General features: G+C 73.2%; 206 protein-coding genes, 3 tRNA genes, 1 pseudogene and 1 riboswitch (2 of these 211 cut by a window edge). Of the genes and pseudogenes, 78 read left to right on the forward strand and 132 right to left on the reverse strand.

What is annotated here, in order from left to right; all coding sequences use genetic code 11:
- Positions 1-2,179 carry the 3' portion of a bifunctional cytidylate kinase/GTPase Der gene (gene der, locus BJY28_RS12585; protein WP_179463308.1) on the forward strand. Its footprint begins 2 nt before the window's first position, so the window shows 2,179 of its 2,181 coding nt (coding positions 3-2,181); its start codon straddles the left edge of the window (only 1 of its three bases is visible, at position 1); it ends in the stop codon at positions 2,177-2,179.
- Between the two features lie 60 nt (positions 2,180-2,239).
- Here the strand turns inward: der and BJY28_RS12590 are convergent, their stop codons facing one another.
- Positions 2,240-2,584 carry a hypothetical protein gene (locus BJY28_RS12590; protein ID WP_179463309.1) on the reverse strand — a complete coding sequence of 115 codons (345 nt, stop codon included), beginning with the start codon at positions 2,582-2,584 and terminating at the stop codon, positions 2,240-2,242.
- Positions 2,585-2,686: 102 nt separating this feature from the next.
- The gene (locus tag BJY28_RS12595) at positions 2,687-3,043 is read right to left on the reverse strand and encodes a hypothetical protein (protein WP_179463310.1); all 357 of its coding nucleotides are present in this window, start codon (positions 3,041-3,043) and stop codon (positions 2,687-2,689) included.
- A gap of 119 nt (positions 3,044-3,162) precedes the next feature.
- On the opposite strand from BJY28_RS12595, the gene BJY28_RS12600 reads away from it, so the two are divergent.
- Together BJY28_RS12600 and BJY28_RS12605 are read left to right on the forward strand one after the other, a co-directional pair.
- Positions 3,163-3,236 (forward strand) — tRNA-Pro (locus tag BJY28_RS12600).
- A gap of 298 nt (positions 3,237-3,534) precedes the next feature.
- Entirely contained in the window at positions 3,535-4,734 is a 1,200-nt protein-coding gene (locus BJY28_RS12605; protein WP_179463311.1) for a DNA glycosylase AlkZ-like family protein, read from the forward strand.
- A 92-nt stretch (positions 4,735-4,826) separates the two neighbouring features.
- On the opposite strand, the gene BJY28_RS12610 is transcribed toward BJY28_RS12605, so the two are convergent.
- From BJY28_RS12610 to asnB, 4 genes are all read right to left on the reverse strand, one after another.
- On the reverse strand, positions 4,827-5,558 hold the full coding sequence (locus tag BJY28_RS12610; RefSeq protein WP_179463312.1) for an SDR family NAD(P)-dependent oxidoreductase: 732 nt from the start codon (positions 5,556-5,558) through the stop codon (positions 4,827-4,829).
- Between the two features lie 184 nt (positions 5,559-5,742).
- Entirely contained in the window at positions 5,743-6,246 is a 504-nt protein-coding gene (locus tag BJY28_RS12615; RefSeq protein WP_179463313.1) for a hypothetical protein, read from the reverse strand.
- 118 nt (positions 6,247-6,364) lie between these two features.
- A complete protein-coding gene (locus BJY28_RS12620) occupies positions 6,365-7,651 on the reverse strand; it encodes an amidase family protein (protein ID WP_179463314.1) in 1,287 nt (428 codons plus the stop codon).
- Positions 7,648-9,150, reverse strand: a complete 1,503-nt coding sequence (gene asnB, locus BJY28_RS12625; protein ID WP_179463315.1) for an asparagine synthase (glutamine-hydrolyzing) — start codon at positions 9,148-9,150, stop codon at positions 7,648-7,650. Before asnB ends, BJY28_RS12620 begins: the two co-directional genes overlap by 4 nt.
- A 153-nt stretch (positions 9,151-9,303) precedes the next feature.
- Between asnB and BJY28_RS12630 the strand changes: the two genes are divergently transcribed.
- Positions 9,304-10,347, forward strand: a complete 1,044-nt coding sequence (locus tag BJY28_RS12630) for an alcohol dehydrogenase catalytic domain-containing protein (RefSeq protein ID WP_179463316.1) — start codon at positions 9,304-9,306, stop codon at positions 10,345-10,347.
- 22 nt (positions 10,348-10,369) lie between these two features.
- Here BJY28_RS12630 and BJY28_RS12635 read toward each other — a convergent pair whose 3' ends face one another.
- From BJY28_RS12635 to BJY28_RS16675, 8 genes and pseudogenes are all read right to left on the reverse strand, one after another.
- Complete coding sequence (locus BJY28_RS12635; protein WP_246313406.1) at positions 10,370-10,885, reverse strand: gluconokinase; 516 nt, start codon at positions 10,883-10,885, stop codon at positions 10,370-10,372.
- Positions 10,886-10,976: 91 nt separating this feature from the next.
- Positions 10,977-11,120, reverse strand: a pseudogene (locus BJY28_RS16670) (GntT/GntP/DsdX family permease); the annotation flags it as partial.
- Positions 11,057-12,460 carry a GntP family permease gene (locus BJY28_RS12640; protein ID WP_281366933.1) on the reverse strand — a complete coding sequence of 468 codons (1,404 nt, stop codon included), beginning with the start codon at positions 12,458-12,460 and terminating at the stop codon, positions 11,057-11,059. The gene BJY28_RS12640 and the pseudogene BJY28_RS16670, both read right to left, overlap by 64 nt.
- A gap of 69 nt (positions 12,461-12,529) precedes the next feature.
- Positions 12,530-13,219 (reverse strand): GNAT family N-acetyltransferase, encoded by a 690-nt coding sequence (locus BJY28_RS12645; protein ID WP_179463317.1) that lies wholly within the window; start codon positions 13,217-13,219, stop codon positions 12,530-12,532.
- Positions 13,220-13,243: 24 nt separating this feature from the next.
- Positions 13,244-14,830, reverse strand: a complete 1,587-nt coding sequence (locus BJY28_RS12650; RefSeq protein ID WP_179463318.1) for an alkaline phosphatase D family protein — start codon at positions 14,828-14,830, stop codon at positions 13,244-13,246.
- Between the two features lie 143 nt (positions 14,831-14,973).
- A complete protein-coding gene (locus BJY28_RS12655) occupies positions 14,974-16,209 on the reverse strand; it encodes an FAD-binding oxidoreductase (RefSeq protein ID WP_179463319.1) in 1,236 nt (411 codons plus the stop codon).
- Positions 16,206-17,486: an aromatic ring-hydroxylating oxygenase subunit alpha gene (locus BJY28_RS12660; protein WP_179463320.1), complete on the reverse strand. Its 1,281-nt coding sequence runs from the start codon at positions 17,484-17,486 to the stop codon at positions 16,206-16,208. Before BJY28_RS12660 ends, BJY28_RS12655 begins: the two co-directional genes overlap by 4 nt.
- A gap of 28 nt (positions 17,487-17,514) precedes the next feature.
- Entirely contained in the window at positions 17,515-19,647 is a 2,133-nt protein-coding gene (locus BJY28_RS16675; protein WP_343037103.1) for an oxidoreductase, read from the reverse strand.
- Here BJY28_RS16675 and BJY28_RS12670 point away from each other — a divergent pair.
- Entirely contained in the window at positions 19,646-20,575 is a 930-nt protein-coding gene (locus tag BJY28_RS12670) for a LysR family transcriptional regulator (RefSeq protein ID WP_179463321.1), read from the forward strand. The two genes, BJY28_RS16675 and BJY28_RS12670, sit on opposite strands and share 2 nt — an antisense overlap.
- On the opposite strand, the gene BJY28_RS12675 is transcribed toward BJY28_RS12670, so the two are convergent.
- Positions 20,572-21,711, reverse strand: a complete 1,140-nt coding sequence (locus BJY28_RS12675; RefSeq protein ID WP_179463322.1) for a MalY/PatB family protein — start codon at positions 21,709-21,711, stop codon at positions 20,572-20,574. The genes BJY28_RS12670 and BJY28_RS12675 overlap by 4 nt on opposite strands.
- Positions 21,712-21,752: 41 nt before the next feature.
- Here BJY28_RS12675 and clsA point away from each other — a divergent pair, with 41 nt between their 5' ends.
- The 10 genes from clsA to gcvP all read left to right on the forward strand — a co-directional run bounded on the left by clsA (position 21,753) and on the right by gcvP (position 30,688).
- Complete coding sequence (gene clsA, locus BJY28_RS12680) at positions 21,753-22,388, forward strand: cardiolipin synthase ClsA (RefSeq protein ID WP_343037104.1); 636 nt, start codon at positions 21,753-21,755, stop codon at positions 22,386-22,388.
- Positions 22,378-23,370: a DUF881 domain-containing protein gene (locus BJY28_RS16430; protein ID WP_179463323.1), complete on the forward strand. Its 993-nt coding sequence runs from the start codon at positions 22,378-22,380 to the stop codon at positions 23,368-23,370. The genes clsA and BJY28_RS16430 overlap by 11 nt, the downstream gene beginning before the upstream one ends.
- Positions 23,367-23,699, forward strand: a complete 333-nt coding sequence (locus tag BJY28_RS12690) for a DUF1290 domain-containing protein (RefSeq protein ID WP_179463324.1) — start codon at positions 23,367-23,369, stop codon at positions 23,697-23,699. The genes BJY28_RS16430 and BJY28_RS12690 overlap by 4 nt, the downstream gene beginning before the upstream one ends.
- Entirely contained in the window at positions 23,696-24,526 is an 831-nt protein-coding gene (locus BJY28_RS12695) for a DUF881 domain-containing protein (protein WP_179463325.1), read from the forward strand. Before BJY28_RS12690 ends, BJY28_RS12695 begins: the two co-directional genes overlap by 4 nt.
- Before the next feature lie 52 nt (positions 24,527-24,578).
- A complete protein-coding gene (gcvH, locus tag BJY28_RS12700) occupies positions 24,579-24,968 on the forward strand; it encodes a glycine cleavage system protein GcvH (protein ID WP_179463326.1) in 390 nt (129 codons plus the stop codon).
- A gap of 107 nt (positions 24,969-25,075) precedes the next feature.
- Positions 25,076-25,534 carry an FHA domain-containing protein gene (locus BJY28_RS12705; RefSeq protein WP_179463327.1) on the forward strand — a complete coding sequence of 153 codons (459 nt, stop codon included), beginning with the start codon at positions 25,076-25,078 and terminating at the stop codon, positions 25,532-25,534.
- Positions 25,535-25,536: 2 nt separating this feature from the next.
- The gene (gene ftsR, locus BJY28_RS12710) at positions 25,537-26,238 is read left to right on the forward strand and encodes a transcriptional regulator FtsR (protein WP_179463328.1); all 702 of its coding nucleotides are present in this window, start codon (positions 25,537-25,539) and stop codon (positions 26,236-26,238) included.
- A gap of 102 nt (positions 26,239-26,340) precedes the next feature.
- Positions 26,341-26,829: a bifunctional nuclease domain-containing protein gene (locus tag BJY28_RS12715; protein ID WP_179463329.1), complete on the forward strand. Its 489-nt coding sequence runs from the start codon at positions 26,341-26,343 to the stop codon at positions 26,827-26,829.
- A gap of 215 nt (positions 26,830-27,044) precedes the next feature.
- Positions 27,045-27,578, forward strand: a complete 534-nt coding sequence (locus BJY28_RS12720) for a MerR family transcriptional regulator (protein ID WP_179464127.1) — start codon at positions 27,045-27,047, stop codon at positions 27,576-27,578.
- Positions 27,579-27,618: 40 nt separating this feature from the next.
- Positions 27,619-27,709: riboswitch (glycine riboswitch) on the forward strand.
- A 69-nt stretch (positions 27,710-27,778) separates the two neighbouring features.
- Positions 27,779-30,688, forward strand: coding sequence for an aminomethyl-transferring glycine dehydrogenase (gene gcvP, locus BJY28_RS12725; protein WP_179463330.1), 2,910 nt, complete (start codon positions 27,779-27,781; stop codon positions 30,686-30,688).
- Between the two features lie 212 nt (positions 30,689-30,900).
- On the opposite strand, the gene BJY28_RS12730 is transcribed toward gcvP, so the two are convergent.
- The 4 genes from BJY28_RS12730 to BJY28_RS12745 all read right to left on the reverse strand — a co-directional run bounded on the left by BJY28_RS12730 (position 30,901) and on the right by BJY28_RS12745 (position 36,093).
- Positions 30,901-31,263 carry a VOC family protein gene (locus BJY28_RS12730; RefSeq protein ID WP_179463331.1) on the reverse strand — a complete coding sequence of 121 codons (363 nt, stop codon included), beginning with the start codon at positions 31,261-31,263 and terminating at the stop codon, positions 30,901-30,903.
- A gap of 121 nt (positions 31,264-31,384) precedes the next feature.
- A complete protein-coding gene (locus BJY28_RS12735) occupies positions 31,385-34,465 on the reverse strand; it encodes an AAA family ATPase (protein WP_179463332.1) in 3,081 nt (1,026 codons plus the stop codon).
- Positions 34,462-35,646, reverse strand: a complete 1,185-nt coding sequence (locus BJY28_RS12740; protein WP_179463333.1) for an exonuclease SbcCD subunit D — start codon at positions 35,644-35,646, stop codon at positions 34,462-34,464. The genes BJY28_RS12735 and BJY28_RS12740 overlap by 4 nt, the downstream gene beginning before the upstream one ends.
- 60 nt (positions 35,647-35,706) lie before the next feature.
- On the reverse strand, positions 35,707-36,093 hold the full coding sequence (locus BJY28_RS12745; protein WP_179463334.1) for a DUF1304 domain-containing protein: 387 nt from the start codon (positions 36,091-36,093) through the stop codon (positions 35,707-35,709).
- Between the two features lie 112 nt (positions 36,094-36,205).
- Between BJY28_RS12745 and BJY28_RS12750 the strand changes: the two genes are divergently transcribed.
- Entirely contained in the window at positions 36,206-37,687 is a 1,482-nt protein-coding gene (locus tag BJY28_RS12750) for a glutamate-cysteine ligase family protein (protein ID WP_179463335.1), read from the forward strand.
- Positions 37,688-37,745: 58 nt separating this feature from the next.
- Here the strand turns inward: BJY28_RS12750 and BJY28_RS12755 are convergent, their stop codons facing one another.
- Positions 37,746-38,375 (reverse strand): histidine phosphatase family protein, encoded by a 630-nt coding sequence (locus BJY28_RS12755; RefSeq protein ID WP_343037105.1) that lies wholly within the window; start codon positions 38,373-38,375, stop codon positions 37,746-37,748.
- A 75-nt stretch (positions 38,376-38,450) separates the two neighbouring features.
- On the opposite strand from BJY28_RS12755, the gene BJY28_RS12760 reads away from it, so the two are divergent.
- Together BJY28_RS12760 and BJY28_RS12765 are read left to right on the forward strand one after the other, a co-directional pair.
- Entirely contained in the window at positions 38,451-38,951 is a 501-nt protein-coding gene (locus BJY28_RS12760; RefSeq protein WP_179463337.1) for an OsmC family protein, read from the forward strand.
- 30 nt (positions 38,952-38,981) lie between these two features.
- Positions 38,982-39,605, forward strand: coding sequence for an L-threonylcarbamoyladenylate synthase (locus BJY28_RS12765; protein ID WP_179463338.1), 624 nt, complete (start codon positions 38,982-38,984; stop codon positions 39,603-39,605).
- 7 nt (positions 39,606-39,612) lie between these two features.
- Here the strand turns inward: BJY28_RS12765 and BJY28_RS12770 are convergent, their stop codons facing one another.
- Entirely contained in the window at positions 39,613-40,530 is a 918-nt protein-coding gene (locus BJY28_RS12770; protein ID WP_179463339.1) for an NYN domain-containing protein, read from the reverse strand.
- A gap of 30 nt (positions 40,531-40,560) precedes the next feature.
- Entirely contained in the window at positions 40,561-41,721 is a 1,161-nt protein-coding gene (locus BJY28_RS12775) for an N-acetylglucosamine-6-phosphate deacetylase (protein WP_179463340.1), read from the reverse strand.
- 131 nt (positions 41,722-41,852) lie between these two features.
- Here BJY28_RS12775 and BJY28_RS12780 point away from each other — a divergent pair, with 131 nt between their 5' ends.
- Positions 41,853-42,305, forward strand: coding sequence for a DUF4190 domain-containing protein (locus BJY28_RS12780; RefSeq protein WP_179463341.1), 453 nt, complete (start codon positions 41,853-41,855; stop codon positions 42,303-42,305).
- A 33-nt stretch (positions 42,306-42,338) separates the two neighbouring features.
- Here BJY28_RS12780 and BJY28_RS12785 read toward each other — a convergent pair whose 3' ends face one another.
- Positions 42,339-43,475, reverse strand: coding sequence for a methyltransferase (locus BJY28_RS12785; RefSeq protein ID WP_218875344.1), 1,137 nt, complete (start codon positions 43,473-43,475; stop codon positions 42,339-42,341).
- A 91-nt stretch (positions 43,476-43,566) separates the two neighbouring features.
- Here BJY28_RS12785 and BJY28_RS12790 point away from each other — a divergent pair, with 91 nt between their 5' ends.
- Positions 43,567-44,412 (forward strand): SIP domain-containing protein, encoded by an 846-nt coding sequence (locus BJY28_RS12790; RefSeq protein WP_179463342.1) that lies wholly within the window; start codon positions 43,567-43,569, stop codon positions 44,410-44,412.
- Positions 44,413-44,424: 12 nt separating this feature from the next.
- Here BJY28_RS12790 and BJY28_RS12795 read toward each other — a convergent pair whose 3' ends face one another.
- Together BJY28_RS12795 and BJY28_RS12800 are read right to left on the reverse strand one after the other, a co-directional pair.
- Positions 44,425-44,742: a GNAT family N-acetyltransferase gene (locus BJY28_RS12795; RefSeq protein ID WP_179463343.1), complete on the reverse strand. Its 318-nt coding sequence runs from the start codon at positions 44,740-44,742 to the stop codon at positions 44,425-44,427.
- A 30-nt stretch (positions 44,743-44,772) separates the two neighbouring features.
- Entirely contained in the window at positions 44,773-46,170 is a 1,398-nt protein-coding gene (locus tag BJY28_RS12800) for an aminotransferase-like domain-containing protein (protein WP_246313407.1), read from the reverse strand.
- Between the two features lie 193 nt (positions 46,171-46,363).
- Between BJY28_RS12800 and BJY28_RS12805 the strand changes: the two genes are divergently transcribed.
- Positions 46,364-47,218, forward strand: a complete 855-nt coding sequence (locus tag BJY28_RS12805; RefSeq protein WP_343037106.1) for a DMT family transporter — start codon at positions 46,364-46,366, stop codon at positions 47,216-47,218.
- 61 nt (positions 47,219-47,279) lie between these two features.
- Complete coding sequence (locus tag BJY28_RS12810; RefSeq protein WP_179463346.1) at positions 47,280-47,477, forward strand: hypothetical protein; 198 nt, start codon at positions 47,280-47,282, stop codon at positions 47,475-47,477.
- Positions 47,478-47,497: 20 nt separating this feature from the next.
- On the opposite strand, the gene BJY28_RS12815 is transcribed toward BJY28_RS12810, so the two are convergent.
- Both BJY28_RS12815 and BJY28_RS12820 read right to left on the reverse strand, forming a co-directional pair.
- Positions 47,498-48,334 (reverse strand): mechanosensitive ion channel family protein, encoded by an 837-nt coding sequence (locus tag BJY28_RS12815; protein WP_179463347.1) that lies wholly within the window; start codon positions 48,332-48,334, stop codon positions 47,498-47,500.
- 37 nt (positions 48,335-48,371) lie between these two features.
- On the reverse strand, positions 48,372-48,725 hold the full coding sequence (locus tag BJY28_RS12820; protein ID WP_179463348.1) for a TraR/DksA family transcriptional regulator: 354 nt from the start codon (positions 48,723-48,725) through the stop codon (positions 48,372-48,374).
- A 139-nt stretch (positions 48,726-48,864) separates the two neighbouring features.
- Between BJY28_RS12820 and BJY28_RS12825 the strand changes: the two genes are divergently transcribed.
- Positions 48,865-49,110 carry an antitoxin gene (locus BJY28_RS12825; protein WP_179463349.1) on the forward strand — a complete coding sequence of 82 codons (246 nt, stop codon included), beginning with the start codon at positions 48,865-48,867 and terminating at the stop codon, positions 49,108-49,110.
- Positions 49,111-49,308: 198 nt separating this feature from the next.
- On the opposite strand, the gene BJY28_RS12830 is transcribed toward BJY28_RS12825, so the two are convergent.
- Together BJY28_RS12830 and BJY28_RS12835 are read right to left on the reverse strand one after the other, a co-directional pair.
- The gene (locus BJY28_RS12830; protein ID WP_179463350.1) at positions 49,309-49,644 is read right to left on the reverse strand and encodes an alpha/beta fold hydrolase; all 336 of its coding nucleotides are present in this window, start codon (positions 49,642-49,644) and stop codon (positions 49,309-49,311) included.
- Complete coding sequence (locus tag BJY28_RS12835; RefSeq protein WP_179463351.1) at positions 49,601-50,143, reverse strand: alpha/beta fold hydrolase; 543 nt, start codon at positions 50,141-50,143, stop codon at positions 49,601-49,603. Before BJY28_RS12835 ends, BJY28_RS12830 begins: the two co-directional genes overlap by 44 nt.
- 277 nt (positions 50,144-50,420) lie before the next feature.
- On the opposite strand from BJY28_RS12835, the gene BJY28_RS12840 reads away from it, so the two are divergent.
- Positions 50,421-51,122 (forward strand): alpha/beta fold hydrolase, encoded by a 702-nt coding sequence (locus tag BJY28_RS12840; protein ID WP_218875346.1) that lies wholly within the window; start codon positions 50,421-50,423, stop codon positions 51,120-51,122.
- Positions 51,123-51,416: 294 nt separating this feature from the next.
- On the opposite strand, the gene BJY28_RS12845 is transcribed toward BJY28_RS12840, so the two are convergent.
- Entirely contained in the window at positions 51,417-51,932 is a 516-nt protein-coding gene (locus BJY28_RS12845; protein WP_179463352.1) for a putative immunity protein, read from the reverse strand.
- 72 nt (positions 51,933-52,004) lie between these two features.
- Positions 52,005-53,474 carry an MFS transporter gene (locus BJY28_RS12850; protein ID WP_218875348.1) on the reverse strand — a complete coding sequence of 490 codons (1,470 nt, stop codon included), beginning with the start codon at positions 53,472-53,474 and terminating at the stop codon, positions 52,005-52,007.
- Positions 53,475-53,571: 97 nt separating this feature from the next.
- Here BJY28_RS12850 and BJY28_RS12855 point away from each other — a divergent pair, with 97 nt between their 5' ends.
- On the forward strand, positions 53,572-54,270 hold the full coding sequence (locus tag BJY28_RS12855; protein ID WP_179463353.1) for a TetR/AcrR family transcriptional regulator: 699 nt from the start codon (positions 53,572-53,574) through the stop codon (positions 54,268-54,270).
- Here the strand turns inward: BJY28_RS12855 and BJY28_RS12860 are convergent.
- Positions 54,255-55,433 (reverse strand): NAD(P)/FAD-dependent oxidoreductase, encoded by a 1,179-nt coding sequence (locus BJY28_RS12860; protein ID WP_179463354.1) that lies wholly within the window; start codon positions 55,431-55,433, stop codon positions 54,255-54,257. The two genes, BJY28_RS12855 and BJY28_RS12860, sit on opposite strands and share 16 nt — an antisense overlap.
- Before the next feature lie 107 nt (positions 55,434-55,540).
- Between BJY28_RS12860 and BJY28_RS12865 the strand changes: the two genes are divergently transcribed.
- Positions 55,541-56,794 carry a DUF2254 family protein gene (locus BJY28_RS12865; RefSeq protein WP_179463355.1) on the forward strand — a complete coding sequence of 418 codons (1,254 nt, stop codon included), beginning with the start codon at positions 55,541-55,543 and terminating at the stop codon, positions 56,792-56,794.
- 49 nt (positions 56,795-56,843) lie between these two features.
- Here BJY28_RS12865 and BJY28_RS12870 read toward each other — a convergent pair whose 3' ends face one another.
- A complete protein-coding gene (locus tag BJY28_RS12870) occupies positions 56,844-58,562 on the reverse strand; it encodes a protein kinase domain-containing protein (protein WP_179463356.1) in 1,719 nt (572 codons plus the stop codon).
- Between the two features lie 141 nt (positions 58,563-58,703).
- On the opposite strand from BJY28_RS12870, the gene BJY28_RS12875 reads away from it, so the two are divergent.
- A complete protein-coding gene (locus BJY28_RS12875; RefSeq protein ID WP_179463357.1) occupies positions 58,704-59,453 on the forward strand; it encodes an SDR family oxidoreductase in 750 nt (249 codons plus the stop codon).
- A 73-nt stretch (positions 59,454-59,526) separates the two neighbouring features.
- Entirely contained in the window at positions 59,527-60,900 is a 1,374-nt protein-coding gene (locus BJY28_RS16435) for a M15 family metallopeptidase (protein ID WP_246313411.1), read from the forward strand.
- A 49-nt stretch (positions 60,901-60,949) separates the two neighbouring features.
- On the opposite strand, the gene BJY28_RS12885 is transcribed toward BJY28_RS16435, so the two are convergent.
- A complete protein-coding gene (locus BJY28_RS12885) occupies positions 60,950-62,320 on the reverse strand; it encodes an MFS transporter (protein WP_343037107.1) in 1,371 nt (456 codons plus the stop codon).
- A 208-nt stretch (positions 62,321-62,528) separates the two neighbouring features.
- On the opposite strand from BJY28_RS12885, the gene BJY28_RS12890 reads away from it, so the two are divergent.
- On the forward strand, positions 62,529-62,885 hold the full coding sequence (locus BJY28_RS12890) for an RNA polymerase-binding protein RbpA (RefSeq protein ID WP_179463358.1): 357 nt from the start codon (positions 62,529-62,531) through the stop codon (positions 62,883-62,885).
- A 104-nt stretch (positions 62,886-62,989) separates the two neighbouring features.
- Here BJY28_RS12890 and BJY28_RS12895 read toward each other — a convergent pair whose 3' ends face one another.
- Genes BJY28_RS12895 through BJY28_RS12910 form a run of 4 tightly spaced genes read right to left on the reverse strand, consistent with a single transcriptional unit; the run spans position 62,990 to position 66,306 of the window.
- Positions 62,990-63,523, reverse strand: a complete 534-nt coding sequence (locus BJY28_RS12895) for an FxsA family protein (RefSeq protein WP_343037108.1) — start codon at positions 63,521-63,523, stop codon at positions 62,990-62,992.
- Positions 63,520-64,311, reverse strand: a complete 792-nt coding sequence (locus BJY28_RS12900) for a polyprenol monophosphomannose synthase (RefSeq protein ID WP_343037109.1) — start codon at positions 64,309-64,311, stop codon at positions 63,520-63,522. The genes BJY28_RS12895 and BJY28_RS12900 overlap by 4 nt, the downstream gene beginning before the upstream one ends.
- On the reverse strand, positions 64,308-65,876 hold the full coding sequence (lnt, locus tag BJY28_RS12905; RefSeq protein WP_343037110.1) for an apolipoprotein N-acyltransferase: 1,569 nt from the start codon (positions 65,874-65,876) through the stop codon (positions 64,308-64,310). The genes BJY28_RS12900 and lnt overlap by 4 nt, the downstream gene beginning before the upstream one ends.
- A 7-nt stretch (positions 65,877-65,883) precedes the next feature.
- Positions 65,884-66,306, reverse strand: a complete 423-nt coding sequence (locus BJY28_RS12910; protein WP_179463359.1) for an Lrp/AsnC family transcriptional regulator — start codon at positions 66,304-66,306, stop codon at positions 65,884-65,886.
- A gap of 141 nt (positions 66,307-66,447) precedes the next feature.
- Between BJY28_RS12910 and BJY28_RS12915 the strand changes: the two genes are divergently transcribed.
- The gene (locus tag BJY28_RS12915) at positions 66,448-67,380 is read left to right on the forward strand and encodes a 5'-3' exonuclease (protein WP_179463360.1); all 933 of its coding nucleotides are present in this window, start codon (positions 66,448-66,450) and stop codon (positions 67,378-67,380) included.
- 55 nt (positions 67,381-67,435) lie between these two features.
- Complete coding sequence (locus BJY28_RS12920; RefSeq protein WP_179463361.1) at positions 67,436-67,741, forward strand: hypothetical protein; 306 nt, start codon at positions 67,436-67,438, stop codon at positions 67,739-67,741.
- Between the two features lie 27 nt (positions 67,742-67,768).
- On the opposite strand, the gene BJY28_RS12925 is transcribed toward BJY28_RS12920, so the two are convergent.
- From BJY28_RS12925 to BJY28_RS12950, 6 genes are all read right to left on the reverse strand, one after another.
- Positions 67,769-70,627: a DEAD/DEAH box helicase gene (locus tag BJY28_RS12925; protein ID WP_179463362.1), complete on the reverse strand. Its 2,859-nt coding sequence runs from the start codon at positions 70,625-70,627 to the stop codon at positions 67,769-67,771.
- Positions 70,628-70,649: 22 nt separating this feature from the next.
- Entirely contained in the window at positions 70,650-71,558 is a 909-nt protein-coding gene (locus tag BJY28_RS12930; protein ID WP_179463363.1) for a diacylglycerol kinase family protein, read from the reverse strand.
- Positions 71,555-72,340, reverse strand: coding sequence for a twin-arginine translocase subunit TatC (tatC, locus tag BJY28_RS12935; RefSeq protein ID WP_179463364.1), 786 nt, complete (start codon positions 72,338-72,340; stop codon positions 71,555-71,557). The genes BJY28_RS12930 and tatC overlap by 4 nt, the downstream gene beginning before the upstream one ends.
- Positions 72,341-72,417: 77 nt before the next feature.
- Positions 72,418-72,720, reverse strand: a complete 303-nt coding sequence (tatA, locus tag BJY28_RS12940; protein ID WP_179463365.1) for a Sec-independent protein translocase subunit TatA — start codon at positions 72,718-72,720, stop codon at positions 72,418-72,420.
- Between the two features lie 146 nt (positions 72,721-72,866).
- A complete protein-coding gene (locus BJY28_RS12945) occupies positions 72,867-73,835 on the reverse strand; it encodes a helix-turn-helix transcriptional regulator (RefSeq protein ID WP_179463366.1) in 969 nt (322 codons plus the stop codon).
- The gene (locus BJY28_RS12950; RefSeq protein ID WP_179463367.1) at positions 73,832-74,809 is read right to left on the reverse strand and encodes a WYL domain-containing protein; all 978 of its coding nucleotides are present in this window, start codon (positions 74,807-74,809) and stop codon (positions 73,832-73,834) included. Before BJY28_RS12950 ends, BJY28_RS12945 begins: the two co-directional genes overlap by 4 nt.
- A 147-nt stretch (positions 74,810-74,956) precedes the next feature.
- Between BJY28_RS12950 and BJY28_RS12955 the strand changes: the two genes are divergently transcribed.
- Positions 74,957-76,111: a DUF3866 family protein gene (locus BJY28_RS12955; RefSeq protein WP_179463368.1), complete on the forward strand. Its 1,155-nt coding sequence runs from the start codon at positions 74,957-74,959 to the stop codon at positions 76,109-76,111.
- A 158-nt stretch (positions 76,112-76,269) separates the two neighbouring features.
- Here BJY28_RS12955 and BJY28_RS12960 read toward each other — a convergent pair whose 3' ends face one another.
- The 7 genes from BJY28_RS12960 to dop form a co-directional block, all read right to left on the reverse strand.
- The gene (locus BJY28_RS12960; RefSeq protein WP_179463369.1) at positions 76,270-76,656 is read right to left on the reverse strand and encodes an FKBP-type peptidyl-prolyl cis-trans isomerase; all 387 of its coding nucleotides are present in this window, start codon (positions 76,654-76,656) and stop codon (positions 76,270-76,272) included.
- Between the two features lie 30 nt (positions 76,657-76,686).
- Positions 76,687-77,589, reverse strand: a complete 903-nt coding sequence (locus BJY28_RS12965; protein ID WP_179463370.1) for an FKBP-type peptidyl-prolyl cis-trans isomerase — start codon at positions 77,587-77,589, stop codon at positions 76,687-76,689.
- Between the two features lie 339 nt (positions 77,590-77,928).
- Positions 77,929-79,314: a Pup--protein ligase gene (pafA, locus tag BJY28_RS12970; RefSeq protein ID WP_179463371.1), complete on the reverse strand. Its 1,386-nt coding sequence runs from the start codon at positions 79,312-79,314 to the stop codon at positions 77,929-77,931.
- A 3-nt stretch (positions 79,315-79,317) separates the two neighbouring features.
- A complete protein-coding gene (prcA, locus tag BJY28_RS12975) occupies positions 79,318-80,073 on the reverse strand; it encodes a proteasome subunit alpha (protein ID WP_218913243.1) in 756 nt (251 codons plus the stop codon).
- 35 nt (positions 80,074-80,108) lie between these two features.
- Entirely contained in the window at positions 80,109-80,936 is an 828-nt protein-coding gene (gene prcB, locus BJY28_RS12980; protein WP_179463373.1) for a proteasome subunit beta, read from the reverse strand.
- A complete protein-coding gene (locus BJY28_RS12985) occupies positions 80,933-81,130 on the reverse strand; it encodes a ubiquitin-like protein Pup (protein ID WP_179463374.1) in 198 nt (65 codons plus the stop codon). The genes prcB and BJY28_RS12985 overlap by 4 nt, the downstream gene beginning before the upstream one ends.
- A gap of 31 nt (positions 81,131-81,161) precedes the next feature.
- The gene (gene dop / locus BJY28_RS12990; protein ID WP_218875354.1) at positions 81,162-82,706 is read right to left on the reverse strand and encodes a depupylase/deamidase Dop; all 1,545 of its coding nucleotides are present in this window, start codon (positions 82,704-82,706) and stop codon (positions 81,162-81,164) included.
- Positions 82,707-82,740: 34 nt separating this feature from the next.
- Here dop and BJY28_RS12995 point away from each other — a divergent pair, with 34 nt between their 5' ends.
- The 4 genes from BJY28_RS12995 (at position 82,741) to BJY28_RS13010 (ending at position 86,551) form a co-directional block, all read left to right on the forward strand.
- Positions 82,741-83,703, forward strand: a complete 963-nt coding sequence (locus BJY28_RS12995) for an alpha/beta hydrolase (protein ID WP_179463375.1) — start codon at positions 82,741-82,743, stop codon at positions 83,701-83,703.
- On the forward strand, positions 83,700-84,710 hold the full coding sequence (locus BJY28_RS13000; RefSeq protein ID WP_179463376.1) for an alpha/beta hydrolase: 1,011 nt from the start codon (positions 83,700-83,702) through the stop codon (positions 84,708-84,710). Before BJY28_RS12995 ends, BJY28_RS13000 begins: the two co-directional genes overlap by 4 nt.
- Positions 84,711-84,947: 237 nt before the next feature.
- Positions 84,948-85,928 (forward strand): ribose-phosphate diphosphokinase, encoded by a 981-nt coding sequence (locus tag BJY28_RS13005; protein WP_179463377.1) that lies wholly within the window; start codon positions 84,948-84,950, stop codon positions 85,926-85,928.
- Positions 85,925-86,551, forward strand: coding sequence for a DUF3054 domain-containing protein (locus BJY28_RS13010; protein WP_179463378.1), 627 nt, complete (start codon positions 85,925-85,927; stop codon positions 86,549-86,551). The genes BJY28_RS13005 and BJY28_RS13010 overlap by 4 nt, the downstream gene beginning before the upstream one ends.
- Positions 86,552-86,812: 261 nt before the next feature.
- On the opposite strand, the gene arc is transcribed toward BJY28_RS13010, so the two are convergent.
- From arc to BJY28_RS13025, 3 genes are all read right to left on the reverse strand, one after another.
- A complete protein-coding gene (gene arc / locus BJY28_RS13015) occupies positions 86,813-88,468 on the reverse strand; it encodes a proteasome ATPase (RefSeq protein WP_179463379.1) in 1,656 nt (551 codons plus the stop codon).
- Positions 88,469-88,543: 75 nt separating this feature from the next.
- Positions 88,544-89,602 (reverse strand): tRNA (adenine-N1)-methyltransferase, encoded by a 1,059-nt coding sequence (locus BJY28_RS13020; protein WP_179463380.1) that lies wholly within the window; start codon positions 89,600-89,602, stop codon positions 88,544-88,546.
- A gap of 21 nt (positions 89,603-89,623) precedes the next feature.
- On the reverse strand, positions 89,624-90,724 hold the full coding sequence (locus BJY28_RS13025; protein WP_179463381.1) for a site-2 protease family protein: 1,101 nt from the start codon (positions 90,722-90,724) through the stop codon (positions 89,624-89,626).
- A 26-nt stretch (positions 90,725-90,750) separates the two neighbouring features.
- Between BJY28_RS13025 and metH the strand changes: the two genes are divergently transcribed.
- Positions 90,751-94,530 (forward strand): methionine synthase, encoded by a 3,780-nt coding sequence (gene metH / locus BJY28_RS13030; RefSeq protein ID WP_179463382.1) that lies wholly within the window; start codon positions 90,751-90,753, stop codon positions 94,528-94,530.
- A 263-nt stretch (positions 94,531-94,793) separates the two neighbouring features.
- Here the strand turns inward: metH and BJY28_RS13035 are convergent, their stop codons facing one another.
- Positions 94,794-96,002: an IS110 family RNA-guided transposase gene (locus BJY28_RS13035; protein WP_179461960.1), complete on the reverse strand. Its 1,209-nt coding sequence runs from the start codon at positions 96,000-96,002 to the stop codon at positions 94,794-94,796.
- A 303-nt stretch (positions 96,003-96,305) separates the two neighbouring features.
- On the opposite strand from BJY28_RS13035, the gene BJY28_RS13040 reads away from it, so the two are divergent.
- A complete protein-coding gene (locus BJY28_RS13040; RefSeq protein ID WP_179463383.1) occupies positions 96,306-97,202 on the forward strand; it encodes a RecB family exonuclease in 897 nt (298 codons plus the stop codon).
- Here BJY28_RS13040 and BJY28_RS13045 read toward each other — a convergent pair.
- Positions 97,191-97,871, reverse strand: coding sequence for an HAD family hydrolase (locus BJY28_RS13045; RefSeq protein WP_343037111.1), 681 nt, complete (start codon positions 97,869-97,871; stop codon positions 97,191-97,193). The two genes, BJY28_RS13040 and BJY28_RS13045, sit on opposite strands and share 12 nt — an antisense overlap.
- 84 nt (positions 97,872-97,955) lie before the next feature.
- Between BJY28_RS13045 and BJY28_RS13050 the strand changes: the two genes are divergently transcribed.
- Complete coding sequence (locus tag BJY28_RS13050; RefSeq protein WP_179463384.1) at positions 97,956-98,807, forward strand: PAC2 family protein; 852 nt, start codon at positions 97,956-97,958, stop codon at positions 98,805-98,807.
- Between the two features lie 48 nt (positions 98,808-98,855).
- Here BJY28_RS13050 and mshC read toward each other — a convergent pair whose 3' ends face one another.
- From mshC to BJY28_RS13070, 4 genes are all read right to left on the reverse strand, one after another.
- The gene (mshC, locus tag BJY28_RS13055; RefSeq protein WP_179463385.1) at positions 98,856-100,121 is read right to left on the reverse strand and encodes a cysteine--1-D-myo-inosityl 2-amino-2-deoxy-alpha-D-glucopyranoside ligase; all 1,266 of its coding nucleotides are present in this window, start codon (positions 100,119-100,121) and stop codon (positions 98,856-98,858) included.
- Between the two features lie 68 nt (positions 100,122-100,189).
- Positions 100,190-100,975, reverse strand: coding sequence for an SCO1664 family protein (locus BJY28_RS13060; RefSeq protein WP_343037112.1), 786 nt, complete (start codon positions 100,973-100,975; stop codon positions 100,190-100,192).
- A 2-nt stretch (positions 100,976-100,977) separates the two neighbouring features.
- A complete protein-coding gene (locus tag BJY28_RS13065; protein WP_179463386.1) occupies positions 100,978-101,511 on the reverse strand; it encodes a DUF3090 domain-containing protein in 534 nt (177 codons plus the stop codon).
- A gap of 9 nt (positions 101,512-101,520) precedes the next feature.
- Positions 101,521-102,213, reverse strand: a complete 693-nt coding sequence (locus BJY28_RS13070) for an MSMEG_4193 family putative phosphomutase (protein WP_179463387.1) — start codon at positions 102,211-102,213, stop codon at positions 101,521-101,523.
- A 49-nt stretch (positions 102,214-102,262) separates the two neighbouring features.
- Between BJY28_RS13070 and BJY28_RS13075 the strand changes: the two genes are divergently transcribed.
- On the forward strand, positions 102,263-103,456 hold the full coding sequence (locus tag BJY28_RS13075) for a CorA family divalent cation transporter (RefSeq protein ID WP_179463388.1): 1,194 nt from the start codon (positions 102,263-102,265) through the stop codon (positions 103,454-103,456).
- On the opposite strand, the gene BJY28_RS13080 is transcribed toward BJY28_RS13075, so the two are convergent.
- Positions 103,432-103,770: a primosomal protein gene (locus tag BJY28_RS13080; protein ID WP_179463389.1), complete on the reverse strand. Its 339-nt coding sequence runs from the start codon at positions 103,768-103,770 to the stop codon at positions 103,432-103,434. The genes BJY28_RS13075 and BJY28_RS13080 overlap by 25 nt on opposite strands.
- 38 nt (positions 103,771-103,808) lie before the next feature.
- Between BJY28_RS13080 and BJY28_RS13085 the strand changes: the two genes are divergently transcribed.
- On the forward strand, positions 103,809-104,012 hold the full coding sequence (locus BJY28_RS13085; protein WP_179463390.1) for a DUF5703 family protein: 204 nt from the start codon (positions 103,809-103,811) through the stop codon (positions 104,010-104,012).
- A 24-nt stretch (positions 104,013-104,036) separates the two neighbouring features.
- Here BJY28_RS13085 and BJY28_RS13090 read toward each other — a convergent pair whose 3' ends face one another.
- Entirely contained in the window at positions 104,037-105,371 is a 1,335-nt protein-coding gene (locus tag BJY28_RS13090; RefSeq protein ID WP_179463391.1) for a M20/M25/M40 family metallo-hydrolase, read from the reverse strand.
- A gap of 50 nt (positions 105,372-105,421) precedes the next feature.
- Positions 105,422-106,081 (reverse strand): LON peptidase substrate-binding domain-containing protein, encoded by a 660-nt coding sequence (locus tag BJY28_RS13095; protein ID WP_179463392.1) that lies wholly within the window; start codon positions 106,079-106,081, stop codon positions 105,422-105,424.
- Between the two features lie 126 nt (positions 106,082-106,207).
- Here BJY28_RS13095 and BJY28_RS13100 point away from each other — a divergent pair.
- Positions 106,208-106,296: transfer RNA gene (locus tag BJY28_RS13100), tRNA-Leu, on the forward strand.
- 75 nt (positions 106,297-106,371) lie between these two features.
- Here BJY28_RS13100 and BJY28_RS13105 read toward each other — a convergent pair.
- Positions 106,372-107,379 (reverse strand): AraC family transcriptional regulator, encoded by a 1,008-nt coding sequence (locus tag BJY28_RS13105; protein ID WP_179463393.1) that lies wholly within the window; start codon positions 107,377-107,379, stop codon positions 106,372-106,374.
- A 96-nt stretch (positions 107,380-107,475) separates the two neighbouring features.
- Here BJY28_RS13105 and BJY28_RS13110 point away from each other — a divergent pair, with 96 nt between their 5' ends.
- Genes BJY28_RS13110 through BJY28_RS13130 form a run of 5 tightly spaced genes read left to right on the forward strand, consistent with a single transcriptional unit; the run spans position 107,476 to position 111,781 of the window.
- Positions 107,476-109,065 carry a flavin-containing monooxygenase gene (locus BJY28_RS13110; protein WP_179463394.1) on the forward strand — a complete coding sequence of 530 codons (1,590 nt, stop codon included), beginning with the start codon at positions 107,476-107,478 and terminating at the stop codon, positions 109,063-109,065.
- A complete protein-coding gene (locus BJY28_RS13115; RefSeq protein ID WP_179463395.1) occupies positions 109,065-110,000 on the forward strand; it encodes an alpha/beta hydrolase in 936 nt (311 codons plus the stop codon). Before BJY28_RS13110 ends, BJY28_RS13115 begins: the two co-directional genes overlap by 1 nt.
- A gap of 21 nt (positions 110,001-110,021) precedes the next feature.
- On the forward strand, positions 110,022-110,795 hold the full coding sequence (locus BJY28_RS13120; RefSeq protein ID WP_179463396.1) for a HipA family kinase: 774 nt from the start codon (positions 110,022-110,024) through the stop codon (positions 110,793-110,795).
- Positions 110,792-111,175 (forward strand): DUF3037 domain-containing protein, encoded by a 384-nt coding sequence (locus BJY28_RS13125; RefSeq protein ID WP_179463397.1) that lies wholly within the window; start codon positions 110,792-110,794, stop codon positions 111,173-111,175. Before BJY28_RS13120 ends, BJY28_RS13125 begins: the two co-directional genes overlap by 4 nt.
- A 60-nt stretch (positions 111,176-111,235) precedes the next feature.
- Positions 111,236-111,781, forward strand: coding sequence for a YbhB/YbcL family Raf kinase inhibitor-like protein (locus tag BJY28_RS13130; protein ID WP_179463398.1), 546 nt, complete (start codon positions 111,236-111,238; stop codon positions 111,779-111,781).
- Here the strand turns inward: BJY28_RS13130 and BJY28_RS13135 are convergent.
- From BJY28_RS13135 to BJY28_RS13165, 7 genes are all read right to left on the reverse strand, one after another.
- Positions 111,753-113,264, reverse strand: a complete 1,512-nt coding sequence (locus BJY28_RS13135) for a hypothetical protein (RefSeq protein WP_179463399.1) — start codon at positions 113,262-113,264, stop codon at positions 111,753-111,755. The two genes, BJY28_RS13130 and BJY28_RS13135, sit on opposite strands and share 29 nt — an antisense overlap.
- Positions 113,265-113,373: 109 nt before the next feature.
- Positions 113,374-114,180: a TrmH family RNA methyltransferase gene (locus tag BJY28_RS13140; protein ID WP_179463400.1), complete on the reverse strand. Its 807-nt coding sequence runs from the start codon at positions 114,178-114,180 to the stop codon at positions 113,374-113,376.
- A 9-nt stretch (positions 114,181-114,189) separates the two neighbouring features.
- Positions 114,190-114,906, reverse strand: a complete 717-nt coding sequence (locus BJY28_RS13145) for a TSUP family transporter (protein ID WP_179463401.1) — start codon at positions 114,904-114,906, stop codon at positions 114,190-114,192.
- Entirely contained in the window at positions 114,903-115,676 is a 774-nt protein-coding gene (locus tag BJY28_RS13150) for a TSUP family transporter (RefSeq protein ID WP_179463402.1), read from the reverse strand. Before BJY28_RS13150 ends, BJY28_RS13145 begins: the two co-directional genes overlap by 4 nt.
- 64 nt (positions 115,677-115,740) lie before the next feature.
- Complete coding sequence (locus tag BJY28_RS13155; RefSeq protein ID WP_179463403.1) at positions 115,741-117,003, reverse strand: SPFH domain-containing protein; 1,263 nt, start codon at positions 117,001-117,003, stop codon at positions 115,741-115,743.
- 75 nt (positions 117,004-117,078) lie between these two features.
- Complete coding sequence (locus tag BJY28_RS13160; RefSeq protein ID WP_179463404.1) at positions 117,079-117,534, reverse strand: NfeD family protein; 456 nt, start codon at positions 117,532-117,534, stop codon at positions 117,079-117,081.
- 323 nt (positions 117,535-117,857) lie between these two features.
- The gene (locus BJY28_RS13165; RefSeq protein WP_179463405.1) at positions 117,858-118,640 is read right to left on the reverse strand and encodes an ABC transporter ATP-binding protein; all 783 of its coding nucleotides are present in this window, start codon (positions 118,638-118,640) and stop codon (positions 117,858-117,860) included.
- Positions 118,641-118,678: 38 nt separating this feature from the next.
- Between BJY28_RS13165 and BJY28_RS13170 the strand changes: the two genes are divergently transcribed.
- Complete coding sequence (locus BJY28_RS13170; protein ID WP_179463406.1) at positions 118,679-119,437, forward strand: hypothetical protein; 759 nt, start codon at positions 118,679-118,681, stop codon at positions 119,435-119,437.
- Between the two features lie 81 nt (positions 119,438-119,518).
- Here BJY28_RS13170 and glgA read toward each other — a convergent pair whose 3' ends face one another.
- Positions 119,519-120,709 carry a glycogen synthase gene (gene glgA, locus BJY28_RS13175; protein WP_179463407.1) on the reverse strand — a complete coding sequence of 397 codons (1,191 nt, stop codon included), beginning with the start codon at positions 120,707-120,709 and terminating at the stop codon, positions 119,519-119,521.
- A 77-nt stretch (positions 120,710-120,786) separates the two neighbouring features.
- Here glgA and glgC point away from each other — a divergent pair, with 77 nt between their 5' ends.
- The 3 genes from glgC to serB are packed head-to-tail and all read left to right on the forward strand — an operon-like array spanning position 120,787 to position 123,568.
- Positions 120,787-122,058: a glucose-1-phosphate adenylyltransferase gene (gene glgC, locus BJY28_RS13180; RefSeq protein ID WP_179463408.1), complete on the forward strand. Its 1,272-nt coding sequence runs from the start codon at positions 120,787-120,789 to the stop codon at positions 122,056-122,058.
- On the forward strand, positions 122,055-122,858 hold the full coding sequence (locus tag BJY28_RS13185) for an LLM class F420-dependent oxidoreductase (RefSeq protein WP_179463409.1): 804 nt from the start codon (positions 122,055-122,057) through the stop codon (positions 122,856-122,858). Before glgC ends, BJY28_RS13185 begins: the two co-directional genes overlap by 4 nt.
- Before the next feature lie 29 nt (positions 122,859-122,887).
- Complete coding sequence (gene serB / locus BJY28_RS13190) at positions 122,888-123,568, forward strand: phosphoserine phosphatase SerB (RefSeq protein ID WP_343037113.1); 681 nt, start codon at positions 122,888-122,890, stop codon at positions 123,566-123,568.
- A gap of 12 nt (positions 123,569-123,580) precedes the next feature.
- On the opposite strand, the gene fabI is transcribed toward serB, so the two are convergent.
- Together fabI and fabG are read right to left on the reverse strand one after the other, a co-directional pair.
- Positions 123,581-124,336: an enoyl-ACP reductase FabI gene (gene fabI / locus BJY28_RS13195; RefSeq protein WP_179463410.1), complete on the reverse strand. Its 756-nt coding sequence runs from the start codon at positions 124,334-124,336 to the stop codon at positions 123,581-123,583.
- 100 nt (positions 124,337-124,436) lie between these two features.
- On the reverse strand, positions 124,437-125,141 hold the full coding sequence (fabG, locus tag BJY28_RS13200; RefSeq protein ID WP_179463411.1) for a 3-oxoacyl-ACP reductase FabG: 705 nt from the start codon (positions 125,139-125,141) through the stop codon (positions 124,437-124,439).
- 252 nt (positions 125,142-125,393) lie between these two features.
- Here fabG and BJY28_RS13205 point away from each other — a divergent pair, with 252 nt between their 5' ends.
- Genes BJY28_RS13205 through BJY28_RS13215 form a run of 3 tightly spaced genes read left to right on the forward strand, consistent with a single transcriptional unit; the run spans position 125,394 to position 126,696 of the window.
- Complete coding sequence (locus BJY28_RS13205) at positions 125,394-125,672, forward strand: DUF3099 domain-containing protein (protein WP_179463412.1); 279 nt, start codon at positions 125,394-125,396, stop codon at positions 125,670-125,672.
- Positions 125,669-125,896: a hypothetical protein gene (locus tag BJY28_RS13210; protein ID WP_179463413.1), complete on the forward strand. Its 228-nt coding sequence runs from the start codon at positions 125,669-125,671 to the stop codon at positions 125,894-125,896. The genes BJY28_RS13205 and BJY28_RS13210 overlap by 4 nt, the downstream gene beginning before the upstream one ends.
- Entirely contained in the window at positions 125,896-126,696 is an 801-nt protein-coding gene (locus tag BJY28_RS13215; RefSeq protein WP_179463414.1) for an SURF1 family cytochrome oxidase biogenesis protein, read from the forward strand. The genes BJY28_RS13210 and BJY28_RS13215 overlap by 1 nt, the downstream gene beginning before the upstream one ends.
- Before the next feature lie 53 nt (positions 126,697-126,749).
- On the opposite strand, the gene BJY28_RS13220 is transcribed toward BJY28_RS13215, so the two are convergent.
- From BJY28_RS13220 to BJY28_RS13245, 6 genes are all read right to left on the reverse strand, one after another.
- Complete coding sequence (locus BJY28_RS13220) at positions 126,750-128,636, reverse strand: ABC transporter ATP-binding protein (protein WP_179463415.1); 1,887 nt, start codon at positions 128,634-128,636, stop codon at positions 126,750-126,752.
- A gap of 105 nt (positions 128,637-128,741) precedes the next feature.
- Positions 128,742-129,392, reverse strand: coding sequence for a CbiX/SirB N-terminal domain-containing protein (locus BJY28_RS13225; RefSeq protein WP_179463416.1), 651 nt, complete (start codon positions 129,390-129,392; stop codon positions 128,742-128,744).
- Positions 129,389-130,120 carry a phosphoadenylyl-sulfate reductase gene (locus BJY28_RS13230; protein WP_179463417.1) on the reverse strand — a complete coding sequence of 244 codons (732 nt, stop codon included), beginning with the start codon at positions 130,118-130,120 and terminating at the stop codon, positions 129,389-129,391. The genes BJY28_RS13225 and BJY28_RS13230 overlap by 4 nt, the downstream gene beginning before the upstream one ends.
- Complete coding sequence (locus BJY28_RS13235) at positions 130,117-130,296, reverse strand: hypothetical protein (RefSeq protein WP_179461187.1); 180 nt, start codon at positions 130,294-130,296, stop codon at positions 130,117-130,119. The genes BJY28_RS13230 and BJY28_RS13235 overlap by 4 nt, the downstream gene beginning before the upstream one ends.
- Complete coding sequence (locus tag BJY28_RS13240) at positions 130,293-131,960, reverse strand: nitrite/sulfite reductase (RefSeq protein ID WP_179463418.1); 1,668 nt, start codon at positions 131,958-131,960, stop codon at positions 130,293-130,295. Before BJY28_RS13240 ends, BJY28_RS13235 begins: the two co-directional genes overlap by 4 nt.
- Before the next feature lie 135 nt (positions 131,961-132,095).
- Positions 132,096-133,694 carry an ABC-F family ATP-binding cassette domain-containing protein gene (locus BJY28_RS13245; RefSeq protein WP_179463419.1) on the reverse strand — a complete coding sequence of 533 codons (1,599 nt, stop codon included), beginning with the start codon at positions 133,692-133,694 and terminating at the stop codon, positions 132,096-132,098.
- A gap of 180 nt (positions 133,695-133,874) precedes the next feature.
- On the opposite strand from BJY28_RS13245, the gene ppk2 reads away from it, so the two are divergent.
- Complete coding sequence (gene ppk2 / locus BJY28_RS13250) at positions 133,875-134,687, forward strand: polyphosphate kinase 2 (protein WP_246313414.1); 813 nt, start codon at positions 133,875-133,877, stop codon at positions 134,685-134,687.
- Positions 134,688-134,769: 82 nt separating this feature from the next.
- A complete protein-coding gene (gene ypfJ, locus BJY28_RS13255) occupies positions 134,770-135,690 on the forward strand; it encodes a KPN_02809 family neutral zinc metallopeptidase (RefSeq protein WP_179463420.1) in 921 nt (306 codons plus the stop codon).
- Between the two features lie 224 nt (positions 135,691-135,914).
- On the opposite strand, the gene BJY28_RS13260 is transcribed toward ypfJ, so the two are convergent.
- The 9 genes from BJY28_RS13260 to BJY28_RS13300 are packed head-to-tail and all read right to left on the reverse strand — an operon-like array spanning position 135,915 to position 143,023.
- Positions 135,915-136,460 carry an acVLRF1 family peptidyl-tRNA hydrolase gene (locus tag BJY28_RS13260; protein ID WP_179463421.1) on the reverse strand — a complete coding sequence of 182 codons (546 nt, stop codon included), beginning with the start codon at positions 136,458-136,460 and terminating at the stop codon, positions 135,915-135,917.
- A 1-nt stretch (position 136,461) separates the two neighbouring features.
- On the reverse strand, positions 136,462-136,785 hold the full coding sequence (locus BJY28_RS13265) for a metal-sulfur cluster assembly factor (protein WP_179463422.1): 324 nt from the start codon (positions 136,783-136,785) through the stop codon (positions 136,462-136,464).
- Positions 136,782-137,240 (reverse strand): Fe-S cluster assembly sulfur transfer protein SufU, encoded by a 459-nt coding sequence (gene sufU / locus BJY28_RS13270; RefSeq protein WP_179463423.1) that lies wholly within the window; start codon positions 137,238-137,240, stop codon positions 136,782-136,784. Before sufU ends, BJY28_RS13265 begins: the two co-directional genes overlap by 4 nt.
- 1 nt (position 137,241) lies before the next feature.
- On the reverse strand, positions 137,242-138,507 hold the full coding sequence (locus BJY28_RS13275; RefSeq protein WP_179464140.1) for an aminotransferase class V-fold PLP-dependent enzyme: 1,266 nt from the start codon (positions 138,505-138,507) through the stop codon (positions 137,242-137,244).
- A 54-nt stretch (positions 138,508-138,561) separates the two neighbouring features.
- Positions 138,562-139,320, reverse strand: a complete 759-nt coding sequence (sufC, locus tag BJY28_RS13280) for a Fe-S cluster assembly ATPase SufC (RefSeq protein WP_179463424.1) — start codon at positions 139,318-139,320, stop codon at positions 138,562-138,564.
- A 57-nt stretch (positions 139,321-139,377) separates the two neighbouring features.
- Entirely contained in the window at positions 139,378-139,701 is a 324-nt protein-coding gene (locus tag BJY28_RS13285; protein ID WP_343037114.1) for a non-heme iron oxygenase ferredoxin subunit, read from the reverse strand.
- A gap of 8 nt (positions 139,702-139,709) precedes the next feature.
- A complete protein-coding gene (gene sufD / locus BJY28_RS13290) occupies positions 139,710-140,894 on the reverse strand; it encodes a Fe-S cluster assembly protein SufD (protein WP_179463426.1) in 1,185 nt (394 codons plus the stop codon).
- Positions 140,895-142,316 (reverse strand): Fe-S cluster assembly protein SufB, encoded by a 1,422-nt coding sequence (gene sufB / locus BJY28_RS13295; protein WP_179463427.1) that lies wholly within the window; start codon positions 142,314-142,316, stop codon positions 140,895-140,897.
- Positions 142,313-143,023, reverse strand: a complete 711-nt coding sequence (locus BJY28_RS13300) for a helix-turn-helix domain-containing protein (RefSeq protein ID WP_179463428.1) — start codon at positions 143,021-143,023, stop codon at positions 142,313-142,315. The genes sufB and BJY28_RS13300 overlap by 4 nt, the downstream gene beginning before the upstream one ends.
- A gap of 230 nt (positions 143,024-143,253) precedes the next feature.
- Here BJY28_RS13300 and BJY28_RS13305 point away from each other — a divergent pair, with 230 nt between their 5' ends.
- Genes BJY28_RS13305 through BJY28_RS13315 form a run of 3 tightly spaced genes read left to right on the forward strand, consistent with a single transcriptional unit; the run spans position 143,254 to position 145,733 of the window.
- Entirely contained in the window at positions 143,254-143,961 is a 708-nt protein-coding gene (locus BJY28_RS13305) for an ATP-binding cassette domain-containing protein (protein WP_179463429.1), read from the forward strand.
- Positions 143,958-144,737 carry an ABC transporter permease gene (locus BJY28_RS13310; RefSeq protein WP_179463430.1) on the forward strand — a complete coding sequence of 260 codons (780 nt, stop codon included), beginning with the start codon at positions 143,958-143,960 and terminating at the stop codon, positions 144,735-144,737. Before BJY28_RS13305 ends, BJY28_RS13310 begins: the two co-directional genes overlap by 4 nt.
- 42 nt (positions 144,738-144,779) lie before the next feature.
- Positions 144,780-145,733, forward strand: coding sequence for a COX15/CtaA family protein (locus BJY28_RS13315; RefSeq protein WP_343037115.1), 954 nt, complete (start codon positions 144,780-144,782; stop codon positions 145,731-145,733).
- A 282-nt stretch (positions 145,734-146,015) separates the two neighbouring features.
- Here BJY28_RS13315 and BJY28_RS13320 read toward each other — a convergent pair whose 3' ends face one another.
- Entirely contained in the window at positions 146,016-146,960 is a 945-nt protein-coding gene (locus tag BJY28_RS13320; protein ID WP_179463431.1) for a heme o synthase, read from the reverse strand.
- 168 nt (positions 146,961-147,128) lie between these two features.
- On the opposite strand from BJY28_RS13320, the gene tkt reads away from it, so the two are divergent.
- The 6 genes from tkt to pgl are packed head-to-tail and all read left to right on the forward strand — an operon-like array spanning position 147,129 to position 155,508.
- Positions 147,129-149,351 carry a transketolase gene (gene tkt / locus BJY28_RS13325; RefSeq protein ID WP_179463432.1) on the forward strand — a complete coding sequence of 741 codons (2,223 nt, stop codon included), beginning with the start codon at positions 147,129-147,131 and terminating at the stop codon, positions 149,349-149,351.
- A 2-nt stretch (positions 149,352-149,353) separates the two neighbouring features.
- Positions 149,354-150,475 carry a transaldolase gene (gene tal / locus BJY28_RS13330; protein ID WP_179463433.1) on the forward strand — a complete coding sequence of 374 codons (1,122 nt, stop codon included), beginning with the start codon at positions 149,354-149,356 and terminating at the stop codon, positions 150,473-150,475.
- Complete coding sequence (locus BJY28_RS13335) at positions 150,472-152,085, forward strand: glucose-6-phosphate isomerase (RefSeq protein ID WP_179463434.1); 1,614 nt, start codon at positions 150,472-150,474, stop codon at positions 152,083-152,085. The genes tal and BJY28_RS13335 overlap by 4 nt, the downstream gene beginning before the upstream one ends.
- Entirely contained in the window at positions 152,082-153,623 is a 1,542-nt protein-coding gene (gene zwf / locus BJY28_RS13340; protein ID WP_179463435.1) for a glucose-6-phosphate dehydrogenase, read from the forward strand. The genes BJY28_RS13335 and zwf overlap by 4 nt, the downstream gene beginning before the upstream one ends.
- Positions 153,620-154,750, forward strand: coding sequence for a glucose-6-phosphate dehydrogenase assembly protein OpcA (opcA, locus tag BJY28_RS13345; protein ID WP_179463436.1), 1,131 nt, complete (start codon positions 153,620-153,622; stop codon positions 154,748-154,750). The genes zwf and opcA overlap by 4 nt, the downstream gene beginning before the upstream one ends.
- A 2-nt stretch (positions 154,751-154,752) precedes the next feature.
- A complete protein-coding gene (pgl, locus tag BJY28_RS13350) occupies positions 154,753-155,508 on the forward strand; it encodes a 6-phosphogluconolactonase (RefSeq protein WP_179463437.1) in 756 nt (251 codons plus the stop codon).
- A 49-nt stretch (positions 155,509-155,557) separates the two neighbouring features.
- On the opposite strand, the gene BJY28_RS13355 is transcribed toward pgl, so the two are convergent.
- The 10 genes from BJY28_RS13355 to BJY28_RS13400 all read right to left on the reverse strand — a co-directional run bounded on the left by BJY28_RS13355 (position 155,558) and on the right by BJY28_RS13400 (position 165,627).
- The gene (locus BJY28_RS13355; RefSeq protein ID WP_179463438.1) at positions 155,558-155,908 is read right to left on the reverse strand and encodes an RNA polymerase-binding protein RbpA; all 351 of its coding nucleotides are present in this window, start codon (positions 155,906-155,908) and stop codon (positions 155,558-155,560) included.
- Positions 155,909-155,935: 27 nt separating this feature from the next.
- Positions 155,936-156,181, reverse strand: a complete 246-nt coding sequence (gene secG, locus BJY28_RS16440; RefSeq protein WP_179463439.1) for a preprotein translocase subunit SecG — start codon at positions 156,179-156,181, stop codon at positions 155,936-155,938.
- 148 nt (positions 156,182-156,329) lie between these two features.
- On the reverse strand, positions 156,330-157,121 hold the full coding sequence (gene tpiA / locus BJY28_RS13365) for a triose-phosphate isomerase (protein WP_179463440.1): 792 nt from the start codon (positions 157,119-157,121) through the stop codon (positions 156,330-156,332).
- Positions 157,118-158,323, reverse strand: a complete 1,206-nt coding sequence (locus BJY28_RS13370; protein ID WP_179463441.1) for a phosphoglycerate kinase — start codon at positions 158,321-158,323, stop codon at positions 157,118-157,120. Before BJY28_RS13370 ends, tpiA begins: the two co-directional genes overlap by 4 nt.
- Before the next feature lie 27 nt (positions 158,324-158,350).
- A complete protein-coding gene (gap, locus tag BJY28_RS13375) occupies positions 158,351-159,355 on the reverse strand; it encodes a type I glyceraldehyde-3-phosphate dehydrogenase (RefSeq protein ID WP_179463442.1) in 1,005 nt (334 codons plus the stop codon).
- A 123-nt stretch (positions 159,356-159,478) separates the two neighbouring features.
- The gene (gene whiA, locus BJY28_RS13380) at positions 159,479-160,459 is read right to left on the reverse strand and encodes a DNA-binding protein WhiA (protein ID WP_179463443.1); all 981 of its coding nucleotides are present in this window, start codon (positions 160,457-160,459) and stop codon (positions 159,479-159,481) included.
- Positions 160,460-160,612: 153 nt separating this feature from the next.
- Entirely contained in the window at positions 160,613-161,563 is a 951-nt protein-coding gene (locus tag BJY28_RS13385) for a gluconeogenesis factor YvcK family protein (protein ID WP_179463444.1), read from the reverse strand.
- A gap of 1 nt (position 161,564) precedes the next feature.
- Positions 161,565-162,500 carry an RNase adapter RapZ gene (rapZ, locus tag BJY28_RS13390; RefSeq protein WP_425485714.1) on the reverse strand — a complete coding sequence of 312 codons (936 nt, stop codon included), beginning with the start codon at positions 162,498-162,500 and terminating at the stop codon, positions 161,565-161,567.
- Positions 162,497-164,503, reverse strand: coding sequence for an excinuclease ABC subunit UvrC (gene uvrC / locus BJY28_RS13395; protein ID WP_179463445.1), 2,007 nt, complete (start codon positions 164,501-164,503; stop codon positions 162,497-162,499). Before uvrC ends, rapZ begins: the two co-directional genes overlap by 4 nt.
- Before the next feature lie 182 nt (positions 164,504-164,685).
- Positions 164,686-165,627: a type IV toxin-antitoxin system AbiEi family antitoxin domain-containing protein gene (locus BJY28_RS13400; protein WP_179463446.1), complete on the reverse strand. Its 942-nt coding sequence runs from the start codon at positions 165,625-165,627 to the stop codon at positions 164,686-164,688.
- A 194-nt stretch (positions 165,628-165,821) separates the two neighbouring features.
- Between BJY28_RS13400 and hchA the strand changes: the two genes are divergently transcribed.
- A complete protein-coding gene (gene hchA / locus BJY28_RS13405) occupies positions 165,822-166,664 on the forward strand; it encodes a glyoxalase III HchA (protein WP_179463447.1) in 843 nt (280 codons plus the stop codon).
- 120 nt (positions 166,665-166,784) lie between these two features.
- Here the strand turns inward: hchA and BJY28_RS13410 are convergent, their stop codons facing one another.
- Both BJY28_RS13410 and uvrA read right to left on the reverse strand, forming a co-directional pair.
- Positions 166,785-167,243 carry a Rieske (2Fe-2S) protein gene (locus tag BJY28_RS13410; RefSeq protein ID WP_179463448.1) on the reverse strand — a complete coding sequence of 153 codons (459 nt, stop codon included), beginning with the start codon at positions 167,241-167,243 and terminating at the stop codon, positions 166,785-166,787.
- 130 nt (positions 167,244-167,373) lie between these two features.
- Positions 167,374-170,634 carry an excinuclease ABC subunit UvrA gene (gene uvrA / locus BJY28_RS13415; protein ID WP_343037116.1) on the reverse strand — a complete coding sequence of 1,087 codons (3,261 nt, stop codon included), beginning with the start codon at positions 170,632-170,634 and terminating at the stop codon, positions 167,374-167,376.
- A gap of 57 nt (positions 170,635-170,691) precedes the next feature.
- Between uvrA and BJY28_RS13420 the strand changes: the two genes are divergently transcribed.
- The 3 genes from BJY28_RS13420 to BJY28_RS13430 are packed head-to-tail and all read left to right on the forward strand — an operon-like array spanning position 170,692 to position 174,133.
- Positions 170,692-172,560 (forward strand): glycoside hydrolase family 15 protein, encoded by a 1,869-nt coding sequence (locus tag BJY28_RS13420; RefSeq protein ID WP_179463449.1) that lies wholly within the window; start codon positions 170,692-170,694, stop codon positions 172,558-172,560.
- Positions 172,557-173,240 (forward strand): MBL fold metallo-hydrolase, encoded by a 684-nt coding sequence (locus tag BJY28_RS13425; protein WP_179463450.1) that lies wholly within the window; start codon positions 172,557-172,559, stop codon positions 173,238-173,240. The genes BJY28_RS13420 and BJY28_RS13425 overlap by 4 nt, the downstream gene beginning before the upstream one ends.
- Positions 173,234-174,133 carry an EamA family transporter gene (locus BJY28_RS13430; RefSeq protein WP_179463451.1) on the forward strand — a complete coding sequence of 300 codons (900 nt, stop codon included), beginning with the start codon at positions 173,234-173,236 and terminating at the stop codon, positions 174,131-174,133. The genes BJY28_RS13425 and BJY28_RS13430 overlap by 7 nt, the downstream gene beginning before the upstream one ends.
- A 75-nt stretch (positions 174,134-174,208) precedes the next feature.
- Here the strand turns inward: BJY28_RS13430 and BJY28_RS13435 are convergent, their stop codons facing one another.
- From BJY28_RS13435 to rpsA, 4 genes are all read right to left on the reverse strand, one after another.
- The gene (locus BJY28_RS13435) at positions 174,209-175,315 is read right to left on the reverse strand and encodes a TerC family protein (RefSeq protein WP_179464144.1); all 1,107 of its coding nucleotides are present in this window, start codon (positions 175,313-175,315) and stop codon (positions 174,209-174,211) included.
- Positions 175,316-175,569: 254 nt separating this feature from the next.
- A complete protein-coding gene (gene uvrB, locus BJY28_RS13440) occupies positions 175,570-177,675 on the reverse strand; it encodes an excinuclease ABC subunit UvrB (protein ID WP_179463452.1) in 2,106 nt (701 codons plus the stop codon).
- A gap of 136 nt (positions 177,676-177,811) precedes the next feature.
- Positions 177,812-179,014 (reverse strand): dephospho-CoA kinase, encoded by a 1,203-nt coding sequence (coaE, locus tag BJY28_RS13445; RefSeq protein ID WP_179463453.1) that lies wholly within the window; start codon positions 179,012-179,014, stop codon positions 177,812-177,814.
- Between the two features lie 122 nt (positions 179,015-179,136).
- The gene (rpsA, locus tag BJY28_RS13450) at positions 179,137-180,651 is read right to left on the reverse strand and encodes a 30S ribosomal protein S1 (protein WP_179463454.1); all 1,515 of its coding nucleotides are present in this window, start codon (positions 180,649-180,651) and stop codon (positions 179,137-179,139) included.
- Between the two features lie 280 nt (positions 180,652-180,931).
- On the opposite strand from rpsA, the gene BJY28_RS13455 reads away from it, so the two are divergent.
- On the forward strand, positions 180,932-181,759 hold the full coding sequence (locus BJY28_RS13455) for a methyltransferase domain-containing protein (protein ID WP_179463455.1): 828 nt from the start codon (positions 180,932-180,934) through the stop codon (positions 181,757-181,759).
- Positions 181,760-181,826: 67 nt separating this feature from the next.
- Here BJY28_RS13455 and BJY28_RS13460 read toward each other — a convergent pair whose 3' ends face one another.
- The 5 genes from BJY28_RS13460 to BJY28_RS13480 all read right to left on the reverse strand — a co-directional run bounded on the left by BJY28_RS13460 (position 181,827) and on the right by BJY28_RS13480 (position 186,258).
- Positions 181,827-182,822 (reverse strand): NAD-dependent epimerase/dehydratase family protein, encoded by a 996-nt coding sequence (locus BJY28_RS13460; protein WP_179463456.1) that lies wholly within the window; start codon positions 182,820-182,822, stop codon positions 181,827-181,829.
- A 3-nt stretch (positions 182,823-182,825) separates the two neighbouring features.
- The gene (pgfA, locus tag BJY28_RS13465; RefSeq protein WP_179463457.1) at positions 182,826-183,896 is read right to left on the reverse strand and encodes a cell envelope lipid trafficking protein PgfA; all 1,071 of its coding nucleotides are present in this window, start codon (positions 183,894-183,896) and stop codon (positions 182,826-182,828) included.
- A 153-nt stretch (positions 183,897-184,049) separates the two neighbouring features.
- Complete coding sequence (locus tag BJY28_RS13470; protein ID WP_179463458.1) at positions 184,050-184,652, reverse strand: D-glycero-alpha-D-manno-heptose-1,7-bisphosphate 7-phosphatase; 603 nt, start codon at positions 184,650-184,652, stop codon at positions 184,050-184,052.
- Positions 184,598-185,215: a D-sedoheptulose-7-phosphate isomerase gene (locus tag BJY28_RS13475; RefSeq protein WP_179463459.1), complete on the reverse strand. Its 618-nt coding sequence runs from the start codon at positions 185,213-185,215 to the stop codon at positions 184,598-184,600. Before BJY28_RS13475 ends, BJY28_RS13470 begins: the two co-directional genes overlap by 55 nt.
- The gene (locus tag BJY28_RS13480; protein WP_179463460.1) at positions 185,212-186,258 is read right to left on the reverse strand and encodes a GHMP family kinase ATP-binding protein; all 1,047 of its coding nucleotides are present in this window, start codon (positions 186,256-186,258) and stop codon (positions 185,212-185,214) included. The genes BJY28_RS13475 and BJY28_RS13480 overlap by 4 nt, the downstream gene beginning before the upstream one ends.
- 100 nt (positions 186,259-186,358) lie before the next feature.
- On the opposite strand from BJY28_RS13480, the gene BJY28_RS13485 reads away from it, so the two are divergent.
- Positions 186,359-187,564 carry an acyltransferase family protein gene (locus BJY28_RS13485; protein WP_179463461.1) on the forward strand — a complete coding sequence of 402 codons (1,206 nt, stop codon included), beginning with the start codon at positions 186,359-186,361 and terminating at the stop codon, positions 187,562-187,564.
- Here the strand turns inward: BJY28_RS13485 and BJY28_RS13490 are convergent.
- The 3 genes from BJY28_RS13490 to BJY28_RS13500 are packed head-to-tail and all read right to left on the reverse strand — an operon-like array spanning position 187,509 to position 192,980.
- Positions 187,509-191,375: an alpha-(1->3)-arabinofuranosyltransferase domain-containing protein gene (locus tag BJY28_RS13490; protein WP_179463462.1), complete on the reverse strand. Its 3,867-nt coding sequence runs from the start codon at positions 191,373-191,375 to the stop codon at positions 187,509-187,511. The two genes, BJY28_RS13485 and BJY28_RS13490, sit on opposite strands and share 56 nt — an antisense overlap.
- Positions 191,372-192,106, reverse strand: coding sequence for a methyltransferase domain-containing protein (locus BJY28_RS13495; RefSeq protein ID WP_179463463.1), 735 nt, complete (start codon positions 192,104-192,106; stop codon positions 191,372-191,374). The genes BJY28_RS13490 and BJY28_RS13495 overlap by 4 nt, the downstream gene beginning before the upstream one ends.
- A gap of 7 nt (positions 192,107-192,113) precedes the next feature.
- On the reverse strand, positions 192,114-192,980 hold the full coding sequence (locus BJY28_RS13500; protein WP_343037117.1) for a class I SAM-dependent methyltransferase: 867 nt from the start codon (positions 192,978-192,980) through the stop codon (positions 192,114-192,116).
- 57 nt (positions 192,981-193,037) lie between these two features.
- Here BJY28_RS13500 and BJY28_RS13505 point away from each other — a divergent pair, with 57 nt between their 5' ends.
- Complete coding sequence (locus tag BJY28_RS13505) at positions 193,038-194,297, forward strand: glycosyltransferase family 4 protein (protein ID WP_179463464.1); 1,260 nt, start codon at positions 193,038-193,040, stop codon at positions 194,295-194,297.
- Positions 194,298-194,441: 144 nt separating this feature from the next.
- Here BJY28_RS13505 and BJY28_RS13510 read toward each other — a convergent pair whose 3' ends face one another.
- From BJY28_RS13510 to BJY28_RS13530, 5 genes are read right to left on the reverse strand one after another with little or no spacing between them, the layout of a single operon-like run.
- Positions 194,442-194,597, reverse strand: a complete 156-nt coding sequence (locus BJY28_RS13510) for a hypothetical protein (RefSeq protein ID WP_179463465.1) — start codon at positions 194,595-194,597, stop codon at positions 194,442-194,444.
- Between the two features lie 48 nt (positions 194,598-194,645).
- Positions 194,646-196,400, reverse strand: coding sequence for an MmpA family trehalose lipid delivery protein (locus BJY28_RS13515; protein WP_179463466.1), 1,755 nt, complete (start codon positions 196,398-196,400; stop codon positions 194,646-194,648).
- On the reverse strand, positions 196,397-197,584 hold the full coding sequence (locus BJY28_RS13520; protein WP_343037118.1) for a glycosyltransferase family 4 protein: 1,188 nt from the start codon (positions 197,582-197,584) through the stop codon (positions 196,397-196,399). Before BJY28_RS13520 ends, BJY28_RS13515 begins: the two co-directional genes overlap by 4 nt.
- Positions 197,581-198,417, reverse strand: coding sequence for a glycosyltransferase family 2 protein (locus BJY28_RS13525; RefSeq protein WP_179463467.1), 837 nt, complete (start codon positions 198,415-198,417; stop codon positions 197,581-197,583). Before BJY28_RS13525 ends, BJY28_RS13520 begins: the two co-directional genes overlap by 4 nt.
- Positions 198,404-202,924, reverse strand: coding sequence for an alpha-(1->3)-arabinofuranosyltransferase domain-containing protein (locus tag BJY28_RS13530; protein ID WP_179463468.1), 4,521 nt, complete (start codon positions 202,922-202,924; stop codon positions 198,404-198,406). The genes BJY28_RS13525 and BJY28_RS13530 overlap by 14 nt, the downstream gene beginning before the upstream one ends.
- A 96-nt stretch (positions 202,925-203,020) precedes the next feature.
- Between BJY28_RS13530 and BJY28_RS13535 the strand changes: the two genes are divergently transcribed.
- Positions 203,021-204,328, forward strand: coding sequence for a lipopolysaccharide biosynthesis protein (locus tag BJY28_RS13535; RefSeq protein ID WP_179463469.1), 1,308 nt, complete (start codon positions 203,021-203,023; stop codon positions 204,326-204,328).
- 44 nt (positions 204,329-204,372) lie between these two features.
- On the opposite strand, the gene BJY28_RS13540 is transcribed toward BJY28_RS13535, so the two are convergent.
- Both BJY28_RS13540 and BJY28_RS13545 read right to left on the reverse strand, forming a co-directional pair.
- Complete coding sequence (locus BJY28_RS13540) at positions 204,373-205,224, reverse strand: class I SAM-dependent methyltransferase (protein WP_179463470.1); 852 nt, start codon at positions 205,222-205,224, stop codon at positions 204,373-204,375.
- Positions 205,224-205,955, reverse strand: coding sequence for a hypothetical protein (locus tag BJY28_RS13545; RefSeq protein ID WP_179463471.1), 732 nt, complete (start codon positions 205,953-205,955; stop codon positions 205,224-205,226). The genes BJY28_RS13540 and BJY28_RS13545 overlap by 1 nt, the downstream gene beginning before the upstream one ends.
- Positions 205,956-206,019: 64 nt before the next feature.
- Between BJY28_RS13545 and BJY28_RS13550 the strand changes: the two genes are divergently transcribed.
- Entirely contained in the window at positions 206,020-207,978 is a 1,959-nt protein-coding gene (locus BJY28_RS13550) for an acyltransferase family protein (RefSeq protein ID WP_179463472.1), read from the forward strand.
- Positions 207,979-207,995: 17 nt separating this feature from the next.
- Positions 207,996-209,021 (forward strand): nucleotidyltransferase family protein, encoded by a 1,026-nt coding sequence (locus BJY28_RS13555; protein ID WP_343037175.1) that lies wholly within the window; start codon positions 207,996-207,998, stop codon positions 209,019-209,021.
- Positions 209,022-209,051: 30 nt separating this feature from the next.
- Here the strand turns inward: BJY28_RS13555 and polA are convergent, their stop codons facing one another.
- Entirely contained in the window at positions 209,052-211,733 is a 2,682-nt protein-coding gene (gene polA / locus BJY28_RS13560; RefSeq protein WP_179463474.1) for a DNA polymerase I, read from the reverse strand.
- Between the two features lie 179 nt (positions 211,734-211,912).
- On the opposite strand from polA, the gene BJY28_RS13565 reads away from it, so the two are divergent.
- The 3 genes from BJY28_RS13565 (at position 211,913) to BJY28_RS13575 (ending at position 215,038) form a co-directional block, all read left to right on the forward strand.
- Complete coding sequence (locus BJY28_RS13565; RefSeq protein WP_179463475.1) at positions 211,913-212,326, forward strand: hotdog fold thioesterase; 414 nt, start codon at positions 211,913-211,915, stop codon at positions 212,324-212,326.
- 139 nt (positions 212,327-212,465) lie between these two features.
- Complete coding sequence (locus BJY28_RS13570; RefSeq protein ID WP_179463476.1) at positions 212,466-214,112, forward strand: hypothetical protein; 1,647 nt, start codon at positions 212,466-212,468, stop codon at positions 214,110-214,112.
- Between the two features lie 173 nt (positions 214,113-214,285).
- The gene (locus BJY28_RS13575) at positions 214,286-215,038 is read left to right on the forward strand and encodes a DUF554 domain-containing protein (RefSeq protein ID WP_179463477.1); all 753 of its coding nucleotides are present in this window, start codon (positions 214,286-214,288) and stop codon (positions 215,036-215,038) included.
- Positions 215,039-215,082: 44 nt separating this feature from the next.
- On the opposite strand, the gene BJY28_RS13580 is transcribed toward BJY28_RS13575, so the two are convergent.
- From BJY28_RS13580 to trpB, 10 genes are all read right to left on the reverse strand, one after another.
- Positions 215,083-215,748, reverse strand: a complete 666-nt coding sequence (locus tag BJY28_RS13580) for an ANTAR domain-containing response regulator (RefSeq protein ID WP_179463478.1) — start codon at positions 215,746-215,748, stop codon at positions 215,083-215,085.
- Between the two features lie 27 nt (positions 215,749-215,775).
- Positions 215,776-215,861 (reverse strand) — tRNA-Leu (locus tag BJY28_RS13585).
- 26 nt (positions 215,862-215,887) lie between these two features.
- Positions 215,888-217,372 carry a pyruvate kinase gene (pyk, locus tag BJY28_RS13590; RefSeq protein ID WP_179463479.1) on the reverse strand — a complete coding sequence of 495 codons (1,485 nt, stop codon included), beginning with the start codon at positions 217,370-217,372 and terminating at the stop codon, positions 215,888-215,890.
- A gap of 111 nt (positions 217,373-217,483) precedes the next feature.
- Entirely contained in the window at positions 217,484-218,941 is a 1,458-nt protein-coding gene (locus BJY28_RS13595; RefSeq protein WP_179463480.1) for a glutamate synthase small subunit, read from the reverse strand.
- Positions 218,934-223,493: a glutamate synthase large subunit gene (gltB, locus tag BJY28_RS13600; protein WP_179463481.1), complete on the reverse strand. Its 4,560-nt coding sequence runs from the start codon at positions 223,491-223,493 to the stop codon at positions 218,934-218,936. Before gltB ends, BJY28_RS13595 begins: the two co-directional genes overlap by 8 nt.
- A gap of 135 nt (positions 223,494-223,628) precedes the next feature.
- Complete coding sequence (gene lgt / locus BJY28_RS13605) at positions 223,629-224,501, reverse strand: prolipoprotein diacylglyceryl transferase (protein ID WP_179463482.1); 873 nt, start codon at positions 224,499-224,501, stop codon at positions 223,629-223,631.
- Positions 224,498-225,286 (reverse strand): DsbA family protein, encoded by a 789-nt coding sequence (locus BJY28_RS13610; protein ID WP_179463483.1) that lies wholly within the window; start codon positions 225,284-225,286, stop codon positions 224,498-224,500. The genes lgt and BJY28_RS13610 overlap by 4 nt, the downstream gene beginning before the upstream one ends.
- Positions 225,287-225,295: 9 nt before the next feature.
- On the reverse strand, positions 225,296-225,826 hold the full coding sequence (locus BJY28_RS13615; protein WP_343037119.1) for a MauE/DoxX family redox-associated membrane protein: 531 nt from the start codon (positions 225,824-225,826) through the stop codon (positions 225,296-225,298).
- The gene (gene trpA, locus BJY28_RS13620; RefSeq protein ID WP_179463484.1) at positions 225,823-226,635 is read right to left on the reverse strand and encodes a tryptophan synthase subunit alpha; all 813 of its coding nucleotides are present in this window, start codon (positions 226,633-226,635) and stop codon (positions 225,823-225,825) included. The genes BJY28_RS13615 and trpA overlap by 4 nt, the downstream gene beginning before the upstream one ends.
- On the reverse strand, positions 226,632-227,655 hold the 3' portion of the coding sequence (gene trpB / locus BJY28_RS13625; protein WP_179463485.1) for a tryptophan synthase subunit beta. The gene runs 233 nt beyond the window's last position; the window shows 1,024 of its 1,257 coding nt (coding positions 234-1,257); its start codon lies beyond the right edge, outside the window; its stop codon occupies positions 226,632-226,634. The genes trpA and trpB overlap by 4 nt, the downstream gene beginning before the upstream one ends.

The raw sequence follows: 227,655 nt of genomic DNA on the forward strand, positions 1-227,655 counted from the left end.
GAGCCCCGCCGACGCCCCCTTCGTCATCGCCGTCGACGGACCCTCCGGGTCGGGCAAGTCCAGCGTCTCGCGAGCGGTCGCCGACCGGCTGGAGGTCGGCTACCTCGACACCGGCGCCATGTACCGGGCGCTGACCTGGTGGTGCCTCGAGCGCGGCATCGACCTGGCCGACGAGGTCGCCGTCGAGGCCGAGGCCAGCACCGTCCCGCTGGAGCTGTCCGACGAGCCGACCCGCCAGCGCGTGCTGGTGGGATCCACCGACGTCACCGAGGCGATCCGCACCCAGGAGATCTCCACCGTCGTCTCCCAGGTCGCCACCAACCTCGGGGTCCGCGCGGTGCTGCAGCAGCGCCAGCGCGACCTCATCGCCGAGATCGCCGAGGCCCGCGGCGGCTGTGTCGCCGAGGGCCGCGACCTGACCACCGTCGTCGTGCCCGAGGCCACCCTGCGGCTGCTGCTCACCGCCAGCGAGGAGGCCCGGCTGCGCCGCCGCTCGCTGGAGGTGCACGGCCAGGACGACGAGGACGCGGTCGCGGCCACCCGGGACAGCGTGCTGCGCCGGGACCGGGACGACTCGACGGTCTCCGACTTCACCGTCGCCGCCGACGGGGTGGTCTCGCTGGACACCTCCGAGCTGAGCTTCGAGGAGAGCGTCGAGGCGGTCCTCGGGCTGGCCGAGGAGGTGCGCCGCGGCGAGAGCCCGGCCGGACCGCCGGTGCCGCCCGTGGTCGTCGACGAGGCCGAGGGCGACGAAGGGGTCGAGCGCGTGCTGCGCGCCGGCCTCGAGGACTTCGAGCTCACCGACGACGACCGGGCGCTCATCGACGGCTTCCAGGAGGAGGCCGAGGAGGAGGACGAGGGGCCGCTGCCGGTGGTGGCCATCGTCGGCCGGCCGAACGTCGGCAAGTCCACCTTCGTCAACCGGGTGCTGCGGCGTCGGGCCGCGGTCGTCGAGGACACCCCGGGGGTGACCCGGGACCGGGTGGCCTACGAGGCGGAGTGGTCCGGACGACGTTTCACCCTCATCGACACCGGCGGCTGGGCCCGGCAGGCCGCCGGGATCGACCTGCGGGTCGCCGAGCAGGCCGAGATGGGTGTCGAGATGGCCGACGTCGTCGTGCTCGTCGTCGACGCCATCGTCGGTGCCACCGACGACGACGAGGCCGTGGTGCGGCTGCTGCGCCGCTCCGGCAAGCCGGTCGTGCTCGTGGCGAACAAGGTCGACGACCAGCGCTTCGAGGCCGACGCCGCCGCGTTGTGGAACCTCGGGCTGGGCGAGCCCTGGCCGGTCTCGGCGCTGCACGGCCGGGGGAGCGGCGACGTCCTCGACGCGGTGCTGGACGTGCTGCCGGAGGTCTCCCAGGTCGCCCAAGTGATCCCGGACGGGCCGCGCCGGGTGGCCCTCGTGGGTCGGCCGAACGTCGGCAAGTCCAGCCTGCTCAACAAGCTCGCCCGCGCCGACCGGGTGGTCGTCGACGACGTCGCCGGGACCACCCGCGACCCGGTGGACGAGATCGTCGAGCTCGACGGCCGGCCGTGGCGCTTCGTCGACACCGCCGGGATCCGGCGCCGGGTGCACCAGACCCGCGGCGCCGACTTCTACGCCTCGTTGCGCACCCAGGCCGCGCTGGAGAAGGCCGAGGTGGCGGTGGTGCTCATCGACGCCGAGGAGCCGATCGCCGAGCAGGACCTGCGGGTGGTCGGCCAGGTCGTCGACGCCGGGCGGGCGCTGGTCATCGCCTACAACAAGTGGGACCTGCTCGACGAGGAGCGCCGCTACTACCTGGAGCGGGAGATCGAGCGCGACCTGGTGCAGGTGCAGTGGGCGCCGCGGGTGAACATCTCCGCCCGCACCGGTCGGCACACCGACCGGCTGGTGCCCGCGCTGGACACCGCGCTGGACAGCTGGGACACCCGCATCCCGACCTCCCGGCTCAACGCGCTGCTCGGCGAGATCGTCGCCGGCCACCCGCACCCGGTGCGCGGCGGCAAGCAGCCGCGGATCCTCTTCGCCACCCAGGCCTCGACCCGGCCGCCGCGCTTCGTCATCTTCGCCTCCGGCTTCCTCGAGGCGGGCTACCGACGCTTCCTGGAGCGGCGGCTGCGGGAGGAGTTCGGCTTCGCCGGCACACCCATCGAGGTGTCGGTGCGGGTGCGGGAGCGCCGGCGGCGGCGCTGAGGTCTGGGGGCGCTGAGGTTCGGCGGCACTGAGGTTCTGGGGCGCTGAGGCGCCGGATCGCTAGGACGGGTACGCCCGGGCGAGCATGACCGTGAACCCGACGACGCAGCCGACCGGGAGGTAGGCCACGCTGGCGATCACCAGGCTCAGGCCTCGGGTACGTCGCCGCGACTCGTTGATCTGGTGGCAGCCGAGCGTGAACAGGGCGGCCGGGGTGAAGAACGCGACGATCTCCACGAGCAGGGTGGCGACCATCGCGAGTGGCCTTTCCTGGACCTCGGCCGGCTCGACGAGTCCCGCCAGGATGGCGCCGAAGACGCTGGGCAGCATGATGCCGATGGATACGCCGGCGGCGATCGCGCCGCCGGTGTCCGAGACGGGGCCGGTGTCCGAGGTCGCGCCCACGGGGCGGTCGCGGGGTGCGGTGCGGTCCGTCGTCGGTGCGCTGCCTCCACCGTCGGCCGAGAGGGGTGGCGGCGGATGAGCACCGGTGCTCATCGTGCGGGCTCAGCCGACGGAGGGGAGCACCAGGTAGCGGATCGTGATGACCAGCACGAGCGTCAGGGTGGCGCACAGTCCGGCCGTCGTGAGCAGCGCCCCGGCGCGGCTGGTGGCATCGACGCAGACCAGCGTGCCGACGACGACGAAGGAGGCGAAGGGCACCATCGGGATCACGAGGACGGTGAGCTCAGGCACCCCCAGCGGCGTCGGGATGACGCGCATGGCGACCCCGAGGAGCACGAGTTCGATCCCGGTGCCGAGGACGGCGCCGAGCGGCAGGATCACGGCGGCCTGACGCCGGATCATCGCTCGCTCTGCGCGTCGGCGGTGCTCGTAGACCTCCCACGGGTGGCCGGTCTGCATGCCGTTCAGCGTGCCAGCGTGGTGCCCCCGGAGGTACGACCCTCGGGCATCGGCAGCCGATTCGTGACCTCGTGAAGGGCTGGGATACAGTTGCGGTCGCTCCGGAGACGGGGCAGCCACGGGCTGTGGCGCAGTTTGGTAGCGCACTTGACTGGGGGTCAAGGGGTCGCAGGTTCAAATCCTGTCAGCCCGACACTGTGATGTCTCAGGACATCGGAAACCCGGTGAACCGACAGGTTCACCGGGTTTCGTCATTCTTGGGTGGGTGGTGGATGTGCTGATGGGCGCCTGCCGATCCGCTCGCCACGGAGAGCTGACCAGGCTTCCTTCGAAACTGCCGGTCGAGGTGATCCGCGCCGCGCACCCGGGCGCAGATCACCTCGACCCCGAGCGAACATCCGCCCGACAGCGACGCCCCGGTGGGGGCATGATGCTGGCACCGCCGCACCGACGGGGTCCACGAGGTACGACAGGACGGGAAGGGGGTCGTGGTGCGACGACTCGTGACGGACGACGAGAGACGGGCACGCATCGGTCGCCGGCACGCCCTGGCTCCGTCGAGCCGGGTGTCCTCGGTCGAGGACGCGACGCGCGCCGTCGTGTGCCTCCACGGGACCGAGCCACCGAGCGTGCACCTGTCCTGCTGGGCGCGGACGAAGGGGGTCAGCGTCGAGGATGTCGAGCACGCCCTCTACTCGACGCGGTCGGTGATCCGGCAGATGTCGATGCGCGAGACCCTCTTCGTGATGCCGCGCGACCTCGTGCCGGCCGTCTGGGGCAGCGCCGCTGCGCGCATCTCACGGGTCCACCGCAACCGGCTCGTCAAAGACCTGGAGCGGTGGGGAGCGGTGCCCGAGGGAGAGGGTGCCGAAGTGCTCGCCGCTGCGGAGACCGCCGTGCTGGAGCACCTGAGCGACGGTGTCGCGCGCTCGTCGGCCGAGGTGCGTCGCGAGGTGCCCGAGGCGGCCGGGTCCTTCACGCAGGCCCCCGACAAGTCCTGGGGAGGCACGATCGCCATCGCGCCCAAGGTCCTGGCCCAGCTGAGCATGGACGGCGCGGTGGCCCGCGCGGGGAACGCCGGGGAGTGGTACGCGAGCCGTCCGACCTGGACGCCGACCGCGGCCTGGTGGGGCGGTGCGGTCCCCGCGGCGTGGGGCGCGCGGCGCGGCTACGCCGAGCTCGTGGACCGCTGGCTGTGGTCCTACGGCCCCGGCACGGTGAAGGACATGGCCTGGTGGCTCGGCAGCACACAGGCCGCGGTCCGCACGGCCATCGACGACCTGGGCGCGGTGCAGGTGTCGCTCGAGGACGGCTCGCCCGCGTGGCTGCGGCACGACGACCTCGACCCCGTCATCGACGTCGAGCCCTGGGTGGCGCTCCTGCCGCTGCTGGATCCCACGGTCATGGGCTGGAAGGGTCGCGACTTCGTCCTCGGCGACCACGCTCCCCAGCTCTTCGACTCGGTCGGCAATGCCGGGACCACGGCGTGGGTCGACGGTCGCGTGGTCGGCGCGTGGGTGCAGGACGACGACGGCGCGGTCGAGCTGCGGCTGCTGGAGGAGGTCTCGGCTGCGGCGCGGGACGCCCTTCGCGGTGAGGCCGAGCGGCTCACCGAGTGGTTGGACGGTCAGCGGGTCTTCACGGTCTATCCCTCACCGGTGATGAAGGCGCCCCCTCAGCGGTCGAGGTGATCCGCGCCGCGGATCCGGGCGCAGATCACCTCGACCACCCACTCGGCTGCCCCAAGAGCCGTGACTATCCGAGTTGCGGATGCTCGGGCTCCTCACCACCGGTCACCAAGGGACGACTCCGCTGCTGTGACGAAGGTGCCCGAAGGGGCATCGTCAGGCATCGTCGCGGCGTCAGCAACAACCACGGCGGCGTGGGTCGCGGTCAGTGGCGCCTGCTCACGATTGACCGGGGTCAGGTCGGTCTGGACGAACCCGGGACATACCGAGGTCACCTTGATCGGTGTGTCAGCCAGCGCCTTGGACAAGGCGATCGTGATGTTGTTGAGCGCGGCCTTGGAGCTCTGATAGGCCGGCACGACCATCCCATAGTACGGCGAGCGTGGATCGGTCTGGTCGGTCAGCGAAGCCATCGTTGAGGACACGTTCACGATGCGGCCGCGTGAAGACCTCCTGAGCAGGGGCAGGAGAGCTTCGAGCACGGCAACCGGGCCGAGAACGTTGGTGGCGTATGTCCTCCGGAACAAGCTCAGGTCAACAGCCTCGGTAGCCGCCGTGGTCGCCTCTGGCAGCACACCAGCGTTGTTGACCAGGACGTCGAGCCCGCCATGCCGCTCCTCGATCCAAGCGGCGGACGCACGGATCGACGCGGCATCCGTGACATCCAGTCGGACCGATGTCGCACCCTTGCCGATCTCCGCCGCTGTCTCGTGGCCCGCAGCTTCGTCGCGTGCACCCACGACAACGGTCAAGCCGCGGTCGGCCAGCTCTCGAGCAACTGCGCGGCCCAAGCCACGGTTGCTGCCGGTGATCAACGCTACTGTCATGACCATCCTCCTGATCGCTCGTCTGGCGGCCGGTCGACCGCTCACTGCGAGGACGCCGCACCGGACCGAGACGTGAGATGCGACGTGTGCGCATCGCAGGGCGTGATCGTCTGTCCTCACCCAGACTGGGATGAACTCGATGAGCTTCGGGCACTGTTCGCGCCCTGTCACAACCGGCGCGGGGCTACGGCTGACGAAGTTGCCCTAGGGTTCTCGCTCGTTGTCGGGCGGCGACTTCCGCCCGGAAGCCCTTCCACGTCACTAATAGTGTGAGCCCACCGGCAAGCGTCACGACGAAGGCCACCAGGGCACACAGCGCTGCGGCCCCTTTCCAGTGGGGATCGCTGATGATGGCCGAGGCGATGGCCAGGGCAAGGTAGAGGAGATAGCAGACGATCGTCCCGGACAGCAGAGCGTTCATCCTCGGGTTGGCCCGATAGGCCTCGTACCTCGCCAACTTGTCAGCCAAGACATAGTCGGCGCGCACGCGATACTCGAGGGCCCAGTCCTGATCCCCTGCACGGGCTAGCTGATCCGCGACCGAGAGAAGGCGATCGCGCTCCTCCAACGCATGGGCTGGTGTTCCCGCGCGACGTAGCGCCTTAGACGTGAAGGAAAAGAGCACAGCCAGGGTGGGGACAATGGCTGCGACAGCGGCCACCGCCGACCAAGTGGATTGAGAATCCATCGGCACCTCCCGGTGATCGCGAGGCTGACGATGCTCTCAACTCGCAGCGCTTCTGTCGCGCCGAGTCGTGGGCGTGACCGATGGCTCCGAGGAATCTCCTCGCAGCCTGACACTCCGATCAGCTCGACCCCGCGAGCGCTCCCTCCAGCGCGGCACCCACCCGGTAGAGCGCCGCGTCGTCACCGGGCGCCGCCATGAGCTGCAGCCCGACCGGCAGGCCGTCCGAGCGACCGATCGGCAGCGACATCGCCGCCAGCCCGGCCAGGTTGGCCTCGACCGTCCACCAGTCGGTGCGCGGCCGCGCCAAGGGGTCGTCCATGCCGGCGCGACCCAGCAGCGGGGCGACCAGCGGCACCGTCGGGCTGATCATCAGCCGGCAGCGCTCCAGCACCTCCCGAGCGTCGGCGGTGATGAGCCCTCGCAGCCGCAGCGCCTCGGCGTGCTCGGCGGTGCCCGCCAGCCGCCGGCCGACCTCCAGCCGGCTGAGGGCCTCGTCGCCGAGGCCACGCCCTTCGTGCTCCGCGAGGACCGGTAGCGCCTCGACCGAGGTGACCGCGAGGTAGACGTCGAGCAGGTCGCCGAAGCGGGGCACGGTGACCTCCTCGACCTCCGCGCCCCGGTCCTCCAGCGCCGCCACCGCCGCGTCGAAGGCGGCGAGCACGCCGGGATCGTTGCGCTCCCCGGACATCGGGGCCACCCGGGCGAGGCGCCATCCCGTGAGGTCACCACGGGCACCCGCCTCGGCCGCGGCAGCAAGGACACGCGGGCCGCCGGGCACCGATGCTCCGGCGATGGCCTCGTGCAGCGCCGCGGTCCGCGCAACATCGGGCCCCATCGGGCCGACCCGGTCCAGGCTCGGCGCGAAGTCGACGACCCCGTCGGTGGGGACGGTGCCGGGGGAGGGAGCCACTCCGACCACCCCGCAGAAGGCGGCCGGCTCGCGGATCGACCCGCCCGTGTCGGTGCCCAGCGCGAGCACGTCGTAGGCGGCCACCGCGGCGCCGGAGCCGCCGCTGGATCCGCCGGCGGTGCGGCGCGGGTCCCACGGGTTCCGGGTCGGGCCCCACGCCGAGCTCTCGGTCGAGGCACCCATGGCGAACTCGTCGAGGTTGGTCGTGCCGACGACGTGCGCCCCGGCGCGCCGCAGCCGGGTCACGACCTCGGCGTCGCCGTGGGTGCGTGGCAGGTCGCGGCGCGAGGCGGAGCCGCAGGCCCACGGCGCGCCCGCCACGGCGATGTTGTCCTTGACCGCGACGACCTCGCCGGCGAGCAGCCCGTCGCCGACGCGGCCGAGGTCCGTGCCGCTGTCCGCATCGCCGGGGTCGTCGGCCACGTGCACGAACGCGCCGAGCTCGCCGTCCCGCTCGGCGATCGCTGATCGCGCCCGGTCCAGCCGGGCGCTCACGCGGTGGCAAATCGGCCGAGCACGCGGGCGTCGATCCCGGCCAGCCGGTCGGCGAACATCCGCTGGTAGGCCAGCTCCTCGCGGGTGCGCGGCGCCGGCAGCCCGGCCACCCGCTGCTGCGCCCAGTCGTCCTCCGGCACCAGCTCCGCGGCGCGCTCGGTCATGACGTCCGCAGTCCCGCTGCCGTCGCCGAACTGCTCCTTCGGCCGCCACAGCAGGTCCTCGGGCAGCCACCCGGTGAAGGCCTCGCGCAGCAGCGCCTTCTCCTGGCCGAGCTCGCCGGGCAGGCGCCACTCGATCGGGATGCGCCCCGCGAGGTTGACCAGGTCCCGGTCGAGGAAGGGCACCCGCGCCTCCAGCCCGTGCGCCATCGTCACCCGGTCGCAGCGCTGCAGGTTGAGGTTGTGCAGCCCGGACACCCCGCGCAGCAGCTCGTCGGCCAGGTCGGCGCCGTCGGTGATGTCCCGGTAGTGGGCGTACCCGGCGAAGAGCTCGTCGGCGCCCTCCCCGGTGAGCACCACCTTCACCGTGCGGGCGGTCTCCTCGGCGAGCAGGTAGTTCGGCACCGCGCTGCGCACCAGCGACGGCTCGAAGGACTCGATCGAGGCCACCACCGACGGCAGGCAGGAGACCACCTCGTCGGCGTCGTAGACCCGTTCGTGGTGCTCCAGCCCGAGGTGCTCGGCGACCCGCCGGGCGGCGAGCAGGTCGCTGCTGCCCTCGGTGCCGGCGGCGAAGGAGTGCACCGGCCCGGGCACGTCGTCGGCGAAGGAGGCCATCACCGCCGCCACCAGGCTGGAGTCCAGCCCGCCAGAGAGGAAGACCCCGACCGGCACGTCGGCCATCATCCGCCGCCGCACCGCGGTGACCAGGGTGTCCCGGACCGCGGTCCGCGCGCTCTCGACGTCGGCGATCGGCTCGCCGCCGACGTGCAGCTCGCGGAAGCGGACCAGCCCCTCCTGCGGGGTCCAGCGGAAGCCGGGCGGGAACTCCTCGACGTGGCCGCGCATCTCGGGCGCGAAGGCGACGAGCTCGGAGGCGAAGAGCGTCGCCCCGTCGACCCGCGCCCAGTAGAGCGGCTTGACCCCGAGCGGGTCGCGGACTGCGACCCCCCGGCCGTCCGGGTGGGCGACGACGAAGGCGAACATGCCCCGCAGGTCCGCCAGCTGGTCCAGATCGCCGGCGACCGCGGCCGCCAGCGCGGCCTCGCTGTCGGAGGCGGTGGCGAAGTGCAGCCCGGAGACCCGGCGCAGCTCGTGGTGGTTGTAGATCTCGCCGTTGACCACCGCCCAGTGCCCGTCGGCCGGGCCGAGCGGCTGGTCCCCTTCGTCGAGGTCGACGATGGCCAGGCGCACGTGCCCCAGCCAGGTCGGTCCGACGGTGCGCTCACCGCGCCCGTCGGGGCCGCGGTGCTCGACCCGGTCGAGCATGCTCCGGCCGAGCTCGGCCGACGGGCCCTCGGGGGAGCGGGGGTCGTGGATCGCGACGATGCCGCACATGGCCGCCACCCTATGGCGGGTGGTGGACCGCTCTTCGACCGGCGGCCCGGGCGCAGCGGAACCGGCCCCTCTACTACGGTGGGTCGTATCGCCCCGGTTCCTCGTGCCGGTCGCTCCGAGCCCGGCACACCGGACGTCGCTGAAGGAGTGCCCGTGCGCGCCGTCGTCTTCGAGAACTTCCAGACCTTCCCCGTCCTCACCGAGGTGGAGCGGCCCACCCCCGGGCCGGGGGAGGTGCTGCTGAAGGTGGCCGGCTCCGGCGCGTGCCACTCCGACGTCGGGGTCTTCGACGAGTTCGAGTCCGACCCGACCGGGCTGATGACGCCCTCCTTCGTCCTCGGTCACGAGGCCTCCGGGTGGGTCGAGGAGGTGGGCCCGGGCGTCTCCGGCTTCGCGAAGGGGGATGCCTACCTCGTCTACGGGCCGATCGGGTGCGGTCGGTGCCCGGCGTGCTCGCGGGGCCAGGACACCTACTGCGCCCAGCCGCAGCAGGTCGGCTACCTGGCGACCGGGCTCGGTCGGGACGGCGGCATGGCGGAGTACATGACCGCCCCGGCACGCAACCTCGTGCCGCTCGGCGACGCCGACCCGGTGGCCGCCGCGCCGCTCGCCGATGCTGGGCTGACTCCCTACCACGCGATCAAGCGGGCGCTGCCGCACCTGGCCGGCGGTGGGCGCTACGCGCTGGCCATCGGGCTCGGCGGGCTGGGCATCGTCGGTGTGCAGATCCTGGGGGCGCTGACCGGGGCGACGATCATCGCCACCGACCTCAAGCCCGAGGCGATGGCCGCCGCCGAGCAGCTCGGCGCGGTCACCGTGCCCGGCGGGGAGGGCCAGGCGGAGGCGATCCGGGAGATCACCGGCGGTCGCGGGGTGGACGCCGTCTTCGACTTCGTCGGAGCGGGGCCGACGATCGCCCTGGCCGCGGCGGTCGTCGCCCAGCGCGGCTCGGTCACCATCGTCGGCATCGGTGGCGGGACCCTCGAGTGGAGCTTCTTCGGGATGCCCTACGAGGTGAACTTCTCCTCGACCTACTGGGGCACCATCGAGGAGCTGCACGAGGTCGTCGCGATGTACCGCGCCGGGCAGATCGACCCGCCGGTGGAGCGCTTCGCCCTGGACGACGCCCTGGAGGCGTATCGGCAGCTGCGCGACGGTGAGCTCGACGCACGTGCGGTGATCGTCCCGCACGCCTGAGCGAGCGGTCGCCCGCCCGGGCTCAGTCTGCGAGGCGCACGACGACACCGTCGACGAGCTCGGCGACGGGGTCGTCGTCGTTGACGATGATCGCGCACTCGTCGTCCTGCAGCGCCTCGAGGGTGTCGAACTGCGACTGCAGCAGCGACGCCGGCATGAAGTGGTCGCGCGCCTTCATCCGCGCCTCGAGCACCTCGAAGGGGAGGTCGATGTGCACGAAGCAGGTGGCGTCCATCGGCCCGTCGCCGCGCAGGATGTCTCGGTAGGAGCGCTTCAGCGACGAGCAGGCCAGCACGACGCCGACCCCGTTCGCCCGGTACCGCCCGAGGTTCGAGCCCAGCTCCTCCAGCCACGGTCGTCGGTCGTCGTCGTCGAGCGGGTGCCCCGCCGACATCTTGGCGATGTTCGCCGGCGGGTGGTGGGCGTCCCCTTCGACGAAGTCGCACTCCAGCGCCTCCGCCAGCGCCCGCCCCAGCACGGTCTTGCCCGTCCCGGAGACTCCCATGACGACGATCTGCCTGCTGCTGCGCTGGCTCATCGGTCCCCTTCCGTCGATGCGTCCTGAGTCGCGGTGCCTCGAGGTGCGGCGTCCTCATCCGTGGCGTCCCGGCCCGGGCACCCATCGTGGCTCATGCCAGCACCGGCCAGAGCAACGCGGCCAGCGCGAAGGCGCTCAGCCCCAGCGTCGTCTCCATCACCGTCCACGTCTTCAGCGTGGTCTTCTCGTCCATCCCGAAGAAGCGGCTGACCAGCCAGAAGCCGGAGTCGGTGACGTGGCTGAGCACGGTCGCGCCAGCCGCGATCGCCGTGACCAGCAGCGCCACCGCGACGCTGGACAGGTCGCCGGCCTGGTGGCGATCAGCCCGGAGGCGGTGGTGATCGACACCGTCGCCGAGCCCTGCGCCACCCGCAGCGCGGTCGCCAGCAGGAAGGCCTGCAGCAGCAGCGGCACCCCGATGTCCGACAGCGAGGAGGTCAGCGCGCCGCCGATCCCGCTGGTGCGCAGCACCCCGCCGAACATCCCGCCGGCCCCGGTGATGAGGATGATCGAGCAGATCGGCGCCAGCGACTTGTCCAGCAGGTCGGTGGTCTCGGCCATCGTCCGGTCGCGGGTGCCGAGCACGACGATCGCCACCAGCAGGGTGATGAGCAGCGCCACCGGGGTGTTGCCCAGGAGGATGAAGGCGTCGACGAGCGTGCCTTCCTCGGCCAGGGTGCCGTTGGCGCGCAGCGTGGTGAGCACGGTGTTGAAGGAGATGAGGATCAGCGGCAGCAGCAGCAGACCGAGCACCGTGCCGAAGGTCGGCGGCTGCGGTCCGGTCGCGGTGGCCACCGACCCCGACGGCTCGGCCTGGCCGCGGGTGCCGTCGCTGCCTGCTCCGCCGCCGGCCCCGTCGTCACCGGCCGTTCCGCCCTTCGTCCCTGCGGCGTCGCCGCCGTTCTCCGGGCCGAAGAGCAGCTCGGGCAGGTCGACGTAGATCCGGGCGCCGAGGAAGCGGGAGACGAGATAGACCCCGACGAACCAGGCGAGCACGGCGATCGGCAGGTTGATGAGCAGCACGACGCCCAGGTCGCCGCCGAGCACGGTGCCGGCCGCCACCGGCCCGGGGTGCGGCGGCACCAGCGCGTGCATCGCCGCGAAGGCGCCCGCGGCGGGGAAGGCGTAGTAGAGCAGCGACCCGCCGAAGCGGCGCGCCACGGTGAGGATGATCGGCAGGAAGACGACCAGTCCGGCGTCGAAGAAGATCGGGAAGCCGAAGATCAGCGCGGCCACGCCGAGCGCCAGCGGCGCACGTTGCTCCCCGAAGCGGCTGATCATCGTGTCGGCGAGCACCTGGGCGCCGCCGGTGACCTCCAGCAGCCGCCCGAGCATCACCCCGAAACCGACGAGCAGCGCCACCGACGCCAACGTGCTGCCGAAGCCGGCAGTCATCGCGTCGGGCACGTCGGCCAGCGGGATGCCGGCCGCGACCGCCGTGATCAGCGAGACGAGGACCAGCGCGATGAAGGCGTGCAGCCGCACCGCGATGATGAGGAAGAGCAGCAGCGCCACAGCAGCGCCAGCGATGAGCAGCAGGGTGCCGGTGCCGTAGACCGGATCGATCGGGTCCATCGCCTCAGTCTGTCTGCTCGCTCAGTCCCGGTGGCCCGGAGAGCCCGCACGTTCGTCGCCCGGCAGCGCTCAGCGGCCGGGCATCCGTAGCGGGGTGCGCTGACGACCCTTGTCGTCGTGGTTGTCCGGGGCGAGCCAGCGCTCCAGCTCGGACCGGATGTCGGGCCACTCCCGGTCGAGGATGGAGAACCAGGCGGTGTCCCGGTTGCGCCCGCGGTAGACGCGCGCCTGCCGGTGCACCCCCTCGGCGGTGAAGCCCAGCCGCTGCGCCGCCGCGACCGACGGGGCGTTCAGCGCGTCGCACTTCCACTCGTAGCGCCGGTAGCCGAGGTCGTCCAGGGCGTGCCGGGCCAGCAGGTACATCGCCTCGGTGGCCGCGGTGGTGCGCTGCAGCGCCGTCCCGAGCACGATGTTGCCGACCTCGATCGATCCGTCCGCCGGGGCGATCCGCAGGTAGCTGGCGGTCCCCACCGGTCGGTCGTCGACGAGCACGACGAAGGGCAGCCCGGTGGGGTCGGCGCGCAGCCCGTCCGTGAAGGCGGTGAGGCCGGCGAGGTCGTGCGGCCCGGTGGGGTAGTAGCTCCACACCGACTCGTCGGAGTCGATGTCCAGCGCCTGGTGCAGCGCCTCCACGTGCTGCTCGTCCAGCGGCTCGAGCCGACAGGTGCGCCCGGTCAGCACGACCGGGCCGGGCGGCGGCGGTGGGACCCAGCCGGGCAGCGGGTCCCCGACGGGTTGGCCGAGGGCGTTCGTGGGCACCCGCTCACCCTAGGCGCGGTGGTCTCAGCGCACCCGCTGCAGCCCCCGCTCCCGGTCGGTGAGCTCGAAGGTGGCCTGGGTGCGGATGGCCCCGCCCCGGGTGGTCACGCGGTCCAGCGAGCGGTAGTCGGCACGCAGCCCGGAGGGGGTGACCAGGGTGCGCACGTAGCCGCGCTGCTGGGAGTAGAAGTGCAGGTGCGGGTTCCACTCCAGGATCGGGTCCTGACGCGCCGGGTCGCCGTCACCACCGCTGGTGACCGAGGTGGTGACCAGCTCGGAGGCGACCACCGGGGCGTCCGGGTCGTCGTAGTCGGCCTTGATGTCGGCGGCCCAGTGGGTGTGCACGTCACCGGTGAGCACGACCGGGTTGCGCACGCCGGTGTCCTGCCACGCCTTCGTCACCCGCTGCTGCGAGCCGGCGTAGCCGTCCCAGGAGTCGTTGCTGACGTGCAGCCGCTCGTCCGCCTTGCCGTCCCGCCGGGCGAAGAAGACCTGCTGGCCGAGGAAGTCCCAGCGCGCCCGGCTGCGGGCGAAGCCCTGGCGCAGCCACGCCTCCTGCCGGTCACCGGTGATGCTGCGAGCCGGGTCCTGGGAGCCGGCGCAGTCGATGTCCCAGCCGTCGCCGCAGGCCTGGTCGTCGCGGTACTGGCGGGTGTCGAGCATGTGGAAGCTGGCCAGCCGGCCCCACCCGAGACGCCGGTAGATCCGGGTGGACGCGCCGCTGGGCAGCGAGGAGCGGCGCAGCGGCATGTTCTCGTAGTAGGCGCGGGCGGCGTTGGCCCGGCGGGCGGCGAAGCGCTCCGGGGTGTCGTTCCACTGCTCCGGGTCGGTGTTCTCCGGGATGTTGGCGGCCCAGTTGTTGTCGGTCTCGTGGTCGTCCCAGACCACCAGCCACGGGGCGATCGCGTGCGCGCTCTGCAGGTCTGGGTCGGTCTTGTACTGCGCGTGCCGCTGCCGGTAGCCGGACAGGGTGACCGTCTCGTCACCGGCGTGGCGACGGGGGCGGGCGGTGTTCGTGGTCGTCTTGTACTCGTACTGGTAGTCGCCGAGGTGCAGCACCAGGTCCGGGTCGTCGTCGGCCAGGTAGCGGTAGGCGGTGAAGTAGCCCTCCTCGTAGTGGCTGCAGCTGGCGAAGGACATCGCCAGCGCCGAGGGCATCTCGTTGCGGCGCGGGGCGGTCCGGGTCCGACCGACCGGGCTGAGGTAGCTGCCGACCTTGAAGCGGTAGTAGTACTCCCGGTTCGAGCGCAGCCCGTCGACCTCGACGTGCACGCTGTGCGCCGCCGAGGCCCGGGCCACCGTGGTACCGCGGTCGAGGATCCGCCGCATCCGCGGGCTCTCCGAGACCTGCCACTGCACGGGCACGTCACGGCCGGGCATGCCGCCGAGGCCGTCCTCGGCGAGCGGGTCGAGGGCGAGCCGGGTCCACAGCACGACCCCGCTGGGCGTGGGGTCGCCGGAGGCCACCCCGAGGGTGAAGGGGTCGCGGCGGATGGCGCCGGTGGGCATGAGCAGGGGCCGGGCCGAGCTGGGGGCGGCGACGGCGAGCGTGGTCGTGGTGGCACCGGCGGCGAGCGAGCCGGCGAGGACGTGGCGACGAGAGATGCTCATGCCCGCACCGTGGGCGACGGCCGTGAACTCGCCTGTGCCCGAGGGTGAACGCTCCCGGACCCCTGTCGGTGGGCGTGGTGAACGTCGGGTCAGCGCATGGTCAAGACCGCGACCACGACGGGGGAGAAGGGGACAGGTGCACGTCAGGCGTCGACGACGACGTCTCCGTCCGGGACGGCGCAGCACGGCAGGAAGGAGCCCTGGGCGATCTCGCGGGGGCGGATCCCACCCTGGTGGTCCATCTCCACCCGACCGGAGAGCAGCGAGCTCTTGCAGGTGCCGCACATCCCTTCGCCGCAGGAGGTGGGGATGGGGATCCCGGCCTCCTGGGCCGCCTCCAGCACGGTCTGCCCGGGCCCGCAGGTCACCTCACGTCCGCTGCGGGCGAAGGTGACCGATGCCGCGCCCGTTGCCGCGTCCGCGGGCGCCACGGCCACGTCCGTCGGGTCGACCACCGCGTCCGCCGCAGCCAGGTCCGCAGCCACCTCCGCCGGCTCGGCCACCGGCACCTCCCGCGCCACGGTCGGGGCGCCGGCCGAGCCCAGCACGAAGCTCTCCTCGTGGCAGCGGGCCGGGTCGGCCCCGAGCTCGGCCAGGGCCTCGCGCACCGCGCTCATGTAGGGCGGCGGGCCGCAGGTGAAGATCTCCCGCTGCGCCAGGTCGGGCACCGCGGTGGCCAGCAGCTCGGCGCTCACCCGGCCGGTCAGCCCGGGCCAGGGCACCCCGTCGCCGTCCCCCTCGCACACCCAGTGCAGCCGCAGCCCGGGATGCACCAGACTCATCGCCTCGAGCTCGGAGCGGGCGAGCAGGTCCTGCGGGGTGCGGGCGCAGTGCACGACGACGACGTCCATCGGGTCGCCGAGGTCGGCGACGGTGCGCAGGGTGCTCAGCGTGGGGGTGATCCCGCTGCCGCCCGAGAGCAGCAGGTAGCGCGCAGCCGGGTGCTCGACCACGGAGAAGGCGCCGCGCGGTCCGGTGGCGTGGACCCGGTCGCCGGGGCGCAGCCGGTCGTGGATCCACCCGGAGACCTCTCCGCCGGGCACCCGCTTGACGGTGATCGTCAGCAGGTGCGGCCGGGTCGGGGGAGAGGAGATGGTGTAGCAGCGCTCCACCCGCCGCCCGTCGATGTCGACGCCGAGGGTCAGGTACTGCCCGGGGGAGAAGGCCACGCCGCCCAGGCGCGTGGGCTGCAGCACGACGGTCACCGTGTCGTGGGTGACCGGCAGCACCCGGCGGCACACCAGCTCCTGGTCCAGGTCCGCCTCGGGCGGGAGCAGGCCGGCGCCCAGGGGCTCGGTCTCGACCGGCCACCCGGCCGGGTCCGTGCTGCTCGGTGCCGGGGTGGCGGGTGCCGGGGTGAAGATCGGGGCGTGGCTCATCGGGCGACCTCCTCGCGCATGCGGGCGACGTACCAGGAGACGAAGGCGTCCACGTCCCCTTCGGCCTCGGTGTACGGGCCGGGCTCGTAGGCCGGGTCGCTCACCCCGGCCTGGGTCAGGGCGACGAAGGCGCCGTCCTCCTCGTTGGTGCGCCGCCACACCTCGGTGAGCGCGTCGACGTCGTAGTCGACCCCCTCGACGGCGTCCTCGTGGACCAGCCAGGTGGTGCGCACCAGGGTGCGGTCCGGGGCGAGCGGCAGCGCCGCGAAGGTGACCACGTGGTCGGCCAGCGCGTGGCACCACAGGTTCGGCTGGACGTGCACGCTGGCCCGCCCCAGCCGCGGCTCGTCGAGGTCGCCGAGCAGCCGCGCGACGAGCCGGGTCCCGTCCCGGCTGAAGGACTCGCCGGCCCCGTCCATCGGCTCGCGCTGCACCCAGAAGCCGGTCGGGCGCTCCAGGTCGCGGACCCGGGCGAAGGGCAGACCGCGGGCCGCGGACATGGTGGCCAGCTCGGCCTCAGCGGCCCGGTACCGCTCGTGCGCCGGCCGCATCCGTGCCGGCACCTGCTCGTCCCGCAGGCCCCAGGTGGGGAAGAAGGTGCAGGTCAGCTCCGGGTGCCCGGACTCGCAGTGGTAGCACTCCCGGTTGTTCTCCATCGTCAGCTTCCAGTTGCCCTGCTCGACGAGGTCGACCTGCGCGGCGACCTTGGTGCGCTCCAGGGCGTGCGGACGAAGGTAGGGCGCGACGACGTCGGCGACCACGTCGATGTCGCTCGGCGGCTCCGCCGCCAGGCAGACGAAGATCAGCCCGGCCACCTCGCGCAGGTGCACCGACAGCAGCGACAGGCAGGCCGGGTCGGTGCCGGCCGCCAGCTGCGGCGCGTGCCGCAGCGCGCCGTCGGTGCCGTAGGTCCACCGGTGGTAGCCGCAGACGATGTTGCCCACCGACCCGCTGGGCTCGGTGACCAGGCGGGAGCCGCGGTGCCGGCAGACGTTGCGGAAGGCTCGCACCTGCCTGTCGTCGTCGCGCAGCACGAGCACCGAGGCGGTGCCCAGGTCGACCGTGCGGTAGTCGCCCTCTTCGGGGATCTCGGCGACGCTGCCGACGAAGATCCACTGCCGCTGCCAGAGCAGCCGCAGGTCGAGCTCGTAGAGCTCGGGGTCGGTGTAGCAGGCCCCCGGCAGCGCCCGGCCCGGTCGGCGGGCGTCCAGCAGGGCGGCCAGGCGGTCCCGGGCGCCCTGGTCGGTCACGGCGGGGCGGGAGGCGAGGGTCGTCATCCAGGCTCCTGGGTCGCTGGTGGTCCGGTCAGATCTGCGCGCACAGCCGCAGGGAGTCGAGGACGGCGGCGTGGATGTTGCGGCTGGCCACGGCGTCACCGACGCGGAAGAGCTGGTAGGTCCCCTCGGGGTGGGTGCGCACCTGCTGCGGGCGCCCGGCCAGCAGCGCCTGGTGGTCCACCTCGCCGAGGTTGCTCGAGCCCGGCACGAGGTCGAGGTAGAGGTCGTCGTTGGGGATGCTGCCGTGCTCGACGACGACGTGGTCGACCACCCGCTCCTGCACCGCGTCGGTGTAGTCGCTGGCCAGGGTGGCCACCAGACGGCCCCCTTCGCCCGCGGCGGCGCGCCGCACCCCGACCAGCCGCCGGGCCAGGGTCAGGGTGACGTCGTGCTCGGCGAAGGCGCGCAGGTAGGCGGGGCTGTTCATCCCGCCGACGCTGATCCCCACGGTCCGCTCCGGGGTGACCAGCTCGACCCGGGCACCGAGGAGCGCCAGGTGCTCGGTGGCGTCCAGGGCCGGCTCACCGCCGTGGTCGTCGAAGACGAGCACCGTCTCCCCGGGGTGGATGCGGCCGGTGCCGCTCATCACGTCCCAGGTGTCCAGCACCAGCTGCTGGCCGGAGGTGAGGAACGTGCGGTCCGGCTGCCCGCCCGTCGCCACGACGACGACGTCGGGGTCGAGCGCCAGCACGTCCTCGGCCTCGACGTAGGCGCCGAAGCGCAGGTCCACCCCGCTGTGCTTGGCCTCGGCGACCCGCCAGTCGATGACCCCCATGAGGTCGCGGCGCCGCCGCGAGGTCGCGGCCAGCAGCACCTGCCCGCCAGGACGGTCGGCCGCCTCCAGCAGGCTCACCTCGTGGCCGCGCTCGCCGAGCACCCGGGCGGCCTCCAGCCCGGCCACCCCGGCGCCGACGACGACGGCGCGTCGACGCCGCCCCACCGTGGGGGCGATGACGTGCGGCAGCGACAGCTCGCGGCCGGTCGCCGGGTTGTGCAGGCACTTGGCGTCCCCGGACTCGTAGATCGCGTCCAGGCAGTAGCTGGCCCCCACGCACGGACGCACCCGGTCCTCCTCGCCACGGGCCACCTTCGCCACCAGGTGCGGGTCGGCCAGCTGCGGGCGGGTCAGGCCGACGAGGTCGAGCAGCCCCTCGCGCACCGCGTGCCGGGCGGTGGCCACGTCACCGATGCGGGCGGCGTGCATCACCGGCACCCCGAGCTCGCGCCGGACCTGACCGGCCAGGTCGAGGAAGGGGGCCGACGGGGTGCCCATGGACGGGATGGTCGCGGCCAGCCGGGCGTCGCTGTCCAGACCGCCCTTGATGACCGAGAGGAAGTCCACCCCGTGCTCGATCCAGGTCCGGGCGATCGGCAGGGTGTCCTCGAGGGTCAGCCCGCCCGGCAGGCACTCGTCCATGCTCATCCGCAGCCCGAGCAGCATGTCCGGCCCGACCGCCTCCCGGACCGCGTCCAGCACCCGTCGCCCGAAGACCAGACGGGCCTCGGGGTCGCCGCCGAAGGCGTCGGTGCGCTGGTTGGTCGCCGGCGAGGCCCAGGCGTCGAAGAGGTGGCTGTAGGACTCGATCTCGATGCCGTCCAGCCTTGCCTCCCGGCAGCGGGCCGCGGCCGAGGCGAAGTCGGCGACGATCCGGTCGACGTCCCAGGCCTCGGCGACCTTCGGGAAGGAGCGGTGCTGCGCCTCGCGCATCCGGGAGGGGTAGACCAGCGGCAGCCAGTCACCGGTGAAGTTGCTGCTGCGCCGCCCCAGGTGGGTCAGCTGGATCATCACCGCCGCGCCGTGCTCGTGCACCTCGTCGGTCAGCTGCCGCAGCCAGGGCACCACCTCGTCGCGGTACATGAGCATGTTGCCGAAGGCGGGCGGGCTGTCCGGGGAGACCACCGCGGACCCGCCGATCATCGTCAGGCCGACACCGCCGCGGGCCTTCTCCACGTGGTAGGCGCGGTAGCGCTCCTTCGGCATGCCGTCGACCGTGTACGCCGGCTCGTGCGAGGTGCTGACCACCCGGTTGCGCAGGGTCACCTGACCCAGCTGGTAGGGCTCCAGGAGCGGGTCGGCGAGGTGCATGTCGCCAGCGTGGACCCGGGTGGTCCCGGAGAACCAGCGCGCGCTTTTGGAGATGACCGTGCAATCATCTCGCATGATCGACCGTCGGCTGCGGATCCTCCAGGTCGTCGCCGAGCGCGGCACCATCTCGGCCGCCGCCGACGACCTCGGCTACACCCCCTCGGCGGTCTCCCACCAGCTGCGCACGCTCGCCCGCGACCTCGGGGTGCGGCTGCTGGAGCCGGCCGGCCGCAACGTACGCCTCACCCCGGCGGCCCGGGTGCTGCTGCAGCGCACCGAGGGGCTGATGACCTCCTGGGAGCAGATCCGGGCCGAGGTGCTGCAGGTCTCCAGCGGTCGGCTCGGGCACCTGCGGATGGCCGGCTTCTCCACGGCGGCCTCCGCGCTGCTGGCCCCGGTGGCGGCGACCGCTCGGCAGGTCTTCCCGCAGTCCGAGATCGAGGTCATCGAGGCCGACCCGGACACCTGCTTCGACCTGCTGCTGGCCGAGCAGGCCGACGTCGTGGTCGTCGTCGGCCTGGAGCGGCTGCCCGCGACGCTCGACGTGCGCTTCGAGCAGCACGCCCTGCTCGCCGACCCGCTGGACCTGCTGGTGCCCCCCGACCACGCCCTGGCCCACCAGGAGGAGGTGACCCTCGCCGATGCGGCCGGCGAGGACTGGATCATGGCCCGGCCCGGCGGCCCGTACCACCGGCTGGCGACCAGCGCCTGCCACGCGGCCGGCTTCCTGCCGCGTCAGACCCACCGGGCGATGGAGTGGGACACCTGCTCCGCTCTCGTCGCCGCCGGGCTCGGCGTGGCGCTCATCCCACGGCTGGCCCGGATCCCGGAGGCGGACGGGCTGGTCCGGGTGCCACTGCTCGGGCCGTCGCCGCCGATGCGCTACCTGCGGATGTGCATCCGCCACGGCGCGGCCGAGCAACCCGAGGTGGCGCACGCCCTGACCGCGCTGCGCGAGGTGGCCGACCGGGTGCGGGTGGCCCGCGACCCGGCCACCGGCTAGAGCGCGCGGGCGATCCGGGTGACCGCCTCGGTGATGATCTGCGGAGAGGTGGCCAGGTTCATCCGGACGAAGCCCTCGCCGCCGGGGCCGAAGGTGGGGCCGTCGTTGAGGGCCACCCGCGCCTGCTGCAGGATCCGGGCGGCGTCCAGCCCGAGCTCCGAGACGTCCAGCCAGGCCAGGTAGGTCGCCTCCATCGGCCGCCAGCGCACCTGCGGCAGGTGCTCGGCGAGCAGCTCGCCGAGCAGGGCGCGGTTGGCGTCGAGGTCGCTGACCAGGTCGGCCAGCCAGGCGTCGCCGTCGCGCATCGCCGCGGCATGCACCCGCATCGCCACGTGCCCGACGGTGTAGTCGACCTCGTCGGGCATCCCGGCCAGCAGGTGCGCGGCGTCGGGCCCGGCGAGCACCGCCCCGGCCTTGAGGCCGGCGAGGTTGTACCCCTTCGCCGGGGAGATCGAGACCAGCGCCTCGGCGCCCTCGTCCAGGCTCAGCACCGAGGTGAAGCGTGCCCCCGGCAGCACCAGCGGGGCGTGGATCTCGTCCGAGACGACGCTGACCCGGTGCTCCCGCGCCAGGGTGAGCACGGCCCGGAGCTCCTCCGGGGTGTGCGCCACCCCGGTCGGGTTGTGCGGGTTGGCCAGCAGCAGCGCCGCGCGGCCGTCCGGGCCGCGCTCCAGCCCGGCGAAGGTGGCCTCCAGCGCGGCCAGGTCGAGGCGCCCGGCGGCGCCCAGCGGGCAGGTGACCAGCCGCCGGCCGGTGCCCCGGACGGCGGCGTGGAAGGGCGGGTAGACCGGGGTGGTGATCACCACCGGGTCGCCGGGCCCGGTGACCAGCCGCAGCGACTCACGCACCCCGGACATGACGTCCACGGCCAGCCGCGCCCGGGAGGTCGGCACGTCGACGCCGAAGGAGCGGCGCGCCCAGCCGGTGACCGCCTGCAGGTAGTCCGGACCCACCGGGTAGCCCAGGTCGCCGTCCTCGGCGATCCGGCGCAGCTCGGCGACCACCGGGGGCGCCGGCTCCGCGTCCATCTCGGCCACCCACAGCGGGAGCACGTCCGGCCCGTGCGCCCGCCACTTCATGCTCGTGCGTCGCGCGCGCAGCTGCGCCTCGTCCTGGGTCAGCACCAACCGCTCCATGCCACCACTCTCCCAGCCGGACCAGCCCGTACCCTGGGCGGGTGAGCAGGGACGAGAGCGGGGTGGCGGCGCCGACCGACCCCTCCGACCATTCCCACCCGCCGCGCCGGAGCAGCCCGTGGACCGTGCCCAACGCGCTGTCCGCGCTGCGCCTGGTCGGCGTCCCGGTCTTCCTCTGGGCCATCCTCACCGAGCACGACGGCATCGCCGTGGTCACCCTCATGCTCTCCGGGATCACCGACTACCTCGACGGCAAGATCGCCCGCCGGTTCAACCTCACCTCGGCGCTCGGGGCGGTGCTGGACCCGGTGGCCGACCGGCTCTACATCTTCACCACGGTGCTCGGCCTGGCCTACCGCGAGATCATCCCGTGGTGGCTGGTCGCCGTGCTCGTCGGCCGGGACGTGCTGCTGTCGCTGCTGCTGCTGACCGTCCGCCGGGTCCGTCGGCACGGGCTGCCGGTGCACTTCGTCGGCAAGGCGGCCACCTTCAACCTGCTCTACGCCTTCCCGCTGCTGCTGCTGGCCGACGGCAGCGGCACCCTGGCGGAGGTCTCCCGCGCGGTCGGCTGGGGCTTCACCTGGTGGGGGATCGGCCTCTACTGGGTCTCGGCGCTGATCTACGCGCTCGAGGTGCTCACCGTCCTCGGCAACCGGGGGAGGGTCCGTGCCGCCTGAGCCGCACCGCCGCCGCCCCGAGGACCAGAGCGCGCCCAGCCGTCCCGGGACCTCGCTGCCGCCGGACCTCGACGAGGACGAGGCCGAGTACGCCGACGCCGCCAGCGGTCACCGGCACACCCGCGACCCGCGGGCCTCGATGACGCTGATCACCTCGATGCTCGAGCGCCCGCTCGACCCGGGCTACGCCGCCGCGGCCGAGCAGCGCGAGGCCGCCGGGCTGCCCCGGGCCACCTCCTGGCGCAGCCCGCGGCTGCTGGTGTGGATGATCGTCCTCGGCCTCGTCGTCGGGATCAGCGCGGCGGCGCTGCGCGACCGCGACGGGCAGCGCCAGGAGGCCCGCGACGGGCTGATCGCCCAGATCCAGGCCCGACAGGGCGGGGTGGAGCAGGAGAGCGAGCAGGCCCGGGCGCTGCAGCGGCAGATCGACCTGGCCGCCGGCGACGTCGGCGAGGGCAGCACGGTGCAGCGGCTGCGGGTGGCCAACGGCGCGGTGGCCGTGCGCGGGCCGGGCCTGCGGATCACCCTCGACGACGCCCCCGGCAGCGGCACCAGCGCCGACGGCGACCCGCGCAGCAGCGAGGACGACGACGGCCGGGTGCTCTCCCGCGACCTGCAGATCGTCACCAACGGGCTGTGGGAGAGCGGCGCCGAGTCGATCGCCATCAACGGGCAGCGGCTCACCTCGCGCAGCGCCATCCGCTTCGCCGGGGACGCCATCCTCGTCAACTTCCGCCCGCTGACCCGGCCCTACGTCATCGAGGCGGTCGGCGACCCCGAGGGCATGCAGAGCGCCTTCGCGGCCGGCGACGCCGGCCCGTACCTCACCGGGCTGCAGACCAACTTCGACGTGCAGACCTCGCTGACCGTCCAGGACGAGCTCACCCTGCCCAGCGCCGTCATCGCCACGACCCGCTACGCCACCGTCCCGGAGGCCGACCGCGAGTCACCGACCATCACCCCCAGCGAGGAGGACCAGTGATCCCCGCCTTCGGTCTCGTCGCCGGCATCGTCATCGGGCTGGTGCTCCAGCCCGACGTGCCGGTGTGGCTGCAGCCCTACCTGCCGATCGCCGTGATCGCCGCCCTGGACGCCGTCTTCGGTGCGGTCCGGGCGGCTCTCGACGGCATCTTCAACGACAAGGTCTTCGTCGTCTCCTTCCTCTCCAACGTCGTCGTCGCCGCCTTCATCGTCTTCCTCGGCGACCAGCTCGGGGTCGGCAGCCAGCTCTCCACCGGGGTCGTCGTCGTCCTCGGGGTGCGGATCTTCTCCAACGTCGCCTCGATCCGCCGGCACCTCTTCTCGGCATGAGCAGCACCCGCTACCGACCCACCCCACCGGAGCCCCCCGAGGGTCGCGAGCCGGGGGAGCGAGCGAGCGAGCCCGACGTGGAGCGCTCGGCGGCCCGGCGCGCCTGGGCCCGGCTCTTCCTCATCGCCCGGCCGCGGGCGACCCGGGCCAACGTCTTCGCGCTGCTGCTGGCGCTGGGGCTCGGGTTCGCCATCGCCACCCAGGTCCGGCAGACCCAGGAGCAGGGGCTGGAGGAGCTGCGTCAGGACGAGCTGGTGCGCATCCTCGACGACGTCTCCCAGAACGGCTCCCGCCTCGAGGACGAGATCGCCGAGCTGGAGCGCACCCGGGACGGGCTGATCGAGGGCGGCGGCTCCCAGGAGGCCATCGACGCCGCCCAGGAGCGGATCGACACCCTCGGCATCCTCGCCGGCACCGAGCCGGCCACCGGCCCCGGTATCCGGCTGACGATCACCGACCCGGACCAGATGCTCGACGCGGCGACGCTGCTGGACACCGTGCAGGAGCTGCGCGACGCCGGCGCCGAGGCGATGCAGGTCGGCGACGTGCGGATCGTCGCCAGCACCCACTTCACCGACGTCGGCGGCCAGGTCGAGGCGGACGGCACCCGCCTGCAGGCGCCCTACGAGCTGCTCGTCATCGGTGACCCGCGGACGATGTCCTCGGCGCTGGAGATCCCGGGAGGGGTCGCCGAGAACGTCCGCGGCAAGGGCGGCGAGGCGCGCATCGAGGAGCTGGACACGGTCGACGTGACCGCGTTGCACACCGTTTCGGCACCTCGTTACGCTCAGCCCGTCCCGGAGCCGTCGGACGACGACTCTCCCTGAGACACCGTGAGACACCGCGAGACCCCGCGTGACACCGACCGGCAGGAGTGACATGAGCGACGCCACCTACCCCGAGGACCTGCGCTACACCACCGACCACGAGTGGGTGAAGGAGACCGGGGAGGGCACCGTGCGGATCGGCATCACCGACTACGCCCAGGACGCCCTCGGCGACGTCGTCTACGTCTCGCTGCCGGCCGTGGGCGACAGCCTCTCCGCCGGCGACACCTGCGGCGAGGTCGAGTCGACGAAGTCGGTCAGCGACGTCTACGCCCCGCTGGCCGGTGAGGTCACTGCCGTGAACGCGGCCCTGGACGCCACCCCCGAGCTGGTCAACAGCGACCCCTACGGCGAGGGCTGGATGTACGAGATCCGTCTGGGCGAGGGCGCCGACCTCTCCGGGCTGCTGGACGCCAGCGGCTACCAGGAGCAGCTCGGCTGATCGGTTCGGCAGGGCGCGGACCAGCCGGTTCGCGTGACCGGGGGGAGCCTTCGGCGCTACCCTCGCACAGTCAGCGGCGCCCCGGCGTCATCGAGGAGGAGGACGGCATGAGCGAGCAGGACGGCGTCGAGCGGGCACCGCGCCAGGACCCGGCGACCCAGCAGTTCAGCGGGATCGGCGCCGAGCAGCCGGCCACGGACGCGCCGGTCGGTGACCTGCACCTCAGCCGCGAGGAGCAGGCGACTGTCGATGCGCTGCGCCCGGGCAACGCCCTGCTCATCGTGCTGCGCGGCCCCAACACCGGCGCCCGCTTCCTGCTCGACGACGCCGAGGTCTCCACCGGGCGCAGCCCGAAGAGCGACATCTTCCTCGACGACGTCACCGTCTCCCGCAAGCACGCCGTCTTCACCCGCGACGGCGACGGCTTCGCGGTCCGCGACGTGGGCTCGCTCAACGGCACCTACGTCAACCGGGAGCGCATCGACACCACCGCGCTGCGCACCGGCGACGAGGTGCAGATCGGCAAGTTCCGCCTGGTCTACTACGCCAGCGCCACGCAGTCCTGACCGTGGCGGGCGACGACCGCGACCTCATCGGGATCGGTGCGGTCCTGGAGCGGCTGCAGCCGGACTTCCCCGACGTCACGATCAGCAAGATCCGCTTTCTCGAGTCCGAGGGGCTGATCACCCCCGCCCGGGCCCGCTCCGGCTACCGCCGCTACGGCCCCGCCGACCTGGAGCGGCTGCGCTTCGTGCTCACCGCCCAGCGGGACCGGTTCTGGCCGCTGAAGGTCATCCGGGAGCGCCTCGAGGCGATGGACCGCGGCCTCGTCCCCGACGACGACGGGCAGCCGGTGGTGCCGGCCGCGGCAGACCCGGCGCCCGCGGTGGCCGCCCCGCTCGCCCCGCTGCGGCTCACCGCCGCCGAGCTGTGCCGCTCCGCCGGGATCGACGAGGACACCTACCGCGAGCTGGTCTCCTACGGGCTGGTCGACGGCACCGCGGAGCACCACGACGCGGCCACCCTGGAGGTGGCCCGGGCCGCCGGCGCCCTCGTCGGCGCCGGCATCGAGGTGCGGCATCTGCGGGCCTTCCGCACCGCCGCCGAGCGTGAGATCGGGCTGGTCGAGCACGTCCTGGGCACGCGCGGGCTGCGCGGCCGGGAGGCGCGCGCTGACGGGGTCGACGACGGTGCCGCCGCCGAGACGGTCGCCCAGGAGTGCCTCGACCTGCACCTGGCGCTGCTGCGCCGCGAGCTCGACCGGCTCTGAACCTCGGTCGGGCCGACCTGCCCCGGGCCTGGTCGCAGGCCTCGTCGCAGGCCGTGGGCGCGGCCGGTCCACCGCCGCCGGGTCCGGGGATACGGTAGGAGCGTGAAGTCCCTCGATGTCCTCGGCGTCCGGGTCGAGATGCCCACCTCCCAGCCGATCGTGCTGCTGCGCGAGCGCGACGGCTCGCGCCACCTGCCCATCTGGATCGGCGCCGCCGAGGCGACCGCCATCGCCTACGCCCAGGAAGGGGTGGTCCCGCCCCGTCCGCTGACCCACGACCTGCTCGTCGACGTCATCGAGGCGCTGGGCCGCCGGCTGGCCACCGTGCGCATCGACGCCGTCGTCGACGGGGTCTTCCACGCCACGCTGGTCCTCGACGACGAGACCGAGATCGAGTCCCGCTCCTCCGACGGGATCGCGCTGGCGCTGCGGGCGGGCAGCGAGATCGTCTGCCCCGAGGACCTGCTCGACGAGGCCGGCATCGAGTCCGAGGTGGAGGAGGACGAGGTCGCCCGCTTCAAGGAGTTCCTCGACGAGGTCTCGCCGGAGGACTTCGAGCAGCCCGGTGGGCAGGCGCCCGGCGCGACCTGATCGTTACCCGACACGCACGAGCGCGGGGACCCGGTGGTCGTTGACGCCCCCCGTCCCTCGTCGTAGCGTCGAAGCACACCGGTATCCCACCGGTGTCATCCGGTCCGGCCCGAGGGCCAGACCGTCGCAGGAGAGGACCCGCCGTGGACGCCGAGAACGACGCCGTGACCACCTCGCCCACGCCGGTGAGCACCGCGACGCCCGGCCGCCAGGGGATGCTCTTCGACGACGACCTGCCCGAGCTCAGCGAGGACATCGGCTACCGCGGTCCCGCCGCCTGCAAGGCCGCCGGGATCACCTACCGCCAGCTCGACTACTGGGCCCGCACCGGGCTGGTCGAGCCCTCGGTGCGCGGTGCCGCCGGCTCCGGCAGCCAGCGCCTCTACGGCTTCCGCGACATCCTCGTGCTCAAGGTGGTCAAGCGGCTGCTCGACACCGGGGTCTCGCTGCAGCAGATCCGGGTGGCCATCCAGACCCTGCGCGAGCGCGGCGTCGAGGACCTGGCCCAGATCACCCTGATGAGCGACGGCGCCAGCGTCTACGAGTGCACCTCGGCGGACGAGGTCATCGACCTCGTCCAGGGCGGTCAGGGCGTCTTCGGGATCGCCGTCGGCCGGGTCTGGCGCGAGGTCGAGGGCTCGCTCATGGAGCTGCCCAGCGAGCGCACCGACGTCGACGACCTCGACGCCGAGCCGGCCGAGGTCCCGGGCGACGAGCTCGGGGCGCGCCGCCGCGCCCGGCTGGCCTGAACGGGCCGACCCGGGCCGCTTGATAGCCTGAGCGCGCCGTTCAACCCGCGAGGGAGAGTCCCCACGACCGGTGGGGCGCCGAAGGGGCAAACTCCCCGGAACCTCTCAGGCGCCAGGACCTCGCGGAGCAGGCACCTCTGGAGCGCGTCGTCGCGTGACAGAAGGGGAGGCCCCGGACCACCGCGCCCCCAGGAGCCTCAGTGAGCACCACCCCCGCCCCCCTCAGCGACTTCGTCGGCCGGCACGTCGGCCCACGCGCCAGCGACCACGAGCCGATGCTGGCCGCCGTCGGCCAGCCCTCGTTGGCGGCCCTGGCCGACCGGGCGGTGCCCGGGGCGATCCGGCAGACCAGCGCCCTGGGGATCGAGCCGGCCAGCTCCGAGCTCGCCGTGGTCGAGGAGCTGCGCGAGATCGCCGGGCGCAACACCGTGGCCACCTCGATGATCGGGCTGGGCTACTACGGCACCATCACCCCGCCGGTGATCCAGCGCAACGTCCTGGAGAACCCGGCCTGGTACACCGCCTACACCCCCTACCAGCCGGAGATCTCCCAGGGACGGCTGGAGGCGCTGCTCAACTTCCAGACGACGGTCTCCGACCTCACCGCGCTGCCGGTCGCCGGCTCCTCGCTGCTGGACGAGGCGACCGCGGCGGCCGAGGCGATGACCCTGATGCGCCGCGGGAGCAAGGCCCCGGACGGGGCGGCGCTGCTCGTCGACGAGAACGTCTTCCCGCAGACCCTGGCGGTCATCGAGACCCGGGCGCGGCCGCTGGGCCTGCCGGTCGTCGTCGCCGACCTCACCGAGGTGACCACGGCGGAGGGGCTGCGCGAGCTCGCCGGCGGCGACGTCTTCGGGGTGCTCGTGCAGCACCCCGGAGCGGACGGCCGGATCCTCGACCGGTCGGCGCTGACCGCGGCCGCGCACGAGGCCGGTGCCCTGGTGACGGCGGCTGCCGACCTGCTGGCGCTGACCCTGCTCACCCCGCCGGGGGAGTGGGGCGCCGACGTCGCCGTCGGGACCACCCAGCGGCTCGGGGTGCCGATGGGCTTCGGCGGGCCGCACGCCGGGTACATCTCGGTGCGCCGGGGGCTGGAGCGCACCCTGCCGGGGCGGCTCGTCGGGGTCTCGGTCGACGACGCCGGCCGGCAGGCCTACCGGCTGGCGCTGCAGACCCGCGAGCAGCACATCCGCCGGGACCGGGCCACCTCGAACATCTGCACCGCGCAGGTGCTGCTGGCCGTGATGGCCTCGATGTACGCGGTCTACCACGGCCCGGACGGGCTGCGCCGGATCGCGCTGCGGGTCCACGGCACCGCCCGCCGGCTCGCCGAGGCGCTGCGCGCGGCCGGCGTCGAGGTCGCCCACGAGGACGTCTTCGACACCCTGCGGGTGGTCGTGCCCGGCCGTGCCGACGCGGTGGTCGCCGCCGCGGCCCGTGACGGGATCAATCTGTGGCGGCACGACGCGGACACCGTGCTGCTCAGCGTCGACGAGACCACCGACCCGGGCGAGCTGGCGAGCGTGGCGGCCGCCTTCGGTGCCTCGCTGGACGGCGGGCACGAGGGGCCGCTGGAGGTGGACTCCAGCCACGCCGACACCGCCGAGCCCACCTGGCCGCAGGCGCTGCGGCGCACCTCGGACTACCTGACCCACCCGGTCTTCCACAGCCACCGCAGCGAGACCGCGATGCTGCGCTACCTGCGGCGCCTGGCCGACCGCGACTTCGCCCTGGACCGGGGGATGATCCCGCTGGGCTCGTGCACGATGAAGCTCAACGCCACCACCGAGATGGTCTCGGTGACCTGGCCCGAGTTCGCGGCGCTGCACCCCTTCGCCCCGGCCGAGCAGACCGTCGGGATCCGGGACCTCGTCGACGAGCTGGCCGGCTGGCTGGCCGAGATCACCGGCTACGACAGCGTCTCGCTGCAGCCCAACGCGGGCTCCCAGGGCGAGCTGGCCGGGCTGCTGGCGATCCGCGCCTACCACGACGCCCGCGGCGACACCGAGCGCCGGATCTGCCTCATCCCGGCCAGCGCGCACGGCACCAACGCGGCCAGCGCGGTGATGGCGGGGATGAAGGTCGTCGTCGTCAAGACCGACTCGATCACCGGCAACGTCGACATGGACGACCTCAAGCACCAGGTCGAGGAGCACCGCGACGACCTCGCCGCGATCATGGTGACCTACCCCTCGACGCACGGGGTCTTCGAGGACACGATCAGCGACCTGTGCGCGATGGTGCACGACGCCGGGGGCCAGGTGTACGTCGACGGCGCCAACCTCAACGCGCTCGTCGGTCTGGCCCAGCCGGGCCGTTTCGGGGCCGACGTCAGCCACCTCAACCTGCACAAGACCTTCTGCATCCCGCACGGTGGCGGCGGGCCGGGGGTGGGTCCGGTGGCGGTGCGCGAGCACCTCAGCCCGCACCTGCCGAACCACCCGCTGGACGAGCTCGCCGGGCCGAAGGGCGGGGTCGGTCCGATCAGCGCCGCGCCGTACGGCTCGGCGAGCATCCTGCCGATCTCGTGGGCCTACGTGCGGCTCATGGGTGGCGCCGGGCTGACCCACGCCACCGAGGTGGCCGTGCTCAACGCCAACTACGTCGCGGCCCGGCTGGCCGAGCACTACCCGGTGCTCTACACCGGTGAGGACGGGCTGGTCGCCCACGAGTGCATCCTCGACCTGCGGCCGCTGACCAAGGAGACCGGGGTGAGCGTCGACGACGTCGCCAAGCGGCTCATCGACTACGGCTTCCACGCCCCGACGATGTCCTTCCCGGTGGCCGGGACGCTCATGGTCGAGCCGACCGAGAGCGAGGACAAGGGCGAGCTGGACCGCTTCTGCGACGCGATGATCGCGATCCGCGAGGAGATCCGGCAGGTGGCCCAGGACGGCGACGTCGAGACCAGCGTGCTGCGCGGCGCGCCGCACACCGCCGCCTCGCTCGCCGAGGACTGGCAGCGCCCCTACGACCGGCAGACCGCGGTCTTCCCGGTCGGCGTCGACGCCGCGGACAAGTACTGGCCGCCGGTGGGCCGGATCGACGGCGCCTACGGCGACCGCAACCTCGTCTGCTCCTGCCCCTCCCCGGACGCCTACGCCGACTGACCCCCACCCCCCCGACCACGACCGCGCACCTCCCCACCACCGCAACCCCCTAGGCAGCTGCATCCGCTCAGGGTGCAAGGTGAGCGTCTGAGGAGAAGGTGAGCGGGTGGGGCGCCGGGTGAGGTCGAAGGGGTCGACCCGGCACCTCGGCCTCGGTCGAGGTGATCCACGCCGACGATCTCGGCGCGCATCACCTCGACCGACCTTCCCTCTCAGGCCGGGTCGTGGGATCCCTCGGGGGCGACGCAGAACTCGTTGCCGTCCGGGTCGGTGAGGGTCACCCAGCGGAAGCCGGAGATCTCACGCGGCCCGAGGCTCGTCGCGCCAGCGGCCACCAGCGCCTCGACCTCCGCATCGACGTCGGCAGCAGCGAGGTCGAGGTGGATCCGGTTCTTCCCCGGGGTGGGGTCATCGACGTGCTGGACCCCCAGTCGCAGGCCTGACGGAAGGGCGACCACCACGAACCAGCCGTCGTTCTCGGCCACCACCTCGCCGTCGGTCCGCTCCGCCCACCAGCGAGCGAGCCGGCGGGGATCGTTGCTGTCGACGGTGATCATCTGCGGTACCAGCACCATGGCTCGACCCTAGGACCGCACCGGTCCGGCGTCGAGGGACGCAGCCGAGCGCAGGTGACGATCGACGTCGTCAGCGAGCGGTGCGCTCAGCACCGGCCGAGCGCGTCACGGGCTAGGTCCGTCAGGCCACCTCGACGAACGACCCGGTCGGGGTCTTGCCGACGTGCACCTGGGTCGGGATCCGGGTGCGCATCTCGGCCACGTGGCTGACCAGGCCCACGGCGCGACCGCCGTCGCGGAGGCCGTCCAGGACGTCGAGCACCTGCTCCAGGCTGTCCTCGTCGAGGGCGCCGAAACCCTCGTCGACGAAGAGGGTCCCGAACTCCCGCCCGCCGGACTCCTCGCGGATGGCGTCGGCGAGCCCGAGTGCGAGCGAGAGCGAGCAGATGAAGGACTCGCCGCCGGAGAGGCTCGTGGTGGGGCGCTCTCGCCCGGTCCACAGATCCTGCACCTTGAGCCCGAGCCCGCCGCGCCGCTGCCCGCGCGCCGACCGGTCGTCGTGGGCGAGCTCGTAGCGACCGTCGGCCATCGCGGTCAGCCTCTCGTTGGCCAGCTCGACGATGCGCTCCAGCCGCGCGGCCAGGACGTAGGTGGACAGCCGCATCCGGCGGTCGTTGTCGGCGCTGGTCCCGGTGACGAGATCGGCGAGCCCCCGGACCAGCCGCGCCCGTTCGTGCGCCGGGCCGACCTGGGCGCACTCGTCCTCGACCCGGGCGCGCACCCCGGCGAAGCGCTGCCGAGCCCCCTCGGCCGAGGCCCGTTCACGGATCGCCGCATCGGCGGCGCGCCGGGTCTCCACGGCTCGCTCCTCCAGAGCGACCAGGTCCGGCGCGTCACCGTCGAGCGCCGCGGCGACCTCTGGATCGGCGAGCACGGTCTCGGCCGCCGCGAGGGTGCGGTGGTGCGAGTCGATGCCGGTGCGGAGACGGTCGATGGTGGCCGGGTCGCGGACCGCTGCGTCGACCGCGTCGACGCCGTCGAACCCGTGCTCGGCGAAGAGACGGTCACGGGCCGTCCCGGCCTGCTCAACCCGGGCGGCCGCAGCGGCCACAGCCTCGGCGGCGGACTCCCAGGCTGCCGCGGCGACGACCGCGGAGCGACCCGTCGACAGGGCATCGGCGACCCCCTGCGCCACGGCCTCCCAACCGTCCGCTGCCCCCGCACCCTCCAGCGCATCGGCCACCTCGGAGAGCCCCGGGGCCGCGACGTCGAGCTCGGCCAGCCGCGAGATCAACGAGCCGATACCGTCGCGCAGCATCGCCAGGCCGTTCGCGATCTCGGCACGGACGGCGGCGAGGGACGTGTCACCAGCCCGCAGCGCGGTGTCCGCATCGCTCAGCGCGGCCTCCGCGGCCTGGGCGACCCGATCGCTCCGAGGCAGCTCGGCTGCAGAGGCCGCCACCGCCGCCCGGTCCTGCTCGGCTGCCCGGCAGGCGGCGAGCAACGTCGGCTCGTCGCGCAGGTCCTCTCCGATCTGCTCCAGCACCGTCTCGTGCCGAGCAACGGTGGCCGCCAGGCGTTCCTCGGCGTCGGCCGAGACGCGCGCGGCCCGCTCGTGCTGGGCCCGGGCGTCGTCGATCTCCGCGACCGTGACGACGCGGGAGCGGTGCGCCGGCCGCGGGTGCTCGGCCGAGCCGCACACCAGGCAGGCCTCGCCGTCGCGCAGCTCCTCGGCCAGCTCGCCGGCCATCTCCTCCAGACGGGCCTGCTGCAGGTCGAGATGGTGCTGACGTCGGTCCTGCTCGCGCTGTCGGGCCTCCTGGGCCTCGCTGCGCTGCTCCGCCGCGGCGGTGGCGAGCCGGTCAGCCTGCTGCCGCCGTCGAAGGACGGCCGACAGGTCGGCCAGCGTGCGCTCGTGCTCCGGGAGCTGCTGTGCCGCGGTGGTGGCGGTCGCCAGCTCCTGACGTGCCTCGGCGAGCGCGGTCGACAGTGCTTCGTGGCGCTCTCGTCGGTCCTCGCGCGCGACGGTCAGCTCGTGCTCGCGACGCCGCAGCGCGGGCAGACGCTCGACGTGCTGCACCCGCACCTGCTGCACAGCCTCGGCCGCCGCGACCAGCCGGTGCTCCCGGTCCTGCTGCGCCTCCGTCCAGGCCGACCAGGCGGCATCGTCCTCGCGCACCGCACTTGCCTCAGGTGCGCGGTGCCGGAGCTCGTGCAGGGCCTCCTCGAGCCGGTGCGTCGCCGCATGGTGCTCGCGCCGTGCCCGTCGCCAGACCTGCACCGCGGGCTCGACCGCACGAGCAGCCTCCGCCCGCCCGAGCTCCCGCTCCGCCTCGGAGATCTCTGCCTCGCGCTCCTGCAGCTCCCGCATCGTGGCACGGGCACGCTCACCCCGCTGGCGCCGCTCCGCGCGGGCCTGCCCCTGGGCGAGCCGCGCGGTCGCCTCTCTCGAGACGGCGACCGTCTGCTCCTCCCGCTCCAGCGCCGCCGCGGCGGCCTCGGCCAGGGCCTCGTCGACACCCGCCAGCGCGCTCGGCAGCTGCTCGGGCCGCATCTCGGTCCAGGTGGGCTGCACCGGGGGCAGCGGGGTGGTGACCGTGGCCAGCTGGTCGAGCAGCGACGCGAGATGCGCACCGAGGCGGTGGTCCGCGGCGCGCACCTCACGCTCGGCCTCGGCGCGCTGAGCGACCAACCACGTCTCGACCCCGGTGTAGTCGGAGATGTCGAAGAGCCGCTCCAGCACGCCGCGCCGCTCCTCGTCGTCCGCGGCGAGGAAGGCGGCGAAGTCGCCCTGCGGGAGCATCACCACCCGCCGGAACTGGGAGAGGTCCATGCCCAGCAGCGAGCGCAGCTCCTCGGCGGCCTCGTCGATGCGGTGGCTGATCTCCACCCAGCGCCCGTCCCGGAGCTCGTCGAGCCAGACCCGGGCGTGCTCCCGGACCGTGCCCTCGCCACGCTTCTTGGGCCGGTGGAACTCCGGCTGCCGGCGGATCCGCAGCCGCCGACCGTCCAGGGTGAGCTCGAGGGTCACCGAGGGCACGCTGCCGGGCGCGGCGTGCTGGCTGTGCAGGCTGGCCCGGGTGCGCTCGCCCGGCACGTCGGCGTAGAGGGCGAAGCAGATGGCGTCGAGCAGGCTGGACTTGCCGGCGCCGGTCGCGCCGTGGACGAGGAAGACTCCGGCTGACGTCAGCGGCTCCAGGTCGAGGCTGACCTCGCCGGCGAAGGGGCCGAAGGCGGTCAGCTCGAGGTGGTGCAGCCTCATGCCGCGCCCCGCCCGCGGGCCCGACCCGTGGGTGCGGCGTCGTCGGCCTGCGGTGCGGCGCGCCGGCCCGACTCCAGGGCCTCGAGCAGCAGCCGCTGCTCCTCCTCGGTGGCGGCGGCGCCGGCCCGGACGTCGGCGACGAAGTCGCAGCACACGTCGACCGGGGCGCGGCGCGCCACCTTCTGGGCGTAGCGCTGCACGGGCACCGGCTGCGCCGAGGGGTCGAAGGCGAGCTGCAGCAGGTGCGGGAAGCGGCGACGAAGGGTGTCCATCGCCCCGACGGGCCGCACCGGGTCGGTGAGGGTCACCTGGACGTAGGCGTCCTCGGCGGCCGTGTGACGGTCGCTGGTGAGCAGCTCGTGCAGCTCGCCGCGCAGCACCGCCAGCGGGCGCTCGGCCGGCGCCTCGACGGTGCTCACCTCGGGACGCCCCAGCTCGTCGAGCTCGACGAGCAGCGACCCCTTCGGCTGGCCCGCCTCGGAGAAGGACATCGCCAGCGGGGACCCGGGGTAGCGAACCCGCTCGTCGAGGGCCTGGGGGCGGTGCAGGTGCCCCAGGGCGGCGTAGCCCACCCCGTCGAAGACTCCTGCCGGGACCACGGCGAGCCCGCCGACCGCGATGTCCCGCTCCGAGTCCGAGGCGGTGCCCCCGCCGGCGAAGCAGTGCGACATCACCACGGTGCGCGGCCCGCGCCCGGCCGCGTCGGCCCGCACCCGGCGCATCGCGGCCTCGAGCACCGCGGTGTGGGTGCGCCCGGTGGCCGCCAGCTCCTCGCCCACCCCGGCCGAGACGGGATCGAGGTAGGGGAGCGGGTAGATCGCCGTGTCGCCGACGAGCACCGGTGTGCCGATCGAGGCGACGTCCGAGCGGATGTGCAGCCCGGAGCGCTGCAGCAGCCCGGAGCCGAAACCCAGGCGCGTCGCCGAGTCGTGGTTGCCGCTGGAGATGACGACCTGCGCGCCGGCGTCCACCAGCCGGGTCAGCGACTCCGAGAGCAGCGCGACCGCGTCCGGCGAGGGCAGCGCCCGGTCGTAGACGTCGCCGGAGACGAGCACCGCGTCGACGCCCTCGGCGCGCACCACCTCCACGAGATGGTCCAGGTAGCGCGCCTGGGCACCCAGCAGCCCGGCACCGTGGAAGCTGCGTCCCAGGTGCCAGTCGGAGGTGTGCAGCAGGCGCATGACCGGCACGCTACGGACAGCCACCGACAGCGCACGGGACGCGCGCCGCAGCGCGCCGGATCAGCCGGTGACGAGCCCCACGAGGAGCAGCAGCACGCTCAGCAGCGGCAGCGCACCCTGCATCGCCGCCGGACGCCGCTTCGCCGGCGAGGACACGCCGAGCACCAGCGCCGCGGCGAGCATCGAGCCGGCCCCGGCCAGCACCAGCGCGGCCCCGACCGCCTCGTCGCCGACGACAAGCAGCACCGCCCCGACGCCGGCCACCACGGAGAGGAAGAGGTTGTAGAAGCCCTGGTTGTAGGCCATCTCCCGGGTGGCCTCGGCCTCCTCGGCGGAGGTGCCGAAGACCGAGCGCGCCGCGCCGGTCCAGGCCACCGACTCCAGGTACCAGATGTAGACGTGCAGCGCGGCGGCCAGCAGCGCCAGGACGGCGGCGGCGATGAGCATGGCGGCAGTATCGCCCGGGAGGCGTCCAGGCTTCGTCACCGACTCCCCGAGCGGCCCTGAGGTGTGCTTGGCTTGGGCGGATCACGTCCGGTCCCGGGTCGAAGGAGACATCGTGGGCAGAGAGACCAGCTCGCTGAGCTACTCGCGCGAGGAGCGTCAGCGCTACCGCGAGAAGGTGCACCAGAACCTCGACGTCTTCGCGCGGATGCTCGCCGAGAGCCACTTCGAGGCCGAGCGTCCGCTGACCGGTCTGGAGATCGAGCTCAACCTCGTCGACGACCACGCCCAGCCCGCCTTCGTCAACGACGAGGTGCTCGAGGCGATCGCCGACCCGGAGTACCAGACCGAGCTGGCGCTCTTCAACATCGAGCTCAACGTCGCCCCGCGACCGCTGCCCGGGGACCAGGCGGAGCGACTGGAGGAGGCGCTGCGCGAGTCGCTCAACCGGGCCGACGCGAAGGCGCGCGAGCAGGGCACCCGGATCGTCCCGGTCGGCATCCTGCCGACGCTGCGCCAGGAGCACTACGCGGGGGAGTGGATCAGCCGGAACAACCGGTACACCGCGCTCAACGACTCGATGATCGGCGCCCGCGGGGAGGACATCGTCATCGACCTGGAGGGTCCGACCGGCGAGCGGGTGCACAGCTACGCCGACTCGATCGCCCCGGAGTCGGCGTGCACCTCGGTGCAGCTGCACCTGCAGGTGAGCCCGCAGGACTTCGCCGACCACTGGAACGCGGCCCAGGCGATCTGCGGCCCGCAGACCGCGGTGGCCGCCAACTCGCCCTTCTTCTTCGGCCGGCGGCTGCACGCGGAGAGCCGGATCGGGGTCTTCGCGCAGGCCACCGACACCCGCCCGGTGGAGCTGAAGAACCAGGGCGTGCGGCCGCGGGTCTTCTTCGGGGAGCGCTGGATCACCTCGATCTTCGACCTCTTCGAGGAGAACGTGCGCTACTTCCCGACGCTGCTCGCCGAGACCGGGGACGAGGACCCGGTGGCGGTGCTCGAGGCCGGTGGCACCCCGGCCCTGGAGGAGCTCAACCTGCACAACGGCACCGTCTACCGGTGGAACCGGCCGATCTACGACTCGGCCGACGGACGCCCGCACGTGCGGGTGGAGAACCGGGTGCTGCCGGCCGGGCCGACGATCCTCGACGTCCTGGCCAACGCCGCCTTCTACTACGGCCTGGTGCGGGCGCTGACGCTGGAGGACCGGCCGATCTGGACCCGGCTCTCCTTCGCCGCGGCGCAGGCCAACTTCGAGACCGCCGCCCGCGACGGCATCGACGCCCGGCTCTACTGGCCGGGGCTGGGCGAGGTCGGCACCGACGAGCTGGTGCTGCGCGAGCTGCTGCCGCTGGCCCGCAGCGGGCTGCAGGACTGGGGCGTGGCCGACGGCGTCATCGAGCGCTACCTCTCGGTGATCGAGGGGCGGTGCACCAGCGGGATGAACGGCGCCGTCTGGCAGACCGAGACGGTGCAGCGGCTGGAGGCGAAGGGGGCGGACCGCGCGGCCGCGCTGGCCGGGATGCTGGAGCGCTACATCGAGCACATGCACACCAACGAGCCGGTGCACACCTGGCCGCTGCCGTGACCCGGGGGCGCTGCTCCCGGCCATCCGCAGGCCGGGAGCGCCGCCGGCCCTCCCGGGGCTACCGCCCGCTGCGGGCGCTGACCGGGACGTTCCAGGAGACGATGCACGGGTCCTCGCGGTAGCGGCCGAGCACGCTGAGCGCGCCCGCCTCGAGGACCAGCTGGGCGGCGAAGTGCGGCGACTTCTCCAGCCAGGTCGCGGTGAGGATGCGCATCGCGTGCCCGTGCCCGACGAGGCAGACGTCCGCCGGCGGGGAGCCGGCCGAGCCGGTGAGCACCGGACGCACCCGGGCCAGCACCCGGGACATCCGGCCGGCGACCTCCTCGGAGGTCTCGCCCGGCGTGGCTCCGGGGCGGATGCTCTCGAAGACGTCCCAGCGCGGTCCCTGCTCCTGGCGCATCTCGTCGGTGGTGCGCCCCTCGGCGTCGCCGTAGTCCCACTCGCGCAGGTCGGTGTCGATCTCCGGGGTGAGCCCGGCCAGCTCGGCGGTGCGTCGGGCCCGCTGCAGGTCCGAGCAGAGCACCAGGCCGAAGCGGTACTCGTGCAGCACCGGCTCCAGCGTGGCCGCGTCGCGCTCGCCCTGCGGGGTCAGCGGCAGGTCGGTCAGGCCGGTGTGCTTGCCGACCTCGCTCCACTCGGTCTGCCCGTGGCGGACGAGGACGAGGCGGCCCGTCTCGGTGTCGGTCATGGCTGGCATCCTAGGTGCGTCCGCAGCGCCGGGCCGCCCGGGCGGTCCGCTGGAGCACGACCGATCGGAGCACCGATGAGCGAGCAGCCCACCGAGACCACCGAGACCCAGCCCGCCGAGGCGAGCGAGGCCGAGGCCACCGGCGGCACCGGCACGGGGCACCGGCAGGTCGAGCTGACCCGGACGGCGCTGGGGCGCTACCTGGCCACGAACGCCCGCGGCGGCAGCATCCCGCTCGGCGGCGGCGACTCCGAGGACTTCACCCCGGTCGAGCTGCTGCTCGTGGCGATCGCCGGGTGCAGCGCGGTGGACGTCGACCACATCACCAGCCGGCGGGCCGAGCCGGAGGCCTTCGACGTCGTCTCCGAAGGGGTCAAGACCTCCACGACCGGGGAGGGCAACCACATGAGCGACCTCGAGGTGACCTTCCGGCTGCGCTTCCCCGAGGGCGAGGCCGGCGACCGGGCCCGGGGGATGCTGCCGCGGGCGGTCGCCCAGTCGCACGACCGGCTGTGCACGGTCTCCCGGACGGTGCAGCGGGGGGAGCCGGTGACGATGCACGTCGAGGACGCCTGAGCGGTCCGTCCCGGCCCTAGGCTGGCGGGCATGGCCACCTTCGTCGAGCTGCACCCGGTCGATCCCCAGCCCCGTCGCGTCGCCCAGGTCGTGCAGCGGCTGCAGGAGGGTGCGCTGGTCGCCTTCCCCACCGACTCCGGCTACGCCCTCGGCGGGCGGCTGGACGACCAGGCGATCAAGGACCGGATCGCCGAGATCCGCCGGCTCGACGACCGCCACCACTACACCCTGCTGTGCCGCGACTTCGCCCAGCTGGGTCAGCTGGTGCACGTCGACAACCACGTCTTCCGGGCGGTGCGGGCGGCGACCCCGGGGCCGTACACCTTCATCCTGCCGGCGACGAAGGAGGTGCCCCGTCGCCTGCTGCAGGCGAAGAAGAAGACCGTCGGGGTGCGCATCCCGGACAACGCCGTCGTGCAGGCGCTGCTCACCGAGCTCGGCGAGCCGATCCTGTCCAGCACGCTGCTGCTGCCCGGGGAGGAGGAGACGCCGGTCTTCGGGTGGGACGTCAAGGAGCGGCTGGACCACGTCGTCGACGTCGTCATCGACGCCGGCGAGGTCTCCACCGCTCCCACCACCGTCGTCGACTACTCCGACGGTGCGGCGGAGATCGCCCGTTACGGCTCGGGCGACCCGGAGCCCTTTGAGGGCTGAGCCGGGGTCAGTCCGTCGCGCTGCCGCCCGGGCGGGCCGCGGCCTTCGTCCGCCCGGTGCTCTTCGTGCCGCTGGTCTTGGTCGCGGCGCCCTTCGTCGCTGAGGCCTTCGCGCTCGTGCCCTTGGCGGCGGTCTTCGTGCTGGTGCTCTTCGTGCTGGTGCTCTTCGTCGCGCGCCGCCGACGCGAGCGCAGCCGCACCTCGCTGCTCGGGCCGTCGGTGCGGGTCTCCAGGTAGGGCTGCTCGGCGACCAGGCTGCTCAGCTTCTGGTGGCCGAAGTCGCGGGGGTCGAAGTCGGCGTGCGCCCGGCTGAGATGCTGCCCGATCCGGCCGAGGCTGGCCCACCCGTCGTCGTCGGAGGTGGCGTTGACCGCCTTCGTCAGCGCGCTCTCCAGGTTGATCGTGGGGCGCTCGGAGCCACCGTCGGTGCTGGCCTCGCCGGCGGCCGGCTCGGCGCCGCCGCCCGTGGCGTCCTCGTCGCGGCCGAGCACCTCGAGGAAGATGAACTGGTCCACGGCACGGCGCAGCGACTCGGGGGTCTTGCGGCGCCCGATCCCGTAGACCCGGCGGCCCGACTCGCGCAGGCGGGTGGCCAGCCGGGTGAAGTCGGAGTCGGAGGAGACCAGAGCGAAGGCCTCGACGTTGCCCTGCCAGAGCAGGTCCATCGCGTCGATGATCAGCGCCGAGTCGGAGGAGTTCTTGCCGACCGTGTAGGCGAACTGCTGGACCGGCTGGATGGCGTTGCGGTGCAGCTCGGACTTCCAACCGGTCAGCTGGGTGGTCGTCCAGTCGCCGTAGGCGCGCTTGACCGTCGGGGTGCCGTAACGGGCCAGCTCCTCGAGGACGTCGCTGGCGTGCCGGGCCGAGACGTTGTCGGCGTCGATGAGCACGGCGATCCGGGTGAGGCTGCTGACGTCGGAGTCCACGAGCGCACCCTAGCCGTAGCCGGCAGCAGCTCAGGCGCCGTCGGCCGGTGGTGTCCACCGGCCGCGGCGCAGCACCGCCTGCAGGTGGCCGTCCTCGGCCAGCGCGACGAGATCGGCCCGGGCTCCGGGCCGCAGGGCTCCACGGTCGTCGAGACCGACCGCTGCAGCGGCCGTGCTCGCGGTGACCCTGGCCAGGGAGACCTGGTCGGTCAGCGAGGCCAGCAGGGTGCGCATCGCAAGCAGGCTGCTGGTGCTCCCGGCGAGGGTGCCGTCCGGCAGCCGGGCCTGGCCGTCGGTCACCTGGACCTGCGCGCCACCCAGGCGGTGCGGACCGTCGGGCATCCCCGCGGCGGAGATGGCATCGGTGACCAGGGCGACCCTGTCCGCGCCCGCCGAGGCGAGCACGTGCGCCACGAGGTCGGGGTGCACGTGCTGCCCGTCGCCGACGATCTCGAGGGTCACCCGTGGGTCGTCCAGCAGCGCGAGGGCTGGTCCGGGCCGTCGATGATGCAGCGGCGGCATCGCGTTGAAGAGGTGGGTGGCGATGCTGGCCCCGGCGTCGACGGCTCGACGGGTGAGCTTTGGGTCCGCCGAGGTGTGGCCGATCGCGACCCGCACGCCGGCCTCGTGCAGGCGCACCACGGCGTCGATGCCGCCGGGGCGTTCCGGAGCCAGGGTGACCATCGTCAGCGCGCCGTCGGCGGCGCGCAGCAGCGCGTCGATCTCCTCCGGCGCGGGGTCGCGCAGGCTTGCCGGGTCGTGCGCGCCGCAGCGGTCACCGGCCAGCCAGGGCCCCTCCAGGTGGATGCCGTCGATCGCGCCGTCGGCGACGAGCTCGGCGAGCACCCGCACCTGCCGCAGCAGCTGGTCCGGGGGAGCGCTGACCAGGCTGGCCAGCAGGCTCGTCGTCCCGCGCGCCCGGTGCCAGGCGACGGCTCGGGCCACCTGCTCGGGGTCGGCGCAGGACAGGTCGGCGCCACCGCCGCCGTGCACGTGCATGTCGACGAAGCCGGGCACCAGTCGCGCCGCACCGAGGTCGTGCTCGGGTGGCCGCGGAGGCGGTCCCTGGCCGAGGTCGACGATCCGCTCACCGCAGATCTCGACCCAGCCCGGGGAGAGCACCGCGTCCGGGGTGACCACCGCGCGGGCAGCCACCAGCCAGGCACCGGGGCGGGCGGGGTCGCTGCGCATGACACGCCCATGCTCGCAGGCGGCGCTCCGCCCGGTGCTCACCAGCCTGAGCGACGCCGATACCAGCCCGCCGGCCTCCGGCCGGTCACCGCCGTCGGCGACCGGGTGGTGCGCGTCGCTACCATCCGGGCATGACGCAGAGCCCGACGGACGACGGTCCCTCCCGGCCCGACAGGACGCCCGAGGTGGACCAGGACGCGTCCCGGAACCCGCCGCAGTCGCCAGCCGGGCCCCCACCGACGCAGCTCGGGGCCCAGCCCTCGCCGCAGCCGGCACCCGGGCCGCCGCCGGGCTACCCGACCTACCCGCAGTCGCACTCGCTCGCGCTGGCCTCCCTGGTCATCGGCATCTTCGGGATCATCTCGCTGCCGGTGCTCGGGCCGGTCGCCTGGGTCCTGGCCAACCAGGCGCTGCAGCAGATCGATGCCGCGCCGCCCGGCGCCTGGACCAACCGCGAGCACGCGGTCGCCGGCCGCATGCTCGGGATGATCGGGACCGCGCTGCTGGTCCTCGTCACGGTGGTCTTCCTCGCGATCTTCGGCATCAGCGTGCTGGTGGCCGTCGGGGCGTCCGCGGGTAGCTGAGCCCCCGGGCTCGCCGCAGGGCGCAGCGCTGGGTCAGCGGGACAGCAGCACGGCCACCTCGTGGTGGTGGGTCTGCGGGAACATGTCGAAGAGCCGCGCCGAGCGCACCCGGAGCGAGGGCATCGCCTGGAGGTCGCGGAGCAGCGTCGTGGGGTGGCAGCTGGAGTAGACGACGTGCGGGACGGTGGAGCCTTCCAGCGCAGCGGCGAGCTCGGGTCCGATGCCCCGTCGGGGCGGGTTGACGACGACCAGGTCGTGCCTGACGGCCACCTCCGCGGTGGCGTCGCCGACCCGGAAGGTGGCCGGCAGGTCTGCCGCCCGCGCCGCCGCGCGTGCTGCGGCGACCGCATCGGTGGAGACCTCTACCCCGGTCACGGTGCGCCGGGAGGCTCCCGGGGCGGCCGCCGCGGTGAGGGCGAAGCCACCGACCCCGCAGTAGAGGTCGAGGACCGTGCCGGGGTCGGTGTCGCTCACCCAGTCGCTGGCCTGGGCGTAAAGCTGGCGGGCCATCCCGGTGCTCGTCTGGAAGAAGCTGCGCGGCCGCAGCTGCAGGGTGAGGCCGTCCAGCCGCATCGGCAGGGCGTCGGCCTCGGTGAGCACGATCTCCTCGTCCCCTTCGAGGACCGCCTTGTGCTCGGGCTGCAGGTTGACGCTGACCACCCGCAGGCCCGGGACGGCGGCCAGCAGCTCGTCCAGGTGCCGGCGCAACCGCGGGAGCTGGCCGGGGGAGCGCAGCACCACCCGGGCCATCAGCTCGCCGTCCGGGGAGGCGGTGACCACGAGGTGCTTCAGCTCGCCGCTGCGTCGCGGCACGTCGTAGGGCACCAGCCCGACGTCGGCGACCGCCGCGCACAGCCGGGGCAGCGCCGCCGCCAGCGACGGCTCGTAGAGGCCGCAGTCACGCAGGTCGGTGCCGATCCCGGTGCGCGGGTCGAGGATGCCGAAGGTGGGTGCCCCCTTCGTCCCGGCCACGGCCAGCTTGGCCTTGTTGCGGAAGCCGGACTCGGGTCCGGTGGCGGTGGGTAGCCAGGCGTCCGGCGCGACGTGCTCGGCGAGCAGCTCTCGGACGGTGCGTTCCTGGTCGGCGACCTGCCGGGTATAGGGGACCCCCATGAGGGTGCAGGAGCCGCACTCGCCGCGGTCGAAGTGGTCGCACTGCACGGGTCTCATCCTGCCCGCTGGACCGCTGGTTGGAGACATCCGGCCAGAGAAGTTAGCCTCGCCTAAGTCATAAGATCCGTCCCCGACGAAGGGAGTGGCCGTGGCCCGGCCCGAGCACCGCATGACCGTCGAGCGCACCGAGCAGGTGAGCCCGCACCTCGTCCGGGTGTGGTTCTCCGGACCAGGCGTGGCCCAGATCGCCGAGAACGGGGACTCCGACCGCTACGTCAAGCTCATCTTCGCCCCCGAGGGTGTCACCTGGCCGGAGTCGAGCAGCGTGGCCGAGATCCAGGAGAGCGCGCAGCCGGAGGAGCAGCCGATCCTGCGGACCTACACCGTCCGCCGGCTCGACGCCGACGCGCAGCAGGTCGCGATCGACTTCGTCGTGCACGGCGACGAGGGGGTCGCCGGCCCGTGGGCGGCCGGCGCGCAGCCGGGAGAGAGCATGCGCTTCTTCGGTCCGGGCAGCGGCTACCGCCCCGACCCGGGCGCCGACTGGCACCTGCTCGTCGGTGACGAGTCCGCGCTGCCTGCGGTGGCCGCGGCGCTGGAGGCCATGCCGGCCGATGCCGTGGCTCGTGTCTACCTCGAGGTCGCCGGACCCGACGACGAGGTCGCGCTGGATGCGCCCGCCGGGGCCCAGGTGCGGTGGGTGCACCGGGGCGGCGCCTCGCACGAGGTGCCCGAGGAGCTCACCGGTGCCGGGTCGCCGCTGGTCGCGGCGGTCCGGGAAGGAGAGTGGCTGGACGGCGACGTGCAGGTCTTCGTGCACGGCGAGGCCGAGGCCGTGATGAAGAACATCCGGCCTTACGTGCGCAAGGAGCGCGGCGTGCCCGCCGCCCGCGCGGCCTCGATCTCCGGGTACTGGCGGCGCGGCCGGACGGAGGAGGGCTTCCGCCGGTGGAAGGCCGACCTGCGGGCCGCCGAGGAGGGCCAGCCGGCCTGACCCGAGGGGCGGTCAGCCCTTCGGCACCGCGGCCAGCGCGTCCGGGGTGACCGGGTCGACGAGGTCGTCGACCTCGTGGTGGGTGCCCAGGTACTTCTTCACGTAGGGACAGACCGGGACGATCCGCATCCCGTCGGCGCGGGTGGCCTCCAGGGCTGCGGCGACGAGGGTGCTGGCCAGGCCGCGCCCACCGAACTCCTCGCCGATCTCGGTGTGGAAGAAGATCCGCTGATCCCCCTTCTCGACGAACTGGGTGAACCCCGCCACCTGCCCGTCGGTGGTGATCTCGAAGCGGTCCGGGTCGGTGCGCCTGCTCACGTCCTCGCTCATGGTGCCCACGCTGCCAGATCAGGCCGATGCTCACTCGCCTGCCGCCACCACCGGCGCCAGCCGGCGGATGCCGGCGCCGACGTCGTGCGCGCTCGGCGCGGCGACGAGGCTCAGCCGGACGAAAGGGAGCGGCTCGCCCCGCCCGGTGGCGTAGGTGGGCCCGGGGGTGACCGCCACGCCGTGCGCCATCGCCTCGGCGGCCACCGCCGCAGGGTCGAGATGCTCGGGCAGGCGCGCCCACAGGTGGAAGCCGCCGCTGGGGCGACGGGCGAGCGCCTGCGCGCCGAGGGTCTCGCGCACCGCGGCCTCGGCGACGGCGGCCCGCTCCGTCAGGCGGCTCGAGAGCTGTCGGCGGGAGCGCTCCCAGCCTGGTGCGGAGACCAGCTCGAGCGCGGTGTGCTGCAGCAGCGCCGGGACGAAGAGGGTGTCCACGAGCAGCGCCGTCCGCAGCCTCGCGAGCACCGGCCCCCGGGCGGCGACCGCGCCGACCCGCAGGTTGGGCGAGGTCATCTTCGTCAGCGACCGGATGTGCACGACGGTGCCGTCCGGGTCGTCGGTGATCATCGGCGGCGGGGGAGCGGGCGCGTCGGCGTGCACCAGCCCGCGGGCGAAGTCGTCCTCGATGACGAACGCCTCGTGCCGCCGGGCGATCTGACGGACCTCCTCGCGGCGCTCGGGCGGCATCACCGTGCCGGTGGGGTTCTGGAAGGTCGGCTGGAGCACCACCACCCGGGCCCGGGTGCGGGTCAGCGCCTCGTCGAGGTAGGTGGGCTGCAGGCCGTGCTCGTCCATCGGGACGGGCAGGGGGTGCAGCCCGGCGGCAGCGGCGGCCGCGGTGGTCCCGGGATAGCTCGGGGTCTCCACGACGACCGGGTCGCCCGGCTGGGCCAGCGCCCGCAGCGTGGACGCCAGGGCGGCCTGCCCGGCCGGGCAGACGAGCACGTCGTGGCGCCCCAGCCCGCCGCCGATCTCGCCGGCGAACCAGTCCCGCAGCTCGGGCAGACCGGTGGTCGGCGGCCGGTCCCAGGTGTCCGGGCGCCGAGCGGCGCGGGCGGTGGCGGCCCGCAACAGGTCGAGCGGCTGCAGGGCGGGGTGGAGGTAGCCGCCGTTGAGGTCGACGACCTCGGCGCTGCGTGCGGTCATGGTCACGGCCAGCCGGGAGCCGTCGTAGCGGCGCTGCCCGCCGGCGAGAGCGTCGGTGAGCTCCAGCGCCGCGTCCTGCCACGAGGTGTCCCCGGTCGAGCCGGTGGCCGCGGGGGGAGCCACGGTGAAGGTGCCGGCGCCCGGCCGGGTCTCGACGACACCGTCCCGGCGCAGCTGGCCCAGGGCCTGGGCGACGGTCGTGGCGCTGGCGCCGAAGCGCCGCACCAGCTCTCGTTGGGAGGGCAGGCGCGTGCCGGCCGGTGCCCCGGTCAGGTCGACGGTCAACGCGGTGGCGATAGCGGACGCTGCACTGCTACTGTCGTTCATGAGAGTTAACGATAGCGATACTGTCGAGTTCCGGATAGCGCCACGGGTCGACACCGGGCATGCACCGGCGACCACGGCGTCGCCGACCACCGCAGTGCCGACCACCGCGGTGCCGAGCAGCGGGTCGCGGGGCACCTCGTCATCGAGTCCGGTGTCCCTGGGCGCGGTGCTGGCGGCTCTCGGGGTGATCGCCTTCTCGTTCAGCTTGCCGGCCACCGTCTGGGCGTTGCAGGGGATGGGCCCGTGGACGGCCGCCGGGGCGCGCGGCGTGCTCGCTGCCGTCCTCGCGATGGGCGCGCTGCTGCTGTGGCGGGGTCCGGGGCCGCGCCGGCAGGACTGGCCGGGGCTGCTCGTCGTCGCGATCGGCTGCGTCGTGGGCTTCCCGCTGTTGACCACCCTGGCGCTGCAGACCTCGGGCACCGCGCACTCGGCGGTGGTCATCGGTGCGCTGCCGATGGCCACGGCGGTCATCTCGGTGGTCCGCACGGGGCGCCGGCCGTCTCCGGTCTTCTGGGTGGGCGCCGGGGGCGGGGGAGCGGCGGTCACCACCTTCGCGCTGGCGCAGAACGGCGGCCGGCCGAGCCTGGCGGACCTCTACCTGGTCGCCGCCCTGCTGGTGTGCGCCGCCGGCTACGCCGAAGGGGGTCGGCTCGCCGCGTCCATGCCCGGGTGGCGGGTCATCGCCTGGGGGGTGGTGCTCGCTGCGCCGGTCAACCTGCTCGTCCTCGGTGTCGCGCTCGGGCAGGAGCCGGTCCGGCTCGGGGTGACCTCGCTCGTCGGCCTCGGCTACACCGCCGCGGTCTCCCAGCTCCTCGGCTTCGTGCTCTGGTACCGCGGGATGGGGGAGATCGGGGTCACCCGGGCGAGCCAGATCCAGCTCGCGCAGCCGCTGCTCACCGTGCTGTGGGCGGCGCTGGTGATGCACGAGGCGATCCCGCCGGCGACCCTGCTCACCGCTGCCGTGGTGCTCGTGTGCGTCGTGATCACCCAGCGGGCGCGGTCGTGACCTCCGCAGCCCCCGCCGAGACCCGGACTGCTCGTATCGTCGAGATCAAGGAGAGACCGTCATGATCCTGCTGCTCACCCCGCTCGTCCTCGTCGTCATGCTCTTCGGCGGGCTGGCTCCCTGGTGGATCGCCGGCCGGCACGCCATCCCCGCCCGAGAACGCCTGCCGCTGGAGCGGATGACGATCCAGGACTGCCTGGCCACGCTGCGCCGCGGAGCGGACTGGTGGGTGCCGGACACCCTGCGCGACGACGACTGAACCCTCGCGGCAGCCCGGGATCAGCCTCGGCGGGGGAGCCGCTCGCGCAACAGGTCGCGAAGCCCGGGCGTGGTGTCGACGGTGATGACGTCGGAGGAGGTCTCGATCCCGGAGGCGGTGAAGGCGGCCAGCACCGCCCGGATGACGTCGTGGGTGGCCTCCTTGGTCTCCAGCTGGCGGGCACCGGACCAGAAGCGCAGCTCGAGCTGGACGGTGCGGGTGCCGACCTCGACGAGCAGGGCCTGGGGGAGCGGCTCGTCGAGGACCGCGGGCAGGTCGCGCATCGTCGTGATGGCGATCGCGCGCACCTGGTCGAGGTCGTTGTCGTCGGCCAGCTCGATGAGGACGCTGCTGCGCACCTGCTCGTAGCCGGTCTGGACGGTGACGACCTTGGAGTGCAGCGTGCCGTTCGGGACGAGCACGAGCCGCCCGTCGAAGGTGCGGATCTCGGTGGCCGACAGCCCCATGGCGACGACGGTGCCGGCGGTCTCCTGGACGGCGATCTGGTCGCCGACGCGGAAGCGGTCGCGGCTGAGCATGACGATCCCGGCGAAGAGGTTGCCCAGGACGGTCTGGAAGGCGATACCGGCGGCGATGGAGATGACGCCGACGCCGCCGAGGATGTTCACCGGCTCGATGCTGGGGAAGAGGATCGTCAGGGCCGCGCCGACGCCCAGTGCGAGCACCCCGTAGCCGGCGAGCTGGCCGAAGATCCGCGAGGCCTCGGGTCCGCGGCCGCGCCAGCGCAGCGTGCTGCTCGTGCCGGCGCGGACCAGCCGGCTCAGCACGTAGGCGCCGACGAGCACGGCCAGGGCGACCGCGACGCCGGTCCAGGTGATCTCGGGCAGGCTGGACATCCGCGTCAGGATGCCACGGCCGGTGGGGGAGAGGGGCTCACGGGCCGCGGGTGGCGGCGCAGGTCAGGCACCACGGGGTCGCCGGGCGAGCCTCGAGCCGGGCGGGCAGGATCGCCGCACCGCAGCCGAGGCAGGTGCCGTAGCTGCCGTCGTCGACCCGGGCGAGGGCGGCGTCGACGGCGGCCAGCTGCCGGCGGGAGGCGAGGGTCAGGGCATCGACCTGGGCCCGGGAGACCGCCACCGTCTCGCCCTCGACGTCGTGCTCGTCGTCGCCGTTGGCCGTCTCGGCGGCCGCGACGATGTCGGCGAAGGACCGCTCCAGGCCGGCCAGCGTCCGCAGCACGTCGTCGCGCTCGCGGGTCAGCTGCTCACGGGCCTGCTCCGGTGTCATGGACCCAGGCTGCCAGCGAGCACCGACAGTTGCGGGGATGCTGCAGGCGGTGGTGGGTGCGAAAGGTGTAGGCGACGCGCTCAGCTGGAGCGTCCCTGATGATGGGTGCGCAGCATGACTGGCGACGCTACGGTGCACCATGCGCACGACGGTCACCTTCGACGCCGACACCGAGGCCCACGTCCGGAGGCTGATGGACGAGCGAGGCCTCTCCTTCACGCAGGCGCTGAACGACGCGATCCGTGCCGGGATGTCTCCGCGACCGCCCTTCCGCACAAGTGTGCGGAGCTTGGGCAGCCCACGGGCTGACCTCGACCAGGCGCTGCAGCTGGCGGGTGAGATCGAGGACGCGGGGCTGCTGCGTCGAATGAGGGCCGGCCAGTGAGGCTCGTCGACGCCAGCGTGCTCTACGCGCGCAACGGTGGCGTCCCCGCACCACGACGAGGCTCGCGCGTGGCTGGGTGAGGTCAGCGCGAAGCGGTCGGCGGTGCGGGCTCCGGCACACCTGCAGGGCCCGTCGAGGACCGCTACCGCACAGATCACCGACCGCGGCAACCTCGAGCTCGTACCGGTCAGGGATCGGCTATCGGGAGGGCTCGCCGGACGATGGCAACGCGTGTCGTTCCAGGAACGGGATCAGGGCTGCAGCGACCTCGTCGGCGTGCGTGAGGGCGAGCGAATGGTCGGCGCCCTCGACACGCACGTCCTCCACGTCCGACATCCACGCCATGACGAGCGTCCGGACCTCGGCGAACCACGGCCCGCTCGCGGTGCCGCCGATATGCAGGACGGGACACTCGATGCGATTCGCATCGTCTGCCGAGAAGCGCCAGGCCAGCAACGCCGGGAGGTCGATGTCGAAGAACGTGCCGGCATCACGTCCGATCTGCTCGGCGGAGCCGGCCAGGTGCCCCTCCATGTCTGTGCGCCAGCGTCGGCCGACCCACCATGGCCATGAACTCCTCGAGGGCGGCCTCGAGGCCGTCGGCGCGCCGGATCGCGAGGAGCGTCTCGTTGACGGCGCGGAACTCGACGCCGCTCGGCACGTGCACGGGCGGCGGCTCCACGAGAGTCATGGTGTGAACCGTCTCCGGAGCATCGACGGCGAGCTGCATCGCGACCGCAGCGCTGTACGACAGCCCCACGATGTGCGCACGTGAGATCTCCATGATGTCCAGCACGCCGCGGCAGTCGGCCGCGTCGCGTGCGATGGAACCTGGGCTCGTGGCCGGACAGCTGCTGCCGTATCCGCGCCGGTGATACAGGATCGTCCGAAACCGGTCGGGCAGTCGGCTGGCCATCGGACACAGCTCGTCCGCGACGAGCGCGGTCTGGATGAAGACGACGGAGTCACCTGAGCCCTCGTCCAGCACGTCGAACCGTTCGCCTCCAGCCACCGCCAGGCGTGCCCATGACACGGTTCGAGGCTACTGCTGGCGCGGACCGTGGGTCGATGCCTCACTGGTCACCGCTCAGGACCTGGTTCACCGATGTGGTCGGGGAGCGGGTCAGACTGACCTCGGTGAGTCAGTTCTCCAGCACACAGGGCAGGAAATGACATAATGTGGCTTATCGGCGTTCTCGACGACAGCGCGACCGGTGGGACGACGGCCTATGCAGTGCCGGTCCTGTCGTGGCCACGCTCACAGCCTCGCCCCCGGCGCCACCGACCACCCGGCACGCGAGGATGACGCGATGACCACGAAGCCACCGCTCGTCCTGCTGCACGGCGTGACCAACTCGGCGCGCATCTGGGACGACGTGGTGCCGCTGCTCGACGAGACGTTCGAGCTGCTCGTCCCGACGGCCGCCGGTCACCGCGGCGGTCCGCCAGACCCCGGTGGCCTGACCATCGCGCGCCTCGTGGACGACGTCGAGACGCTGCTCGATGATCACGGCCTCCCGCAGGCGCATCTGGCCGGGAACTCCATGGGTGGCTGGATGGCGCTCGAGCTGGCGCGGCGAGGCCGAGCGCTGAGCGTGTGCGCGCTGTCGCCGGCCGGGTGCTGGTCACCGGGTGCCGACGACGAGACGCACGCGACGTCGGCGATCCGGCGCGGGCGACGCCTGGCGGCGGCCGCGCTGCCCGTGGCGCCGATCGCCTTGCGGTCCCGGCGGATCCGGCGGATCGCGCTGCGTGACGCGGCCGAGCGCGCCGACCGGCTCACCCCGGCACTAGCCCTCGGGGTCGTCCGTGACCTCGTCGGGTGCTCTGCCGCAACGGATCTCCTCGGCACCACCGAGCAGGTCGCTCCGCTCACGCCGTCCTGCCCGGTCACCCTGGCCTGGGCAGAGCGCGACCGGATCTTCCCGCCGGCCGTCAACGGGGTCACCGCGCAGCGGCTGGTCCCGGACGCCACCTCCTCGAGCTGCCGGCGGTCGGGCACGTGCCGATGATCGACGACCCCCGGCTGTGCGCCAGGATCATCCGGCAGGCCTGCGGCGTGCCGCAGAGCCGGTCCGGCGCGGGTGATGAGCGCTGAGCAAGCCTCAGGCGCGCACCACATCGACGCCGTAGTCCGCGAAGCGCGTATCCCGCGGTCACGACCGAGATCCCTTCGCTCAGCGCCTGGGCGATGATGAGCCGGTCGAAGGGGTCGCGATGATGAACCGGCAGGGCCGCTACCGACAGCGCGTGCGTCGCTGCATGCCGTGCGGCACCCAGGGGTTGCTACCCGTCTAGCGGTGCCGTTAGACGTGGAAGACGTCCCAGCAGATCGGGTTGCGGCGCTCCTGGTCCGCCAGCACCAGGTCGCGCACCTCGGCCGGCAGCTGCTCGCGCTGCCAGCGGCACTCGCGCCGACCGGCGGCGTCCTGCTCCCCCGTGCTCACCGACGCCCGGACGGCCTTGATCGCGTAGGCCGCGGCGCCGAGATCGTGCTCGGCGACGTGCGCGACGACCGCCGCCTGCCCGGTGGCATACGCCGCGAACCGGGCCGCGCCGCGCAGCTCGCGCGCCGCGCCCATGGCGTGACCGCCGGCCGCCCGGGTCGCCATCATCGGCAGCTCCCCTCGCGCCCAGGCCCGGACCGCCACGAGCGCCGCTCCCGGCCGGTCGTCCTGCGGGCGGGCGCTCTCGAAGAGCGGGAGCACCCGCTCGGCGCACCCGGCCGCCCACAGCGCCAGCAGCCGGTGGTGCTCGTCGGTCAACGAGCCCCCGCGGCGGATCGTGATCATCCGCGGGTCGCGCTCGCCGGGCAGGATCACGCCGTCAGCCTGCCACGGTGCGCGCGCTCACGCTTCCGGGCGGCAGGACGACCGTGCGGTCGCCGTGCGCGCTCAGCGCCGCCGCGACCGAGCGGCCAGCACCGCCATGAGGAGCATGAGGCCGGCCCCGATCGCGGTGGCCAGGTGCATCCCGTCGACGAAGGACTGCTTCGCAGCGTCGATCACCCCGGCGCCGGCGCCGGACTCCAGGGTCTCCCCCAGGGTCGGCGCGAAGTCGCCGCCGGCGGCGAAGATCCACGCCGCCAGCGACCCCAGCAGCGCCAGGCCGAGGGCGTTGCCGAGCTCGAACGAGGTCTCCGAGACACCGACCGCGGCGCCGGTCTGCTCCTCGGGCACCGAGCCCACGGCCACCTCCGAGACGAGGGTGAAGACCGTCCCGTAGCCCAGGCCGGCCACCGCCGAGCCGGCCACGTACCAGGCCACTCCCCCGTCGACGCCGACGCCGAGCAGCATGAGGCTGCCGAGCGCGGCGAGCACCAGGGAGGCGACGAAGGTCGTCGAGACCCCGAGCCGCTCGGCGATCCGGGAGCCGTACATCGAGGAGGCGAAGACGGTCACTGCGAGCGGCACCCCGAGGTAGGCCGCGGCCAGCGGGTCACGCCCGGTGACCGACTGCAGGTAGATGCTGGAGAGGTAGCTGAAGGCGGCCAGAGACATCATCCCGGCGAGGCTGGAGCCGATCGCCACGGTGAACTCCCGGTTCGCCAGCAGCGAGAGGTCCACCAGCGGCACGGTGAGGGTGCGCTGCCGTCGGACGAAGGCCACGATCAGCCCCACCCCGACCGCGCCGGTGATCAGGGTGACCGCGTCCAGCCCGTACTCGGCGACGTGCTTGACGGCGTAGACCGCGGCCATGATCCCGACGACGGACATCACCACGCTGGCCAGGTCCAGCGGCGAGCCGGAGGCGACCCGCCGCTCGGGCAGCAGCGCCGGAGCGGCCAGCAGCAGCACCAGCAGCACCGGCACGTTGATGAGGAAGACCGAGCCCCACCAGAAGTGGTGCAGCAGCACCCCGCCGATGATCGGCCCGACCGCCGCTCCCCCGGCGAAGAAGGCGGTCCACACCCCGATCGCCCGGCCGCGCGCCCGCGGGTCGGCGAAGAGGTCGGTGATCAGCGACAGGCTGGAGGGCAGCAGGGTGGCTCCCCCGATGCCCATGAGGGCGCGGGCGGCGATGAGCAGCGCCGAGGTCGGGGCGAAGGCGGCGATCACCGAGGCCAGACCGAAGAGGCTGGCGCCGAGCAGCAGGATCCGCCGCCGACCGATCCGGTCGCCGAGCGAGCCCATGGTGATGAGCAGGCCGGCGATGAGGAAGCCGTAGGCGTCGAGGATCCACAGCTGCTCCGAGGCGCTCGGGTCGAGGTCGGCGGTGATCGCCGGCAGCGCCAGGTAGAGCACCGACATGTCCATCGAGACCAGCAGCACCGGCAGCACGAGCACCGCCAGGCCCCACCAGGCACGACGGTCGCCGCGGTGGGAGCGGGTCTCGTCGGGCCGAAGGGCGGTCGGGCTGGTCACTGGGTCCTCCTCGAAGGGCGTGCCGGGCCGCGGTCGTCACGACCGGACCGGGATGGCTGGCGCGTACGCTGTACGCACATGCGTGTACAGTGTACGCATGCCCTCTCGACGACAGCAAGCGCGCACCGCGTCACCGCTGACCACCGCGGCCATCGTCGACGCCGGCATCGAGCTGGCCGACACCGACGGGCTCGACGCACTCTCGATGCGTCGCCTGGCCGACCGGCTCGGCGTCGCCCCGATGTCGCTCTACCGGCACGTCGACACCAAGGACCAGCTGCTCGCCGCGATGACCGAGGAGATCGGCGACCGCTACCCCTATCCCCCGGTCGCCGGCACCGGCTGGACCTGGCGGGACCGCGTGCGAGTGGCCGGCGAGGTCGACTGGGAGCTCTACCGGGAGCACCCCTGGGTCGTGCTGGCCTACGCCGTGCCCCGGTACGCCTTCGGGCCCAGCGGACTGGCCTGCCTGGCCTGGCTCGTCGAGGGTTTCACCGAGCTGGGCGTGACCACCGCGGAGGCGGCCGACCTCACGTTCGTCGTGTGGAGCCAGATCTCCGGTGCCGCGCTCCCCCTGGCCGGGCGCAGCCTCTTCGCCCCGGACCCCGGGACGAGCTCGGGCGACGGCCTGGCCGGCCTGCTCGACGGGCGGGTCGAGGCGCCCGACGCCCTGCTTGACCTCGTCGGCGGCAGCTGGCGGCCCGACCCGCAGCGTCAGCTGCGACAGGCGCTCGACGCACTCTGCGACGGCCTCGAGCAGCAGATCGGAGCGCGCGCGGCTCAGCCCCGGTCGTAGATCGTGCGGTAGTGCGCCAGCGCCACCCGACGTGCCTCCGCGGGGTCCCAGGCGGCGAAGCGGTGCGGGTCGAGCGCGTCGGAGCCGGGCACCGGCGAGGACGCACCGGTCAGCTGTGCCGCGAGCACCTGCGCCGCACCGATCGCGTGCGTGACCCAGACCGCGGCGGCCACCCAGACCCGGTGCTCCCACCGGCCCACCAGGGGAAGGTTGTCCGGGGTGAGCGCGAAGATGCCGTCGAGGCGCTCGGTCGGCGCGAAGAGCTCGGGCCGGGCCAGCTGCGCGAGCCCGCGCTCGATGACGTCGTCGAAGCGCCCGTCCCACGGCACGTCTGCCCGCTCCAGCGCGGTGGTCTCGACCGGCGCGGGGTCGTGGTCGTAGCTGCCGACGCCCCACCGGTCGCCGTGCCACCGGGCGTAGAGGTGGTGCTCGGGCATCCGGACGAAGGGCTGAGCGCCCGGTGCCGGGACGTCTCGGGGGCCGTGGACGTAGGGATGGCGCACCGGGACGATCGGGACGTCCGGCCGGCCGCCGCCGAGGAGCCCCCCGGCCCAGATGCCGGTGCACACGACGACGTCCGCGGCGAGGATGCGCCGACCGTCGTCCAGCGCGACCCGCACGCCGTCCTCGAGCGGGTCCAGGGCGACGACGCGTCTGCCCCAGTCGATCGTGGCCCCCTGGGCGACCGCACGCTCGCGCAGCCGGCGGGTCACCTCGGTGGCGTCGACGGCGGCGTCCCGCGGGAAGAGCGCAGCCGCGGTGACGGCCTCAGGACGGACCACGTCGGGGGCGAGCCTGGCGGCCGCGGCCGGCTCGATCTCCTCGACGACCAGCCACTGGGCGCGGGCCGCGGAGATCCGCTCAGGCAGCGCGACCGCCCCGGCAGCGGTCGTCATCACCTCCAGGCAGCCGGTCCGGGCGAAGGCGGCCGGGTCGTCGCCGACACGGTCCGCCAGCGCATCGGTGGTGGCGGTGGCCAGCGCCGTCGCGACCGGGCTCCCGCCGAACTCCCCGACGAACCCGGGAGCGTGCCCGGTGGAACCGACGAGCGACTCGTCGCCCGCATCGAGCAGGTGCACCGACCGGTGCTCCGCCAGCTCGGCGGCGACCGCCGTCCCCACGATCCCGGCACCCACGACCAGGACGTCCGTGCGCGTCGTCATCCGAACCTCCCCGACACTCGTGACCGCCGCCCCTACGGTAAGCGCATGCTTCCTGTCCGCGGCCGCCCCGCGCCACGATGACCTCTCTGGCACGGACCCTGGAGGACGTGCGCAGCATCGTCCCGCCGAGCCTGTGGGACCGCGCGTGGCGGCCCTTCTGGGTGCTGCCGCTGGTGATCAGCCTGGCCTGCGCGCTGGCCGGGATCTTCCTGCCGCAGGCCGAGCAGCCGATCACCGAGCACCTCCCCTTCGTCTTCGAGGGCGGACCGGACGGCGCCCGCACGGTGCTCTCGACCATCGCCAGCGCGATGATCTCGGTCACCGGTCTCGTCTTCTCGATCACCATGGTCGTGCTGCAGCTGGCCAGCAGCCAGTTCACCCCGCGGGTGCTGTCCACCTTCCTCGCCAGCCGGGTCACCCAGACCACCCTCGGCGTCTTCACCGGCACCTTCATCTACGCCCTGGCCGTGCTGCGCTCGGTGCGCGGCGCGGACGCTCCCTTCGTACCGCAGCTGTCGGTGACCCTCGCCTTCGTCCTCGTGCTCGCCAGCGTGGCGATGTTCCTCGCCTTCATCCACCACATCACCACCTCGATCCAGGTCGCCCAGGTGATCGCCCGGATCGGGACCGCGGCCCGGCGGGCCGTCGACGACCTCTACCCGGAGCAGCCGGGATCCGGCCCGCAGGTCGCCTGGGAGGCGCCCACCGGCACCGAGCCACGCTGGCTGGACGCACGGGACCGGACCGGGCACGTCACCCACGTCGACCACGAGCACCTCGTGACCACCGCGCAGGCCGCCGACGCGGTCGTCGAGATCCTCGTGCCGATCGGCGAGGTGGTCGTCGAGCGCCAGCCGCTGGCGCGCGTCTGGGGTCTGGAGAGCGACCTGGCCACCGGGGAGCTCTTCGACGACGTGCAGGCGAAGGAGAGCCGCAGCGTCGCCGGGTCGATGGCCGGGGACATCGGGATGGCCCGCGCGCGGAGCCAGGACCAGGACCTCGCGCTGAGCATCCGCCAGCTCGTCGACATCGCCGAGCGGGCCCTCTCCCCCGGCATCAACGACCCGACCACCGCGGTGCAGGTGATCGACCAGCTGCACCGGATCCTGCGCCTGCTCGTCACCCGGGAGACGCCCAGCCCCTGCGTCGTCGACGAGGAGGGCACCGTGCGGGTGGTGCAGCCGGTCCGCAGCATCGGTTCGCTCATCGATCTGTCGGTCGAGGAGATCTGCCACTACGGCACCGGGTCGGTGCAGGTGCCGCGCCGGATGGAGGCGATGCTCACCGATCTGCGCCGTGCGGCCCGACCCGAGCAGCGCGAGCGGCTCGACCACTGGCTGGGCCGGCTGTCCGCGGACTGACCCGTGGTCGGCGGGTGAGAGGCGGGGGACGTCCCTCGGCGGTCCCGGGTCAGGCGGCGTGGTACTCGGCCATCGGGTCCTCGAGCACGACCACCTCGCCGCCCTGACGGGTGATCAGCAGCTGCTCCGGCGAGACCGTGTAGATGTAGCCACGGTTGCTGACCTGCCAGGCGTTGGCCACCGGCCGGACCGGGTCCAGCTCGATGCTGCCGCTGCTCGTGACGCCCTTGTAGTAGACCGGGCCGCGCAGGTAGACCTCGCAGACGACGACCGTCCTCCCGCCGGCGGTGCGGCCGGCGACCAGGGCCCGGTCGTCGGCGTTGCACCGCGCCGCGCCCGAGGCGGTCCATCCCTGCCAGTCGTAGCCGGACCCGGCGGCGATCGTCGGCCCGACGCCGGCGGCCGAGCCGTCCGCCTCACCGGTCGAGGCCGGGGCTGAGGCCGCCGGGGTGGAGCCGCTGCTCGTGGGCGACGTGCTGGTCGCCGCCGAGGTGCTCGTCGCCGACGGTGCGCTGGTTGCTGACGTGCTGGGCGTCGTGGTCTCGGTCGTCGTGGTGGTCGACGAGGTCGACGTCCTGCGCGAGCTCACCTCGGTCGGGGAGTTGCTCGGTCCTCGCGACCTCGTGCCCGACCCGGCCACGGAGCGACCCGGGCTCTGCGCGGTCGCCGCACCCGATCCCTCGCCGGCCGCGACCTGTCCTGGCTCGTCGCCGCTCAGGGCCCGCACCGCTGCGACCCCGGCGGCGCCGAGCAGCACGGCGGCCAGGACCAGGGCGACCACGAGCGCTGTCCGCGGGCCGTCCCGGCGCGGCGCGGACCGCGCGCCGACCAGCGCGCCCGCGCCGCCGGGGGTCGCGTCCGGGGAGCCGCCCCCCGCGACCCCGATGCCGGTGGAGCCAGGCGCCGAGCGCGTGGCCACCGCGGCAAGGGCCTCGCCCGGGTACGGCATCTCGGTGCACAGCACCGCCGCCAGGTCGGCCGTCATCGCATGCGCGCTCGGGTAGCGCTGGGTGGGGTCCTTGGCCATCGCCCGGCCGACGACCGCGTTGACCGCGGGCGGGAGCTCCGGCCGCAGGGTGGTCGCCGGGATGGGTTCCTCGTGCCGGTGCGCGCTCATGGTCGCCGACGCCGAGCCCCGCTCGAAGGGGACCCGCCCGGTGAGCATCTCGTAGAGCAGGCAGCCCAGGGCGTAGGTGTCGGAGGCGGCCTCGACCGGCGACGTCCCGGCGCGTTCAGGTGCGGTGTAGGCCAGCGTCGCTCCCCCGCCACCGGCCGGGTCCGGCGGCCGGCCCGCGTCGGCCGCGCCGAGGCCGGAGAGGGCGACGACCCCGGTGGGCAGGACGAGCACGGCGTCGGGCCGCAGGTCGCCGTGGGTCAGGCCGGCCCGGTGGACCGCGTCGAGGGCGTCGCCGAGCTGACGCACGACGTCGAGGGCGACCTCGGGCGCGAGCCGGCCCTGCTGGCGCAGCAGCATCCCGAGGTCGGTCCCGTCGACGAGCCGCATGTCCAGGTAGGCCTGGCCGTCGATCTCACCGACCTCGTGGATCGGCACGAGATAGGGGTTCTGCACCTGGGCGGCGAGCCGCGCCTCGCGCAGCCGACGCTCCTGGTCTGCCGGGTCGGTCGTCGGGTCGAGCAGCCGCAGCGCCACGGTCCGCTCGCGCTGCCGGTCGTAGGCCTCGTAGAGCTCGCCCGCGCGGCCGCGCCCGACGAGCCGACGCAGCTCGTACTGGCCCAGCGTCGAGCCGGCCCGCCCCTGCCCGGTCACACCCCTGCTCCCTTCGTCCCGGCACTCGTCGTGGCAGCCTACGTCGCCTCATGACCAGCGCCGAACGGCTAGCGTGGTCGAGATCAGATCGACGCATCCACCGCGACAGCCGCGTGGAGCAACCACTGCGAAGGAGGGGGCATGGCACCGATCGCCCTGGTCACCGGCGCGAGCTCCGGGATCGGCGCCGCCACGGCACGGCGGCTGGCCGAGGACGGCTACGAGGTGGTGGTCGCCGCCCGGCGCGGCATCCGCTGCGAGCAGCTGGCCGAGGAGATCGGCGGCCGGGCTCTGCGCCTGGACGTCACCGACGAGCGCTCGGTGGACGCCCTGGTCGAGGCGGTGCCCCGGCTGGACGTCCTGGTCAACAACGCCGGCGCCGCCCTGGGTGCCGAGTCGGTCGAGGGGGCCGACCCCGAGGACTGGCAGCGGATGTACGACCTCAACGTCATCGGCACCCTGCGGGTCGTGCAGGCCATGCTGCCGGCGCTGCGCGCCGAGGGAGGCGGCACCATCGTCACCGTCACCTCGACCGCCGGGTCGGTGGCCTACGAGGGCGGCGGTGGCTACTGCGCCTCGAAGTTCGGCGAGCGGGCCCTCGTCGACACCCTCCGGCTGGAGCTGAGCGGGCACCCGGTCCGGGTCATCGACATCGCTCCCGGCATGGTCAAGACCGAGGGGTTCGCGCTGACCCGCTACCGCGGCGACGAGGCCGCCGCGAAGCGGGTCTACGAGGGCGTGGACTCGCCGCTGACCGCCGAGGACGTCGCCGAGTGCATCGGCTTCGCCTGCGGGCTGCCGCTGCACGTCAACGTCGACCGGCTGGTGGTGCGGCCGCTGGCCCAGGCGGCCCAGCACAAGGTGCACCGCGGGCCGCTCATCCCGCGCTGAGCAACCCCTCCCACCAGCGGCGACCTCTGCGTACACTCGCCTGGTCTCACCACGCGCCGAGGGGTCTTCGCCGATGTTCATGCTGTCCTCACCGTGGGTCCGTCGCGGCCGCTGCACGCTCCTCTCGGCCACCGCCCTGACCCTCGTGCTGGCGACCCCGGCCCTCGCCGAGCCGGGCGATCCGACCCCGTCGCCCTCCGGGTCTGCCACGAGCAGCCCCGCCGCCGAGACGGACCCGACCTCCGCCGGCTCGCCCACGTCTGGCACCGGCACGAGCAGCGACCCCTGGGCCTACGACGGCCCGGACGCGGCCGGCGACCAGCCGTTGTCCGCCACGGACGTCGACGCGCAGGTCGAGGAGGCCCGGCGGCTGGCTGACGAGCTGCTGGCCGACGACCGGGAGATCGCTGCCGCGGTCTCCGAGCTGCGCCGCTACTCCAAGCAGGCCAACGACCAGCTGCAGGCCTACGCCACCGCCCGGGACGACCTGCGGGAGGCCGAGGCCGAGGCGAAGTCCGCCGAGGAGGCTCTCGACCGGCTCAAGGACCGGCTCAGCAAGGGCCGGCAGGACCTGCGTGACTGGGCCTCGAGCACCTACACCCACGCCGGCGGCTACTCCGACGCGCTCGTCCTGGCCGACTCCCTCGGCCAGGACCCCGGCCAGATGAGCTCCTCGGTCAGCGACCTCAGCTATCTCACCGACGACCGGATGCACGGGGTCTCGCTGCTGCGCGAGGACACCGAGACCCAGGCCTCGCTGACCGCCTCCAAGGAGAAGGCGGAGAAGACCGCCGCGCGGGCGGAGAAGCGGGCGGCCACCGCCAAGGGCAAGGCCGACGACGCCGTCAGCGAGCGCAAGGACCGGCTGGACGAGCTGCGCGAGGAGCACGCCGAGCAGCTCGAGGACGCCGGGCCGGTCGCCCAGGCGCTGCTCGGGGTGGCCGACGACGGAGCCAAGGACGCGCAGGAGGCGCTCACCGACGCGATGGCCGAGTCCGGCGAGGACGTCAGCGACCTCGAGGGCCTGGAGCCGTGCTCGGACAACGAGGACGTCTACCCCAACGGGCAGATCCCGCCCGGCGGGCTGTGCGCGCTGACCACGGCCTCGGGCGAGTCGCTGCGGCCCGAGGCGGCGGCCGCCTTCGACGCGATGAGCACCGCCTACGAGCGGGACACCGGCTCGCCGCTGTGCGTCACCGACAGCTACCGCTCCTACCCCGAGCAGGTCGTCCTCAAGGAGCAGAAGGGCCGCTGGGCGGCGACCCCGGGGCAGAGCAACCACGGCTTCGGCCTGGCCGTGGACCTGTGCGGCGGGGTGAACACCTTCGGTCACCCGGCGCACCTGTGGATGCAGCAGAACGCGCCGCTCTACGGCTGGTTCCACCCGGAGTGGGCGGCGGCCGGCGGCTCGCTGCCCGAGCCGTGGCACTGGGAGTTCGCCGGCTGATCGCCGGCCGAGCCTGCGCGGTCGTCAGCACCGCCGGGGCCGACGTCGGTCAGTCGGCGGTGACCGAGTGACCGTCGTGCTCGTGCACCGGCAGCATGACCAGCAGCCCGGCCAGCAGGACCAGGCCGATACCGAGGATGCCCCAGTACTGGGTGTTGTTCTCCCCGGTGATCCAGGCCCCGAGCGCGACGAAGATGCCGAAGGCGGCCGGCGAGAGGAAGGACACGACCCGGCCGGTGGTCGCGTAGAGCCCGAAGATCTCCCCGCTGCGACCCTCGGGGATCACCCGGGCGAGGAAGCTGCGGGAGGCCGCCTGCGCCGGTCCGACGAAGGCGGTCATCGCGAGCCCCAGCGCCCAGAAGACGCCGGTGCCCGCGTCGTGCAGCACGAAGATCGCCAGACCGATGACCACGAGGGCACCGAGCGAGATGATGATCACCCGCTTGGGTCCCACCCGGTCGTCGAGCAGGCCGAAGGCCATGGTGCTCAGCCCGGCGACGATGTTCGCGGCCGCCCCGAAGATGATGACGTCGCCGGCGCTCAGCCCGAAGGTGCCGGCGGCCAGCACCCCGCCGTAGAGGAAGACCCCGGCCAGGCCGTCCCGGTAGAGCGCCGAGGCGAGCAGGAAGTAGACGGTGTGCCGCGAGCTCGACCACAGCCGTCGCAGCGACTGCCACAGCAGCCGGTAGCTCTCCGCGACGCCGATCCGCGGGACGGCCTCGGTCCGGGGCGGGTCCTTGAGCACGGCGAAGGCCGGCAGGGTGAAGAGCAGGATCCACAGCCCGCAGACGAGCATCGAGACCCGGATGTCCATGCCGTCGTCGCCGGTCACTCCGAAGAGGCCGACCTCCGGCTGGATGAAGGCCAGGTAGATCAGCAGCAGCACGATGATGCCGCCGAGGTAGCCCATCCCCCACCCGAAGCCGGAGACCCGGCCCACGGTGCGCCCGGAGGCCACCTGGTCGATCGAGGCGTTGTAGTTGACGCCGGCGATCTCGGAGACGATCGAGCCGGCGCCGAGCAGCGCCAGGCCGATCCACAGGAAGGACTCCTCGGGCCGGACGAAGAAGAGCGATGCGGACAGCGCGGCCAGCACCCACGTCTGGATCCGCAGGTTGCGCACCGTGCGCCCGGTGCGGTCGGAGTTCTGCCCCAGCACCGGGGCGATCGCCGCGACCAGCAGACCGGCGATGCTCGTGGCGACCGACAGCGCCATCGAGGTGGTGTTCTCGTCGCCGAAGGCCTCGCTGGTGAGGTACACCGAGAAGACGAAGGTCGTGATGACCGTGTTGAAGGGCTGGGCACCCCAGTCCCACATCGACCAGCCGAGGACACGCAGCCAGGACGTCCTGCCCGGGTCGGCCTCGAGCGCGGGACGTCGCGGCAGGGGCCGACCCGTGTCGGCAGCGGTGTCGCTCACGATGTGGAAGGCTACCGCCCGGTCAGTCCGCCCTTGCGCATCCTGCAGAACTGGTGATGTCTCCGCAGGTGAGCAGCATCACACCCTGGTGGCCGACGCAGCGCCAGATCGGTGCCACCGCGTCGGAACACGTGACGCCGGTACGGCGTTGGACCGAGGTGAGTCAGCGTGCAGGGGCGCGACATCTCAAGCATTCAGGAGGACGTCAATGGCAGAGCGCACACTTCGCGGGACCCGGATGGTCAGCTTCAGCATGGAGACGACGGAGAACGTCGTCCCCAGCGACCGGCAGATCACCGCCTACATGTGCGAGGACGGGCACCGCACCGAGCTGCCCTTCTCGGTCGAGGCCGAGATCCCCTCCACGTGGGAGTGCCGCTGCGGCAAGCTGGGCAAGCTCGTGGACGGCCCGGAGCCGGAGCTCAAGCCGACCAAGCCGGCCCGTACCCACTGGGACATGCTGCTCGAGCGCCGGTCCATCCCGGAGCTCGAGGAGCTCCTCGAGGAGCGCCTGGACCTGCTGCGCGCCTCCCGCGGCGAGAAGCCGCGCAAGCGCAGCGCCTGAGCCTCCTTCTCGACACCCGACCGCGGGTGGTCCGTGATGACGGACCACCCGCGGTCGTTCGTGTGCGCTGGGCGCCTGGTCTCGTGCTGGTGCTCGTCCTGGTCCTAGTCCTCGTCGATGATCTCGCCCTCGATGACCTCGTCCGCGGTGTCTCGACCCCGGGTCGAGCCTCGACCTGAGGTCGAGGATGATGGTTTCGCACGCACGGTGCCGAGGTCGAGGAAGACCCGCCGGGCGATGCTGGCCTCCAGCAGCGGCCTGAAGACCGGACGGGTGACGGGCAGGGCCAGCAGCAGGCCGACGGCGTCGGTGACGAACCCGGGCAGCACCAGCAGCGGGCCGCCCATGACGACGAGGATGGTGTCGGCGATCTGCCGGCTGGGGGTCTCCCCCGCCTGCACCGCCCGGCGCAGCTCGCGCCAGGCCCGTCCCCCTTCGCGGCGCATCAGCCAGACGCCGAGCACGGAGAAGCCCACGAGGAGCAGCAGCGTGACCAGGGCCCCGACCTGCTCGCCCACCTGGATGAGGACGAAGATCTCCAGCAGCGCGAGCAGCAGCAGCCCGAGGAGCACGAGCAGCGGGCCTCGGCCGCGACGCCGTCGGCCGACGTTGGTGGCGGAGGCGTTGATCTCTCTCACAGCTGGTGCCAGGTCCTCTCGCGTCGCAGCAGCCCGCGCAGCTGCTCCCGGCGGTGGCGCACGCCCCAGCCGGTGATCCGACCCATCGACTCGCGGACGACGTCGCCGTCCATCTTGCTGTCGCCGATCTCGCGCTCGACGAAGGTGATCGGCACCTCGACGACCTTCAGCCCGGCCCGGACCGTCCGCACGGTCAGGTCCGTCTGGAAGACGTACCCGGCGCTCTCCACGTCGTCCAGGCCGATCGCCCGCAGCGTGCTCGCCCGGTAGACCCGGTAGCCGGCCGTGGCGTCGTTGACCGGCATGCCGAGGATGGCCTTGATGTAGAGGTTGCCGGCCATGCTGATCGCCTTGCGGTCCACCGGCCAGTTGATGATCCGGCCGCCGCGTACGTAGCGCGAGCCGATCACGAGGTCGGCGTGCTCGGCGGCAGCCAGCAGGTCGGGCAGGTGCTCGGGGCGGTGCGAGCCGTCGGCGTCCATCTCGACGACCGCGTCGTAGCCCTGCTCCAGCGCCCAGGAGAAGCCCGCCAGGTAGGCGGCGCCGAGCCCCTCCTTGCCCTGGCGGTGGATGACCTGGACCCGCTCGTCCTGCGCGGCCAGCCGGTCGGCGACCTCACCGGTGCCGTCCGGGCTGTTGTCGTCGAGGACGACGACGTCGACGTGCGGCACGCTGGCCCGCACCCGCTGCACCGCCACCGGCAGGTTCTCCCGCTCGTTGTACGTCGGGATGAGCACCGCGACCCGCTCCAGCGGTGGTCGTGGCGCGGCGGCGTCGCGGTCGGTCACTCGGGGGCCCCCTTCGGCTCCAGCGGTCGTGGCTCGTCGTCCGACACTACCTGCCGCGGACGGGCGCGCCGCGCGGTGACGGCCAGCCCGAGCAGCGCCAGGGCGCACCCGATCTCGACCCACGGGCCGAGCCGGTCCGAGACGGTCAGGCCGCTGCGGGTGACCACCTCGGCGCTCGGCTGCGCGGCGGTGAAGAGGTCCGTGGTCGGGGTCGAGCTGCCGTCGGGGTGGACGAAGCCGGAGACCCCGACCGTGGAGACGTGCGCGACCGACCGTCCGTGCTCGACCGCCCGCACCCTCGAGATCGCGTACTGCTGCTCGGACTCGGCGGTGTAGCCGAAGGTGGCGTTGTTCGTCTGCACGACCAGCACCGACGGGTCGCCCTGCTCGTCGGCGTGCCGCACCGCCTCGCGCATCAGCCCGTCGTAGGCCACCTCGAAGCAGATCGTCGGCACCAGCGAGTAGCTCCCGTCGGCCCCGTCCACGGTGAAGGCGACCGGTCCCTCGCCCCGGGCGAAGCCCACCCGCACGAGGTCGACCTTGTCGCTGAAGTTCCGGAAGAAGTCCCGGTAGGGCACGTACTCGGCGAAGGGGACCGGGTGCTGCTTGACGTAGCGCTGCGGCGCCCCTCCCCCGGGCTGGTAGTACAGCGAGGCGTTGGAGACCGCCGGGGCCGGCTCGTCGAGGATCGCGCCGACGAGCACCGGCGTGCCGGCCGCGTCCAGGGCGCGCTGCACCTGGTCGGCGGCGTCGACGTTGCGCAGCGGGTCGATGTCCGAGGAGTTCTCCGGCCAGACGACGACGTCGAGGTCGTCGGTGCGGGCGGCCAGCTGCTCGGTGCCGACGACGTGGTTGTCCAGCACCTGGCGCCGCTCGGCGTTGAAGTCGAGGCCGGCACGGGGCACGTCGCCCTGGACCATCCCGATCCGGGCGGTGCCCTCCCCCTCGGTGGGCACCGGCACGAGGTAGGCGCCGGCCACGGTGGCCACGGCCACGACGGTGGCCGTGCGGGGCAGGCTGCGGGTGACCACGAGCAGCACCAGCGGGACGGCCACCACGGCGACGGCGAAGGTGATCAGCGGCGCCCCGCCGAGCGCGGCCCAGCGCACCAGCGGCGAGTCCGCCTGGCTGAAGGCGATCCGGGCCCACGGGAAGCCGCCGAAGGGCACCGTGCCGCGCACCAGCTCCTGCAGCACCCACCCCACCGGGATCGCCGCGGACGCCACCAGCGGGCGGCCCGCGCGGATGAGCGGCCGCTGGACGGCTGCCAGGACCGCTCCCATGACGGCGACGTAGAGCGCCTCGACGGTGGCCAGCGCGAACCACGGCAGGCGGCCGACGAAGATCCCGGACCAGCTGAGCGCCGGCACGAAGCAGGCCCAGCCGGCGAGCAGCCCGAGCACGAAGCCGCCGCGGGCGCGGGCCCCCCAGACGGCGACGCCCAGCAGCGCCACCCCGAGCACCGAGAGCGGGTAGAGGTCGATGTCCGGCAGGGCCAGCCACAGGCAGAGGCCGCCGGCCACGGCCAGCGCGGCGCGTGCCCAGCCGGGCAGGTCGGTGGTCACCGGCGGCTCACTCCCAGGGGGTGGACAGGACGATGGTCGTGCGGGTGGAGACCTCGGCCTGGGTGCGGATCGTCGCGAGCATCTCCTCCAGCGCCTGCGGCGTGGCCACCCGCACGCGCAGCAGGTAGTTGGAGTCCCCGGCGACGGAGTAGCAGGCGTCGATCCCGTCCACCCCGCGCAGCCGCTCGGGGACGTCGTCCGGGGCCCGGTGGTCCAGCGGGGTGACCGAGACGAAGGCGGTCAGCGGGGTGCCGATGAGCGCGACGTCCACCGAGGCGCTGTAGCCGGTGATCACGCCCCGCTCCTCCAGGCGCCGCACCCGCTGGTGCACCGCCGAGGTGGACAGCCCCACGGCTCGGCCGAGATCGGTGTAGCTCATCCGCCCGTCCTGGCGCAGCAGCTCCACGATGCGACGGTCCGCGCTCTCCATGCGCACAGCCTAGGTCTCCCCGCCGCGGAGCAGCGACGACACCCGACGTCGTGGCCTGGTCGAGACCTGACGGCGGTCCCGGCGGCGTTCGACCGGGCCAGGTCGTGCCCGGCCCGAGCGCGCCGCACTAGGGTGCCGGTCATGGCTGAGCCCCGACTGCTGCTGCTGGACTCCGCGAGCCTGTACTTCCGCGCCTTCTACGGGGTCCCGGCCCGCGAGCCCGGCCCCTCGGGGATGCCGACCAACGCCCTCGCCGGCTTCCTCGACATGATCGCCACCCTGGTCACCCGCTACCGGCCCACCCATCTCGCGGCGTGCTGGGACGACGACTGGCGCCCGCAGTGGCGGGTGGAGGCGATCCCCACCTACAAGAGCCACCGGGTCGCCGAGGACCCGGCCGAGGGTGAGGAGGTGCCCGACGAGCTGTCCCCGCAGGTGCCGGTCATCGCCGAGGCGCTGGAGGTCCTCGGCATCGCCCGGCTCGGGGCGGCGCACTACGAGGCCGACGACGTCATCGGGACGCTCGCCCACCACTACCGCGGGCAGATGCCGATCGACGTCGTCACCGGTGACCGGGACCTTTTCCAGCTCGTCGACGACGCCAGCCGCACCCGGGTGCTCTACACGGCGCGCGGCGGGGTGCGCGAGCCCGACGTGGTCACCGAGGCCTTCCTCGCCGAGAAGTACGGGGTGCCCGACGGGCCGGCCTACCTCGACATGTCGGTGCTGCGCGGCGACACCAGCGACGGGCTGCCGGGGGTGGCCGGCATCGGCGAGAAGACCGCCGCCAAGCTCATCGCCGCGCACGGCTCGCTGGCCGGGATCCGGGAGGCCGTCGACTCCGGCGACCCGGCGATCAAGGGCGCCCAGCGCACCCGGCTGGAGGCGGCCACCGCCTACCTGGACGCGGCACCCCTGGTGGTCCGGGTCGCCGAGGACGTCCCGGTCACCGACGCCGACGTGACGATCCCGGCGGAGCTGCCCGACCCGGCCGGGATGAGCCGGATCGCGGTGGAGCACAACGTGTCCGGCTCCCTGGGGCGGGTCGCGTCCGCGCTCTATCCCGAGGACTGAGAAGGGCGCCCGCTCGGCCTGCGAGCACCGCCGGTCCCGTCTACCGTCCCCGCTCGTGAGCAACGAGAACCCGCACGAGAACCCGCACGCCGATCACCCGTATCCCGCTGGGACGCAGCCGGCCCCGGCTGCGCAGGAGTCCTCCGGCACCTCGGTGGCCCGTCAGGTGATCGGGTGGCTGCTCATCGTCTTCGCGCTGCTGCCCCTGGGGATCGGGCTCCTCCGGGCGGTCGGCCTCTTCTTCCTCGGCGACGACGCAGCGGTCGGCTACTTCGTCGGGCAGGCGATGGGGAGTCTGTGCTGCGGCGTCGTGGTGGGCGGTGTCGGAGTATCCCTGGTCCGGCCCTCCTTCCAGCGATAAGCACGACCGCGGCCGGCACGCCCACCGTCAGTCGAGCCGGTCGGCCGCGACGACGCCGCGCATGACCTTCTGCACCGCGGTGCGGGCCACGCCCCGCAGGTGCGGCTCCGGGGCGGCGTCCCCGACCTGGTCGAGCAGGTCGACGATCTGCTTGCAGCGGCGCACGAAGTCGCCCGCGGTGAGGTCCGAGCCGTGCAGCACCTCGTCCAGGCGCCGCCCGCTGGCCCACCGGTGCACCGCCCAGGCGATGCCGGCGTCGGGCTCACCGGTGCGCGGCAGAGCGTGCTCGGCCTCGACGTCCTCGAGCTGCGACCAGCGCTGCAGCATGTCGGTCCACGCGTCGACGACACCGTCGGTGGGCAGGCGCGGGCTGAGGTCGCCGGCCTCCCGCCGCGGCTCGTGGACGAGCATCGAGACCACCGCGGCCAGCTCGGCCGGGTCCAGGCGGGACCAGGCCCCGCCGCGCAGGCACTCGGCCGCCAGCAGGTCCTTCTCGGTGTAGAGCCGGCGCAGCCGACCACCGGTCGCGGTGACCTCCTCGCCGTCCTCGGTGAGGTAGCCGAGCCCGGACAGCACGGTGCAGATCCGGTCGAAGGTCTGGGCCACCGAGCTGGTGCGCGACTCCACCTTCCGCTCCAGGGCGGTGGTCTCCCGCTTCAGCCGCCACCACCGCTCCGCCCACCGGGCGTGCTCCTCCCGCTGCGGGCAGCGGTGGCACGGGTGCGTGGTGAGGTCGTGGCGCAGCGCCGCCAGCCGCTCGTCCTCTCCCCCGGCCGCCTGGGCCGCCCGGTCACGGACCGACGGCGCGCCCTCGTCCGGGGCCTTGATCCGCAGGGTCGTCGCCAGGTCGGTGCGGTGCTTCGCCGACTTCGGGTTGAAGCTGCGCGGCACCGGGATCGTGCCCAGCGGCGCCAGGTCGGGGCTCACGTCGCCGGGGCTGACCCGGCGCATCTGCTTGTGCTCGGTGAGCACCATCGGGGCGCTGATCTCGCCGTGGTGCCGCCGCGACGGCCGGACCACCACGGCCAGGCCGGAGCGCCGCCCGACGAGCCGGATGATGTCGCCGACGCCCAGGGCCTCCAGCGCGACCGCGGCCTGGGTGCGGCGCGCGGCGGAGCGGCGCTTGGCGCCCTCCTTCTCGATCTGGGTGATCCGTTGCCGGATGCCGGCGTACTCCCGGAAGTCGCCGAGGTCGCAGTGCATCGCCTCGGCGTAGCCGTCCAGGGACTCCTGCTGGTCCCGGATCTGGGTGGCCAGACCGACCACGGAGCGGTCGGCCTGGTACTGGGCGAAGGAGGTCTCCAGCACCTCGCGGGCGGTGTGCCGACCGACCTGGGCGACGAGGTTGACGGCCATGTTGTACGTCGGGCGGAAGCTGCTGCGCAGCGGGTAGGTGCGGGTCGAGGCCAGCCCGGCCACCGCGAAGGGGTCCAGACCGCGGCTCCACACGACGAGGGCGTGGCCCTCGACGTCGATGCCGCGGCGCCCGGCGCGTCCGGTCAGCTGGGTGTACTCGGCGGGCGTGATGTCGACGTGGCTCTCGCCGTTGAACTTCTTCAGGCGCTCGATGACGACGGTGCGCGCCGGCATGTTGATGCCCAGCGCCAGGGTCTCGGTGGCGAAGACCGCGCGGATCCGACCGGCGGTGAAGAGCTCCTCGACGATCTCGCGGAAGATCGGCAGCATCCCGGCGTGGTGCGGGGCGTAGCCGCGGGCGATGCCCTCGACGAGCTGGTGGTAGCCGAGCACCGAGAGGTCCTCGCCCTCCAGCACCGCGCTGCGCTCCTCGACGGTGCGACGGTTGCGCTCACCCTCGGCGTCCGAGATCAGCCGGACGTCGTTCGCGAGCAGCTGCTGGACCGCGCCCTCGCAGCCGGCCCGGCTGAAGATGAAGGTGATCGCCGGCAGCAGCCCGTCCCGGTCCAGCTCGCGGATCACCTCGGTGCGCGAGGCGGCGCCGCCGAAGCGTCCCCCGCCGCCGCGAGGCTCGCCGCCACGTCCGCCGGAGCCGCGCCCGCGCCCATCGCCCCGTCCCCCGCCGCGCCCGTCGTGCCGGCCCCGACCACGTCCCCGGCCGTGGGCGTCGCGCCCGCCTCGCCCGCGGGGGTCTCCCCCGTCGCCGCGGGTGAGCGAGCGGATCTCCTCCAGCAGCTGCGGGTTCACCCGGGAGCGTCGCTGCTCGTCGCGCGCGTCGTCGTGACCGCCGTCGTCGGCGAAGAGGTCGTAGGCCCGCCGCCCGACCTGCATGTGCTGCCACAGCGGCACCGGTCGCTCCTCGGAGACGACGACCGCGCAGCCGCCGCGCACCTCGGCGAGCCAGTCGCCGAACTCCTCGGCGTTGCTCACCGTCGCCGACAGCGCCACCAGCTGCACCGCGCGGGGCAGGTGGATGATGACCTCCTCCCAGACCGCGCCGCGGAAGCGGTCGGCGAGGTAGTGCACCTCGTCCATGACGACGTAGCCCAGCTCGTCGAGGGTCGAGGAGCCGGCGTAGATCATGTTGCGCAGCACCTCGGTGGTCATGACGACCACCGGCGCCTCGCCGTTGACCGAGGTGTCCCCGGTGAGCAGGCCGACCTGGTCGTGGCCGTGCCGGGCGGCGAGCTCGTGGTACTTCTGGTTGCTCAGCGCCTTGATCGGGGTGGTGTAGAAGGCCTTCCGTCCGGCGGCCAGCGCCAGGTGCACGGCGAACTCGCCGACCACCGTCTTGCCGGCCCCGGTGGGCGCCGCCACGAGCACCCCGGTTCCCCGGCCGAGCGCCTCGCACGCCTCGCGCTGGAAGGGGTCGAGCGCGAAGTCGAGACCGGCTGCGAAGTCCTCGAGCCGGTCGCCGCCGTCACGTCGGCGCCGGGCGGCCTGGGCGTAGCGTTCGGCGGGCGAGGGCATGCCCCCAACGCTATCCGTCCGGTCAGCGGATGATCGGCAGGGCGCCCGGGACGACCTCGACGTCCAGCGGCAGGGGCTGCAGCCGCTCGCCGTCGGCGTAGCCGATCACCCCGGCGGCGCCGAGGCGGACCTGACGGGCGCGGACGATCTCGACCGCCGGATGGCTGACGTGGGTGCCGGTGAAGACCCTCGGGAAGACCCGCAGGAAGGTACGCACCGGGATCTCGTGGATGATGACGACGTCGAGCAGCCCGTCGGCCGGGTCGGCCTCCGGCGCGACGCTCATGCCGCCGCCGAACGCGCCGGTGTTGGCCACGCAGACGAGCATCGCCCGGGTGCTACGGCTGCGGCAGTCGAGGGTGAGCTCGTACGGGATGGCCGCGAAGACCGGGAGCTCGCGCAGCACGGCCAGGCTGTAGCGGGCCTGGCCGCGCGGCCAGCGCATCCGGTTCGCGCGCTCGTTGACGATCGCGTCGAAGCCGCCGCAGAGCACCCCGAGGTACCACCGCGGGTCCCCGCCGTCGTCCTCCCGGCTCACCCGGACCGCGTCGATCCGGTGCACGGTGCCGGTGAGGATGCGCTCGACCGAGGCCTCGACGTCCCGGACCGGCAGGCCCAGCGCCCGGGCGACGTCGTTGCCGGTGCCGACGGCGACCACCCCGAGCGGGACGTCGGTGCCCGCGCAGATGTTCGTGCCCAGGTGCGCCGAGCCGTCGCCGCCGACGACGACGAGCCGGTCGATCCGCCCTTCGGTCACGGCCTGGCGCGCCTGCCGCTCGGCGCGTGCGGCGTCCAGCCCGGTGAGGTCGACGACCTCGCGTCCGGCCTGCTCCAGCAGGTCGGCGACGACGGTGCCGACGTGGGCGCCGCGGTCCTTCCCGGCGGTGGGGTTGACCAGCAGCCCGACCCGCTCGGTGGTGGGCCGGGTCATGTCAGCGGGGACGCCTGGTCGTCCGGGAGGTGGCTCCAGTCCGGCTCCTCGCCGCGCTGCACCCGGCGCCGGTCGAGCAGCAGCCCGATGCCGACGGCCCCGAAGTAGAGCAGGCAGATCGGTCCGGCCATGAGGAACATCGTGAAGGGGTCGGGCGTGGGGGTGATGATCGCCGACGCGACGAAGATCAGCAGGATGGCCACCCGCCAGCCCTTGAGCAGGGTGCGGCCGCTGAGCACGCCGATGGCGCACAGCCCGACGAGGAAGACCGGCACCAGCCAGGCCAGCCCGAAGGCCAGGATGAACCGGGTGACGAAGGTGAAGTAGTCGCCGGCCTGCTGGATGTTGCTCGTCGTGTCCTCGTCCGGGGTGAAGCCGAAGAGGATGAGCAGGGCCTTCGGCAGGGTCCAGTAGGCCATGAGGCAGCCGGTGAGGAAGAGCGGCACCGCGCCGGCGAAGAAGGCCAGCGAGACCCGCTTCTCCTTCTTCGTCAGGCCGGGCAGCACGAAGGCCCAGATCTGCCAGAGCCAGATCGGGCAGGAGATGATGACGCCGGTCCAGATGGACAGCGAGAGCTGGGTGGAGAAGGCGGAGGTGGCGTTGCCGAAGTTCAGCGTGACGACGCTGTCCGGGTTGCTCGCCTTGTACTCGTTGAAGGGCTGGGTCAGCTGGTCGAAGACGGTGTCGTAGAGCATCCAGCCGACGATCGCGCCGACGATGATCGCGCCGGCCGCGATCATCAGCCGGTTGCGCAGCTCCAGCAGGTGCGCCTGCAGGGGCATCCGCCCCTCGGGGTCACGGCCCGTGCGGCGCCGACCGACCCGTCGCGGGCGCGGCTGGTCGGCGGGGGCGTCGGCGCTCAGGAGACCGGGCCGGAGGAGTTGTCGGTGCGCGGGGCGCTCTCGTCGAGGAGAGCGTTGCCGTCACGCCCGGAGCCGGTCTCGGTGTCCTTGACCGGCTTGGAGGTGACGGTGCCACCCTCGCGAGCCTTCTTCGCCTCCTCGCGCTGACGGTCCTCCTCCTTCATCTCGTTGACCTCGGACTTGAAGACCCGGGCGGACTTGCCGAGGCTGCGGGCCGCGTCCGGGAGCTTCTTGAAGCCGAAGAGGAGCAGGATGACGAGAAGGATGATGATGAGCTCTGCGGGGCCTGGAGTGGGCACGGCGGGCCTTTCGTCGACGGTCTGTCCCGATCAGTGTACGACCGGGAGGCTGTGCGCGGTCTACGTCCGTGCTGTGCGGCGGCTGCGACCCGGGTGAGGCTCGCCACGCGGGTCTCGGCGGCGGTCGGTCGGGCGCCAGGAGGGGGTCAGTAGGCCGTCAGGGCGGCGGTGGCGCGTTCGTGCACGGCGCGCGCGACGTGCTCCGGGGCGAGCACCCGGGCGCGGCCGCCGAGGCGCAGCACCAGGCGGGTGATGAGCTCTTCGTCCCGGCTGGGCAGGCTGACGATCAGCGTCTCGCGGCCGTCGGCCTCGGGCTCGCGGTGCCGGGAGGTCACCGGGTAGTAGTCGGCGACCCAGTGCGCCTCGGGGGCGAGCGCCAGGGTGACCTCGAGGTCGTCGCGCCGCGGCGCGTAGAGGCCGTCGCGCAGGTCGCGGGGCTCGATGCCCTCCGGGATCTGGGCGGGCGCGTCCAGCACGGTGATCGCCTCGACCCGGTCCAGCCGGAAGAGGCGCACGTCCTTGGCCCGGTGGCACCAGCCCTCGAGGTACCAGTGCCCGTCGTAGGAGGTCACCCGCAGCGGGTCGACGTCGCGCTCGGTGCGCTCGTCGCGGCTGGGCACGAGGTAGGTCAGGTGGACGCGCCGACCGTCCTTGAGGGCCTCTCGGGCGGTCGCCAGGGTCTGACTGTCGACGGTCGCGTCGGCGGCGACCTGCACCCGCTCGACCCCGGCGATCCCGCCGGTGGCCGCCTCGAGCTTGGCCAGCGCCCGCTCGATCGGCTCGGTGCCGGCGACACCGCTGGCGGCCAGCGCGCGCAGCCCGACGATGAGCGAGACCGCCTCGTCGAGGCCGAGGCGCAGCGGGCGGGCGATCGCCTCGGCGTTGCCGACGTAGACCCGGCCGGCCTCGTAGGAGACGTCGACGAGCTCGTCCGGCATCGTCCCGTAGCCGACCATGAAGAGCAGGTCGAGGTCGTCGCGCAGCTGGGCCTCGCTGATCCCCAGGCCGGCGGCGGCGTCGGCGATCTCGATGCCCTGGCGGCTGACCAGCCAGGGGACCATGGTCAGCAGCCGCTGCACCCGCGAGGTGGCGGTCTCCGGCGGGGTGCGACTCATGACGCGGCCTCCAGCACGGCCCGCAGCCGGGTGACGACCGCCTCCCGCAGCGCGGGGGGTTCCTCGACGACGACGTCCGCGCCGTGACTGACCACCTCGTCGGCGAGCTGGTGGATCGAGCCGTGCTCCAGGGTCAGCTGGTCCCACTGGTCGTCGAGCGCCGTGACGCCGGTGGCGCGACGGCGCAGCGCGTGCCCGGCCTCGGAGCGCACCCGCAGCAGGGCGGTCGCGACCGGGGCACCGCTGTCGCCGAGGTCGGCGATCATCGCCTGCGCGTCGAGGTCGCCCGGCGGGGGGTGCGCGGCCGGGCCGGCGTCGGTGACCTCGGCGCTGGTGCGGGAGAGGCGGAAGATCCGGGGTGCGTCCCGGTCGAGGTCGTGCCCGACGAGGTACCAGCGGCCGCGCCATGAGGTCAGCGTCCACGGGTCGACCCGGCGGGTGGCCCCGCTGGCCTCACCGGCCTTGGTGTAGCCGAAGGTCACCGAGCGCCCGCCGAGCACGGCGTCCTTGAGCGCGTCGAAGGCGGGCTCGGCGCCGCCGAGCCGCGGCTCCAGCCCGACGAAGGCCTCCTCGGTGCTGTCGTCGCCGGCGGCCACCTTGCGCCAGGCGGTCGCGGCTGGTGCGGCCATGGTGGCGTGCGCCCAGGTGCGGCTGGCCAGGCCGATGACGGCGAGCTCGTCGGGGTCGAAGGCGATGTCCGGCAGGGCGTAGTCGCGCTGGTCGATGCGGTAGCCCACCTCGTCGTCGAAGCCGCCGCCGATGTCCTCGGTGACCAGCGGGATGCCGAGCCCGCGCAGCTCGTCCTTGTCCCGCTCGAACATCCGGTCGAATGCCTCGTCGGTCTCGACCTGCTGGTACGCCTCGACCATCCGCCGGATCCGCTGCTTGGGCAGGGCGCGCCGGGTCGAGAGCAGGCACATGGTGAGGTTCATGAGCCGCTCGGTCTTGGCCTTCGGGGTGTTCGACGCCGCCACGCTGGCCGACGCTACCCCCTTCCCCGTGATCCCCAACCCCCTAGGCAGCTGCATCCGCTCACCTTGCAAGCGCAGGAGGCTTCCCTAAGGTGAGCGTCTGTGCGGGCGAGGCCGGGCGCAGCGGGTCGTCGGGCTAGCCTGCGCGTCATGATCCACTGGCGCGAGGGCACCGTCATCCGCGTGACCCGCGAGCGTCCGGGAGCGCGCGAGCTCGTCGTGTCGGTGACCGACAGGGACGGCGGCACGGTTCACGGCGCCTCCGGCGAGGGGGCGAAGGGGGAGGTCCCGCCCGTCGAGGTGGCGGCCCTGGCCCTCACCGAGATCGTCGGCGCGCCGGAGCCGGGCGAGGTGGTGCTCCTCAACGTCGGAGCCCTGCGCAAGGGACTCGGCACCGGTGGCCAGGCCCTGGTCGTCGCCCTTCGCGACCGCCTGCCGGCCGATCCCGTGGGGCCGGGACACATCGTCAAGGCCCGGTACACGCCGCTGCAGACGATGGTGTGCGCGCTGGAGGAGCAGGAGTCGCCGCACCGTAAGGCGATGGCGTCCCTGCCCGGGCTGCGCGATGGCGATCTCGGCGGCATGCCGGTGGTCGTCGCCGAGCTGCACTCGGCACTCCCGGCGATCCTCGCCGGCATCTACCAGGCGCGGCCGGACGCGCGGGTGGGCTACGTCATGACCGACAGCGCGGCCCTGCCGATGGCTCACTCCCGGCTGGTCGCCGACCTCGTCGCGGCGGGCTGGCTGGCGACGACGATCTCCGCCGGGCAGGCGTTCGGCGGGGAGCACGAGGCGATCACCCTGCACAGCGCCCTGCTCGCCGCCCGGCACGTGCTCGGCTGCGACATCGTCGTCGTGGCCCAGGGCCCGGGCAACGCCGGTTCGGCCACCGCCTGGGGGCACTCGGGCATCAGCGCCGGGGACGCGCTCAACGCCGTGCACACGCTGCGAGGTCGCGCGGTGGCGGCGCTGCGGGTCTCGGGGGCGGACCCTCGGGAGCGGCACCGCGGGCTGTCGCACCACGCGGGCACCACCCTCGGCAGAGTGGTGCTCGGCGCGGCCGATGTCGTCACGGTCGAGCCGACGGAGGAGGTGACGCGGGCGGTCCTCGCATCGCTGACCGAGCTGGCCCAGGTGGCTGCCGGGGACCTGACGGTGGTGCGGGTGGCCCCGGAGGGCCTGGTCGAGGCGCTCGAGTCGTCCCCGGTGCGCCTGTCCACGATGGGCCGTGGGCTCGATGACGACCCGGCGGCCTTCCTCGTGGGGGCGGCCGCGGGCCGGCACGCGGCCGGGCTGGCCAGCTGACCCCCTTCGCTGCCTCGTCCCCCTTCGCCCCTGTGCAGAAGTGGGTCAGGCGTCGGCGCTCGACGGATGTCGAGAAGCGCTCGGTCCCCGGAGAAGCCTTCCCCGGGGACCGGCGCATTATCGGGTAACCCGATAAAGGGGTGACAGGTGAGGCGAGGTCAGCCGGCGGAGACGAGGTCGACGACGAAGATGAGGGTCTCCCCCGGCTTGATGACGTTGCCGGCGCCCTGGTCGCCGTAGCCCAGGTGCGGCGGGATGGTGATCTTGCGGCGGCCACCCTCCTTCATCCCGAGCAGACCCTGGTCCCAGCCCTGGATGACCTGGCCGATGCCGGCGGTGAAGGCCAGCGGGGCGCCGCGGTTCCACGAGGCGTCGAACTCCTCGCCGGTGCTGTGCGCCACCCCGACGTAGTGCGCCTGGATCGGCGAGCCGGCGGTCACCTCGGCGCCGTCACCGACGGTGATGTCCTCGACGACGAGCTCGGTGGGCGGGGTGTCGCCCGGGAAGTCGATCTCGGGCTTGGTGGTCTTGGGGTCGAAGGGCATGACTACCTCCTGGTCGTGCGGTTGGGTCGTTCAGCTGGCGTCGAGGATGTCGACGACGAAGACGAGGGTGTCGTCACCCTTGATGGAGCCGTCCGGGCTGCCCTCCTCGCCGTAGCCGTCCTCCGGCGGCACGACGAGCAGCACCCGGCTGCCGACGGTCTGGCCCTCCAGCCCCTCGTCCCAGGCGGTGATGACCTGCTCGGCGCCGACCTCGAAGGTGAACGGGCCGCGCCCTTCCTGCTGGGTGGAGTCGAAGACCTCGCCGTTGCGCCACAGCGCGCCGGTGTAGGTCACGTAGACGGTCTGGCCGGACTCGACCTTGTCGCCCTCGCCCTTGATGAGCGGCTCGACGACGAGCTCGTCCGGGGCCTCCTCGTCGGGGATGTCGAAGGACGCCGGACCGTCCTCCTTCCAGGTCACCTTCGGCAGGTCGGAGTCAGGGGCGACCTTCTCGCCCTCGGCCTTGGCGGGGATGACCCGGCGCACGTCGAAGACGAGGACGACGTTGTCGGTGCCGGAGATCCCCAGGTCGGACATGCCCTCCTCGCCGAAGAGGTCCTTCGGCGGGATGATCGCCACGCCCTCGGAGCCGACGGTCGTGCCGCGGATGGCCTTGCTCAGCCCCGGGAGCATCTCCTGGTTGCTGAGGTCGAGCATCGTCGGCTCGGCCGTGTAGGTCTCGGAGTTCTCGATGGCCTTGCCGTCCTTGGCGTTGAACATCGCCAGGTCGACCTGGACGATGTCGTCGTCGGCCAGCTCCGCGCCGTCCCCCTCGGTGAGCACCTTGGACTCGGTCTCGGTCGTGGTCAGCGGCGTCTCCTCGATGCTGATCGTCGGCGCCTTCTCCTGGCTCCCCGAGGTGACCTCGATCTGGTCGACCGGGCTGTCGGAGTCGGAGCCGCAGGCGGCGAGGACGAGCGCGGAGGCGCTCACCGTCGCCACGGCGACGGTACGGGCACGCGAAGGGAGCACGGGGATACCTCAGGGGATCGGGAAACGGTCCGGCCCACCCTAACCACCGCTCCTGGGCGTCCGCTGGGACACCTGGGGCGGGTGCGGCCGGTGCGCCACCGGAGGCGCTGCCTGGTCCGCACCGTGGGCCAGACTCTCGCAACTGCCCGGGCAGATTTCGTGCCCCTGTGGCAACTGCCCGGGCAAACTCTCCCACCCCGCGCAACTGCCCGGGCAGTTGCGTGCTCCCATGTCAATTGCCCGGGCAGTTGCGCATCCTCGCCAGAGTGCGCCCGGGTGGACGCGGGGTCCTGTCGGCGCTCACCGGCCAGGAACGGCGCCGTCGGCCTCCATCTGGTCGATGAGCCGCTGCACCCGCTCGTCCACCGAGACGAAGGGGTCCTTGCACAGCACCGTGCGCTGCGCCTGGTCGTTGAGCTTCAGGTGCACCCAGTCGACGGTGAAGTCCCGCCCGTGCGCCCGCGCCGCCCGCACGAAGTCACCGCGCAGCCGCGCCCGGGTCGTCTGCGGCGGCGTCGTCACCGCGGTGGCGATCTCCTCGTCGGTGACCACCCGGGCCACCCGCCCGGCGCGCTGCAGCAGGTGGTGCACCCCGCGGTCGGGGTCGATGTCGTGGTAGGCGAGGTCGAGCTGGGCCAGGCGCGGGTCCTCCAGGGTGAGCCCGTGCTTGCTCGCGTAGGCGTCCAGCAGCCGGTGCTTGACCACCCAGTCGATCTCGGTGCCGACCGCCGCCAGGTCGTCCTCGGCGATCGCCGTCAGGGTGCGCTCCCACAGATCCAGCACCTGGCGCCCGGTGTCGTCGGTGCCGACCCGTTCGACGTGCTCGGACACCCGCTGCAGGTACTCGCGCTGGATGTCCAGGGCGCAGCTGGTCCGCCCGTCGGCCAGGCGCACCGGGGCGCGTCCGGTGACGTCCGTGCTGGAGTCGCGGATCGCCCGGATCGGGTTCTCCAGGCTGAGGTCCGGCATGGCGACGCCGTCCTCGAGCATCCGCAGCACGAGATGGGCCGAGCCCACCTTGAGCAGCGTGGTCGTCTCGGTCATCGTCGAGTCGCCGACGATGACGTGCATCCGCCGGTAGTGCTCGGCGTCGGCGTGCGGCTCGTCCCGGGTGTTGATGATCGGGCGGGAGCGGGTGGTCGCCGAGGAGACGCCCTCCCAGATGTGGTCGGCGCGCTGGCTGACGGAGTAGCGGGCCCCCTTCGCCCCCGGCACGATCTTGCCGGTGCCGGCGATGAGCTGGCGGGTGATGAGGAAGGGCAGCAGCGCCTCGGACAGCCGGGTGAAGTCCCCGGTGCGGGCGACGAGGAAGTTCTCGTGGCAGCCGTAGGAGTTGCCGGCCGAGTCCACGTTGTTCTTCAGCACGTAGATGTCGCCGGCGGTGCCCTCCTCGGCCAGGCGCTGCTGCGCGTCGGTGACGAGGTCGGCGAGGATGAGCTCGCCGGCCCGGTCGTGCGCGACGAGGGTGCGCAGGTCGTCGCACTCGGCGGTGGCGTACTCCGGGTGGCTGCCGACGTCGAGGTAGAGCCGCGCCCCGTTCTCCAGGAAGACGTTGCTCGACCGCCCCCAGGAGACGACCTTGCGGAAGAGGTGACGGGCCACCTCGTCCGGGGTCAGCCGGCGTCGCCCGTCCGAGGTGGCGGTGATCCCGAACTCGGTCTCGATGCCGAAGATGCGCCGCTGCACGCCCTACCCCTCCTCGTCGTGGTCCGGACCCGTTGGCGCCTGCTCCTCGCCCGGCGCCTGCTCCTCGCCCGGTGCCTGCGGCCCACCCGATGCCGACTGCTCGCCCAGCTCCCCGGCCAGCCGCTCCGGCGGCAGCCGACGGAAGACCCGACGCGGCCGGCTGCGGTCCAGCACGGCCACCTCGAGCTCGCTCAGCGGCAGCTCGCGGGCCGGCTGGTCCTCGGTGGGTGCGGCCAGCACGTCGATCGCCAGCCGCAGCGCCTCGGCCAGGCTCAGCCCCTCGCGCCAGCGGCCCTGCAGGGCCTCGTTGAGCTGCTCGTAGGGGCCGCCGATGGCGATCGCACCGTGCTCGTCGGCGACCGAGCCGTCGTAGCCGATCCGGTAGATCTGGTCGGCGTCGGCGTCGCTGCCGACCTCGGCGACGACGATCTCGACCTCGTAGGGCTTCTGGTCCTCGGTGAAGACCGTGCCCAGGGTCTGGGCGTAGGCGTTGGCCAGGCCCCGGGCGGTGACGTCGCTGCGGTCGTAGGAGTAGCCGCGCAGGTCGGCGTAGCGGATGCCGGCGACCCGCAGGTTCTCGAACTCGTTGTACTTGCCGACGGCGGCGAAGCCGATCCGGTCGTAGATCTCGCTGATCTTGTGCAGCGCCCGGCTGCTGGGGTTGTCGGCGACGAAGAGGATGCCGCCGTCGTAGCCGAGGACGAGGACCGAGCGGCCGCGACCGATGCCCTTGCGGGCGAAGTCGGCCCGGTCCTGCATGACCTGCTCGGGCGAGACGTAGAAGGGGGTGGCGGTCACCGGGCACCTCCCGGGTTGCCGGCGCGGGCGGCGACGACGTCGGTGACCACCTGCTCCACCTCGGCCTCCGGCACGAACCGGGCGCCCTCGGCGTCCACCCGGGCGACGGTGGGCCACAGCCGCCGCTGCACGTCCGGCCCGCCGGTGGCGGAGTCGTCGTCGGCGGCGTCGTAGAGGGCCTCGACGGCCACCCGCAGGCTCTCCTGCGGGTCCAGACCGGGCCGCCACAGCTTCTTGACGGCGCCGCGGGCGAAGTGCGACCCGGAGCCGATGCTGTGGTGCTCGCGCTCCTCGTACATGCCGCCGGTGAGGTCGTAGGAGAAGATCCGGCCGGTCCCGCGGGCCAGGTCGTAGCCGGCGAAGAGCGGGACCACGGTCAGGCCCTGCATGGCCAGCCCGAGGTTGCCGCGGATCATCGCCGAGAGCCGGTTGGCCTTGCCCTCGAGGGACATCAGCACGCCCTCGATCTTCTCGTAGTGCTCCAGCTCGACCTGGAAGAGCTTGACCATCTCGATGGCCACGCCGGCGGTGCCGGCGATCCCGACGAGCGAGAACTCGTCGGTGGCGAAGACCTTCTCCATGTCCCGGTTGGCGATGACGTGGCCCATGGTGGCGCGCCGGTCACCGGCGACGAGCACCCCGGTCCCGTCCCGCAGCGCGACGATCGTCGTGCCGTGCGGGGCCTCGACCATCGGGGTGCTGGGCAGGGCCCGGCGTCCGGGCAGCAGCTCGGGCGCCTGGGCACCGACGAACTCGGTGAAGGAGGAGGACCCCGCGGTGAGGTACGCGGCCGGCAGCCGCCCCTGCCCGGGGCTCGCGGTCACTGGCCGCCCTTCTGGACGAACCCCTTGACGAACTCCTCGGCGTTGGACTCCAGGACGCCGTCGATCTCGTCGAGGACCGAGTCGACGTCGGCGTCGCGAGCCTGGTTGCTCGCGCCGACCTGGCCGAAGCTCTCGTCGCCGCTGCCCTCGTCGCCGCCGTCGCGCCGCTCCGGGCGGACCTGTTCCTGGGGCATCTCGCCCTCCCTTCCTCGCTCTCCCCCGAGCCTATGCGCTGTGCGGGTCGGCGGGGCCGGTGCCCGGGCCGCGCGTCGCCGGCAGCCGGGCCAGGCCGGCGACGAGGCTCTCGACGTCCCCGCCGATGAGCGCCTCGGTGTCGGCCCGGCCGTGCCGCAGCGGGTCGAGCATGCCGATCCGGGCCACCCCGCCGGCCCCGGGCCGGCGCAGCACGAGGCTGTCCCAGGAGGCGGAGATCACCTGCTCCGGGTGCGTCGTCACGGTGCGCCCGCGCAGCCAGGCCCGGGTGTCCTCCGGCGGCGTGGTCACCGCCGCGGCGACCTCGGCGTCGTCGGTGAGCCGGGTGATCCGCCCCGCCGCCTCGAGCCGGTGGAAGAGCCCCTTGTCGGCGCGCACGTCGCTCCACTGGATGTCGATGGCACGCAGCCGAGGGTCGCCCCAGCCGAGCCCGTCCCGGTCCCGGTAGCGCTGCAGCAGAGCCAGCTTGGCGACCCAGTCGACGTCGGCGGCCGCGTCCATCGGGTCGCTGGCCAGCAGCCCGAGCACCCGCTCCCAGTGACCGAGCACCTCCTCGGTCGCGGCGTCGCTGCCCTCCCGGTCGACGAACCGGCGGGCCATCTCGAGGTACTCCGTGAGGATCTGCACCGCGGTGAGCTCGCGGCCGTCGCGCAGCCGCACCGCGACCTGGCAGGTCGGGTCGTGCGAGATCTGCTTCAGGGCCGTGACCGGGTGCAGCACCTCCAGGTCACGGTCGATCGCGCCGGCCTCGATGAGGCCGAGGACGAGCGAGGTGGTGCCGACCTTGAGCAGCCCGGCCACGTCGGCCTGGGTGGCGTCGCCGAGGATGACGTGCAGCCGCCGGTGCCGCTCGGGGTCGGCGTGCGGCTCGTCACGGGTGTTGATGATCGGCCGCTTGAAGGTCGTCTCCAGACCCACCTCGGCCTCGAAGAAGTCGCTGCGGGAGGCGATCTGGTACCCGTCGTGCTCGCTGTCCGGCCCGATCCCGACCCGCCCGGCGCCGCAGAGCACCTGGCGGGCGACGAAGAACGGGGTGAGCTGGCGGACGATCCGGGCGAAGGGGGTCTCCCGGTCCATGAGGTAGTTCTCGTGGCTGCCGTAGGAGGCGCCCTTGCCGTCGGTGTTGTTCTTGTAGAGGTTGATGCCCGGCGGCCGCTCGGCCAGCCGGGCGACCACCTCGCGCATCACGAGCACCCCGGCCCGGTCGTGGACGACGGCGTTCCGCGGGCTGGTCACCTCCGGGGTCGAGTACTCCGGGTGGGCGTGGTCGACGTAGAGGCGGGCGCCGTTGCCGAGGACGACGTTGGCCAGCGTCGGGTCCTCCTCGTCGGTCAGCTGGGAGATGTCGGCGCGGCTGCGCGGCAGCTCGAAGCCGCGGGCGTCCAGCAGCGGGTGCTCGTCGCTGTAGTCCCACGCGCCGTGCGTGGCCCGGTGCCCGTGCGCCAGGGCGTAGGTGGTGACCACCCGGCCGGAGGCCTCCATCGGGTTCGCCGACGGCTCGTCGGGCACCGCGATGCCGTACTCGGTCTCCGTGCCCATGACACGCCGCACACCCATGGGGCCACGATAGGGCGATGGTTGGATGGCACCCATGAGCGCCCCGTGGATGCCGATGCGCACCCGTGCCCTGGACCGGCTGCTGCGCAGCTCGCGCGACCCGGCCGGGGTTCTCGAGCCGCGCGCGCTGGCCCAGGCCCGGCGGGCGGTGCGCACCGGGCCGCCGGCCTCCTGGGTCACCGGGCCGATGGCGCCAGGGGTCACCCTGGAGACCATCGCCGTGCCGGTGCGCGGCTGCGAGCAGGTCCGGGTCGTGCTGCACCGCCCGGCGACGCCGGGGCCGCACCCGCTGCTGGTGCACCTACACGGCGGCGGCTTCGCCATCGGCAGCGTGGAGGTCTTCACCCCCTTCTGCACGCAGGTCGCGGCCCGCGCCGACGTGCTCGTCGCCAGCGTCGACTACCGGATGGCGCCGGAGCACGTGGCCCCGACCGCCGCCCACGACGCCATCGACGTCACCGGCTGGCTCGTCGAGCACGCCGGCGAGCTCGGGGCGCGGGCCGACCGGCTCGGGGTGACCGGGGACTCGGCCGGCGGCAACCTGGCCACCGTCGTCGCCCAGCACCTGCGCGACGAAGGCTGCGCCGGGCTGCGGCACCAGGCGCTGGTCTACCCCTCCCCCGACCTCACCGACCGGGAGGTGGAGGAGCTCGACCGGCACTTCCCGGTGCTCACCCCGGCCCTGATGAGGGTCTTCCGCGGCGCCTACCTCGGCGACGGCCAGGACGAGCGCGACCCGCTGGTCTCCCCGGCGCACGGCCGGCTCGACGGGCTGCCGCCGACGCTGGTCCAGACCGCGGAGAACGACCCGCTGCGCCCGGACGGCGAGGCCTACGCCCAGGCTCTGCGCGCGGCCGGGGTGGAGGTGCGGCTGACCTGCTACCGTGGGGCGCCGCACGGCTTCGTCAACCTTCCCGGGCTGACCTCCGCCGGATACCCTGCGCTGGAGGAGCTGGCCGCCGAGGTGGCCCACCACCTGCACGGGGAGGACCGATGAGCCGCCGCAGCTACCAGGGACTGCCGGTGCGCACCGGGTTGCTCACCCGCTACCTGGACGCGATGGGCCGCACCCCGATCGAGGAGGCCAGCCTCGAGGACATCCGCGCGAGCCGGGAGCAGGTCTATCCGGCCTGGCCGCCCTTCAGCTGGATCACCGGACCGACCGGCCGCGGGGTGCGGATCAGCGACGCGCACGTCCGTGCCCGTGACGGGCACCGGGTTCCGGTGCGCTGCTACGCCCCCGCCTCGGACCGGCCGCTGCCGCTGCTGGTCTACCTGCACGGCGGCGGCTGGGTGTGGGGATCGACCTTCATGTACGACCCGCTGTGCTCCCGGCTGGCCGCCGCGGTGCCCGCCGTGGTGGTCAGCGTCGACTACCGGCTGGCGCCGGAGCACCGCTCGCCGCAGGCGGTGCTCGACTGCCTCGACGTGGTCACCGCGCTCGTGCAGGACCGCGCCACGGTCGTCGCTGACGGCGTCCCCGCCTACGACCCGGACCAGGTCGGCCTCGCCGGGGACAGCGCCGGCGGGAACCTCAGCGCGGTGCTCGCCCAGCAGCTGCGCGACCTGCGCGGGCCGGGCGGGGAGCCGGCGGTGCGCCACCAGGCGCTGATCTACCCGGCGACCGACATGACCCTGGCCTCGCCCTCGATCCGGGAGAACGCGCACGCCCCGATCCTCACCGAGGCAGCGGTGCACGCCTTCCGGGCCCACTACCTCGGGGACGCGCCCACCGAGGACCAGCTGCGTGACCCGCTGAGCTCCCCGCTCTTCGGCGACCTCGAGGGGGTGGCTCCGGCGCTGGTGCAGGTCGCCGAGAAGGACCCGATCCGGGACGACGGCACCCGGTACGCCGCGGCGCTGCAGGCCGCCGGAGTGCCCGTCCGGGCCACCGAGTACGTCGGGCTGCCGCACGGCTTCGCCTCCTTCCCCGGCGCCTGCCCGGCCGGCAAGCAGGCCGAGTCCGAGCTCGCCGGGGAGATCCGCCGCCACCTGGCCCCCTGACCTGCCCTCCTGCGCAACTGCCCGGGCAAATTCGCCCCCTCGTCCGCAACTGCCCGGGCAAATTGCAACCTCCCGCGCAACTGCCCGGGCAATTCGCAACCTCCTGCGCAACTGCCCGGGCAGATGCGCAACCTCTTGGCAACTGCCCGGGCAAATGCGCAGGGTGGGTAGGGTCGGGACAGGTTCGCCGGGCACCGATGTCCTGGTGAGCGACCGATGCCGAAGGGTGGACCAGGCGTGCGCGAGATCGTCGTCTTCTCGGGGGCCGCGCACCCCGCGCTGGCCGAGCGGATCTGCGCCGCGCTGGGCGTGCCGCTCTCCCCCTCGCGGACCACCCGCTTCAGCAACGACTGCCTGCAGGCGCAGCTGCTGGACAACTGCCGTCAGCGCGACGTCTACATCGTCCAGCCCCTGGTGCCGCCGACCCAGGAGTCGCTCATGGAGCTGCTGCTGATGATCGACGCCGCCCGCGGGGCCTCGGCCGCCCAGATCACCGCGGTCATCCCGCACTTCGCCTACGCCCGATCGGACAAGAAGGACGCCTCCCGGATCTCCCTCGGCGGCCGGCTGGTCGCCGACATGCTCGCCTCCGCCGGGGCTCACCGAGTGCTGACGATGACCCTGCACGCCCCGCAGGTGCACGGCTTCTTCTCGGTCCCGGTCGACCACCTCACCGCGCTCGGGGTGCTGGCCGACCACTTCCGCGGGCAGGACCTCAGCGACGCCATCGTCGTCTCCCCCGACCTCGGCAACGCCAAGGACGCCACCCAGTTCTCCCGGCTGCTCGGGCTGCCGGTCGCCGCCGGGAGCAAGCAGCGCAAGGCCGACGACAAGGTGGTCGTCGACTCGATCGTCGGCGACGTCTCCGGCCGCCGGGCGATCATCCTCGACGACGAGATCGCCACCGGCGGCTCGATCGTCGAGCTGCTCACCAAGCTCGGCGAGCTCGGCGTCAGCGAGGCCGCGGTCGCCTGCACCCACGGCCTCTTCACCGGCCCGGCCGTCGAACGGCTGCGCGAGCACCCGATGATCACCGAGGTCGTCACCACCGACACGGTGCCGCCGCCGCAGGACTGGCCCGAGCTGACCGTGGGATCGGTCGCCGGGCTCTTCGCCGAGGCGATCGCCCGGATCCACGCCGGCGAGTCGGTCTCCTCCCTCTTCGACGGGGTGGACCCGACCCACGGCCCGCCGCAGCCGTCGCTCTTCTCCCGATGACCCGTCGCCCCACCCCGGCGCGTGGCGACGAGCGCCTCGCCTCCCCCGGTCCGAGGACCGCGCTGGCCGCAGTGCTCGACGCCGGCGTGGTCTCCGCCTTCGCCCTCGCCGGACGCCGCTCGCACGACGAGGCGCTGACCCTCGACGGGTGGTGGCAGACCGCCTGGCCCTTCCTCGCCGGGCTGGTGATCGGCTGGGTGCTCGTCGCGAGCACCAGCGGCACCTACCCCACCCGGCTGTGGCACGGGCTCAGCGTGTGGCCCTCCACGGTGCTCGCCGGGATGGCGCTGCGCGACTGGACCGGGCAGGGCACGGCCTGGCCGTTCGTCGTCGTGGCCACCCTCGTGCTGGCCGCCGGGCTGATCGGCTGGCGGGTGGTCACCGAGATCCTCGACCGACGCGCGGCGGGGCGGGAGCGGGCGGCCCGGCCGCCGCGGGAGCGGCCCGAGGTGCAGCACACCCCCGTCGGCGACCCGCTCGGGCTGGACGAGCTCGGCTCCCCCGCCAGCACGACGAAGGGGCGGGGCGTGGTCCCCCCGGAGCACCGGGAGCGGTTCGTCGCCGAGCAGCTGGACGACCCGCGACGGACGAGCGAGGCGCCCGCCGACGAGAGCGACACCTGAAAAACCCCTTGGCGGCCGTGCCCTGACCGTCGTAGCGTGGCGGCACACGGGAAAGGAGGTGGTCCGAGGAATGAATGGCTTTCGGACGCGTGAGGTGACTGCCCGCTAGTCGCCCGTAGCAGACGGACGTGCTGCCGTCGCCGGGCCACCGGCGAATCCTCGGCAGTCACCGGAGCCCGTGGGGGCCGCACCCTCGTCCCGTGCGGCACCCGGCCACCAGGCCGGAGCCCACGGGCTCTTCCCTGCCCGCCCGGAGCCTGCTCAGAGGTACTGGCCGGTCCGGGACCCGGTGTCGATGCTGCGGCCCGGCTCGGCGCCGCCCTGCTTGCCGCCGACGAGGGTGCGCACGTAGACGATCCGCTCGCCCTTCTTGCCGGAGATCTTCGCCCAGTCGTCGGGGTTGGTCGTGTTCGGCAGGTCCTCGTTCTCCTTGAACTCGGCCACGCAGCTGGACATGAGGTGCTCCACCCGCAGCCCCTCCTGCCCGGTGGTCAGCAGGTCCTTGATCGCCGCCTTCTTGGCGCGGTCGACGATGTTCTGGATCATCGCGCCGGAGTTGAAGTCCTTGAAGTAGAGGATCTCCTTGTCGCCGCCGGCGTAGGTGACCTCGAGGAACTGGTTCTCGTCGGACTCGGCGTACATCCGGGCCACGGTGGCCTCGATCATCCCCTGCACGGTGGCCTCGCGGTCGTCGCCGTGCTCGCCGAGATCGTCGGCGTGCAGCGGCAGCCCGGGGGTGAGGTACTTGCCGAAGATGTCCTTGGCGCCTTCGGCGTCCGGGCGCTCGATCTTGATCTTCACGTCGAGCCGGCCCGGGCGCAGGATCGCCGGGTCGATCATGTCCTCGCGGTTGGTGGCCCCGATGACGATGACGTTGTCCAGACCCTCGACGCCGTCGATCTCGGCGAGCAGCTGCGGCACGATCGTCGTCTCGACGTCCGAGGACACCCCCGACCCGCGGGTGCGGAAGAGGCTGTCCATCTCGTCGAAGAAGACGACCACCGGGGTGCCGTCGCTGCTCTTCTCCCGGGCCCGGTGGAAGATCAGCCGGATGTGCCGCTCGGTCTCGCCGACGTACTTGTTGAGCAGCTCCGGGCCCTTGATGTTGAGGAAGTAGGCGGTGGAGCTGTCCTTGGCCTCGCGCTCGGCCACCTTCCGGGCCAGCGAGGCGGCGACCGCCTTGGCGATCATCGTCTTGCCGCAGCCGGGCGGACCGTAGAGCAGGACCCCCTTCGGTGCCTTGAGCTGGTGACGCTCGTAGAGGTCGGCGTGCAGGTAGGGCAGCTCGACCGAGTCGCGGATGGCTTCGATCTGACCGCTCAGCCCGCCGATGTCGTCGTAGGCGAGGTCGGGCACCTCCTCGAGGACGAGGTCGGCGACCTCGGCCCGCGGGATGTGCTCGACGGCGATGTTGCTGCGCGACTCCAGCAGCACGGCGTCGCCGACCCGGACCCCCTCCTCGGCGAGCCGGGCCGCCATCCGACAGACCCGCTCCTCGTCCTGGCGCATGAGCACCAGCAGCCGGCCGTCGTCGAGCAGCTCCTTGACGAGGACGACCTCGCCGCCGACCTCGTGACCGTGCACCGAGACGACGTTCATCGCCTCGTTGAGCAGCACCTCGCGGCCGGTGACCAGGTCCGCGTCCTCGACCGCCGGGCTGACCGCGACCCGCATCTTGCGGCCGTTGGTGAGGATGTCGACGGTGCGGTCCTCGTGCGGCTCGACGAGGATCGCGTAGGCCGACGGCGGCTCGGCGATCCGGTCGATCTCGGCGCGCAGCGTGACGATCTGCTCGCGGGCCTCCTTGAGGGTGCGCACCAGCCGCTCGTTCTGCGAGCTGACCGTGGCCGTCTTCGAGCGCTCCGCGGCCAGCTGCTGCTCGAGCGCGCGCTGGTCGGGCGTGGTCTCGTCGGTCATCTCACGTCCTCCTCCACGAGCGGTGCCGGCGGCGGCTGGGCGCCGGGCCGACGGCCTCCATCATCCCAGGTGGGTTCAGCGCTCGGTCGGCGGGACCACACCGCGGACGAGCTTGCGCATCTTCTTCGGCGAGGCGACCCGCTCGCCGAGCGCCTCCGGGGTCCACTCCTGCTCGGCCGTCCCGCCGTCGTCGGACCCGTTCGATCCGGCGTCGTCCCCGCTGCTGCCGGCGTGCTCCCCGGTACCGCTGCCGCTCTCGTCCTCCTGGGGCGCGTAGCCGCGCCCGGGCCGCCGCTTGCGCAGCGGCGGGGTCACCCCGGGGGCGAGCCGGCGGGTGCTGATGAGGAAGCCGGTGTGCCCGTGCATCCGGTGCTGCGGGCGCACCGCCAGCCCCTCGAGGTGCCAGCCGCGGACCATCGACTCCCAGGCCTCGGGCTCGGTGAAGGTGCCGTGGTCGCGCATCGCCTCGGCCACCTTGCTCAGCTGGGTCGCGGTGGCGACGTAGCAGATGAGCACCCCGCCGGGGGCCAGCGCCTGCGACACCACGTCGAGGCAGTCCCAGGGGGCGAGCATGTCCAGCACCACCCGGTCGACGCTGCCGGGCTCCGCCTCGTGCGGCAGCGCCTCGACGAGGTCGCCGACCTGCACGGTCCAGGCCGGGTGGTCCTCGCCGAAGAAGGCGCGGGCGTTGGCCACCGCGATCTCGGCGAAGTCGGCCCGGCGCTCGAAGGAGTGCACCCGCCCGGTCTCCCCCACGGCGCGCAGCAGCGACATCGACAGCGCCCCGGAGCCCACCCCGGCCTCGACGACGACGGCGCCGGGGAAGACGTCGGCCATGGTGATGATCTGGCCGGCGTCCTTGGGGTAGATCACCGCGGCCCCGCGCGGCATGGACATGACGTAGTCCGAGAGCAGCGGCCGCAGCGCGAGGTACTGCACGCCGGCGGTGTTGGTCACCGTCGAGCCGTCCGGAGCGCCGATGAGCTCGTCGTGGCGCACGTGCCCCTTGTGCGTGTGGAACTGCTTGCCCGGGGCGAGGGTGATGGTGTGCATCCGGCCCTTGGGGTCGGTCAGCTGCACCCGGTCCCCCTCACGGAAGGGGCCGCGGCGGTAGCGGGATCCGGTGGCGGTCATGGTGGCGGAGTCTAGGGGTGCTCAGCGGCCGCGCAGCGCCGCATTCAGCCGCTCAGCGCGGACCACGCCGCGCAGCCGGCCAGCGTCGGTCACCGCGACGACGCCGCTGCCGGAGGTCTGGAAGGCGCGGACCAGGTCCAGCGTCGGCGTCGGCCCGCCCACCTCGGTCGACCAGCCGGACGGGAGCTGGCTGGTCACGGCGGCCACCGCCGTCGTCTCCACCCGGTCCGCCGGCACCGCCCGGACGGCGTCGTGGTCGATGAGCCCGACCGGGAGCCCCGCGGCGTCGACGACGACCGGCAGCGCCCGGGCCTGCAGCAGCCGCGCGACGGGCTCGTCCGCGCCGATCGCCACGGCCGGCTCGAGCAGCGCGCCCACGTCCACCGTCGCCAGCGCCCGCATCGCCTGCCCGGCGGCGATCGCGCCGGAGGCCCCGGACCACAGGAACGCCCCGATCATGGCCGTCCAGATGAGGGTGACGGCGCTGGCACCGCCGACGTAGGTGACGACCAGGGCCACGACGACCACGAGCCCGACGAGCACCCGACCCGACCAGCCGGCGACGATCCGGCCGAGCCCCTGGTCGCCGGTGACCCCCCACACGAGGGACTCGACGAGCTGGCCGCCGTCCAGGGGCAGCCCGGGCAGCAGGTTGAAGACCCCGAGCAGCAGGTTGACCAGGGTGAAGGCGCCGATCATCGCCCCCGGGATGCCCACCGGGCCCACCACCTGCCCGACCAGCCCGCCGAGGGCGGCCAGCAGCAGGTTGGCCCCTGGACCGGCGAGCGCGATGATCGCCCCGGAGCGCGGGGTGCCGCGGGTGGCGTCGAAGGCGGTGTGCCCGCCCCACAGGTCGGCCACCACCCTCAGCACCCGGTGCCCGTGCGCCCGGGCGGCGACGGCGTGGGCCCCCTCGTGGGCGAGCACGCAGACCAGCAGGCCCACCGCGTAGGCGCCCCCGAGCAGGTAGCCGGCGGCGCCGAGGTCCTCGGCGAGGGTCTGCCCGACGAGCAGCACGACGAGGCCGGCGAGCAGCAGCCAGGACCAGCCGAGATAGACCGGGACCGAGGCGATCGTGGCCAGCCGGATGCCCGAGCGGGGCGTCTGCGGGGGCTCGGCCATGCGGCGACCCTAGGCTGCGGGGGGCGATGGGTGATAATCGCTGTGGAAGACGGACACCCCATGCGACGTTGAGGACATCTGTGACTGATCTGCGCCCCGATGCCACCGACCGGCTGACCGAGCTCCTGCGTGAGCGCGTCCTCGTGCTCGACGGCGCGATGGGCACGATGATCCAGCAGCACGGGTTGTCCGAGGCGGACTACCGCGGCGAGCGCTTCTCCGACTGGGGCCAGGACGTGCAGGGCAACAACGACCTGCTCGTGCTCACCCAGCCGGAGATCATCACCGACATCCACCGGGCCTACCTCGACGCCGGCGCCGACCTGGTCGAGACCAACACCTTCAACGCCCAGCGCATCTCGATGGCCGACTACGGCATGGAGGAGCTCGCCTACGAGCTGAACCTCGAGGCCGCCAGGCTCGCCCGCCGGGCCGCGGACGAGGCGACCGAGGCCACCCCGGACAAGCCCCGCTTCGTCGTCGGCACCCTGGGCCCGACGAACCGGACCGCGTCGATCTCCCCGGACGTCAACGACCCCGGCAAGCGCAACATCACCTTCACCGAGCTGGTCGACGCCTACCTCGAGGCCGCCCGCGGCCTGGTCGAGGGTGGCTCGGACGTGCTGCTCGCCGAGACGATCTTCGACACGCTCAACGCCAAGGCGGCGATCTTCGCGCTGGAGACCCTCTTCGCCGAGCACGGCCGCCGGTGGCCGGTGATCATCTCCGGGACGATCACCGACGCCTCCGGGCGCACCCTGACCGGCCAGACCACGGAGGCCTTCTGGAACTCGGTGCGGCACGTGCAGCCGTTGGCGATCGGGCTGAACTGCGCGCTCGGTGCCGACGAGATGCGCCCGTACCTGGCCGAGCTGGGCCGGGTGGCCGACACCTTCGTCTCGTCCTACCCGAACGCGGGGCTGCCGAACGCCTTCGGCGAGTACGACCAGTCGCCCGAGACCATGGGCGAGGTGGTCGGCGAGTTCGCCGAGGCCGGCCTGGTGAACATCCTCGGCGGCTGCTGCGGCACCACCCCGGAGCACATCGCCGAGATCGCGAAGGGGGCGGCCGCCGCCACCCCGCGGGTGCCGGCGACACCGGAGCCGGCGCTGCGGCTGTCCGGCCTGGAGCCCTTCAACATCACCGAGGACTCCCTCTTCGTCAACGTCGGTGAGCGCACCAACGTCACCGGCTCGGCCCGCTTCCGCAAGCTCATCGAGGCCGGGGACTACCCGACCGCGCTGGCGGTGGCCCGCCAGCAGGTGGAGAACGGCGCCCAGGTCATCGACATCAACATGGACGAGGGCATGCTCGACGGCGTCGAGGCGATGTCCACCTTCGTCAACCTCGTCTCCTCCGAGCCGGACATCTCCCGGGTGCCGCTGATGATCGACTCCAGCAAGTGGGAGGTCATCGAGGCCGGGCTGCAGCGCGCCCAGGGGCGCTGCATCGTCAACTCCATCTCGATGAAGGAGGGTGTCGAGCCCTTCGTCGAGCAGGCCCGGCTGTGCCGCCGCTACGGCGCCGCGGTGGTCGTCATGGGCTTCGACGAGCAGGGCCAGGCCGACAACCTGGAGCGCCGCAAGGAGATCACCGCGCGGGCCTACCGGATCCTCACCGAGGACGTCGGGATGCCGCCCGAGGACATCATCTTCGACCCGAACATCTTCGCGGTCGCCACCGGCATCGAGGAGCACGCCGCCTACGGCACCGACTTCATCGAGGCCACCCGCTGGATCAAGGAGAACCTTCCCGGGGCCCTGATCTCCGGCGGGGTGTCCAACGTCTCCTTCTCCTTCCGCGGCAACAACCCGGTGCGCGAGGCGATCCACGCGGTCTTCCTCTACCACGCCGGGCAGGCCGGGATGGACATGGGCATCGTCAACGCCGGCGCCCTGGTGCCCTACGACAGCGTCGACCCCGAGCTGCGCGAGCGGATCGAGGACGTCATCCTCAACCGCCGCGAGGACTCCACCGAGCGGCTGCTGGAGATCGCCGAGGAGCACCGCGGCACCGGGGAGCAGGCGGAGGCCGCCACCGAGGAGTGGCGCGACCTGCCGCTGCGCGAGCGGATCACGCACGCCCTGGTCAAGGGCATCGACGAGCACGTCGTCGACGACACCGAGGCGCTGCGCCAGGAGATCGAGCAGGCCGGCGGTCGGCCGCTGGAGGTCATCGAGGGCCCGCTGATGGACGGCATGGACGTCGTCGGCGACCTCTTCGGCTCGGGCAAGATGTTCCTGCCGCAGGTGGTCAAGTCCGCCCGGGTGATGAAGAAGGCCGTGGCCCACCTCATCCCCTACATCGAGGCGGAGAAGTCCCCCGAGGAGGCGTCCCGCTCCAAGGGCCTGGTCGTCATGGCCACGGTCAAGGGCGACGTGCACGACATCGGCAAGAACATCGTCGGCGTCGTGCTGCAGTGCAACAACTACGACGTCGTCGACCTCGGTGTCATGGTGCCGGTGCAGCAGATCCTCGAGGAGGCCACCGCACGTGGGGCCGACATCATCGGCCTGTCCGGTCTGATCACCCCGTCCCTGGACGAGATGGTCACGGTGGCCTCGGAGATGCAGCGTCAGGGCTTCACCCAGCCGCTGCTGCTCGGTGGTGCGACCACCTCCAAGGCGCACACCGCGGTGAAGGTCGACGAGAAGTACGACGGTCCCGTGGTCTGGGTCAAGGACGCCTCGCGCTCGGTCCCGGTGGTCTCCCAGCTGCTCTCGGACACCGCGCGCCCGGGCTTCCTGGAGACCCTCGACGGGGAGTACGCGGGGCTGCGCGAGCGGCACGCCGCGAAGTCCGGGGATCGTCCGCTGATCTCCTACGAGGACGCCTACGAGCGGCGCACCCCGGTCGACTGGGAGGCGCCGGAGTCGACGGCCCACCTGGAGGGCGTCAGCCCGCTGCGCACCGAGCTGCGCGACTACGACCTGGCCGAGCTGGTCCCGTACTTCGACTGGCAGCCGTTCTTCAACGCCTGGGAGATGAAGGGCTCCTTCCCGGACATCCTCAACAACCCCAGCACCGGGGAGGCGGCGCGCAAGCTCTACGACGACGCGCAGGAGATGCTGGAGAAGATCATCGCGGAGAAGTGGCTGACCGCGAACGGCGTGCTCGGGCTCTTCCCGGCGAACAGCATCGGTGACGACATCGAGATCTACACCGACGAGTCGCGCGACCAGGTGCTGCAGACGCTGTCCATGCTGCGCCAGCAGGGTCAGCACCGTGAGGGCGTGCCGAACCGGTCGCTGGCCGACTACGTCGCGCCGAAGGAGAGCGGGATCGCCGACTACGTGGGCGCCTTCGCGGTCACCGGCGGGCTCGGCGGGCAGGACAAGATCGCAGAGTTCAAGGCCGACCACGACGACTACAACGCGATCCTGCTGGAGGCGCTGGCCGACCGCTTCGCCGAGGCCTTCGCCGAGCGGCTGCACGAGCGGGTGCGTACCGAGTTCTGGGGCTACTCCCCCGACGAGTCCCTGGACAACAAGGGCCTCATCAAGGAGCAGTACCAGGGGATCCGGCCCGCGCCGGGCTACCCGGCCTGCCCGGAGCACACCGAGAAGGAGAAGATCTGGGACCTGCTCGACGTCGACGACATCGGCATCGAGCTGACCGAGTCGATGGCCATGTGGCCCGGCGCCTCGGTCTCCGGGTGGTACTTCGGGCACCCGCAGAGCCAGTACTTCGTCGTCGGGCGGCTCGGGCGCGACCAGGTCGAGGACTACGCCAAGCGCAAGGACTGGACCCTTGCCGAGGCGGAGCGCTGGCTGGCCCCCAACCTCGGCTACACCCCCGACGCCTGACCCACCTTCGCCCCCAGAGCCTTTATCGGGTTACCCGATAATCGCTCGCTCCCGGGGGAAGCCTTCTCCGGTGACCGTGCCTTTATCGGGTAACCCGATAATCGCTCGGTTGCGCGGGAAGGCTTGTCCGGCGAGCGAGAGGTCCTCGGCAGATCCCGCAGCCCCTCAGGGGGTTGCGGGTCAGGCGCAGAGGCGAAGGGGGGCCGGCGCGGTCGAGCCGTCGCCTCCCCGCCCGGCGAAGGGGGGTGTCCCTATGGGTTTCGTCAAGCGGCGGTGGCGGGGCGGGGCTGGTAGGGGGTGCCGTCGCGGAGCATGGCGTAGATGACGTCGCAGCGTCGTCTGGCCAGGCAGATCAGCGCGGCGTTGTGCTTCTTGCCTTGGGCTCTTTTGCGGTCGTAGTAGGCGCGTGAGGTCGGGTCGGACAGTGCGGCGAACGCGGCGAGGAACATGGCGCGTTTGAGGTTCTTGTTGCCGGCTCGGGAGGGGTGCTCGCCGCGGATGGAGGAGCCTGATCTGCGGGTGACTGGAGCCAGTCCGGCGTAGGCGGCCAGGTGGCCCGGCGTGGGGAAGCTCGACCCGTCGCCGACCTCGAGGAGGATCCGCGCTCCGGTCCTGACCCCGATGCCGGGCATCGAGGTCAGGACCGCGGCAAGAGGGTGCGCATCGAGCATCCCCTCGACCTGCGTGGCGGCCTGCTCGCGTTGAGCCAGCAGCGAGGTCAGCTGGTCGGCCAGTTGGGGCAGGACCAGCTCGGTGGCCCGGGTGCCGGGCACGGTCACGCTCTGCTCGTCCAGCGCGGACATGATCGCTTCGACGATCGCGTGGTGGCTGCGTGGAGCCCGCGCCCGGACCGCTGCAGCGATCCGGCGTTTGCCTGCTTGACGTAGGCCGGTCGGTCCACCGAAGCGGCGGAGCAGTTCCAGGATCGCCTTGTGGTGCAACTTGCCGCCGATAGCCCGTTCGAGGGCGGGGTGGATCTGGGTGAGCAGCCCGTGGATGCGGTTGGTCACCCGGGTGACCTCGGCGGCCAGGTCGTCGTCGAATCCGACGATGACTTCCAGGTCGGCTAGGGCTTCGTCGCCGGTGTCGACCCGCCGCAGGGCGTGCGGCATCGACCGTGCCGCCTCGGCGATCACGTACGCGTCGCGGGCATCGGTCTTGGCGTTGCCCGGGTGCAGGTCAGCGATCCTGCGCATGGCCAGCCCGGGAAGGTAGGCCACGTCCACGCCCACATCGCGCGCGACCGTGACCGGCAGTGCGCCGATCGAGGCGGGCTGGTCGACCACGACGAGCACGGGCCCGTGCTCGCTCAGCTGCTCGAACAGGCCCCCCAGGGCGTGCTCGTCCTGCGGCAACGGCTTGTCGTGCACCCGTCGCCCGTCAGGGTCGAGAGCGGTGGCGTGGTGCTCGCCCTTGCCCACGTCCAACCCGAGGAACACCGCGTACCCATGATCTGCTGATGGCTCTTCCATGACGGGCCTCCTTGCCCCACGCGGACAGTGATCATGCTGGCCGCGGTCAGGCGTCAGCAGCCGGCAGCCACGTTACGAAGAGACCACCCGTTCGGGGGTCGTGTCCCTATCAGCGGTCAGACCGACGCCACCAGGCCCGGTGACAACACCCCCCGGATCATCGACGAGACAGGGGCGGTCAGTCATGCCGGACCCAGCGACCAACACCCCCATCATCGAGGGCACGAAGAAGGTAACGGGGCACACCACGGGACGCAGGGCGATGCCGTTCGCGCCGTCGGTGACGATGCCTAGGCTGGCTCCATGACCGGCGCGCTCTCCCCCAGCCGCGCGGCCGACTTCAAGCAGTGCCCGCTGAAGTACCGCTTCCGGGCGATCGACGGGCTGGACGAGCCCCCCTCGCCCGCCGCCGCCCGCGGGACGCTCGTGCACGCCGTGCTCGAGGAGCTCTTCGAGCTGCCGGCACCGGAGCGCACCCCGGAGGCCGCGCAGGCCCTCGTGCCGGGCCGCTGGGCGGCCATGGTGCAGGAGCGACCCGAGCTCGCCGAGATGCTCGCCGCCGACCCGGAGCGGGACGAGGAGTCCTGGTACGCCGAGGCGTCCCGCCTTGTCGGCCGATGGTTCGAGCTGGAGGACCCCACCCGTCTGGAGCCCGCCGAGCGTGAGCTGCGGGTCGAGGCCGATGTCGACGGGCTGCTCCTGCGGGGCATCGTCGACCGCCTCGACGTCGCCCCGACTGGCGAGGTGCGGGTGGTCGACTACAAGACCGGCCGCTCGCCCTCGGAGCGCTTCGAGAGCCAGGCCCTCTTCCAGATGAAGTTCTACGCGCTGGTGCTGTGGCGCACCACCGGTCGGGTGCCGGACCTGCTGCAGCTGGTCTACCTCGCCGACCGCCAGGTGGTGCGCTACCAGCCGGACGAGCACGACCTGCGCGGACTGGAGCGCACGGTCCGCGCCATCTGGACGGCGATCGAGCAGGCCAGCGCCACCGGCGACTTCCGTCCGCGACCCTCGCGGCTGTGCGCGTGGTGCGACTTCAAGCCGCTGTGCCCCGCCTTCGGCGGCACGCCGCCGACGATGCCGGTCCCCGAGGTACCCGCGGTCCCCACCGGGACGCCCACGGTCGGCGTCCCAGACGTGACAGTCGCGGTCGACGACCCTCCGGCGCTCGCCGGAGAGACGGTGCGCTCAGCCGGCTGAGCCGGTCGCGGCCGCCAGACCCCGCAGGTCGGCGACACCCAGCCCCTCCAGCGTGGCGATCTGCCGCGCCCCGGGCACCTGCGGCACCGGCACGACGTGCGGGATCGCCAGCGTCGGCACCCCGGCGGCGACCGCGGCGCCGACGCCGGCCGGCGAGTCCTCGAGCGCCACGCACTCCCCCGGCGCCACCCCGAGCTCGGACGCGGCCGTGAGGTAGGCCTCCGGGTCGGGCTTGCCCCGGGCCACCCGGTCGCCGGTCACCTGCAGCGCGAAGGACCCCTCCGGGGTTGCGGCCACCACCGCCGAGGCCAACGACGTCCAGGACATCGTCACCAACGCGCAGCGCACCCCGGCCTCCCGGCACGCGGCGAGCAGCTCGCGGGCCCCCGGTCGCCAGGGCACGCTCTCGGCGATCTGCGCGACCACCCGCGACTCCAGCCGCCGGACGATCTCCTCCGGCGCGAGATCCACCGGGCTGCGGCGGCGGATGATGTCGGCCGAGACCAGCAGCGGCTGCCCCACGAGCTGGACGGCGAGCTCGTCCGGCCAGGTGCCGCCGTGCTCCTCGACCAGCTCGCGCTCGGCCTGCATCCAGTACGGCTCGGTATCAACGAGGGTGCCGTCCATGTCCCACAGGACGGCGGCGGGCAGGTCCGGTGCGGCGCTCACGTGAGGCCACGCTACGCGGCTTAGGGTGGGGCCAGCGACGGCGCCCGCCCCGGGCGCGACAGGCACGAAGGAGGGAGCGCACCGGTGATCGAGATCGCAGACGTCCCCGAGCTGCAGGATCCGGTGATGATCCTCGCCTTCGAGGGCTGGAACGACGCCGGCGAGGCCGCCACCACCGCCGTGGAGCACCTCAGCGAGCTGTGGGAGGCCGAGCCGATCGCGGCGATCGACCCCGAGGACTACTACGACTTCCAGGTCAACCGGCCGCGCGCGGTCGCCGACGGCGGCACCCGCCGCATCCAGTGGCGCACCACCCGGGTGCTGCTCGCCTCCCCCGAGTCGCTGGGGCGCGACGTCGTCATCGTCAGCGGGGTCGAGCCCTCCTTCCGCTGGCGCGCCTTCACCGGCGAGCTGATGACCCTGGCCGACGAGCTCGGCGTCACCACCGTGGTCACCCTCGGGGCGCTGCTCGCGGACGTCGCGCACACCCGGCCGGTCCCGGTGACCACCACCAGCGACGACGAGGAGACGGCCCACCGGCTGGACCTGGAGAAGGGGCGCTACGAGGGGCCGACCGGGATCGTCGGGGTGCTCGCCGACGCCGCCCGCCAGCAGGGCCTGACCTCGGTCTCCTGCTGGGCCGCGGTCCCTCACTACGTCGGGCACGCCGCCTGCCCGAAGGCCGCCGACGCGCTGCTCGGGGCGCTGGAGGACCTGCTGGAGTCGGCGATCGACCACGGGGAGCTCGAGGATGAGGGCCGCGCCTGGGAGCGTGGCGTCGACGAGCTGGCCGAAGGGGACGAGGAGATCGGCGAGTACGTCTCCAGCCTGGAGACCGCTCAGGACACCACCGAGCTGCCCGAGGCGAGCGGCGACGCCATCGCGAAGGAGTTCGAGCGCTACCTGCGACGCCGCGACGGCGGCCAGGACGGCTGACCAGGCTCGGCGCAGCGGGTCAGAGCAGCATTGGTCAGCGCAGCAGCGTCAGAGCGGCAGGCCGAGCAGCGCCCGGCACAGCGCCGCGACCTCACCGGGCGCCGCCGGGTCGGCCGGCGACGTCGGGTCGGCCGTCTCGCTGAGCGCAGCGTCGACCCAGGCATCGACCGCCGCGACGGCACCGACCGTGTCCAGGTCGTCGGCGGTCCGCGCCCGCACGGCCTCCAGGGTCGGGGCGGCGGCGGGTCCGCCCGGCCGGGCGAAGGCCTCGCGCCACCGCGCCAGCCGGCTCTCCGCGGCCGGCAGATCCTCCGGGGTCCACTCCCAGTCGGTGCGGTAGTGGTGCCCGAGCAGCGCCAGCCGGATCGCCGCCGGGTCGTGCCCCTCGGCACGCAGCGTCGAGACCCGCACGAGGTTGCCCTTGGACTTGCTCATCTTCTCGCCGTCGTAGCCGACCATCGCCTGGTGCGTGGTGTGCCCGGCGAAGGGCGGGTCGTGGGTGATCGCCTCGGCCTGCAGCACCGACATCTCGTGGTGCGGGAAGACCAGGTCGCTGCCGCCGCCCTGCACGTCGATCTGCGGGCCCAGGTGGTGCATGGCGATCGCGGTGCACTCGATGTGCCAGCCCGGGCGACCGTCGCCGAGCACCCCGCCGGGCCACGCCGGCTCGCCCTCCCGGGCGCCGCGCCACAGCAGCGGGTCCAGCGGGTCGCGCTTGCCGGGGCGCTCCGGGTCCCCGCCGCGCTCGGCCGAGAGCACGGTCATCTCCTCCCGCGGCAGGTGGCACAGCACCCCGGCCCCGGCGGTCACCGACAGGTCGAGGTAGGTGTCCCGGGCCCCGGTGGACTCGTCGACCACCTCGTAGGTCGCACCCTCCTCGCGCAGCGCGGTGACGGCGGCGACGATGACCTCCATCGACTCCACGACCCCGACGAGGTGGTCCGGCGGGATGACCGCCAGGGCCGCCATGTCCTCGGTGTAGAGACCGGTCTGGTCCTGCGCCAGCTCACGCCAGTCGATCCCGTCCCGGGCGGCCCGCTCCAGCAGCGGGTCGTCGATGTCGGTGACGTTCTGCACGTAGCTCACCTCGTGCCCTGCGTCGAGCAGCGCCCGGTGCACCAGGTCGAAGGTGACGTAGGTCGCCGCGTGCCCCAGATGGGTGGTGTCGTAGGGGGTCACCCCGCAGACGTAGAGCCGGGCGTGGTCGCCACGTACCTCGACGGGGCGGACCTCGTCGCGGGCCACGTCGTGGAGCCGCAGCGGGACCCCTTCGCCGTCGACGGTGGGCAGGGTCGGACGCGGCCACGATCTCACGGGGTCACCCTAACCAGCCGCACCGACCGCCTCCGTCGCCGACCCGGTGCGGGGTCCGGCGCGGCGGCCTAGAGCGGCGGCCAGGGCACCGACGGCCAGTCCCCCGAGGGCTGCGGGTGCCGACCGGAGCTCAGCAGCGCCTCCACCCGCTCGCGCAGCGCGGCCACCTCGGAGATCGTCAGCAGCTCGTCGAGCTCGGCCTCCCCGTCGGTCCCTGGGGCGATGGCCTCAGCCAGCCGGCGGAGCCGGTCGAGGTCGGCGTCGGCGATCGGCTCTCCGGCCCACCCCCAGAGCACGGTGCGCAGCTTGGGCTCGGCGTGCAGGCACACGCCGTGGTCGATGCCGAGGGTGGCGCCGTCGCGGTCGAGGACGTGGCTGCCCTTGCGGTCGGAGTTGTTGAGCACGGCGTCGAGCACGGCCAGGGAGCGCAGCGGCGCGCTGTCCGGGTGGCTGACCACGACGGGGTCGCCGACCTCGTCCTCGCCGTGCAGCACCGGGAGGTAGCTTGCCGGCACCTCGTCCGGGTCGGTGACGGTGATGGGGCTCGGCGCGGTGACCGGCTGCTCGCCCACCCAGCGCTGCACCGCGCCGGGCCCGAGCGGCCCGTCGCGCAGCACCGTCTCCGGCACGAGGTCGAAGCCGCCCAGCCGGGAGACGACGTAGGTGGCCACCTCGCGCCCGGCGAGGGTGCCGTCGGGGAAGTCCCACAGCGGGCGCTCCCCGGCCACCGGCTTGTAGATCACCGGGATGCGGCGCTGGTCCGTGACGACCTCGGCGAGCACGGCCAGGTTGCTGGCCCGCGGGTGCGCCCCCAGCAGCTCCAGCTCGCCGTCGCGCAGCGCGCCCTCCTCCACGCTCAGCGGCGGTAGCCGTTGGCCCGCGGGCAGATGTGGCCGTCGGGGTCGATCGGGCCGCCGCAGAAGGGGCAGGACGGCCGTCCGGCCTGCACGACGGTCTCGCAGCGCCGGGCGAAGGCGCGGGCCTGGGCCGGGTCCAGCACGACCCGAAGGGTGTTGAGGTCGGCCGCCTCGCCGGCGGCCTGCTCCCCCACCTCGTCCGGGTCGTGGTCGTGGGCCTCGATGACGACGACGTGCCGGTCCTCGTCCCAGGCCAGCGAGATGGCCGAGACCCGGAAGTCCTCCGAGATCGGGGTGTCCAGCGGGGCGTTGTCCGCGGCCTCGGCAGCCGCGGCCACCGTGGACTCGGTGCCGGCGAGCTGGTCGAGCAGCTCGCCGATCCGCTCGGCGAGCACCTGGGCGTGCACCTTCTCCACGGCGACATGCACCCGGCGCTCGTGGCTGCTGGCCTGCAGGAAGAAGGTCCGCTCACCGGCAGGACCGACGGTGCCCACGACGAAGCGCTGCGGCGGGTCGAACTCGACGACGGTCATGCTCCGACCCTAGCCCGCGCCGCCACCGACGACGGCGTCGCCGTCCCGCCCGGCCTCGGGCGGGGCGATCGTCAGCCGCCGGCCGGTGTCGTTGGTGCGCAGCAGCATCGAGCGACCCTCGCGGCGCTGCACCACCGACACCGAGGCCGGGTCGACGTGCTGGCGCTGCAGGTGCGCCAGGCCGCCGCCGGCGGCCTCGGCGAGCACCGCCTTGATGACGTCGCCGTGCGAGACCGCCAGCCAGGCGGCGTGCGGGCCGTGCTCGGCGGCGACCTCCGCGTCGATCTCGGCCACCGCCGCCACCGCGCGGTGGTACATCTGGCGCAGCGACTCAGCCGGATACTCCTCCCCCGGCGGGAAGGCGGCGCTCTCCGGGTCGTCCTGCACGGTGCGCCACAGCGGCTCCGCGGCGAGCTCCTTGAGGGGGCGCCCGGTCCAGGCGCCGTAGCGGCACTCGGCCAGGCCCTCGTGCTGCTGATCCTGCATCCCGCGGGCCCGCAGCAGCGGCTCCGCGGTCTGCCGGCAGCGCAGCAGCGGAGAGGTCACCACCCGCACCAGGGGCACCTCGGCGAGCCGGTCGGCGAGGTCGGTGGCCTGCTCCCGGCCGGTGTCGTCGAGGGCGACGTCGGGGGTCCAGCCCGCCAGCACCCCGGCGGTGTTGGCGCTGGAGCGGCCGTGGCGGGCGAGGATGCAGTAGGGCACGGGCGGCAGGATACGTGCGCGATCGTGGCCGTCCGGCGAGACTGGGGGCGTGATCGTCGACCAGGCCCGCTACCGCGACGGGCAGCGCACCGGCTGCCAGGACATCCACGCCGAGCTGCAGGCCATCCGCAGTCATCGTCGGGCCGAGGCGGAGGCGGAGAATGCGACCCCGTCGAGCGCCGCCGGAGGCGACGGACCGGACCCGACCGGCTCCGGGGCGCCGAGCAGCGACTTCCTCTGGGTCGGCCTGAAGGACCCGAGCACCGAGACCTTCGACCGGGTCGTCGGCGACCAGCTCCACCTGCACCCGCTGGCCGTCGAGGACGCCGTCCAGGGCGACCAGCGTCCCAAGCTGGAGCGCTACGACGGCGGCTACTTCGCGGTGCTGCGGCCGCTGCGCTACCTCGAGGACACCCAGGACATCGAGTCCGGTGAGCTCATGGTCTTCCTCGAGGAGGACGTGCTGCTGACCGTGCGGCTCGGCGAGGCCACCCCGCTGGACGGGCTGCGCTCCCGGCTGGAGCACGAGCAGCCGGAGGCGCTGGCGCAGGGGCCGTGGGGCGTCTTCTGGGCGATCCTCGACCTCATCGTCGACCAGTACCTCGACATCGAGGACCGGGTGCAGGAGGACCTCGAGGAGCTGGAGGCCGGCATCTTCTCCGCCGACCGACGGGTGACCTCGGAGCAGATCTACCGGCTCAAGCGCGAGGTGCTGGAGTTCAAGCGGGCGGCGCTGCCGCTGCAGCGGGCGATGCGGCTGCTGCTGGGCCCCTCCAGCCCGGTGCCGATGGAGGAGATGCGGCTCTACTACCGCGACGTGGCCGACCACCTCAACCTCGTCATCGACAACACCGAGAGCCAGAGCCGGCTGCTCAGCGACATGCTCAGCGCCCACCTGGCCCAGCTGGGGGTGCGGCAGAACGAGGACATGCGCCGGATCTCGGCGTGGGTCGGCATCGCCGCCCTGCCGACGCTGGTCGCCGGGATCTACGGGATGAACTTCCAAGTCATGCCCGAGCTGACCGCCAGCGTCACCGTCGGCGGCCGGGAGGTCTACTACGGCTACTACCTGGCGATCGGCTTCATGCTGCTGATCTGCCTGGGCCTCTACGTCGTGCTGCACCGGGCCGGATGGCTGGGCCCCTCGCTCACCGAGCGGCTACGGGCCGAGCAGGAGCGCGACCGGCAGCGTCGCGCGGACGCGCGCGGCGGCGAGCCTCAGCGGCGGTCGTCGGCGTCGTAGTCCTCGTCGTCGAGGCCGGAGTAGGACTGCTCGTCCTCGTCCTCGTCATAGTCCTCGTCGTCGCCCTGACCGCTACGGTCACGGTCCTCGCCCACGATCTCGTCGGCGAGCTGCTCGTCGACGACGATCAGCGGGGTCATCTCGCCGGTCGCCTCGTGCAGGGCGTCGTCGTAGGCCTCGAAGGCGTCGGCGAGGTCCTCGTAGGCGGCGATCACCCGCGGGTCGTCCTCCCCGCGACGCTGGGAGGAGGCCTCGAGGTGGCGCTCGAGCGCGGCGATCAGCTTGTTGAGCTCAGGGCGCGGGTCGGACGGCATGGCACGACCGTACCGCCCGTGGGCCAGAATGGCCGACGATGACCGAGTACGAGTTCCGTGTCCTGCACTTCTCCCGGGAGACGACCCGCGCCGACGTGCGTCAGGCCCTGGCCGACCACGCCGAGTACGGCCGCTGGGAGCTGCACCGGACGATCACCTACCTCGGCGGCGGCCGCAAGGCGTGGCTGCGCCGCAAGATCCTGCGGGTGCCGCACCCGCGCACCCTCAGCCCGAGCAGCTGACCCGCGCCCGGTCTGACCGGCGCCTCAGCAGGTGTCGATGAGCCGCGCCAGCACCCGGGTGCCGAAGCGCAGGCTCTCCACCGGCACCTTCTCGTCGATCCCGTGGAACATCGGCGCGAAATCGATGTCGGCCGGCAGCCGCAGCGGGGCGAAGCCGTAGCCGGTGATCCCCAGCAGCGAGAGGGCCTTGTTGTCGGTGCCGCCGGAGAGGCAGTAGGGCAGGATCTCCGCGCCGGGGTCCTCGGTGGTCAGCGCCGCCGTCATCGCCTCGACGAGGTCCCCCTCGAAGGGGGCGTCGATGGCGATGTCGCTGTGCTCCACCCGCACCTCGACCCGGTCGCCGGCCAGCTCGCGGATGGTCGCCAGCAGGTCCTCCTCGTGGCCGGGCAGGTAGCGGCAGTCCACCCGCGCCTCGGCGTGCTGCGGGATGACGTTGTGCTTGTAGCCGGCGTCGAGCATGGTGACGTTCGCGGTGTCCTGCAGGGTCCCGCGCACGAAGCCCTCGGCGCCGCCGAGGTGCCCGACGAGCTCGTCGAGGTCCTCGTCGGAGTAGGCGGTGCCGGTGATCTCGGAGAGCCGGTCGAGCAGCTCGCGGACGCTGACGATGAACTCCCGCGGCCACTTGTGCGCGGCGATCCGGGTCAGCGCCTCGGCGAGGTGGACGATGGCGTTGTCGTCGTTGGGCACCGAGCCGTGCCCGGCCCGTCCCTGGGCGGTGAGGGTGAGCCAGGCGATCCCCTTCTCCTGGGTCTGCAGCAGGTAGGCCCGCTGCTGGCCGCCCTCGGGGGTGGGCACGGTGACGCTGTAGCCGCCGACCTCGCTGATCGCCTCGGTGATGCCGTCGAAGAGCTCGGGGTGCTCCTTGACGAGGAAGTGGCTGCCGAGGTCGCCGCCGGCCTCCTCGTCGGCGAAGAAGATGACCAGCAGGTCCCGGGGCGGCACGACGCCGTCGCGGGCCATCCGGCGCACGTTCGCGAGGATCATCGCGTCCATGTCCTTCATGTCGACGGCGCCGCGGCCCCAGATGCACCCGTCCTTCTCGACGGCCTCGAAGGGCGGGACGCTCCAGTCCTCGGCGTTGGCCGGGACGACGTCGAGGTGGCCGTGCAGGCACAGCCCGCCGCGCTCCCGGTCCTGGCCGGGGATGCGCACGACGACGCTGACCCGGCCCGGCTCTGACTCGAAGAGCTGCGGCTCCAGGCCGACCTCGCGCAGCTGCGCCGCGACGTAGTCGGCGGCCTCGGCCTCGCCCGGCCCGGCGACGTCCGGGCCGTAGTTCGTCGTGTCGATCCGGATGAGGTCGCGGCAGATGCGGACGACCTCGTCCTCGGGATCGGTGCTGGTGGCCTGCTCGCTCATGCCGCCACTGTAGGGGCCGTCGGCGTGGGCGCTGAGGGCGGCGGGGCGGGTCAGTTCGGGTTGGCCTCGCCGCGGGGCACCGGCACGGCGCGGAAGGTGGTGACGATGCCGAGCTCGCGCTGCACCAGGGCCAGGGCGGCCCGCAGCCGCTCGCCGTCGCCGCCGGCCTCGAGGATCTGCTGCCTCTCTCGCACCGGCAGCGGCATCGCCTGGGTGACCTGGGCGGCGACCCGCTCCAGCGGGCCGGTGACCAGGGTCTCCGGGCTGCCCACCGCGCGCTGGTACCTGGCGAAGGTGACGACGAGTCGCTCGGCCAGGCGCCGGGCCTCGGCGCGGGTGACGCTCTCGTCGTCGCTCAGCGCGGTGACCTCCGCAGTGAGGTATGGCCGTCCGGTGTCGACGAGCTCGTCGAGGCGGAAGCGGCGCACCCCGGTGGTGGCGATCCGGATGGTGTGCGGGCGCCCTTCCTCGCGGACGACGTCGGCAGCCTCGACGCGGGCGGTGCAGCCGACGGCGAAGAGGTCCTCGGCCCGGCCGGCGCCGACCTCGTGACCGCGGCGGATGGCGACCACCCCGAAGAGGCGCTCGGCGGGCTCCCGCTCGCGCAGGTCCTGCAGCAGGGTGAGGTAGCGCGGCTCGAAGATCTGCAGCGGCAGGTGGCCCCCGGGCAGCAGGACGGTGCCCAGCGGGAAGATCGGCAGCACTGCCATGGGCACAGTGTGCGCCACGCCGGCCCGCGACGGGTCCGGCGCCGCCCGGTGATTCGGTCGGCTCCGGCGCTGCGTGCTACCTTTTCTCCTCGGTGCGCAGCCCTCCCCGGGCCGCTCGCCCCACTCGTCCGGGTGGCGGAATTGGCAGACGCGCTAGCTTGAGGTGCTAGTGCCCGTATTAGGGCATGGGGGTTCAAGTCCCCCCTCGGACACCATCTGACGAAGGCCCCGACCGATCCTCGGTCGGGGCCTTCGTCGTGCTCTGCCTCAGGGGTGGGTGCGACCCGGGATCACCCGGCCAGCGCGGCCCGGTAGGCCCGCGGCGAGGTCGCGTACCAGCGCCGGAAGGAGCGGGTGAAGGCGCTCTGCTCGCTGTAGCCCAGCAGCGAGGCGATGTGTGCCAGGGCCATCTCGGGGTCGGCGAGGTGGTGCACGGCGAGCTCGCGGCGCTGGGCGTCGACGATCTCGGCGAAGCCGCCGCCCTCCGCGCGCAGCCGCCGCTGCAGCGTCCGCGGGTGCAGGCTCAGCTGGTCGGCGACCACCTCGACCGTGCACTGCCCGGTGGGCAGCAGCCGACGCACCAGCCCGGCCACCGTCTCGGTGGTGCTGGCCCGCACGCTCGGATAGGTCGCCTCGAGGTAGGCCGTGGCGACCCGCGCGGTCTGCGGGTCGGCGTGGTCGATGCGGCGCTCGGCCAGCTCGGTGGTGACCTCGAAGCCGCACCAGGACGCGCCGAAGGCCACCGGGCAGCCCAGCGCCTCCTCGTAGGCCCACGTCGGGGCCACGCGCCCGTGCTGGAAGGACACCAGCGACAGCCGGGCCCCCTCCCCCGCGAGCATCCGCAGGATGCCGGCGGCGTTGCCCATGCTCATCTCGTACGGCAGGTGCTCGCCCGTCGTCGGTGGCTCGGTGATCCGGTAGAGGCAGCGCACCCGCCCGGGATCCTCGGCGGGCACCTGGCTCAGCTGCAGCGCCGGGCTGTGCACGTAGAGGTAGCGACCGATCGCGGCGAATCCCTCCTGGACCGTGGCGGCGTTGCGGGCGACCACCGCCAGCGGCCCGAGCATCGGCAGCCCCTGCCGGCGGGACATCCGCAGCCCCAGGTCCGGGCAGCCCAGCTCGGCCGCGGTGCGCTCCAGCAGGGCGCAGAAGGTGGCGAAGGGGACGAAGGCGTCCGGCTCGTGCTCGATCCCCGGGCGGATCCCGGCCACCGTCATGAAAGCGGCCGGGTCGGCGCCGAGGTCGCGGACCAGCTCGGCGTAGCCCCAGAGGTTGGTGGAGCGGATGAGGTTCGCCATCCCGCTCCCCTCGCCGTCCGTCGAGGTGTCGTCTGATGTCAAGACTATGTCGCACGGTGTCAAGACCTCAGGTATGGCGGCGATCACAGTAGATGCATGAGCACCGACATCGACAACGGCGTCGAGACCGCGGCCCACCCCCAGGCCCCCGGCGACGCGTCCGCGAACGACCGCACCCACTTCGACGTCCTCATCATCGGCGCCGGCCTCTCCGGCATCGGCACCGCGGCCCACCTGGCCGACACGCACCCCGAGCGCAGCCTCGGCATCCTCGAGCGCCGCGAGCGCGTCGGCGGCACCTGGGATCTCTTCACCTACCCCGGCATCCGCTCCGACTCCGACATGTTCTCCTTCGGCTACGCCTTCCGCCCCTGGGACGACCTGAAGATCCTCGCCGACGGCGGCTCCATCCGTGAGTACATCGAGGAGACCGCCCGCGAGCGGGGCATCACCGACGAGATCCACCACGGCCTGAAGACGCTCAGCGCCGACTTCTCCAGCGAGGACGCCACCTGGACGGTCACCGCGCTGCACGAGGCCACCGGTGAGACCCGGACCTTCACCTGCTCCTTCCTCATCAGCTGCACCGGCTACTACAACCACGATGAGGGGCACCGGCCCGCCTTCCCGGGCGAGGAGCGCTTCACCGGCGAGCTGATCCACCCGCAGCACTGGCCGGAGGAGCTCGACCACGCCGGCAAGCGGGTCGTCGTCATCGGCAGCGGGGCCACCGCGGTCACCCTCGTCCCGGCGATGGCCGAGACCGCCGGGCACGTGACGATGCTGCAGCGCTCCCCCTCCTACGTGCTCTCGCTGCCCGCCTTCGACAAGATCTCCGAGCAGCTGCGCCGGGTGCTGCCCGAGGAGACCGTCTACCGCTTCGGCCGGTGGCGCAACGTCGCCATCCAGCGCGGCCTCTACCTCGCCTGCAAGCGCTGGCCGACGGCGATGCGTCGCGCCCTGCTCGCCCAGGTCCGCCACCAGGTCGGCCCGGACGTCGACATGGAGCACTTCTCGCCGCGCTACATGCCGTGGGACGAGCGGCTGTGCGCCGTCCCCGACGGCGACCTCTTCAAGGCGCTGCGGGCCGGCACCGCCTCGGTGGTCACCGACCAGATCGAGACCTTCACCGAGACCGGTGTCCGGCTCGCCTCCGGCGAGGAGCTCGAGGCCGACATCATCGTCACCGCCACCGGGCTGCAGATCCAGATGCTCGGCGGCATGGAGATCTCCGTCGACGGGCAGCCGCGGATCTTCCACGACCAGCTGACGTACAAGGCGACGCTCATCGAGGACGTGCCCAACTACGGCTGGATCTTCGGCTACACCAACGCGCCGTGGACGCTGAAGTCGGACATCGCCGCCGAGTACCTGTGCAACCTCATGACGCACATGGACCGCCACGGCTACGACGTCGTCGTCCCCCGCGACCTGCGCGGCAGCGCGCTGGACTCCGGGATGCTCGACTCGCTGCAGTCCGGATACGTGCAGCGCGCCAAGGACACCCTGCCGCGGCAGGGCACCGAGGCGCCGTGGCGGGTGGAGATGCACTACGGCAAGGACAAGAAGATGCTGCTCGACCCGCAGGTCGACGACGAGATGCTCGAGTTCACCCGGCTGGACCAGCAGCGGGACCGGGACCGGGCCGACGACGGCAGCCGCGCGTCCGTGGGTGCGGTGGCCTGATGCTCCGCGAGACCAGCGTCACCAGCGCAGGCGAGCGGTGCGGCGCCTGGTACCTCCCCGGCGAGGGTGACGCCTTCGCCGGGCAGCACGGCCGCCCGTGCGTGGTCATGGCGCACGGCTTCGGCGGCACCCGGGACACCGGGCTGCTCGCCTTCGCCGAGGGCTTCGCCGAGGCCGGTCTGGCGGTGCTGCTCTTCGACTACCGCGGCTTCGCCGACTCCACCGGCGAGCCCCGCCAGGACGTCGCCTACCGGCGCCAGCGCGCCGACTACCACGCGGCGATCGCCGCGGCCCGGCGGCTGCCCGGGGTGGACCCGCGCCGGATCGTGCTCTGGGGCACGTCCTACTCCGGCGGGCACGTGCTGCCGGTCGGGACCCGTGACGGGGCGGTCGCCGCGGCCATCGCGATGACCCCGGCCACGGACGGCGCGGCTGCGCTGGCGCTCATCGCCCGGCGCGACGGCCTGGCCCCGCTGCTGCGGCTGACCGGGCACGGGCTGCGCGACCTCGGGCGGGCGGTGCGCCGGCGAGAGCCGCACCGCGTCCCGATCGCCGCCGAGCCCGGCGAGCTGGGCGTGCTCACCGCCCCCGGCGCGCTGGCCGGCTACACCGAGATCGCCGGCCCCACCTGGCGCAACGAGGTCTGCGCCCGCGCCTGCCTCGAGGTGGGCCTGAACCGGCCGACGATCTACGCCCGGCGGGTCGGCTTCCCGCTGCTCGTCCAGGTCGGCGACCAGGACCGCACCGCCCCACCGGCAGCGGCCCGTCGGGCCGCGGAGAAGGCCGGCGCCGAACTGCGCTCCTACCCGGTGGACCACTTCGACGTCTACACCGGCGAGGGCCAGCAGCGGATGCTCGCCGACCAGCTCGCCTTCCTGCAGGACCGGCTCGGTGCCCGGCCCCGCGAGGAGGTGACCACGGCGCCCGCCGGCTGAGCCACCTCGTAGGCTGCCGCCGTGCTCGAACGCGTCGCCGCCGTCCGCTACGCGGTCCCCCTGCGCGAAGGGGGATCGCTGCCCGGCGTCGTCGAGGCCAGCGACGACGGCACCTACGTGGCCAAGCTGCGCGGCGCCGGGCAGGGGCTTAAGGTGCTCGTCGCCGAGGTGATCGTCGGCGAGATCGGCCGGCTGCTGGGCGTCGCCGTGCCCCGCATGGTCGTGCTCGACCTGCCCCGGGCGATCGCCCGCTACGAGGCGGACGAGGAGGTCCAGGACCTGCTCACCGCCTCGATCGGCGACAACCTCGGCGTGGACTACCTCCCGGGCTCCTTCGGCTACGACGGCTCCCGCCCGGCGGCGGCCGAGGTGGCCGCGCCGATCCTCTGGCTGGACGCCTTCACCGCCAACGTCGACCGCACCTGGGCCAACCCCAACCTGCTGCTCTGGCACCGCGAGGTGTGGGCGATCGACCACGGCGCTGCGCTGTACGTCCACCACGCGTGGGCACGCCGGGCCCCGGACGCCGCCCGCTTCGCCGCGCTGCCCTTCGACGCGAGCGAGCACGTGCTCGCCGAGCTGGTCCCCGCCGGGCAGCTCGCCGCCCAGCAGGAGCGGGCGGCTGCCACGCTCACCGAGCCGGCGCTGCGCGCGGTGGTCGATCTCGTGCCGCAGGAGTGGCTGGAGACGAGCGAGGCGCTGCCGACCGCCGACGGCGTGCGCGAGGCCTACGTCGAGCACCTGCGCGCCCGGCTCGCCGCGCCGCAGCACTGGCTGCCCGGAGGGTCCTCATGAGCGCGCTGCTGCCCTACGCCTACGTCGTGCTGCGGGTGGTGCCGGTCGCCGACCGCGAGGAGTTCGTCAACGTCGGGATCGTGCTGCGCTGCCAGGAGGCGGACTACCTCGGTGCCGGTTTCCACGTGGACACCGCCCGCCTGGCCGCCCTCGCACCCGACCTCGACCTCGTCGAGGTCGAGCAGGCGCTGCGGGTGGTCTGCGAGGTCGCCGACGGGGTCGAAGGGGGCGGGCGCCCCCGACTGGGCAGCGACGTGCGCCGCTTCGGCTGGCTCAGCGCCCCGCGCTCGACGGTGGTGCGTCCCGGTCCGGTGCATTCGGGGCTCGCCGCTGACCCGGCCGCCGAGCTCGACCGGCTGCTCACCCGCCTCGTGCGCTGAGGCGCTGCGGCGTGCACCCGGGACTGCACAGCCAGCGGTGCAGCACCTAGGGTCGGGACCATGGATCTCAACTCCCGCCCGACCGCACCGGACCCGTACGCGCTGCTGCCGGAGGTCCCCTCCTTCGAGCTGACCAGCGAGGCCTTCGCCGACGGCGGCACGCTGCCCGACGACCAGGTCGGCGCGGCGGGCAACACCAGCCCGCAGCTGGCCTGGAGCGGCGCCCCCGAGGGCACCAAGAGCTACGCGGTCTCCTGCTTCGACCCCGATGCCCCGACCCCGGCCGGCTTCTGGCACTGGACGGTCCTCGGCATCCCGGCCGAGGTGACCTCGCTGGCGACCGGCGCCGGCGCCGAGGGCGGCGCGGGGCTGCCCGAGGGGGCCTTCATGACGACCGCGGACACCGGGGCCCAGGCGTTCTACGGCGCCGCTCCCCCGGCCGGTGACCGCCCGCACCGCTACGTCTTCGCCGTGCACGCCCTCGACGCCGAGCCCGACGAGCTGGGGCTCGACGGCTCGGCCACCTGCACGGTGGCGGCCTTCACCTACCTCTTCTCGACGATCGGGCGGGCGACCCTCACCGGGACGTACCAGGAGCCGGCCTGACCCACCGCTGACGCCAGGCGTCCAGCCGCGGCGTCGGCATCACTGCGCCGTGGTGGGCGCCGGCCGGCTCGTCCCCGACGAGCATCCGAGGCTCGTCGCGGAGGCCCGGGCGGGCGAGCTGGGCGTCGGTGCGCGCCGGCACGACCTCCAGGGCGGCGCGGGCCACCTCCTGGGCCAGCGGCGCGGCCGCGGTGATCGCGTCCGGGTCGATCGTCGCCGCCCCCGGGAAGGGGCGCGCCCACGCGGCGTGCATGTCCCGCAGGTTCCGCAGCCCGGGCGTGGCCGTCATCCGCTCCGGACCCAGCCGGAGGCCGGCCCGGTGCAGCGCGTGGCAGAAGGACGCGAAGTGGGTGCGCGTCCCGATCTCGGGGTGGTAGGGCGCGATCCCCCAGGCGGTCCGCTCGCCCGCGCTGCGGCGGGCGGCCTCCGCCAGCCGCTGCGCTCGCGGTGAGGTGAAGGCGCGCTCCGGGTCGAAGCCGCGGCCCTGCACGCCGGTGGCCAGGGCGAAGAGCCCGTGCTCGAGGCACTTGCTGCAGGCCAGGCACCAGCGGCGCATCCTGGTCGTGCGCATGCACATCACCACCCGTCGGGCGGCGGCCGGGTCGAGCGCCGCCAGCGCGGTGTACGAGACCAGCTCGCTGATCGCCTCGTGGGTGCCCTGCAGGGAGAGCGGATAGCCGTGCACCGCGGCGAGGTAGTCGCTGGTCGCCTCGAGCTGCTCTCGCCTGCCGGTGGGGTTGGAGAAGCGCAACGAACCGTCGGCTCTCGGGGTGCTGCGGTAGCCGGCCGCGGTCCGGGAGAAGGTGATCGTCTCGACGCCCTCGGCCATGAGCAGCGGCAGCAGGGCCGGGCCGTAGAAGTTGACGTGCGGCGCCCGCCGTCGGCCGGCCGCCGTGAGGGTGGCCAGGAAGTCGTTGTCGACGACCCGGACCGCCGACCGGGTCGCCACGGCGGTGGGCAGCACGACGAGCAGCGCCGAGCGCAGCGCGGTCTCGAGCCGGGCGCGCCGGGCGTTGGCCGAGTGCTGGATGACGTGCACCGGGAGCACGTCGCGCCGACGGCGGGAGCCGCGCAGCACGCTGAGCGCCAGCGAGCTGTCCTTGCCGCCGCCGAAGGAGACGGCGATCCGCCCGGGGCGGGTCGGCGGCGCCGGTGTCGACGGCAGGGGGTCGCCGCTCGTCTGCAGGGTGACGTGGTCGCTGCCGTGGATCGCGGTCCACCACTCCCGCTGGGCGGCCGGGACCCCTTCGGGCAGGACGACGGTCACCGGTCCGGGCTCGCCGGCCCACACCCGCAGCTGCAGGGAGAGGAAGACGTCCCAGATGGCCGCCCGCGGCAGCCGGTCCAGCCGGACCCCGACGAAGTGGGCCCGCCACCGGGTGCGCCGCTGCAGCGCCGACCCGCCCGGGTGGGTCCAGGAGAAGCCGACCCGCCCGCCGCGGACCACGGGTGGGTTCACGACGATGGTCAGCGGGGCGTTCATGGCCGGTGACGCTACGCCGCGTTCACCCGCTGGTCATGAAACGTGCATGAGGTTTCCCTCATGGACGGCGGTCACCATGCCCCCTGGTGATCACTGCTCCTGATGGTCATCAGGCGCGCAGCGCCCAGGCAGCCACGGCGGCGGCCGCCGCGACGTTGAGCGAGTCGACCTCTCCGGCCATCGGGATGGTCACCGTCAGATCGGCGGCGGTCATGGTCGCCCGGGAGAGCCCGTCGCCCTCGGTGCCGAGCACCAGCGCCAGCCGCTCCGGCGGGTCCGTGGCGAGCCGGTCGAGCGGCACCGCGTGCTCCCCCAGGCCGAGCGCGGCGACCGTGAGGCCGAGCCCGCGCAGGACGTCTGCACCGCCGGGCCAGGGGTCGATCCGGGTCCACGGCACCTGGAAGACGGTGCCCATCGACACCCGCACCGCGCGCCGGTAGAGGGGGTCGGCGCAGCGCGGGGTGATCAGCACGGCGTCGGTGCCGAGCCCGGCGGCGCTGCGGAAGATCGCGCCGACGTTGGTGTGGTCGACGACGTCCTCGATGACCAGCACCCGCCGGGCCTCGGCCAGGGTCGCCTCCACCGAGGGCAGCGCCGGCCGGTGCATCGACGCCAGCGCCCCGCGGTGCACGTCGTAGCCGGTGACCGTCTCGATGACCCGCGGGTCGCCGACGTAGACCGGCGCGCCGCCCTGCTCGACCGTGTCGATGACGTCGGCGAGGTCCTCCAGCCAGCGCGGTGCCATGAGCAGCGACCGGGGGCGGTGCCCGGCGGCCAGGGCGCGGCGGATCACCTTCGCCGACTCGGCGATGTAGAGCCCGCCCTCGGGCTCCAGCGCCGTGCGCAGCTTCACGTCGGTGAGCCTGACGTAGTCCCGCAGCCGCGGGTCGTCCGGGTCGGTGATCTCGGTGGGCACCGCGGCAGCCTAGGACAGCGCCGCGCGGACCAGGACGACGACGCTGGCCAGGACGCACAGCGCCAGCACCCCGGCGCGCATCCGACGCTGGTCGACGTGCCGGCGCACCGGCCCGGACAGCAGCAGCCCGACGACGAGGAAGGGCAGCCAGACGAGCCCGGCCCGCAGCTGGTCCCCGGTGACCTGGCCAGCGAGGGCCAGCCCGGCCAGCGACCCCGTCGAGCCGACGACGAAGAAGGCGGCCAGGGTCGAGCGGATCCGGTCCGGGGCCTCGTGCTGCAGCACCAGCGCGAAGAACGGGCCGCCGATCGCCGCGGCCGTCCCGGACACCCCGGTGATCGCGCCGGCCAGCGCCGCGTTGCGCGGCGTCGCGGTCGCCTCCAGCCGGACCAGCGAGAGCACCACCGAGACGAGCACGAGCACCCCGACGACCGCGGCGATCCCGGCCGCGGGCAGCACCGCGACCAGCCACACGCCCGGTGCGGTGAGCAGCAGCCGCCAGCCGAGCGCCCAGCCCAGCAGCCGCCAGGCGATGTCGCGGGGCTGGGTGAGCAGCTGCATCGTGGGCAGGGCGAAGCCGAGCAGCAGCAGCGAGGTCGGCATGAGCTCCGGCTCGGCGACGATGATGGCCGGCGCCGCGACGACCGCCAGGCCGAAGCCGAGGGTGGACTGCACCACGGTGCCCAGCAGCACGGCGAGGCCGAGCAGGAGCAGGGTGGTGCTCACCCGAAGAACACCATGCGCACGATGCCGACGATCCCGATGACGACGATCACCGCACGCAGCGCGTTCGGCGGCAGCCGGCGACCCACCTTCGCCCCGAGCACCCCGCCGATCAGGGCACCGACGGCGATGAGCCCGGCGATGCTCCAGTCCACGAGCTCCGGGGAGACGAGGACGAACATCAGCGCCGCGACCGCGTTGACGACCGTGCCGAGGACGTTCTTGATCCCGTTGAGGCGCTGCAGCGGCTCGCTGCTCAGCGCGCTGAGCAGCCCCATGAGGATGACGCCCTGGGCGGCACCGAAGTAGCCGCCGTAGACGCCGGCGACGAGCACCCCGACCATGAGCGCCACGAGGTGCCAGGCCGGCGCGCGCCCGTCCTCGTCATGGTGGCCCCGGGCCCATCGCTGGATGCGGGGGCCGGTGACGACGAGCAGCACCCCGAGCGCGATGAGCACCGGCACCACCGAGGCGAAGGCCTCCTCGGGCAGCACGAGCAGCAGCAGGGCGCCGGTGACCGCGCCGAGCACCGACATCGGCACCAGCCGGGCGACGAAGCGGCCGGCCCCCTTCAGCTCGGGCAGGTAGCCGGCCGTGCCGGAGATGCCGCCGGCGACGAGGCCGATGTTGTTGGAGACGTTGGCGGTCACCGGGGGCACGCCGAGCGCGATGAGCGTCGGGAAGGTGACCAGGGTGCCGGAGCCGACGACGGTGTTGATGCCGCCGGCCCAGACGCCGACGACGACGACCAGCAGCACCTCCCACCACGACACCCGGTCACCCTACGTGGGTGACCGGGTGTCGACCGGGGCCCGGTGGTCGGCGCTGCGCGCCGGGTCAGCGGGGCCGGGTGTCGTCGTCCGTGCCCGGGCCCGCGGGCGGGGTGGGCGGCGGGACGTCGGCCGGGGGGCCGGACGGCGGCGGGCTGCCCTGGCTGCTGCCGGGCGGGGGTCCGGCCGGGCCGGTAGGTGCCGGGTCGGCCGGGAAGGGCGCCGCAGGCGGGGCCGACGCGGGGGTCGGGTCCGGCACGTCCCCGCCGCGGCTGGAGCTCGGCTGGACCCGCCCGACCGGGGTGGCGTGCTCGGTGGCCTCGCGGCTGGCCTGCCCGGCCTGGCCGCGGGCCTCCTTCAGCGCCTGGGCCGGGTCCTCGAGGATGGTGTCGTCGAAGGGGTTGTCCTCCGGGCGGTCCGGCTCCACCCACCCTTCGTCGTCGTCGCCGAGGTCCGGGGCCTTGCTGCCCAGGGAGCCGCCGATGCCACGCAGCGCGTCGGTGAGCTCGCTGGGGATGACCCACATCTTGTTGGAGTCGCCGCGAGCGATCTGCGGCAGCACCTGCAGGTACTGGTAGGCGAGCAGCTTCTGCGTCGGCTTGCCGCGGTGGATCGCGTCGAAGACCTGCTGGATGGCCCGGGCCTGACCCTGGGCCTCGAGGATGCGGGCCTGGGCCGAACCCTCGGCGCGGAGGATCTGGCTCTGCTTCTCACCCTCGGCGGTGAGGATCTGGGACTGCTTGACGCCCTCGGCGTTGAGGATGGCCGCGCGCCGGTCGCGCTCGGCCTTCATCTGCTTCTCCATCGACTCCTGGACGCTCATCGGCGGGTCGATCGCCTTGAGCTCGACCCGGTTGACCCGGATGCCCCAGCGGCCCGTCGCCTCGTCCAGCGCCCCGCGCAGCTGGCCGTTGATCTGGTCACGGCTGGTGAGGGTCTGCTCCAGGTCGAGGGAACCGATGACGTTGCGCAGCGTGGTGACCGTCAGCTGCTCGATGCCCTGGATGAAGTTGGCGATCTCGTAGACGGCGCGCTTGGAGTCGATGACCGTGTAGTAGATGACGGTGTCGATGTTGACGACGAGGTTGTCGCTGGTGATCACCGGCTGCGGCGGGAAGCTGACCACCTGCTCGCGCAGGTCGATGCTGGCGCGCACCTTGTCGACGAAGGGCACGAGGATGTGGATGCCGCCCTCGAGGGTGCGCGAGTAGCGACCCAGCCGCTCGATGATGAGCGAGGTCTGCTGCGGCACGATCCGCACGGTCTTGAAGAGGATGACCAGTGCGAAGACGACGAGGACGGCAAGGAAGATCAGGACTCCGAGTCCCATGCGTCGGTCCTTTCGGTGAGCGGACCGGCGGGGCCGGTCCTTCGTGGTCGGCGGGCGGACCCGCCGGTGAGCGGGTCAGGCGAGCGGCTGGTTGGTGACGATCGCGGTGGCCCCGTCGATGGCGACGACGCGCACCTCCTCACCGGGGGCGCACGGGGGTTCGCCGTCGGGGACGCGGGCGCTCCACATCTCTCCGGCGAGCTTGACCCGGCCGTCGGTCTCGGTGACGGTCTCGACCACCCGGGCCAGCCGTCCGGTGAGGGCGGCCGAGCCGATGCCGTGGGAGGCCTCGGAGTCCATGAACTGGCGCTTGACCAGCGGCCGGACGATTCCGACGAGCAGCAGCGCGACGACGACCGCGAGCACCACCTGCACGGCCACGGGGGCACCGAGGGCGGCGGCCAGCGCACCGACGGCGGCGCCGCCGGCGAGCATGACGAAGACGAAGTCGACGGTGACCGCCTCGACGGCGACGAGCACGAGCACGAGGCCCATCCACGCCAACCAGAGGTTGTCGCTCAGCCAGTCCATGCCCGCCCCCTTCGTCGTCGGTCGTCGCCCGGTCGGCGCGACCGGCCCATCGTGCCCGATCCTGCCCGTCCGACCGCACCCCGGTGCCCCGACCAGCCCAGACGTGACCACACCGTTGCCCCACCCCCCTTCGTCCGCAGCACCCCGGAAGCTCCCCGGTCGGCCGACCCCGCACGCCCACCAGACCCGCAACTGCCTAGGCAGCTGAGTTTGCTCATCTTGCAAGGTGAGCGAAGTCAGCTGCCTAGGCAGTTGCGGCTTGAAGTGCAGTTGCGGCTTGAAGTGCAGCTGCGGAGAAGGAGTAGCCGCGGGAGGGAAGGGGCTCAGCGGGCGCGGGCGGCCCAGCGGTCGCCGTGCCGGTCCAGGACGAGATCGAGGCCGAAGGTGGCCGAGAGGTTCTCCTGGGTCAGCGTCAGCTCCAGCGGGCCCTGGGCGACCACCTCGCCCTGGCGCAGCAGCAGCACGTCGGTGAAGCCCGGCGGGATCTCCTCGACGTGGTGGGTGACCATCACCAGCGCGGGCGCCTCGAGGTCGGCGGCGATCGCGCCCAGCCGACCGACCAGGTCCTCCCGACCGCCGAGGTCGAGGCCGGCGGCCGGCTCGTCGAGCAGCATCAGCTCCGGGTCGGTCATCAGCGCCCGGGCGATCTGCACCCGCTTGCGCTCCCCCTCCGACAGCGTCCCGTAGCGACGCTCCAGCAGGTGCTCGGCGCCCAGGGCCACGAGCAGCTCACGCGCCCGGTCGTGGTCGAGGTCGTCGTAGGACTCGCGCCACCGGCCGACGACCCCCCACGAGGCGGTGACGACGACGTCGACGACCCGCTCCTGGGCGGGGATGCCCTCGGCCAGCGACGAGGAGGCCAGACCGATCCGCGGCCGCAGGTCGAAGACGTCGGTGGCGCCGAGGACCTCGCCGAGCACCCCGGCGACCCCGGAGGTCGGGTGCATCCGCCCCGCCGCGAGCTGCAGCAGGGTCGTCTTGCCGGCACCGTTCGGGCCGAGCACGACCCAGCGCTGCCCCTCCTCGACCTCCCAGTCGACGTCGCGCAGCAGCCGCGACCCGCTCCGCACGACGTAGACACCGGCGAAGGCGAGGACGTCACTCATGGCCCCGACCCTAACCGGCACCGCCTACGATCGGTCAGATGCCCGAGATGCCTGCCTCCGTCCGCGTCGCGCTCTGGGTGACGCACGCGTGGAGCGGCGCGATGCCGCTGGCCGGGGCCCTGCAGCGCGCCCTCCCCGACGTCGACCACGTCGAGGGGCTGGTCGAGCAGCTGCGGGTCTGGCACGACCTCGGCGAGGGTGCCCTGCTGGTCGCGCTCCCCTCCCCCGGCGACGTCACCGGGCTGCCACGCACCGGCCCGGTGGCGCTGCAGGACGCCGTCGACGGCGGCGAGGCCGTCTTCGTCCCCGGCATCGGCGGCATGCTCGTCCCGCACGGCTCCACCTTCGGCTCCCCCGGCGCCCAGGGCTACCGGCTGGACTGGATGGCCCACGAGGCAGACCCGGTGCCCACCCACCGGATCGAGGCGCTGGACCCCGGCGAGCTGGAGCGACGGCTCCAGCAGGCGGTGCGCGAGGCGACCATGGAGGGCGAACGGCTGGGCGGCCAGCCCTTCGCCGGGGAGATGGCCCGGGAGGTCGCCGACGCCCGCCTCGGCGGGGACTGGGCGCTGCCGGAGAGCCTCGGGGAGCGGGCCCGTCGGGTGATCGTCTCGGCGGGCACCGCCGCGGTGGTCGCCGAGCTCGGACTGAACCAGCCCGACGGCGCCCTGGACGCCGCGACACGCGCGGCCCGGGACGGGGTGCTGCGCCGGCTCGGCCGCGAGGCCGACAGCGTGCTCGCCGAGGTCACCAACGCCGCCTGCGCGGCCATCGCCGGCTGGGTGCCGGCCCGCTGAGCCGACGTCCGCTCGACCGCCGAGGTCCGCCGAGCCCGGCGCCTGAGAGCCCCGGTGATCCCGCGACCAGCCGACGACTGCTCAGCCGAGCACCTGCTGGTAGACCTCCAGCGTCCGGTCGCCGATGGTCGCCCAGGAGAACTCCTCGACCGCCCGACGCCGCCCGGCCAGGCCACGCTCCCGCGCCCGCTCGGGGTCGGTCACCGCCGCGGTCAGCGCGGCCGCGAGATCGGCGACGAAGCGGTCCGGGTCGACCGGGGTGCCGGTGCCGTCGTCGACCTGCTCGATCGGCACCAGCCAGCCGGTCTCGCCGTCGACGACCACCTCGGGGATGCCTCCGGTGGCGGTGGCGACCACCGGCAGGTCGCAGGCCATCGCCTCGAGGTTGACGATGCCCAGCGGCTCGTAGACCGACGGGCAGGCGAAGACCGTCGACGCCGACAGCAGCGCGATCACCTCGGCCCGCGGGAGCATCTCGGCGATCCAGACCACCCCGTCGCGGGTGGCCCGCAGCTCGTCCATGAGCGCCTCGACCTCGGCCCGGATCTCCGGGGTGTCTGGCTGCCCGGCGCAGAGCACGAGCTGGACCTCCGGCGGCAGCTCCTGGGCGGCGCGCAGCAGGAAGGGCAGCCCCTTCTGCCGGGTGATCCGCCCGACGAAGATGACCGCCGGCCGGTCCGGGTCGATGCCGTGCCGGCGCACCACGTCCGGGTCCTCGGCCCGCTGCCACAGCTGGCTGTCGATCCCGTTGTGCACCACGTGCACCCGGCCCGGGTCGGTCGCCGGGTAGCTGCGCAGGATGTCCCGTCGCATCCCGTCGCTCACCGCGATGACGCCGGCAGCGGCCTCGTACGCGGTGCGTTCGACCCACGAGGAGAGCCGGTAGCCGCCGCCGAGCTGCTCGGCCTTCCACGGGCGCAGCGGCTCCAGGCTGTGCGCGCTGACGACGTGCGGGACGTCCAGGAGCAGCGAGGCGGTGTGCCCGGCGAAGTTGGCGTACCAGGTGTGCGAGTGCACCAGGTCGGTCCCCTCGCAGCCGCCGGCCATGGCCAGGTCGACGCCCATCGTCACCAGGGCGGCGTTCGCCCCCTGCAGCGAGGGCGGGTCGGGGTAGCCGGTGGTGCCCTCCTCCTCGCGCGGGTCGCCGAAGCAGCGCACCCGCACGTCGAGGTCACCACGGCTGCGCAGGGCCCGGGTCAGCTCGGCGACATGGACCCCCGCTCCCCCGTAGATGGCCGGCGGGTACTCCTTGCTGAGGATGTCGACGCGCACCCGCCCAGACTAGGGCTCGGGGCAGTACGTTGGGGCTGAGCGACGCCGCCGTCGACGGACCAGCCAAGGAGGGTGCCATGCGCAGCCACGGACAGCCCAGGGTTCTCGCGATCGTGCTGGCCGGGGGTGAGGGCAAGAGGCTCATGCCGCTGACCGCGGACCGGGCCAAGCCGGCGGTCCCCTTCGGTGGGATCTACCGGCTCATCGACTTCGCCCTGAGCAACGTCATCAACTCCGGGTACATGAAGGTCGTCGTGCTCACCCAGTACAAGAGCCACAGCCTCGACCGGCACGTCAGCCGGGCCTGGCGGATGTCCACGCTGCTGGGCAACTACGTCGCCGCGATCCCGGCCCAGCAGCGGATGGGCAAGAGCTGGTACATGGGCAGCGCGGACGCGATCTACCAGTCGCTCAACGCGATCAACGACGAGCGGCCGGACATCGTCGTGGTCGTCGGCGCCGACCACGTCTACCAGATGGACTTCAGCCAGATGGTCGACCAGCACATCGAGTCCGGAGCCGGGTGCACGGTCGCCGCGATCCGCCAGCCGATCGAGATGGCCGACCAGTTCGGGGTGATCGAGGTGGACGCCGAGAACCCCCGCAAGATCCAGGCCTTCCGGGAGAAGCCGACCGATGCCGTGGGGCTGCCGGACAACCCGCAGGAGGTCTACGCCTCCATGGGTAACTACGTCTTCACCACGGACGCGCTCATCGACGCGGTGTGCGCCGACGCCGAGACCGAGGGCAGCAAGCACGACATGGGCGGCGACATCGTGCCCGCCTTCGTCGCGCAGGGCGGCGCGTACGCCTACGACTTCTCCGACAACGAGGTGCCCGGCAGCACCGACCGGGACCGCGGCTACTGGCGCGACGTGGGCACCATCGACAGCTACTACGACGCGCACATGGACCTCACCTCGGTGCACCCGGTCTTCAACCTCTACAACTCCGACTGGGCGATCTACACCCACTACGGGCAGCACCCGCCGGCGAAGTTCGTGCACGGCCAGGGCAACCGGGTCGGCGAGGCCCTGAGCTCGCTGGTCTCCCCCGGGGTCGTCGTCTCCGGCGGCCGGGTGCACAACTCGGTGCTCTCCCCCGGCACCGTGATCCACAGCTTCAGCACCGTCGACGACTCGGTGATCCTCGGCGAGGTCGACATCGGTCGGCACTGCAGCCTGCGCAAGGTGATCATCGACAAGTCGGTGCAGATCCCCAACGGCACCCGCATCGGCTACGACCGGGAGGAGGACGAGGCCCGCGGCTTCGTCGTCACCGACTCCGGGATCACGGTCATCGGCAAGGGCCAGGAGGTGACCGTCTCCCCGGACGACGGGCTGACGTGAGCGACGTCCGGATCGGGGTGCAGATCCAGCCGCAGCACGCCGACTACGCCGAGATCCGCCGCGCCGTCGCGGCCGCCGAGGAGGCCGGCGCGGACGTCGTCTTCACCTGGGACCACTTCTTCCCGCTGCACGGCGACCCCGACGGCAAGCACTTCGAGTGCTGGACCGTGCTCGGGGCCTGGGCCGAGGCGACCGAGAAGGTGGAGATCGGCGCCCTGGTCACCTGCAACAGCTACCGCAACCCGCAGCTGCTCGCCGACATGGCCCGCACCGTCGACCACATCAGCGACGGGCGGCTCATCCTCGGCCTCGGCGCCGGCTGGTTCGAGCGCGACTACGACGAGTACGGCTACGAGTTCGGTACCTCCCCGGGCCAGCGGCTGGACGCCCTGGCCCGGGACCTGCCGCTCATCGAGCAGCGGTGGGCCCGGCTGAACCCGCCGCCCACCCGGGACATCCCGGTGCTCATCGGTGGTGGCGGGGAGCGCAAGACGCTGCGGATCGTGGCCGAGCACGCGACCATCTGGCACGGCTTCGGCGATGCCGCGCAGATCGCCCGCAAGCACGAGGTGCTCGACTCCTGGTGCCGGCGGGTGGGCCGCGACCCGGCGGAGATCGAGCGCTCCGCGGGCGTCTCACCCACCCCGGGGCGGCTGCCGGAGGACGTGGCCGACTACGCCGCCGGTGCGCAGGCGCTCTACGACGTCGGCACCCGGCTACTCACCTACGGCACCGACGGGCCGGACCACGACCTCGGACCGCTGCGCGACCTCCTCGCCTGGCGAGACGGGCTGAGCTGAGCCGGGCTGCGGCGGCTACGGTCGCCGGTGTGATCGAGCCTGCCGCCCCCACCCTGCCCGCCTCGCTGCGCGGTGACGAGCCGATCCTGCTCGTCATGGATGTCGACTCCACGCTCATCCAGGACGAGGTCATCGAGCTGCTCGCGGAGCACGCCGGCACCCGGGACCAGGTGGCGGCGGTGACCGAGTCGGCGATGCGTGGCGAGATCGACTTCCCCCAGAGCCTGCACGCCCGGGTGGCTACGCTGGCCGGTGTCGAGGTCGAGGCGCTGGCGCAGGTGCGCGCGGCCGCCCGGCTGACCCCGGGGGCCCGCGAGCTCGTGGGCACGCTGCAGGAGCGCGGGCACGTCGTGGGGCTGGTCAGCGGCGGCTTCATCGAGGTCGTCGGCGCGCTGGCGGCCGACCTTGGGATCACCGAGGCCCGGGCCAACGCGCTCGAGGTCGCCGACGGGCGCCTCACCGGCCGGGTGCACGGCGAGGTGGTCGACCGGGCCGCCAAGGCACGCTTCCTGCGCGAGGTCGCGCAGCGTCACCGCATCCCGGCCGGGCGCACCGTCGCGGTCGGCGACGGCGCCAACGACCTCGACATGATGGCGGCAGCCGCGCTCGGGGTCGCCTTCTGCGCCAAGCCCGCGGTGCGGGAGGCCGCCGACGTCAGCATCACCGAGCCGCGGCTCGACGCGGTGCTGGACGTGCTCGGGATGCGCTGACGGCGCGGGCGCTCAGGCGCCCATCGCGTGCACGCCGCCGTCGACGTGCACGATCTCGCCGGTCGTCGCCGGGAACCAGTCGGACAGCAGCGCGACGCAGGCCTGCGCGGCCGGGCGGCCGTCCTCGACGTCCCAGCCGAGCGGCGCCCGGCTGTCCCACATCTCCTCGAACTGCTCGAAGCCCGGGATGGACTTGGCCGCGGTGGTCCGGATCGGGCCGGCCGCGACGAGGTTGCAGCGCACCCCCTTCGGTCCGAGGTCGCGGGCGAGGTAGCGGCTGGTGGACTCGAAGGCCGCCTTGGCCACGCCCATCCAGTCGTAGACCGGCCAGGCGAAGGAGGCGTCGAAGGTGAGGCCGACGATGCTGCCCCCGTCGCGCATCCGGGGCAGGGCCGCCACGCCGAGCGCCTTGAGGGAGTATGCGGAGACGTGCATCGCGGTGGCGACGTCCTCCCAGCTCGCGTCGAGGAAGGTGAAAGCGCCCTCCGGTGCGAAGCCGATCGAGTGCAGCACCCCGTCGAGCTGGTCGCAGTGCTCACCGAGCCGGTCGGCGAGGGTGGCCAGGTGCTCCTCGTCCTGGACGTCGAGCTCGATCACCGGCGCCGGCTCCGGGAGCCGACGGGCGATGGCCTGGGTGATCTTCATCGTGCGGCCGAAGGAGGTGAGGATCACGGTGGCGCCGTTCTCCTGGGCCAGCCGGGCGACGTGGAAGGCGATGGAGGACTCCATGAGCACGCCGGTGATGAGGAGGGTCTTGCCGTGGAGCATCGGGGGGCCTTTCGTCGGGATGGGGGGCGGCGAGGCGGCCGGGGTCGTGGGTGGTCGGCCGGGACGGGCGTGGTCGCGTGCGGGCTGCCGTCGGGGCCGGTCAGTGCCCCATGCCGAGGCCGCCGTCGACCGGGATGACCGCGCCGGAGATGTAGCCGGCGTCCTCGGAGACGAGGAAGGAGACGGCGCCGGCGACCTCGTCGGGCCGGGCGAAGCGTCGGGCCGGGATCGCCGCCTGGTACTCCTTCTGCGTCTTCTCCGGCAGCTCGGCGGTCATGTCGGTCTCGACGAAGCCGGGGGCGACGACGTTGGCGGTGATCCCGCGGGCACCGAGCTCGCGGGTGACCGAGCGGGCCATGCCGACGAGACCGGCCTTGCTCGCCGCGTAGTTCACCTGGCCGGGCGAGCCGTAGAGGCCGACGACGCTGGAGAGCAGCACGATCCGGCCGGAGCGGGCACGGACCATCGCGGTGACCGCGCGGCGCACGCAGCGGAAGGTCCCGGCGAGATTGGTGTCGACAACAGCCTCGAAGTCCTCGTCGCTCATCCGCATGAGCAGGGTGTCCCGGGTGACCCCCGCGTTGGCGACCAGCGCCTCGACCGGGCCGCCGAGGATCCCCTCGGCGGCGGTGAAGGCGGCGTCCACGGAGTCCCCGTCGGTGATCTCGCAGGCGACGACGTCGAGCCCGTCCACGGGGTCGCCGGAGCGGGAGGTCACCACCACCTGGTGCCCGTCGTCGAGCAGTCGCCGGGCGACCGCCTCTCCGATGCCGCGGTTGCCGCCGGTGACCAGCACCCGACTCATGGCCCGTTCCTCCTCAGCTCGATGGCGACGTGGCGTGCGTCACGTCGCTACCCCAGACGCTAGAGCACTACCCCCCGGTAGCGGTGGCCGGGACCGGTCACCGGCGCTCGCCCTCACCCCCTTCGAGCCCCTCACCGGACGTCGAGAACCTCTCGCTCGCCGGGGAAGCCTTCTCCGGGGACCGGCGCATTATCGGGTAACCCGATAATGGGGTGACGGGTGTGGCGCGACGGGGGCGCGTAGGGTGAAGGGGTGTCCACCTCGCCCGTGCAGTCCGTCACCAGCGCGCCGGTGTCGGCGCGCGACGAACGGGCCGGACGGACCCGGCGCTACCTCGTCATGATGGGCATCCGCACCCTCTGCTTCGTGGCCGCCTTCGTCACCGACGGGTGGGTGCGCTGGACGTGCGTCGCCCTGGCCGTGCTGCTGCCCTACGTCGCGGTGGTCCTGGCGAACACCGTCCGCCACCCGGGCGCCCCGCTGCCGCAGACGGTGGCCGTGAACCACCGGCGGCAGCTGGACGCGGGATGAGCGCCGCCCCCGACGGCGGGCACCTCATCTGCAGCCGCCGCGGCTGCGGCGCGGCCGCGACCCGGGCCGTGCTGTGGCGCAACCCGCGGATCCACGCGCAGGACCGCACGAAAGTGTGGCTGGCCTGCGACGAGCACGAGGAGGTGCTGCGCGAGCACCTCGCGCTGCGCGCCTTCCCGGTGCGCACCTGCGCCGTCGAGGACATCCCGGAGGGCGCCGGCTGATGCTCCGGCTGGCCCTCACCCCGCGCTGGCTGGGGTGGTTCTCGCTCGTCGCCGTGGCCTGCGTCGCCTTCCTCCTGCTCGGCCAGTGGCAGTGGGACCGCTACGAGACCAAGCAGGCCCGCGCGGACCGGGTCGAGGCGCACTACACCGCCCCGGCCGTCCCGGTGGAGGAGGTGCTCGGGCAGGACCCGGTGCCGATCGACGAGGAGTGGCGCCGGGTGGAGGCGACCGGCACCTACGACGTCGCGCAGACCGTGCTGGCCCGCAACCGCCCGCACGAGGACGGCTACGGCTCGGAGGTGCTCGTCCCGCTCCGGCTGGAGGACGGCCGCACCCTGATCGTCGACCGGGGCTGGGTCGCCAACTCGCCCCAGGGCGCCGAGGTGCGCCCGGAAGTGCCCGAGCCACCCACCGGCGAGGTCGAGGTCACCGGCTGGGTCCGTCCCGGCGAGCCCGACCTGGACCGGGACATGCCCGACGACCTCGTCGCCAGCATCAACCTCGACCAGCTCGCCGACCGGGTCGGCGGGGACGTGCTCGGCGGCTACGTGATCATGCAGGACGAGCAGCCGCTGGGCGCCTCGGGCGGGGCCAGCGCCGAGCGCCCCACGCCTCTGGAGGAGCCGGACACCGGGATCGGCCCGCACCTGGCCTACGCGATCCAGTGGTGGCTGGGCATCCCGGCGGCGATCGCCTTCGTCCTCGTCGCGCTGCGCCGCGAGGCACGGGTCGAGGCCGGCCTGCCGGCGCGGGAGCCGAGGCCGAAGAAGGTGCGGATCTGGGACGAGGAGGACGGCTGACGACGGCCCGGCTGGGTACGCGGGCCTGCTGAGCCCTCGGTCCTGGCGGGCTGTCAGGCCGGCTGGGCGCTCTCCCCCGGTGCCAGCTGGGTCTCGTGCAGGTGCGCGTAGAGCCCACCTTCGACGAGCAGCGCGCTGTGCGTGCCGCGCTCGACCACCCGGCCCTGGTCGACGACGAGGATCTCGTCGGCCGCCCGCACCGTGGAGAGCCGGTGCGCGATGACGATCGCCGTGCGCCCCTCCAGGGCGGTGTCCAGCGCCCGCTGCACGGCCACCTCGGAGTCGCTGTCGAGGTGGGCGGTGGCCTCGTCGAGGACGACCACCGGCGGGGCCTTGAGCAGCATCCGGGCGATCGCCAGGCGCTGCTTCTCGCCGCCGGAGAGCCGGTGGCCACGGTCACCGACGATCGTGTCCAGCCCGGCCGGCAGACCGGCGACCAGCGACCAGATCTGGGCGTCCTTGAGGGCGAGGATCATCTCCCCCTCGGTGGCGTCGGGCCGGGCGTAGGCGAGGTTGGCGCGGATCGTGTCGTGGAAGAGATGCGCGTCCTGGGTGACCGTGCCGACGGTCGCCGCCACCGACGCCAGTGTGGCGGTGCGCAGGTCCTGACCACCGATCCGGACCACGCCAGAGGTCGGGTCGTAGAGCCGGGAGACCAGGGCCGTGGTGGTCGTCTTGCCGGCGCCGCTCGGCCCGACCAGGGCGACCATCCGCCCGGGCTCGACCCGCAGGGACACCCCGTCGAGCACCGGGCCCGACCCGGCCCGGTCGCCGGTGGTGCGCGCCTCCAGCGAGCGCAGCGAGACCTCGTCCGCCGAGGGGTAGGCGAAGCGGACGTCCTCGAGCTCGACGGACAGCGCCTCGCCGGTCGGCAGCGCGGTGGCGTCCGGCGCCTCGCGCACGGTGCCGCGCAGGTCGAGCACCTCGAAGAGCCGGGAGAAAGAGACCAGCGCGGTCAGGATGTCCACCCGCACGTTGGAGATCGCGGTCAGCGGGGTGTAGAGGCGGGCGAGCAGCGCGGCCAGGGCGAGCAGCGTGCCGACGGTCATCTGTCCCTCGACCGCGAGCAGGCCGCCGGCCCCGTAGACCATGGCGGTGGCCAGCGAGGCGACCAGGGTCAGCAGCACGAAGAAGAGCGCCCGGTTGACCGCGATCCGTACCCCGATGTCGCGGACCCGCTCGGCCCGGTCGGCGTACTCGGCGACCTCGCGCTCCGGGGTGCCGAAGATCTTCACCAGCAGCGCGCCGCCGACGTTGAAGCGCTCGGTCATCTGCGAGCCGAGGTCGGCGTTGAGGTTCATCTGCTCGCGCGTGAGCTCGGCCAGCCGGCGCCCCATCCACCGCGCCGGGAGCAGGAAGAGCGGCACCAGCAGCAGCGCCGCCAGCGTCAGCTGCCAGGAGAGGGTGAGCATGGCGCCGACGATGAGCACCAGCGCGATGGCGTTGCTCACCACGGAGGACAGCACGGTGGTGAAGGCCTGCTGGGCGCCGATGACGTCGTTGTTGAGCCGGGTCACCAGCGCGCCGGTCTGGGCACGGGTGAAGAAGGCGATCGGCTGGCGCACGACGTGGTCGAAGACCTCTTCGCGCAGGTGCAGGATCAGGCCCTCCCCGACCTTCGCCGACAACCAGCGCTGGACCAGCGTCGTCACCGCCTCGAGCAGGGCGATGCCGGCGACGAGCAGCGCCAGGGTGATGACGACGCCCCGGTCCCCGGGGGTCACCCCGTCGTCGATGAGGCGCTGCAGCAGCAGCGGCACGGCGACCACGGTCGCCGAGCTGAGCGCGACGACGAGCAGGAAGGCGGCGATGGTGCCGCGGAAGGGCCGGGCGTAGCCCAGCACCCGCCGGGTGGTCCCCTTCGCCAGCCGCTGACCCTTCAGCTCACGGCCCTTGGTCATCGACTGCATCGCGGCCCACTGGCCGCCGGTCATCGACATGCTGCCTCGTCCTCCTCGCGCGCCCGGTCCGGTCCGGCACGACCACCAGCCTGGTGGCTCAAGCGCACCTGAGGTCAACCCGGCGCGGCGCCGGCTTGTTCCGGCTCAGCCGGAGACCCGCTCCAGCACCACCGCCAGCGCCGCCTCGGTGTCGGCGAGCCCGCCGCGGACGAAGGGGGCTCCGTGACCGGCCGCCCACTCCCCCACCCGGTCGTGCAGCACCCCTTCGGCGAGGGTGAAGGCCATCACCGGACGGTCCGGCGGCTGCTCGTCGAGCTCGGTGAGGGCGCACCCGCGCCAGCTGTCCGGCGCGTGCGCGGCGAGCAGGTCGCGCAGCGCCTGCAGCGCCGATCCGTCGCTGTTGCCGCCGGCGACGAGGACCACCCCGTCGCCCGGGTCGTGGCCGGCCACCTCGAGCCGCTCGGCGACCGCCTCGACGAGACCCGGGTGCCCGCCCAGCGGCGGCTGCAGCCGGACCGTCGCGCCGTGGGACCCGAGCTGCTCGGCGGCCTCGGGGATGTCCACCCGGGCGTGGTAGGCGGGGGTGATGAGCATCGGCACGACCGCGACCGGCCCGTCGAGCGCAGGGGCGACCTCGGTCGCGCTCGGCGGCTCGTGCTCGAGGTAGGCGACGTGCACGTCGCTGCCGCAGCGCTCGGCGAGGCGACCGGCGGTGCGCACCATGGTCTGCCCGTGCCGCGGGTCCGGCGAACCGTGCGCCACGAGGACCACGCCGCCCGCGCCCCGGTCGCTCACGTGTGCAGGCCGCACTCGGTCTTCGTCTGGCCGGACCAGCGCCCGGCTCGCGGGTCCTCGCCCTCGGCCACCGGTCGGGTGCACGGGGCGCAGCCGATCGAGGCGTAGCCGCTGTCGCGCAGCGGGTTGAGGAAGACCCCGTGCTCGGCGACGTAGCGGTCCACGTCGTCCTGGGTCCAGCCGGCGATCGGGTTGAGCTTGACCATGTCCCGCTTGGCGTCCCAGCCGACGACGTCGATGTCGCCGCGGGTGGGGGCGTCCTCGCGACGCATCCCGGTCACCCAGGCGTCGTAGTCCTCCAGCGCCCGCTCCATCGGCTCCACCTTGCGCATGAAGCAGCACAGGTTGGGGTCCCGGTCGTGCAGCTTCTCGCCGTACTCGGCGTCCTGCTCGGGCACGGTCAGGCGCGGCAGGATCGTGCGGATCTGCAGCGGCAGCATGGCCGCGTAGGCGTCCCGGGTGCCGAGGGTCTCGGCGAAGTGGTAGCCGGTGTCGAGGAAGAAGACGTCGGCGTCGGTCAGGGTGGTGCCGACGAGGTGCACGAGGACCTCGTCGCCCATCGAGCTGGCGACGGTCAGCCGCTCGCCGAAGGTGCTGCTGGCCCACTGCAGGGCGCGGCGAGCGATCTCGACCCGGCCCTCGTAGGTGCCGCCGAGGTCGCTCTCCAGGGCGGCGAAGAGGCGCTGCCCCTCCTCGGCGCGAGTGCTCAGGCTGGTGGTGGTGCTCATCGGGAGGTGCTCCCTTCGGAGGGTCCGGACGCCAGGTCGGTGTCGGTCCGGTGCATGGTGACGGTGAAGACGCGGACGCACGAGCCGCACGCCCAGGCCCCGGCGGGCTCGGCCACCGGGCGCAGGTCGTCCTCCCCGCAGTAGGGGCAGTGGAAGACCGGCGCGCTGCGGCTCATCGGATGTCGTCCTCCTCGGCCCGGCGCACCCAGGAGGCGAAGGACTCGCCCTGCTCGCGCTGGTCGAGGTAGGTGCGGGCCAGCCGCTCGATGTAGTCGGGCAGCTCGTCCGCGGCGACCTTGAGGTTGCGGGTCTTGCGGGCCAGGCCCGGGTCGGTGCCGAGGCTGCCGCCGAGGTGGACCTGGTAGATCTCCACCAGCTCGCCGTCGTCGTCCTTGGCGACCATGCCCTTGAGGCCGACGTCGGCGACCTGGCTGCGGGCGCACGAGTTCGGGCAGCCGTTGACGTGGATGGAGAAGGGGACGTCGAGGTCGGGCAGCGCCGCCTCCAGCCGCTCCACGGTCCACCGGGCGCGCGCCTTGGTCTCGGTCAGCGCCAGCTTGCAGAACTCGATGCCGGTGCAGGCCATCACGCCACGGCGCCACTCGCTGGGCCGGGCGGGCAGGTCCAGGGCGTCGAGGGAGGCGACGAGCTGGTCCGCCTTCGCCGGGTCGACGTCGAGGACGAGGATCTTCTGGTGCGGGGTCAGGCGCACCCGGCTGCTGCCGGCGGCCTCGGCGAGGTCGGCGATCTCGGTGAGCCGGGTGCCGCTGACCCGGCCGGCGATCGGGGCGACACCGACCCAGACGCGCCCGTCGGCCTGCTCGTGCACGCCGACGTGGTCACGCCGCAGGCTGCCGGGGGCGGCCGGCTCCGGGCCGTCGGCGAGCTCGCGGCCGAGGTAGTCCTGCTCGAGCACCTCGCGGAACTTCTCGGCGCCCCAGTCGGCGACGAGGAACTTCAGCCGGGCCCGGTTGCGCAGCCGCCGGTAGCCGTGGTCGCGGAAGATGCCGACGACCCCGGCCCACACGTCCGGGACGTCCTCGAGCGGCACCCAGGTGCCCAGGCGCTGGGCGAAGTGCGGGTTGGTGGACAGTCCGCCGCCGACCCAGAGGTCGAAGCCGGGTCCGTGCTCGGGGTGCTCGACGCCGACGAAGGAGACGTCGTTGATCTCGTGGGTGATGTCCAGGCTGGGCGAGCCAGAGATCGCGGTCTTGAACTTGCGCGGCAGGTTCGAGTACTCGGGGTTGCCGATGAACCGCCGCTTGATCTCCTCGACCGCGGGGGTGCCGTCGACGACCTCGTCGGCGGCGACGCCGGCCACCGGGGAGCCGAGGACGACGCGCGGGCAGTCGCCGCAGGCCTCGGTGCTGCCCAGACCGACCGCCTCCAGCCGCTCCCAGATGGTGGGGACGTCCTCGACCCGGATCCAGTGCAGCTGGATGTTCTGCCGGTCGGAGACGTCGGCGGTGTCCCGGGCGAAGTCGGTGGAGATGCCGGCGACGACCCGCAGCTGCTCGGTGCTCATCGCGCCGCCGTCGGTGCGGATGCGCATCATGAAGTACTCGTCGTCGAGGTCGTCTTCGCCGGTGTGGCTGCCGTCGAGCCCCTGCTTGCGCTGGGTGTAGAGGCCCCACCAGCGCATCCGGCCCTTGAGGTCGTCGGGGCTGATCGCGCCGAAGCCCTGCTTGCTGTAGACGTCGACGATGCGCTGACGGACGTTCAGCCCGTCGTCCTCCTGCTTGAACTCCTCGTTGTGGTTCAGCGGGGTACGGTCACCGTCGGCCCAGGCGCCGGTCGCCTTGGTGCGAGTGGGTCGAGTCGTCACAGTCACGCGATCCATCCTACGGGTTGTGTTATCGCTCCCATAACGCATCCTTATACATGGACATTCCGGCCCCACCTCTGCGCAACTGCCCGGGCAAACTCCACCCCACCTGCGTCGGACCGCAGGAGGGGTCGCGCAGGGCACGCGGGCTCAGGCCAGGGTGATCAGGTCCCGGTAGTCGGCGCCCCAGAGGTCCTCGACCCCGTCCGGCAGCAGCAGGATCCGCTCCGGCTGCAGGGCGTCCACCGCGCCCTCGTCGTGAGTGACCAGCACGACCGCGCCCTTGTACGTCGACAGCGCCCCGAGGATCTCCTCGCGGCTGGCCGGGTCGAGGTTGTTCGTCGGCTCGTCGAGCAGCAGCACGTTCGCGCTGGAGACGACCAGCAGCGCCAGCGACAGCCGGGTCTTCTCACCGCCGGAGAGCACCCCGGCCGGCTTCTCGACGTCCTCGCCGGAGAAGAGGAAGGACCCGAGCACCTTGCGCACCTCGGTCTCCCCCAGGTCCGGCGCGGCGGACTTCATGTTCGCCAGCACGCTCCGGTCGACGTCGAGGTTCTCGTGCTCCTGGGCGTAGTAGCCGAGCTTGAGGCCGTGCCCGGGCTCCACCTGACCGGTGTCCGGGCCGTCGACCCCGGCGAGCATCCGCAGCAGCGTCGTCTTGCCGGCACCGTTGAGCCCGAGGACGACCACCCGGCTGCCCCGGTCGATCGCCAGGTCGACGTCGGTGAAGACCTCCTGGCTGCCGTAGGAGCGGGACAGGCCAGAGGCGCGAAGGGGGGTCCGGCCGCACGGTGACGGGTCGGGGAAGCGCAGCTTGGCGACCTTGTCGTGGGCGCGCTCGCCCTCGACCGAGGCGAGCATCCGCTCGGCCCGGCGGATCATCTGCTGGGCGGCCACCGCCTTCGTCGCCTTGGCCCGCATCTTCTCGGCCTGGTCCAGCAGCGCGCCGGCCTTCTTCTGCGCGTTCGCGGTCTCCCGCCGGCGGCGCCGCTCGTCGGTCTCGCGCTGCTCGAGGTAGGCCTTCCAGCCGACGTTGTAGATGTCCAGCTCGGCCCGGTTGGCGTCGAGGTGGAAGACCCGGTTGACGACGACGCCGAGCAGGTCGACGTCGTGGCTGATGATGACCAGCCCGCCCTGGTAGCTGCGCAGGTGGTCGCGCAGCCAGGCGATGGAGTCGGCGTCGAGGTGGTTGGTGGGCTCGTCGAGCAGCAGGGTCTGGGCGCCGGAGAAGAGGATCCGGGCCAGCTCGACCCGGCGCCGCTGACCGCCGGAGAGGGTGCCCAGCGGCTGGTCCAGCCGGTGCTCCTCGATGTTCAGCGCGGCCGCCATGCTGGCTGCCTCCGACTCGGCGGCGTACCCGCCGGCCGACTCGAACTCGGCCTCCAGCCGGGCGTAGGCGCGCATCGCCTTCTCCATGGTCTCCGTGTCGGCGCTGGCCATCCGCTGCTCGGCGGCCGCCCGGTCGGTGACGATGCGGTCCAGCCCGCGGGCGGAGAGGATGCGCTGGCGGGCGGTGACCTCGAGGTCTCCGGTGCGCGGGTCCTGCGGCAGGTAGCCCACCTGGCCGCCGGCGGTGATGGTGCCGGCCGCCGGCTGCGCGTCGCCGGCCACCACCTTCGTCAAGGTGGTCTTGCCGGCGCCGTTGCGCCCGACCAGGCCGACCCGGTCCCCGGCGGCGACGCGGAAGCTGGCGTCCTCGAGCAGGATCCGGGAGCCCGCGCGCAGCTCGATGCCGGTGGCGGTGATCATGCGGGAGGCTCCTGGGCTGCGGGGTCGGTCACGGGCGCCGGGCAGGGCCACGGCCACCTAGACCAGTGTAGGTCGCCGGCCCGCTCGTCTCGACCGCCGCCCGCACGGGGCCGGTGGCGGACGTCTCACCACCACGCTCCCCCGCTCGACGCCGCCGGCCTGCAGGGGCAGACTCCGCTCATGGCGAAGACGACCGCGAGCGGGCTGCCCCGGATGAAGAAGTCGAGCTACGAGGCCGAGCTGGCCCGGCTGCAGCAGGAGCTCGTCGCGCTGCAGGAGTGGCTCAAGGTCTCCGGAGCCCGGGTGGTGGTGCTCTTCGAGGGCCGGGACGCGGCGGGCAAGGGCGGGGCGATCAAGCGGATCACCGAGCCGCTGAGTCCTCGCGTCGTGCGGGTGGCGGCGCTGCCGGCACCCAACGAGCGGGAGAAGACCCAGTGGTACTTCCAGCGCTACGTGCCGCACCTGCCGGCGGCCGGCGAGATGGTCCTCTTCGACCGCTCCTGGTACAACCGCGCCGGGGTGGAGCGGGTCATGGGCTTCTGCACCGACGAGGAGTACGAGACCTTCCTGCACCAGGCGCCGCTCTTCGAGCAGATGCTCGTCGAGGACGGGATCATCCTGCTGAAGTACTGGTTCTCGGTCTCCGACGTCGAGCAGGAGGCCCGCTTCCGGTCCCGGGCGAACGACCCGATGCGGCAGTGGAAGCTCTCCCCGATGGACGTGCAGTCGATCAGCCGGTGGGAGGACTACTCGCGCGCCAAGGACCGGATGATGGCCGAGACCGACCTGGACGCCACCCCGTGGTGGACCGTGGAGTCCGAGGACAAGCGCTCGGCGCGGATCAACGTCATCGCCCACCTGCTCGGCAGCATCCCCTACGAGCGCACCACCCCGGACCCGGTGCCGATCCCGGACCGGCCCGAGGCGAAGGGGTACGACCGCCCGCCGCGGGAGTCGCAGCGCTACGTCCCGGATCACGCCAGCCAGGTGTGACAGGTGTGATCCGCCGCGGGCGCACTACGCTGAGCGGTCCCTGGACGCCACCGACGGCGTCGGACCCCTCAGGAGTGTGCCGATGAGCTTCGACGACAACGCCTCGCTGGACACCTCGAGGGTGGGCTCCGGCGGCGGGGGCCGCGGGGTGGGCCGGGGACCGGTGATCGCCGGCGGCGGGGTCGTCGGGCTCATCATCACCGTCCTGGTCGTGCTGCTCGGCGGCGGCGACATGCTCGGCACCGACACCTCCTCGCAGGGCGAGCAGGGCGAGGACCTGGCGCAGCGCTGCCAGACCGGCGCGGACGCCAACGCCGACCGGGACTGCCGGGCGGTGGCCACCGAGAACAGCCTCTACGACTACTGGAGCCAGCAGCCGGACCTGGCCGCCGACCTGCGGGCGGCCGGGCAGGACTTCCGGGCACCGGCGCAGGTGACGATCTACGAGGGGCAGACCCAGTCCCGGTGCGGCACGGCGAGCAACCAGATCGGTCCCTTCTACTGCCCCCTGGACGAGCGGATCTTCCTCGACACCGACTTCTTCGACATCCTGCAGCAGCGGCTGGGCGCGCAGGACGGGGCGCTGGCCGAGGAGTACGTGCTCGCCCACGAGTACGGTCACCACATCCAGAACCTCTACGGGGTGCTGGAGGAGAGCCAGCGCGACCCGCAGGGCGCGGACTCCGGCGCGGTGCGGGTCGAGCTCATGGCGGACTGCTTCGCCGGGATGTGGATCCAGCACGCCGGCAGCACCCAGGACAGCAACGGCAACCGGCTCATGGAGGGCGTCACCGAAGAGGACGTCGCCGACGCGATGAGCGCGGCGAAGGCGGTCGGCGACGACGTCATCCAGGAGCGCTCCGGCGGCGAGGTGAACCCCGACGGGTGGACCCACGGCTCCGCGCAGGCCCGCCAGACCTGGCTGGGGATCGGCATGCAGGCGAGCACGCTCGACGACTGCGACACCTTCGCGGTGGCCGACCCCAACAACCCCGGCTCCTGACCCGTCCTCCCCAAAGCCGCTCTGGTCACCCTGCGCAACTGCCCGGGCAAATTACGGCTCGTGCGCAACTGCCCGGGCAAATTCGCCCCACCCTGCGCAACTGCCCGGGCAAATCACGGCTCGTGCGCAACTGCCCGGGCAAATGACACCCACCGTGAGCAACTGCCCGGGCAAATCACCCACCGTGCGCAACTGCCCGGGCAAATTCGGCCCAGGTCGCGCAACTACCCGGGCAGTTGCGCAGGCGAGGGCGGGTCGTCGATCGTCACCCGGACCGCACGGCCCCGGCCCAGGGCGTCCTGCAGCACGGTCAGGCGCGGGTCGGGCAGGTCCCACAGCTCGCGCCGCGGCAGGTCGGCGAGCGGGAGCAGCGAGGGCGCGAGAAGCACCTGCCCGGCCAGGGCCCTGTCGCCGCCGACGACGAGGCCGGCCGCCGACCCCGGCGGGCAGATCCGGCCCAGGTGGCGCACCACGGTCTCGACGAGCTCGTCCGCCTGGTTGCCGCGGCGCCGGGCATACCGCTGCTGGGACCAGCCGCCGGCCGCGGTGCGGGACTGGACGTAGCGGGTGCCGGTCTTGTGCGCGGTCAGCACCTCGCCGCGCGCCAGCCCGATGGCGTAGCCGCCGCGGCGGACGAGGACGAGCCCCAGCGGGTCGTGGTCGAAGGTCTCGACCGCGACGACCCGCTGGGGCCCGTCGGGGTTGTTGGCGTCGAAGCGCTCGCGCCAGCGCGGGTAGCGCGCGGGCGCCACCTCGACGACGCGGCTCACCTCAGATGTTGAAGCCGAGGGCGCGCAGCTGGTCGCGGCCGTCGTCGGTGATTTTGTCCGGGCCCCACGGCGGCATCCACACCCAGTTGATCCGGTGGCCGTTGACGAGCCCCTCGAGGCTCTGCCCGACCTGGTCCTCGATGACGTCGGTCAGCGGGCAGGCCGCCGAGGTGAGCGTCATGTCGATGACCGCGTGGTTGGTGGGGTCGACGGTGATCCCGTAGACGAGGCCGAGGTCGACGACGTTGATCCCGAGCTCGGGGTCGACGACGTCGCGCATGGCCTCCTCGACGTCCGCGACGTTGGTGGCGGTGGTCTCGCTCATGCCGGGTCTCCTTCTCGGATCTCGTGGCCTGACTGGTGCAACGCGTCGGTGAAGGCCATCCATCCCAGCAGGGCGCACTTCACCCTCGCCGGGTAGCGGGCGACCCCGGCCAGGGCGACCCCGTCGCCGATGACCTCCTCATCGCCGGTGTCCTCGCCCTTGCTGGTCAGCATGGTGCGCATCGCCTCGTAGGTGTTCAGCGCCTCGGACAGCGGGTGCCCGACGACCTCCTCGGCGAGGATCGAGGTGGAGGCGGTCGAGATCGAGCAGCCCTGCGCGTCGTAGCTGACGTCCTCGACGACCGGGTCCTCCCCCGCGCCGACGTGCAGTCGCAGGGTCACCTCGTCGCCGCAGGTCGGGTTGACGTGGTGCACCTCGGCCTCGAAGGGCTCGCGCAGCCCGGCGTGCCGGGGGTGCTTGCTGTGGTCGAGGATGAGCTCCTGGTAGAGGTCCATCTCAGCCTCCCGTCCCGAAGATGGCCGGCACCTCGTCGAGGGCACCGAGCAGCACGTCGATCTCCTCGAGGGTGTTGTAGACCCCGACGCTGGCCCGCACGCTGGCCCGCACGTCGAGCGCGCGGTGCAGCGGCCAGGCGCAGTGGTGACCGACCCGCACCGCGACACCGGCGGCGTCGAGCACCTGACCGACGTCGTGGGCGTGCACCCCGTCGACGTCGAAGGCGACGGTGCCGCCGCGCTCGGCCATGTCGGTCGGCCCGAGCACCCGCACCCAGTCACGGGCCGCGAGACCCTCGAGCATCCGGGCGCCGAGCGCCTGCTCGTGGGCGTGCACCGCGTCCATGCCGAGCTCGTCGAGGACGTCGGTGGCCGCGGCCAGCCCGACGGCCAGCGAGGCGGCCGGCACCCCGCCCTCGAAGCGGGCCGGCGGCGGCAGGTAGGTGCTGCCCTCCATCCGCACGATCTCGATCATCGAGCCACCGGTGAGGAAGGGCGGCAGCGCCTCCAGCACCGACGGGCGGCCCCAGAGGACCCCGATGCCCATCGGGCCGAGCATCTTGTGCCCGGAGAAGGCCAGCAGGTCCACCCCGAGCTCGGACAGCTGCCGCACGTCCACCGGCAGGTGCGGCACGGACTGGCAGGCGTCGAGCACGACCAGGGCACCGACGGCCTTCGCCCGCGGCACGATCTGCTCCAGCGGGATGACGGTGCCGAGCACGTTGGAGACGTGCGCCAGGGCGAGCACCTTCGTCCGCTCGGTGATCAGCTCGTCCAGGCCGCTCAGGTCCAGCCGGCCGTCCGGACCGAGCGGGATCCACCGCAGGGTGGCGCCGCTGCGCCGGCAGGCCTCCTGCCAGGGCACGAGGTTGGCGTGGTGCTCGAGCTCGGTGACCAGCACCTCGTCGCCCGGGCGCAGCACGATGTCCTCGCTGCCGGGGGCCTGCGGGTGCGGGCCGCCGCTGAGCGCGTGCGCGACGAGGTTGAGCGACTCCGTGGCGCTCTTGGTGAAGACGATCTCGTCGGTGCCCGCACCGATGAACCGGGCGATCCGCTCACGCGCCCCCTCGTAGGCCTCGGTGGCCTCCTCGGAGAGCGCGTGCGCGCCGCGGTGCGGCGCCGAGTTCATCCGGGTGTAGAAGTCCCGCTCGGCGTCCAGCACGGACTCGGGCTTGTGCGAGGTCGCGCCGCTGTCGAGGTAGACCAGCGGACGACCGTCGCGCACGGTACGGGAGAGCACGGGGAAGCGCCCCCGGATGTCGCGCATCTGCGCGGCGCTCCAGGGGTCGCTCACCGGGGCTGTCGTCGTGGTCACCGTCGGTCAGGCCCCCGCGGTGATGTAGCGGTCGTAGCCCTCGGCCTCGAGGCGGTCGGCCAGCTCGGGGCCGCCCTCCTCGGCGATCCGGCCGTCGACGAAGACGTGCACGTGGTCGGGGCGGATGTAGCGCAGGATCCGGGTGTAGTGGGTGATCAGCAGCACGCCGGTGTCGTCGCTCTCCCGGACCCGGTTGACGCCCTCGGAGACGACCCGGAGGGCGTCGACGTCCAGCCCGGAGTCGGTCTCGTCGAGCACCGCGATCTTGGGCTGCAGCAGCTCCATCTGGAGGATCTCGTGGCGCTTCTTCTCCCCGCCGGAGAAGCCCTCGTTGACGTTGCGGTCGGCGAAGGCGGAGTCCATCCGCAGCTGGTCCATGCTCGTGCGCACGTCCTTGACCCAGGTGCGCAGCTTCGGCGCCTCGCCGGAGACCGCGGTCTTGGCGGTGCGCAAGAAGTTGCTCACGGTCACGCCGGGCACCTCGACGGGGTACTGCATGGCCAGGAAGAGCCCGGCCCGGGCGCGCTCGTCGACGCTCATCGCCAGCACGTCCTCACCGTCGAGGGTGACGCTGCCGGAGGTCACCGTGTACTTGGGGTGACCGGCGATGGAGTAGGCGAGGGTGGACTTGCCGGATCCGTTGGGGCCCATGATCGCGTGGGTCTGCCCGGACTCGATGGTCAGCGTGACGCCCTTGAGGATCTCCTTGGTGCCCTCTTCGGTCTCCACGCCGACGTGCAGGTCGGTGATCTGAAGGGTTGCCATGTCTCTCGTCTCTCGTTCTCGTTCGTGTCGAAGGGGGTTCGACGTCGGTCTTCGGGCTCAGGCGGTGCGGGCCGGCTGGTCGGACAGGGCCACGTGGACGTCGCCGTCGACGACCTCCACCTGGTGCACGACCACCGGCACGGTGGCCGGCAGGCCGCTCGGGGCCCCGGTGCGCAGGTCGAAGGTCGAGCCGTGCAGCCAGCACTCGATCTGGCAGCCCTCGACCTCGCCCTCGGCGAGCGAGACCTTGCCGTGGGTGCACTCGTCGTCGATGCAGTGCACCGAGCCGTCCTCGGCGCGCACGATGGCCACGACGCGACCGTCGATCTCGGCGCGCGCGGCGCCGACCTCGGGCAGCTCGTCGAGGGCGCAGACCCTCACCCCGGCGGTCACTGCTCCGCCGTCGCCAGCTCGGCCTCGATCGCGCTCATCACGCGCTCGGTGACCTCGGGGACGCCGATCCGCTGGACGATGCTGGCGAAGAAGCCGCGCACCACCAGCCGGCGGGCCTCGTCCTGCGGGATCCCGCGGGACTGCAGGTAGAAGAGCTGCTCGTCGTCGAAGCGGCCGGTGGTCGAGGCGTGCCCGGCACCGGCGATCTCGCCGGTCTCGATCTCCAGGTTGGGGACCGAGTCGGCGCGGGCGCCGTCGGTGAGCACGAGGTTGCGGTTGAGCTCGTAGGTGTCGGTGCCCTCGGCGGCGGCCTGGATGAGGACGTCACCGATCCACACGGTGCGCGCGGTCTCGCCCTGCAGGGCGCCCTTGTACTCGACGTTGCTGCGGCAGTGCGGCGCCTCATGGTCGACGAAGAGCCGGTGCTCGAGGTGCTGCCCGGCGTCGGCGAAGTACACGCCGAGCCCGTCGAAGGACCCGCCGGGGCCGGCGTAGGCGATGCTCGTGTCGTGGCGCACCACGTCGCCGCCGAGGGTGACGACGATGTGCTTGAGGCTGGCGTCCCGGCCGACGAGGCCGTGGTGGCTGGCCAGCTGGACGCTGTCGTCGCGCCACTCGCCGACGGTCACCAGGGTCAGCTCGGCGCCGTCCTCGACGACGATCTCGACGTTCTCGCTGGTGGTCGCCGAGCCGGAGTAGGCCAGCACGACGGTCGCCCGCGAGTGCCGCCCGGCGACGACGACGGTGTGCCCGGCGCTGGCGCCCTCGCTGGAGGCGCCGGTGGTCTCTAGCACGAAGGGCTCGGCCAGCTCGGCCTCCCGCGGGACGGTGAGCAGCCGGACCTCGTCGGCGGCCGCCCAGGCGAGCGCGCTGGCCCGCGAGCCGGGCACGTAGCCGGAGGAGCCGACGGCCTCGTGGTCACGCCCGACGGTCTGCACGGTCACCTGGTCGCTGCCGCGCCCGGAGACGCTCAGCGAGCCGCCCTCGAAGGTGGCGTCGGCGGTCAGCCCGCGCAGCCGGTCCAGCGGGGTGAAGCGCCAGTCCTCCTCGCGGCCGGTGGGGACCTCGAAGTCCTCCGGCCGGTAGGAGCGGGCGCGCTCGGCCCGGGACTGGTCCGGGACGAAGGCCGCGGCGCTGTCGGAGTGCGACCCGGCGCGCGGGGTGTCGGTGAGCAGGCTCATTCAGCCCACGGCTCCTTCCATCTGCAGCTCGATGAGGCGGTTGAGCTCGAGGGCGTACTCCATCGGCAGCTCCTTGGCGATCGGCTCGACGAAGCCGCGCACGATCATCGCCATCGCCTCCTCCTCGGTCATCCCGCGGGACATGAGGTAGAAGAGCTGGTCCTCGGAGACCTTCGAGACGGTCGCCTCGTGGCCCATCTGCACGTCGTCCTCGCGGACGTCGACGTAGGGGTAGGTGTCGGAGCGGCTGATCGTGTCGACCAGCAGCGCGTCGCAGACCACCGAGCTCTTCGACCCGGCGGCGCCCTCGAGCACCTGCACCAGCCCGCGGTAGGAGGTCCGGCCGCCGCCACGGGCGACGGACTTGCTGATGATCGAGCTCGAGGTGTTCGGCGCGGCGTGCACCATCTTCGCGCCGGCGTCCTGGTGCTGGCCCTCGCCGGCGAAGGCGATCGAGAGGGTCTCCCCCTTCGCCTGCTCGCCCATGAGGAAGACGGCCGGGTACTTCATCGTCACCTTGGACCCGATGTTGCCGTCGACCCACTCCATGGTGGCGCCCTCGGCGCAGGTGGCCCGCTTGGTGACGAGGTTGTAGACGTTGTTCGACCAGTTCTGGATGGTCGTGTACCGGACCCGGGCGTCCTTCTTCACGACGATCTCGACGACCGCGCTGTGCAGGCTGTCGGTCTTGTAGATCGGCGCGGTGCACCCCTCGACGTAGTGCACGTAGCTGCCCTCGTCGGCGATGATCAGCGTCCGCTCGAACTGGCCCATGTTCTCGGTGTTGATCCGGAAGTAGGCCTGCAGCGGGATGTCGACGTGCACGCCCGGCGGGACGTAGATGAAGGAGCCGCCGGACCACACCGCGGTGTTCAGCGCGGAGAACTTGTTGTCGCCGGCCGGGATGACGGTGCCGAAGTACTCGCGGAAGAGGTCCTCGTGCTCGCGCAGCCCGCTGTCGGTGTCGACGAAGATGACGCCCTGCTCCTCCAGGTCCTCGCGGATCTGGTGGTAGACGACCTCGGACTCGTACTGGGCGGCGACGCCGGCGACGAGGCGCTGCTTCTCCGCCTCGGGGATGCCGAGCTTGTCGTAGGTGTTCTTGATGTCCTCGGGCAGGTCCTCCCAGCTCGTGGCCTGCTGCTCGGTGGACTTCACGAAGTACTTGATGTTCTGGAAGTCGATCCCGGTGAGGTCGCTGCCCCAGGACGGCATCGGCTTCTTGCCGAAGAGGCGCAGCGCCTTCAGCCGGAGGTCCCGCATCCACTGCGGCTCGGACTTGCGGTCGGCGATGTCGGTGACGACCGCCTCGTTCAGCCCGCGCTGCGCGGAGGCGCCGGCGCTGTCGGAGTCGGACCAGCCGTACTCGTAGCGGCCGATGCCCTTGAGTCCGGGGTTGAGCTCTTCGATGTTCGTGCTCATCGCTTGGACCTCTCTGTCGTGGGGACGAAGGTGGTGCAGACGTGGTCGCCGTGGGCCAGGGTGGCCAGGCGCTGGACATGGACGCCGAGCAGCCGGGAGAAGGCGTCCGCCTCCGCCTCGCACAGCTCGGGGAACTCGCTGGCGACGTGCTGCACCGGGCAGTGCCCCTGGCACAGCTGGACGCCCACGGTGCGGCGGCCGCGACGGTCGTCGGGGCCCTGCAGCGGTCGCGCGCTGGCGGCGAAGCCGTCGCCGCGCAGCGCCTCGACCAGCGCGTCGGTGCGGGCCCGGGGGTCGTCCCCGGCGGCGGCGATCTCGTCGGCGTAGCGGGTCTCGACCTCGCGCACCCGTTGCTCGGCGAAGGCACGCACGGCACCGTCGCCGGCGTGCTCCCGCAGGAAGCGTACGGCGTCGGCGGCCAGCACGTCGTAGTCGGCCGGCAGCGCGTCGTGGCCGGTGTCGCTGAGCACCCAGGACCGGGCGGGTCGGCCGCGGCCGCGCTTGCCGCCGGTCTCGCGGCTGACGATGAGGCCGCCGGCGGCCAGGTGGTCGAGGTGGCGGCGAACGCCGGTGGCGGTCAGACCGAGCTCGTCGGCCACCTGGGCAGCGGTGATCGGCCCGCCCTCGGTGATCGCCTCGAGGACGCGGTCACGGGTGCGGGCGTCGGCTGGTTCCGCCGCGCTCTGGTGCACATCCGTATTAACCACACAGCCATGTTATGTAATTCCCGGGCGGTGGCAACGAAGGCAGTCCTTACCCCCTTCGCCTCTCCAGGCGCCGCCAAGACACCCCTGAACCGCTGACAGATGGCGACACGCGGATGCCGTCCGCCGGAGGTCGGCGTGTCACCATCCGTCAGCGGGTGCGGATGCGCCCGGTCTGGCACGCACGCCCCTGACCGCACGGCCCCGACCGGGCGCCCGTAGACTGCCCGCCCGTGAGCGAGGCCGTGCGCGTCGAGAACCTCCGCCGGGCCTTCGGCTCGACGGTGGCCGTCGCCGATGCCTCCTGGAGCGCGGCCGCCGGGGCGATCACCTGCGTGCTCGGACCCAACGGCGCGGGCAAAACCACGGTCATGGAGTGCCTCGGCGGGCTGCAGCGCCCCGACGACGGGCGGGCCCGGGTGCTCGGCACCGACCCCTGGCGCGCGCCCGCCGCGCACCGCGCCCGGGTCGGGGTGATGCTGCAGGACGGCGGGCTCCCCCAGTCCGCGACCCCCCGGCGGCTGCTGACGCACCTCTCCCGGCTGGTGGCTGGCCCCACCCGGACCGCCGAGCTGATGGAGCGGCTCGACCTGGACGGTCGGGCGGGCCGCCCGATCCGCCGGCTCAGCGGCGGCGAGAAGCAGCGGGTCGCCCTGGTCGCGGCGCTGCTGCACCGCCCCGAGGTGGCCCTGCTCGACGAGCCGTCGGCCGGCCTGGACCCGCACGCCCGGCGCGAGGTCTGGCGGCTGCTGCGCCAGGTCGCCGACGACGGCGCCGCGGTCGTGGTCACCACGCACTCCTTCGACGAGGCCGAGCGCATCGGCGACCGGGTGGTCATCTTGCACCGCGGCCGGGTCGCCGCCGACGCCCCCACCGCGGAGCTCGCCCAGGGCACCGGGCTCGAGGCCCGCTACTTCGCCCTCACCGAGGAGCAGGCATGACGTCGCCCGCCCCCACCTCGGGCACCGGCCCCACCCGCCCGGCGCCGCCGGCCCGCCGGGTCCTCGCCCAGGCCGCCTTCGAGACCCGCACCCTGCTCGGCAACGGCGAGCAGCTGCTCGTCGCCGTGGTGCTGCCGGCGCTGGCGCTGATCGCGCTGCACCTGACCGACGTCCCCGACCTCGGCCCCGGATCCCGCACCGACCTCGCCACGGCTGGGGTGCTCGGCCTGGCCGTGGTCTCCACCGCCTTCACCGGGCAGGCAATCCAGACCGGCTTCGACCGGCGCTACGGCGTGCTCCGGCTGCTCGGGACGACACCCCTGGGCCGCGACGGGCTGCTGCTGGCGAAGATGCTCGCGGTGGCCGTGGTCCTGGCCGTCCAGGTGGTGCTGCTCTCCGTCCTCGCCCTGGCGCTGGGCTGGTGGCCCGAGCTCGCCGCCCTGCCGGGCGCGGTGCTCACCCTGGCCCTGGGCGGCGCCGCCTTCGTCGCCCTGGCGCTGGTGCTCGCCGGGACCATGCGCGCCGAGGCGGTGCTGGCCGTCGCCAACCTGCTCTGGGTGCTGCTGCTCGGTGCCGGCGGGCTGGTCCTGTCCGCCGACCAGATGCCCGACGCGGTCGGCGGCCTGGTGCGCTGGCTGCCGTCGGCGGCCCTCGGTGACGCGCTGCGGGCCGGCCTCGTCGACGGCGTGGTGCCCTGGCGCGAGTGGGGCCTGCTCGCGCTGTGGGCGCTGGGTCTGGGCGCGCTGGCCGCCCGCACCTTCCGATGGGACGACTGAGCCGCTGACGTGCCGCTGGAGCGCGCCGCATACCGTGGAGGGGTGAGCGCGACCCTGGCCCCGACCTCCCCCGACCGGGCGCTGCGCCCGGCGACCCACCCCTGGCTGCGCCGCATCCTCTGGCTCAACCTCGTCGTCGAGGTCGGCATCGTCGTCACCGGCGGGCTGGTCCGGCTCACCGGCAGCGGGCTGGGATGCCCGACCTGGCCCGAGTGCGTCCCCGGGTCGTACACCCCGACGGTCGAGCAGGCCGAGGGCTTCCACAAGGTCATCGAGTTCGGCAACCGCACCCTCACCGGGCTGCTGGGCCTGGTCGCCGTCGCTCTCGTCGTCGCGCTGTGGCGCTGGGCCCGGGAGCGGCGCGAGCTGCTGCTGGGCGCCCTCGGCGTGCTCGTCGGGGTCGCCGCGCAGGCCGTGGTCGGCGGCATCACCGTACTCACCGGCCTGAACCCGTGGATCGTCGCCTTCCACCTGCTCGCGTCGATGTTCCTCATCGCCGTCTCCGCCTGGCTGGTGTGGCGCTCCGGCCAGCCCGGCGGGCGGCTGCCGCTGGCCGTGCACCCGCTGGTGCACCGGCTCAGCTGGGCGGTGGTCGCGATGACCGCGGTCGTGCTCGTCCTCGGCACGATCGTCACCGGCTCCGGCCCGCACTCCGGGGATGCCGACGAGCCGGCCCGCACCGGCTTCGACCCGCGCACGGTCTCCTGGCTCCACGCCGACAGCGTCATGCTCTTCGCCGGGCTGGTCGTCGCGGTGTGGGTCGGTGCCCGGCTCAGCGGCCGGAGCCCGGCCCCGGCGCGAGCCTGGGGGGTCGTCGCGCTGGTCACGCTCGCCCAGGGCGGCATCGGCTACGTGCAGTACCTCACCGACCTGCCGGAGGCGCTGGTGCTGGCCCACATGCTCGGCGCCTGCCTCCTCGTCGTCGCGGTCACCCGAGCGATGGTGCTGCAGCGTCAGCCCGTCGGGGCGGATGCTCAGACTGCTGTGCACGGCTAGCGAGCGCTCTGGTGCACTGCCCCGCCCGACTGCATGCTGCCGGTGCGGCCACGGTCGGGCCCTGAGGCGGCGACCGTGCCCGCACCGGCAGCCATCCCTCGTCCCGACTTGGTTCCCCCCAGGTACGGGATGAAGGACTGGCCTCCCCCCCGGGCGGCACCCCGGACGTGTCGCCGGGGCCAGTGGTCCCACTCTCCGCCCACCTGAGAGAAGGGTCAAGAGACCGTCAAGAAAACACCAAGAAACAGTAAGGGGGGCCTAGTTCTTGCTAGTTCGGTCGAACTAGGCCAACGGGAGGTGCAGCAGTGGGTCGACAGCGACCCCGAGGAAGAGCACCGAGACGTAGGTGATCGAGAAGTGGAAGAGGCGCATCGGGCGCAGCACGGACTGCGCGGCGCCACGCCGGGCCTCCCGCAGCAGCCGGTGCGCCTCGAGGACGAACATCGCCCCGGAGACCAGCGCCGCCACCAGGTAGACCCAGCCCATGTTGGCGACCGGGACGAGCACCAGCGAGGTCGCCACCATCACCCAGGAGTAGGCGACGATCTGCTTCGCCACGGTGGTCTGCTGGTGGACCACCGGGGCCATCGGCACGCCCGCCCGGGCGTAGTCCTCGGTGAACCGCATCGACAGCGGCCAGTAGTGCGGCGGGGTCCAGAAGAAGATGACGAGGAAGAGGATGACCGCCGGCCAGCCGACCTCGTCCCGGACCGCGGACCAGCCGATGAGCGTGGGCATGCATCCGGCGACCCCGCCCCAGACGATGTTCTGCGCCGTGCGGCGCTTGAGGATCATCGTGTAGCCGACCGCGTAGAGCACGATCGCGCCGAGGCTGAGCATCGCCGAGAGCGGGTTGACCAGCCACCAGAGCCAGGCCGTGGAGAGAGCGGCCAGCGCCACCCCGAAGATCGTCGCGGCCCGCGGGGAGACCGCACCGGTGACCAGCGGGCGGTGCGCGGTGCGGCCCATCTGGGCATCGATGTCCCGGTCGTAGACCATGTTGAAGGTGTTCGCGGCGCCGGCGCTGAGCGTCCCGCCGACGAGGGTGGCCAGCACCAGCCACAGGTCCGGGACGCCGCGCTCGGCGAGGAACATCACCGGGACCGTGGTGACCAGCAGCAGCTCGATGATCCGCGGCTTGGTCAGGGCGACGTACGCCGCGAGGGTCGCCCGCCACCCGGGTGAGGTCGTCGCCGCAGGGGTGCGGGTCGACTCGGCGGTGGTCACGAAGCAACCTCAGACATCGGACGGTGGCAGGAGGGGTGCGGCCGGGGCCGCAGGCAGAAGTCTACCGCCGCACGATCGGGGGTGGACGCCCACCCGCCGGGACGACGTGGCGTCCGCCCGCGGGTCTAGGGTGGTGCGTGACACCACAGCACCGTTGCGAAAGGCCTGATGTTGAGCACGGACACCGCCACCCCGAAGGCCACGAAGAAGAAGGCCTCGACGAAGTCCTCCGGGAAGCGCACCAAGACCTCGTCCGCCGCGACCGCCGGTCGCTCCCCCGAGCTGGCACCGCCGACGGCGAAGAAGGCCGGCTGGAGCGACCTGGACGTCCGCGCCGTGGACACCGTGCGGGTGCTCGCCGCCGACGCGGTGCAGCACAAGGGTGACGGGCACCCCGGCACCGCGATGAGCCTCGCCCCTGCCGCCTACCTGCTCTACCAGCAGGTGATGACGCACGACCCCAGCGACCCGGCCTGGCTCGGCCGCGATCGCTTCGTCCTCTCCTGCGGGCACTCCAGCCTCACCCAGTACCTGCAGCTCTACCTCAGCGGCTACGGCCTCGAGATCGAGGACCTGCAGCAGCTGCGCACCTGGGGCTCGCTGACCCCCGGCCACCCCGAGGTGGGGCACACCGCCGGGGTCGAGGTGACCACCGGGCCGCTGGGCTCCGGGCTGGCCACCGCGGTCGGAATGGCCATGGCGCAGCGCCGCCAGCGCGGGATGCTCGACCCCGACGCCAAGGCCGGGGAGTCCCCCTTCGACCACCACGTCTGGGTGCTCGCCTCCGACGGCGACATCATGGAGGGCGTCGCCAGCGAGGCCTCCTCGCTGGCCGGTCACCAGGAGCTGGCCAACCTCACGGTCATCTACGACGCCAACCAGATCTCCATCGAGGACGACACCGACATCTCCTTCAGCGAGGACGCCGCCGCCCGCTACGCCGCCTACGGCTGGGACACCGTCGTCGTCGACTGGCGCAAGAAGGGCGACGGCTCCGCCTACGTCGAGGACGTCGACGCCCTGCTCAAGGCCTGCGAGAAGTCCAAGCGCTCGAAGAAGCCCACCTTCATCGAGCTGCGCACGATCATCGCCTGGCCGGCCCCCACCAAGCAGGACACCGGCGCCGCGCACGGCTCCGCGCTCGGCGAGGACGAGGTCGCCGAGACCAAGAAGCTGCTCGGCTTCGACCCGGAGAAGTCCTTCGCCGTCGAGCCCAAGGTCGTCAACCACGCCCGCAAGGTCGTCACCCGCGGCAAGAAGGCGCACCAGGCCTGGGACAAGACCTACGCGGCGTGGCGCACGGCCAACCCGGAGCGGGCCGAGCTGCTCGACCGGCTCGTCGCCGGCGAGCCGCCGAAGGGCCTGGCCCGTGCGCTGCCGCGCTTCCCGGCGGACGAGAAGGGGATGGCCACCCGGGCTGCGTCCGGCGACGTGCTCAGCGCGCTCGCCGACGTCATGCCCGAGCTGTGGGGCGGCTCGGCCGACCTGGCCGGCAGCAACAACACGACGATGGACGACGTCACCTCGTTCGTGCCGAAGAAGAAGGCCACCGAGAAGTTCCCCGGCGGGCCCTACGGGCGCACCCTGCACTTCGGCATCCGCGAGAACGCCATGGGCATGGCCCTCAACGGCATCGCCCTGGAGGGCCTGACCCGCCCCTACGGCGGCACCTTCCTCGTCTTCTCCGACTACATGCGCCCGGCGGTGCGTCTGGCCAGCCTGCAGCAGCTGCCGGTGACCTTCGTGTGGACGCACGACTCCATCGGCCTCGGCGAGGACGGACCCACCCACCAGCCGATCGAGCACCTGGCCAGCCTGCGGGCGATGCCCGGCCTCGACGTCGTCCGTCCGGCCGACGCCAACGAGACCTCGGTCGTCTGGGGCCAGATCCTCAAGCAGCGCGGGACCGCGGCCCTGGCGCTGAGCCGGCAGAAGCTGCCGGTGCTGGACCGGTCCACCTACGCCAAGGCGTCCGGGGCGGCGAAGGGCGGCTACGTCCTGTCCGAGGCGAGCGACGGCAGCCCGCAGGTCATCCTCGTGGCCACCGGCTCCGAGGTGGCCATCGCCCTGGAGGCGCAGCGCACCCTCGAGCGCCGCGGCACCCCGACCCGGGTGGTCTCGATGCCCTGCCGCGAGTGGTTCGACCGGCAGACCGCCCGCTACCGCGAGTCGGTGCTCCCGGCCGCGGTCCGCGCCCGGGTCAGCGTCGAGGCCGGCGTCGCGATGCCCTGGCGGGACATCGTCGGCGACGCCGGGCGCAGCGTGTCCGTCGAGCACTTCGGCGCCAGCGCCGACTACCAGACCCTGTACGAGAAGTTCGGCCTCACCCCGGCCGCGGTCGTCAAGGCCGCCAAGGAGTCGATCAAGGCCGCGTCCACGAGCGGAGAGTGACCATGACCCAGCCCGCACCCATCCAGGCCCTGGCCGACGCCGGAGTCTCCGTCTGGCTCGACGACCTCTCCCGCGAGCGGCTGCGCAGCGGCAACCTCGCCGAGGTCATCGAGACCAAGGGGATCGTCGGCGTCACCACCAACCCGTCGATCTTCCAGGCCGCGCTCGCCGAGGGCGACGCCTACGATGCGCAGGCGGCCGAGCTCGCCGGCTCCGGCGCCGACGTCGACGAGGCCGTCTTCCGGATGACCACCGACGACGTTCGCGAGGCGTGCGACCTCTTCCGGCCGATCTACGAGCGCACCGACGGCCTCGATGGCCGGGTCTCCATCGAGGTCGACCCGCGCCTGGCCCGCAAGACCGAGGAGACCGTCGCCGAGGCGAAGAAGCTCGCCGCCGCGGTGGACCGGCCGCAGGTCTACATCAAGATCCCGGCCACCCAGGAGGGCCTGCCGGCGATCACCGCGGTCATCGCCGAGGGAATCAGCGTCAACGTCACCCTGATCTTCTCCCTGGAGCGCTACCGCGCGGTGATGAACGCCTACCTCGAGGGCCTGGAGCAGGCGCTCGCGGCCGGCAAGGACCTGTCCACGATCCACTCGGTCGCCTCCTTCTTCGTCTCCCGGGTCGACAGCGAGATCGACTCCCGCCTCGAGGCGATCGGGAGCAAGGAGGCGCTGGCGCTGCGCGGCAAGGCGGCGGTGGCCAACGCCCGGTTGGCCTACCAGGCCTTCGAGGAGGTCTTCGCCACCCCGCGCTGGCAGCGCCTGGCCGACGAGGGCGCCAACCTGCAGCGTCCGCTGTGGGCCTCCACCGGCGTGAAGAACCCCGACTACCCGGACACCCTCTACGTCACCGACCTGGTCGCCGCCAGCACGGTCAACACCATGCCGGAGAATACCCTGGACGCGGTGATCGACCACGGCGAGGTCACCGGCGACGAGGTCACCGGCCGCTACGCCGAGGCGCAGCAGGTCCTCGACGACCTGGACGGCCTCGGCATCTCCTACACCGACGTCACCGAGCAGCTCGAGCGCGAGGGCGTGGAGAAGTTCGAGCAGGCCTGGGGCGAGCTCCTCGAGGGTGTCTCGGCCGAGCTGGCGAAGGCCGTGACCGCCCGATGAGCGGGCTGTCGGTGACCGCGGCCGGCGTCGCCGCCGACGCGGTCGAGGAGCACCTGCCCGCGCTCGTCGAGGAACGCTTCGCCAGCCGCCTTTTCGACCAGGACGCCACGCTGTGGGGCGAGGACGCGCAGGACGAGGCGAGCAAGCGCCTCTCCTGGGTCGGGCTGGCCCGCGGCTCCCGGCACCTCGTCGGCGAGATCGCCGCTCTGCGGGACACGCTGCGCGAGCGCGGGGTCGACCGGATCGTGCTGTGCGGCATGGGCGGCTCGTCGCTGGCCCCGGAGGTCATCTGCGGCACCGCTGACGTGCCGCTCGTGGTGCTCGACTCCAGCCACCCGGACGTCGTCCGGGCTGCCGCGGCGGACGTCTCCACCACCGCCGTCGTCGTCTCCAGCAAGTCCGGCTCCACGGTGGAGACCGACAGCCAGCGCCGGGTCTTCGAGCAGGCCTTCCGCGACGCCGGCATCGACCCGGCCGAGCGGATCGTCGTGGTCACCGACCCGGGCAGCCCGCTGGACGAGCAGTCCCGGGAGCAGGGCTACCACGTCATCAACGCCGACCCCGGTGTCGGCGGGCGCTACTCCGCGCTCACCGCCTTCGGCCTCGTCCCCTCCGGCCTGGCCGGCGCCGACGTCGAGCAGCTGCTCGACGACGCCGAGACCATGACCGACCTGCTCGCCGAGGACGACGAGGCCAACCCCGGCCTGCGCCTCGGCGCGGCGCTGGGCGGCACCGACCCGCTGCGGGACAAGATCTACCTCGTCGACCACGGCACCGAGCTCGTCGGCTTCGGCGACTGGGCCGAGCAGCTCATCGCCGAGTCCACCGGCAAGCTGGGCACCGGCCTGCTGCCGGTCGTGCTCGGCCGCGCCAGCAGCACCCCTCCCCCGGCCGACGCCACCGTGGTGCGTCTGGTGGCGGCCGACGACGAGGACCCCGAGCCGGGCAGCGCCCCCTCGACGGTCGACGTCTCCGGCAGCCTCGGCGGGCAGTTCCTGCTCTGGGAGGTGGCCACGGCGGTGGCCGGTCGCCTGCTGGCGATCAACCCCTTCGACCAGCCGGACGTGGAGAGCGCGAAGGCGGCCGCCCGCGAGCTGCTCGACGGCTCGACCGGGAGCGCCGCCCCGGCCGCGGCCACCGACGGCGCCGTCGAGATCCGGCAGGCCGGCGGCGACTGGCTCGACGGGGCGACCACCGTATCCGGGGCCCTGGACGCCCTGCTGGCCCAGCTCGGCGAGACCGGCTACCTGGCGGTGATGGCCTACCTCGACCGTGAGGAGGACACCGGTCTGCCGGACGTCGCCGACAGCCTGGCCGAGCGCACCGGCCGACCGGTGACCTTCGGCTGGGGGCCACGCTTCCTGCACTCCACCGGGCAGTACCACAAGGGCGGCCCGGCCACCGGTGTCTACCTGCAGATCACCGAGGACCCCCAGCAGGACCTCGAGGTCCCTGGCCGCGAGTTCACCCTCGGGCAGTTCATCGCCGCGCAGGCCGGCGGGGACGCCCAGGTGCTCGCCGACAAGGGCCGCCCGGTGCTCCGGCTGCACCTGACCGACCACGCGGCCGGGCTGGAGCAGCTGCGCCGGGTGCTGGGCGGTCGCGGGTGAGCCCGGCGCGCGTCTCGGCCACCCACAACCCGCTGCGCGACCCGGCCGACAAGCGGCTGCAGCGGATCGCCGGTCCCTGCAGCCTGGTCCTCTTCGGGGTGACCGGCGACCTGGCCCGCAAGAAGCTGCTGCCGGCGATCTACGACCTGGCCAACCGTGGGCTGCTGCCGCCCGGCTTCAGCCTGGTCGGCTTCGCTCGGCGCGACTGGGAGGACCAGGACTTCGGCAAGGTCGTCTACGAGGCGGTCAAGGAGCACGCCCGCACCCCCTTCCGCGAAGCGGTGTGGCGCACCCTGGCCGAGGGCTTCCGGTTCGTCCCGGGCACCTTCGACGACCCGGCCGCCTTCGACCTGCTCGCCGAGACGGTCCGTGAGCTCGACGAGGAGCGGGGCACCGGCGGCAACCACGCCTTCTACCTCTCCATCCCGCCGGGCTCGTTCTCCACGGTCTGCCAGCAGCTGCAGCGCTCCGGGCTGACCGAGGGCAGCGACGAGTCGTGGCGCCGGGTGATCATCGAGAAGCCGTTCGGGCACGACCTGCAGAGCGCCCAGGAGCTCAACCGGATCATCGAGGAGGTCTTCCCGCAGGACGCGATCTTCCGGATCGACCACTACCTCGGCAAGGAGACGGTGCAGAACCTGCTGGCGCTGCGCTTCGCCAACCAGCTCTTCGAGCCGGTGTGGAACAGCCACTACGTCGACCACGTCCAGATCACCATGGCCGAGGACATCGGCATCGGCGGCCGGGCCGGCTACTACGACGGGATCGGCGCCGCCCGCGACGTCATCCAGAACCACCTGCTGCAGCTGCTGGCGCTCACCGCGATGGAGGAGCCGACGAGCTTCGAGGCGGACGCGCTGCGCGCGGAGAAGGAGAAGGTGCTCTCCTGCGTGCGGCTGCCCAAGGACCTGGGCCGGGCCACCGCGCGCGGGCAGTACGCGGCCGGCTGGCAGGGCGGCGAGCAGGTGCGCGGCTACCTCCAGGAGGACGGCGTCGGCGACGGCTCGACCACCGAGACGTACGCGGCGGTTCGCCTGGACGTCGACACCCGCCGCTGGGCCGGGGTCCCCTTCTACCTGCGCACCGGCAAGCGGCTGGGGCGGCGGGTGACCGAGATCGCCGTCGTCTTCAAGCGGGCCCCGCACCTGCCCTTCACCGACACCGAGACCGAGGAGCTCGGCCAGAACGCCGTGGTCATCCGGGTCCAGCCCGACGAAGGGATCACCATGCGCTTCGGCGCGAAGGTCCCGGGCAACCAGATGGAGGTGCGCGACGTGACCATGGACTTCGGCTACGGCCGTGCCTTCACCGAGACCAGCCCGGAGGCCTACGAGCGGCTCATCCTCGACGTGCTGCTCGGGGACCCGCCGCTCTTCCCGCGGCACACCGAGGTGGACCTCTCCTGGCAGATCCTCGACCCGATCGAGCGGTACTGGGCGAAGCAGAAGACGGTCGACCAGTACCCCGCGGGGACGTGGGGGCCCGACTCCGCCGACGAGATGATGGCCCGCGACGGCCGCACCTGGAGGATGCCGTGATCGTCGACCTGCCCAGCACCTCCTCGACCGAGGTGAACAAGCGCCTGGTGACGATGCGCCAGGACGTCGGCGCGCTGGCCCTCTCCCGGGTGCTCACCCTCGTGGTCGTCGTCGACGCCGAGGACGAGGCCGAGGCGGCCGTGGCGCTGGCCGGCGAGGCCAGCCACCAGCACCCGTGCCGGATCGTCACGGTGGTCACCGGCAACCGTCGTGGCGCTGCCCGGATGGACGCCCAGATCCGGGTCGGCGGGGACGCCGGGGCCAGCGAGATCGTCCTGCTGCGGCTCTACGGCCCGCTGGCCGGGCACGCCCGCAGCGTGGTCATCCCGCTGCTGCTGCCGGACTCGCCGGTCGTCGTGTGGTGGCCCGGCGCCCCGCCAAAGGACCCGGCCAGCGACCCGATCGGGCAGATGGCCCAGCGCCGGATCACCGACCTGGCCCGGGCGCCCCGGCCGGCGTCGGCGATGAAGCAGCTGGCGCAGCACTACTCCCCCGGTGACACCGATCTGGCCTGGTCCCGGATCACCCGGTGGCGGGGCCTGCTGGCCACGGCGCTGGACCGGCGCCCCTTCGAGCCGGTCGAGGCGGCCGTCGTGGCGGGGGCGAGCGACTCCCCCTCCACCGATCTGCTCGCCGGCTGGCTGCAGCACCGGCTGCGCTGCCCGGTCACGATCGTCCGTTCGGCGGACCGCTCCGGCATCGTCAGCGTGCGGCTGGAGCGTCGCTCCGGCAACGTCGACCTGGTGCGGCCGCACGACGGCGACACCGCCACCCTGGACCAGCCGGGCCAGCCGCAGCGGGCGCTGGCGCTGGCCCACCGCAGCGACGCCGAGAGCCTCGCCGACGAGCTGAGCCGCCTCGACCCGGACGAGATCTACGACCAGGCGCTGCGCAAGGGCCTGCCGCAGGTCACCCGCAGCCGCTCCAGCATGGCGGACGCGGTCCGCCGCGGCGACGCCCCGTCCGTCTCCGCCTCTCGCGAGGCGGCGGCCCGGATCGCCAAGCGCTCCGGGCGCCGGGGCTCCAGCGCCATGGTGGAGGCCGAGCCGGAGGCCGCGTCCTCGGAGCCGGAGACCGTGCACGAGGCGGCCGCCGAACGGCTGCAGGCCAAGCGCGAGGAGGACTGATCATGACGTCAGCACCCGAGGGGGCCGAGCCGCTGCTCGTCGTCCATCCCACCCGGGCCCGGCTGTCCGCCGGCATCGGCGCCCGGCTGGCCCTGGCCGTGCTCGACGCCCAGGCGGAGCGCGGCTGGGCGGACGTCTCGCTCACCGGCGGCACCATGGGCTCATCCCTCGTCGCGGCGCTGGCCGAGTCCCCGCTGCGCGAGCTCGTGGACTGGGAGCGGGTCGGCATCTGGTGGGGCGACGAGCGGTACCTGCCGGCCGGGGACGCCGACCGCAACGACACCCAGAACGACGACGCCGGGCTGCGCAGCCTGGGCATCCCGGCCGAGCACGTGCACCGGGTCCCGGGACCGGACACCAGCGGCTCCGCCGAGGAGGCCGCGCAGGCCTACGAGGCCGCCCTGCGCGAGCACGGCCGCGGCTCCTTCGACGTGATGATCCTCGGGGTGGGTCCGGACGGGCACGTCGCCAGCCTCTTCCCCGGTCACCCGGCGCAGCTGTCCGACGACGCGATCGCGGTGGCGGTGCACGGCTCCCCCAAGCCGCCGCCGGACCGGGTCTCGCTCACCCTGGAGTGCCTGGCCCGCAGCCGGCAGGTGTGGTTCGTCGTCGCCGGCGACGACAAGGCGCAGGCGGTGGCCGACGGGATGGCCGGCGCCGGTCCGGAGCGGAGCAGCGCTGCCCAGGTGCGCGGCCAGCAGGCGACGCTGTGGCTGGTCGATCAGTCAGCGGCCGGCCAGGTCACCGAGCGCGGCTGAACCAGGGAGACCCAGTCCGGGCGCCGCCGGTGGCCCCGGCGCGGTCCGCTCAGCGGATGAGGCCCCGCTTGCGCAGCTCGGCGAGCCGCTCGTCGAGGATGGCCTCGCCCTCGACGTCGGAGCGGCGCTCCTTCACGTACGCGAGGTGGGTCTTGTAGACCTCCGCCTTCGGCGGGGCGGGCGGGTTGTCCTTGTCGGTGCCCGCGGGGAAGCCGCACCGGTTGCACTCCCAGGTCTCCGGGATCTCGGTGCCCTCCTCGATGGCGAAGGAGGGTCGCACCTCGTGCCCGTTGGCGCACCAGAAGGAGACGATCGTGCGCGGGGCGGCGTCGCCACGCTCGGCCTCGCCCATCGGGCCGGAGCCGATCCGGGTGCCGCGGATCGCGTTACCACCTGCCATGCGGGACCTCCTGGGGTCGGAGCGGGGTCAGCCGTCGAAGCGGTCGATGAGACCGATGCCCACGACCGAGGTGAACCAGATGAGGCCGATGACGACGGTGAACCGTGACAGGTTCCGCTCGGCCACCGACGAGGACCCCAGCGACGCGGTCATGCCGCCGCCGAACATGTCGGACAGGCCGCCGCCCTTCCCCTTGTGCATGAGGATGAGCAGCGTGAGGATCACGCCGGTGATCGTGAGGATCACGTAGAGGCCGATACGGACGGCGTTCACTCGTCGGGTCCTTCTGGTGTCGATGTCTGGTGTCGGTGGGCGGGCACCGGGCCGTGCCACCGGCCCCAGCGTACCTCTCGCCGGCGCCAGGCCGCAGAGGCGCTCCCGGGAGGCCTGCGCCCCCGGGCGGGGGCCAGGGGCGCGGCCCTCAGGTGGTCAGGTGCTTCTGGTAGCGGCAGATCGCGGCGAACTCCTCGGCGTCCAGCGAGGCACCGCCGACGAGCGCGCCGTCGACGTCCTCCTGGGACATGATCGCCGCGACGTTGCCGGACTTCACCGAGCCGCCGTAGAGCACCCGGACGGCGTCCGCGGTGTCGCCGGAGGCGATCTCGGCCAGCTTGGTGCGGATCGCCGAGCACACCTCCTGGGCGTCCTCGGGGGTGGCCACCTCGCCGGTCCCGATGGCCCAGACCGGCTCGTAGGCGATGACCACGGTGCGCAGCTGCTCGGGGGTGAGCCCGGCGAGGCTGCCCTCCACCTGGGCCAGCACGTGGGCGACCTGGTCGCCGGCCTGACGGACCTCCAGGCCCTCGCCGACGCAGACGATCGGGGTCATCCCGTGCCGGAAGGCGGCGGCCGCCTTCGCCGCCACGGTCTCGTCGCTCTCGCCGTGGCCGTCCCGGCGCTCGCTGTGCCCGACGACGACGTAGGAGCAGCCGAGCCGGGCCAGGAAGGCCCCGGAGACGTCCCCGGTGTAAGCGCCCGAGTCGTGCGGGCTGACGTCCTGGGCGCCGTAGCCGAGGGAGAGCTTGTCCCCGTCGACGAGCGTCTGCACCGAGCGCAGGTCGGTGAAGGGCGGCAGCACGACGACCTCGACCGAGGCCGGGTCGTGCTTGGCGTCGCGCAGCGTCCAGTCCAGCTTCTGCACCAGGTGGGTGCCCTGGACGTGGTCCAGGTTCATCTTCCAGTTGCCCGCCATCAGCGGGGTGCGGTCGCTCATGCGCTCTCCTCGTGGATGGTCAGGCCGGGCAGCTCCTTGCCCTCGAGGTACTCGAGGGAGGCCCCGCCACCGGTGCTGATGTGCCCGAACTGGTCGTCGGCGAAGCCGAGCTGGCGCACCGCCGCCGCCGAGTCGCCACCGCCGACGACGGTCAGGCCGCCACCGGAGGTGACCTCGACCAGCGCCTGGGCCACCGCCTTCGTCCCGTCCGCGTACGGAGCCATCTCGAAGGCGCCCATCGGGCCGTTCCAGAAGACCGTGCGGCAGTCGGCGAGCTTCTCGGCGAAGAGCCGACCGCTGTCCGGGCCGATGTCCACGCCCATCCGGTCGGCCGGGATGGCGTCGGCGGCGACCACCTCGTGGTCGGCGTCGGCGGAGAACTCGGTCGCCGCGACGACGTCGGTGGGCAGCACGATCTCGACGCCGTCCCGCTCGGCCTGGTCGAGGTAGCCGCGCACGGTCTCGACCTGGTCCTGCTCGAGCAGGCTGGTGCCGACCTCGTGGCCCTGGGCCTTGAGGAAGGTGAAGACCATCCCGCCGCCGATGAGCAGCCGGTCGGCGGTGCCGAGCAGGTTGTCGATGACCCCGAGCTTGTCGGAGACCTTGGCGCCGCCGAGCACGACCGCGTACGGGCGCTCGGGGTCCTCGGTGAGGCGCCGCAGCACGTCCACCTCGGTCTGCACCAGCCGGCCGAGCGCGGCCGGCAGCCGGGTGGCCACGTCGTAGACCGAGGCCTGCTTGCGGTGCACCACCCCGAAGCCGTCGGAGACGTAGGCGTCGGCCAGGGCGGCCAGCTGGTCGGCGAAGGCGCCGCGCTCGGCCTCGTCCTTGCTCGTCTCGCCGGGGTTGAAGCGCAGGTTCTCCAGCACCGCGACCTCGCCTTCAGCCAGCCCGGAGGCCACCTGCTGGGCGCTCTCCCCCACGGTGTCCGTGGCGAAGGCGACCGGGCGGCCGAGCAGCTCACCGAGGCGGGTCGCGACGGGGCGCAGCGAGTAGCGCTCCTCGGGAGCCCCCTTCGGCCGGCCGAGGTGGGCGCACACGAGGACCCGTGCCCCCGCCCCGCTCAGCTGCTCGATCGTCGGCAACGAGGCCCGGATGCGGCCGTCGTCGGTGATCCGGTCCCCGTCCAGCGGCACGTTGAGGTCCGAGCGGACCAGCACCCGCCGGCCGCGCAGGTCACCCAGGTCGGCGATGGTCTTCACGAGAGTCTCCTCCTGACCGGGCCGGCCTCAGAGGCTCTTGCCGACGAGCGCGGTGAGGTCGATGAGGCGGTTGGAGTAGCCCCACTCGTTGTCGTACCAGCCGACGACCTTGACCTGGTTGCCGATGACCTTGGTCAGGCCGGAGTCGAAGATGCAGCTGGCCGGGTCGGTGACGATGTCGGCGGAGACGATCGGGTCCTCGGTGTACTTCAGGATGCCCTTCAGGGGGCCGTCGGCGGCCTTCTTCACGGCGGCGTTGACCTCCTCGACGGTGACCTCGCGGCCGGCCTCGAAGGTGAGGTCGGTGGCCGAGCCGGTCGGGGTCGGCACCCGCAGCGCGTACCCGTCGAACTTGCCCTTGAGCTCGGGGATGACCAGGGCGACGGCCTGGGCGGCACCGGTCGAGGTGGGGATGATCGAGAGGTTGGCGGCGCGGGCGCGGCGCAGGTCCTTGTGCGGGCCGTCCAGCAGGTTCTGGTCCTGGGTGTAGGCGTGCACGGTGGTCATCAGGCCCTTGACGATGCCGAACTCGTCGTTGAGCACCTTGGCCATCGGGGCCAGGCAGTTGGTGGTGCAGGAGGCGTTGGAGATGACGTCGTGGCTGGCCGGGTCGTAGTCGCCGTCGTTGACGCCCATGACGAAGGTGGCGTCCTCGTTCTTCGCCGGCGCCGAGATGATGACCTTCTTGGCGCCGCCGTCGATGTGCGCCTTGGCGGCGGTGGCGTCGGTGAAGATGCCGGTCGACTCGATGACCACGTCCGCGCCGGCCTCGCCCCAGGCGATCTTGGCCGGGTCCTTCTCGGCGAAGACCTTGATCGTGCGGTCGCCGACCGTGATCGAGTCCTCGGTGGCGGTGACGTCCTCGGCGAGCACCCCGAGCACGGAGTCGTACTTCAGCAGGTGCGCGATGCTCTTGTTGTCCATGAGGTCGTTCGCGGCGACGACCTCGATGTCGGCGCCGGACGCCAGGGCGGCGCGGAAGAAGTTGCGGCCGATCCGGCCGAATCCGTTGATCCCAACGCGAACAGTCACGGTGATTGCCTTCCAGGTGGGGGCTCGGGGGGACGGCCGCAGGTCACGGCCCGATCACCGTCCACCCTATTCCTTCGGGCACCCACCGTCGCGCCGGGTGCCCAGCACGTGGCGAGCGGGCGCTCACCCGTCGAGCATGTCCGGGGTGAGCGTCGACTCGGTCCCCGGGACCCCCTGGTCGGCGGCCCGCTTGTCGGCCATCGCCAGCAGCCGACGCAGCCGTCCGGCCACCGCGTCCTTGGTCATCGGCGGGTCGGCCAGCTGGCCCAGCTCCTCCAGGGAGGCCTGCTTGTGGGTCAGGCGCAGGTCGCCGGCCTCGCGCAGGTGCTCGGGCACGTCGTCGCCGAGGATCTCCAGGGCCCGCTGGACCCGCGCCCCGGCGGCCACCGCGGCCCGGGCCGAGCGCCGCAGGTTGGCGTCGTCGAAGTTGGCCAGCCGGTTGGCCGTGGCCCGGACCTCGCGGCGCATCCGCCGCTCCTCCCAGGCCAGCACCGCGTCGTGGGCGCCGAGCCGGGTGAGCAGCTCGGCGATGGCGTCGCCGTCGCGGATGACCACCCGGTCCACGCCGCGGACCTCCCGGGCCTTGCCGGAGATGCCCAGCCTGCGGGCGGCACCGACCAGCGCCAGCGCGGCCTCCGGGCCGGGGCAGGTGACCTCCAGGGCCGAGCTGCGGCCGGGCTCGGTGAGCGAGCCGTGCGCGAGGAAGGCTCCCCGCCAGGCGGCCTCGGCGTCGCAGGTGGAGCCGCCGACGACCCGGGGCGGCAGCCCGCGCACCGGGCGCCCCTGGCTGTCGACGAGCCCGGTCTGACGGGCCAGCGCGGCGCCCTCGGCGGCGACCCGGACGACGTAGCGCGAGCCCTTGCGCAGCCCGCCGGGCGAGATGACCATGAGCTCGGTGGTGTGGCCGTAGAGGTCGGCGATGTCGCGGCGCAGGCGCCGGGCGGCCTGGGCGGTGTCCAGCTCGGCCTCGACGACGATCCGGCCGCCGACGATGTGCAGGCCTCCGGCGAAGCGGAGCACCGAGGCGACCTCCGCCTTGCGGCAGCACGTCTTCGTCACCTCGAACCGGCTGAGCTCGTCCTTGACCTTCGCGGTCATCGCCATCCCGGGCTCCTCCTGCCGGTGCCCGTGCCGGGCCCTCGTCCGTCCGTCGTGCTGAATGTCGTCGTGCTGGGTGTGGTCGTGCTGCGTGCGCTGGGGCTGACGCCCGCGGGGCGCCCTCGACCGCGCACCCACGTCTGCGTGCGCACCCTCGTCTCAGTCGAGGATGTCACGATATGCCGCCGCGAGGCGCAGGGTGTCGTGGTGGCCCGGCTGCTCCCGCTGCGCCAGCTGGGCGACGACCAGCTCGGCGCCCAGGCCGCGGCAGGCGGCGGCCAGGGTGGCCTCGTCCTCGACCGTGGCCCGGTCCACCAGGACGGTGTCGACGACCAGGTCGGGCGCCAGGGCGTGCAAGGTCTCCAGGTGGCGCACCGCGCTGAAGCCCGGCGTCTCGCTGGTGCTCAGCTCGAGGTTGAGGGTGAGGGTCTTGTGGGCGCGGGTCTCGACCAGGGCCCGGCGCAGCTCTGGGACGAGCAGGTGGGTCAGCACCGAGGTGTACCAGGAGCCGGGACCGAGCACGACGTGGTCGGCGTCGCGGACCGCGGTCACCGCCTCGGGGTGGGCCGGCGGCGCCTGCGGGATGAGCGAGATGGACTCGACCACGCCGGTGGTGCGGGCGATCTCGACCTGGCCGAGGATGGTCTCGCGACGGTCCGGGTCGTCCGGGCGCAGCCCGCTGACCTCGGCCTGCAGGCGCAGCGGCACCGCCGCCATCGGCAGCACCCGACCCCGGGCCTGCAGCAGCCGGCCGACCAGGTCGAGCCCGGTGACGGGGTCGTCGTGCAGCTGCCACAGCGCGACGATGAGCAGGTTGCCGACGGCGTGCCCGGCCAGCGTGCCCTCACCGGTGAAGCGGTGCTGCAGCAGCTCGCTCCAGGTGTGCCCCCACTCGGTGTCGTCGCAGAGCGCGGTCAGCGCCATCCGCAGGTCGCCGGGCGGCAGCACCTCGTAGTCGGCGCGCAGCCGGCCGCTGGAGCCGCCGTCGTCGGCGACGGTGACCACCGCGGTGAGGTGCTCGGACAGCAGCCGGAGCGCGGACAGCGAGGCGGCCAGACCGTGGCCGCCGCCGAGCGCGACGATCTCGGCGTGACGGGTCTGCGGGGTCATCTCACTCCCTCCCCAGGTCGCGGTGGACGACGAAGGTGGACACCTCGTCGCCGGCCAGGCGCTCGGCCAGCGCCTCGGCGGTGGCCACCGAGCGGTGCTTGCCGCCGGTGCACCCCACCGCGAGCGTGACGTAGTGCCGGTTCTCCCGCACGTACCCGGCGGTGACCGGCACGAAGAGCGCCTGCACCGCGTCGAGGAACTCCGCCGAGCCGTCCTGGCGCAGCACCCACTCGGCGACGGTCTCCTCCTGGCCGGTGTGCCCGCGCAGCTCGGGGACCCAGTAGGGGTTGGGCAGGAAGCGCATGTCGAAGACGTAGTCGGCGTCCAGCGGCACGCCGTACTTGAAGCCGAAGGACATCACCGCCAGCCGCACCGTGTGCCGCGGCGCCCCGGCGACCAGCGGCGCGATCTTGCGGGAGAGCTGGTGGACGTTCAGCCCCGAGGTGTCCACGGTGACATCGGCGATGGAGCGCAGCTCGGCGAGCATCCGGCGCTCCCGCTGGATCCCGTCGAGCATCCGGCCGTGCCCCTGCAGCGGGTGCGGCCGCCGCACGCTCTCGAAGCGGCGGACCAGCGCCTCGTCGGTGGCGTCGAGGTAGACGAAGCTGGTGTGCCAGCCGGCCTCGCGCATCCGGCGCAGGGCGTCGGCCAGCATGTCGAAGCCCTGCGCGCGCACGTCCACGACGATGCCGACCCGCGCCGGGCCGGTCAGCCCTTCGGGGCGGTCGGTGGCGGCAAACCGCTCGGACAGGTCGAGCAGCGAGTCCAGCAGCGAGATCGGCAGATTGTCGATGACGTACCAGCCGTGGTCCTCCATGACGTTCGCCACCGTGGAGCGGCCGGCGCCGCTCATCCCGGTGACCACCACCACCTGCGGGTCGTCGGCGGCGGCCGGCTCGATCGTCTCCGATGGCCGGGAGGGGCGGTCGTCGGTCACGGCTGCTCTCCTTCGTCGAGGACCTCGCCGGTGGTGAGGTTGACGGCGGGCGCCGTCTGCTGCGAGCCCAACTCTGCCGCAATCCGCTGCGCCAGCGCAGGTCCGATCCCGGGGACCTCGGTCAGCTGCTCGGGAGAGGCGGCCCGGACCTTCTTCACCGAGCCGAACCGGGAGAGCAGGGCCTTGCGCCGGGACTCGCCGAGGCCGGGGACCCCGTCCAGCGCGCTGGCGGTCATCGACCGGCTGCGTCGCTGCCGGTGGAAGGTGATGGCGAAGCGGTGCGCCTCGTCCCGCACCCGCTGCAGCAGGTAGAGCCCCTCGCTGGTGCGCGGCAGGATCACCGGGTGGTCGTCGCCGGGCAGCCAGACCTCCTCGAGGCGCTTGGCCAGGCCGACCAGGGCGACGCCCTCGATGCCCATCTCGTCGAGCACGGCCTGGGCGGCGTCCACCTGGGGGCGGCCACCGTCGACGACGACGAGGTTGGGCGGGTAAGCGAAGCGGCGGGGGCGGCCGGTCTCCGGGTCGATGCCGGCGGGCGTGCCGGCGGTGTCCGGGTCCGGCTCGTCGGTGCCGGGCTCCGGGGGCACGACGTGCTGGTCGCCCTCCCGCGGCTGGACCCGGGCGAAGCGACGCTGCAGCACCTCGCGCATCGCCGCGGTGTCGTCGCGGCGGCCGTCGACGTCACCGCGGACGATGAATCGGCGGTACTCGGACTTGCGCACCAGCCCGTCCTCGAAGACGACCATCGAGCCGACGACGTCGGTGCCCTGGACGTGGCTGATGTCGTAGCACTCGACGCGCAGCGGGGCCTCGTCGAGGTCCAGCGCCTCCTGCAGCTCCTGCAGCGCCTGGCTGCGGGCGGTGAGATCGCCGGCCCGGGCGACCTTGTGCCGGGCCAGCGCCTGGGTGGCGTTGCGCTCGACGGTCTCCATGAGGGCTCGCTTGTCGCCGCGCTGCGGCACCCGCAGGCTGACCTGGCTGCCGCGGCGCTCGCCGAGCCAGGCGGCGACCCCCTGGTCGTCCTCGGGGGCGACCGGGACGAGCACCTCGCGCGGCACGTCCTCGCCCCCTTCGCCGCCGTAGACCTGCTGGAGGAGGTGCTCGACGATGCCGGGCAGCTCCTCGGTCTCCTTCTCGGCGACCCAGCCGCGCTGACCGCGGATGCGCCCGCCGCGCACGTGGAAGACCTGGATGGCCACCTCGAGCTCGTCGTCGGCCAGGGCGAAGACGTCGGCGTCGGTGCCGTCCGGGAGGACGACGGCGGAGCGTTCCAGGGCCTTGGTCAGCGCGCCGATGTCGTCGCGCAGCCGGGCGGCCCGCTCGAAGTCGAGCTCGGCGGATGCCTCGGCCATCCGGCGCTCCAGCCGGCGCACGAAGCGGCCGGTGTCCCCGGCCATGAAGTCGCACAGCTCCTGGGCGATCTCCCGGTGCTCCCCGGCCGAGACGGTGCCCACGCACGGCGCGGAGCACTTGTCGATGTACCCCAGCAGGCAGGGGCGCCCCACCTGGCCGGCGCGCTTGAAGACGCCGGAGCTGCAGGTGCGGACCGGGAAGACCCGCAGCAGCAGGTCGAGGGTCTCGCGGATCGCCCAGGCGTGGGTGTAGGGGCCGAAGTAGCGGGTGCCCTTGCGCTTGCGTCCGCGCATCACCTGCGCCCGCGGGAACTCCTCGCCCATCGTCACGGCGAGGTAGGGGTAGGACTTGTCGTCGCGGTACTTGACGTTGAAGCGGGGATCGAACTCCTTGATCCAGGCGTACTCCAGCTGCAGCGCCTCGACCTCGTTGCGGACCACCGTCCACTCGACCCCGGCGGCGGTGCGAACCATCCGCTGGGTGCGCGGGTGCAGCCCGGCGATGTCCTGGAAGTAGGAGCCGAGCCGGCTGCGCAGCGACGTCGCTTTGCCGACGTAGATGACCCGGCCGTGCTCGTCCCGGAAGCGGTAGACGCCCGGCTCGACCGGAATCGACCCCGGTGCGGGTCGGTAGGTCGCCGGATCTGCCACCCCGTCACCCTACGAGCCCCCACCGACTCCCCCGAAACTCACCTGTCTCCCCTTTATCGGGTTACCCGATAAAGGCTCGCTTCCCGGAGAAGCCTTCTCGGGTGAGCGAGAGGTTCTCGACGCTGAAGGGGTCGTGCGCCCCTGACGCGGTCAGGGGGTGCCGGACGTCTCGAGGTACGCGGTCAGCGTGCTGCCGGTGTGCGCTGCGAGGTGCGGACGGCCCGCCGGATCCGGGCGTGCAGCAGGCTCGGACGGGACAGGTCGGACCAGGTCACCCGGACGACCACGTACCCGAGAGCACGAAGGCGGTCTTCCCGCCGCTTCTCGCTGACCAGCGCCGGGACGCCGCCGTCGGCGTACTTCACCACCCCGTCGAACTCCAGCAGGACGGTGGTCCCCTCGATCTGCAGGTCCGCACGCGCCACGAGCGCCCCACCGTCGCAGATCTCCACCTGGGGCACCGTGGGGATGCCCCAGAAGGAGCACATCACCCGCAGCCGGCTCTCCCCGACGGACTCCGACCGGCCGTCACAGTGGTGCAGCATCGCGCACGCGGCCCCCGATCCGGCGATGCCGTCGACGCGCCCCACTTCTGCGGCGAGCTCCTCCGCGCTCAGCAGCCCGCTGTGCAGGGCCGCGTCGGCGGCGACCACGCCCGGCAGGACCCCGTCGTCGCTGGCGGTCTGGACCACGGCCGCCGCGACGGGGACCGCCGGGCCCACATCGGTCGTCACCGACGGCCGGCTGGTCGGCCGGATGGTGGCCAGCTGGGTCATCACCTGGCGGGGCACAGGACGCTCCAGCCGGGCCCGGCCCAGCTTGGCCGGGCCCACCGGCAGCCCGTGGGCCACCACCGCGGTGCGCCCGGCGAGGACCGCGTCGGGGTAGACGACGAGGAGCCCGCGCCCCAGCGGCCGGTGGCGCTGCTCCGCCTGCTCGGCCTCGGACGCCTCGGTATCGACGTGACTCGGCAGGGCGTAGACGCTCCGCCCCAGGTGCAGCAGCTCGCCGCGAGACACCGCGCGACGAAGGGCGTTGCGGTCCGCGCCGAGCCGACCGGCCTGCGTGGTGACGACGACGCCGCCCTGCGACGCCGCGAGCTCCTGGATCTCCGTGATGGCCATGTAGCCATCTGACCGGGAGCGGCGGGCCTGCGACAGTCACGCGCGTGTGCTGTGGATGCCGACGGCGGCGCCGCGCCCCCTGTGGGAGGGCCCACAAGCCACACCTGATCGAACGGGGAGGAAGGACGCCCGGTGGAGCGGTCGCGGGCGAGCGTGCGACGGTAGGCCGGTACCCATACGAAAGGACCTCTCTCATGGCTTCCTCCGCACCCGTCCCCGACCGCGCCGAGCGGGACGCCTTCTTCCCTTCGGACTCCTCGCTGGAGCAGTACGTGCCGCCGCAGGCCGGGATCGACGTCCCGGACCACGAGCAGGTGGCCTCCGGCCCGCGCCGGGTGCTGGTCATCGGCACCGACGAGCGCTACCTGCGCCTGGCGGACGGGCGGTACTTCTCGACCGGCAACCATCCGGTCGAGACCCTCGGACCGATCATGCACCTGCGGGCAGCGGGCTACGAGTTCGAGGTCGCGACCCCGTCCGGCGCCATGGTCAAGCTGGAGCACTGGGCGGTGCCGGCCGAGGACGAGGCGGTGAAGGCGGCCCTCGACGCGCTCATGCCGCAGCTGCGCGACCCGCGCCCGCTGGACGAGGTGGTCGCCGAGCTCGACCCTGCTCGCTACGCGGCAGTCTTCGTCCCCGGCGGGCATGGAGCGATGATCGGTCTGCCGACGAGTGCTGGTGTCGGAGCCGCCCTGCGCTGGGCGCTGGAGCACGACCGCCCGGTCATCACGCTGTGCCACGGCCCGGCCGCCCTGCTGGCTGCCACCGACGACCAGGGGCGCTCTCTCTTCGCCGGCTACGAGGCGTGCGTCTTCCCGGACGCCCTGGACTCCGGAGCCAACATCGACCTCGGCTACCTGCCCGGCGCCATGTCCTGGCTGCTCGCCGAGCGCCTCGCGGAGCAGGGGGTCACGGTCGTCAACGACGACATGAGCGGCCAGGTGCACCGGGACCGGCTGCTCGTCACCGGCGACAGCCCGCTGGCCGCGGACGCCCTCGGACGCCTCGCGGTCGAGACGCTGGCCGAGCTCCGGTGAGCGGCCGGAGGTAGCCGCTGGCCCGCTGGCTGCCGAGGAACGCTCGGTAACCCCAGAAGCCTTCTCCGGCGACCGAGCCTTTATCGGGTAACCCGATAAAGGCTCGGGGGCGGGTGGGGGTCAGGTGACGACGAGCTCATCGCCGTCGAGGGTGACCTCACGGGTGGTCAGGCCGGTCTCGGCGGGGCCCTTGGTGACCTCGCCGGTGGCCGGGTCGAAGGTGCTGCCGTGGCAGGGGCAGACGATCGCGTCGCTGGTCACCTCGTCCACCGCGCAGCCCTGGTGCGGGCAGGCCGCGTCGAAGGCGGCGTACTCCCCCGCGCTCGGCTGGGTGACGACCACCGAGCCGGAGACCGTGCCGCCACCCTCGGGCACCTCGCTGCTGGCCACCCGGACCTCCTCGCCCGAGCCGGCCGAGCCACCCGAGCCGGAGGACGAGCCACCGCCGTCGTCGCTGCCGCCGCAGCCGGCGAGGATCAGCGCGCCGCCACCGACCGCGCCGACGCTCATCACCGCTCGGCGGGTGGTGCAGCCGCCGGTGCAGGCAGCGCCTGCGTCAACAGCACGACGTTCGTCCATGATCTCCCTCTCGGGTTGTGGGCAGCGACGGAACAGCATCGTCCACGCTAGCCGCCGACGCTGTCCCCCGGCTGTCGGCGCGCTGTGGTGCTGCGCCTGCCGCGAGCCGCTCCGGCGACCCGGCCCGGCGTCAGCCCGCCTTGCGTGCCCGGCGGGCGGCCGCCTTGGCTCGCGAGGAGACCTCCGGCGCGGGTGTCGGCGTCGTGGTCTTCCGGCTCGTCGCCTTCTCCCCCGCCTTCGCCGTCTTCTTCGTGGTGGCGGACTTCGTGGTCGTCGCGGACTTCTTGGTGGCCGCCGTCTTCGTGGTCGCGGCCGTCTTCGTGGTCGCAGTCTTCTTCGTCTCCGCGGGCTTCTTGCTGCTCGCCTTCTTCGCCGTCGCCTTCCGCGCGCCCGCGGCCGCACCCTGCGGCCCCGAGCCCTTCGCGGCCGTCGTCGTCGCGCCCGCGGCGGCGTCGCCCACCGGGACCGCGTCGTGCCGCTCCAGCACCGGCCGCAGGTACCGCCCTGTGTGGCTCTCCGGCACGGCGGCCACGTCCTCGGGGGTACCGGTGGCGACCACCTGGCCACCGCCGGAGCCACCCTCGGGACCCATGTCGATGACCCAGTCGGCGTTCTTGATGACGTCGAGGTTGTGCTCGATGACGATCACCGTGTTGCCCTTGTCCACCAGCCCCTGCAGCACGACGAGCAGCTTGCGGATGTCCTCGAAGTGCAGGCCGGTGGTGGGTTCGTCGAGGACGTAGACGGTCCGCCCGGTGGAGCGCTTCTGCAGCTCGGCGGCCAGCTTGACCCGCTGCGCCTCGCCGCCGGAGAGGGTCGGTGCGGGCTGCCCCAGCCGCACGTAGCCCAGCCCGACCGCGTTGAGCGTCGTCATGTGCCGGGCGATCGCCGGGACGGCGGCGAAGAAGTCCTCCGCCTCCTCGATCGGCATGTCCAGCACGTCGGCGATCGTCTTCCCCTTGAAGTGCACCTCGAGGGTCTCCCGGTTGTACCGGGCCCCGTGGCACACCTCGCAGGGCACGTAGACGTCCGGGAGGAAGTTCATCTCGATCTTCAGGGTGCCGTCGCCGGAGCACGCCTCGCAGCGGCCGCCCTTGACGTTGAAGGAGAACCGGCCCGGCTGGTAGCCGCGGACCTTGGCCTCGGTGGTCCCGGCGAAGAGCTTGCGGACGGCGTCGAAGACGCCGGTGTACGTCGCCGGGTTCGACCGCGGGGTGCGCCCGATCGGGCTCTGGTCGACGTGCACGACCTTGTCCAGGTGCTCCAGGCCGGTGACCGTCTTGTGCCGACCGGGCACGTGCCGGGCCCGGTTGAGCTTGTTCGCCAGGACGTTGTAGAGGATGTCGTTGACCAGGGTCGACTTGCCGGAGCCGGAGACCCCGGTCACCCCGATGAGCGTGCCCAGCGGGAAGCTGACGTCCATCCCGGTGAGGTTGTGCTCCCGGGCCCCGCGGACCACGAGCTCGCGGTCCGGGTCGCGCGGCCGACGCACCGCCGGGACCGGGATGGACAGCTCGCCGGAGAGGTAGCGGCCGGTCATCGACGCCGCGGTCTGCTTCAGCCCGTCGAGGCTGCCGGAGTGCACGACGTGGCCGCCGTGCTCCCCCGCGCCGGGACCGATGTCGACGAGCCAGTCGGCCGCGGCGATGGTGTCCTCGTCGTGCTCGACGACGATGAGCGTGTTGCCGAGGTCGCGCAGCCGGGTGAGCGTCTCGATGAGCCGCTGGTTGTCCCGCTGGTGCAGCCCGATGCTCGGCTCGTCGAGGACGTAGAGCACCCCGACCAGCCCGGCCCCGATCTGGGTGGCCAGCCGGATCCGCTGCGCCTCGCCGCCGGACAGCGTGCCGGCCGCCCGCGACAGGGTGAGGTAGTCCAGGCCGACGTCGAGGAGGAAGCCCAGCCGGGCCTCGATCTCCTTGAGCACCAGCGCCGCGATGTGCCGCTCCCGCTCGGTGAGCTCCACCTCGTCCATGAAGGCCTTGGCGTCCCGGATGGACAGGTCGGAGACGTCGGCGATGCTGCGCCCGCCCACGGTCACCGCCAGCACCTCGGGCTTGAGCCGGGTACCGCCGCACGTCGGGCAGGGCACCTCGCGCATGTAGCCCTCGTAGCGCTCCCGGCTCCAGTCGGACTCGGTCTCGGCGTGCCGCCGCTTGATGAAGGGGATGACCCCCTCGAAGCCGGTGGAGTAGGTCCGCTCCCGGCCGAAGCGGTTGCGGTAGCGCACGTGCACCTTGTGGTCCTGGCCGTGCAGCAGCGCCTCCCGGGCCCGGGCGGGCAGGGAGCGCCACGGGGTGTCCATGTCGAAGGAGAGGTCGTCGCCGAGCGCGGCCATGGTCCGCTGGAAGTACTGCGCCGACTGCCCCTGCGACCACGGCTGGATGGCGCCCTCGGCGAGCGTGGCGTCCTCGTCGGGCACGAGCAGGTCGGGGTCGACCTCGAGCTCGACACCGATGCCGGTGCAGCGCGGGCAGGCGCCGTAGGGCGCGTTGAAGGAGAAGGTGCGCGGCTCGATCTCGTCGAGCGCGATCTCGTGCTCGTTGGGGCAGGCCATCTTCTCCGAGAAGCGGCGCTCGGTCGGCAGCGGCTCCCCCTTCGCGTCCAGCACCTCGGCACCCGCCCCGGAGGGGTCGACGTCGACGAAGTCGATGACCACGACCCCGGAGGCCAGCCCGAGCGCGGTCTCCACCGAGTCGGTGAGCCGCTGCTTGGCGGTGCGGTCCCCGCCCTTGGCGACGAGCCGGTCGACGACCACCTCGATGGTGTGCTTGACCTGCTTCTCCAGCGACGGGGCGTCGGAGAGGGTGACCACCTCGCCGTCGACCCGGGCGCGGCTGTAGCCGGCCGTCTGCAGCTCGGCGAAGAGGTCGACGAACTCGCCCTTGCGACCGCGCACCACCGGCGCCAGCACCTGGAAGCGGGTGCGCTCGGGCAGCTCCAGCAGCCGGTCGACGATCTGCTGCGGGGTCTGCCGGGTGATCGCCTCGCCGCACACCGGGCAGTGCGGCCGCCCGACCCGCGCCCAGAGCAGGCGCATGTAGTCGTTGACCTCGGTGATCGTGCCGACCGTCGAGCGCGGGTTGCGGTTGGTCGACTTCTGGTCGATCGAGACCGCCGGCGACAGCCCCTCGATGAAGTCGACGTCCGGCTTGTCCATCTGGCCGAGGAACTGGCGGGCGTAGGCCGAGAGCGACTCGACGTACCGCCGCTGCCCCTCGGCGAAGATCGTGTCGAAGGCGAGCGAGGACTTGCCGGAGCCGGACAGCCCGGTGAAGACGACGAGGCTGTCCCGCGGCAGCTCGACGTCGACGTCCTTGAGGTTGTGCTCACGGGCCCCCTGGACGGTGATCTCGTCGTGCAGGCGGGAGCCGGAGCGCTTCTGGGAGGTCACCCGCACAACTCTAGGCGGCACCCCCGACAGCGCCCAGCGCGCCTCTAGGCTGGCCCGATGACGACTCCGATCGAGGACTACGCGGTCATCGGCGACACCGAGACCGTCGCCCTGGTCAGCCGGGCCGGGTCGATCGAATGGCTCTGCCTGCCCCGCTTCGACTCTCCCTCCTGCTTCACCGCGCTGCTGGGCACCCCCGAGCACGGGCGCTGGCTGCTGACGCCCGTGGCCGAGGCGCGCACCACCCGGCGCTACCACGAGGGCAGCTTCGTCCTGGAGACCACGCACGAGACCGAGACCGGGGTGGTCCGGGTCACCGACCTCATGCCGCTCGGCGACGGCCGGGCCGACATCGTCCGCCGGGTCGAAGGGGTCTCCGGCAGCGTGGTGATGGACCACGAGTGGGTCGTCCGCTTCTCCTACGGCCGGATCACCCCCTGGGTCACCCGCGGATCCGGGCACGACGAGGACGCCGGCGAGGTGCTGACCGCGGTCGCCGGCCCGGACATGCTGGTGCTGCGCGGCGACCGGCTGCCCAGCGCCGAGGGCGACCACCACCGGGACCGGTTCACCGTGCACGAGGGCGAGCGGGTGGACCTCTCGCTGACCTGGACCGCCTCGTGGAAGCCGGTCCCGCCGCCGCTGGACGCCTCCTCCCGGATCGCCGCCACCGTCGCCCGCTCCGCCGAGTGGGCCGCCCGCTGCACCTACCAGGGGCGCTACCGCGAGCAGGTGGAGCGCTCGCTGCTGGTGCTGCGGCTGCTCACCGACACCCGGCGCGGCGGGATCGTCGCAGCACCGACGACCAGCCTGCCGGAGCACTTCGGCGGGGAGCGGAACTGGGACTACCGCTACTGCTGGTTGCGCGACGCCTCGCTGACCCTGGAGTCGCTGCTGCGCTCGGGCTACGTCGGGCCGTCCCGGCTGTGGCGGGACTGGCTGGTCCGGGCCATCGCCGGCGACCCCGAGGACATGCAGATCATGTACGCCGTCGACGGGGGGCGGGAGCTGCCCGAGCGCGAGCTGGACCACCTGCCGGGCTACGCCGACAGCCGGCCGGTGCGGGTCGGCAACGGCGCCGTCGACCAGAAGCAGACCGACGTCCTCGGCGAGGTGATGATCGCCCTCGAGGACGCCCGTCGGCTGGGGCTGGAGGAGTCCCCGCAGTCCTGGGCGGTGCAGCGGGCGCTGGTGGACACCCTGGCCACCCACTGGGACGAGCCGGACAACGGGTTGTGGGAGATCCGCGGGCCGCTGCGCCACTTCACGCACAGCCGGGTGATGGTCTGGGCCGCCTTCGACCGGGCCGTCCGGGCGGTCGAGGAGCACGGCTACCAGGGCGACGTCGAGCGCTGGCGCGAGCTGCGGGACGCGGTGCACGCGGAGGTGTGCGAGCGCGGCTGGGACGAGCGGCGGCAGACCTTCACCCAGCACTACGAGACCGAGGAGGTGGATGCCTCGCTGCTGCTCATCCCGCTCGTCGGCTTCCTGCCTCCCGACGACGCGCGGGTGCACGGCACCATCGCGGCGATCGAGCAGGACCTCATGCGTGGCGGCTTCCTGCTGCGCTACCGCACCGAGAGCGGCATCGACGGCCTCACCGGTGACGAGCACCCCTTCCTGGCGTGCTCGTGGTGGCTGGTCAGCGCCTGGGCGGCGATCGGCGAGGTGGCCAAGGCCGCGGAGCTCATGGACCGGCTGGTCGCCCTGCTCAACGACGTCGGTCTGGTCGCCGAGGAGTACGACCCCGAAGGGGACCGCCAGGCCGGCAACTTTCCGCAGGCCTTCTCCCACCTCACCCTCATCGGCGCGGCCTACGCCCTCGCCGAGGCCGAGGCCGAGGCCGAGGCCGAGGGCCGAGCCGAGCAGCAGCAGCAGAGCACCGCTGCCGCACCCACCCCCACCGCGAAGGAGAGCACGCGATGAGCCAGACCGCCCCGCAGGAGTACACCGGTGACGTCGCCCCGGGCGACCCGGCCCAGGTCCGTCGGCTGCGGCGGCTGACGATCCGCAAGATCGCCGTCGGCGAGATGTACAACAACGTCTACCTGCTGACCTGCACCGCGACCGGCGAGCAGCTGCTCATCGACGCCGCTGCCGAGGCCGAGCGGGTGCTGGCCCTGATCGCCGAGGGCGGCGACGGCCTGGCCCACCTGGTGACCACCCACCGTCACCACGACCACGTCGGGGCCCTGGCCGAGGTCGCCCGAGAGACCGGCGCCGAGACCTACGCCGGCGAGGACGACGCCGCGGCTCTGCCGGAGCTGCCTGACCACTCGCTGCGGCACGGGGACACCGTCACCGTCGGCGAGGTCGACCTGCAGGTGCTGCACGTGCGCGGGCACACCCCCGGCTCGGTGGTCCTGGTGCACACCGAGCCCGACGGCAGCGCCCACGTCTTCACCGGGGACACCCTCTTCCCCGGCGGCGTCGGCGCCACCGACCGCTACGACTACCAGGACTTCGGCACCCTCTTCACCGACGTCACCGAGCGGATCTTCGCCACCCTCGACGACCGTGCCTGGGTCTACCCGGGCCACGGCGGCGACACCACGCTCGGCGCGGAGCGGCCGCACCTGGAGCAGTGGCGAGAGCGCGGGTGGTGACCCGGCGCCTCTCCGCCTCCGCGGTCCCCGCCCCGCTGCTCGTCCTCGGCGGGGTCGTCTCGGTGCAGTTCGGCGGGGCGCTCGCCGCTATCCTCGTTCCGGAGATCGGTGCCGGACCGTCGGTGCTGCTGCGCCTGCTCGTCGCGGCCGGGCTGATGCTCGCGCTGACCCGTCCTCGGGTGCGCGGCTACACCCGTGAGCAGTGGCTCACCGTGGGCGCCTTCGGCCTCGCGCTGGGGCTGATGAACTGGTCCTTCTACGCCTCGCTGGCGCACCTGCCGATCGGGGTCGCGGTCACCGTGGAGTTCATCGGGCCGCTGACCCTGGCCACGGTGCTCTCCCGCCGGCCGCGCGACCTGCTGGCGGTGGCGGCTGCCGCCCTCGGGGTGGTGCTCATCTCCGAGGCGACCGAGCTGCCGCTGGCCGAGCTGGACTGGACCGGGCTGGCGCTGGCGCTGGCGGCCGGCGTGTGCTGGGCCGCGTACATCATCCTCTCCGGGCGCACCGGTGCCGCCTTCCCGCAGCTGGACGGGCTCACCTTCGCCCTGGTCGTCGCATCCGCGGTGGTGCTGCCGGCCGGGCTCGTCGGCTGGGACCAGGTGGGGCCGCGCCATCTCGCCTTCGGCGCGGGGGTGGCGGTGCTCAGCTCGGTGCTGCCGTACTCCCTGGAGCTGCTGGCGCTGCGGCGGCTCAGCGCCCAGGTCTTCGGGATCCTGCTCAGCCTGGAGCCGGCGGTGGCGGCGCTGGCCGGTCTCGTCGTGCTGGGCCAGCGACTGGGCCCCGCCCAGCTCGTCGGCATGGCCCTCGTGGTCTCGGCGAGCGTCGTCGTGCTCGGCCTCGGCCGCCGAGGAAGAGACGTCACCCCCGACTCCTTGGCGGAGACCGGGGGCTGACGACGGGCTGACGACCTGGGAGACGCTGGTCGTCGGGTCGGCCCACGCTGCGGCGGGGCCGACCCGACCGAGAGGTCAGCCGTCCTTGCCCTGCGCGGCGCGGCCGTCCTCGGAGGCCGACGCGTCGGCCGGCTCGTCCTCGCCCCGCGGTACGCCCTCGCGGTCCGCGCCGTCCGGCCCGGCCTCCTGCTCCTTCTTCTCCTGCTCCAGGGTGTCGGCACCCTTGCCGCCGGTCTTGATGAGGCTGGCGACGGTGGTGACACCGAGGATGACGAAGATGGCGCCGAGGGAGACCGAGATCGGGATCTCCGGGACCGGGACGTGCTCGCCGCCGTTGATGAACGGCAGCTCGTTCTCGTGCAGGGCGTGCAGGATGAGCTTGACCGCGATGAAGCCGAGCAGCACGGCCAGGCCGATCGTCAGGTAGACGAGCTTCTTCAGCAGACCACCGATGAGGAAGTACAGCTGGCGCAGACCCATGAGGGCGAAGAGGTTGGCCGTGAGCACCAGGTAGGGCTCCTGGGTGAGGCCGTAGATCGCCGGGATGGAGTCGAGCGCGAAGAGCAGGTCGGTCATGCCCAGGGCGAGCACGACGAAGAAGATCGGGGTGACGACCCGCTTGCCGTTCTCCTTGGTGATGAGCCTCTGCGTCCAGGTCTGGGTCGAGGGCAGCCGCCGCTCGGCCCACTTGAGGATGCGGTTCTCCTCGTACTCCTCGTCGTCGCTGTCCCCCTCGAAGGCGAGCTTGATCGCGGTGAAGAGGAGGAAGGCGCCGAAGATGTAGAAGACCCAGGAGAACTGGTTGATCGCCGCGGCACCGACGAAGATGAAGATCGTGCGCAGCACGATGGCGATGATGATGCCCCACAGCAGCGCGATCTGCTGGTACTTCTGCGGCACCCCGAAGCTCGCCATGATGATGAGGAAGATGAAGAGGTTGTCGATCGAGAGCGAGTACTCGGTCAACCACCCGGCGTAGAACTCGCCGGCGAGGGTGCTGCCCTGGGTCACCCAGATCCCGATGCCGAAGAGCACCGCCGCCGAGACGTAGCCGACGAGGGCGACCGTCACCTCACGGGTGGAGGGGACGTGCGGGTTGCGGGCGATCCAGATGACGTCGAAGAGCAGCACGGCGGCAGCGACGCCGAGCGTGAGCAGCCACACCCAGGTGGGGACCTCCATGGTTCCGCCCGGGATGAGGGCTGGTGCGGTCAGCGCGGGAGCGCCGACGAGGGTGGTGGTCACGTGCGGTTACCTTCCGGACGACGGGTGATCCTGTCCGGAGGTCTCTCCCACCCAGGGGCCGGCACCCCGGGCCCGACGACGACCGTGCAGGTCACCGGCGTGCCGTGATGGCGAGGATGCCGCGCGGGGATACTCCCCTCCGCTGACGAGGATTGTCGCAGATGGTGACCCCGACCACGAACCCAGCGCGCTCAGCGCGTCGCCTCGGTCATCTGGCGCAGCTCCTTCTTGAGGTCGCCGATCTCGTCCCGCAGCCGTGCGGCCAGCTCGAAGTGCAGGTCGGTGGCCGCCTGGTGCATCTGGTCGCTGAGGTCCTGGATGAGCTCGGCGAGCTCGGCAGCCGGCATCTGGCTGCCGTCCGGGCGCGACGGGGCACCGCTCTCCCCCTTCGCCGTGGACCGCCCGGAGCCGGGGCGCCCCCGGGACTGGCTGCGGCCGGAGCCCATGAGGGCGTCGGTGTCGGCGTCCTCGCGCTGCAGCATGTCGGTGATGTCGGCGATCTTCTTGCGCAGCGGCTGCGGGTCGAGGCCGCGCTCCCGGTTGTAGGCGATCTGCTTCTCCCGGCGGCGCTGGGTCTCGTCGATCGCCTCCTGCATCGAGGGGGTGATCTGGTCGGCATACATGTGCACCTGGCCGGAGACGTTGCGGGCGGCCCGACCGATGGTCTGGATGAGCGAGCGGGCGCTGCGCAGGAAGCCCTCCTTGTCCGCGTCGAGGATGCTCACCAGCGACACCTCGGGCAGGTCGAGCCCCTCGCGCAGCAGGTTGATCCCGACGAGCACGTCGAACTCGCCGCTGCGCAGCTCGCGCAGCAGCTCCACCCGGCGGAGGGTGTCGATGTCGGAGTGCAGGTAGCGCACCCGCACCCCTTGCTCGAGCAGGTAGTCGGTGAGGTCCTCGGCCATCTTCTTGGTCAGCGTGGTGACCAGCACCCGCTCGTCCCGCTCGGAGCGGACCCGCACCTCGTGCAGCAGGTCGTCGATCTGACCCTTGGTGGGCTTGAGCACGACCTCGGGGTCGACCAGGCCGGTCGGGCGGATGACCTGCTCGACGTAGCCGTCGCCCTTGGCCATCTCGTAGTCGCCCGGGGTCGCCGAGAGGTAGACGGTCTGGCCGATCCGGGTGAGGAACTCCTCCCACTTCAGCGGCCGGTTGTCCATGGCGCTGGGCAGCCGGAAGCCGTGGTCGACCAGGGTCCGCTTGCGGGACATGTCGCCCTCGAACATCGCACCGATCTGCGGGACGGTCTGGTGGGACTCGTCGAGCACCAGCAGGAAGTCCTCGGGGAAGTAGTCGAGCAGGCAGCTCGGCGCCGAGCCGGGGCTGCGGCCGTCGATGTGCATCGAGTAGTTCTCGATCCCGGAGCAGGTGCCGACCTGGCGCATCATCTCGATGTCGTAGGTGGTGCGCATCCGCAGCCGCTGGGCCTCGAGCATCTTGCCCTGCCGCTCGAAGGTGGCCAGCTGCTCGCCGAGCTCGTGCTCGATGCCGCCGATGGCCCGCTCCATCCGCTCCGGTCCGGCGACGTAGTGGGTGGCCGGGAAGACGTAGATCTCGCTCTCCTCGCGGACCACCTCGCCGGTCAGCGGGTGCAGCGTGTAGATCCGCTCGATCTCGTCGCCGAAGAACTCGATCCGCACGGCCAGCTCCTCGTAGACCGGGATGATCTCGACGGTGTCGCCGCGCACCCGGAAGGTGCCGCGGGTGAAGGCCAGGTCGTTGCGGGTGTACTGCATGGTGACGAACTGGCGCAGCAGCTCGTCCCGGTCCCGCTCGTCGCCGACCTTCAGCTTGACCATCCGGTCGACGTACTCCTGCGGGGTGCCCAGGCCGTAGATGCAGGAGACCGAGGCGACGACGACGACGTCGCGCCGGGTGAGCAGGCTGTTGGTGGCGCTGTGCCGCAGCCGCTCCACCTCGTCGTTGATCGAGGAGTCCTTCTCGATGTAGGTGTCCGTCTGCGGGACGTAGGCCTCGGGCTGGTAGTAGTCGTAGTAGCTGACGAAGTACTCGACCGCGTTGTTCGGCAGCAGCTCGCGGAACTCGTTGGCCAGCTGCGCGGCGAGGGTCTTGTTCGGCGCCATCACCAAGGTCGGGCGCTGCACCTTCTCGATGAGCCAGGCCGTGGTGGCCGACTTGCCAGTGCCGGTGGCGCCGAGCAGGACCACGTCCTGCTCGCCGCGCTCGACCCGGTCGGCGAGCTGGGCGATGGCGGTCGGCTGGTCGCCGGCAGGGTCGTACTCGGAGACCACCTCGAAGGGGGCCACCGTGCGCTGCAGATCGGTCACGGGACGCATGTACCCAACCTAAGCCCCGGCACCGACAACGTATTCCGACTGGCCCTCCCCCTTCGACAGTCCCCAACTCCCTAGGCTCCTGGATGTGCCTAGCCTGCAGGCTGAGCGTCTGCGGTCTGCCTAGGCAGTTGGGGGATCAGGGGGCGGTTGGTGGGTCGGGAGTCCAGGACGTGGCGGAGGCCCAGGCCGTGATCCGGGGGTGGGCGGCGGCGAACCACGCCTCCTTCGCCTCCGCGTACGCCGCCCGGTCCAGCCCGAGGCCGGCGAGGCGCTCCTTCTCCGCGCGGTAGGCGAGCCGCTCGCCCTCCTCGGACCGCAGCCAGTCACGGAGGACCATCGCCCAGCGCCAGCCCGGTGAGCCGACCTCACGGACGTGGACGTGCACCGGCATGCCCGGATCGGCGCCCTGGTGGTACCGCTTCGGCCACACCTGACCGTCCTCGGAGCGGTCCTGGGTGATCTCGTCCCGCCGCGGCCAGCCGCCGGCCAGCATCGCCGCGACGAAGTCGGGCCGGTCCGCGTCCGCCAGCGAGCGGACGCCGATCTGCAGGTCGAGGATCGGCGCGGCGAGCATCGGCACCGAGGTGGACCCGACGTGATCGACCCGTACCGCCAGATCACCGAGCCCGTGCCGCAGCCGGGCCACGGTGCGCGAGGCCGCGTCAGCCCAGCCCGGGTCCGGCTCCGTCAGCACGAGCTCCGACGGCTGCACGGCCACCCGCCCCAGCCGGAGGTTCTCGGCGAAGGGCGCCAGCCGCTCCCGCCAGAGCCGCTCGACCTGCCCCCGCAGCTGCTCCGGGGTGCCGTGGTTGTCCAGGAGCACGTCGGCCACCGCGCGTCGCTGAGCGTCGCCGGCCTGCGACCGCATCCGGGAGCGGGCGTCCTCCTCAGGCATGCCACGGTGCTCGACCAGCCGACGCACCCGGGTCTCCTCGTCGGTGTCCACGACGAGGACGAGGTGGTACTGCGGGGCCATCTCCTTCTCGACGAGCAGCGGCATGTCGTGGACGACCACCGCAGCCCCGGCGTCGCGGGCCTGCTCGCGCCGCTCGTCGGTCCGCTGCCAGATCGCCGGATGGGTGATCGCCTCGAGAGCGGCCAGCGCCTGCGGGTCGCCGAAGACCACCCGGCCCAGCGCGGGTCGGTCCAGGGCGCCCTGCGCGTCCAGCAGGTCGTCGCCGAAGCGCGCCACCACCTGCCGCAGGGCCGGCTGCCCCGGCTCGAGCACCTCTCGGGCGATGGCGTCGGCGTCCAGCACCACGGCTCCGGCGTCGCGGAGCGCCGTGGCGGCCGTCGACTTGCCGGACCCGATCCCGCCCGTCAGTCCGATGTAGAGCACCCGCCGACCCTACCCAGGACGATGGGACCCAGGACGCGCGACCCGTCGAGGCACCGACCGTCGACGACGAGACGGCCCGCACCCCTGCCGGGGTGCGGGCCGTCCGCGTTGGTGGCTGGCGATCAGCCGCCGGTGAGCTTCTCCCGCAGAGCAGCCAGCGCCTCGTCGGAGGCGAGGGTGCCCTCGTTGCTCGGCGCCGGGGAGGCGCTGGGCGTGGGCTGGCCCGAGCCGGAGCTCGAGGGACGCGAGCCCGAGTCGGAGGAGTACGAGGTCGTGGTGACCTCGTCGCCCGCCTCGGCGGCGGCAGCGTCGTCGGCGGCCGCCTTCTCGATCTGGGCGCGGTGCGCCTCCCAGCGCTCGTGCGCCTCGGCGTACTGCTTCTCCCAGGCCGCGCGCTGGGCCTCGTAGCCCTCGAGCCACTCGTTGGTCTCCGGGTCGAAGCCCTCGGGGTACTTGTAGTTGCCCTGCTCGTCGTACTCGGCAGCCATGCCGTAGAGCGTCGGGTCGAACTCGGTGAGGTTGGCCCCGTCCTCGTTGGCCTGCTTGAGGCTCAGCGAGATCCGGCGACGCTCCAGGTCGATGTCGATGACCTTGACGAAGATGTCGGCGCCCACCTGGACGACCTGCTCGGGCAGCTCGACGTGCCGCTCGGCCAGCTCGGAGATGTGCACCAGGCCCTCGATGCCGTCCTCGACGCGGACGAAGGCGCCGAAGGGGACGAGCTTGGTGACCTTGCCCGGCACGACCTGACCGATCGCGTGGGTCCGGGCGAAGTGCTGCCACGGGTCCTCCTGGGTCGCCTTCAGCGACAGCGAGACCCGCTCGCGGTCCATGTCGACGTCCAGCACCTCGACGGTGACCTCGTCGCCGACCTCGACGACCTCGGACGGGTGGTCGATGTGCTTCCAGGACAGCTCGGAGACGTGCACCAGGCCGTCCACCCCGCCCAGGTCGACGAAGGCGCCGAAGTTGACGATCGAGGAGACGACGCCGGTGCGGACCTGGCCCTTCTGCAGCTCCTTGAGGAAGGTGCTGCGGACCTCGGACTGGGTCTGCTCCAGCCAGGCACGACGGGAGAGCACGACGTTGTTGCGGTTCTTGTCGAGCTCGATGATCTTGGCCTCGATCTCGCGGCCCACGTAGGGCTGGAGGTCGCGGACGCGACGCATCTCCACCAGCGAGGCCGGGAGGAAGCCGCGCAGGCCGATGTCGAGGATGAGGCCGCCCTTGACGACCTCGATGACGGTGCCGGTGACGACGCCGTCCTCCTCCTTGATCTTCTCGATCGTGCCCCAGGCGCGCTCGTACTGGGCGCGCTTCTTGGACAGGATCAGCCGACCCTCCTTGTCCTCCTTCTGGAGGACCAGGGCCTCGACCTCGTCGCCGATCTCGACGACCTCGTTCGGGTCGACGTCGTGCTTGATGGACAGCTCGCGCGAGGGGATGACGCCCTCGGTCTTGTAGCCGATGTCGAGCAGCACCTCGTCGCGGTCGACCTTGACGATGTGACCCTCGACGATGTCGCCGTCGTTGAAGTCCTTGATGGTCGCGTCGATGGCGGCGAGAAGCTCTTCCTCAGTGCCGATGTCGTTGACGGCGATCTGAGGGGCGGTCGTGTCGACCGTGCTGGCAGTCATGTAGTAGGAACTCCGATTGTGGACAGATGAGTAGCGGACAGATGGTGGTCGCACCGTGCTGAGATCCACCGCCCGGAGCCGGATGCGGTCGAGCAGCAGACGCACACGTGTGCACGTTTATCCTAGGCAACCCCTCGTCCGCGGGTCAAAGGCGCCCCGGGCCGTCGGCCCTGGAGCCGCCGACCGGCGGCACGCCCGGTGAGCTGCCCGCGCCCCCGCGCCCGCTCACCACCCGCTCACCCCCTGCGCACCACCCGTGACCTCGGGCGATACTGGCGCGGTGAGCGAGACCGACGACCGCGCGCCCGCCCGGGTCGAGCGCCGGAACGCCCCGCAGGACGAGACCGTGACCGCGAACCGCGGGTGGTGGGACGCCGCCGCGGTGGACTACCAGCAGGAGCACGGTGCCTTCCTCGGCGACGCCGAGCTCGTCTGGGGACCGGAGGGGTGGACCGAGGAGGAGCTGCGGGTGCTCGGGCCGGCCGGGGGCCTGCGCGGGCTCGACGTGCTGGAGTTCGGCGGGGGCGGCGCCCAGGGCGCCCGCTGGTGCGCGGCGCAGGGTGCCAGGGTGCTCTCCACCGATCTCTCGGCCGGGATGCTGGCTGGTGCCCGGCGAATCGACGCCGCCCACGACGGCCCGTCCCCGCTGCTGGCCCAGGCCGACGCCACCCGGCTGCCGCTGGCCGACGCGTGCATGGACGTCGTCTTCTCCGCCTACGGCGCCCTCCCCTTCGTCGCCGACGCGCGGGGGCTGATGGCCGAGCTGGCCCGGCTGCTGCGCCCGGGCGGCCGGCTGGCCTGCTCGACCAGCCATCCCATCCGCTGGGCCTTCCCGGACGTGCCCGGCGAGGCCGGCCTCGGCGCCAGCGGCAGCTACTTCGACGAGGCGCCCTACGTCGAGGAGGACGCGCAGGGCCGGGCGACCTACGTCGAGCACCACCGCACGCTGGGCCACCGGGTCGCCGACCTGGTGGCTGCCGGGCTGGTGGTCACCGACGTGCTGGAGCCGCCGTGGCCCGAGCGGAACACGCAGACCTGGGGCGGCTGGTCGCCGCTGCGCGGGGCGCACCTGCCCGGGACGCTGATCCTGGCCGCCCGCAAGCCCTGACGAGGCGCCTGACGTCACCCCAGCGTCGGGCGGTCCGACGGGCAGGTCGGTGGCGGACCGTGGCGGCTCAGTGGCCGGCGAGGATGTGCTCGGTGTCGCTGGCGCTCAGCGGCCGGGCGCGCAGCCGCGGCCCCTGCGCCTCGCTGCGGAACCAGTCGATGGTCCGGCGCAGCGCGTCCTCGATCTCGACCTGTGGCTCCCAGCCGAGCAGCTCGCGGGCCAGCGCGGTGTCCGGCTGACGGACCGTGGGGTCGTCGACGGGACGGGCGATGTGCCGGATCGTCGAGGTGCTCCCGGTGAGCTCGATGATCCACTCCGCGAGCTCGGTCATCGACAGCTCGTGCGGGTTGCCGATGTTCACCGGCCCAGCGTGCTCGCTGTCGGCCATCGCCAGGATCCCGGTGATGAGGTCGTCGACGTAGCAGATCGAGCGGGTCTGGCTGCCGTCGCCGGCCACCGTGACCGGCTGGCCGGCCAGCGCCTGGCGGATGAAGTTGGGGATCGCCCGGCCGTCGTCCGGGCGCATCCGCGGGCCGAAGGTGTTGAAGATCCGCACGATCCCGGTGTCCACGCCGTGGGTGCTGCGGTGCGCCAGGGTGAGCGCCTCGGCGAACCGCTTGGCCTCGTCGTACACCCCGCGCGGCCCGACCGGGTTGACGTGCCCCCAGTAGGACTCGGGCTGCGGGTGCACCGCCGGGTCGCCGTAGACCTCGGAGGTCGAGGCCAGCACGAAGCGGGCCCCCTTCTCCCGGGCCAGCGCCAGCGCGTGCATCGTGCCGATCGAGCCCACCTCGAGGGTCTCGATCGGCAGCTGCAGGTAGTCCACCGGGCTGGCCGGCGACGCCAGGTGCAGCACGAGGTCGACGTCACCCGCGACGGTCACGTCGCGGGTGACGTCCACCTCCACCAGGTCGAAGCCGGGCTCGTCGGCGAGGTGGGCGACGTTCGCCGGGGTGCCGGTGACGAAGTTGTCCAGCGCGACCACCTCGTCGCCGCGGGCGACCAGGCGCTCGCACAGGTGCGAGCCCAGGAAGCCGGACCCGCCGGTGACGACGGCGCGCACGGATCAGCCGTGCAGGTCGCGGCGACGCTGCGTCTGGTCGTCCGGACCGGACCGCCCGTCGGCCGGGTACGAGCCCTGCTGCGGCTGGTCGCCGAAGACGGGGTCCGGACCGGTGGCGTAGGCCGGCTCGTTCTCCAGGCGCCGGTTGCGACCGGCGACGATCGAGAAGATCAGTCCGCCGATGAGCAGCAGCGCGCCGATGATGATCAGCGGGATGGAGAAGGTGGTCTGCACGCCCTTGAGCAGCATCGACTTGGACTTGTAGTCCTCGACGTTCTGGTTGACGGTGTCCTCGGTGAAGCGGGAGACCGTGTCCAGGGCGTCGACCGTCTGGTTGTCGTACTGGAACTCCTGGTGCTGCTCCTCGGTGCGGTCCAGGACCACCCCGGTCACCGGGTCCACCCAGAAGGTGCGCTTGTTGGAGTAGTAGCGGTCCGCGGTGACCGCGCCGCTGTCGTCCGCCTGCCCGAAGAGCTGGCCGGGCAGCTCCATCTCGGTGTACTTCGTCAGCGGCACCTCCATGGTGTACCGGTACACCTCCATGCCCTGCAGCTCCTCGGTGTCCTCGTAGGTCACCGGGTAGGCCTGCCGGGTGGTCGAGTCCCACCACTCGTACTCGTCGGTCGGCTGCGCGTCGAAGGGGAACTTGACGGTCAGGCCCTGGTGCTGGACCTCCTGGCCGTCGAGGCTCTCGCCGCAGCAGTTCACCGCCATGCCGGTGTGCCGGTCGAAGACGACGGTCTCCTGCGAGGCAGCCATCGGCATGTCGTCGTCGTTGTTGTCGCTCTTGGTGCCCAGCTCCCACACGGCCAGGTCCTGATCGGTCTCCTCAGACGCCTGCTCGGCGTCGGAGGGGCGACCGATGACGGTCGCGACGGTGGTCAGCTCTCCCCCGCCCGGCTCGACGTTGTCCGCGTCGAAGAAGGTGGCGTTGGGGTCCTGCACCACCTGACGGGAGTTCTGGTCGAGCGGGACGACCGCCAGCCGCGGGTAGGCGTAGAACTTCAGGAGCAGGCCCAGGACGAGCAGGAATGCCCCTACGCCCATGATGATGGCCGGCAACAGCTTGCGCACGAGAGACCCTCCTTGGTCCAGGAACTTACCGGAGGGTAGCACCGCAACCCATCGATGACCGGCGTGCACGAGAGTAAGCGACGTGTCGTGCGCCACGTGGCAGGACACGACGATCCGCACCTCGCCTGCGATACCCCCTCCCAGGGGCCGCTATCAGCCCAGCAGGTCCGTGACCAGGCCGGACAGCGGACGGCTCGGGCTCACCCCTTCGGCCCGCATCCCCAGGCCCTCGGCCGGGGCGAGGTCGCCGGGCTTGTCGCCGAGCATCACGCACCGGCCCGGCTCAGCCCAGGGGGCCCGCCGCAGGACCTCCTCGAAGAGTCCCGGCCTCGGCTTGCGGCAGCGGCACGTGCCGCGCTCGTGCGGGCACACGGCGACGGCGTCCAGCCGGCCGCCGGCGGCGGCCAGCCCCGCGCGCAGCCGGTCGTGCACGGCCCGCAGGTCGGCAGCGGTCATCAGGCCGCGCGCCACGCCGCGCTGGTTGGTGACCAGCACCGTGGTCAGCCCGGCGGCGGTGAGCCGTCCCACCGCGTCGGCCGCCCCGGGCAGCAGGCGCAGCTCCTCGGGCCGGGTGACGTAGCCGCCCTCGACCTGCACGTTGAGGGTGCCGTCCCGGTCCAGCAGCACCAGGTCCACCGGGCCGCGCCCGTCGGGCTCGGGCAGCAGCGGCGGCCCGTCCCACCAGGGGGCGGGCAGCGCGCTCAGGGCAGCTCCTGCATGACCTCGTCGACCGCCTCGCACCAGGCGTGCGCCCACAGCATGTGCAGCTCCTGGATGCGCGGGGTCTCCTCCGAGGGCACGACGAGCAGGTGGTCGGCGAGCTCGCCCAGCCCGGCGCCGCGCGCGCCGGTCATGAGCACCGTGACGAGGCCGCGCTCGCGGGCCACCTGCAGCGCGGCCAGCACGTTCGGGCTGGCCCCGGAGGTGGACATCGCCAGCAGCACGTCGCCCTCGCGCCCGTGCGCCCGGACGCCCCGGGCCAGCACCTGCTCGAAGCCGTAGTCGTTGGCGATCGCGGTGACCGACGAGGTCGACTCGGCGAGGCTGACCGCCGGCAGCGGGGCCCGGTCCTGGACGCACCGGCCGAGCATCTCGGCGGCGACGTGGCTGGCGATCGCCGCCGACCCGCCGTTGCCGGCGACGAGCAGGGTGCGGCCGCTGGTGACCGCGGCCACCACCGCCTCCCCCGCCGCCAGCACCTGCCTGCGCAGGCTCTCCTGCGCGGCCGCGCGGGCCAGCTCGGACCAGGCGGTCACCCCGGCGTCGTGCCGGGCGGCCAGCACCCCGGCCGGGTCGCGGGGCTGCGTCGGGTCGCTCATCGTTGCCCCCTCCAGGTGGTGGCTCCGTGGTCGGTGAAGGTGAACTCCGAGACCTGCAGCCCGAGGCCGATGAGGGCGTCGGCGACCTGGTGACGCCGTTCGAACTCGCAGATGAAGATCATGTGGCCGCCGCCACCGGCTCCGGTGACCTTGCCCCCGAGGGCCCCGGTACGCATGGCCAGGTCCACGGCGTCGAGGATCAGCGGGGTGGCGATCCGGCTGGACATCCGCTGCTTCTCGGCCCAGGCCTGCCCGAGCAGCCGGCCGACCTCGTCGACCTTGCCGCGCAGCAGCGCCACCCGCATGGCGTCGGCGAGGTCGCGCTGCGCCCGCAGGCCGGCCACCGCGTCCTGCTGGCCGGTCTCGTAGCGGCTGACCTGGTCCTCGATGATGTGGTCGCTGACCCGGGTCCGCCCGGTGTAGGCCAGCAGCATGTTGTGCTCCAGCTCGTGCACGGTGTCCGCGCGCACCCGCAGCGGCGAGACGACGACCTCGCCGTGGCCGCGGAACTCCATGAAGTTGAACCCGCCGAAGGCGGCCGCGTACTGGTCCTGGTAGCCGCCGGGGATGCCCAGGTCCTCGCGCTCGAGGTGGTAGGCGAGCTCGGCCATCTCGTGCGGGTCCAGGTCGATGCCGCAGTGCCGGGCGACGAGGTCGATCACCGCCACCATGACGGCGCTGGAGGAGCCCAGCCCGGAGCCGGGCGGGGCGTTGGTGTGCAGGAAGAGGTCGAAGCCGTCGGAGGGCATCGCCCCGCGCAGCGTCATGATCCGGTCGATCGCCGCCTTGGGCAGGTCCAGCGTGCCGTCCAGGGTGGCCCGCTGGCCGACCTCGTAGTCGATCGCCTGCCCGTAGTCGTGCGACTCCACGGTGATCCGCCCGTCGGTCCGCGGACGAAGGGTGGCGTAGGCGTAGCTGCTGATCGTGGCGCTGAGCACCGCCCCGCCCTCACGCTCCGGGAAGGGCGAGACGTCGGTCCCGCCGCCGGCGAAGCTCACCCGCAGCGGCACCCGCGCGCGCAGCACCGGTCGCTCCGGTCGCATCAGACCCCTTCCGATGGGTGACAATCGTCCCTGTCCAGCAGTTACCCGATGGTAGGCGAGGAGCACCGTGCCGTCCCCGACGACCGCTCAGCCTCGCACTGTGACGCTCGACGCGTTGCGGGGGGTGGCCGCCTGGCTCGTGCTGCTCTCGCACGTGGGCTTCTGGACCGGGGAGACCTCCGGGGGCGCCGTGGGCAGCCTGGCCGCCCGCGGCGACGTCGGGGTGGCGATCTTCTTCGCGCTCTCCGCGGCGCTGCTGTCCGCCCCCTTCGTCCGTCGCGGTCTGGGCGAGCCGGCCCCCTTCTCCCTCGCCCGGTACGCCCGTCGCCGCCTGGCCCGCATCCTGCCGGCCTACTACCTGGCGCTGGCCGGGGTGCTGCTGACCGCGGTGGCGCTCGGCGACCCGGGCGGGGTGCTCAGCCTGCCGACCGTGCTGGTGCACCTGGTGCTGGGGCAGGGCGTGACCGGGGTGACCTTCCAGTCCTTCACCCAGACCTGGAGCCTGACCACCGAGGCGGTCTTCTACCTCGTGCTGCCGCTGGGTGCGGCGCTGGCCGTGCCGTGGGTGCTGGCGGCCGGTCCGGGAGCCGCGGACGAGAGCGCGCGACGTCGTGCCCGCGGCCGTCGGATGATCCTCGGCTGCGCCGTGCTCGGCCTGCTCGGGCTGCCGGTCCAGGGCCTGGCCGCGGTCTTCACCGGGGAGGGCGCGTCCTGGTGGGCCGGGGCGCTGGCCACCTCGGTGCCCGGGCACGCGCTGTGGTTCGCCGTCGGGATCGCCGTCACCGTGCTGCTCGAGGCCGAGCGCGCCGGGACCCGGCTGTGGGGCGGTCGCGCCGGTGAGCTGGTCGAGGTGCTGCGCACCTCGCCCGGGACCCTGGTGCTGCTGGCGCTGGTGGTCTGGGCGGTCGCCGCCACCCCGCTGGCCGGGCCGCGCGACCTCACCGACCCGGCGGCCGGCGCGCTGGTCGCCCGGGAGGTGCTCTACGGCGTGATCGCGCTGGCGCTGCTGCTCGCCGCGACCAGCCGGGGACTGCCGGAACGGGTGGCCGCCTCACGGCTGGCCGGCCCGAGCCGGTGGCTGGGCGACACCTCGTACGGCGTCTTCCTGTGGCACGTGCTGGTGCTCCAGGTGGTGTACGCGGCGCTGGACCTCCGGCTCTTCTACGTGCCCTTCGTGCCGATGCTCGTCCTCGTCACCGTGCTCTCGCTGGGCATCGCCCACCTGTCGTGGGTGCTCGTGGAACGGCGGTTCATCGCCTGGGCCCACCGGGACGCAGCAGCGCGGCCAGCAGCAGCCCGACGGTGACCGCGCCGAGCCCCTGACCGACCCAGGCGCCGGCCGAGTACCGCTCGGCGACGCCGAGCGCGGCGATGGCGAGGGCCGAGAGCAGCAGCGTGCCCAGGACGGCGAGCGGCCGCGCGCGGGAGGGCACGAGGGCACCGAGCGGGGCGAGCAGGGCGCCGAGCGGGCCGGCGACGAGACCCCCGAGGACGAGCGCGGTCAGGCCGGTCGGCAGCCGCCCGGCCGTCCTGGAACGCACCTCCGTGGCGGTGCCCGGCGGGTCTCCCCGGGGCGGGGCTGTCCCGTCGGCGCGCGGCACCGCGGGCACCGACGGGCGCCGGGCGCGGGCGAGCCGCTCGCCGGCCGCCCAGAGCAGCAGCAGGGCCACGAGCAGCCCGCCGACGAGCAGGGCGGTGCGGTGGGCGCCGTTGGGCGCGAAGTCGACGGTGACCTGCTCGGCTCCCCCGGCCGGGAGCCGGAAGCCCTGACGCCAGCCGTCGACGGTGACCGGGTCCAGCCGCCGCCCGTCGGCGGTGCGTGCCTGCCACCCGGCGTTGGCCCCCTGGGCCAGGGTCAGGTAGCCCGCCTCCCCCGGCTCGACGTCGATACGCCACCGGCCGGGGTGCTCACGCTCGGCAGAGGTGACCCCGCGGGCCGGCGCCGCCGAGGCGCTCGACGCGGTCGCGCCGCCGCCCACACCCGACGGGCCGTCCGCGGCGGCCTCTCCCTCGTCCAGGCCCGCCGCGCCGGCCTCTCCCGCGTCCTCCGCCGAGGTTACCCGGACGCGCTCCGGCAGCAGGACGTCGGTCGCCGTGGTCAGCACGTCGGTGCGGCCGCCGTCGTGCGTGGTCTGACCGCACGAGCGGAGCGGCACCGGACGGCCGGAGAGCAGGTCGCCGCGGGAGACCGACAGCGCGAGGCCGACCCGCTCCTGGCCGATCCGGACCGAGCCGGCCTGCCCGCACCCCAGCTCCACGGTCCGGTCGTCGCTGCTCTGGTCGTCACGTCCCTGGTTGGCGCTGCCCGCCAGCCCGTCGACGCTCACCTCGGGAGCCCGCCAGGACTCCCCGCCACGGACGAAGCTCAGCCGCAGGGTCGAGGTCTGCTGCACCGGGACCTGCAGCCGGGTGGTGGACCCGCGCACCCAGGTGCCCTGGTCGGTCTGGATCCGAACCGGCCCGGCCGCGCGGTCCAGGGAGATGGTCGAGACGCGACGCTGCTCCCCCAGGTCGATCTCGAGGGTGGGGGCGGCCTCGTCGGGAGCGGGTTCCCAGCGGGTCGCGGGGTCGCCGTCGACGGCTGCGCCTGGCCGGTGCTGCAGCCGCTCGTGCGCGGGGCGGTCGGTCGCGGCGCGGGTGCTGCTGCGCAGCGACCAGGGACCGTCGAGCAGGTCCTCGGCGGCCAGGCTGGGCCGGGGCCGCGCCCAGGCGCGCACGTCCAGGGCGCCGCTGGGCGGGGTGGCGGTGCGGCGCAGGTCGGCGCCCTCCTCCCCGAGGCTCGGGTCGGCGGCCGCGCGGGGGTCGCGGGTGATGAGTACCGGGCCGTCGCCGGAGGGCAGCGCGAGCACCGGGCCGTCGTCGTCGGTGCCCGGCGCCACGCGGGTGGTGCGGCCGGTGCTCTCGCCGCCCGGCGGCAGGTCGCGGGTGCCGACCTCGACGGGACGGGGGTCGTCGGCCGGGAGCGTCGGCGAGCGCCCGTCCTGCGGTGGCAGCCCGGAGGACAGCGCCTGCCAGCGCAGGGAGTCGGTGGTGATCGCGGCAACGTCCGAGCCGTCGCCGCCGAGGCCGTCCGCGACCGGGTCGTCGGCGGCGACGTCGCCGGTGAGCAGCATCGCCTGCTCCGGGGTCAGCAGGCCGGTCTCGGCGAGATCGGTCCACACCTCCGGCGCCCCGGCGACCCGCTGGGCCGTCGCGACCGGGTAGAGGCTGGCGGCGTCGTCGGCGTCGGCATCCGGGGCCGTCACCGACCACACGACGACCCGGTGCTCGCCCCGGCCGGTCGCGTCGGTGCGCTCGATCCCCGGCGAGGCGTCCAGCGTGGCCGCAGCAGCGTCCGGGTCGAGGGTGCCGACGTCGGCGCTGATCCCCCAGCGCACGACGACCCGGCGCACCCCCAGGCGCTCCAGCTGGTCGGCCAGCCGGGGCGAACCCACCCCGGCCGAGGCGAGCAGATCGATCCCGTCGAGGACCCGGGTGGCCCCGGGGTGCCCGAGCGGGGCCGACCCGCGGCCGAGCACCGGTGACTCGGCCAGGGCGGCCAGCGGCTCGTCCACCGTGCGGCCCCAGGTGTAGTCGGCGGTCCGGGCGCCGGGCAGCAGCAGCGTGGCTCCGCCCTCACGCTGGGCCGCGCGGTCGACCGTCTGGGCCGTCGTGGCCCACTCGGCGGGCACCTCGTCGTAGGCCCAGGCGTCGCCGCCGCGCCCCTGCCACAGCGGCAGGGTGGCCGCGACCAGCGCCACCGCGGTGCCGGCGACGAGCAGCCGGCCCGTGGTGAGGCGTGCCCCCACGGCGAACCGGCGCCCCGTCCACCCTCCCGGTGCGGTGGGGACCCCCTTCGCCACCCCGCCCCGGCGTCCAGCCACCCCGGCGAGCAGCAGGCCCACCCCGAGCGCCACCGGCAGGCGGACCAGCGGGTCGGCCTTGTGCACGTTGCGCAGCGCGGCCAGCGGCCCGTCCAGCAGGTCCTGGACCGGGCCGGCCAGCGGGCCCGAGCCCGAGCCCTCGCGGCCCACCGCCATGACGAGCACGCCCAGCAGCACCCCGGTCAGCGCCCACCGGGTCAGGTGTCGTCGCTCCGCCGACGCGCGCTCGCCCGGTCCGTGCCGGCGCGCCCTGACCAGGCCGGCGAGACCGAGCCCGGCCACCGCCATGGTGCCGATGATCGCCAGCACCGACTGGGCCAGCACCCAGCCGGTCTGCCAGGTGGGGTGGTCGCCGGCGGTGAGGATGTAGGCGACCCAGTGCTGCGCCCCGCGCAGGACGTTGGGCAGCGAGGCCACCGCCGTGGTCGTCGAGGCCACCTCGATGAAGTCGAGGAAGGGGTAGGAGTAGCGGCCGAGGACGAGTAGCGGGCCGAGCCACCAGGCGCTGCCGAGCAGCGCGCCCAGGCTCCACCAGGCCAGCGCGCGGCCCTTGCGGCGGCCCCGGGGGGCCAGCAGGATCCAGCCGGCGGCCGGGACCAGCGCGACCAGGGAGACGGTGGCGTTGACCCCGCCGAGGCAGGCGGCCAGCAGCCCGGTGGTCACGGCGGCCCGGCGTCTGTCGGACGCCGCGACGCCCTCGCGCACGGCCCGCTCGGCCGCCAGCACCAGCCACGGCAGCAGCGCGTAGGGCCACACCTCGACGGAGATCTCCGAGAGCACGGTGAGCACCCGCGGCGAGAGCGCGTAGACGACCCCGGCCAGCAGCGCCGTGCCGGTGCCGAGGCCGGCGATGCGACGGGCCAGCCGCTCGGTGCCGAGGAGAGCGACGACGAGGATCAGCGCCCACCAGGCCCGCTGGATGACCCACGGGTCGAGGCCGATCACCTCGCCGAGCCAGTAGAAGGGACCCATCGGCCACAGGTAGCCGTAGGCCTGGTTCTGCAGCTCGCCGACCCCGGTGTGGTCGTTCCAGGCCCACAGGGCCCGGGCGAGGTATCGGCCCGGGGAGAGCAGCAGGTCCACCTTCGTGTCCGGCTGGATCATCCCGGGGGCGACGAAGAACGGCAGCACCCCCACGGCGAGCATCGTCACCAGCCGCTGCAGCCCGGCCCGCCGTCGGCGGACGTCGGTCGCGGCGGGGGCGCCCGGGAGGGACCTCGCGGTGGTCGCCGAGGCAGCGGCACCGTCGGTCATCGACGACGCAGCACGAGCAGCAGGTTCCAGGTGAGCACCTCGCGCACGCCGGGCACCCGCAGCAGGTGGGCGAAGCCGTCGGGGAGGTAACGCGGGCGGGCGACGAGCACCTCGACGTCCGTGCGCTGCCGGGCCCAGGCCAGGCCCTGGGCGACCGAGACCCGGTAGAGGGTCTCGTCCACCCGGTTCTTCGGCGGGTGCCCGTGGCGGCGGGTGTAGCGGCGGACCGCCCGTCGGCCACCCAGCCAGTGCCACGGCGAGGTCTCGTGCCCGCCCCACGGCGAGAGCCAGTTGGTGTAGGAGAGGAAGACCAGCCCACCCGGACGGGTCACCCGGACCAGCTCGTCGGCCACCCGCTCCGGGTCGGGCACGTGCTCCCAGACGTTGCTGGAGAAGGCGATGTCGACGCTGCCGTCGGCCACCGGCAGGTCGGCGGCGTCGCCGACCACCCCGGCGCCGACCAACGACGGGACCTCACGGTCGTGGTCCACCGGGATGTAGCGCGCCCCGGCGTCGCGGAAGGCGCCGGCGAACTCCCGGGGGCCGGCCCCCACGTCCAGCACGGTGAGACCGGACAGGTCGGCGTGCTCGCGCAGCAGCTCCAGGGAGTCCGTGGCCAGCTCGGAGTAGAACCGCTCGGGCTCGGTCTGCTCCACCAGGAACGCCCGGAAGAGCCGCACCGAGCGGCGCAGCCCGCGCGGGCGTGCGGTGCTCGGGCTGGTGTCGGTCACGGGGCCATCATGGCCGACGGGCCTCGAGCTGCAGCGTCGGCCGGCTGCGTGGCGCGACGAGCCGCTGGGCCAGGACCAGGGGCAGGCTGGCCACGGCTGCCGCCATGGTGGTCCGTGAGGCGAGCACCCCGGCCCGGCGCTCGGCCGGCCGCAGCGCCCGGACCAGGCTCGCCGCGTCGACGCTCAGGCTGTCCAGCGGCAGCCGGGTGACCTGCACGTCGACGAGGCCCGCGGCCGTCGCGGCGCGCGCCAGGGAGTCGGCGGTGAAGAAGCGGCGGTGGGTGGGGTCCTCGAGCATCCACCAGGCCGACCCGTAGCGCTCGACACCGGTGGAGTCGCCGGCGGGCGTGAGCATCACCACCCGGCCACCCGGGCGGGCCAGCCGCCGGGCACCGGCCAGCGCGGCGGCCGGGTCCTCGACGTGCTCGAGGACGTGGATGCCGACGACGAGGTCGTGCTGCCCGGCCTCGGTCAGCGTCTCCACGGTGCCGCGGTGCAGGTCGCCCGCTGCCCGCACCCGCGGGTCGACGTCGAGCAGCAGCTGGTCCGGGTCGACCCCGGCGACCCGGGCGCCGTCGTCGAGGAAGCGGCGCAGCATCTCTCCGGTGCCGTAGCCGATCTCGAAGACCGAGCCGGGCCGGCCTCCGCGGACCAGCGAGCGGTAGGTCAGGTCCAGGCGCACCCGGTCCAGCCGCGGCTCGCCGCCGTAGGCGAGGTCGCGGTGGTGCGCCGGCGCCCGGTCGAGGTCGCGGAGCAGGTGCCCGCAGGTGGCGCAGCGCTCCAGCACCCCGCCGTGGCGAAGGGCGATGCCCCGCACCTCTCCCCCGCACACCTCGCAGCTGCGAGGAACCTCACCTACCCCTGGGTAACTCACGGGGTTACCCTAGCCGTCGACCCGGCCACCACGAGGTGGCCAGTGAAGGAGCAGGGGATGAGCGACGACGCCGGGGGCGGACGTGCCCCGCTGCGCGTGCTCTACCTCTCCTGGCGGGACCGGGAGAACCCGGAGGCCGGTGGCGCCGAGACCTTCACCGAGCGCACCAGCGAGGTGCTCACCGGGCTGGGCCACCAGGTCACGCTCTTCACCGCCCGCTTCCCGGGAGGCGCTGCACGCACCCGGCACGGTGACGTGGACGTGGTGCGTCGCGGCGGCAAGTTCACCGTCTACCTGCACGGGCTGGCCCACCTGCTGCGGCACCGTCGGGACTACGACGTCGTGCTCGACGTGCAGAACGGCGTCCCCTTCTGGAGCCCGCTGGTGGCCGGTCGGCTCCCGGTGATCAACATCGTCCACCACGTGCACCGGGACCAGTGGTCGGCGGTCTTCGGTCCGTCGGTCGCCCGGCTCGGCTGGTTCCTGGAGTCGCGGCTGGCGCCGCGGGTCTACCGGGGCAGCCGGTACGTGACGGTCTCGCGCTCGACCCGCGCCGAGCTCGAGGAGCTGGGGGTCGACCCTGGCCGGGTGGACCTCGTCTACTCCGGCAACGACCGGCCCGTCGACCTGGACCGCTACGCCGAGCTGGAGCGGACCGAGCGGCCGACGATCCTCTTCCTCGGGCGGCTGGTCCCGCACAAGCACGTCGAGCAGGCCGTCGACATCCTCGCCGACCGGGCGGACACCCACCCGGACCTCGAGCTGCACATCGTCGGCGGCGGCTACTGGGAGAGCACCATCGCCGCGCACGCCGCACGTCGCGGGGTGAGCGACCGGGTGCACCTGCACGGCTTCGTCGACGAGCCGGTCAAGCACGAGCTGCTGGCCCGCTCGTGGGTGGTCGTCATGCCCTCGCACAAGGAGGGCTGGGGGCTGACCATCGTCGAGGCAGGGCTGCACGGCACGCCGGCGGTGGCCTACTCCTTCGCCGGCGGTCCGAGCGAGTCGATCGTGCACGGCCGGACCGGGCTGCTGGCCGACAGCCGGGCCGAGTTCGAGGAGCAGGTGCTCTCGCTGCTGGACGACGCCGAGCAGCGGCGCGACCTGGGACGGACGGCGCGGATCTACGCGACCTCGTTCGACTGGGTGCGGGCCGGTCACCGGCTGGAGACGGTGATCCTGTCGGTGCTGGGGCGCGGGGCGCGCTACCGGGACGACACGGTCGACCTGGACGCGCTCATCGCCAGCTCGCCGCGGGAGCGGCGTGGTCCAGGCGGTGGGCAGCCGCGGCGGCGCGCGACCAGCTCGGTGGCCTGAGCCTCACTCAGCGGTATCAGAGCGGGCGATCCATGCGCGCTCGGCGCGCAACGGCGTGCCGAGAACCTCTCGGTCACGCGAGAAGCCTTCCCCATGAACCGAGCCTTTATCGGGTAACCCGATAAAGGCTCGGTGAGGGGAAGATCAGGAGTTGTAGGAGATGACGGAGGTGTTCTCCTGCGGCACCTCGGCGCCGGTCTGAGACTGCACGACGATGAAGATCGCCACGGCCGCCAGCAGCGCACCGATGATCGTGCCGGTCACGTTGTAGACGGTCTTCTGGGTGCCTTCGTTGTTCACGTTCGTCCCTCCAGGATGGTCAGGTCTGCATCGATTGTAACTCGTCAGTCACAAACCGGCGACAGGTTGACCGTGATCCGGCTCGCGTCGTCCGCGCCCGGGGCCGGACCGGTGTGCGCGCCACGCCCGGGACAGCCCGGTCCCGGCGAGCAGGATCCACGTGCCCCCGGTGACGAGCAGGCCCAGCGCCCGGGTGGTCGACGGGCCCGGCTCGCTGGTGGTCGGGGCGCCCAGGTCGTGGACCCGCAGCGAGCCGTCGACGACCACCGGGTCGCCGAGGTCCGCCGGCACCGACGACTCGGGGTCGGGCTGGTCGGTCTGGACCACCACCCAGCGCACCCCGGCGCGCTCCAGCGCTGCGCGCACGTCCCCGCCACCGGCCACGGCGCGGGCGACCGCCGACGCGGCCGGGTCCTCCCCAGCCACCTCGCCGTCGCGCAGGACCAGCCGGTCGTCGGTGAGCACGTCGCCGTCGACGAGCCGGTCCCAGGGGTCGAGCACCACCCGGTCCTCGTTCCAGGAGGAGCGGCGGTAGGTGGACCAGGGCAGCACCGCGACCCGGTCCGCACCGCTGACCTGCTCGGCCACCCGCAGGTGGGCCGCCGGGTAGTCGACGCTCCCCCACGCGCCCGCGTGCCCCCACGCCAGCAGCGGCAGCGTGGCCACCGGCCAGGCGGCCGCGGCCAGCAGCCACGGGCCGGCACGGGCGGCGGCGGCACGGTCCACCACCGCGACCAGCGCGCAGACCACGAGCAGCACCCACAGCGCGGCGAGCTTCTGCCCGTCGCGCAGCAGCCCCCCGCCGGGCACCTCGGTGACCAGCGTGGTGACCACCGCGGCGCCGCCGGGCAGCGAGGCCGCGGCGGCGAGCAGCAGCCCGACCGCCCCGGCGAGGCTCGCTCCGACGGTCAGCGGGTCGCGCCACCAGTCGCGTCGGCAGAGGGCGAGCCCGAGCACGAGCAGCGTGGCCAGCAGCGCCAGCCCGGAGGCCACCAGCGAGGTGCGCTCGTCGAACCAGGTCATGTCGTTCCACAGCCCCCCGCCGAGCAGCAGCGAGCCGAGCACGCCGAAGGGGGTGTCCGCGGCGGCCGCGAAGGCGGTCACCCCCTCGGGATCGGCGGCCCGGGAGCCCGCGGTGAGGAAGGGCCACCACCACACCGCGCCGGTGGCTGCGGCGACCCCCACGACCAGGGCGAGGTCCGCGGCCCGACGATGCGCCGTCAGCCGCGGCCCGACCGGCACGAGCAGCACCAGCGCGGCCAGCAGGGCGGCGAGCACGGTCCCGGTGGCACCACCGAGCGAGGCCAGCGCCAGGGTCGCCGCCAGCGGCCACCGGGCGACCTCCCCGCGCCGTAGCCGCGCGGCCGCGACCAGCACCCAGGGCAGCAGCGCGTACCCCATGAGGTAGCCCCAGTGGCCGATCCCGAGGCGCTCGCCCACCCACGGGTTCCAGGTCCACAGCACGGCGCCGGCCAGCGCGCCCCAGCGCGTCGCCGCCAGGCGGCCGGCCCCTGCGGCGCCGACGACGAGGCTGCCCAGCAGCAGCACCTTCTGCACCACCCATCCGGGCAGCGCGAGCGACATCAGGGCGACGAGCAGGTCGTTGGGCACCGCCCGCGGCACTCCTCCGTCGGTGCCCAGGGTGCCCGCGTCCAGCGCCAGGTCCGGGACGTGCACGAGGTCGTAGTGCAGCGTGTAGCCGGGCGCCAGGGCCGGCCCGAGGATGACCGCTCCCAGGAGCAGCCCGGTGAGCGCCCCGACCCCGGTGGGTCCGGGGCGTGCGATCCGCCGGGTCGCGGTCACCGCCCCGGTCCGGAGGCGTGCCGCCGCTCGATGTCGGCGAAGGCCCGGCCCATCGCGGCGCTCTGCCCGAGCAGGTCGTGCTCGGCGAGCATCCGGGCACGGTTGGCGGCGCCCACCTCGGCGCGGCGGGCGTCGTCCTCGAGGAAGCCGGCCAGCCCGTCGGCCAGGGCCTCGGCGGAGTCCTCGAGCAGCAGGTTCGGCGGGTGCACGGCCTCGTCGTTGGTGCCGCACGCGGTGGTTACCACCGGCAGCCCGCTGGCCTGCGCCTCGAGGTAGGCCAGGCCGAGCTGCTCGGTCCACTTCCACGTGGGGCGGGGCGCCGTGGTGAAGACCGCGGCCCGGCGCAGCAGGTCGGCCACGCCCGGCGTGTCCAGCGACCCGACGAGCTCGACCCCGCTCCGCGGGTCCGCCGCCGCGCGCTCGACCAGCGGCCGCAGCGGGCCACGTCCGGCGACGACCAGCCGGGCGTCGGGGACCCGGCGGCGCACCAGCGGCATCGCCTCGAGCACCCGGTCGATGCCCTTGTTCTCGGCGAGCGGGGAGACGAAGGCGATGACCGGCTCGGTCGCCGAGGCGTCGGCCGGGTGGAAGAGCGTGGTGTCGACCCCGGGGCGCACCACCCGGATGAGCTCGTCGTCGAAGCCGTTGGCCAGCAGGTGGTCCCGGGCCGCGTCGACCATGCACAGCAGCAGGTCGGCGTCGCGGCAGGAGTCGACGGCCTGGCGGTAGGGCGGCAGCCGGTAGAGCGGCTGGTCGGGCAGGTTCTCCCAGGTGATCACCGCCTGCAGCGGGCCGGTGCCCCGGCGGCCCGGGCTGCTGGCGGGTGCGTCGCGGCGCGCCGCGCGGCGCCAGCGGGAGGCCTGGCCGGTCACCAGCGAGCACAGCTCGAGCGAGGTGACCCAGTCGTAGCGGGCCGGGTCCTGCTCCCCCAGCCCGCGCACCCAGGCCAGCGCCCCGGCCTCGACGAACCGCTTCACCGGGCGGCGGTAGGTGCTCGGCACCCAGGTGATGTCGCCGGCCGGCTCCTGCTGGGCCAGCGCGGTGACCCGGGTCCGGGGCATCAACGACATCCAGTACAGCTCGCGACGGACCCGCTGGTCGGGCAGCGAGACCCAGAGCATCCGTCGGTCACGCTGCTCGGCCACGTCCGGCGGCGTCAGGCCGGCCGCCTCGTCGGCGCTCACCGCTGGGCCCGGTCGCGCCGTCCGCGCCGGGCGCCGAGGGCGTAGGCGCCGGCCTCCATGCCCCGCAGCAGCACCATCCCGGCCGCGTGCGCGGGGTCCCGCAGCAGCCGACGACGGTTCCGGGCGTAGGCCGAGAGCACCGCGCGCCCCTGCGCCGAGACGGCGCCGTCGTGAGCCTCGGCGAAGGCGGGGATGCTCCGTCCGTAGTAGAAGCGCTTGCGCATGACGTCGGCCACGGTCAGACGACCCTCGTCGTGGTCGACGAGCACCGGGGCCAGGGCGATCCCCAGGCCGTCCCGGCGCATCCGCATCCGCAGGTCGGCGTCCTCCGGGCCGGACATCTCCAGGTCGAAGCCGTCCTCGACGAGCAGCTCGCGCCGCACCAGCCGCGGGTTGTGCAGCCACGGGTCGTCGAGGTAGCACTCCCGCTCCAGCGCCCGGCAGGCGGTCCAGTACCCGTCGCCGATGGTCCGCTCCGGCAGCGCGACCCCCGCGGCACCGGTCTCCGCGGCCGTGGCCAGCGCCCGCTCCACGGCCTCGGGCGGCAGCAGCATGTCACTGTCCAGCCAGAGCACCCACTCGGTGCGGGCCGCCGCGACCCCCAGGTTGCGCTGGGCCGAACGCTCCGGGCCGCCGACGATGACCTCGTCGGCGTGCTCCGCCGCGATCGTGGCGGTGGCGTCGGTGCTGTGGTTGTCGACGACCACGAGGGTCACCGGGACGCTCTGCGCGGTCACCGAGCGCAGGCAGGCATCGATCGTCCGTTCGTTGTTGCGGGTGGGCACGACGACGGTGACCCGCGCCGAGGTGCTGCCGCGATCAGGCGTGGGCATCGTTCTCCTCCGCATCGTTCGTCTCACGGTCGGGCGGGGTGCGCTCGTCGCCACGGCGCGCGCCGGGCCGGCGCACCGGCCGCAGGAAGGCACCGAGCACGGCCATCGTCAGCCCGGCACCGGCGACGTGGTGCGGCACCAGGGCCTCTGCCACGGTGCTCGCGCTGATCTCGCCGAGCGTCCCCGCGGCCTGGGCCTGCAGCACGAAGAGGATCGCGGAGACAAGCACCAGGGCGGAGCCGACCGCCACGAGCAGCCGTGGCCGCGGTCCGACGCGGCGCAGCAGCAGCACGGCCAGCAGCGCGCCGAGGCCCGCGCCGATCCCGCCGATCAGCAGGGCACCGAGGGCCAGGGCTGCCTCGAGCAGCAGCCGCGACCTGCCGCTGGCCCGGAACAGCCGCTCGCCCAACGGTGCTCGCGGCGTCCGCGGGGCGACGTGGCTGCCGGGGGCGTGCTCATCGGTCTCCGCGGCATCCGGCAGCCCGCTCACCGCCGGCGCACCGGCATCGGTGACTGGCGCGCTGGATCCCGACGACGCGGGGGGCTCGCCAGCAGCGGTGCCGACCGCAGAGGTCTCGGCAGGAGCGCTCTCAGCAGGAGCGCTCTCGGCAGGAGTGGTCGCGACGGCGGTCGCACCGGCGGTCGCACCGGACCGTCGGCCGCTGGTGCCGCGGCCGCTCGTCCCGGCACCGGGCCGGGGGTCGGGCTCGCCCGGCTCCGCCGGTCCGCTCTGGTGCTCGTCGCCCCAGGCCCCCTCGCGCTCGCTGGCGACCTCCTCGCGCCGACGCCGCGCCAGCGGTGCCGCGAAGAGGATCCCGGCGACCAGCAGGCTGCCGCCCGAGGCCACCAGCGCCACGGTGGCCGGCCGCTGCGGACCGAAGCGGATGTCGATGGTCTGGCCCTGCGTGCTCTCCACCAGCCAGCCGGTGGCGTAGCCGTTGACGACGATCGGCTCCCCGAGGTCGGTGCCGTCCTCCAGGGTGGCGGTCCAGCGCGGGTCGTAGCCCTGGCCGATGGACAGCACGTACGGGGTGCGTGAGGGGCCGACCTCGACGCTGAGGGACGAGCCACCGCCCTGCTCGGTGCCGACGACCGGCGGCGGGGTGGGCTCGGTGGGCTCGCGACCCTGCACGTCGCGCATGGTGACGGTGTCCAGCTGCACCCCGTCCACCGGGCGCAGCTGGTGCTCGCCCCAGACCAGGGACTCCCGGCCGCAGCCGACCCACCTGGTCGCCGGCCCGCGGGGTCCGGCGAGGTTCTCGGTGTCGCGGGGGCGCATCTGCACCGGCTCCCCGTCCAGGGTGGCCACGGTGATGCAGGTCTGCTCCTCGCCGGTGGCGGCGATGGTGGCCCCGGTGTCGATGTCGCTCACCCGGGGCGGACGCTGACCCTGCGCGTCGTCGACCTCGTCGACGACGACCCGCACGGTGCGACCGGTGGTGCCCTCGGGGACGGTGACGGTGGCGCTCCCTTCGCCGACCTCGCCGGTGGCCACCTCCTCGCCGTCGACGAGGACGCGCACCCCGGTGATCCAGGCGGTGTCTCCCTCGTCCTCCGGGTCGGCCACCTGACGGACGGTCACGTCGTCGATGGTGCGCTGCGGGCCGCGGATCTGCCACCAGGCCTCCGCCAGCGGCCCGCCCGGCACCCAGGCGGTGCGTGCCGAGCCGTCCGAGGCCTGCGAGGCGCGTCGCTCCACGGAGTCGAAGTAGGCCCCGGACGAGCGCGCCTGATAGGTCGTGTCCAGCCCGAGGACCTCGTCCATCAGCGGCTCGGCGTCGTCGGCCATCCGGGCGGTGGCCGTCAGCGAGACCTCGCGGTCGTCGGGCACGCTGAAGGCGCGGCGCAGGCCCTGCTCGGTGTCGTCGTCGAGGCTGTCGGTGTTCTGCACCCGGGTGAGCGAGACGTCCAACGGGGTCCGGGCGAAGCGCTCCCGCTGCTCGGGGTCGAGGTCGGCGTAGAGGGTGTCCAGGGTCCGGGGGGTGCGGGTCACCCGCTCGGCGACCAGCGGCTCGGGCAGGCCCAGGTCGATCTCGGAGACCCCGACGAGGCTGAAGCCGGTGCCGCGCTGGCCGGCGACCTCGAGCCGCAGCTCGTCGGTCTCCACCCCGTCCAGGTCGACCCGCACGATCCCGTCCTCGTCGGCGGTGACCCGCTCCCGCCGCTCGCCGGCGCTGACCACCAGCGCGTCGATCGCGGTGTCGCCGAGGGCGGTGGTGCGGATGGTCACCTCGCCGAGCTCGGTCGGCTCCGGCAGGGTGAGGTCGAGCCGCTCGCCGGTGGCCCCCTGGAAGTCGCCGAAGAGCCACGCGGTCGACCGGTCCCCGTCGATGGCGTTCTCGGCGACGCCCGACGGCACGTCGAAGAAGGTGCCCCCCTCGTCGGTGGCCTGCACCTCGACGCCGTCGCGCACCAGCACGCTCTGGTCGTCCGGGTCGTCGCCGAGGGCGCGGGTCAGACCGGGGTCCTCGTCGGGCGCCAGCACCGCCGAGTGGCCGGCGGTCAGCCGGTTGGCGATGACCGAGCGGCGCTGGTTGGTGTCGGTGACGACGAGCCGGCCGTCCTCGCCGAGCATGCTGCTCAGCTCGTCGGCGCCGAGGTCCGCGGCGTACCGCAGCGTGGGGTCCCCGGCGAGCAGGTCCTCACGGGCCAGCGCCGGGACGGACCAGGCGTCGCCGGCGACGACGATGCTGCCGGCGACCGGCGCCGCCCGCACCACGCCCGGCGCGGAGCGGACCCCGTAGAGCTGCAGCGGCGGCAGCAGCGACTCCTCCACGCTCACCGGCGGGTTGGCCACGGTGAAGGTGTTCTCCCCCGGCTCGCCGAAGTTCACCAGGCCGCGCAGGCCGGGGTCGCTGCTCAGCGCCGTCGAGGTGGTGCCCGGGCGGGCCCCGCCGTCGCCCTCCCAGGCCACGTCGTGGCGCAGCAGGATCTGGTCGGCGCCGAGGTAGCGCGCGTACGGCGAGACGTGGTGGCTGCCACCGTTGCCGGACTGCAGGGTGTCGTCGAGCGCGGCCAGGTAGTTCGCGCCGTGGGCCGAGGTGTTGGGCGTGGTCTCCGGGATCACCGCGTCCCGGCTGAAGAGCGAGCTGGGCAGGTCGTCCGGCCGCTCCTCGCTCCACCGGTACTGCGGGCGGGTCTGCCCGGGCAGCAGCAGCACCCGACCGTCCTCGGCCCCCTCGTCGACGGCGTCGGCGGCCTGGCGCCAGTAGCCCGGCACGTCCAGCGGCGAGGTGTAGAGGTTGCCGGTGATCGCCGGGGCGACCAGCGCGAAGAGGGTGGCCATGGCGAGCCCGCCGACGGCCGGCCCTGCGCCCGGCCGGGACATGACCCGGGGCAGCGTCCGAGCCAGGCCCACCCCGAGGACCAGGGCGAAGGCGAGGGCCAGGCCGGCACCGATCTTGTTCGTCGTGCGGAAGGCCTCCATCGCCGGCACGTGCTCGAGGACCCAGCCGAGCAGCAGGGCGAACCCGCTGCTGCCGCGTCCGTCGGGGTAGAGCCCGACCATGACCACCGCGGCCAGGGCAGCGGTGCCGGCGCTGAGCCGGGCCAGCCGGGCCGGGACGACCCGCAGCGAGAGCAGCGCGGCCGCCGGCCAGAGCATGGTCAGCAGGATGACCAGGGGGCTGGTCAGGTAGATGGCGAACTCGGGGATCCACGGCCCGGTCTCGTCCGAGCCGTAGTAGCTCCACAGGCCCAGGCCGCGCAGCACCTCGACGAAGGAGCTGGTCCGGTTGATCCCCTCGGGCGTCTCCGAGGCGTCGACGATCTGGGTGCCGGTCGCGGTGGCGGCGATGCTCGGCACCAGCCAGTAGAGGGAGACAGCCACGACGAAGAGGGCGCACCGGGCGAGCGCCCCGGCGACCTCCCGCCACCGCAGCCCCTGCTCGGTGCGCACGTACAGCGCCAGCGGGATGACCAGGAGCAGCTGCAGCACCGGCACCACGCCGACGTTCATCCCGCTCATCGCGAAGAAGACCAGCCCGGTGGCGGCCGGCCAGGTCCAGCCGCGCGGGTCGCGCAGCGCCTTCGTGATGGTGATCAGCAGCCACGGCAGCAGCGCCATCGGCAGGGCGATCGCCAGCGTGCTGCCGGCGGCCACCGCGTAGGGGTTGGCGATGTAGGCCACGCCGGCGATGAGGGCCGCCCAGCGCCCGGCCCGCGGGACCAGGGTGCGCAGCAGCCGGGCGGTCCCCCAGGCGGCCAGCGCCCAGAGCAGCAGGTGGTAGATCTTGAAGGCCATCTCGGCGTCCAGGCCGATCCCGCGCAGCAGCGCGGTGACCGCGAGCACCGGTACCAGGCCGACGTTGAGGTTGGGCGAGCCCAGGTAGGGCGAGCTGCTCCAGGCGGAGAGGTAGCGGGGCAGCATCTCGCCCGGCGCGAGGTAGACCTCGGGCTTGATGTCGGTCTGGAAGACGCCCCAGCTGTTGCCGACGACGATGAGGGTCAGCAGGGTGAGGAGTCCGGCGGTGACCAGGCGGTAGGGCGTGATCTGCCTACGACGCACGCCCTCTCCCTCCGTCGCGACCGGCCGTGGGACGTGCGCTGGCACGTCGAGCGCCGATCCTAACCGACCCCGGGCCCGCCACTACCGAGGCGTAACATGACGATCGCCACCCCGTCGGCCTGCCCGAAGGACCCCATGCCGCTCTCGCCCCGTCGCGCGCTGCCCGCCGCTGCGGCCGTGCTCGGGATCAGCATGGGTCTGGCCAACCTGCTCAGCTACGTCTTCGTCGTCTTCGTCTCCTCGGCGCTGGGCCCGGCCGACTTCGGCGGCTTCTCCGCGCTGAACACCTACGGGGTGCTGCTGGCCATGCCGGCCGGCGCCTTCCAGGTGGTCGTCGCCGCCCGGCAGACCGACGCCGCCCGGGCCGCCGGGCGGGCCCTCACCGGGGTGCGCAGCGCCCTGCTCGTCGGCAGCGGCCTGGCGGTGGTGACCATCGCGCTCGCCCCGGTGCTGCGCGACGTGCTGCGGCTGGACTCGGCCTGGTCGGTGGTCTGGCTGGCGCTCATGGTGCCCCCGATGACCGTCACCGGTGCGCTGCAGGGCGTGCTGCTGGGCCGGGAGCGCTACGGCCGGCTCTCCGGGATCTACCTGGTGACCGGCGGCACCCGGCTGGTGGCGGCGGTGCTGGCGGTGGTGGCCGGGCTGAGCGTGGCGCAGATCTTCGCCGCCACCTTCGTCGCCTCGGTGGTCTCGGTGCTGGCGGCCCTGGGGGTCACCCGCGGGCTGCTGGGGCAGGGACCGCGGGCCGAGCACCCGGCGGAGCTGCTGACCGGGCTGGTGAAGAGCAACGTGGCGCTGGCCGGGCTGACCGCGCTCTCCAGCCTCGACGTCGTGCTCGCCCGCGCCCGCCTCGACGACCACGACAGCGGCGCCTACGCGCTGGCGGCCCTCTTCGGGCGGGTGGTCTTCTGGGGCACCCAGTTCCTCGCGCTGACCATCGTGCCGACCCTCGCCGACCGCCGCCGCGCCACCGTGGTCCGCTCGACCCTGCACCGGGCCGCGCTGACCGTGGTGGTGCTCGGCGGGCTGGTGGCGCTGGTCTGCGCGCTCGTGCCCGGCCTGCTGGTGCGCCTGACCGGCGGGTCGGCCTTCGCCGACGCCGAGCCGCTGCTCGTCTGGTGCGCGCTGTGCGGGACGCTGTGGGCGGTGGTGCAGGTCTGGCTCTTCGCGGAGATGAGCCGTGGCGGGCACGTGCTCACCGTCGTGGTCTGGGTCGCGGCCGGCGTGCAGGCGCTGCTCGTGCTCACCTGGCTGGGAGACTCCCCCTACGAGGTGGTGGCCGCGGTCGGCGGCACCGCCGGTGTGGTGGCGCTGATCGGGCTCATGCTCGTCCCGGCCAAGGAGCCGGCCCCCTCGCCCGGGTCGGCCGAGACGATGGAGGCCCTCGACCTCACCCACGACTGACCACCGACGGCGTCACCCACGACGGACGACGTCGGTCGTGGCCCTCAGGACCGGTCGGAGGCCTCGATCGAGCTGGCCTCCTTGGAGGGGTAGAGCCGCTTCGCCAGCGGCACCAGCCCCGGGAAGCGGTGGATCGCGGTCCAGGCGGCCTTCTGGCCGGGGCCGAGCACCGTGCGGTAGCCGAGCCGGCGCCAGCGCACGTCCCAGGGCTCCTCGCTGCCGCGGGCGGTGGCCGCGTCCCGGCGGAAGCTCAGCGCGTGCAGCCCGTTCGCCCAGCGCGGGTCGTCGTTGGTGCGGGCGTCCCAGCGCCGCTCCACCCGCCACTGCGGGTGCCGGGCGATGTAGGCGTCGTGGGCGTCGGTGACCATCGGGTAGGTGGCGTCGTCGACGAGGACCACGGCCTCGTCCGCCAGCCACGGCTCGATGATGCCGAGCGCGAGGTAGTGCGAGGTGGCGGTGTGCTCGCCGTCGTAGAAGTAGACCCCCACCGGCCGGTCGAGCAGCCCGGGGCGTCGCAGCAACGAGAAGCAGTTGCCCTCGATGAGCCGGACGTCGGCGTGCGCCGCGTGCGTGGCGAGGTTGTGCTCCAGCTCGGCCCGGGCCTCCTGGCCCTGCATCCCGAACTCGAGGTAGTTCTCCAGCACGTAGAAGGTGCGGTCCGGCACCGAGCGGACCGCGCCGCAGATCGAGCGCCCCTTGTAGCTGCCGACCTCGAGGTAGCACTCGTCCTCGGGCAGCGCCCGGGCGGCGGCGTTGAGCACCGCCAGCTCGTTCGCCGAGGTGTAGCCGTTGACCGTCCGGGTCAGCTCGGCGAAGGCGGGGTCGCTCGGGTCGCTCACCTGCGGGTCACCGTCGAAGGACGCCTCGACCTCCTCGAGGAAGCGCTCCAGCTGCATCAGCGGCGGTCCAGGTCCCAGTCGTCGTCAGCGTCCGCGTCGCGGCGCAGGTCGATGTCGTCGCGACGACGCCGCGGCTCCCGGTCACGGCCGCGTGCGGGGCGCTCCCGGCCCTGGTCCCGGCGCCGGGCCAGGTCGTCCTCGGTGGTCTCGTCGTCCACGGCGACCGCGCGGCGGGATCCCCCGCGGCGGCGGTCGGCGTCCTCGTCGGTCAGGTCCCGCTCGTCGCGGCGGCGCTCGTCGTGCCCGCGGTCGCCGCGGCCACGCTCCCGGCCACCTCGAGCACCGGCCCCTCGGTGGTCGCGGTGGTCGCGCTCGCGCCGACGGTCCCGGTCGTCGACGTCGTCCTCGTCGTCGAACCGGTCGTCGTCGTAGCGGTCGTCCTCGTCGTCCAGGTCGCGACGGGTACGGCCCCCGGTCTCATCGCCGCGGGTGACCCCGAAGAGGGCGAAGCCGAGGACGATGATCAGCGCACCGGCGGCCAGGCTGATGTACGCCCGCATCCGGTTCAGCGACTCGGCGGGGTCGCAGACGTTCGCGGCGCCCCCTTCGTCGTTCGGTCGGAAGGCGGAGCCGCACGTGAAGATGCCCCCGCCGGACTGGGTGAGGTAGACCGGGGCGAGGTAGAAGTACACGGCCAGCAGCAGCAGCGGCGCGCCTGCCATGATCGCGACCTTGGTCCCGGTGCGCAGGGTCGTGACCGAGCGGGTCTCGTGCGTCGACTCAGACATGGCGGTCATCCTACTCACGAGTCATTTCGCGTCCGCAGCGAACGGGTCGGTTATGGTCCGGATCATGTCGACGGCCCTCTCTCCCATCGGCCGTCGACCCCCGGGACTGACCTACCGGCCGGCGATCGACGGGGTGCGCGCCGTCGCGGTGATCGCCGTGGTGGTCTACCACCTGCTGCCGCAGGCCGCCCCCGGCGGCTGGTTCGGGGTGGACGTCTTCTTCGTCGTCTCCGGCTTCCTCATCACCTCGCTGCTGCTCGCCCAGCACCGTCGCGGCCACGGCCGGGTGAGCCTCCCCGCCTTCTGGGCGGCCCGGGCGCGGCGGCTCATCCCGGCGCTGCTGCCGGTGCTGGCGGCGGTGCTGCTGGCCGCGACCGTGCTCACCCCCGCGGGCCGTCGGGACGCGGTGGCCGGAGACGTGCTGGCCACCCTGGGCTACGTCGCCAACTGGCGCTTCATCCTCGGGGACGAGGCCTACTTCGGGCAGATCTCGGCCCCCTCGCCGCTGCGGCACGCCTGGTCGCTGGCGGTCGAGGAGCAGTTCTACATCGTCTACCCGCTGCTGCTGCTGGCGCTGCTCGCGCTCGCCCGACGGCGCAGCACCGTGATCGCCGTGCTCACCGGGCTGGCCGCCGTCTCGGCGCTGCTCATGGTGAGCCTGCACCAGCCGGGGGTCGATCCCAGCCGGGTCTACTACGGCACCGACACCCGCGCCCACCAGCTGCTCGTCGGCGCCGTGCTCGCGGCGGTGCTCTCGCCCGGCCCCGGCGAGGTCTCGCGCGACCTCGCCCGGTCCGTCGACCGGTGGTGCCGACGGCTGGCGCTGCCGGCCGGCCTGGTGGTGCTGTCGGCGATGTGGTGGGCCGGCCGGGCGCAGGAGGTGCTGCTCGAGGGAGCCCTGGTGCCGCTGTCGGTGCTCGTGGCGGTCGTCGTCGTGGCCGCCAGCAGCCCCCGCGCCAGCCTGGTGCAGCGGGTCCTTTCCGTCGAGCCGCTGCGGCGGGTCGGGCTCATCTCCTACGGCCTCTACCTCTGGCACTGGCCGCTGGTCGTCTACCTCAACAGCGACGTGCTGCCGCTGCCCGAGCTCGCCCGGGCCGGGGTGCAGCTCATCCTCGCGCTCGTCCTCGCGGTGCTGTCGTACCTGCTCCTCGAGCGGCCGGTGCGGCGCCACGGGGTGCGGGCGCTGGTCCCCCGGGTGCCGCGGGCCGGGCTGGTCGTCGCCTGGGCCGCGGTACCGGCGCTGGTCGTCGGGGCGCTGGTCATGCCGACCGCAGCCCGGGCGATCTCCCCGGCACCGCTGACCGCCGACGGTGAGCTCACGGTCCCGGAGCGGCCCTACACCCCCGGGGAGAGCATCACCACGGTGATGCTCATCGGCAACTCGGTCCCCGGCAGCCTGTACGACACCTTCCCGCAGAGCGCGCACCCCGACCTGCGCCTGGTGGACGAGAGCAACCCGGGCTGCGACAGCCTCGGTGTGCCGAAGTACGTCGACGGGGGCGTCGCCCCCGAGCTGGAGGGCTGCGAGGCGTGGCGGGAGAGCTGGCCCGGAGACGTCGAGGAGAGCTCGGCCGACGTGGTGCTCTACTTCGTGCCGCAGAGCTGGGTCACCGACCGCTACCCCGACGGTCAGGTGGCCGCGGCCGGCACACCGGTCTGGTCGCGGCTCATCGAGGACGCGCTCGACGAGGCCGACGCGGCGGCCGGCAGCAGCCGCCTGGCACTGGTCAACCTCGCCTGCCACGACGTCCCGGACATCGGCGGCGAGGAGAGCGACCGGGTCAACGACATCGAGCACGTGCGCCTGGTCAACGACACCGTCGCGGACTGGGCGGAGCGCCGGGACGTGCCGGTGATCGACCAGTACGGGCTGCTCTGTCCCGGCGACGAGGTCAAGGACATCATCAACGGGACACCGCTCTACGAGGACAGCCTGCACTTCACCGACACCTCCGGACCGATCGTCTGGGGCTGGCTGGCGCCACAGGTGCAGCAGGTGGCGCGCGGCGAGGAGCTGTCCTGAGCGGCCTGCAGGCGGTGGTGCTCGCCGGCGGTCGCGGCAGCCGGATGCGTCCGCTGACCGACGACTGCCCCAAGCCGCTGCTCCCCGTGGGCGACCGCTCGCTGCTGCAGCGCCAGCTGAACGACCTCGCCGCGCTCGGCGCGACCCGGGTCGTCGTCGCCGCCGGGTACCGCGCCGCGGACCTCCACTCCGCCTTCCCCGATCACCGCTCCCCCGCTGGCGGGCCGGACGGTGCGCCGAGCCGCCCCGAGGTGCGGGTGGTGCGCGAGGCACGCCCGCTGGGAACCGGCGGCGGCCTGCGCGAGGCCCTGACCGAGGTGCGCGACGCCGACGCCGTGCTGGTGCTCAACGGTGACCTGCTCACCGGGCACGACCTGGCCGCGCAGGTGCGCGCGCTGCAGGAGGCCGACGACGAGGTGCTCGCGGTGGTGCACGTCCGCGAGGTGGCCGACGCGCGTCCCTACGGCAGCGTCGTGCTGGGCCCCGACGACCGGGTCACCGCCTTCGTGGAGAAGTCGGACACCCCGCCGGCCCGGACGATCAACGCCGGCACCTACGTGGTGCGACCCGCGCTGCGCGAGCGGATCCCCGACGGTGCGGTCTCGCTGGAGCGGGAGGTCTTCCCCTCGCTGGCCGCCGAGGGTCGCCTGCACGGCCACCGGGAGGACGCGGACTTCCTCGACGTCGGCAACCCGGCCGCGCTGGTGAGGGCCAACCAGCAGGTGGTCCGGGCCGGTGGCGCCGAGGCGCTGGTGCTGCCCGGCGCGCAGGTCCACCCCGACGCGGTGCTCACCGGCGGCAGCGTCGTGCACCCCGGGGCCCGGGTCGGTGCGGGCGCCCGGCTCGACGGCGCGGTCGTGCTGCCGGAGGCGGTCATCGGCACAGGGTGCCTCGTCGCCCGGTCGGTGATCGGTCTGCAGGCCGAGCTGGGCGAGGACGCGTCGGTCATCGACGCGGCGCTGGGCACCGGGGTGCGGATCGCGCCGGGCGCGCAGGTGCGCGACGCGCTGCTCCCGGACCCGGTGGCGGCGCCGGGGCGCTGAGCGTCCGCGGTGCCCGTCCGCGTCGGGCGCTCAGTGCGCCGCGTCGTGCCAGGTGCGGCCCACCCCGACGGAGACGTCCAGGGGTACGTCCATCTCGACGGCCGAGCCCATCTGCTCGCGCAGGATCGCCTCGACCTGCTCGGCCTCGCCCGGTGCCACCTCGACGACGAGCTCGTCGTGCACCTGCAGCAGCACCCGGGAGCGCAGCCCGGCCTGCTCCAGCGCCGCGACCGAGCGCAGCATGGCCACCTTCATGATGTCCGCCGCCGACCCCTGGATAGGGGCGTTGAGCGCCATCCGCTCGGCCATCTGGCGCCGCTGCCGGTTCGAGCTGTCCAGGTCCGGCAGGTAGCGGCGCCGACCCATCATCGTCTCGGTGTAGCCCTGCTTCGCCGCCTCCTTGACGACCCCGTCGAGGTAGTCGCGCACCCCGCCGAAGCGCTCGAAGTACTCCTCCATGAGCGCGGTGGCCTCGGCGGTGCTGATCGTCAGCTGCTTGGACAGGCCGAAGGCGGACAGCCCGTAGGCCAGCCCGTAGGACATCGCCTTGACCTTGCTGCGCATCTCGCTGGTCACGCCCTCGGGCTCGACGCCGAAGACCCGTGCCCCGACGAAGCGGTGCAGGTCCTCGCCGGTGCGGAAGGCCTCGATGAGCCCCTCGTCGCCGGACAGGTGGGCCATCACCCGCATCTCGATCTGGCTGTAGTCGGCCGACATCAGCGACTCGTAGCCCTCGCCGACGACGAAGACCTCGCGGATCCGTCGGCCGGCCTCGGTGCGGATCGGGATGTTCTGCAGGTTGGGGTCGGTCGAGGAGAGGCGTCCGGTCGCCGCGATGGTCTGCTGGTAGGTGGTGTGGATCCGGCCGTCGTCGGCGACCGACTTGATCAGCCCCTCGACGGTGACCCGCAGCCGGGTGGCGTCGCGGTGGCGCAGCAACGCCTCGAGGAAGGGGTGCTCGGTCTTGGTGTAGAGGTCGGCGAGGGCGTCGGCGTCGGTGGTGTAGCCGGTCTTCGTCTTCCGGGTCTTGGGCAGCCCGAGCGTCTCGAAGAGGACGGTCTGCAGCTGCTTGGGCGAGCCGAGGTTGATCTGCTCGTCATCGATCGCCGCCCAGGCGTCCCGCTGGGCCTGCTCCACCCGGTCGGCGAAGCCGGCCTCCAGCTCGGTGAGCGCGTCGGTGTCCACGGCGATCCCGGCGGCCTCCATGTCGACGAGCACGTCCACCAGGGGCATCTCGACGTCGGTGAGCAGCGCCGTGCCACCCGTGCCCTCGACCTGCTCCAGCAGCACCGGCGCCAGCTCGGCGACGGCGGTGGCCCGGGTCATCGAGGCGCGGGCCGCCTCGTCGTCGTCCGCGGAGAAGTCGAGGGTGCCCTGGCTGCTGTCGTCCGGCGCCGCGTCGGCGGCGTGCAGGTCCCGGCCGAGGTGGCGGACGGTGAGGTCGCCGAGGTCGTAGCTGCGCTGGTCCGGGCGGACCAGGTAGGCGGCCAGCGCGGTGTCCACGGTCAGGCCCGCCAGCGGCAGCCCGGCCGCACGCAGCGCCAGCAGCGGCCCGTTGGCGTCGTGCATCGCCTTCGGCCGCTCCGGGTCGGCCAGCCAGGACCGCAGCGCGCTCTCGTCGTCGGCCGTGAGCGTCGCCGGGTGGACCCAGGCCCCGACACCGCTGTCGGTGGCCAGGCCGAGACCGGTGACGTCGCCCCTCCCGCGGCCCCAGGTGCCACTGACGTCCAGCCCGAGCCGCGCCCCGCCCGGGGCGTGCTCGGCGAGCCAGCCCGCGAGCTCACCCTCGCCGAGCACCTCGCCGGCGACCTCGACCCCACCGCTGACCTCGCCCTGCTCGGTGGCGAAGGTCTCGAAGAGCCGGTCCCGCAGCACCCGGAACTCCAGGCTGTCGAAGAGGGTGTGCACCTGCTCGCGGTCCCACTCCCGGCGCGCCAGGTCGTCCACCGAGACCGGCAGTGAGACGTCCCGGACGAGCTCGTTGAGCCGGCGGTTGCGCAGCACCTGGTCGAGGTGGTCGCGCAGGCTCTGCCCGGCCTTGCCGGTGACCTGGTCGACCGCGCCGACGAGCCCGGTGAGGTCGCCGTGCGCGGTGAGCCACTTGGCCGCCGTCTTCGGCCCGACCCCGGGCACGCCGGGCAGGTTGTCGCTGGACTCGCCGACGAGCGCGGCCAGGTCGCTGTAGCGCTCCGGCGGCACCCCGTACTTCTCCTCGACCGCCGCCGGGGTCATCCGGGCCAGGTCGGAGACCCCCTTGCGCGGGTAGAGCACGGTGGTGCTGGGGCCCACCAGCTGCAGGGTGTCCCGGTCGCCGGAGCAGACGAGGACCTCCATGTCCTGCTGCTGGCCCTGGGTGGCGAGGGTGGCGATGATGTCGTCGGCCTCGAAGCCGTCGACCTCCAGGTGGGTGATCCGCAGCGCGTCGAGCACCTCCTTCAGCAGCGGCACCTGACCGGCGAAGGCGTCCGGGGTGGCCGAGCGGCCCGCCTTGTACTCGGTGTACTCCTCGCTGCGGAAGGTCTGCCGGGAGACGTCGAAGGCCACCGCGAGGTGGGTGGGCTCCTCGTCCCGGAGCACGTTGATGAGCATCGCCACGAAGCCGTAGACCCCGTTGGTGTGCTGCCCCGTGCTCGTCGAGAAGTTCTCCGCGGGCAGCGCGAAGAACGCCCGGTACGCCAGGGAGTGCCCGTCCAGCAGCATCAGTCGACTCACGGGCCCGACCCTATCTGCGTGCTCCGACAGCGTCAGCGGCCGACGTGGCCGCCGCCCGGTACCGACTGTCACGGCCTCGTGGAGAGCACCGTCGGGAATCGCGCCGAAAGGCCGGACGGGCTGCACTCTGGCCTATGGTTGGCTCCGCAGATCAACCGTGCCCTGTGCGAGGAGAACCGATGACCGACCCGCAGCCAGCTCTGACCCCTGCGCTGGCGCGCCGCGAGGTGGGCGCGCTCGCCGCACGGATGGGCATCGAGGTGGTCGAGGCGTCCCCGGAGCGCGTGGTGGCGACCATGCCGGTCGCCGACAACACGCAGCCCTACGGCCTTCTCCACGGTGGCGCCTCGGTCGTGCTCGCCGAGACCCTCGGCTCGATCGGCTCGGCGCTGCACGCCGGTCAGGGCCGGGTCGCGGTCGGGATCGAGATCAACGCCACGCATCACCGCTCAGCGACCGAGGGCGTGGTCACAGGGGTGGCCACCCCGCTCACCCGGGGGCGCACACTGGCGTCCTACGAGGTGGTCATCACCGACGAGCAGGACCGCCGCGTGTGCACCTCGCGCATCTCCTGCCTGGTGCGCGACGCGTGACTGATCTGTGAGACCGGCACGGCGGTCGAGCCGGCGCCCCGCTCGGCGACCCGACCTGCTGCGCCGGGCGTGGGAGAGCGACCTGGCGCGAACCGCCCGACATCTCCGCTCGTACCCGTCGGGCCCGGGCCTGGGCCTGGTGCTGCAGCTCGCGTGCCTGCTGGGTCCCGGATGGGCCTTCGTCAAGGCCGTGCGGATCGACTGGACACCCGAGGGCGACGACGCGATGATCGCCCTCCGCGCGATGGACGTCTTCTCCACCTCCCCTCCGGTCATGGGTCAGCGCTCGACCAGCGGGATGAACGACCCGAGCCTGGCCTCCCACCACCTCGGCCCTCTGGAGTACTACCTGTTGGCGCCGCTGGGTGAGCTCTTCGGCTGGGCACCCTGGAGCATCGCACTGACCATGTGCTTGCTGGCCGCCGCCTGCTCGCTCATCACCGTGCGTGGCGCGCTGCACCTCGGTGGTCCCGTGGCCGCATGCGGCGCCCTCGGGACGGTCCTGCTGACCCAGTGGGCTATCGGCGTGGAGGGGATGTTCCGACCCTTCAACCCCTACCCCGCTCTGCTCGCCCTGCTCGCCGTCATGGTGCTCGCCTGGGCCCTGCTCGTCGGACGCTGGTGGGCGGCGCCGCCTTTCGTCGTGCTCGTGTCCCTCGTGGCCCAGGCGAACCTCGCCTATGCCCCGATCGCCGTGGGCCTCGGCCTCGGTACGCTGCTGCTCGCCGGGGTCTCGGCGAGGCGCGGTCGATGGGTCTACGAGGGCCGAGAGCGAGGACCGTACCGGCAGCGCAATCGCAAGCCGCCTCGGGACCACGTCGGTGACCACAGCCTGCTCGGACGCATGCCTCGTCCGCTCGTCTGGGCCACGGTCCTGCTGATCCTCTGCTGGCTCCCCTCCACGGTCGAGCTGTTCCTGTACGAGCCGAACAACGCCACCCAGCTCTACCGCTACGCGACCGCCCCGGATGACCCGCGGCGCGGCCTCAACGTCGAGGGGATGCTCCACCTCCTGGAGATCTTCGCCCCGGGGCCCGGCGGCTTCGGCCAGCTCACCCCGGACCTGACACTCCAGAGGAACCCGGCGATGATGCTGGTCGGCGTCCTGGTCATCCTGCTCGGGGTGCTCGGCTGCTCTCGGGTCGGGCTCCGTCCCGGACGCAGCAACGCGGTGCTGCCCTGCCGGGTGGCTACCGCTGGACTGCTGGGCGGCGCAGTCAGCGCCGCGCTGCTGCCGACCGGCCTGATCGCCCCCTACTATGTGGCGCTCCACCTGCCTCTGGCGACCTTCACCTGGTTCGCGGTGCTGTGGCGGATGTACGCCGCGATGCCCGGCGCGCGCAATCGACCCACGACAAGGGTGCGCCACGCATTGACGGTGGCAGCAGCAGCCGCCGCCGGCCTCGCAACCGTGACCGCCAGACCCATCGACGTCACCCCGCTGCTGGATGCCGGCCGAGTCGTCGCTGGTGCCGACGAGGTGGTGTCCAAGACCGGGGAACCCGACGCCCTGATCATCCGCGGCGAGGGAGGGGCGATCGTCGCCTTGAGCTACACCAGTGCGGTGGCGTTCGATCAGCACAGACAAGGTCGCACGATCTACGACCAGGGCGCGTGGCCCTTCCCAGAGGACTTCGACGAGCGGCGGATCGACGATGCTCCATCGGGAGGCTACGAGCTCTACATCAGCGACGAGGCCTGGGCGCGCCCGGCCGAGCTTCAGCAGTGGTCGGTACCGACCAAGACACCCGAACCAGGCAATATCTACCTGACCGCCGATCCCTGACCTCACGGCTCGCACAGGTACGGCTCTCAGGACTGGTCCATCGCGGTGACGACGGACCGAGGACTCCCGCCGGATCATCGCCACCGAGCACCCGACGGCTCTGGCGAGCTGCTCGTCTATCGTGTCCCGGGCGGCTGAGGGGCCGGCCCGAGGACTGAGACGCAGGGGGGCGCATGGACGTGGTCGGCGCCGGCACCCTGCTCAACACCGCGACGATCGTCCTCGGCGCGCTGCTCGGGCTGCTCGTCGGCGGCCGGCTGCCCGAGCGCACCCGGCGGGTGGTCACCGACGCTCTGGGCCTGGTCGTGATCCTGGTCGCCGCGCTCTCCGCGGCCGAGGTGGTCTCGCCGGTGGTCACCGACGCGCTGGGCACCAGCGCCCCGGTGCTCATCGTCATGGGCTCGCTCCTGGTCGGCGCGCTCGTCGGCACCGCCCTGGGCATCGAGTCCCGGCTGGCCGCGCTGGCCGGCGTGGTGCAGCGCCGGGTCGGCCGGGAGGGTAGGTCGCACGCCTCGCGCGAACGCTTCATCGAGGGCTGGCTGACCGCGACGCTGCTCTTCTGCACCGGTCCGCTGACCGTGCTCGGCAGCCTGGACGACGGCCTCGGGCGCGGCATCGACAAGCTGGCGCTGAAGTCGGTGATGGACGGCTTCGCCGCGCTGGCCTTCGCCTCCACCTTCGGGATCGGGGTGCTCTTCTCCGCGGTGAGCGTGCTCGTCGTGCAGGGCACGATCACCGTGCTCGGGCTGCTGCTCGGCGAGATCCTGCCCGAGGTGCACGTGCTCATGCTCAGCGCGACCGGCGGTCTCGTGCTCGTCGGGATCGCGCTGCGCCTGATGCAGATCCGCGACGTCGCCGTCGGCGACCTGCTGCCGGCGCTGGTCGTGGCGCCGCTGCTCACCCAGCTGGTGCTCACCCTGGGGTAGCGCCAGGGCTCCCTGGACCGGCGCTCAGGATCCGGCGCGCAGGCTCAGGCCTTGTCCATCCCCGCGACGACGGCGTCGGAGACCTCGCGCATGCCCATCCGGCGGTCCATCGCCGTCTTCTGGATCCACCGGAATGCCTCGGCCTCGCTGATCTTCAGCTTCTTCATGAGCACGCCCTTGGCCCGCTCCACCGCCTTGCGCGTCTCCAGGCGCTCGCCGAGGTCGGCGACCTCTGACTCCAGCGCCTTGAGCTCGGCCCAGCGGGACCGGGCCACCTCGATCGCCGGGGTGACGTCGCCGGCGGTGAAGGGCTTGACGACGTAGGCCATCACCCCGGCGTCACGGGCCCGCTCGACGAGCTCCTTCTGGCTGAAGGCGGTGAGCATGACCACCGGGCAGATCCGCTTCTCGCCGATCGCCTCGGCCGCGCTCAGCCCGTCCATCACCGGCATCTTGATGTCCAGGATCGCCAGGTCGGGTTGCAGCGACTCGGCCAGGGCCACCGCCTGCTCACCGTCGGAGGCCTGGCCCACGACCTCGTAGCCGGCGTCGCCGAGCATCTCGGCGAGGTCGAGCCGGATGATCGCCTCGTCCTCGGCCAGCAGCACCCGCAGCGGCGCGCCGCCGTCCGGCCCCTCGGCCTGCTGCGGCGCACCGCTCTCGACGGTGCTGCCCTCGACGGTGCTCTCGTCGGCCGTGCTGTCGTCCATGGTGCTCCTCGTCGTCATCGAGCTGGCTGGTGCCGAGAGCGGGACTCGAACCCGCACGCCCTCGCGGGCAGAGCATTTTGAGTGCCCCGTGTCTGCCGTTCCACCACCTCGGCCGGCCGGGCCATCCTACGTGCCCGGCTCACATCGCCATGCCGCTGCCGGTGGCATCGGTGGTGTCCTCGTCGCCGTGGTACGCGGCAGCCACCTTGTCCCGGGCGTCACCGATCCGGTGCACCCGCAGGGCGTTCGTCGAGCCGGGGATGCCCGGCGGCGACCCGGCCACGATGACGACGAGGTCGCCCTCGACGCACCAGCCGAGGTCGAGCAGCGTCTGGTCGACCATCATCGCGTACTGGTCGGTGTGCGTGACCGGCCCGGTGAGGAAGGTCTGCATGCCCCACACCAGGGAGAGCTGGCTGCGGGTGTCCTGCACGGGGGAGAAGGCGAGCATCGGCAGCCCGGAGCGGACCTGGGCCAGCCGGCGGGCGGCCCCGCCGAGCTGGGTGAAGGCGACGAGGTACTTCACCCCGAGCGACTCCCCGACCTCGGCGGCGGCCGCGGTGACCACCCCGCCCTGCGTGCTGGGCCCGCCGGGCAGCGCCCCGATGCGGTGCAGCCCCTCGTCCTCGGTCTTGGCGATGATCCGGGACATCGTCTTGACCGCCTCGATCGGGAAGCGGCCGGCGGCGGTCTCCCCGGAGAGCATCAGCGCGTCGGCGCCGTCGAGCACGGCGTTGGCGGCGTCGGAGGCCTCGGCGCGGGTGGGGCGGGAGTTCTCCATCATCGACTCGAGCACCTGGGTGGCGACGATGACCGGCTTGGCCCGGGCGCGGGCGAGCTCGACCGCCCGCTTCTGCACCAGCGGCACCTCCTCCAGCGGCATCTCCACGCCGAGGTCGCCGCGGGCGACCATGATCCCGTCGAAGGCGTCGACGACGGCCTCGAGGTTGTCCACCGCCTGCGGCTTCTCGACCTTCGCGATGACCGGCAGGCGCACCCCCACCTCGTCCATGATGGCGTGCACCGGGCGGATGTCCTCGGGCGAGCGGACGAAGCTCAGCGCGATGTAGTCGGCCCGCAGCCGCAGCGCCCAGCGCAGGTCGTCCTCGTCCTTCTCGGACAGGGCCGGCACGCTGACCGCGACACCGGGGAGGTTGATCCCCTTCTTGTCCGAGACCGGTCCGCCGTAGACGACGACGCAGCGCACCTCGGTCTCGTCGACGTCGTGCACGCTGAGCGTGATCTTGCCGTCGTCGATGAGCACCCGGTCGCCCGGGCTGACGTCCCCGGGCAGGCCCTTGTAGGTGGTGCCGACGATGGTGGCGTCGCCCTCGACCTCGCGGGTGGTGATGGTGAAGCGGTCCCCGGCGGAGAGCACGATCGGCCCGTCGGCGAAGGTGCCGATCCGGATCTTCGGGCCCTGCAGGTCGACCAGCACACCGACCGCGTGGCCGCTCTCGTCGGAGGCGGCCCGGACCTGCGCGTAGTTCTGCTCGTGGAAGGCGTGGTCGCCGTGGGAGAGGTTGAGCCGCGCCACGTCCATGCCCGCGGCGACCAGCTCGCGGATGCGCTGGGGGGAGGAGGTGGCGGGGCCGAGGGTGCTGACGATCTTCGCTCGACGCATGCCCCCAGCCTAGTGGGACGGATCACGTCGGCGCGCACCGGGGCGCGACCGGACGGGCGGACCCGGGCACACTGCCGTGCCCGGATCCGCCCGCCGTTCAGGTCGTCCCGGTCAGACGGTCAGCGGCCGGTCGGTGGGGTTGACCGGGCGAGGCAGCGTGGAGCTGCCCATGAGGTAGGCGTCGACGCCCTGGGCGGCGGCGCGGCCCTCGGCGATGGCCCAGACGATGAGCGACTGCCCGCGGCCGGCGTCACCGGCCGCGAAGACGCCCGGCACGCTGGTCATGTAGCTGGTGTCGCGGACGATGTTGGAGCGCTCGTCGGTCTCCAGGCCGAGCTGCTCGACGACGCCCTCGCGCTGCGGGCCGAGGAAGCCCATGGCCAGCAGCACCAGCTGCGCCGGGAGCACCTTCTCGGTGCCCTCGACCGGCTGGAAGCCGCTGTCGGTGCGCTCGACGTCGCAGACCTTGAGGCCGGAGACCCGGCCCTGCTCGTCCCCGACGGCCTCCAGCGTGCTGATCGCGTAGAGCCGCTCGCCGCCCTCCTCGTGCGCGGAGGCCACCCGGAAGATCATCGGGTAGGTCGGCCAGGGCTGGCTGCCCGGACGGTCCTCGCCGGGCTGCGGCATGATCTCCAGGCTGGTGACCGACCGGGCGCCCTGGCGGATCGAGGTGCCGAGGCAGTCGGCGCCGGTGTCGCCGCCGCCGATGATGATGACGTCCTTGCCCTCCGCGGTGACCTGGCCCTCGACCTCCTCCCCGAGGCTGACCCGGTTCGCCGGGGGCAGGAAGTCCATCGCCTGCACGATGCCGTCCAGCTCGCGGCCCGGGACCGGCAGGTCGCGGGGCACGGTGGCCCCGGTGGCCAGCACCACGGCGTCGTAGCGGTCCCGCAGCTGCGGCCCGGTGACCTCGCCGCCGACGTCACGGCCGCAGCGGAAGCGGGTGCCCTCGGCCTTCATCTGCTGCAGCCGGCGGTCCAGGATGCGCTTCTCCATCTTGAACTCCGGGATGCCGTAGCGCAGCAGCCCGCCGGGCTTGTCGTCGCGCTCGTAGACCGCCACGGTGTGCCCGGCGCGGGTGAGCTGCTGGGCCACGGCCAGCCCGGCCGGGCCGGAGCCGACGACGGCCACGGTCTTGCCGGTGAGCCGGTCCGGGATCTGCGGCGGGACGTCGCCGCGGCCGAAGGCCTCCTCGATGGTGGTCACCTCGACCTGCTTGATCGTCACCGCGGGCTGGTTGATGCCCAGCACGCAGGCGGTCTCGCACGGTGCCGGGCACAGTCGGCCGGTGAACTCGGGGAAGTTGTTCGTCGCGTGCAGCCGCTCGATGGCGTCGTGCCACTCCCCCCGGCGAGCCAGGTCGTTCCACTCCGGGATGAGGTTGCCCAGCGGGCAGCCGTTGTGGCAGAAGGGGATGCCGCAGTCCATGCAGCGGCCGGCCTGGCGCTGCAGCTGGGCCAGCTCCTGCTCCTCGTAGACCTCCTTCCAGTCCTTGATCCGCACGTCGACGGGTCGCCGGGCCGGGAGCTCGCGCTCACGGGTGGTCAAGAAGCCACGGGGGTCAGCCACGGGATGCCTCCATGATCCGGTCCCAGACGTCCGGCCCGTCGAGGTCGAGGCCCTGGGCCTCGGCGTCGGACCGCACGTCGAGGACGCGCTGGTAGTCGCGGGGCAGGACGAGCCGGAAGCGGGAGAGCCCCGCCTCGCCCTCGGCGAGCACCTGCTCGGCGACCGCCGAGCCGGTGAGCTCCTGGTGGCGCACGAGCAGCTCGCGCACCGTGGTGAGGTCGTCCGGCCGCAGGTCGAGCACGTCGACGAGCTCGCGGTTGACCAGGTCCTCGTCGAGGTCGAGGACGAAGGCGTTGCCGCCGCTCATCCCGGCCCCGAAGTTGCGGCCGGTGGGCCCGAGCACGAGCACGGTCCCGCCGGTCATGTACTCGCAGCCGTGGTCACCGACCCCTTCGACCACCGCGGTGGCCCCGGAGTTGCGCACGCAGAAGCGCTCGCCGACCCGGCCGCGGAGGAAGATCTCGCCGGAGGTGGCGCCGTAGCCGATGACGTTGCCGGCGATGACGTTGTCCTCGGCGACCAGCGCCGAGCCCTCCGGCGGGCGGACGATCACCCGGCCCCCGGAGAGGCCCTTGCCGACGTAGTCGTTGGCGTCGCCGTGCAGGCGCAGGGTGATCCCGGCCGGCAGGAAGGCCCCGATCGACTGCCCGGCCGAGCCGGTGAGGGTGATGTCGATGGCTCCGTCCGGCAGCCCCTCGGGGTAGCGCTTGGTCACCTCGTGGCCGAGCATCGTGCCGACGGTCCGGTTGACGTTGCGCACGTCCACCTCGCCGCGGCTGGGCGCCCCGTCGTCCAGGGCCGGCGCGGCGATCTCGATGAGCCGGTGGTCCAGGGCGTGCTCCAGCCCGTGGTCCTGGGCCTTGCTGTGCCGGATGCCGGAGCCGTCGAAGGAGCTGACCTGGGTGAAGATCGGCTCCAGGTCCAGCCCGGCCGCCTTCCAGTGCTCCACCGCGCGGCGGGTGTCCAGCAGGTCCACCCGGCCGATCGCCTCGTCCAGGCTGCGCATGCCCAGCGACGCGAGGATCTCCCGGACCTCCTCGGCGATGTACTCGAAGAAGGTCTCGACGAACTCCGGCTTGCCGGAGTAGCGGGCGCGCAGCTCCGGGTTCTGGGTGGCGATCCCGACCGGGCAGGTGTCCAGGTGGCAGACCCGCATCATGATGCAGCCGCTGACCACCAGCGGGGCGGTGGCGAAGCCGAACTCCTCGGCCCCGAGCAGCGCACCGATGATGACGTCCCGACCGGTCTTGATCTGCCCGTCGACCTGCACGACGATCCGGTCGCGCAGCCCGTTGAGCACCAGCGTCTGCTGGGTCTCGGCCAGGCCGAGCTCCCACGGGCCGCCGGCGTGCTTGAGCGAGGTCAGCGGCGAGGCGCCGGTGCCGCCGTCGTGCCCGGAGATGAGCACCACGTCGGCGTGCGCCTTGCTCACCCCGGCAGCGACCGTGCCCACGCCGACCTCGGCGACCAGCTTGACGTGCACCCGGGAGTCCGGGTTGGCGTTCTTGAGGTCGTGGATGAGCTGGGCGAGATCCTCGATCGAGTAGATGTCGTGGTGCGGCGGCGGGCTGATCAGGCCCACGCCCGGCGTGCTGTGCCGGGTCTTGGCCACCCACGGGTACACCTTCGGGCCGGGCAGCTGCCCGCCCTCGCCGGGCTTGGCGCCCTGAGCCATCTTGATCTGGATGTCGTCGGCGTTGGTGAGGTAGGCCGAGGTGACGCCGAAGCGGCCCGAGGCGACCTGCTTGATGGAGCTGCGGCGCTCGGGGTCCATGAGCCGCTCGAGGTCCTCGCCGCCCTCACCGGTGTTGGAGCGGGCCCCGAGGTGGTTCATCGCCACCGCCAGGGTCTCGTGCGCCTCCCGGCTGATCGAGCCGTAGCTCATCGCGCCGGTGGAGAAGCGCTTGACGATCTCGCTGACCGGCTCGACCTCGGAGACGTCGATCGGCTCGCGGGCCTGGTCACCGCCGAGGGACATCAGCCCGCGCAGCGTCATCAGCCGCTCGGCCTGGTCGTCCACCCGCTGGGTGTACTCCTTGAAGATGTCGTAGCGGCGGCTGCGGGTGGAGTGCTGCAGCCGGAAGACGGTGTCCGGGTCGAAGAGGTGCGGCTCGCCCTCGCGGCGCCACTTGTACTCCCCGCCGACGACCAGCTTGCGGTGCGGCGGGCGCATCCCGTCCAGCGGGTAGGCGCTGGCGTGCCGGGCGGCGGTCTCGGCGGCGATGACGTCGAGGCCGACCCCGCCGAGCTGGCTCACCGTGCCGGTGAAGAACTCGTCGACGAGCTCCTGGGAGAGGCCGATCGCCTCGAAGACCTGGGCGCCGCGGTAGGAGGCGACCGTGGAGATGCCCATCTTGGACATCACCTTCAGCACGCCCTTGCCGAGCGCCTTGATGAGGTTGCGGACCGCCTGCTCCTCGTCGACCCCGGTGATCCGGCCGCGCCGGACGAGGTCCTCGACCGATTCCATCGCCAGGTAAGGGTTGATCGCGGCGGCGCCGTAACCGATGAGCAGCGCGGCGTGGTGCACCTCGCGGACGTCGCCGGTCTCGACGAGCAGCCCCACCTGGGTGCGCGTCTTCTCCCGGATGAGGTGGTGGTGCACCGCCGAGGTGAGCAGCAGCGACGGGATCGGGGCGTCGTCGCGCCCGGAGTCGCGGTCGGAGAGCACGATGAAGTGGGCACCGTCGGCGATCGCCGCGGACACCTCGGTGAAGATCTCCTCCAGCCGGGCGCGCAGCGCGTCGGCGCCGCCGGTGACGTCGTAGAGGCCGCGCACGACGTGCGCCTCGCTGCCGGGCCGGTTCCGGTCGGCGTCGATGTGCACGATCTTCGCCAGGTCGTCGTTGTCGATGACCGGGAAGGGCAAGATGACCTGCCGGGCGTGCGCCGGGTCGGCGTCCAGGACGTTGCCCTCGGGACCGATGGCGGTGCCCAGCGCGGTCACCAGCTCCTCGCGGATGGCGTCCAGCGGCGGGTTGGTGACCTGGGCGAAGTGCTGGGTGAAGTAGTCGAAGATCAGCCGCGGCTTCTCCGAGAGCACGGCGATCGGGGTGTCGGTGCCCATCGAGCCCAGCGCCTCGGCGCCGTTGAGCGCCATCGGCGTGAGCAGGATGTTCAGCTCCTCCTCGGTGTAGCCGAAGGTCTGCTGGCGCCGGGCCACCGAGGCCGGGGTGTGCATCACGTGCTCGCGCGGCGGCAGGTCGTCGAGGAAGATCCGCCCCTCGTCCAGCCACTGCCCGTAGGGGTGCTCGGCGGCCAGGTCGCCCTTGATCTCGTCGTCGCCGACCAGGCGGCCCTGCTCGGTGTCGACGAGGAACATCCGGCCCGGGTCGAGACGACCCTTCTCGACGACGTTCTCCGGAGCCAGGTCGTCACCGAGCACACCGGACTCCGAGGCGAGCACGACGAGCCCGTCGTCGGTGACCCAGTAGCGGCCGGGGCGCAGCCCGTTGCGGTCGAGCACGGCGCCGACGACGGTGCCGTCGGTGAAGGTGACGCAGGCCGGGCCGTCCCAGGGCTCCATGAACATCGAGTGGAACTCGTAGAAGTCCTTGCGGGCCTGGTCCATGGTGGCGTGGTTCTCCCACGCCTCCGGGATCATCATGAGCACCGCGTGCGGCAGCGAGCGGCCGGAGAGGTGCAGCAGCTCGAGCACCTCGTCGAAGGAGGCCGAGTCGGAGGCGTCCGGGGCGCAGATCGGCTGCACCCGGGCGAGGTCGCCGGGGATGAGGTCGCTGTGCAGCTGCGACTCGCGGGCCCGCATCCAGTTCCGGTTGCCCTTGACGGTGTTGATCTCGCCGTTGTGCGCGATGTAGCGCATCGGGTGCGCCAGCGGCCAGCTCGGGAAGGTGTTGGTGGAGAAGCGGCTGTGCACGATCGCCATCTCGGTGGCGAAGCGCTCGTCGGTCAGGTCCGGGTAGAAGGGCTCGAGCTGGGCGGTGGTCAGCATGCCCTTGTAGGCCATGGTCCGCGAGGACAGCGAGGCGAAGTAGACGTCGGCCTCGCGCTCGGCGCGCTTGCGCACGACGAACGCCAGTCGCTCCAGGGTCAGGCCGGAGATCTCCCCGCCGGGGGCGGCGACGAAGAGCTGCCAGAAGTACGGCATGCAGTCCTGGGCCATCTGGCCGACGAGGTCGCGCTGCACCGGCACCTCGCGCCAGCCGAGGACCCGCAGGCCCTCCTCGACGACGATCTCCTCGATCCGGGCGACGACCGCGGCGCGCTCGTCGTCCTCGCGGGGGACGAAGGCGGTGCCGACGGCGTAGTGCCCGGACTCGGGCAGCTCGAAGTCGACGACCTCGCGCAGGAAGGCGTCCGGCACCTGGGTGAGGATGCCGGCGCCGTCACCGACCAGCGGGTCGGCGCCGGTGGCACCGCGGTGGTCGAGGTTGGTCAGGGCCAGCAGGGCGTGGTCGACGATGTCGTGGCCGGCCTGCCCGCGCATGGTGGCGACCATGGCGACGCCGCAGGCGTCGTGCTCCTGGTCGCGGCGGTAGAGGCCGACGTCGTCCGGCAGGGCGGACCAGCGCTGGAAGGGCGTAGCGGTCACGACGTCACCGTCCTGTCTGTCGAGGGGCGCGTCCCGCTGACCATGGGAGGTCGCGGCGGCAGGACGAGCCGTGGGGCTGGGGCTGCTGTCGCGGACGGCGTCGGCCGCGTCCGGGGAGTGTATCAGCGTGTCGTCTTACGTAATGAGAGCGCGCGTCTCATCATCTGAGATGCCGCCGGTGCCGCGCCCGGTCCGGCTCGCGCGCTCCCGCCGCCCGGCCCAGCGGTAGACCGCCACCCCGAGGAGGAAGACCACGAGGCAGGTCCAGACGTTGACCCGCAGCCCGAGGATGGTGTTCGCCGGGTCGCTGCGCATCAGCTCGACGACCACCCGGCCCAGCGGGTAGCCGGCCAGGTAGAGCCCGGCCACCTGTCCCGGGGCGAGCGGCCGGGTGCGGTCGAGCACGAGGATGACGATCGCCAGCGCGAGCAGGAAGAGCGACTCGTAGAGGAAGGTCGGGTGGTAGGTGCCCTGCACCACCGCGCTGCCGTCGGCCGCGCGCACCGCCTCCCCCGCCGCGGCGTCCCAGCGGTGGATCTCCAGGCCCCACGGCAGGTCGGTGGCCCGGCCGTAGATCTCGTTGTTGAACCAGTTGCCCCATCGGCCGATCGCCTGGGCGACGAGGATCCCGGGGGCGGCGGCGTCGGCGAAGGTGAGGAAGGAGATCTCGTAGCGGCGGCAGGCGATCCAGGCACCGACGGCGCCGACGGCGACCGCGCCCCAGATGCCCAGGCCCCCTTCCCAGATCTTCAGCGCGTCGACCGGGTCGCCGCCCTCGCCGAAGTACGGCTGCGGGGTAGTGATGACGTGGTAGATCCGGCCGCCGACGATGCCGAAGGGGACCGCCCAGGCGGCGATGTCGAGGATGCCGCCCTCGGGGCCGCCGCGCTCGTCGAGGCGGCGCTGCCCCATCCACACGGCGACGACGATGCCGAGCAGGATGCACAGGGCGTAGGCGTGGACCGGTCCGATGGTGGCGTCGGTCGGGCTGGGGATCGCGGCGGTCACTCGGTGGCGACCTTGTCCTCGGGCACCTCACCGCTGCTGAGCACCTCGGCCAGCGCGTCCGGGTCCGGCTGGCCGGAGCCGTCGGCGAAGGAGCCCCAGCTGACCTCGGTGCCGTCGACGACCAGCGCCGGGGTGCCCGTGAAGCCGGCCTCCGAGCTGGCCTCCTCGACGCTGCGCACGTACTCCAGGTAGCGGTTCTCCTCGGTGCAGGTGGTGAACTCCTCGAGCTCCTCGCCGCTCAGGCCGGCCGCCTCGGCGGCCTCCGGGTAGGTCGACTCCGGGAAGCCGTCGGAGGTCTCCTCCGCGGGCTGCCGGGCGAAGAGCTCGGTGTGGTACTCGCTCCACGCGCCCTGGTCGGCGGCGCACAGGGCCGAGCTGCCGGCGATCGCCGAGCTCTCCCCGCCGGTGATGCTGTCGATGACCGTCTTCAGGTGCACGTTGAGGCGGATCTGCCCGTCGGCGGCCAGCTCGTCGATGGTCTCCCCGAAGGCCTCCTCGAAGGTCTTGCACACCGGGCAGCGGAAGTCCTCGTAGACGTCCACGGTCGGTGCTCCCTCGACGAGCTCGACGTCCGGGTAGGGGTTGTACGGCTCGCCGTCGGTCACGCCCTGGGGCGTCGCGTCCCCGCCCTCGGTGCCACGGGTGGCGCTCCAGATGACCCCGCCGACGACGAGCGCGATGATGAGCACGACGACGACACCGGCGACGATGATCGGGTTCGCGCGGCCCGACGAGCCGTTGCCGGCGGCCTGGATCTTGGCCCGGCGGTCCTGAGGCGTGGACATGGGTCTCCTTCAGCGTCCGAGGAGGGCGCGGTCGAGGCTGAGCACGGTGCGCGGGCGCCAGACGAGCCAGCCGGCCGCCAGGGCCAGCGCGACGTCGCGGGCGATCTCCCGACCGTAACGGGTCTGGGACTCGGCCACCTGGCCGCCTCCGCCGAAGCAGCCGCAGTCGATGGTGAGCCCACGGGCCCACGCCTGGGCGATGCCGACGACGAAGGCGAGCATGAGCAGCCCGCCGACGAGGGCGGCGGCGCGGGTGAAGAGCCCGAGGACGAGCAGCAGACCGACCGCGACCTCGACCCAGGGCAGGGCGTAGCCGACCCAGCGGGCGACCTCGAAGGGGAGCACGTCGTAGCCCTGGACCGCCCGGGCGGCACCGAGCGGGTTGCCGACCTTGAGCGCGCCGGCGACGAGCAGCACCCCGCCGAGGGCCAGCCGGGCGACCAGCCCGACCACCTCGCCGATCCGTCCGCTGGACCGGCCGGTGGAGGTCTCGGTGGCCGGTGCGTCGGGCGTGGCCGGGGTGGCCGGCGGGCCGGTCACCGTCCCTCGCGGACGCCGGCCGCCAGCTCCCGGGTGAGGGCGCCGAGGGCGGCCAGACCCTCCTCGGGCTCGCGGTCGAGCAGCTGGGCGACCAGCGCCGAGCCGACGATGACCGCGTCGGCGAAGCCAGCGACCTGGGCGGCCTGGGCGCGGTCGCTGACCCCGAGGCCCACACCGACCGGCAGGTCGGTGACCGCCCGCACCCGCTCGACCAGGGCCGGCGCCTCGGCGCCGACCGCGCCGCGGGCGCCGGTGACGCCCATCACCGCGGTGGCGTAGACGAAGCCGCGGCTGGCGGCGGTGACCGTGGCCAGCCGCTCCGGGGTGGAGCTCGGCGCGACGAGGAAGACCCGGTCCAGGCCGTGCTCGTCGCTGGCCGCGATCCACTCGCCCGCCTCCTCCGGGACGAGGTCGGGGGTGATCATGCCGGCGCCGCCGGCGGCGGCCAGGTCGGCGGCGTAGCGGGCCACGCCCCGGCGCAGCACGAGGTTCCAGTAGGTCATGACGACCGGGGTGGCGCCGCCCTCGCTGGCCGCGGCGACCGCCGCGAAGACGTCGTCGACGGTCACCCCCTTCGCCAGCGCCTCGGTGGCCGCGCGCTGGATCACCGGACCGTCCATGACCGGGTCGGAGTAGGGCATGCCGACCTCGACGATGTCGGCGCCGTTCTCGCCGAGGACAGCCATCGCCCGCAGCGAGGTGGGCACGTCCGGGTAGCCGACCGGCAGGTAGGCGACCAGCGCGGCCCGCCCCTCCTCGCGGCAGGCCGCGAGCACCGGACCGGTGCCGGTGGCCGTGGTGGCGCTCATCGGGCGTTGCCCTCCTCGTCGACGTAGCCGAACCACTCGGCCGCGGTGTGCATGTCCTTGTCCCCGCGCCCCGAGAGGTTGACCAGGATCAGCCCGTCCGGCCCGAGCTCGCGGCCCAGGTCGAGGGTGGCCGCCAGCGCGTGCGCCGACTCCAGCGCCGGGATGATCCCCTCGGTGCGGCAGAGCAGCCGGAAGGCGTCCATCACCTGCTCGTCGGTGGCGTAGCGGTACTCGGCCCGACCGGTGTCGCGCAGGTGGGCGTGCTCCGGACCGACGCTGGGGTAGTCCAGGCCCGCCGAGACCGAGTGCGTCTCCAGGGTCTGGCCCCACCGGTCCTGCATGAGGTAGCTCATCGCGCCGTGCAGCACGCCGGGCTCGGCGGTAGCCATCCGGGCCGCGTGCCGCCCGGTCTCCACCCCGTCGCCGCCGGCCTCGACACCGATGAGCCGGACCCCGTCGTCGGGCACGAAGCGGTGGAAGATGCCCATCGCGTTGGAGCCGCCGCCGACGCAGGCGACGACCGCGTCCGGCAGGCGCCCGGCCAGCTCGAGGACCTGCTCGCGGGCCTCCTCACCGATGATCTGGTGGAAGTCGCGGACCATCTCCGGGAAGGGGTGCGGCCCGGTGACCGTGCCCAGGCAGTAGTGGGTGTGCCCGACGTTGGTGACCCAGTCGCGCATCGCCTCGTTGATGGCGTCCTTGAGGGTGGCGCTGCCGTGCTCGACCGGGATCACCTCGGCGCCGAGGATGCGCATGCGGGCGACGTTGAGGGCCTGCCGCTCGGTGTCCACCCGCCCCATGTAGACGGTGCACTCCAGGCCCATCAGCGCGGCCGCGGTGGCGGTGGCCACCCCGTGCTGGCCGGCGCCGGTCTCGGCGATCATCCGCCGCTTGCCCATCCGCACGGTCAGCAGCGCCTGGGCGAGCACGTTGTTGATCTTGTGGCTGCCGGTGTGGTTGAGGTCCTCGCGCTTGAGGACGACCCGGGCGCCGCCGGCGTGCGCGGCGAAGCGGGGCACC

This window comes from Janibacter alkaliphilus (assembly GCF_013408565.1).
GTDB lineage: Bacteria > Actinomycetota > Actinomycetes > Actinomycetales > Dermatophilaceae > Janibacter > Janibacter alkaliphilus.

Bases quoted from the DNA above. Each gene is read 5' to 3' on its own strand.
- ypfJ (WP_179463420.1), top strand. From the start codon at position 134,770: ATGAGCTTCGACGACAACGCCTCGCTGGACACCTCGAGGGTGGGCTCC.
- BJY28_RS12640 (WP_281366933.1), bottom strand. From the start codon at position 12,460: ATGGACCCGATCGATCCGGTCTACGGCACCGGCACCCTGCTGCTCATC.
- BJY28_RS12775 (WP_179463340.1), bottom strand. From the start codon at position 41,721: ATGCGCAGCGACCCCGCCCGCCCCGGTGCCTGGCTGGTGGCTGCCCGC.
- BJY28_RS13065 (WP_179463386.1), bottom strand. From the start codon at position 101,511: ATGACCGTCGTCGAGTTCGACCCGCCGCAGCGCTTCGTCGTGGGCACC.
- sufD (WP_179463426.1), bottom strand. From the start codon at position 140,894: ATGAGCCTGCTCACCGACACCCCGCGCGCCGGGTCGCACTCCGACAGC.
- gcvH (WP_179463326.1), top strand. From the start codon at position 24,579: ATGAGCGACGCCACCTACCCCGAGGACCTGCGCTACACCACCGACCAC.
- BJY28_RS13135 (WP_179463399.1), bottom strand. From the start codon at position 113,264: ATGAACGCCCCGCTGACCATCGTCGTGAACCCACCCGTGGTCCGCGGC.
- BJY28_RS12610 (WP_179463312.1), bottom strand. From the start codon at position 5,558: ATGACAGTAGCGTTGATCACCGGCAGCAACCGTGGCTTGGGCCGCGCA.
- BJY28_RS13025 (WP_179463381.1), bottom strand. From the start codon at position 90,724: ATGGCCGAGCCCCCGCAGACGCCCCGCTCGGGCATCCGGCTGGCCACG.
- BJY28_RS13505 (WP_179463464.1), top strand. From the start codon at position 193,038: ATGAGCGACGACGCCGGGGGCGGACGTGCCCCGCTGCGCGTGCTCTAC.
- ppk2 (WP_246313414.1), top strand. From the start codon at position 133,875: ATGGCGAAGACGACCGCGAGCGGGCTGCCCCGGATGAAGAAGTCGAGC.
- BJY28_RS12735 (WP_179463332.1), bottom strand. From the start codon at position 34,465: ATGAGGCTGCACCACCTCGAGCTGACCGCCTTCGGCCCCTTCGCCGGC.
- BJY28_RS12760 (WP_179463337.1), top strand. From the start codon at position 38,451: ATGAGCGAGCAGCCCACCGAGACCACCGAGACCCAGCCCGCCGAGGCG.
- pgl (WP_179463437.1), top strand. From the start codon at position 154,753: ATGACGTCAGCACCCGAGGGGGCCGAGCCGCTGCTCGTCGTCCATCCC.
- whiA (WP_179463443.1), bottom strand. From the start codon at position 160,459: ATGGCGATGACCGCGAAGGTCAAGGACGAGCTCAGCCGGTTCGAGGTG.
- tkt (WP_179463432.1), top strand. From the start codon at position 147,129: ATGTTGAGCACGGACACCGCCACCCCGAAGGCCACGAAGAAGAAGGCC.
- tatC (WP_179463364.1), bottom strand. From the start codon at position 72,340: ATGCCCCTGCAGGCGCACCTGCTGGAGCTGCGCAACCGGCTGATGATC.
- BJY28_RS13130 (WP_179463398.1), top strand. From the start codon at position 111,236: ATGGATCTCAACTCCCGCCCGACCGCACCGGACCCGTACGCGCTGCTG.
- BJY28_RS13475 (WP_179463459.1), bottom strand. From the start codon at position 185,215: ATGAGCGACCCGACGCAGCCCCGCGACCCGGCCGGGGTGCTGGCCGCC.
- BJY28_RS13400 (WP_179463446.1), bottom strand. From the start codon at position 165,627: ATGGCCATCACGGAGATCCAGGAGCTCGCGGCGTCGCAGGGCGGCGTC.
- fabG (WP_179463411.1), bottom strand. From the start codon at position 125,141: ATGAGTCGGGTGCTGGTCACCGGCGGCAACCGCGGCATCGGAGAGGCG.
- BJY28_RS12855 (WP_179463353.1), top strand. From the start codon at position 53,572: ATGCCCTCTCGACGACAGCAAGCGCGCACCGCGTCACCGCTGACCACC.
- BJY28_RS13265 (WP_179463422.1), bottom strand. From the start codon at position 136,785: ATGAGCGAGACCACCGCCACCAACGTCGCGGACGTCGAGGAGGCCATG.
- BJY28_RS13490 (WP_179463462.1), bottom strand. From the start codon at position 191,375: ATGACCGACGGTGCCGCTGCCTCGGCGACCACCGCGAGGTCCCTCCCG.
- BJY28_RS13000 (WP_179463376.1), top strand. From the start codon at position 83,700: ATGAGCCGCCGCAGCTACCAGGGACTGCCGGTGCGCACCGGGTTGCTC.
- BJY28_RS12820 (WP_179463348.1), bottom strand. From the start codon at position 48,725: ATGACACCGGAGCAGGCCCGTGAGCAGCTGACCCGCGAGCGCGACGAC.
- pyk (WP_179463479.1), bottom strand. From the start codon at position 217,372: ATGCGTCGAGCGAAGATCGTCAGCACCCTCGGCCCCGCCACCTCCTCC.
- BJY28_RS12815 (WP_179463347.1), bottom strand. From the start codon at position 48,334: ATGTCCAGCCTGCCCGAGATCACCTGGACCGGCGTCGCGGTCGCCCTG.
- BJY28_RS12875 (WP_179463357.1), top strand. From the start codon at position 58,704: ATGGCACCGATCGCCCTGGTCACCGGCGCGAGCTCCGGGATCGGCGCC.
- BJY28_RS12930 (WP_179463363.1), bottom strand. From the start codon at position 71,558: ATGACCCGGCCCACCACCGAGCGGGTCGGGCTGCTGGTCAACCCCACC.
- BJY28_RS13080 (WP_179463389.1), bottom strand. From the start codon at position 103,770: ATGCCGTCCGACCCGCGCCCTGAGCTCAACAAGCTGATCGCCGCGCTC.
- BJY28_RS13230 (WP_179463417.1), bottom strand. From the start codon at position 130,120: ATGAGCACCACCACCAGCCTGAGCACTCGCGCCGAGGAGGGGCAGCGC.
- BJY28_RS12995 (WP_179463375.1), top strand. From the start codon at position 82,741: ATGAGCGCCCCGTGGATGCCGATGCGCACCCGTGCCCTGGACCGGCTG.
- BJY28_RS12670 (WP_179463321.1), top strand. From the start codon at position 19,646: ATGATCGACCGTCGGCTGCGGATCCTCCAGGTCGTCGCCGAGCGCGGC.
- sufC (WP_179463424.1), bottom strand. From the start codon at position 139,320: ATGGCAACCCTTCAGATCACCGACCTGCACGTCGGCGTGGAGACCGAA.
- BJY28_RS13385 (WP_179463444.1), bottom strand. From the start codon at position 161,563: ATGACCCCGCAGACCCGTCACGCCGAGATCGTCGCGCTCGGCGGCGGC.
- BJY28_RS13310 (WP_179463430.1), top strand. From the start codon at position 143,958: ATGACGTCGCCCGCCCCCACCTCGGGCACCGGCCCCACCCGCCCGGCG.
- BJY28_RS13425 (WP_179463450.1), top strand. From the start codon at position 172,557: ATGAGCCAGACCGCCCCGCAGGAGTACACCGGTGACGTCGCCCCGGGC.
- BJY28_RS13565 (WP_179463475.1), top strand. From the start codon at position 211,913: ATGACCGACCCGCAGCCAGCTCTGACCCCTGCGCTGGCGCGCCGCGAG.
- BJY28_RS12705 (WP_179463327.1), top strand. From the start codon at position 25,076: ATGAGCGAGCAGGACGGCGTCGAGCGGGCACCGCGCCAGGACCCGGCG.
- BJY28_RS12740 (WP_179463333.1), bottom strand. From the start codon at position 35,646: ATGCGCCTGCTGCACACCTCCGACTGGCACCTGGGACGCAGCTTCCAC.
- prcA (WP_218913243.1), bottom strand. From the start codon at position 80,073: ATGCAGGACCGGGCCGACTTCGCCCGCAAGGGCATCGGTCGCGGCCGC.
- BJY28_RS13110 (WP_179463394.1), top strand. From the start codon at position 107,476: ATGAGCACCGACATCGACAACGGCGTCGAGACCGCGGCCCACCCCCAG.
- rpsA (WP_179463454.1), bottom strand. From the start codon at position 180,651: ATGACTGCCAGCACGGTCGACACGACCGCCCCTCAGATCGCCGTCAAC.
- BJY28_RS12910 (WP_179463359.1), bottom strand. From the start codon at position 66,306: ATGGAGAGCGCGGACCGTCGCATCGTGGAGCTGCTGCGCCAGGACGGG.
- asnB (WP_179463315.1), bottom strand. From the start codon at position 9,150: ATGTGCGGCATCGTCGCGATCCACGACCCCCGCTCCCCCGAGGGCCCG.
- uvrB (WP_179463452.1), bottom strand. From the start codon at position 177,675: ATGCGTCCCGTGACCGATCTGCAGCGCACGGTGGCCCCCTTCGAGGTG.
- sufU (WP_179463423.1), bottom strand. From the start codon at position 137,240: ATGGACCTCTACCAGGAGCTCATCCTCGACCACAGCAAGCACCCCCGG.
- BJY28_RS13410 (WP_179463448.1), bottom strand. From the start codon at position 167,243: ATGGACGAACGTCGTGCTGTTGACGCAGGCGCTGCCTGCACCGGCGGC.
- BJY28_RS13335 (WP_179463434.1), top strand. From the start codon at position 150,472: ATGAGCGGGCTGTCGGTGACCGCGGCCGGCGTCGCCGCCGACGCGGTC.
- tal (WP_179463433.1), top strand. From the start codon at position 149,354: ATGACCCAGCCCGCACCCATCCAGGCCCTGGCCGACGCCGGAGTCTCC.
- BJY28_RS12785 (WP_218875344.1), bottom strand. From the start codon at position 43,475: ATGAGACCCGTGCAGTGCGACCACTTCGACCGCGGCGAGTGCGGCTCC.
- BJY28_RS13105 (WP_179463393.1), bottom strand. From the start codon at position 107,379: ATGGCGAACCTCATCCGCTCCACCAACCTCTGGGGCTACGCCGAGCTG.
- BJY28_RS12915 (WP_179463360.1), top strand. From the start codon at position 66,448: ATGGCTGAGCCCCGACTGCTGCTGCTGGACTCCGCGAGCCTGTACTTC.
- BJY28_RS13245 (WP_179463419.1), bottom strand. From the start codon at position 133,694: ATGATCACCGCCACCGGCATCGAGCTGCGCGCGGGCTCCCGGATCCTG.
- BJY28_RS13435 (WP_179464144.1), bottom strand. From the start codon at position 175,315: ATGGAGGTCCCCACCTGGGTGTGGCTGCTCACGCTCGGCGTCGCTGCC.
- BJY28_RS12810 (WP_179463346.1), top strand. From the start codon at position 47,280: ATGATCCTGCTGCTCACCCCGCTCGTCCTCGTCGTCATGCTCTTCGGC.
- BJY28_RS12830 (WP_179463350.1), bottom strand. From the start codon at position 49,644: ATGGAGGGGCACCTGGCCGGCTCCGCCGAGCAGATCGGACGTGATGCC.
- BJY28_RS13235 (WP_179461187.1), bottom strand. From the start codon at position 130,296: ATGAGCCGCAGCGCGCCGGTCTTCCACTGCCCCTACTGCGGGGAGGAC.
- BJY28_RS12650 (WP_179463318.1), bottom strand. From the start codon at position 14,830: ATGAGCATCTCTCGTCGCCACGTCCTCGCCGGCTCGCTCGCCGCCGGT.
- BJY28_RS13090 (WP_179463391.1), bottom strand. From the start codon at position 105,371: ATGAGCGAGCAGGCCACCAGCACCGATCCCGAGGACGAGGTCGTCCGC.
- BJY28_RS12655 (WP_179463319.1), bottom strand. From the start codon at position 16,209: ATGAGCCACGCCCCGATCTTCACCCCGGCACCCGCCACCCCGGCACCG.
- fabI (WP_179463410.1), bottom strand. From the start codon at position 124,336: ATGCTCCACGGCAAGACCCTCCTCATCACCGGCGTGCTCATGGAGTCC.
- BJY28_RS13580 (WP_179463478.1), bottom strand. From the start codon at position 215,748: ATGGACGACAGCACGGCCGACGAGAGCACCGTCGAGGGCAGCACCGTC.
- BJY28_RS13215 (WP_179463414.1), top strand. From the start codon at position 125,896: ATGCTCCGGCTGGCCCTCACCCCGCGCTGGCTGGGGTGGTTCTCGCTC.
- dop (WP_218875354.1), bottom strand. From the start codon at position 82,706: ATGGGTGTGCGGCGTGTCATGGGCACGGAGACCGAGTACGGCATCGCG.
- BJY28_RS13125 (WP_179463397.1), top strand. From the start codon at position 110,792: ATGAGCGCGCTGCTGCCCTACGCCTACGTCGTGCTGCGGGTGGTGCCG.
- hchA (WP_179463447.1), top strand. From the start codon at position 165,822: ATGGCTTCCTCCGCACCCGTCCCCGACCGCGCCGAGCGGGACGCCTTC.
- BJY28_RS13545 (WP_179463471.1), bottom strand. From the start codon at position 205,955: ATGTCTGAGTCGACGCACGAGACCCGCTCGGTCACGACCCTGCGCACC.
- BJY28_RS13525 (WP_179463467.1), bottom strand. From the start codon at position 198,417: ATGCCCACGCCTGATCGCGGCAGCACCTCGGCGCGGGTCACCGTCGTC.
- BJY28_RS12595 (WP_179463310.1), bottom strand. From the start codon at position 3,043: ATGCAGACCGGCCACCCGTGGGAGGTCTACGAGCACCGCCGACGCGCA.
- BJY28_RS12795 (WP_179463343.1), bottom strand. From the start codon at position 44,742: ATGAGCGAGGACGTGAGCAGGCGCACCGACCCGGACCGCTTCGAGATC.
- BJY28_RS12890 (WP_179463358.1), top strand. From the start codon at position 62,529: ATGGCAGAGCGCACACTTCGCGGGACCCGGATGGTCAGCTTCAGCATG.
- glgC (WP_179463408.1), top strand. From the start codon at position 120,787: ATGCGCAGCCACGGACAGCCCAGGGTTCTCGCGATCGTGCTGGCCGGG.
- BJY28_RS12985 (WP_179463374.1), bottom strand. From the start codon at position 81,130: ATGCCCCAGGAACAGGTCCGCCCGGAGCGGCGCGACGGCGGCGACGAG.
- BJY28_RS13240 (WP_179463418.1), bottom strand. From the start codon at position 131,960: ATGGATCGCGTGACTGTGACGACTCGACCCACTCGCACCAAGGCGACC.
- BJY28_RS12660 (WP_179463320.1), bottom strand. From the start codon at position 17,486: ATGACGACCCTCGCCTCCCGCCCCGCCGTGACCGACCAGGGCGCCCGG.
- BJY28_RS12755 (WP_343037105.1), bottom strand. From the start codon at position 38,375: ATGACCGACACCGAGACGGGCCGCCTCGTCCTCGTCCGCCACGGGCAG.
- BJY28_RS13170 (WP_179463406.1), top strand. From the start codon at position 118,679: ATGCCCGAGATGCCTGCCTCCGTCCGCGTCGCGCTCTGGGTGACGCAC.
- BJY28_RS13575 (WP_179463477.1), top strand. From the start codon at position 214,286: ATGGACGTGGTCGGCGCCGGCACCCTGCTCAACACCGCGACGATCGTC.
- BJY28_RS13540 (WP_179463470.1), bottom strand. From the start codon at position 205,224: ATGCAGCTGGAGCGCTTCCTCGAGGAGGTCGAGGCGTCCTTCGACGGT.
- BJY28_RS12615 (WP_179463313.1), bottom strand. From the start codon at position 6,246: ATGGATTCTCAATCCACTTGGTCGGCGGTGGCCGCTGTCGCAGCCATT.
- BJY28_RS13020 (WP_179463380.1), bottom strand. From the start codon at position 89,602: ATGACCGCCACCGGATCCCGCTACCGCCGCGGCCCCTTCCGTGAGGGG.
- BJY28_RS13165 (WP_179463405.1), bottom strand. From the start codon at position 118,640: ATGAGTGACGTCCTCGCCTTCGCCGGTGTCTACGTCGTGCGGAGCGGG.
- metH (WP_179463382.1), top strand. From the start codon at position 90,751: ATGGGTGATAATCGCTGTGGAAGACGGACACCCCATGCGACGTTGAGG.
- BJY28_RS16435 (WP_246313411.1), top strand. From the start codon at position 59,527: ATGTTCATGCTGTCCTCACCGTGGGTCCGTCGCGGCCGCTGCACGCTC.
- BJY28_RS12945 (WP_179463366.1), bottom strand. From the start codon at position 73,835: ATGAGTCGCACCCCGCCGGAGACCGCCACCTCGCGGGTGCAGCGGCTG.
- BJY28_RS12960 (WP_179463369.1), bottom strand. From the start codon at position 76,656: ATGCCCTTCGACCCCAAGACCACCAAGCCCGAGATCGACTTCCCGGGC.
- BJY28_RS12635 (WP_246313406.1), bottom strand. From the start codon at position 10,885: ATGAGCCAGCGCAGCAGCAGGCAGATCGTCGTCATGGGAGTCTCCGGG.
- BJY28_RS16675 (WP_343037103.1), bottom strand. From the start codon at position 19,647: ATGCGAGATGATTGCACGGTCATCTCCAAAAGCGCGCGCTGGTTCTCC.
- BJY28_RS12780 (WP_179463341.1), top strand. From the start codon at position 41,853: ATGACGCAGAGCCCGACGGACGACGGTCCCTCCCGGCCCGACAGGACG.
- BJY28_RS12745 (WP_179463334.1), bottom strand. From the start codon at position 36,093: ATGCTCATCGCCGCCGCCGTCCTGGCGCTGCTGGCCGCCGCGCTGCAC.
- BJY28_RS13480 (WP_179463460.1), bottom strand. From the start codon at position 186,258: ATGCGACCGGAGCGACCGGTGCTGCGCGCGCGGGTGCCGCTGCGGGTG.
- BJY28_RS13420 (WP_179463449.1), top strand. From the start codon at position 170,692: ATGACGACTCCGATCGAGGACTACGCGGTCATCGGCGACACCGAGACC.
- BJY28_RS12695 (WP_179463325.1), top strand. From the start codon at position 23,696: ATGAGCAGCACCCGCTACCGACCCACCCCACCGGAGCCCCCCGAGGGT.
- BJY28_RS13610 (WP_179463483.1), bottom strand. From the start codon at position 225,286: ATGTCCACGCCTCAGGACCGCCGGGCCAAGATCCAGGCCGCCGGCAAC.
- BJY28_RS13035 (WP_179461960.1), bottom strand. From the start codon at position 96,002: ATGGAAGAGCCATCAGCAGATCATGGGTACGCGGTGTTCCTCGGGTTG.
- BJY28_RS13115 (WP_179463395.1), top strand. From the start codon at position 109,065: ATGCTCCGCGAGACCAGCGTCACCAGCGCAGGCGAGCGGTGCGGCGCC.
- BJY28_RS13085 (WP_179463390.1), top strand. From the start codon at position 103,809: ATGACCGAGTACGAGTTCCGTGTCCTGCACTTCTCCCGGGAGACGACC.
- BJY28_RS12730 (WP_179463331.1), bottom strand. From the start codon at position 31,263: ATGGTGCTGGTACCGCAGATGATCACCGTCGACAGCAACGATCCCCGC.
- tpiA (WP_179463440.1), bottom strand. From the start codon at position 157,121: ATGAGCGACCGCACCCCGCTGATGGCGGGCAACTGGAAGATGAACCTG.
- BJY28_RS13275 (WP_179464140.1), bottom strand. From the start codon at position 138,507: ATGCGCGACATCCGGGGGCGCTTCCCCGTGCTCTCCCGTACCGTGCGC.
- BJY28_RS12840 (WP_218875346.1), top strand. From the start codon at position 50,421: ATGACCACGAAGCCACCGCTCGTCCTGCTGCACGGCGTGACCAACTCG.
- sufB (WP_179463427.1), bottom strand. From the start codon at position 142,316: ATGAGCACGAACATCGAAGAGCTCAACCCCGGACTCAAGGGCATCGGC.
- BJY28_RS13010 (WP_179463378.1), top strand. From the start codon at position 85,925: ATGACCCGTCGCCCCACCCCGGCGCGTGGCGACGAGCGCCTCGCCTCC.
- BJY28_RS12955 (WP_179463368.1), top strand. From the start codon at position 74,957: ATGATCCACTGGCGCGAGGGCACCGTCATCCGCGTGACCCGCGAGCGT.
- BJY28_RS12720 (WP_179464127.1), top strand. From the start codon at position 27,045: ATGCTCTTCGACGACGACCTGCCCGAGCTCAGCGAGGACATCGGCTAC.
- BJY28_RS13095 (WP_179463392.1), bottom strand. From the start codon at position 106,081: ATGGCAGTGCTGCCGATCTTCCCGCTGGGCACCGTCCTGCTGCCCGGG.
- BJY28_RS12675 (WP_179463322.1), bottom strand. From the start codon at position 21,711: ATGGAGCGGTTGGTGCTGACCCAGGACGAGGCGCAGCTGCGCGCGCGA.
- BJY28_RS13220 (WP_179463415.1), bottom strand. From the start codon at position 128,636: ATGTCGATGACCGGCGGCCAGTGGGCCGCGATGCAGTCGATGACCAAG.
- trpA (WP_179463484.1), bottom strand. From the start codon at position 226,635: ATGAGCGCCACCACGGCCACCGGCACCGGTCCGGTGCTCGCGGCCTGC.
- BJY28_RS13155 (WP_179463403.1), bottom strand. From the start codon at position 117,003: ATGGGACTCGGAGTCCTGATCTTCCTTGCCGTCCTCGTCGTCTTCGCA.
- BJY28_RS13210 (WP_179463413.1), top strand. From the start codon at position 125,669: ATGAGCGCCGCCCCCGACGGCGGGCACCTCATCTGCAGCCGCCGCGGC.
- BJY28_RS12925 (WP_179463362.1), bottom strand. From the start codon at position 70,627: ATGCCCTCGCCCGCCGAACGCTACGCCCAGGCCGCCCGGCGCCGACGT.
- BJY28_RS13550 (WP_179463472.1), top strand. From the start codon at position 206,020: ATGTCGACGGCCCTCTCTCCCATCGGCCGTCGACCCCCGGGACTGACC.
- arc (WP_179463379.1), bottom strand. From the start codon at position 88,468: ATGACCGACGAGACCACGCCCGACCAGCGCGCGCTCGAGCAGCAGCTG.
- BJY28_RS12765 (WP_179463338.1), top strand. From the start codon at position 38,982: ATGGCCACCTTCGTCGAGCTGCACCCGGTCGATCCCCAGCCCCGTCGC.
- BJY28_RS12860 (WP_179463354.1), bottom strand. From the start codon at position 55,433: ATGACGACGCGCACGGACGTCCTGGTCGTGGGTGCCGGGATCGTGGGG.
- BJY28_RS12825 (WP_179463349.1), top strand. From the start codon at position 48,865: ATGCGCACGACGGTCACCTTCGACGCCGACACCGAGGCCCACGTCCGG.
- BJY28_RS13355 (WP_179463438.1), bottom strand. From the start codon at position 155,908: ATGGCAGGTGGTAACGCGATCCGCGGCACCCGGATCGGCTCCGGCCCG.
- BJY28_RS13160 (WP_179463404.1), bottom strand. From the start codon at position 117,534: ATGGACTGGCTGAGCGACAACCTCTGGTTGGCGTGGATGGGCCTCGTG.
- BJY28_RS13040 (WP_179463383.1), top strand. From the start codon at position 96,306: ATGACCGGCGCGCTCTCCCCCAGCCGCGCGGCCGACTTCAAGCAGTGC.
- BJY28_RS13535 (WP_179463469.1), top strand. From the start codon at position 203,021: ATGACGATCGCCACCCCGTCGGCCTGCCCGAAGGACCCCATGCCGCTC.